The sequence below is a fragment of the Polaribacter sp. OB-PA-B3 genome, from assembly GCF_054589375.1.
Map to the genome: position 1 here is coordinate 402,051 of NZ_BAAIIX010000001.1, position 230,686 is coordinate 632,736.

173 protein-coding genes and 2 tRNA genes (2 of these 175 only partly in view) are annotated in these 230,686 nt (G+C 30.3%); 133 read left to right on the forward strand and 42 right to left on the reverse strand.

Annotated elements, in window-relative coordinates:
• From ACYPV9_RS01805 to ACYPV9_RS01830, 6 genes are all read left to right on the forward strand, one after another.
• Nucleotides 1-1,626: the 3' portion of a SusC/RagA family TonB-linked outer membrane protein gene (locus tag ACYPV9_RS01805; RefSeq protein WP_459741399.1), read on the forward strand. The gene continues 1,452 nt to the left of window position 1, outside the view; the window shows 1,626 of its 3,078 coding nt (coding positions 1,453-3,078); its start codon lies off the left edge, out of view; the stop codon is at nt 1,624-1,626.
• A 30-nt stretch (nt 1,627-1,656) separates the two neighbouring features.
• Nucleotides 1,657-3,087 (forward strand): RagB/SusD family nutrient uptake outer membrane protein, encoded by a 1,431-nt coding sequence (locus ACYPV9_RS01810; RefSeq protein WP_299062879.1) that lies wholly within the window; start codon nt 1,657-1,659, stop codon nt 3,085-3,087.
• Between the two features lie 67 nt (nt 3,088-3,154).
• On the forward strand, nt 3,155-3,928 hold the full coding sequence (locus tag ACYPV9_RS01815) for a PKD domain-containing protein (RefSeq protein ID WP_459741400.1): 774 nt from the start codon (nt 3,155-3,157) through the stop codon (nt 3,926-3,928).
• 192 nt (nt 3,929-4,120) lie between these two features.
• Nucleotides 4,121-4,825 (forward strand): FadR/GntR family transcriptional regulator, encoded by a 705-nt coding sequence (locus ACYPV9_RS01820; RefSeq protein ID WP_299062874.1) that lies wholly within the window; start codon nt 4,121-4,123, stop codon nt 4,823-4,825.
• Between the two features lie 15 nt (nt 4,826-4,840).
• Entirely contained in the window at nt 4,841-6,130 is a 1,290-nt protein-coding gene (locus ACYPV9_RS01825; protein WP_459741401.1) for an MFS transporter, read from the forward strand.
• A gap of 32 nt (nt 6,131-6,162) precedes the next feature.
• On the forward strand, nt 6,163-6,927 hold the full coding sequence (locus tag ACYPV9_RS01830; RefSeq protein ID WP_459741402.1) for an SDR family NAD(P)-dependent oxidoreductase: 765 nt from the start codon (nt 6,163-6,165) through the stop codon (nt 6,925-6,927).
• Between the two features lie 57 nt (nt 6,928-6,984).
• Here the strand turns inward: ACYPV9_RS01830 and ACYPV9_RS01835 are convergent, their stop codons facing one another.
• The gene (locus ACYPV9_RS01835) at nt 6,985-8,010 is read right to left on the reverse strand and encodes a LacI family DNA-binding transcriptional regulator (protein ID WP_299062864.1); all 1,026 of its coding nucleotides are present in this window, start codon (nt 8,008-8,010) and stop codon (nt 6,985-6,987) included.
• Between the two features lie 152 nt (nt 8,011-8,162).
• On the opposite strand from ACYPV9_RS01835, the gene ACYPV9_RS01840 reads away from it, so the two are divergent.
• The 11 genes from ACYPV9_RS01840 to ACYPV9_RS01890 all read left to right on the forward strand — a co-directional run bounded on the left by ACYPV9_RS01840 (nt 8,163) and on the right by ACYPV9_RS01890 (nt 18,857).
• Nucleotides 8,163-9,209, forward strand: coding sequence for a sugar kinase (locus ACYPV9_RS01840; protein ID WP_077810512.1), 1,047 nt, complete (start codon nt 8,163-8,165; stop codon nt 9,207-9,209).
• 85 nt (nt 9,210-9,294) lie between these two features.
• Nucleotides 9,295-9,963, forward strand: a complete 669-nt coding sequence (locus ACYPV9_RS01845; RefSeq protein WP_079737638.1) for a bifunctional 4-hydroxy-2-oxoglutarate aldolase/2-dehydro-3-deoxy-phosphogluconate aldolase — start codon at nt 9,295-9,297, stop codon at nt 9,961-9,963.
• A gap of 64 nt (nt 9,964-10,027) precedes the next feature.
• A complete protein-coding gene (locus ACYPV9_RS01850; protein WP_299062857.1) occupies nt 10,028-10,870 on the forward strand; it encodes a DMT family transporter in 843 nt (280 codons plus the stop codon).
• Between the two features lie 279 nt (nt 10,871-11,149).
• Nucleotides 11,150-11,977, forward strand: coding sequence for an SDR family oxidoreductase (locus tag ACYPV9_RS01855; RefSeq protein WP_459741403.1), 828 nt, complete (start codon nt 11,150-11,152; stop codon nt 11,975-11,977).
• A gap of 31 nt (nt 11,978-12,008) precedes the next feature.
• Nucleotides 12,009-13,196, forward strand: coding sequence for a mannonate dehydratase (uxuA, locus tag ACYPV9_RS01860; RefSeq protein ID WP_299062851.1), 1,188 nt, complete (start codon nt 12,009-12,011; stop codon nt 13,194-13,196).
• Between the two features lie 32 nt (nt 13,197-13,228).
• Complete coding sequence (gene kduI / locus ACYPV9_RS01865; RefSeq protein WP_459741404.1) at nt 13,229-14,071, forward strand: 5-dehydro-4-deoxy-D-glucuronate isomerase; 843 nt, start codon at nt 13,229-13,231, stop codon at nt 14,069-14,071.
• 4 nt (nt 14,072-14,075) lie between these two features.
• Nucleotides 14,076-14,870: a gluconate 5-dehydrogenase gene (locus ACYPV9_RS01870; RefSeq protein ID WP_299062845.1), complete on the forward strand. Its 795-nt coding sequence runs from the start codon at nt 14,076-14,078 to the stop codon at nt 14,868-14,870.
• Nucleotides 14,871-14,919: 49 nt separating this feature from the next.
• On the forward strand, nt 14,920-16,089 hold the full coding sequence (locus ACYPV9_RS01875) for a DUF4861 family protein (protein ID WP_299062843.1): 1,170 nt from the start codon (nt 14,920-14,922) through the stop codon (nt 16,087-16,089).
• A 9-nt stretch (nt 16,090-16,098) separates the two neighbouring features.
• On the forward strand, nt 16,099-17,085 hold the full coding sequence (locus tag ACYPV9_RS01880) for a TRAP transporter substrate-binding protein (protein ID WP_459741405.1): 987 nt from the start codon (nt 16,099-16,101) through the stop codon (nt 17,083-17,085).
• Entirely contained in the window at nt 17,085-17,555 is a 471-nt protein-coding gene (locus ACYPV9_RS01885; protein WP_459741406.1) for a TRAP transporter small permease, read from the forward strand. The genes ACYPV9_RS01880 and ACYPV9_RS01885 overlap by 1 nt, the downstream gene beginning before the upstream one ends.
• A gap of 3 nt (nt 17,556-17,558) precedes the next feature.
• Nucleotides 17,559-18,857 carry a TRAP transporter large permease gene (locus ACYPV9_RS01890; RefSeq protein WP_299062836.1) on the forward strand — a complete coding sequence of 433 codons (1,299 nt, stop codon included), beginning with the start codon at nt 17,559-17,561 and terminating at the stop codon, nt 18,855-18,857.
• A gap of 85 nt (nt 18,858-18,942) precedes the next feature.
• Here ACYPV9_RS01890 and ACYPV9_RS01895 read toward each other — a convergent pair whose 3' ends face one another.
• Together ACYPV9_RS01895 and uxaC are read right to left on the reverse strand one after the other, a co-directional pair.
• Complete coding sequence (locus ACYPV9_RS01895) at nt 18,943-19,914, reverse strand: Gfo/Idh/MocA family protein (protein ID WP_459741407.1); 972 nt, start codon at nt 19,912-19,914, stop codon at nt 18,943-18,945.
• 1 nt (nt 19,915) lies between these two features.
• Nucleotides 19,916-21,319, reverse strand: coding sequence for a glucuronate isomerase (gene uxaC / locus ACYPV9_RS01900; RefSeq protein ID WP_299062832.1), 1,404 nt, complete (start codon nt 21,317-21,319; stop codon nt 19,916-19,918).
• A gap of 255 nt (nt 21,320-21,574) precedes the next feature.
• Here uxaC and ACYPV9_RS01905 point away from each other — a divergent pair, with 255 nt between their 5' ends.
• From ACYPV9_RS01905 to ACYPV9_RS02000, 20 genes are all read left to right on the forward strand, one after another.
• Nucleotides 21,575-24,697: a SusC/RagA family TonB-linked outer membrane protein gene (locus ACYPV9_RS01905; RefSeq protein ID WP_459741408.1), complete on the forward strand. Its 3,123-nt coding sequence runs from the start codon at nt 21,575-21,577 to the stop codon at nt 24,695-24,697.
• Nucleotides 24,698-24,710: 13 nt separating this feature from the next.
• Nucleotides 24,711-26,282, forward strand: coding sequence for a RagB/SusD family nutrient uptake outer membrane protein (locus ACYPV9_RS01910; RefSeq protein WP_459741409.1), 1,572 nt, complete (start codon nt 24,711-24,713; stop codon nt 26,280-26,282).
• Nucleotides 26,283-26,302: 20 nt separating this feature from the next.
• Nucleotides 26,303-27,097: a hypothetical protein gene (locus ACYPV9_RS01915; RefSeq protein ID WP_299062825.1), complete on the forward strand. Its 795-nt coding sequence runs from the start codon at nt 26,303-26,305 to the stop codon at nt 27,095-27,097.
• A gap of 44 nt (nt 27,098-27,141) precedes the next feature.
• On the forward strand, nt 27,142-28,173 hold the full coding sequence (locus tag ACYPV9_RS01920) for a fasciclin domain-containing protein (protein ID WP_299062823.1): 1,032 nt from the start codon (nt 27,142-27,144) through the stop codon (nt 28,171-28,173).
• Between the two features lie 246 nt (nt 28,174-28,419).
• The gene (locus ACYPV9_RS01925; RefSeq protein WP_459741410.1) at nt 28,420-31,938 is read left to right on the forward strand and encodes a sulfatase-like hydrolase/transferase; all 3,519 of its coding nucleotides are present in this window, start codon (nt 28,420-28,422) and stop codon (nt 31,936-31,938) included.
• A 296-nt stretch (nt 31,939-32,234) separates the two neighbouring features.
• Nucleotides 32,235-34,496 carry a T9SS type A sorting domain-containing protein gene (locus tag ACYPV9_RS01930; protein ID WP_459741411.1) on the forward strand — a complete coding sequence of 754 codons (2,262 nt, stop codon included), beginning with the start codon at nt 32,235-32,237 and terminating at the stop codon, nt 34,494-34,496.
• Between the two features lie 33 nt (nt 34,497-34,529).
• Nucleotides 34,530-34,709: a hypothetical protein gene (locus tag ACYPV9_RS01935; RefSeq protein ID WP_299062813.1), complete on the forward strand. Its 180-nt coding sequence runs from the start codon at nt 34,530-34,532 to the stop codon at nt 34,707-34,709.
• Between the two features lie 125 nt (nt 34,710-34,834).
• Nucleotides 34,835-35,491 carry a hypothetical protein gene (locus tag ACYPV9_RS01940; RefSeq protein WP_299062811.1) on the forward strand — a complete coding sequence of 219 codons (657 nt, stop codon included), beginning with the start codon at nt 34,835-34,837 and terminating at the stop codon, nt 35,489-35,491.
• Between the two features lie 5 nt (nt 35,492-35,496).
• Nucleotides 35,497-38,445 carry a glycoside hydrolase family 2 protein gene (locus ACYPV9_RS01945; protein ID WP_459741412.1) on the forward strand — a complete coding sequence of 983 codons (2,949 nt, stop codon included), beginning with the start codon at nt 35,497-35,499 and terminating at the stop codon, nt 38,443-38,445.
• Nucleotides 38,446-38,607: 162 nt separating this feature from the next.
• Nucleotides 38,608-40,878 (forward strand): glycoside hydrolase family 3 N-terminal domain-containing protein, encoded by a 2,271-nt coding sequence (locus ACYPV9_RS01950; RefSeq protein WP_299062805.1) that lies wholly within the window; start codon nt 38,608-38,610, stop codon nt 40,876-40,878.
• Nucleotides 40,879-40,884: 6 nt separating this feature from the next.
• Nucleotides 40,885-42,018 carry a glycoside hydrolase family 88/105 protein gene (locus tag ACYPV9_RS01955; protein ID WP_459741413.1) on the forward strand — a complete coding sequence of 378 codons (1,134 nt, stop codon included), beginning with the start codon at nt 40,885-40,887 and terminating at the stop codon, nt 42,016-42,018.
• A gap of 205 nt (nt 42,019-42,223) precedes the next feature.
• Nucleotides 42,224-44,413 carry a beta-xylosidase gene (locus ACYPV9_RS01960; protein ID WP_459741414.1) on the forward strand — a complete coding sequence of 730 codons (2,190 nt, stop codon included), beginning with the start codon at nt 42,224-42,226 and terminating at the stop codon, nt 44,411-44,413.
• Nucleotides 44,414-44,552: 139 nt separating this feature from the next.
• Nucleotides 44,553-47,075, forward strand: coding sequence for a heparinase II/III domain-containing protein (locus ACYPV9_RS01965; protein ID WP_459741415.1), 2,523 nt, complete (start codon nt 44,553-44,555; stop codon nt 47,073-47,075).
• Nucleotides 47,076-47,210: 135 nt separating this feature from the next.
• Complete coding sequence (locus ACYPV9_RS01970) at nt 47,211-49,223, forward strand: RICIN domain-containing protein (protein WP_299062792.1); 2,013 nt, start codon at nt 47,211-47,213, stop codon at nt 49,221-49,223.
• 133 nt (nt 49,224-49,356) lie between these two features.
• The gene (locus tag ACYPV9_RS01975; RefSeq protein WP_459741416.1) at nt 49,357-51,276 is read left to right on the forward strand and encodes a hypothetical protein; all 1,920 of its coding nucleotides are present in this window, start codon (nt 49,357-49,359) and stop codon (nt 51,274-51,276) included.
• A 55-nt stretch (nt 51,277-51,331) separates the two neighbouring features.
• On the forward strand, nt 51,332-54,541 hold the full coding sequence (locus ACYPV9_RS01980; RefSeq protein ID WP_299062786.1) for a family 78 glycoside hydrolase catalytic domain: 3,210 nt from the start codon (nt 51,332-51,334) through the stop codon (nt 54,539-54,541).
• A gap of 22 nt (nt 54,542-54,563) precedes the next feature.
• On the forward strand, nt 54,564-56,930 hold the full coding sequence (locus ACYPV9_RS01985; protein WP_459741417.1) for an alpha-L-rhamnosidase-related protein: 2,367 nt from the start codon (nt 54,564-54,566) through the stop codon (nt 56,928-56,930).
• A gap of 258 nt (nt 56,931-57,188) precedes the next feature.
• Nucleotides 57,189-60,062 (forward strand): alpha-L-rhamnosidase, encoded by a 2,874-nt coding sequence (locus ACYPV9_RS01990; protein ID WP_459741418.1) that lies wholly within the window; start codon nt 57,189-57,191, stop codon nt 60,060-60,062.
• A gap of 65 nt (nt 60,063-60,127) precedes the next feature.
• Complete coding sequence (locus ACYPV9_RS01995; protein ID WP_459741419.1) at nt 60,128-61,072, forward strand: T9SS type A sorting domain-containing protein; 945 nt, start codon at nt 60,128-60,130, stop codon at nt 61,070-61,072.
• Nucleotides 61,029-62,660 (forward strand): sulfatase, encoded by a 1,632-nt coding sequence (locus ACYPV9_RS02000; protein WP_459741420.1) that lies wholly within the window; start codon nt 61,029-61,031, stop codon nt 62,658-62,660. The genes ACYPV9_RS01995 and ACYPV9_RS02000 overlap by 44 nt, the downstream gene beginning before the upstream one ends.
• On the opposite strand, the gene ACYPV9_RS02005 is transcribed toward ACYPV9_RS02000, so the two are convergent.
• Nucleotides 62,657-63,535 carry a hypothetical protein gene (locus ACYPV9_RS02005; RefSeq protein ID WP_459741421.1) on the reverse strand — a complete coding sequence of 293 codons (879 nt, stop codon included), beginning with the start codon at nt 63,533-63,535 and terminating at the stop codon, nt 62,657-62,659. The two genes, ACYPV9_RS02000 and ACYPV9_RS02005, sit on opposite strands and share 4 nt — an antisense overlap.
• 179 nt (nt 63,536-63,714) lie before the next feature.
• Between ACYPV9_RS02005 and ACYPV9_RS02010 the strand changes: the two genes are divergently transcribed.
• Nucleotides 63,715-65,430 (forward strand): sulfatase family protein, encoded by a 1,716-nt coding sequence (locus tag ACYPV9_RS02010; RefSeq protein WP_459741422.1) that lies wholly within the window; start codon nt 63,715-63,717, stop codon nt 65,428-65,430.
• Nucleotides 65,431-65,494: 64 nt separating this feature from the next.
• Here the strand turns inward: ACYPV9_RS02010 and xylE are convergent, their stop codons facing one another.
• The 3 genes from xylE to ACYPV9_RS02025 all read right to left on the reverse strand — a co-directional run bounded on the left by xylE (nt 65,495) and on the right by ACYPV9_RS02025 (nt 69,860).
• On the reverse strand, nt 65,495-66,913 hold the full coding sequence (xylE, locus tag ACYPV9_RS02015; protein WP_459741423.1) for a D-xylose transporter XylE: 1,419 nt from the start codon (nt 66,911-66,913) through the stop codon (nt 65,495-65,497).
• A 10-nt stretch (nt 66,914-66,923) separates the two neighbouring features.
• Nucleotides 66,924-68,240, reverse strand: coding sequence for a xylose isomerase (gene xylA / locus ACYPV9_RS02020; protein WP_299062760.1), 1,317 nt, complete (start codon nt 68,238-68,240; stop codon nt 66,924-66,926).
• 132 nt (nt 68,241-68,372) lie between these two features.
• Nucleotides 68,373-69,860, reverse strand: a complete 1,488-nt coding sequence (locus ACYPV9_RS02025) for a xylulokinase (protein ID WP_459741424.1) — start codon at nt 69,858-69,860, stop codon at nt 68,373-68,375.
• A 184-nt stretch (nt 69,861-70,044) separates the two neighbouring features.
• Here ACYPV9_RS02025 and ACYPV9_RS02030 point away from each other — a divergent pair, with 184 nt between their 5' ends.
• From ACYPV9_RS02030 to ACYPV9_RS02150, 25 genes are all read left to right on the forward strand, one after another.
• A complete protein-coding gene (locus tag ACYPV9_RS02030; protein ID WP_459741425.1) occupies nt 70,045-71,439 on the forward strand; it encodes a cellulase family glycosylhydrolase in 1,395 nt (464 codons plus the stop codon).
• A 60-nt stretch (nt 71,440-71,499) separates the two neighbouring features.
• Nucleotides 71,500-72,948, forward strand: a complete 1,449-nt coding sequence (locus ACYPV9_RS02035; RefSeq protein WP_459741426.1) for an alpha-1,4-L-rhamnosidase — start codon at nt 71,500-71,502, stop codon at nt 72,946-72,948.
• A gap of 17 nt (nt 72,949-72,965) precedes the next feature.
• Nucleotides 72,966-75,560, forward strand: a complete 2,595-nt coding sequence (locus ACYPV9_RS02040) for a glycoside hydrolase family 2 TIM barrel-domain containing protein (RefSeq protein ID WP_459741427.1) — start codon at nt 72,966-72,968, stop codon at nt 75,558-75,560.
• Nucleotides 75,561-75,804: 244 nt separating this feature from the next.
• Complete coding sequence (locus ACYPV9_RS02045; RefSeq protein WP_459741428.1) at nt 75,805-76,809, forward strand: T9SS type A sorting domain-containing protein; 1,005 nt, start codon at nt 75,805-75,807, stop codon at nt 76,807-76,809.
• Between the two features lie 84 nt (nt 76,810-76,893).
• Nucleotides 76,894-77,208 (forward strand): L-rhamnose mutarotase, encoded by a 315-nt coding sequence (gene rhaM, locus ACYPV9_RS02050; protein WP_299062986.1) that lies wholly within the window; start codon nt 76,894-76,896, stop codon nt 77,206-77,208.
• Nucleotides 77,209-77,306: 98 nt separating this feature from the next.
• The gene (locus ACYPV9_RS02055; protein WP_459741429.1) at nt 77,307-79,730 is read left to right on the forward strand and encodes a BNR-4 repeat-containing protein; all 2,424 of its coding nucleotides are present in this window, start codon (nt 77,307-77,309) and stop codon (nt 79,728-79,730) included.
• A 184-nt stretch (nt 79,731-79,914) separates the two neighbouring features.
• Nucleotides 79,915-82,701, forward strand: coding sequence for a family 78 glycoside hydrolase catalytic domain (locus ACYPV9_RS02060; RefSeq protein ID WP_459741430.1), 2,787 nt, complete (start codon nt 79,915-79,917; stop codon nt 82,699-82,701).
• A gap of 14 nt (nt 82,702-82,715) precedes the next feature.
• Nucleotides 82,716-85,481 carry a family 78 glycoside hydrolase catalytic domain gene (locus ACYPV9_RS02065; RefSeq protein WP_459741431.1) on the forward strand — a complete coding sequence of 922 codons (2,766 nt, stop codon included), beginning with the start codon at nt 82,716-82,718 and terminating at the stop codon, nt 85,479-85,481.
• Nucleotides 85,482-85,488: 7 nt separating this feature from the next.
• Nucleotides 85,489-86,985, forward strand: a complete 1,497-nt coding sequence (locus ACYPV9_RS02070) for a sulfatase family protein (RefSeq protein WP_459741432.1) — start codon at nt 85,489-85,491, stop codon at nt 86,983-86,985.
• Nucleotides 86,986-86,991: 6 nt separating this feature from the next.
• Nucleotides 86,992-88,443, forward strand: coding sequence for a sulfatase (locus tag ACYPV9_RS02075; protein ID WP_459741433.1), 1,452 nt, complete (start codon nt 86,992-86,994; stop codon nt 88,441-88,443).
• A gap of 130 nt (nt 88,444-88,573) precedes the next feature.
• Nucleotides 88,574-89,614 carry a GntR family transcriptional regulator gene (locus ACYPV9_RS02080; RefSeq protein ID WP_459741434.1) on the forward strand — a complete coding sequence of 347 codons (1,041 nt, stop codon included), beginning with the start codon at nt 88,574-88,576 and terminating at the stop codon, nt 89,612-89,614.
• Between the two features lie 136 nt (nt 89,615-89,750).
• Nucleotides 89,751-93,797 carry a hybrid sensor histidine kinase/response regulator transcription factor gene (locus tag ACYPV9_RS02085; RefSeq protein ID WP_459741435.1) on the forward strand — a complete coding sequence of 1,349 codons (4,047 nt, stop codon included), beginning with the start codon at nt 89,751-89,753 and terminating at the stop codon, nt 93,795-93,797.
• 80 nt (nt 93,798-93,877) lie between these two features.
• The gene (locus ACYPV9_RS02090) at nt 93,878-96,916 is read left to right on the forward strand and encodes a sugar-binding domain-containing protein (RefSeq protein ID WP_459741436.1); all 3,039 of its coding nucleotides are present in this window, start codon (nt 93,878-93,880) and stop codon (nt 96,914-96,916) included.
• Nucleotides 96,917-96,965: 49 nt separating this feature from the next.
• Nucleotides 96,966-99,281 (forward strand): glycoside hydrolase family 78 protein, encoded by a 2,316-nt coding sequence (locus ACYPV9_RS02095; protein WP_459741437.1) that lies wholly within the window; start codon nt 96,966-96,968, stop codon nt 99,279-99,281.
• 27 nt (nt 99,282-99,308) lie between these two features.
• Nucleotides 99,309-100,499, forward strand: a complete 1,191-nt coding sequence (locus tag ACYPV9_RS02100; RefSeq protein ID WP_299062720.1) for an alginate lyase family protein — start codon at nt 99,309-99,311, stop codon at nt 100,497-100,499.
• On the forward strand, nt 100,499-103,981 hold the full coding sequence (locus tag ACYPV9_RS02105) for a glycosyl hydrolase (RefSeq protein WP_459741438.1): 3,483 nt from the start codon (nt 100,499-100,501) through the stop codon (nt 103,979-103,981). Before ACYPV9_RS02100 ends, ACYPV9_RS02105 begins: the two co-directional genes overlap by 1 nt.
• On the forward strand, nt 103,981-105,420 hold the full coding sequence (locus tag ACYPV9_RS02110; protein ID WP_299062714.1) for a BNR-4 repeat-containing protein: 1,440 nt from the start codon (nt 103,981-103,983) through the stop codon (nt 105,418-105,420). Before ACYPV9_RS02105 ends, ACYPV9_RS02110 begins: the two co-directional genes overlap by 1 nt.
• A 15-nt stretch (nt 105,421-105,435) precedes the next feature.
• Nucleotides 105,436-106,773, forward strand: a complete 1,338-nt coding sequence (locus ACYPV9_RS02115) for a sulfatase-like hydrolase/transferase (protein WP_459741439.1) — start codon at nt 105,436-105,438, stop codon at nt 106,771-106,773.
• A gap of 13 nt (nt 106,774-106,786) precedes the next feature.
• Nucleotides 106,787-108,277, forward strand: a complete 1,491-nt coding sequence (locus tag ACYPV9_RS02120) for a sulfatase (RefSeq protein WP_459741440.1) — start codon at nt 106,787-106,789, stop codon at nt 108,275-108,277.
• Nucleotides 108,278-108,427: 150 nt separating this feature from the next.
• Nucleotides 108,428-110,974, forward strand: a complete 2,547-nt coding sequence (locus ACYPV9_RS02125; RefSeq protein WP_459741441.1) for a GH39 family glycosyl hydrolase — start codon at nt 108,428-108,430, stop codon at nt 110,972-110,974.
• Nucleotides 110,975-111,003: 29 nt separating this feature from the next.
• The gene (locus ACYPV9_RS02130) at nt 111,004-112,653 is read left to right on the forward strand and encodes a sulfatase-like hydrolase/transferase (protein WP_459741442.1); all 1,650 of its coding nucleotides are present in this window, start codon (nt 111,004-111,006) and stop codon (nt 112,651-112,653) included.
• Between the two features lie 13 nt (nt 112,654-112,666).
• Nucleotides 112,667-114,145 carry a sulfatase family protein gene (locus ACYPV9_RS02135; protein WP_459741443.1) on the forward strand — a complete coding sequence of 493 codons (1,479 nt, stop codon included), beginning with the start codon at nt 112,667-112,669 and terminating at the stop codon, nt 114,143-114,145.
• Between the two features lies 1 nt (nt 114,146).
• Nucleotides 114,147-115,571 (forward strand): sulfatase, encoded by a 1,425-nt coding sequence (locus tag ACYPV9_RS02140; RefSeq protein WP_459741444.1) that lies wholly within the window; start codon nt 114,147-114,149, stop codon nt 115,569-115,571.
• Between the two features lie 41 nt (nt 115,572-115,612).
• The gene (locus tag ACYPV9_RS02145; protein ID WP_459741445.1) at nt 115,613-118,099 is read left to right on the forward strand and encodes a heparinase II/III domain-containing protein; all 2,487 of its coding nucleotides are present in this window, start codon (nt 115,613-115,615) and stop codon (nt 118,097-118,099) included.
• Between the two features lie 4 nt (nt 118,100-118,103).
• Nucleotides 118,104-119,216 carry a lactonase family protein gene (locus tag ACYPV9_RS02150; protein WP_459741446.1) on the forward strand — a complete coding sequence of 371 codons (1,113 nt, stop codon included), beginning with the start codon at nt 118,104-118,106 and terminating at the stop codon, nt 119,214-119,216.
• Here the strand turns inward: ACYPV9_RS02150 and ACYPV9_RS02155 are convergent.
• Nucleotides 119,213-120,253 (reverse strand): GntR family transcriptional regulator, encoded by a 1,041-nt coding sequence (locus ACYPV9_RS02155; protein ID WP_459741447.1) that lies wholly within the window; start codon nt 120,251-120,253, stop codon nt 119,213-119,215. The genes ACYPV9_RS02150 and ACYPV9_RS02155 overlap by 4 nt on opposite strands.
• 265 nt (nt 120,254-120,518) lie before the next feature.
• On the opposite strand from ACYPV9_RS02155, the gene ACYPV9_RS02160 reads away from it, so the two are divergent.
• The 5 genes from ACYPV9_RS02160 to ACYPV9_RS02180 all read left to right on the forward strand — a co-directional run bounded on the left by ACYPV9_RS02160 (nt 120,519) and on the right by ACYPV9_RS02180 (nt 128,084).
• Complete coding sequence (locus tag ACYPV9_RS02160) at nt 120,519-122,624, forward strand: bifunctional aldolase/short-chain dehydrogenase (protein WP_459741448.1); 2,106 nt, start codon at nt 120,519-120,521, stop codon at nt 122,622-122,624.
• An 86-nt stretch (nt 122,625-122,710) separates the two neighbouring features.
• On the forward strand, nt 122,711-123,991 hold the full coding sequence (locus tag ACYPV9_RS02165) for a sugar isomerase (RefSeq protein WP_299062679.1): 1,281 nt from the start codon (nt 122,711-122,713) through the stop codon (nt 123,989-123,991).
• Between the two features lie 9 nt (nt 123,992-124,000).
• Nucleotides 124,001-125,380, forward strand: coding sequence for an FGGY-family carbohydrate kinase (locus ACYPV9_RS02170; RefSeq protein ID WP_299062677.1), 1,380 nt, complete (start codon nt 124,001-124,003; stop codon nt 125,378-125,380).
• A gap of 125 nt (nt 125,381-125,505) precedes the next feature.
• Complete coding sequence (locus ACYPV9_RS02175; protein ID WP_299062674.1) at nt 125,506-126,651, forward strand: alpha-hydroxy acid oxidase; 1,146 nt, start codon at nt 125,506-125,508, stop codon at nt 126,649-126,651.
• A 20-nt stretch (nt 126,652-126,671) separates the two neighbouring features.
• Entirely contained in the window at nt 126,672-128,084 is a 1,413-nt protein-coding gene (locus ACYPV9_RS02180) for a purine-cytosine permease family protein (RefSeq protein ID WP_299062671.1), read from the forward strand.
• A gap of 191 nt (nt 128,085-128,275) precedes the next feature.
• Here ACYPV9_RS02180 and ACYPV9_RS02185 read toward each other — a convergent pair.
• A tRNA-Leu gene (locus tag ACYPV9_RS02185) sits at nt 128,276-128,357 on the reverse strand.
• Between the two features lie 124 nt (nt 128,358-128,481).
• Between ACYPV9_RS02185 and ACYPV9_RS02190 the strand changes: the two genes are divergently transcribed.
• From ACYPV9_RS02190 to pth, 3 genes are all read left to right on the forward strand, one after another.
• Nucleotides 128,482-129,423, forward strand: a complete 942-nt coding sequence (locus ACYPV9_RS02190; RefSeq protein ID WP_299062668.1) for a ribose-phosphate pyrophosphokinase — start codon at nt 128,482-128,484, stop codon at nt 129,421-129,423.
• 19 nt (nt 129,424-129,442) lie between these two features.
• On the forward strand, nt 129,443-130,033 hold the full coding sequence (locus tag ACYPV9_RS02195) for a 50S ribosomal protein L25/general stress protein Ctc (protein WP_299062665.1): 591 nt from the start codon (nt 129,443-129,445) through the stop codon (nt 130,031-130,033).
• 148 nt (nt 130,034-130,181) lie between these two features.
• Complete coding sequence (gene pth / locus ACYPV9_RS02200) at nt 130,182-130,748, forward strand: aminoacyl-tRNA hydrolase (RefSeq protein ID WP_459741449.1); 567 nt, start codon at nt 130,182-130,184, stop codon at nt 130,746-130,748.
• A gap of 1 nt (nt 130,749) precedes the next feature.
• Here the strand turns inward: pth and ACYPV9_RS02205 are convergent, their stop codons facing one another.
• The 8 genes from ACYPV9_RS02205 to lysM all read right to left on the reverse strand — a co-directional run bounded on the left by ACYPV9_RS02205 (nt 130,750) and on the right by lysM (nt 137,454).
• Complete coding sequence (locus ACYPV9_RS02205; RefSeq protein WP_459741450.1) at nt 130,750-131,199, reverse strand: 6-pyruvoyl trahydropterin synthase family protein; 450 nt, start codon at nt 131,197-131,199, stop codon at nt 130,750-130,752.
• Between the two features lie 180 nt (nt 131,200-131,379).
• On the reverse strand, nt 131,380-132,879 hold the full coding sequence (locus tag ACYPV9_RS02210) for a GH3 auxin-responsive promoter family protein (protein WP_299062656.1): 1,500 nt from the start codon (nt 132,877-132,879) through the stop codon (nt 131,380-131,382).
• Nucleotides 132,879-133,745, reverse strand: coding sequence for a M23 family metallopeptidase (locus ACYPV9_RS02215; RefSeq protein ID WP_459741451.1), 867 nt, complete (start codon nt 133,743-133,745; stop codon nt 132,879-132,881). The genes ACYPV9_RS02210 and ACYPV9_RS02215 overlap by 1 nt, the downstream gene beginning before the upstream one ends.
• Nucleotides 133,746-133,793: 48 nt before the next feature.
• Nucleotides 133,794-134,375 carry a nicotinate (nicotinamide) nucleotide adenylyltransferase gene (nadD, locus tag ACYPV9_RS02220; protein ID WP_459741452.1) on the reverse strand — a complete coding sequence of 194 codons (582 nt, stop codon included), beginning with the start codon at nt 134,373-134,375 and terminating at the stop codon, nt 133,794-133,796.
• 19 nt (nt 134,376-134,394) lie between these two features.
• The gene (gmk, locus tag ACYPV9_RS02225) at nt 134,395-134,979 is read right to left on the reverse strand and encodes a guanylate kinase (protein WP_459741453.1); all 585 of its coding nucleotides are present in this window, start codon (nt 134,977-134,979) and stop codon (nt 134,395-134,397) included.
• Between the two features lie 86 nt (nt 134,980-135,065).
• The gene (locus ACYPV9_RS02230) at nt 135,066-135,932 is read right to left on the reverse strand and encodes a YicC/YloC family endoribonuclease (RefSeq protein ID WP_459741454.1); all 867 of its coding nucleotides are present in this window, start codon (nt 135,930-135,932) and stop codon (nt 135,066-135,068) included.
• A 35-nt stretch (nt 135,933-135,967) separates the two neighbouring features.
• Nucleotides 135,968-136,861: a DMT family transporter gene (locus ACYPV9_RS02235; protein WP_299062642.1), complete on the reverse strand. Its 894-nt coding sequence runs from the start codon at nt 136,859-136,861 to the stop codon at nt 135,968-135,970.
• Nucleotides 136,862-136,983: 122 nt separating this feature from the next.
• The gene (lysM, locus tag ACYPV9_RS02240) at nt 136,984-137,454 is read right to left on the reverse strand and encodes a peptidoglycan-binding protein LysM (protein ID WP_299062639.1); all 471 of its coding nucleotides are present in this window, start codon (nt 137,452-137,454) and stop codon (nt 136,984-136,986) included.
• Nucleotides 137,455-137,550: 96 nt separating this feature from the next.
• Here lysM and upp point away from each other — a divergent pair, with 96 nt between their 5' ends.
• On the forward strand, nt 137,551-138,204 hold the full coding sequence (gene upp / locus ACYPV9_RS02245; protein WP_459741455.1) for a uracil phosphoribosyltransferase: 654 nt from the start codon (nt 137,551-137,553) through the stop codon (nt 138,202-138,204).
• Here upp and ACYPV9_RS02250 read toward each other — a convergent pair.
• Nucleotides 138,199-139,128 (reverse strand): DUF6427 family protein, encoded by a 930-nt coding sequence (locus tag ACYPV9_RS02250; protein ID WP_459741456.1) that lies wholly within the window; start codon nt 139,126-139,128, stop codon nt 138,199-138,201. The genes upp and ACYPV9_RS02250 overlap by 6 nt on opposite strands.
• Before the next feature lie 41 nt (nt 139,129-139,169).
• On the opposite strand from ACYPV9_RS02250, the gene ACYPV9_RS02255 reads away from it, so the two are divergent.
• Nucleotides 139,170-139,391 carry a DUF6341 family protein gene (locus tag ACYPV9_RS02255; RefSeq protein WP_299062628.1) on the forward strand — a complete coding sequence of 74 codons (222 nt, stop codon included), beginning with the start codon at nt 139,170-139,172 and terminating at the stop codon, nt 139,389-139,391.
• 9 nt (nt 139,392-139,400) lie between these two features.
• Nucleotides 139,401-140,072 (forward strand): tRNA (guanosine(46)-N7)-methyltransferase TrmB, encoded by a 672-nt coding sequence (gene trmB / locus ACYPV9_RS02260; RefSeq protein ID WP_079737573.1) that lies wholly within the window; start codon nt 139,401-139,403, stop codon nt 140,070-140,072.
• Nucleotides 140,073-140,126: 54 nt separating this feature from the next.
• Here trmB and ACYPV9_RS02265 read toward each other — a convergent pair whose 3' ends face one another.
• Nucleotides 140,127-140,528, reverse strand: a complete 402-nt coding sequence (locus tag ACYPV9_RS02265) for a hypothetical protein (RefSeq protein WP_459741457.1) — start codon at nt 140,526-140,528, stop codon at nt 140,127-140,129.
• Between the two features lie 120 nt (nt 140,529-140,648).
• Here ACYPV9_RS02265 and ACYPV9_RS02270 point away from each other — a divergent pair, with 120 nt between their 5' ends.
• Nucleotides 140,649-140,978: an MGMT family protein gene (locus ACYPV9_RS02270; protein ID WP_459741458.1), complete on the forward strand. Its 330-nt coding sequence runs from the start codon at nt 140,649-140,651 to the stop codon at nt 140,976-140,978.
• 87 nt (nt 140,979-141,065) lie between these two features.
• Here the strand turns inward: ACYPV9_RS02270 and ACYPV9_RS02275 are convergent, their stop codons facing one another.
• Nucleotides 141,066-141,524, reverse strand: a complete 459-nt coding sequence (locus tag ACYPV9_RS02275) for a hypothetical protein (RefSeq protein WP_459741459.1) — start codon at nt 141,522-141,524, stop codon at nt 141,066-141,068.
• A 242-nt stretch (nt 141,525-141,766) separates the two neighbouring features.
• Nucleotides 141,767-142,237 (reverse strand): hypothetical protein, encoded by a 471-nt coding sequence (locus ACYPV9_RS02280; protein WP_299062614.1) that lies wholly within the window; start codon nt 142,235-142,237, stop codon nt 141,767-141,769.
• A 358-nt stretch (nt 142,238-142,595) separates the two neighbouring features.
• Between ACYPV9_RS02280 and ACYPV9_RS02285 the strand changes: the two genes are divergently transcribed.
• From ACYPV9_RS02285 to ACYPV9_RS02350, 14 genes are all read left to right on the forward strand, one after another.
• On the forward strand, nt 142,596-143,729 hold the full coding sequence (locus tag ACYPV9_RS02285; protein WP_459741460.1) for an Mrp/NBP35 family ATP-binding protein: 1,134 nt from the start codon (nt 142,596-142,598) through the stop codon (nt 143,727-143,729).
• An 11-nt stretch (nt 143,730-143,740) separates the two neighbouring features.
• Nucleotides 143,741-143,977, forward strand: a complete 237-nt coding sequence (locus ACYPV9_RS02290) for a NifU family protein (RefSeq protein ID WP_077810428.1) — start codon at nt 143,741-143,743, stop codon at nt 143,975-143,977.
• Nucleotides 143,978-144,176: 199 nt separating this feature from the next.
• On the forward strand, nt 144,177-145,232 hold the full coding sequence (locus ACYPV9_RS02295; RefSeq protein ID WP_459741461.1) for an NAD(P)/FAD-dependent oxidoreductase: 1,056 nt from the start codon (nt 144,177-144,179) through the stop codon (nt 145,230-145,232).
• A 244-nt stretch (nt 145,233-145,476) separates the two neighbouring features.
• Nucleotides 145,477-146,634 carry a homogentisate 1,2-dioxygenase gene (locus ACYPV9_RS02300; protein WP_299062605.1) on the forward strand — a complete coding sequence of 386 codons (1,158 nt, stop codon included), beginning with the start codon at nt 145,477-145,479 and terminating at the stop codon, nt 146,632-146,634.
• A 133-nt stretch (nt 146,635-146,767) separates the two neighbouring features.
• Nucleotides 146,768-147,928, forward strand: coding sequence for a 4-hydroxyphenylpyruvate dioxygenase (hppD, locus tag ACYPV9_RS02305; RefSeq protein WP_299062602.1), 1,161 nt, complete (start codon nt 146,768-146,770; stop codon nt 147,926-147,928).
• 152 nt (nt 147,929-148,080) lie between these two features.
• Nucleotides 148,081-148,998 (forward strand): tryptophan 2,3-dioxygenase family protein, encoded by a 918-nt coding sequence (locus ACYPV9_RS02310; RefSeq protein WP_299062599.1) that lies wholly within the window; start codon nt 148,081-148,083, stop codon nt 148,996-148,998.
• Between the two features lie 134 nt (nt 148,999-149,132).
• Entirely contained in the window at nt 149,133-149,903 is a 771-nt protein-coding gene (locus ACYPV9_RS02315; RefSeq protein ID WP_459741462.1) for a DUF3108 domain-containing protein, read from the forward strand.
• Between the two features lie 117 nt (nt 149,904-150,020).
• Nucleotides 150,021-151,295: a peptidoglycan DD-metalloendopeptidase family protein gene (locus ACYPV9_RS02320; protein ID WP_459741463.1), complete on the forward strand. Its 1,275-nt coding sequence runs from the start codon at nt 150,021-150,023 to the stop codon at nt 151,293-151,295.
• Nucleotides 151,296-151,299: 4 nt separating this feature from the next.
• Entirely contained in the window at nt 151,300-152,868 is a 1,569-nt protein-coding gene (gene pgi / locus ACYPV9_RS02325; RefSeq protein WP_299062591.1) for a glucose-6-phosphate isomerase, read from the forward strand.
• A gap of 217 nt (nt 152,869-153,085) precedes the next feature.
• Nucleotides 153,086-155,620, forward strand: coding sequence for a TonB-dependent receptor (locus tag ACYPV9_RS02330; RefSeq protein WP_459741464.1), 2,535 nt, complete (start codon nt 153,086-153,088; stop codon nt 155,618-155,620).
• Nucleotides 155,621-155,630: 10 nt separating this feature from the next.
• Complete coding sequence (locus tag ACYPV9_RS02335) at nt 155,631-156,734, forward strand: hypothetical protein (protein ID WP_299062585.1); 1,104 nt, start codon at nt 155,631-155,633, stop codon at nt 156,732-156,734.
• A gap of 106 nt (nt 156,735-156,840) precedes the next feature.
• Nucleotides 156,841-157,263: a hypothetical protein gene (locus ACYPV9_RS02340; RefSeq protein WP_299062982.1), complete on the forward strand. Its 423-nt coding sequence runs from the start codon at nt 156,841-156,843 to the stop codon at nt 157,261-157,263.
• 65 nt (nt 157,264-157,328) lie between these two features.
• Nucleotides 157,329-158,057: a lysophospholipid acyltransferase family protein gene (locus ACYPV9_RS02345; RefSeq protein ID WP_299062582.1), complete on the forward strand. Its 729-nt coding sequence runs from the start codon at nt 157,329-157,331 to the stop codon at nt 158,055-158,057.
• Nucleotides 158,058-158,063: 6 nt separating this feature from the next.
• Nucleotides 158,064-159,044 (forward strand): acyl-ACP desaturase, encoded by a 981-nt coding sequence (locus ACYPV9_RS02350; RefSeq protein WP_077810417.1) that lies wholly within the window; start codon nt 158,064-158,066, stop codon nt 159,042-159,044.
• Nucleotides 159,045-159,194: 150 nt separating this feature from the next.
• Here the strand turns inward: ACYPV9_RS02350 and ACYPV9_RS02355 are convergent, their stop codons facing one another.
• Nucleotides 159,195-159,977, reverse strand: a complete 783-nt coding sequence (locus ACYPV9_RS02355) for an amidohydrolase (RefSeq protein WP_459741465.1) — start codon at nt 159,975-159,977, stop codon at nt 159,195-159,197.
• Between the two features lie 80 nt (nt 159,978-160,057).
• Here ACYPV9_RS02355 and ACYPV9_RS02360 point away from each other — a divergent pair, with 80 nt between their 5' ends.
• Nucleotides 160,058-162,811: a PD-(D/E)XK nuclease family protein gene (locus ACYPV9_RS02360; RefSeq protein WP_459741466.1), complete on the forward strand. Its 2,754-nt coding sequence runs from the start codon at nt 160,058-160,060 to the stop codon at nt 162,809-162,811.
• 1 nt (nt 162,812) lies between these two features.
• On the opposite strand, the gene ACYPV9_RS02365 is transcribed toward ACYPV9_RS02360, so the two are convergent.
• Nucleotides 162,813-163,604, reverse strand: coding sequence for a universal stress protein (locus tag ACYPV9_RS02365; protein WP_459741467.1), 792 nt, complete (start codon nt 163,602-163,604; stop codon nt 162,813-162,815).
• Between the two features lie 98 nt (nt 163,605-163,702).
• Here ACYPV9_RS02365 and ACYPV9_RS02370 point away from each other — a divergent pair, with 98 nt between their 5' ends.
• From ACYPV9_RS02370 to ACYPV9_RS02380, 3 genes are all read left to right on the forward strand, one after another.
• A complete protein-coding gene (locus tag ACYPV9_RS02370; protein ID WP_299062571.1) occupies nt 163,703-165,046 on the forward strand; it encodes an MATE family efflux transporter in 1,344 nt (447 codons plus the stop codon).
• A gap of 66 nt (nt 165,047-165,112) precedes the next feature.
• On the forward strand, nt 165,113-165,880 hold the full coding sequence (locus ACYPV9_RS02375; protein ID WP_459741468.1) for an enoyl-CoA hydratase/isomerase family protein: 768 nt from the start codon (nt 165,113-165,115) through the stop codon (nt 165,878-165,880).
• 8 nt (nt 165,881-165,888) lie between these two features.
• On the forward strand, nt 165,889-166,446 hold the full coding sequence (locus tag ACYPV9_RS02380; RefSeq protein WP_299062565.1) for an MOSC domain-containing protein: 558 nt from the start codon (nt 165,889-165,891) through the stop codon (nt 166,444-166,446).
• 3 nt (nt 166,447-166,449) lie between these two features.
• Here ACYPV9_RS02380 and ACYPV9_RS02385 read toward each other — a convergent pair whose 3' ends face one another.
• Nucleotides 166,450-167,592, reverse strand: coding sequence for a DNA polymerase III subunit (locus ACYPV9_RS02385; RefSeq protein WP_299062562.1), 1,143 nt, complete (start codon nt 167,590-167,592; stop codon nt 166,450-166,452).
• Nucleotides 167,593-167,669: 77 nt separating this feature from the next.
• Here ACYPV9_RS02385 and ACYPV9_RS02390 point away from each other — a divergent pair, with 77 nt between their 5' ends.
• The 3 genes from ACYPV9_RS02390 to ACYPV9_RS02400 all read left to right on the forward strand — a co-directional run bounded on the left by ACYPV9_RS02390 (nt 167,670) and on the right by ACYPV9_RS02400 (nt 170,926).
• Nucleotides 167,670-168,461 carry a tryptophan-rich sensory protein gene (locus ACYPV9_RS02390; RefSeq protein ID WP_459741469.1) on the forward strand — a complete coding sequence of 264 codons (792 nt, stop codon included), beginning with the start codon at nt 167,670-167,672 and terminating at the stop codon, nt 168,459-168,461.
• Between the two features lie 102 nt (nt 168,462-168,563).
• Nucleotides 168,564-169,751, forward strand: coding sequence for a phosphoglycerate kinase (locus ACYPV9_RS02395; protein ID WP_459741470.1), 1,188 nt, complete (start codon nt 168,564-168,566; stop codon nt 169,749-169,751).
• A 134-nt stretch (nt 169,752-169,885) separates the two neighbouring features.
• A complete protein-coding gene (locus ACYPV9_RS02400) occupies nt 169,886-170,926 on the forward strand; it encodes an NADP(H)-dependent aldo-keto reductase (RefSeq protein ID WP_459741471.1) in 1,041 nt (346 codons plus the stop codon).
• Nucleotides 170,927-171,002: 76 nt separating this feature from the next.
• On the opposite strand, the gene ACYPV9_RS02405 is transcribed toward ACYPV9_RS02400, so the two are convergent.
• Together ACYPV9_RS02405 and ACYPV9_RS02410 are read right to left on the reverse strand one after the other, a co-directional pair.
• Nucleotides 171,003-171,314, reverse strand: a complete 312-nt coding sequence (locus ACYPV9_RS02405) for a DUF6370 family protein (protein WP_459741472.1) — start codon at nt 171,312-171,314, stop codon at nt 171,003-171,005.
• A 3-nt stretch (nt 171,315-171,317) separates the two neighbouring features.
• Nucleotides 171,318-173,003: a glutamine--tRNA ligase/YqeY domain fusion protein gene (locus ACYPV9_RS02410; protein ID WP_459741473.1), complete on the reverse strand. Its 1,686-nt coding sequence runs from the start codon at nt 173,001-173,003 to the stop codon at nt 171,318-171,320.
• A 111-nt stretch (nt 173,004-173,114) separates the two neighbouring features.
• Here ACYPV9_RS02410 and ACYPV9_RS02415 point away from each other — a divergent pair, with 111 nt between their 5' ends.
• From ACYPV9_RS02415 to ACYPV9_RS02450, 8 genes are all read left to right on the forward strand, one after another.
• The gene (locus ACYPV9_RS02415; protein WP_299062546.1) at nt 173,115-173,330 is read left to right on the forward strand and encodes a zinc ribbon domain-containing protein; all 216 of its coding nucleotides are present in this window, start codon (nt 173,115-173,117) and stop codon (nt 173,328-173,330) included.
• Nucleotides 173,331-173,381: 51 nt separating this feature from the next.
• Nucleotides 173,382-173,813, forward strand: a complete 432-nt coding sequence (locus ACYPV9_RS02420) for a DUF2452 domain-containing protein (RefSeq protein ID WP_299062543.1) — start codon at nt 173,382-173,384, stop codon at nt 173,811-173,813.
• Nucleotide 173,814: 1 nt separating this feature from the next.
• Complete coding sequence (folB, locus tag ACYPV9_RS02425; protein ID WP_340932118.1) at nt 173,815-174,171, forward strand: dihydroneopterin aldolase; 357 nt, start codon at nt 173,815-173,817, stop codon at nt 174,169-174,171.
• An 85-nt stretch (nt 174,172-174,256) separates the two neighbouring features.
• A tRNA-Cys gene (locus ACYPV9_RS02430) sits at nt 174,257-174,327 on the forward strand.
• 170 nt (nt 174,328-174,497) lie between these two features.
• Nucleotides 174,498-174,671, forward strand: coding sequence for a hypothetical protein (locus tag ACYPV9_RS02435; RefSeq protein ID WP_299062537.1), 174 nt, complete (start codon nt 174,498-174,500; stop codon nt 174,669-174,671).
• 132 nt (nt 174,672-174,803) lie between these two features.
• Nucleotides 174,804-175,649, forward strand: coding sequence for an MBL fold metallo-hydrolase (locus tag ACYPV9_RS02440; RefSeq protein ID WP_299062534.1), 846 nt, complete (start codon nt 174,804-174,806; stop codon nt 175,647-175,649).
• A gap of 10 nt (nt 175,650-175,659) precedes the next feature.
• On the forward strand, nt 175,660-177,357 hold the full coding sequence (locus ACYPV9_RS02445) for a S8 family serine peptidase (RefSeq protein WP_459741474.1): 1,698 nt from the start codon (nt 175,660-175,662) through the stop codon (nt 177,355-177,357).
• A 68-nt stretch (nt 177,358-177,425) separates the two neighbouring features.
• On the forward strand, nt 177,426-179,267 hold the full coding sequence (locus ACYPV9_RS02450) for a M1 family metallopeptidase (protein WP_459741475.1): 1,842 nt from the start codon (nt 177,426-177,428) through the stop codon (nt 179,265-179,267).
• 61 nt (nt 179,268-179,328) lie between these two features.
• On the opposite strand, the gene ACYPV9_RS02455 is transcribed toward ACYPV9_RS02450, so the two are convergent.
• The 3 genes from ACYPV9_RS02455 to ACYPV9_RS02465 are packed head-to-tail and all read right to left on the reverse strand — an operon-like array spanning nt 179,329 to nt 182,062.
• On the reverse strand, nt 179,329-179,994 hold the full coding sequence (locus ACYPV9_RS02455) for a LysE family translocator (RefSeq protein ID WP_077810398.1): 666 nt from the start codon (nt 179,992-179,994) through the stop codon (nt 179,329-179,331).
• Nucleotides 179,995-180,014: 20 nt separating this feature from the next.
• A complete protein-coding gene (locus tag ACYPV9_RS02460) occupies nt 180,015-181,061 on the reverse strand; it encodes a 2Fe-2S iron-sulfur cluster-binding protein (RefSeq protein ID WP_459741476.1) in 1,047 nt (348 codons plus the stop codon).
• An 11-nt stretch (nt 181,062-181,072) separates the two neighbouring features.
• The gene (locus ACYPV9_RS02465; protein WP_459741477.1) at nt 181,073-182,062 is read right to left on the reverse strand and encodes an aspartate-semialdehyde dehydrogenase; all 990 of its coding nucleotides are present in this window, start codon (nt 182,060-182,062) and stop codon (nt 181,073-181,075) included.
• A 337-nt stretch (nt 182,063-182,399) separates the two neighbouring features.
• Between ACYPV9_RS02465 and trhO the strand changes: the two genes are divergently transcribed.
• A complete protein-coding gene (gene trhO / locus ACYPV9_RS02470; protein ID WP_299062516.1) occupies nt 182,400-183,431 on the forward strand; it encodes an oxygen-dependent tRNA uridine(34) hydroxylase TrhO in 1,032 nt (343 codons plus the stop codon).
• Nucleotides 183,432-183,491: 60 nt separating this feature from the next.
• Here the strand turns inward: trhO and ACYPV9_RS02475 are convergent, their stop codons facing one another.
• The 4 genes from ACYPV9_RS02475 to ACYPV9_RS02490 all read right to left on the reverse strand — a co-directional run bounded on the left by ACYPV9_RS02475 (nt 183,492) and on the right by ACYPV9_RS02490 (nt 188,162).
• Entirely contained in the window at nt 183,492-186,158 is a 2,667-nt protein-coding gene (locus ACYPV9_RS02475) for a carboxypeptidase-like regulatory domain-containing protein (protein ID WP_459741478.1), read from the reverse strand.
• A complete protein-coding gene (locus ACYPV9_RS02480) occupies nt 186,131-186,934 on the reverse strand; it encodes a GLPGLI family protein (RefSeq protein ID WP_459741479.1) in 804 nt (267 codons plus the stop codon). The genes ACYPV9_RS02475 and ACYPV9_RS02480 overlap by 28 nt, the downstream gene beginning before the upstream one ends.
• Before the next feature lie 92 nt (nt 186,935-187,026).
• Nucleotides 187,027-187,827 carry a GLPGLI family protein gene (locus ACYPV9_RS02485; protein WP_459741480.1) on the reverse strand — a complete coding sequence of 267 codons (801 nt, stop codon included), beginning with the start codon at nt 187,825-187,827 and terminating at the stop codon, nt 187,027-187,029.
• 56 nt (nt 187,828-187,883) lie between these two features.
• Nucleotides 187,884-188,162: a hypothetical protein gene (locus tag ACYPV9_RS02490; protein ID WP_459741481.1), complete on the reverse strand. Its 279-nt coding sequence runs from the start codon at nt 188,160-188,162 to the stop codon at nt 187,884-187,886.
• A 663-nt stretch (nt 188,163-188,825) separates the two neighbouring features.
• On the opposite strand from ACYPV9_RS02490, the gene ACYPV9_RS02495 reads away from it, so the two are divergent.
• The 9 genes from ACYPV9_RS02495 to ACYPV9_RS02535 are packed head-to-tail and all read left to right on the forward strand — an operon-like array spanning nt 188,826 to nt 197,987.
• On the forward strand, nt 188,826-190,298 hold the full coding sequence (locus ACYPV9_RS02495) for a PSP1 domain-containing protein (RefSeq protein WP_459741482.1): 1,473 nt from the start codon (nt 188,826-188,828) through the stop codon (nt 190,296-190,298).
• Complete coding sequence (locus tag ACYPV9_RS02500) at nt 190,276-190,776, forward strand: gliding motility lipoprotein GldH (RefSeq protein WP_459741483.1); 501 nt, start codon at nt 190,276-190,278, stop codon at nt 190,774-190,776. Before ACYPV9_RS02495 ends, ACYPV9_RS02500 begins: the two co-directional genes overlap by 23 nt.
• Nucleotides 190,776-193,067 carry a penicillin-binding protein 1A gene (locus ACYPV9_RS02505; protein WP_459741484.1) on the forward strand — a complete coding sequence of 764 codons (2,292 nt, stop codon included), beginning with the start codon at nt 190,776-190,778 and terminating at the stop codon, nt 193,065-193,067. The genes ACYPV9_RS02500 and ACYPV9_RS02505 overlap by 1 nt, the downstream gene beginning before the upstream one ends.
• Before the next feature lie 48 nt (nt 193,068-193,115).
• Complete coding sequence (locus ACYPV9_RS02510) at nt 193,116-193,817, forward strand: CoA transferase subunit A (protein WP_459741485.1); 702 nt, start codon at nt 193,116-193,118, stop codon at nt 193,815-193,817.
• 2 nt (nt 193,818-193,819) lie between these two features.
• Nucleotides 193,820-194,473, forward strand: coding sequence for a CoA transferase subunit B (locus ACYPV9_RS02515; protein ID WP_299062492.1), 654 nt, complete (start codon nt 193,820-193,822; stop codon nt 194,471-194,473).
• Between the two features lie 31 nt (nt 194,474-194,504).
• Complete coding sequence (locus ACYPV9_RS02520; protein WP_459741486.1) at nt 194,505-194,735, forward strand: hypothetical protein; 231 nt, start codon at nt 194,505-194,507, stop codon at nt 194,733-194,735.
• A gap of 12 nt (nt 194,736-194,747) precedes the next feature.
• Nucleotides 194,748-195,509, forward strand: coding sequence for an exodeoxyribonuclease III (locus ACYPV9_RS02525; RefSeq protein WP_299062486.1), 762 nt, complete (start codon nt 194,748-194,750; stop codon nt 195,507-195,509).
• A 7-nt stretch (nt 195,510-195,516) separates the two neighbouring features.
• Nucleotides 195,517-197,001 (forward strand): lytic transglycosylase domain-containing protein, encoded by a 1,485-nt coding sequence (locus tag ACYPV9_RS02530; protein ID WP_459741487.1) that lies wholly within the window; start codon nt 195,517-195,519, stop codon nt 196,999-197,001.
• A 2-nt stretch (nt 197,002-197,003) separates the two neighbouring features.
• Nucleotides 197,004-197,987 carry a DUF4837 family protein gene (locus ACYPV9_RS02535; protein ID WP_459741488.1) on the forward strand — a complete coding sequence of 328 codons (984 nt, stop codon included), beginning with the start codon at nt 197,004-197,006 and terminating at the stop codon, nt 197,985-197,987.
• Nucleotides 197,988-198,073: 86 nt separating this feature from the next.
• Here ACYPV9_RS02535 and trpS read toward each other — a convergent pair whose 3' ends face one another.
• On the reverse strand, nt 198,074-199,042 hold the full coding sequence (gene trpS, locus ACYPV9_RS02540; RefSeq protein WP_299062478.1) for a tryptophan--tRNA ligase: 969 nt from the start codon (nt 199,040-199,042) through the stop codon (nt 198,074-198,076).
• A gap of 93 nt (nt 199,043-199,135) precedes the next feature.
• Between trpS and ACYPV9_RS02545 the strand changes: the two genes are divergently transcribed.
• Together ACYPV9_RS02545 and trhA are read left to right on the forward strand one after the other, a co-directional pair.
• Complete coding sequence (locus ACYPV9_RS02545; protein ID WP_459741489.1) at nt 199,136-199,903, forward strand: lysophospholipid acyltransferase family protein; 768 nt, start codon at nt 199,136-199,138, stop codon at nt 199,901-199,903.
• On the forward strand, nt 199,900-200,538 hold the full coding sequence (trhA, locus tag ACYPV9_RS02550; protein WP_459741490.1) for a PAQR family membrane homeostasis protein TrhA: 639 nt from the start codon (nt 199,900-199,902) through the stop codon (nt 200,536-200,538). Before ACYPV9_RS02545 ends, trhA begins: the two co-directional genes overlap by 4 nt.
• Before the next feature lie 241 nt (nt 200,539-200,779).
• On the opposite strand, the gene ACYPV9_RS02555 is transcribed toward trhA, so the two are convergent.
• Entirely contained in the window at nt 200,780-201,253 is a 474-nt protein-coding gene (locus ACYPV9_RS02555; RefSeq protein ID WP_459741491.1) for a CYTH domain-containing protein, read from the reverse strand.
• Between the two features lie 86 nt (nt 201,254-201,339).
• On the opposite strand from ACYPV9_RS02555, the gene porZ reads away from it, so the two are divergent.
• Genes porZ through ACYPV9_RS02570 form a run of 3 tightly spaced genes read left to right on the forward strand, consistent with a single transcriptional unit; the run spans nt 201,340 to nt 206,863 of the window.
• Nucleotides 201,340-203,664 (forward strand): type IX secretion system anionic LPS delivery protein PorZ, encoded by a 2,325-nt coding sequence (porZ, locus tag ACYPV9_RS02560; protein WP_459741492.1) that lies wholly within the window; start codon nt 201,340-201,342, stop codon nt 203,662-203,664.
• A 2-nt stretch (nt 203,665-203,666) separates the two neighbouring features.
• The gene (recO, locus tag ACYPV9_RS02565; RefSeq protein WP_299062461.1) at nt 203,667-204,389 is read left to right on the forward strand and encodes a DNA repair protein RecO; all 723 of its coding nucleotides are present in this window, start codon (nt 203,667-203,669) and stop codon (nt 204,387-204,389) included.
• Nucleotides 204,389-206,863 (forward strand): TonB-dependent receptor, encoded by a 2,475-nt coding sequence (locus tag ACYPV9_RS02570; protein WP_459741493.1) that lies wholly within the window; start codon nt 204,389-204,391, stop codon nt 206,861-206,863. The genes recO and ACYPV9_RS02570 overlap by 1 nt, the downstream gene beginning before the upstream one ends.
• Here the strand turns inward: ACYPV9_RS02570 and ACYPV9_RS02575 are convergent.
• The 4 genes from ACYPV9_RS02575 to ACYPV9_RS02590 are packed head-to-tail and all read right to left on the reverse strand — an operon-like array spanning nt 206,853 to nt 210,152.
• Nucleotides 206,853-207,212, reverse strand: coding sequence for an SdpI family protein (locus ACYPV9_RS02575; RefSeq protein WP_077810379.1), 360 nt, complete (start codon nt 207,210-207,212; stop codon nt 206,853-206,855). The two genes, ACYPV9_RS02570 and ACYPV9_RS02575, sit on opposite strands and share 11 nt — an antisense overlap.
• 2 nt (nt 207,213-207,214) lie before the next feature.
• Nucleotides 207,215-208,084 (reverse strand): acyl-CoA thioesterase, encoded by an 870-nt coding sequence (locus ACYPV9_RS02580; RefSeq protein ID WP_459741494.1) that lies wholly within the window; start codon nt 208,082-208,084, stop codon nt 207,215-207,217.
• A complete protein-coding gene (locus tag ACYPV9_RS02585; protein WP_459741495.1) occupies nt 208,085-209,257 on the reverse strand; it encodes a GNAT family N-acetyltransferase in 1,173 nt (390 codons plus the stop codon).
• Between the two features lies 1 nt (nt 209,258).
• Nucleotides 209,259-210,152, reverse strand: coding sequence for a metallophosphoesterase (locus tag ACYPV9_RS02590; RefSeq protein WP_459741496.1), 894 nt, complete (start codon nt 210,150-210,152; stop codon nt 209,259-209,261).
• A 197-nt stretch (nt 210,153-210,349) separates the two neighbouring features.
• Here ACYPV9_RS02590 and ACYPV9_RS02595 point away from each other — a divergent pair, with 197 nt between their 5' ends.
• The 5 genes from ACYPV9_RS02595 (at nt 210,350) to ACYPV9_RS02615 (ending at nt 216,947) form a co-directional block, all read left to right on the forward strand.
• Entirely contained in the window at nt 210,350-211,465 is a 1,116-nt protein-coding gene (locus ACYPV9_RS02595; RefSeq protein ID WP_299062446.1) for an efflux RND transporter periplasmic adaptor subunit, read from the forward strand.
• Between the two features lie 3 nt (nt 211,466-211,468).
• Complete coding sequence (locus tag ACYPV9_RS02600; RefSeq protein WP_459741497.1) at nt 211,469-214,693, forward strand: efflux RND transporter permease subunit; 3,225 nt, start codon at nt 211,469-211,471, stop codon at nt 214,691-214,693.
• Nucleotides 214,650-216,038: a TolC family protein gene (locus tag ACYPV9_RS02605; protein ID WP_459741498.1), complete on the forward strand. Its 1,389-nt coding sequence runs from the start codon at nt 214,650-214,652 to the stop codon at nt 216,036-216,038. The genes ACYPV9_RS02600 and ACYPV9_RS02605 overlap by 44 nt, the downstream gene beginning before the upstream one ends.
• Before the next feature lie 63 nt (nt 216,039-216,101).
• Nucleotides 216,102-216,233 carry a hypothetical protein gene (locus ACYPV9_RS02610; protein WP_299062440.1) on the forward strand — a complete coding sequence of 44 codons (132 nt, stop codon included), beginning with the start codon at nt 216,102-216,104 and terminating at the stop codon, nt 216,231-216,233.
• Between the two features lie 81 nt (nt 216,234-216,314).
• Nucleotides 216,315-216,947 (forward strand): Crp/Fnr family transcriptional regulator, encoded by a 633-nt coding sequence (locus tag ACYPV9_RS02615; protein ID WP_299062436.1) that lies wholly within the window; start codon nt 216,315-216,317, stop codon nt 216,945-216,947.
• 58 nt (nt 216,948-217,005) lie between these two features.
• On the opposite strand, the gene ACYPV9_RS02620 is transcribed toward ACYPV9_RS02615, so the two are convergent.
• Nucleotides 217,006-219,747 carry an outer membrane beta-barrel protein gene (locus ACYPV9_RS02620; protein WP_459741499.1) on the reverse strand — a complete coding sequence of 914 codons (2,742 nt, stop codon included), beginning with the start codon at nt 219,745-219,747 and terminating at the stop codon, nt 217,006-217,008.
• A 185-nt stretch (nt 219,748-219,932) separates the two neighbouring features.
• Between ACYPV9_RS02620 and ACYPV9_RS02625 the strand changes: the two genes are divergently transcribed.
• Nucleotides 219,933-220,514 carry a methyltransferase domain-containing protein gene (locus ACYPV9_RS02625; RefSeq protein ID WP_459741500.1) on the forward strand — a complete coding sequence of 194 codons (582 nt, stop codon included), beginning with the start codon at nt 219,933-219,935 and terminating at the stop codon, nt 220,512-220,514.
• A gap of 233 nt (nt 220,515-220,747) precedes the next feature.
• Here the strand turns inward: ACYPV9_RS02625 and ACYPV9_RS02630 are convergent, their stop codons facing one another.
• Together ACYPV9_RS02630 and ACYPV9_RS02635 are read right to left on the reverse strand one after the other, a co-directional pair.
• Nucleotides 220,748-221,467, reverse strand: coding sequence for an SGNH/GDSL hydrolase family protein (locus ACYPV9_RS02630; protein ID WP_459741501.1), 720 nt, complete (start codon nt 221,465-221,467; stop codon nt 220,748-220,750).
• 109 nt (nt 221,468-221,576) lie between these two features.
• Nucleotides 221,577-222,755: an acyl-CoA dehydrogenase family protein gene (locus tag ACYPV9_RS02635; protein ID WP_459741502.1), complete on the reverse strand. Its 1,179-nt coding sequence runs from the start codon at nt 222,753-222,755 to the stop codon at nt 221,577-221,579.
• 162 nt (nt 222,756-222,917) lie between these two features.
• On the opposite strand from ACYPV9_RS02635, the gene rnpA reads away from it, so the two are divergent.
• The 8 genes in view from rnpA to ACYPV9_RS02675 are tightly spaced (at most 27 nt apart) and all read left to right on the forward strand, a layout consistent with a single transcriptional unit that may run on beyond the window.
• On the forward strand, nt 222,918-223,310 hold the full coding sequence (gene rnpA, locus ACYPV9_RS02640) for a ribonuclease P protein component (RefSeq protein ID WP_299062422.1): 393 nt from the start codon (nt 222,918-222,920) through the stop codon (nt 223,308-223,310).
• Nucleotides 223,297-224,931, forward strand: a complete 1,635-nt coding sequence (locus ACYPV9_RS02645) for a S41 family peptidase (RefSeq protein WP_459741503.1) — start codon at nt 223,297-223,299, stop codon at nt 224,929-224,931. The genes rnpA and ACYPV9_RS02645 overlap by 14 nt, the downstream gene beginning before the upstream one ends.
• A 27-nt stretch (nt 224,932-224,958) precedes the next feature.
• On the forward strand, nt 224,959-226,647 hold the full coding sequence (locus tag ACYPV9_RS02650; RefSeq protein WP_459741504.1) for a DUF6909 family protein: 1,689 nt from the start codon (nt 224,959-224,961) through the stop codon (nt 226,645-226,647).
• A 21-nt stretch (nt 226,648-226,668) separates the two neighbouring features.
• The gene (locus tag ACYPV9_RS02655) at nt 226,669-227,724 is read left to right on the forward strand and encodes a hypothetical protein (RefSeq protein WP_459741505.1); all 1,056 of its coding nucleotides are present in this window, start codon (nt 226,669-226,671) and stop codon (nt 227,722-227,724) included.
• A gap of 2 nt (nt 227,725-227,726) precedes the next feature.
• Nucleotides 227,727-228,734 (forward strand): dTDP-glucose 4,6-dehydratase, encoded by a 1,008-nt coding sequence (rfbB, locus tag ACYPV9_RS02660; RefSeq protein WP_459741506.1) that lies wholly within the window; start codon nt 227,727-227,729, stop codon nt 228,732-228,734.
• A 1-nt stretch (nt 228,735) separates the two neighbouring features.
• Nucleotides 228,736-229,590 (forward strand): glucose-1-phosphate thymidylyltransferase RfbA, encoded by an 855-nt coding sequence (gene rfbA / locus ACYPV9_RS02665; RefSeq protein WP_459741507.1) that lies wholly within the window; start codon nt 228,736-228,738, stop codon nt 229,588-229,590.
• Complete coding sequence (gene rfbC / locus ACYPV9_RS02670) at nt 229,590-230,129, forward strand: dTDP-4-dehydrorhamnose 3,5-epimerase (RefSeq protein WP_459741508.1); 540 nt, start codon at nt 229,590-229,592, stop codon at nt 230,127-230,129. Before rfbA ends, rfbC begins: the two co-directional genes overlap by 1 nt.
• Nucleotides 230,130-230,132: 3 nt before the next feature.
• Nucleotides 230,133-230,686, forward strand: the beginning of a protein-coding gene (locus ACYPV9_RS02675) for an oligosaccharide flippase family protein (RefSeq protein WP_299062402.1). The gene runs 784 nt beyond the window's last position; the window shows 554 of its 1,338 coding nt (coding positions 1-554); the start codon lies at nt 230,133-230,135; the stop codon falls past the right edge of the window.

Genomic DNA, 230,686 nt, shown 5'->3' on the forward strand with positions numbered 1-230,686 from the left:
ACAAGACAGTCTAGATATCAAGGTGTTTTATCTAATAGAAACGGTGCTAGTGCATCTAGATTAGATAGTACTATGATTAAATCTTATCATATTGTTGCAGATAATATTTTATCTTATAATAAAGATATTGGTAAACATAGCGTAGGAGCTGTAGCTGGTATTACTGCAGAAAAAACAAAATTAGATTTTGAAAGTGTACAAGGTTCTGTTTTTGAAGATGATACTAGACCTTATATTAATGCAGCTGCAAGTATAACAGATAGAAATCAATATGAATATGAAAACACATTATTATCTTTCTTTACAAGAGTAAATTATGTTTTTGATGATAGATATTTAGCATCAGCTAGTTTTAGAAGAGATGGTAGTTCTGTTTTCGGGCCAAATAATAAGTACGGTAATTTTGTAGCATTATCTGGTGGTTGGAATTTACATAACGAGGAGTTTTTACAAGATAATAAAATCGTAAATAGATTAAAATTAAGAGTAAGTTACGGTGTAACAGGTAATAACGATTTTAGAACAGGTAACCGTTTAGTAGATAACTATCCTTATTTAGCTATCTTAGACGATACTACAACTGGTGTTTCTCAAGGAAATGCATCTTTAGTTGTAAACCCTCTAAACATTGCGAACCCTGATTTAAAGTGGGAAAGACAAATAGAATTTAACCCTGGTGTAGATTTTAGTTTATTTAATAACTTTCTTACAGGTTCTGTAGATTATTATTCAAGAACATCAGATCAGTTATTATTATACAACCCTATTTCATCAACAACAGGTTTTACGAATGCATTAGTAAACTTAGGTGAAGTAGAAAATAGTGGTATCGAAGTAGAGTTAAGAACTAGAAATATTTCTAAAGAAAACTTTAAATGGTCTTCTACTTTCCTTGGATCTAAAAATAAAAATACTTTAAATGATTTTGCAGATTCTAACGGTCAAATTCAGAATGTAGATGGTAAAAGAGCTGCAGAATGGATTAATTTAGAAGGAAATCCAATCTCATCTTTTTATGGATGGGTAGTAGAAAGAGATATTCCTAGAGAATTCTTAAGCAATCCTTTTCACCCAATTGGTGCAGAAGCGCAAGATGTTTACGTAAAAGATTTAAACGGAGATGGTTTAATTGATGATGATGATAAAACAATTTTAGGTAATCCATACCCAGATTTTGTATGGAGTTTATCTAATGAGTTTAAAGTAGGTGCTGTAGATTTTAGTTTTATGTTTCAAGGAAGTCATGGTGCAGAAATTAGAAACATGGGAGACCAATATATCTTAAATCACTTTAACAGTGGTCAAGACTTTATCTCTACTACACCAAACCAAGGATTTATAAAGCAAAAGATTTTTACAAATGATATTATTCAAGATGCTTCTTATATAGCTTTAAGAAACGTAAACATTGGTTATACTTTTAACAGAAGTATTTTAGATAAAATTAAAATGTCTAAAATGAGAGTTTACCTTTCTGGCCAAAATCTTATGTACTTAACTGCAAGCAATTATACTGGTTTTAACCCAGAGTCTATAAACACTACAAGTGCAACAACTTATGGTTACCAAAGAGCAGGTTCGCCAGTGTTTAGTACTGTTACTGTAGGTTTAAATGTAGAGTTTTAAGAAACAATGAATTTTAAAAAAGATAATATTATGAAACAAATTAAATTTTTAATTGTACTTATAGTAGCTGTATTTGTTTCTTCATGTGAAGATACATTTTTAACACCAGATTTAAAAACAGGTATTAGTGCAGACGCATACTTTACTACAGAAGCAGAAGTAGAAGCAGCTGTAATAAATATGTATGATGGTATACAAGGTTTTAATGCCTTAAAAGACACAGGTTCTGGTTTAAATCATGGGATTCAAGTAGAATTCTATGTTACAGAAATGAGAAGTGACAATACAAGAACTAAGAGTCAAGAAGGAGATGCAGCTCAGTTTGAGTTTTACACAATAGAATCTACAAACGGTATTGTAGCAGATTATTATAGAAGTTATTATAATGTAATTTATAGAGCTAATTTAGTGTTAGAAAACCTAGAAGCTGCTGGTGCATCTAGTGCACAGTTTGAAGCAGAAGCTAAATTTGTAAGAGGTTATGCTTATTTTAATTTAGTTCGTTTATTTGGAGACATTCCATTAATCGATAAAGTAATTGCACCTTTAGATTTAGAAACTTCTTTTACTAGAGTTGCGCAAAGTAGTATTTACGATTTAATTGTAAGTGATTTAGAATCTGCCGTAGCAAATTTAGATGATACTTTTAAAGATAGAGCATCTAAAGCGGGTGCAGAAGGATTGTTAGCTAAAGTATATTTAACTCTAGGTAGATATGGTGAAGCACAAAGCTTATTAGAATCTATCATGAATCCATCAAGAGGATTTGGTTTAGAATCAGATTTTAAAGATGTATTTTATAATGAAGGGAATAAAGAAACTATTTTCTCTATAGGTTTCTTACCAGGTTCAAACGATGACAGTCAAAACTTTTCTGCAGAATGGTTAAACGCCGTAGGTAGAACAAGTGGTGTAAATTATGTTACTCTAGATGCAAAGGCAGCTTTAGATGCTTTAGGAGGAAATAGAACAGCATTGTCTTACAGAGAAGATTCTGGTCAGGCAGGACAATATCAAGTAGTAAAATATTTACCAAACGGAGATGATAGTTTAGGAATTCCTGTGACTTCAGAAGACCCTACATCTGCCGGAAACGATTGGATTGTATTAAGATACGCAGATGTATTATTAATGCATGTAGAAGCTATTATGGCTGGAGGCGCATCTACAACAGATGCTGCAGCAATAGCATCTTTTCAAGCGGTTAGAGATAGAGCAGGTTTAACAACGCCAGTAACTTCTATTACAAAAGAAGAATTATTAGACGAAAGAAGAGTAGAATTAGCATTCGAGAATCATAGATTTTTTGATTTAGTAAGAATGGGTGAAGCTCAAAATGTCTTAAGTTCTTTTTCTAATGCTTATGGATTAGGTTTTACAGGTACAGATTTATTATTACCAATTCCGCAAGTAGAAATTGGTCTTAGTAACGGTCTTCTATCTCAAAATCCTGGATATTAATTTTAAAATTTAAAAAGAAATAATCATGATTAGATTAAACAATAAAAAATACAAATTTACTAATGTAATGAGTTTACTCATTATGTTAGTATCATCAATAGCTTTTATATCTTGTGAAGAAAATGAATTACCAGAAACGGGTTCTATTCCAGATTTAACACCTCCTTCTGCTAACTTTTCTTACGTAGCTTCTACAGCAGATTTTAAAACAATTTTATTTACAAATTTATCTGCTAGTGCATCAGATTTTACATGGAGCTTTGGTGATGGAGGAACTTCTACAGAAGCAAATCCTGAGTATACTTATGCAGCCGGAGAAGGTACTTATTCAGTGAAGTTAATCTCTAAAGATGGTAACGATTTAACAGATGAAATTACTTTAGATGTAGATGTGGTTGATGTTCTAGTTCCTGTTTTTGAGTGTCCAAGTTTCGAATGTAGTGATAGATCTGTTTGGGGTGGTGGTAATGCATCAAGTCCTTATTCAGGTTCTGGTTCTCCAACCCCTGCAGATGGAACAACGGGTGCAAAAATAAGTGCAAATTCTACTTCTAAATTTTTAGATCAAACAATTTTAGTTTCAGCTAATACTAGTTATGTAGTTTCATTTTGGTACGTAAGTAAATCTTCTGGTACACACGCTGGTAAATTATTAATTGAAGATAAAGATGATAATACAGCATTTATAAACGAGAACGTGCCTTTAAGTGCAAATTCTTCTACGTACGAGCCAATTTCGTATACTTTTACAACAGGTGCAACTACAGAAAATCTTAGGTTTTTTATGGCAGCAGGTGATGTAGAAACAAGATTTGATTTAGTAGAAATTAAGAAAAATTAAAGTTTAAAATATTTAAAGAATTCACCTTTTTAAGGTGAATTCTTTAATCAAAAGTAATTAGTGTAATAATGGTGGAAGTGTTGATGTAAATTGGTTCATGCATATGTAAGTTAATATATTTGTTAGTAAATTAAGTTTTTATATATTTATACTACTAAACTGGTTAACCAGTTTTTAATTAAAATCTAGAATATGAAGTTAGAAGTACTTACAAAAAACGAAAATAAAAAAGTAGAAAATTTTATAATTAAAGGTATTAGAGACCTTATAAATTATAAGAATTTAGAACCTGGAGATAAGTTACCTTCAGAGAGAATGCTTTCAGAAAAGTTTGAAGTAAGTAGAAATAATGTAAGAGAAGCTATTCAGAAATTAGAATTCTATGGTTTATTAAAATCGAGACCTCAAAGCGGTACGTTTGTAGCAAATATTGGCGTTACAGCGATGAATGGTATGATAGAAGACATAATTCGTTTAGATGAGCCAGATTTTAAATCTTTAGTAGAAACTAGAATTTTATTAGAATTAAAAACTGTAAAGTTAGCAGCATTAAGAAGAACTGAAGAAGACCTTCAAAAAATGGAAGAAGCTTTATTAGCATATAAGCAAAAAGTGTTAAATGGAGAAGATGCAGTTCAAGAAGATCTACTTTTTCATTTAGCGATTGCTAAAGCAAGTGGTAATAGTACCATGAATACTTTTATGTTAATTATTACACCAGAAATTATTACAAAATTCGAAAAATATCATGTTTGTGATTCAGATTTATCTCAAAAAGGTATAGCAGATCACCAAGCAATATTTGATGCTATTAAAAATGAAGATCCGCAATTAGCAAAACAAAAAATGAAGGATCATTTTAAAGAACTCTATGTGTATTGTTACAATATAGAATAACCAAATTATAATACAATGAAAATAAAAGGCTTACGATGGTGGATTATTACACTTATTTTTATAGCAACTGTTATTAATTATATAGATAGAACTGCGTTTGCTCTTTTATGGCCAGAAATGGGTGAAGACCTAGGCATGGATAAAGAGGATTATGCAATAATGTTAAATATCTTTATGGCGTGTTATGCAGTAGGTAAATTTGCTTCTGGTAAGTTATACGATAAAATAGGTACACGTCTTGGTTTTACAGTCTCTATTATAGTTTGGTCTGTAGCTTCTGCTTTTCATGCCTTTGCTAGAGGTGTAATTACATTATCAATTTTTAGAGGTCTTTTAGGTCTAGGTGAAGCTGGTAATTGGCCAGGTGCCGTTAAAAGTAACGGAGAATGGTTTCCTATAAAAGAAAGAGCAACTGCACAAGGAATTTTTAATGCAGGTGCATCTATAGGTAATGTTATTGCACCTTTTGTAATTGTTTTTCTTTACACAAGATTTGGCTGGAAAACTACTTATATAATTTTAGGAGCAGTAGGTATGTTGTGGGTAATTCCGTGGTTGTTTTTAAATAAATCAACTCCAGAAAAACATCCTTGGGTTACACAAGAAGAAAGAGATTTAATTGTTTCTGATAGAATAGATAACGTAAAAGATGTTAATACAAAAACAGAAAAAAGTTTATCCGTTGGAAAAATTCTAAGTTTCAAACAATCTTGGGGAGTATTACTTTGTAGATTTTTTATAGAACCAATTTGGTGGTTTTTTGCAGGTTGGATGCCAATTTATTTAAACGATAAATTCGATTTAAGTATAGAACAAATTGCAAATACCATGTGGATATCTTATTTAATGGCAGCAGCAGGTAGTATTATCGGCGGACTTTTTACAGGAGAATTAATAAAAAAATACACGGTTGATACAGCTAGAAAAATAACAATTTCTTTAGGAGGATTATTAATTTTAATAGCATTTGTAAGTATTATTACTTTGGTTAAAGAAGGTGATTTTATGATGTTCATTTATTTTGCAGGCTTAGCATTATTTGGATTTCAATTTGCAATAGGTAATATTCAAACAATTTCTAGTGATTTATTAAGAGGATCATCTGTAGGTACATTAGCTGGTTTAGCAGGTACAGTTGCAGCAGTATCACCAATGATTATGAACTGGTTTGTTGGTCAAATTACAACCAACTCATATACGCCAGCATTTATAGCAATTTGTGTTTCCGTAATTCTAGGTGTATTATCAATTTTCTTCTTTATAAAAAAGATAGAACCTGTAGAGAAGAATGTTTCTAAAATTTAAATAAACAATAACAAAAATTAAACAATTATAAAATGAGTAAAATAGAAGGAAAAGTAGCGGTAATCACAGGTGCTACAGGAGGAATTGGTTTCGAAGTAGCAAAAAGATTAGGGCAAGATGGCTTTACTGTTATTTTAAACGGAATTGATGATGAAGCTGGTGCGCAAAGATTAAAAGAATTATCTGATGCAGGTATAAATGCAGAATATTATGGTTTTGATGTAACTGATGAAAACGCAGTAACATCTAATATTGTAGCAATAGGAGAAAAGTATGGTAAAATTGATGTACTTGTAAATAATGCAGGTGGTTTAGGTGGTAGATCTCGTTTCGAAGAAATGACTACAGAGTTTTATAAGTTTGTAATGGCTTTAAACCTAGATTCTACTTTTTATGCTTCTAGAGCCGCTATACCTTTCTTAAAGAAAAGTGAATATGCATCTATAATTAACTATACTTCTAATGCAGGTTGGAATGCTGGCGGACCAGGAGCAGGTATTTATGGTACTTCTAAAGCTGGTGTGCACGCAATTACAAGAGCTTTAGCAAAAGATTTAGCAGAATATGGTATTAGAGTAAATGCAGTTTCTCCAGGAACTATAGATACTCCTTTTCATGCACAAATTAAATCAACCAAACCAGAAGTTTTTGCTTCTTGGGCAAATAATATTATGTTAGGTAGATTAGGACAACCAGAAGATGTTGCTGGAGTCGTATCATTCTTAGCAGGTAAAGATTCAGCTTTCTTAACAGCAGAAACTATTCAAGTTGGTGGTGGACAAGCTTTAGGAATTTAAGATTTTATTTTTTTTGAATTTGAGTTTAAACCTCTCTAAAATTTATTTTAGGGAGGTTTATACTTTATTAGAAGATTTTCTTACAATTAACTCTGCATCAAGTATTTGTTTTCTTAATTCTTGTTTAATTGATTTTTTATTAGTGTAGTTTAGAAAAGTTTCCGCAGCTAATTTACCAATTTGTTCACTGTGTTGATTAACACTAGTTATGCTAGGTGTAACCATATCTGTAAAAGGTTCATTTCCAAAACCAACCAAGGCAATTTCTTCAGGCATTTTAATGCCTTTCTCATTTAATACTTGTAATGCACCCAAAGCGGCATAATCACCAGCAACATAAACTGCATCTGGTTTATTTTTTAATTTTAATAATTCTTGCATTTTCTCTCTTCCATTTTCTATAGAAAGATTCGTTTCAATCAATAACTCATCATCTAAAGGTAAATTGTGCTTTTTTAATGCATCAATATAACCTCTAATTCTGTTGTTATAAATTCTTGTTCGTTTATAACCTCCTATGTGCGCAATTCTTTTGCAACCTTGTGCTAACAAGTGTTCTACTATTACGTGGCTGCTGTTATAATCATCAATACCAATATAGTCTACATTTAAATCGTTTTCTCCTCTATCAAACAAAATTAGCGGAATCCCTTTAGATTTAATTTTTTCATAATACTGTAAATCTACAGTTTCATTGGCCATAGAAGCAATAATACCATCTACTTGAGTAAAAAGAAGTGTGTCTATACTATCACATTCTTTTTTATAAGATTCGTTAGATTGAGTTATTATTATATTGTAACCTTTACTGTTTAAAACATGTTCTATATTTTGAATAACAGAAGAGAAAAAATTACTATTTGTTCTAGGCACAATAACGCCAACCAAATTAGATTTACCGCTTCTTAATGCACTTGCCAAATGATTTGGCTGATAATTTAGATTTTCGGCAACTTGTCTTACTGCTTTTTTAGTTTTTTCGCTAATTCTAGAATCGTTATGTAGTGCTTTAGAAACAGCTGCTGCAGATATATTAAGCACATTAGCAATATCTTTTATAGTAGTTTTCTTTTTTTTATTCAAATTTTATTTATATTTGCTTAAACGTTTAAGCAAATATAGAACGATAATATCAATAATCAAAATAGACTAATAGCAGTCTCTATTTTGATTTTATTTTGAAACATTGGTTAAACGTTTAAGCAATTAACAATTAAATAAAAATTACAGTAAAAATGGGTAAAGTAGTAACTTTCGGAGAAATTATGTTAAGATTAGCTCCACAAGGGTTTTTAAGATTTTCACAAGCAAATAATTTTGATGTTGTATATGGTGGTGGTGAGTCTAACGTAGCAGTTTCTTTAGCAAACTACGGTGTAGATGTAGATTTTGTAACTCGTTTACCAAAGAATGATATTGGTGAATGTGCAATGATGGAGATGAGAAAACGTGGTGTAAACGTTGATAAAATTGTTTGGGGTGGAGACCGTTTAGGAATCTACTTTTTAGAAACAGGTGCAGTATCAAGAGGATCTAAAGTTGTTTATGATAGAGCACATTCTGCTATTGCAGAAATAGAATCTGGTATGATCGATTGGGATGCTGTTTTTGATGGCGTAGAGTGGTTTCATTGGACAGGTATTACACCTGCAATTTCGCAAGGTTCTGCAGATGTTTGTTTAGAAGCAGTAAAAGCTGCAAGCGCAAAAGGAATAACTATTTCTACAGATTTAAATTATAGAGCAAAACTTTGGAAGTTTTGTGACGATGCACATAGAGAAAAAATAATGACAGAATTAACTTCTTACTGTGATATTGTTTTAGGAAATGAAGAAGATGCAGAAATGCATTTTGGTATTAAGCCAGAAGGAATCTCTGTACAAACAGAAGGGCATAATGTAAAAGCAGAAGCTTTTTTATCTGTATGTGAGCAAATGATGGAAAAGTTTCCAAGAGCTAAAAAAGTAATTACAACTTTAAGAGGGTCAATTTCTGCATCTCACAATACTTGGGCAGGAGTTTTATATGATGGTAAAACATTATACCAAACACGTCAATACCAAATTACAGATATTGTAGATAGAGTTGGAGGTGGAGATTCATTTATGGGAGGTTTAATCTACGGATTATTAAAGTACCCAGAAGATGATCAAAACGCATTAGACTTTGCCGTTGCAGCTTCTTGTTTAAAGCATACAATTAAAGGAGATGCTAACTTAGCAACTGTTGCTGAAGTAGAAAAATTAATGGGTGGTGATGCATCTGGTAGAGTAGCTAGATAAAAATTAGTATTATTATTTGAATTTAATTGAGTTCTTAAAATAGTAGTTTTAAGAACTCAATTTTAATTAAAAAAAAGAAATAAAAATGGCACAATATACAAGATTAGAAGTGGCACAAGTAATGAAAGATACAGGTATGGTTCCTTTATTTTTTCATAATGATATAGAAGTAAGTAAAAAAGTTTTAAAAGCTTGTTATAATGGTGGTGCTCGTTTGATGGAGTTTACCGCAAGAGGAGATTTCGCACATGAAGTTTTTGGAGAACTTACAAAATATGCAATTAAAGAATTACCAGGAATGATAATGGGAGTAGGTTCTGTTACCGATGGTGCAGCAGCATCTCTATATATGTCTTTAGGTGCAAACTTTATTGTAACACCGGTTTTAAGAGAAGATATTGCAATAGCTTGTAATAGAAAGAAAGTATTATGGTCACCTGGTTGTGGTACATTGTCAGAAATTGCTAAAGCAGAAGAATTAGGTTGCGAAATAGTAAAATTATTTCCTGGTGATATCTACGGACCTCAATTTGTAAAAGGTATTAAAGGTCCGCAACCTTGGACGAGTATTATGCCAACAGGTGGTGTATCACCAACAAAAGAAAATTTAGAAGGATGGTTTAATGCAGGTGTAACTTGTGTTGGTATGGGGTCTAAATTAATGGCAAAAGACGCAGATGGGAATTTTGACTATGAAAAAATAGAAAGTAAAACAAAAGGAGCTTTAGATATTATTAAAGAACTAAGAAAATAATAGTATTTTTAATCTTTTAAATATAAACCCTTCAATATTTAAAATTGAAGGGTTCTCTTTTTTTATGAAGAACAACTCTGCAATTTTTTATATGATATTTAGTGTAATAGCGTTTGCAATAATGAATGCTATTATAAAATATTTAACAATATTTAACGTTTATCAAGTTGTGTTTTTTAGATCTATAGGAACACTATGTTTTACAATACCATTAATTTTAAAACAAAAAATTCCGATGCTTGGTACTAAAAGAAAACTTCTTTTTTTTAGAGCTTTTTTTGGAGTTATCTCTATAACCTGTTTTTTTCAATCATTAAATTATTTAGCCGTTGGTACTGCAGTTTCTTTAAGATATACATCGCCAATTTTTGCTGCAATTTTTGCTGCAATATTTTTAAAAGAAAAAGTAAAAAAAATACAATGGTTACTATTTTTTATTGCGTTTTTAGGAGTGTTAATTATAAAAGGATTTGGTGTAGGCGTTAATACAATTGGGTTATTATTAATAATAACATCAGCTATATTTTTAGGTTTAATTTTTGTAATAATTCGTAAAATAGGTGATTCAGAAAACCCTTTGGTAATTATAAATTATTTTATGATTTTGGCCTTTGTATTTGGAGGTGTAATGTCTATTGATAATTGGATTATGCCAAATAATTTACAGTGGCTTTTATTACTTAGTTCAGGTGTTTTTGGATATATTGGTCAGTTATATATGACAAAAGCCTTCCAGTCTAACGAAACAAACCTTATAGCACCTTTAAAATACTTAGAAGTAATAGCAATGATAATTATTGGAAGTATATGGTTTGGTGAAATCTACAATTTATGGTCTTTACTTGGAGTCTTTTTAATATTAGTAGGACTCATTTATAATATTTATTTAAAGAGAAAAATTTCATAAAAAAAACCTCAACTTTAAAAGTTGAGGTTTTTTTATGCTTAAAATTTGTTTAAAAGTGAATCACTAATTTATCTTAAAAAAAATAATAAAAACTTCTTGTTTTTAGTTTATAAGTTTGGTTTGTAGTTATTTATTTGGTTTGCGTTCTTATAGATATTTCTTTTAAAAATAATTAAAATAAGATAAAAGATCTAATACAAGATAGTACAGGATATAATAATTATGTTACTTAATTAACTTTACTTAATTAAAATAATTCATTAAAAGATTTACTTAAAAATGAGCAAGATAATTGTATTAACCGGAGCAGGAGGAGTTCTTTGTAGCACAATGGCAAAAGCACTTGCAAAGCAAGGAAATAAAATAGCTGTATTAGATTTAAGAGAAGAAGCAGCAAACAAAGTTGCTAAAGAAATTGAAGAAGCTGGTGGAGAGGCAATAGGTGTTTCAGCAAACGTGTTAGAAAAAGATTCTCTACAAAAAGCTAAAGAATTAATAAACAACACCTTTGGTAAGGTAGATATTTTAGTAAATGGGGCCGGAGGTAATCATCCTTTAGGAACTACATCTAATCCGTTTTTTGCAATGGAAGATTTAGAAAATACTGTTGAAGGTTTTAAATCTTTTTTTGATTTAGATCCAAAAGGTATTGAATTTACATTCAATTTAAACTTTTTAGGTACATTAATTCCAACCCAGGTTTTTGCTGTAGATATGGTTGGTAGAACAGGTTGCTCTGTATTAAATATTTCTTCGATGAATGCATATACACCTTTAACAAAAATACCTGCATATAGTGGTGCAAAAGCGGCTATTTCTAATTTTACACAATGGTTGGCGGTACATTTTTCTAAAGTAGGTGTTCGTGTAAATGCTTTAGCTCCAGGGTTTTTCTTAACAGATCAAAATCGTGCTTTATTAACAAATGAAGATGGTAGCTTAACCAAAAGAGGGCAACAAATTATAGATCAAACTCCAATGGAACGTTATGGAAAACCAGAAGATTTAATAAGTACAACTTTATATTTATGTGACGATGCTTCTTCTTTTGTCACAGGGATTGTAATTCCTATTGATGGAGGTTTTTCTGCATATAGTGGAGTTTAATAAACTATAATTTAACTTTTATAAATAACAAATGATTCATAATTTAGAACAAACTTGGCGATGGTATGGGCCCAACGATCCGGTTTCTTTATCAGACATAAAACAATCAGGAGCAACAGGGGTTGTTTCTGCACTGCATCACATTCCTAACGGAGAAGTTTGGACAGTTGATGAAATTATTAAAAGAAAACAAGCAATAGAAAATGTTGGTTTGACTTGGTCTGTGGTAGAATCTGTACCAATTCATGAAAATATTAAAACTAAATCAGGAGATTATCAATTATATATCGATAATTATAAGCAAACGCTCTTGAATTTAGGTAAGTGTGGTATTGATATTGTTTGTTATAACTTTATGCCAGTATTAGACTGGACACGTACCAATTTAGATTACGAAGTATCTGACCAATCTACTGCATTACGTTTTGAAGCTGCTGCTTTTGCTGCTTTCGAATTGTATTTATTAAAAAGGCCAGGGGCAGAAAATGAATATTCTGATGTTCAAAAGCAAAAAGCGGCTGAGTTTATCAAAAATTCATCAGAAGAAGAACAAACAAAGCTAATCAGAAATATTATTGCCGGCTTACCAGGTGCTGAAGAAGGATATTCTTTAGAAGAGTTCAATCAAATTTTATCAACCTATAAAAACATTGGGCCGAAAGAATTAAAAGCAAATTTATTCTCGTTTTTATCAGAAATTATTCCAGCAGCAGAACAAGCAGGCGTGTTAATGTGTATTCATCCAGATGATCCACCATTTCCAATTTTAGGTTTACCAAGAGTCGTGTCAACAGAACAAGATATTAAAGATATATACAATGCAGTACAATCACCAAATAACGGATTGACATTTTGTACGGGTTCTTTTGGTGTTAGAGATGATAATGATTTAGCAGGTATGGTAGAGCGTTTAGGAGATCGAATTCACTTTATTCATTTACGTGCTACAAAACGAGATACGGAAGGTAATTTCCATGAAGCAGACCATTTAGATGGAGATGTAGATATGTATGCTGTTATGAAAGCGTTGATTTTAGAGCAACAAAAAAGAATAGCATCCGGAAGACAAGACTTAAGAATGCCTTTTAGACCAGATCATGGTCATAAAATGTTAGATGATTTAAAAAAGAAAACTAATCCTGGGTATTCAGGTATTGGGCGTTTACGAGGTTTGGCTGAATTAAGAGGCTTAGAACTAGGTATTAGACGTTCGTTATAAAATTATAAGTACAATTTTTAAAAAAAAATAAAATGGCAACAACTTTCGAAACAAGATATGCTTCGAGTCCGCAAGCAGTAAAAAAATACGATACACAAGAATTAAGAGACGAGTTTTTAGTACCAGATTTAATGCAAACAGGTAAGGTTAAATGGGTTTATACCCATTACGATCGATATATGGCAGGCGGTGCTGTGCCTACAGAGACTAATTTAAAGTTGAAAACTATCGATCCATTAAAATCAGAGTTTTTTTTAGAACGTCGAGAAATAGGTATAATTAATGTAGGAGGAGACGGAATTATTTATGTAGATGGCGAAACATATAAACTTAGTCATAAAGATGCATTATATATTGGTTCTAAAGTAAGAGATGTAGTTTTTAAAAGTGTAGATGCTAAAAACCCTGCTAAATTTTACATGAACTCAGCACCAGCACACACATCTTTCCCTACTGTACAAGTAAGTAAAAAGGATGCCAATAAAATTGAATTGGGTAGTTTAGAAACTGCAAATCATAGAACAGTTAACCAAATGATTATTGGTGGAATTGTACAAACGTGTCAACTTCAAATGGGAATGACAGAATTAAAAAAAGGTTCTGTTTGGAATACAATGCCAGCTCACGTGCACGATAGAAGAATGGAAATCTATTATTATATGGATATAATGGAAGAGCAAGCGGTTTGTCATTTTATGGGAGAACCTCAAGAAACGCGTCACATTTGGATGCAAAATCATGAAGCAGTAATTTCTCCGCCTTGGTCTATTCACTCAGGTTCAGGTACTTCTAATTATACTTTTATTTGGGGTATGGCAGGAGAAAATCTTGATTACAATGATATGGATGTTGCAAAAATAACAGATTTAAGATAATAATATGTCTCAAACATTATTTGATATAACAGGAAAAGTAGCTTTAGTTACAGGGTCTACACATGGTTTAGGAATGTCTATGGCTATGGGGTTAGGAAAAGCAGGTGCTACAATTGTTGTGAACGGAAATTCATCACAAGAAAAAATAGATACAGCAATTGCCTTGTATAGAGAAGCTGGTATTAATGCTGTAGGTTACAAATTTAACGTAACTGATGAAGCTCAAGTAATTGAAGCTATCAATAAAATTGAAAATGAAGTAGGAAACATCGATATTTTAGTAAATAATGCAGGTATTATTAAAAGAACTCCACTTGCAGAGATGGAGGTAGAAGATTTTAAACAGGTAATTGATGTTGATTTGGTAAGCCCTTTTATTGTTTCTAAACACGTTATTAAAGGAATGATGAAGCGTAAAGCAGGTAAAATTATCAATATTTGTTCTATGATGAGCGAATTGGGTAGAAATACTGTAGGTGCTTATGCCGCTGCAAAAGGTGGTTTGGTAATGTTAACCAAAAACATGGCTACAGAATGGGCACGTTTTGGCATTCAAGTAAACGGAATTGGACCTGGATATTTTGCAACTTCTCAAACAGCACCTATACGTGTTGATGGTCATCCTTTTAACGATTTTATAGTAAACAGAACACCTGCAAAAAAATGGGGAGATCCTAATGATTTAGCAGGAGCAGCAGTGTTCTTGTCTTCAAAAGCAAGTGATTTTGTAAATGGTCATATTTTGTATGTTGATGGTGGAATTTTAGCAACAATTGGTAAACCATCAAACGAAGAATAACTTTATTCCACAAGGCTTTTAAAGCCCTGTGGATCTTTTAATATATAGTATGAAACGAATAATTATCTGCTGTCTTCTAGCGAGCATTTTTAGCAATTGTAATAAAAAAATAGAATTAATTTCTACAATCGAAGTAAAAAATACTTTAAATATTGATAGAGAATTTGAAACTGTAGAAATTGATATTTCTACAATTGCACAAGAAAAAGTTACCGATTTGATTGTTTTAGATGAAGAAAACACACAATTAACAACGCAAATAGTAGACACAGATTTAGATGGTATAAATGATATAATCTTATTTCAACCTAAGGTAAAGGCTAATGCATCTAATACATATTCTTTGGTAATCTCAAAAGCACATAAAGTTACCGATAGTGCTTATTGTTACTCTCGTTTTGTACCAGAGAGAACAGATGATTATACTTGGGAAAATAATAGAGTTGCTTTTAGAACTTTTGGGCCAGTTGCACAAAAAATGGTAGAAGATGGTGTAAAAGGAGGCACATTATCTAGTGGAGTTGACGCTTGGTTAAAACGTGTAGAATATCCAATTATTAATACTTGGTATAAAAGGAATGATTTTAAAAAAGGGGCATATCATAAAGATCACGGAGAAGGTTTAGATAATTTTCATGTGGGTGTAAGTAGAGGTATTGGTGGTACTGCAGTAAAGGTAGATACATCTTACTATTTTTCTAAAAACTTTACTTCATATAAAACAATTACAACGGGTCCTTTAAGAACAAGTTTTGTGTTAACCTATGCAACCTGGAATGCTAACGGGAAGCAAGTTGATGAAACCAAACACATTTCTTTAGATTATGGTCAAAACTTAACACGTTTTGAAATAGATGTGAAAGGAACTGAAACTATTTCTTCTGGAATAACATTACACGATAAAAAAGGAGTTACAAATCAAAATGATGCAAACTTTTGGGTTAGCCATTGGGAAGCTTTAGATGATTCTGAAGTAGGAACAGGAATTGTAACAACAAAAACATATTTCTTAGGTTCAGAGAAATATGTTACTTCAAAGAAAGATGAAAGTAATCATTTTTTACATTTAAATGTTGTTGATGGAAAAGTAATTTTTTACAGTGGTTTTGGATGGAAAAAAAGCAAACAATTTTCTACGAAAAAAGATTGGGAAAATTATTTGACTGATTATTCAAAAAAAATAAACACTCCGCTAGTAATAACTACTAAATTATTTTAAATATTCACCATGAGGAAACAACACTTCTTTCAATTCATATTTTTTTTTACTTTAACGATACTTTTTTTAGGTTGTAAATCAGAAAAATCTTCAAAAACATTAAGATTAGGGCATACTTTAGATGTGCAACATCCAGTGCATAAAGCTATGATAATTTTTGGCAAAGAATTAGATAAACTATCTAACGGAAAAATTAAGGTAAATATCTATCCAAGTGGGCAATTAGGAGGGGAAAGAGAGTGTTTAGAACTGTTACAAATAGGTAGTTTAGATATAACTAAAGTATCTGCCGCTGTTCTAGAAAACTTTATTCCAGAGTATAAAGTATTTAGTATACCTTATATGTTTAGAGATAAAGCTCATACGTTTAGTGTTTTTGATAGTGAAATTGGTGAAAATTTATTGCTTAAAGGAGAAAGATTTAGATTACGTGGTTTAACCTTTTATGATGCCGGAAGTAGAAGTTTCTACATGAAAGAAGCACCTGTAAAAATGCCTAAAGACTTAAATGGTAAAAAAATTAGAGTTCAAAAAAGTAATATGGCAGTTGCTATGATAAATGATTTAGGAGGTTCGCCTACACCTATTTCATGGGGAGAATTATACACTGCCTTACAGCAAGGAGTTGTTGATGGCGCTGAAAATAACCCACCTAGTTTTTATACTTCTAAACATTACGAGGTTTGTAAGTTTTATTCTTTAGATGAGCATACATCTGTACCTGATGTATTATTAATTGGTACAGATACTTGGAAACGCTTAAGCAATCAAGAGAAAGAGTGGGTAAGTAAGGCAATTAAGGTTAGCACTATTGCTCAAAGAAAATTATGGGCAGCGTCAGAAAAAGAATCTTTAGCAGCTGTTAAAGCTGCTGGGGTTCAGATTTTTTACCCAGAAAAAAAGCCTTTCGAAGAGCAAACAAAGGGAATTTTGAGCTTATTTGATGATAATAAAGAAATGAAAACACTAATAAGTTCAATAAAAAATAAACAATAATGAGAGCAAAAATAGATAACGTTTTAGAGAAAGTAGTTCTTTTTATATTATTACTAATGTTAGTTAGTGTTGTTTGGCAAGTTTTTTCTAGATTCGTTTTAAGAGCACCCAGCACAATTACAGATGAAATATCAAGTTTTTCATTAATTTGGTTAGGTTTACTAGGTGCTGCTTATGCTGCTGGAAAAAACCTTCATTTAGCAATTGATTTAATATCAGAAGACTTAATAAAAAGAAAACAAAGTTTTTTTAACGGAGTTGTATTTATATCTATAGCTCTTTTTGCTTTTACAGTGATGATAATTGGTGGAATTAGGCTTGTACAGTTAAGTTTTCAATTTGGGCAAACTTCTGCCACTTTAGAAATTCCTCTTGGAATAATTTACATGATAGTACCTATTTCTGGTCTGTTAATATGTTACTACAGTATTGACACACTTTTAAATTTACGAAAATTAAACAAAGTATAAATTATGAATTTAGTTGAAGTCCTTATTTTAGTTGTTAGCTTTTTAATTTTTTTATCTTTAAGAGTTCCTATTGCTTTTGCAATAGGTTTAGCAGCTTTGTTTACATTATTAAGCGCTATGCCTTTTTTACCATCTGTAACAACATTAGCGCAAAGAATGGCTACTTCATTAGATAGTTTTACATTATCTGCAATTCCGTTTTTTATATTAGCAGGTCAAATTATGAATAGAGGAGGTATTGCTGTACGACTCATAAATTTTGCCAAAGCAATTGTTGGTCCACTTCCGGGTGGTTTAGCATTTGTAAACATTATTTCTTGTATGCTGTTTGGTGCAATATCTGGTTCTGCTGTTGCAGCAGCTTCTGCTATTGGTGGTTTTATGAACCCAATGATGGAAAAAGATGGTTATGACAAATCTTTTAGTGCCGCGGTTAATATTACAAGTGCTACAACCGGTTTAATTATTCCACCAAGTAATGTACTTATTGTTTATTCTTTAGCAAGCGGAGGTGTGTCTATAGCCGCATTATTTATTGCAGGTTATATACCGGGTTTATTAATAGGTTTAGCTCTAATGATTGTTGCCTTAGTATACTCTATCATAAAAAAGTATCCTACAGATAAATTAGTCGGTTTTAAGGAGTTTTTTAAAAGGTTTGTAGACGCTTTTCCAAGTTTAATGTTATTAGTTGTTGTTATTGGTGGTATAGTCGCAGGTATTTTTACAGCAACAGAAGCATCTGCCATTGCTGTAATCTATACATTAGTTTTAGGTTTTGTTTATAAAGAAATAACATTTAAAGATATTTCTCCAATTTTATTAGAAACAGTAAAAACATCTGCAATTGTTTTATTGTTAGTATCAACTTCTATTGCCATGTCTTGGGTAATGAGTTATGAAAATATACCACAAGAAATTAGTAATTCATTATTATCAATAAGTGATAACCCGATTGTGATATTAATTATTATTAATTTGATTTTACTATTTGTTGGAATATTTATGGATATGACACCAGCAGTTTTAATTTTTACTCCAATTTTTTTACCAATAGTAACAGGTTTAGGTATGGATCCTATTCACTTTGGAATAATAATGATTATGAATTTATGTATCGGATTATGTACTCCGCCAGTAGGTTCTGTACTCTTTGTAGGTTGTAGTGTTGCCGATTTAAAAATACAACAAGTAATACGACCTTTACTACCTTTATTTTTAGTAATGATTGGCGTATTGTTGTTGATTACCTATTTTCCTGATTTGACACTTTGGTTGCCAAGAGCTTTTGATTTGATATAATATTTGTTGCTTAACCAAGAAAAATTTTTAATCAATTAGAGTATCATAGATAGTTTTATAAATTGTAAGTAAGAACATTTTTAGTTTATTCTTGAGTAGTAAATTTATCTAAGATTTTCATAACATCAGCACCATCTTTTACTGTACAAGGGTTTTTAGCTTTTCCTAGAAAGTATTTTACCGTTTGTTCAATTAAAGGTTGTTGCACATGTGCAGGATTTTCAAAAGAAAAAACTTCTATTTTATCGGTAGTATTTAAAAACACTTTTTTGCCGTAAAAAGAGAAAGTGATAGTACCGTTTTCACCATAAATTACACATTGATCGTTTACATCTTTTTCTGATGCAATAAAATTCCAAATTCCTCTAAATTGTACACCGTTTTCAAAGTTTATAATTCCGTTTACGATATCTGCAACTTTATTGTTTTTCGTTGCGATAGCAAAACCTTGTGCATCTTTAATTTTTCCGAAGTAATGAAGCATTAAATCAATTTGATGAGGTGCAATATCATGAAAGTATCCACCACCAGAAGTTTCTGGCTTTAGGCGCCAGTTATCTTCTGTTTTTGCAATTATATTGTTTGTTGTAGATTGTAAAATAGTAATATCAGCAAAATGTATTTTACCAATGCTATTCTTGTTTAAAAGCTCTTTAACTTTTTGAAAAGCTGGTAGGTTTCTTCTATAGTGTGCAATTACTATTTTATTGTTACCCGTAATTATCTTTTCTAACTCTACAGCTTCATCAGCATTTATAGTCATTGGTTTTTCTAGGTAAACAAATTTGCCTGCATTTAAACACTGTTTTGCAATTTCTAGATGACTAGAAGGAGGTGTCGCAATGTAAATTGCATTGATATCAGGGTGGTTAATAATATCGTCTATAGTATCATAAAAAAAGGGGACATTATGTCTTTTTGCGAAATCTTCAGATTTAGCTTTATTTCTTCTCATTACTGCAACCAATTTAGAATTTGCTACCTTTTGAAAAGCAGGACCACTTTTTATTTCTGCAACATCACCACAACCAATAATTCCCCATTTTATAGTATACATTTTATTTAAAATTAAAATAGTTTTTTGCATTATGATAACAAATATCATTTATAATTTTACCAAGAAATTCTTCATCTGCGGGTAATTCACCATTTTCGACATCAGTAGCAATGATATTACATAAAATTCTTCTAAAATATTCGTGTCTTGGAAATGATAAAAAACTTCTAGAATCTGTTAACATACCTACAAAACAAGATAGTAAACCTAAATTAGATAATGCATTAATTTGTTTTTCCATACCATCTTTTTGGTCTAAGAACCACCAAGCAGCACCATATTGCATTTTACCCTTTATGGTTCCGTCATTAAAATTTCCAACCATTGTCGCAAAAACTTCACTATCTGCTGGATTTAAATTATATACAATTGTCTTTGCTAATTGATTTGTACTATCTAGTTTATTTAATACACCACTTAAAGCACGAGCCTGAGAAAAATCACCAATAGAATCAAAGCCAGTATCTGGACCTAGCTCATCTAGTAACCTTTTATTATTATTTCTGATTGCACCTATGTGGAACTGTTGTGTCCAACCAATTTTATGATACATTTTACAAAGCTCAATTACTGTTTTAAATTTAAAGAAGGCAACTTCATCATCTGTTAGAGATTCATTATTTTTTACTTTATCAAATAAGGAATGTACATCATAAATTTCTTTTTCAAAAAAGTACAACTGCTCAAAACCGTGATCTGATAATCTACCTCCATTATCATTAAAGAAGTTAATCCTACTTTCTAAAGCCTTTAATAAATCATTATAACTATTTATGCTAATACTTGATACTTTTTCAAGTTTAGATAAATATTGATTATAGGTTTTGGTATTTTCAACGGCAAAAGAATTATCAGGTCTAAAAGTAGGAAATGTCTGAACTTTTGAAGTGTCTTTTTGAATGGCAATATGATATTCTAAAGAGTCTGCAGGATCATCTGTTGTACATAAACTTTCTACATTTTGCATTTTTAACAAACCGTTTGTCGAGTGAGATTTTTGCTGTAAAATTTTAGAAGTTTTTTCATAAATTTCTTCAGCGTTTTCAGGACACAGAATTTCATCAATATCAAAGTATGCTTTCAACTCTAACGCTGTCCAATGAAAAAGTGGATTTTTAATGGTGTAAGGAACAACTTCTGCCCATTTTAAGAATTTTTCTTTGTCTGAAGCATTACCAGTAATATATTTTTCATTTATACCAAAAGCACGCATTGCACGCCATTTATAATGATCACCATATAACCAAACTTGTGTGATATTTTCGAATTGTTTGTCGTTTGCAATTTGATCTGGAGGTAAATGATTGTGGTAATCTATTATAGGGTTTGTTTTAGCAAAATTGTGATATAATTTTTCTGCAAAATCGTTTTTAAGTAAAAAGTTCTTGGTTAGAAATGTGTTCATAGTTATTTTTATTAATCAGTAATCTTTATGTTTAGCAAAGATAATGTCAAAAAATCTTTTAGCTAATTATGTTAAGAAATTAATATTGAATATAAATAAGTTAAAATAATATATATTTCAGTATAGTACAGGATACTGATTTAGTCCATAGTTTGTAAAATTGTGTTAATTAACATTATGGTATAGTTATTATTTACAATTTATTAAAAACCAATTTTAAACATGAAACAAACTTTTAAAAAGCGAAATCCATCATTGAGGATAATTTTAGTATTTTTTCTCTTGTTTTCGGGTTTTACAACTTTAAACCTAGAGGCCCAAGAAAGAATTACAGGTTCAGTGTCAGATAATAGTGGAAATATTTTGCCAGGTGTAAATATTTTGCAAAAAGGAACAAGAAATGGTGCAAGTACAGATTTTGATGGTAATTATTCTATTACGCTTCAAAAAGGGCAAAAAACACTAGTTTTTTCTTATTTAGGATACAAACAAAAAGAGGTTTCTGTAGGGGCTAACACAACTATTAATGTGGTTTTAGAAGACTCGTCAGAATCTTTAGAAGAAATTGTTGTAATTGGTTTTAGAGAAGTAAAAAGAGATAAGATATTAGGAGGGGTTTCTACTGTAAAAGCAGAGTCTATTCAGCAAGCAGCGCCGGTAGATCCTTTGCAAGGTATACAAGGTAAGATGTCTGGTGTTCAAATTGTTTCTAACAATGGTCCTGGTGAAGGTTTTGATATTAGAATTAGAGGTGTCTCTACTTTTACTTCGGGTAACACAGGGCCGTTATATGTTGTAGATGGTCAACAGACTTTTAATATTGATAATATAGATCCAAATGATATAGAATCTTTAGAAGTTTTAAAAGACGGTGCAACTACGGCAATTTATGGTGCTCAAGGTGCGAATGGTGTTGTAATTGTAAAAACAAAAACAGGTAAATCTGGTAAGATTCAGTTAAGCATTACAAATGTTACAGGAGTAAATAAACTTATTGGTAATTTACCAGCGCCTAATGCAGCTCAAAGAATAGAGCAAGAAAGAAGAATGAATTTAGGTGGTAGTTTTATTGGTGCAGGTAGAGATTCTTTAAGTTTAGTAGGTAGAAATTCTCCAGACATACAGAAGCTAGTTACAAGGCCTGCATTAAGAAATCAGGTAAACGTTGCATTAAGTGGTGGTTCTGATAAAGTGAAGTTTTATTGGAATACAGGGTTTTTTAACGAATCTGGTATCATAATAAATAGTGGTCATAAAAGAGTAAATACTCGTTTAAAATTAGATTTAACGCCAAATGAAAAATTTAAAACAGGTACTTTAATTAATTTATCTTATGAATTTACAAATAGTACTTCTTCAGGTCCTGTTTTAGGTCACCTTTTAAATAGAGTTGCATATTTACCATTGTTTGAACCAGATGGAAGTTTTACTCCAGGTTCTCCTCGTAAATTTAGTTTAAACCCTATACAAAATGCTATTTTAAGAAAAAATGACAGAAAAAGATATAGAGCTAACCTATATACTTATGCTCAATACAAAGTATTACCTTCTTTATCTATAAGGTCAACAGTTGGTGCTGATTTCTTTTACGATAAAAGGGAAGGTTTTGTTCCTTCTATATTAGATCCTAGAAATTTTGCAGACGGTAATCCTACAGGTAGCGAAAGACATCAATTAACAACAAGAATACAACAAGATAATACCTTAAACTTTAACCACCAATGGGGTGATCATGATTTAGGTGTTTTTGCAGGTATGCAAATACAAAAAATAGTTTCTGACAATTTAAAAATTGATTCTAGATTTTCTAATGATTTAATAGAAACTTTTAATAACGCAGATCCAGAGTTTCTTTTAGTTGATACAGCTGGAGGAGATGCAACTCAAAAAGAATCTACAGGTTTATTTTCTTTATATGCAGGATTTGATTATGACTATAAAAACAAATACTTATTAGGGGGTACTATTCGTAGAGATGGTTCTTCAAAATTTGGAGCAAACAATAAATATGGTATTTTTCCATCTGTAACAGCAGGATGGAGAATTAGTAAAGAAAATTTCTTAAGAGGGAATTCTATAATTAAAAATTTATTAGTTAAAGCCAGTTATGGTATTGTAGGTAATGATAGAATACCAAATTATAACTTTACTAGTTCTCTTGTACCTGGTGCAGATTATAATGGTGAAACAGGTTTTGCTCCTAGTAGGTTAGGTAATGCAGACTTAAGATGGGAAGAAACAGAATCTACAAACCTTCAGTTAGACATGAGTATGTTTAAAGGTAGAAGATTAAACCTTTCTTTAGCATTTTGGAGAAAAGTTACAGATGGTTTGTTGGTAAATACAGAAATACCAGAAGAATCTGGATTTAATAACATTAGAGAAAATAGAGGTATTGTTAGAAATCAAGGTATAGATTTTGAAATTAGTGGAACTATACTTAAAACAAAAGATTTCTCATGGAGATCTGGATTTAATATTGGTTTATTAGAAAACACAGTGCAAGAGCTTGATGTTCCAATTCGTACAGGCCGTTTTATAACAGAAGAAGGGTCTCCAATAGGAAATATATGGGGTTATAAAAATTATGGTGTTTTTCAATATGATGAGTCGAATGCATTTACTCCATCAGGAGACAGATTATTTCCAAACTTTGACTCTAATGGGTTTTTCTTAGGGACTTATAATATGGCTAACGGTGAGCAATATCCTTTAGATGGTGAGATAAAACAATTAGTTCACGGTTCTACTAGAAATATTTTGAAAGGTGGTGATTATATTTGGGATGATGCTAATGGAGATTTTGTAATTAATAGTGATGATGAGCAAGTTTTAGGTAATGGTTTACCAACAACTTACGGAGGGTTTAGCCATGATTTAACTTATAAAAATTGGACTTTAGGTACTTTGTTTGATTATAGTTACGGTAACGAAATTTACAGAAGGTATGACCATGATAGAAACAGTTTAAGAGCAACAGTATTAACCGTATCTCCAGATAGATTAGATAATGCTTGGCAAAATCAAGGTGATATTGCTCAATATCCAATATTACAAGCTGGTAGAGCTAGAAACCAAAATAGATTTGATTTTACAAGTAGTACAGCGAATAGTACATACGTTTCAGATGGAAGTTTTATTAGATGGAGGTATGTACGTTTAGGATATAAATTCCCTAAAGATGTATTGGAACAGATAGATATAGGTATTACTGGTTTAAGTTTCAATTTTGCAGTAAACAATCTTTTAACTTGGACCAATTATGAAGGTTATAATCCAGAGTTTGGTAGTAGAGGTAATCCTTTAACACCTAGTGAAGATGCCTTAAGATATCCTAATGACAGAGAGTTTTTACTTACTTTAAAAGCACAATTTTAATCAAATAAAAGTTATGAATATAAATAATATATCAAATAAAATAAAACAAGCACTAATGCTTTGTGCTGCTATAGGGTTACTTTATTCTTGTGACGATTTCGTTCAAGAACTTCCTGTAAGTGAAATATCTCCTGATGGGTTTTATTCTAATAACGCAGAATTAGAATCAGGTATAATAGGAGCCTATGATGGTTTACAAGTTGCATATAGTCAATTTTACCTTAATGTTGGTGAATTTAGATCAGACAACTTTCAACCAAATGGAAACAATACTTCTAGAAATTCATTACATAATAGTACAATAGATCCAGGAGAAGGTTTATTAAGGTGGGCTAATCTTTATACTGTAATAGATAGAGTAAATAGAGTTATTAATGCAGGACCTAATATTGATGGTGTAGATAAAGATTTATTAGGTGAAGCTTATGCAATGAGAGCTAAAATATATTTTGATTTGGCAAGAGTTTGGGGAGATGTACCTGTGTTTTTACAATCAATTACAGCTATAAGTGAAACGCAAAAACCACAAACTTCTTATGAAGATGTTATGAATACTGTTGTGATTCCTGATATGAAAAAGGCAGAAGAATTAATAACAACACCTTCAAGAGAATTTAGATTTTCTCAAGCTAGTGTATTTGCATTACAAGCAGAAGTTTACATGTGGGTAAAAGAAGAAGGTTTGGCAAAAGATGCCATAGAGAACTTAATAGCTTTAGGATCTCATAGTTTGGTGCAAACTCCAGAGGCTTGGCAAGATTTGTTTATAAATCAACCAAGTACAGCAGAATTCCCTCAAGGTCCTGGTAAAGTTCAAGCGGGTCCAGAATTAATATTTTCTATACACTACGCTTTAGAAGAAACAACATCTGGTGTTGCAAGAGCATATATGGCAGGTGCAGCAATTAGTGTAATGTCTGAAGAGGCAGAGACAAAATGGGCAGAAAGATTTCCAATAGACTCACTTGGTTGGGCAGAGAAGTATACAGCAACAAACAGAAGATTGCCAGTATTTACAAGAGAAATAGTTTTGGATGATGGTTCTACAATAATTGAACCGATTTATGGAGATTGGAGACAGTTTGCAACTAGATTTGGTGGAGATTTTGAAGATGGTTTAGGAAGTGATGAATTTGGTGAGGCAAGATGTGCTAAATGGGTGAAAAATAGATCTCACATAGACCCTAATGATGATGACACTAATTTACCTGTATATCGTTACGCTGATATGATTTTATTATTAGCAGAAGCAGAATTGAAATTACAAAATGCTCCTAAATGTTTAGAGTTAATAAATCAAGTTAGAACAGCAAGACAATTGCCTATAGCTACTGAGGAAGAATTTGGAGACAATTTTGATGCACAGTTAGACTTTTTATTGGTAGAAAGACAATTAGAGTTATTTGGTGAAGGTAAAAGATGGTGGGATTTAGTAAGAAATGATAGAGCTATCGATGTTATGAACCCAATACTAGAAGAAAGAGAAGTAACTCCTCTTACTAGCGATAGAATAATATGGCCAATTTTTATTGATCATTTAAGAGAAAATCCTTTGTTAAACCAAAATCCGGGGTGGTTAAATTAATTTTAAAAATTTAAGACAATATGAAAACATATTTAAAAATTATAGGAGTTGCTTTAATAGCAGTTATATTTAACTCATGTACTTTAGAATTACAAGAACCTTTCGATTTTCAACCAGAAAACACGTTTGCAGATCCTTTTCAAAATATGACAGCTTGGGAGCATATTCAAACAAGAACTTCTGGAGGTTTAGTTGATGATCAAGGTAGAAAACGATTAGATGGAGAAGAATTAGATTACATGATTGCAGCAATAAAGCGTGTAGGTTATGAAGATTTATATAATCAAACATCAACAGAAAGAACTTATCTTTTATTAAACAATAATGCCTTTACTGGTGGTAACAGAGATAGAGATATATTAAGAGTTATTACAGGAAGAACACAAAGTCCTGCTGCTAGAGTAGACGCAGATGAAGTAATGGCTGCTATTACATCAGAAGAACAACTTAATATGTTAAAGGCAGTATTAAGATATCATATTGTTAGCGAAAAAGTTGCGCAAGTGCCTAAGCTTACAATTTTTGATAAAAACTTTGTTTTTAAAACAATATTACCAGCGTTAACATTAGATGTAAATGGTTTACCAACAGGTTTATCAAACGGTAATGCAGAAATAGTTTTTAGAAGAGATATAGAATGGAAAATGGAAGTAAATCCAATTTCGTCACCATTAATATCAACAGCAATTGGCCCTGGTTTTAACGAAAAAGTAAGGTCACATAACTATGTTTTCAATAATGGTATAGGTCACTATTTAAACGATCCAGTTAGATATCACCCGATTCCTTTTTACGAAAATTTCAACGTAGATTAATAATTATAAAGTATTTAATTAATCTAGCTTAAAAAATATAAAAAATGAAAAATAATAAAATCATAAAATTTCTTTTTACAGGTTTGCTAGCTTCTATATTGCTTGTTTCTTGTAACTTGCCAGAAGACGATGCTGTATACATACCGTTTGAGCCAGTGTTGGTAGAGAACCCAGAAACAGTAACACAGTTTATAATTTTTAGAGATGATTTAAGTATTCTAGAATCTGCAATGCGAATTATGGAAGAAGAAGGAGATGTTAAACTGTTATCAGAATTAAATATTCCAGGTGGTACAACAGTTTTTGCTCCTACAAACGATGCTTTTCAACAATTTTTTACTAAAAACGGAATTGATGAAATTGAAGATTTACCTTATGAAGATTTAGAAAGTGTAGTTTTAAATCATATCGTTACTGGTAAATTTTTATCTAGTAGCTTATCTTCTGGATATGTTTCTACTAGAGCTTTTAGAGAAGATACAGACCAAAATCTAAGTATGTATGTAGAGGTTTCTAATGGTGTTGTTTTAAACGGAGAATCTAAAGTTACTACTGCAGATGTAGAAGCAAATAATGGTGTATTGCATATTGTAGATACTGTAATTGGTCTTCCTAGTAACGTAACTTTAATAGAACAAAATCCAAATTTCTCTAGTTTTTTAGAAGCCTTAACTAGAGCTGATACTTTTGTAAATGAAGAAGGAAACTCTCCAGAATTAGAAAATCTATTAAGAAACTTAGATAGAAAACTAACTTTATTTATACCTAACAATGCTGCTTTTGCAAGCTTATTATCAGAATTAGGAGTAGCTTCTATACAAGAAATAGAACCAGAAACATTAGTTGCTGTATTGGCTATGCATATTGTAAATGGTAAATTTATAAATTCTGAAGATTTAAAGTTAGAAACTGTAGAAACTTTAAGGGGAAATACTATTGATATCGATCCAGATAATTTAACATTAAAAGACTCTAGAGGTAGAGTTGCTAATTTTGATGTAGATTTTTTAGATATACAATCTGCTGGTGGTGTTATACATGCTATTGATAAAGTATTGTTAAATCCAGAAATGTAAATACAGGTTAAAATAAATAATAAAACCTTCTATTTTATAGAGGGTTTTTTTATGTTCGTTTTAGAATAAAAACTTCATTTATATCAAAAAGAAAGTACTAAATAAATATTTATATTTAAATAAGTTAATTACTATTATACTTGATTTTTTTCAGGACAGGGCAGGATGCAATTTAAAAGTACTAGATATATTTTTATCCATAAACAATATACAGAAATTAACAAGATTTAATTAAGAAAAGACCATATGTTAAAGCGCAGTTTTTTATTACTTTTTTTAAGTTTCTATAGCTTAATAAATGCACAAAACAATTCTACCTTAGAAAAACCTAATATTATTTTTATTTTAACTGATGATCAACGTTTTGATGCAATTGGTTATGCTGGTAATAAATTTGTTGAAACTCCAGAGATGGACGATTTAGCAAAATCTGGTACTTATTTTAATTCGGCTATTGTTACTACACCAATATGTGCAGCAAGTAGAACAAGTATTTTAACTGGTTTGCATGAAAGAGCACATAATTTTAATTTTCAAACAGGTAATGTAAGAGATGAGTATATGGATAACTCTTACCCAAGATTACTTAAAGATAGTGGATATTACACAGGTTTTTATGGTAAATACGGAACAAGATATAATCATTTAGACAAACAATTTGATGAATATGAATCTTACGACAGAAATAATCGTTTTAAAGATAGAAGGGGTTATTATTATAAAACTATAGATAAAGATACCGTTCATTTAACTAGATATACAGGTCAAAAAGCAATAGATTTTATAGATAAAAATGCAAGTAACAAGAAACCGTTTTGTTTATCTATAAGCTTTAGTGCGCCTCATGCGCATGATGGTGCGCCTAAGCAATATTTTTGGCAAGAACCATTAGATGCGATGTTAAGTGGCACTACGATACCCGAACCTGAATTATCAGAGGATAAATATTTTTTAGCACAACCTAAGATTGTAAGAGATGGATTTAATAGATTACGTTGGACTTGGAGATATGATACACCGGATAAATATCAGCATAGTTTGAAAGGGTATTACAGAATGATTTCTGGTATCGATTTAGAAATTAAAAAAATACGTGCTAAACTTAAAGAAAAAGGTCAAGATAAAAACACAGTCATTATTTTAATGGGTGATAACGGGTACTTTTTAGGAGAACGTCAGTTAGCAGGAAAATGGTTGATGTATGACAATTCAATTAGAGTTCCTTTAATTGTTTTTGATCCTAGAGAAAATAAGCATCAAGATATAGATGATATGGTTTTAAATATAGATGTTACCAAAACCATTGCAGATCTAGCAGGTATCAAAGCACCGAAAACATGGCAAGGTAAAAGTCTTATGCCAATTGTTAGACAAGAAAAAAAATCAATAGAAAGAGATACAATTTTAATAGAACATATTTGGGATTTTGATAACATTCCGCCAAGTGAAGGTGTTCGTACTAAAAAATGGAAATACTTTAGATATGTTAATGATAAGACTATCGAAGAACTTTATAATTTAGAAAAAGATCCACAAGAGATTAAAAATTTAGTAGGAAAAAGAAAATATAGAAAGGTTTTAGCAAATTTAAGAGCTAAAGCAGATGAATTAATCAAAAAAAATAGCAACCATTTTAGAGCAGCACCTATTGATTTAACAGTAGAGTTGATAAGAGCTCCTGAAACGGATGTAGAAATTTTTGATTTAAAACCAGAATTTGGTTGGACAGTTCCTCTTGGTGCAAAATACCAAGGTGCATATCAAATTTTAGTGGCTTCTAGCAAAGAAATTATCGACGCTAATAACGGAGATGTTTGGGATAGTAAAAGAGTAGTCTCATCAAAATCTACAGACGTAGAATATCAAGGTAAAGACTTAGAAATAGGAAAAACGTATTTTTGGAAAGTAAGAATTTGGGATGAAGCAAACAGATTGGTAGACTATGCAGAGGCACAAAAATTTACCACAGGTAAAAGTAGTAGTTATATTACATCAACAGAAAATAAATTTATAACTGCTAAAATAAAACCTAAAAAATTTAAAAAATTAGGGAATTTATATGTTATGGATTTTGGAAAAGCAGCTTTTGCTACCCTTAATTTTAACTACAATGCAAAAATACCCCACACACTTACTGTAAGGGTTGGAGAAATGGTTAATGCTGATGGAAGTGTAAACAGAACACCTCCAAAAGTTAGTAATATACGTTACCAAGAATTAAAGGTAGATGTAAAGCCAGGTAAAACGCAATATCAGATTCAAGTACAAACGGATGAAAGAAATACAAGGCCTAACAAGGCAATCCCTTTACCTAAAGGTTTCCCTCCTTTAGTTCCATACAGATATGCAGAAATAGAGGGTTTTCAGGGAGATTTAAAAGCAGAAGATTTTACACAATTAGCCTTTCATACCTATTGGGATGAAGAAGCAAGTAGCTTTAAGAGTAATAATACTATTTTAGACCAAGTTTGGGATTTGTGTAAATACTCAATTAAAGCAACAACATTTAATGGGTTGTATGTAGATGGAGACAGAGAACGTATTCCTTATGAAGCAGATGCATACTTAAATCAGTTAAGTCATTACACAACAGATAGAGAATTTGCTATGGCAAGAAGAACTATCGAATACTTTATGCAACATCCAACATGGCCAACAGAATGGCAACAACATGTTCCTTTATTAATCTATGCAGATTACATGTACACCGGAAATACGGAGTTGGTAGAGCGTTATTATGATGCACTAAAACATAAATCTTTGTATGAATTATCTAATGAAGACGGTTTAATTACTTCTACTAAAGTTGATAAGGCATTTATGAAAAAGTTAGGTTTTCCTGATGGATATAAAAAACCTTTAACAGATATTGTAGATTGGCCAGGGAAAAACTTTAACAGAAGTAAAACAAAAGGAGAGCGTGATGGGTTTGTATTTAAGCCTTACAGTACAGTAATCAACTCATTTTTCTATGAAAACATGAAGATTATGGCTGAATTTGCCAAAATCTTGGGAAAAACTCAAGAAGCTTTAGATTTTGAATACAGAGCAATCAAAGCAAAAAAGGCAGTGAACGAACAAATGTTTGATAAAAAACGAGGAATTTATGTTGATGGGATAGGTACAGATCATGCTTCTTTGCATGCAAACATGATGCCTTTAGCATTTGGTTTAGTGCCAGAAGAACATTACGAATCTGTAGTAAATTTTGTAAAATCTAGAGGTATGGCTTGTAGTGTTTACGGAGCTCAATTTTTAATGGACGGTTTATATAACGCTGGTGAAGAAGATTATGCTTTAGATTTATTAACAGATACTTCATCTAGAAGTTGGTATAATATGATTAAAATTGGCTCTACAATTACTTTAGAAGCTTGGGACAATCAATATAAAAATAACTTAGATTGGAACCATGCTTGGGGTGCAGTGCCTGCAAATGTAATTCCTAGAGGTTTATGGGGTATTAAACCAAAAACACCAGGTTTTGGTGTTGCTACTATCAAACCTCAAATGAGTAAGTTAAAAAAGAGTTCTATCGAAGTTCCTACAGTTAGAGGAGCAATTAAAGCAACTTATACTTATAATGGTAAGAGGTTGCAAACCTACGAAATTGAAATTCCAGGTAATATGGTTGCAGAATTTTCTCTAAATGGTTCAGAAGGAAAAGAATTTATTCATAACGGAAAAAGTGTTCCTTCTGCATTTAAAGTAGTAAGGTTAACTCCAGGTAAACATACAATTCAGTTAAAGATTAATTCGTTTTAAATAAATTAAAATATATAGTTTTAAAAAGCAACCTTTAAGTTATACACTATAAGGTTGTTTTTTTATATATGATAATTTTACCTTCTCAAATATATTAATAACTAATATATTTATATATTTTCTGGGTTTTTAAATATGTAATATTTTAACCTAAATATTTACTAAATTATCCCTAAGCCATAATAGTACAGGACACTACTATGTTTCTAAATTGTTAAAATTGTGTTAATTAACAATACTAATCTTACCTAATAATTCATTTCCCTCCAATGTTATTAGGTTTAATAAACACAATTATGAGAAAAATTTTACACAAATTATTTTTTGCTGTACTTGTTATAAATTGTTCTGCATTTTATAGCCAAACGACATTACCTGGAATCATTGAGGTCGAGAATGGTGATCTTTCACAAAATAATAATCATTTCGAGCGAAATATTGTGGGGTCTGGAAATGGATCAACAAATAATATAGTATTAGGATTTAGAAAAACCCGAACCGAAGCGGTTGATGGAGATGGTGAAAGTGGTGCTGGTGTAAACGGTACAATAATTAATAATGTAACTGTTACAGCAGATGGAAATTATGATTTTACGTTTACGTATTTTAAAAATTCAAACGACAATACAATAACAATAAATTCTACAGATGCTAGTGGAGGTAACTCTACCACATTGGCTTCATTTACATTAATTAGAAACGATGCTTCTGGAAACAATACAGCTACAACTAGTAGTTATGGTACGCAAACAGTTACTGGTGTTGCTTTAACTACAGGTATAAATTATATTACAATTACAAATGCTGCATCAGCAATTCTTAATTTAGATAATGTTATAGTAACTGCTTCATCTGCTGCTACTCCTCCAACAATGACATCAAATGGAACAGGAAACTGGAATGAAGCTTCGACATGGACTGTGTCTGGAACAGTTGCAACTACACCAAGCACAACACCAACCGCAGAGTATGACGTTGTAATAGGTGCTCATATAATAACAATACCTTCTAGTATGGGAGCCGCAGAAGCGAAATCAATCACATGTGCAGCAGATCAAGGTGGACAATTAATTTTAAGACAAAATAATACTTTAACAGTTACTGATAATATTTCTTTTGCTAAGTCTAACGATGGAATGATATTGTACGCCCAAAACGGTAACTTTTCTACGGTAACTTTTGGAGGTTCTTATCTCTCTGGTAAGAAAACGACTATTATCAAAAGGTTATCAGAAGATAAATGGACTTTAATCTCATCGGGTTTAAATAATTCAAAACAATTTAAAACATTAGATGATAGCAGAAATTACACAGTTAAAGTAGGTACTAAATATGCTTTTGGTTCTTATGATGATTCTAGACCTGCATTTGATGCGTCGGCACCAACAGGAACAACTGGTAAATATGTATACGTTAATGATGGTTATGGTACAGTGCCTATTTGGGGTAGCGGAATAGGATGGGCTACAAAATCAGATGAAGACCCTGCTAATACTTCAGATAAAAAGCATGATGTGGTTTTTCAAGGTGAATTACACTCAACAGATGTTCCTGTTTCTCTAGCTAATGCAGGATTCAATTTGATAGGAAACCCTTACCCCACTTATTTATATGGAAATGATGATACCATAGAAGCAACTAATAATATATTAACTGTAAATGCAGATATATTAACAGAACCTACTTTATGGTTTTGGGATTCTGATAATGAAACGTGGATTACAAAGAATCAGTCTAGTGGCGCTTATCATATTAGTCCTCTTCAAGGTTTCTTTGTTAAAACAAATGCAGCATCTACATCGTTTAGTTTCACAGAGGCAATGCAGACACACACATCTAATAGTGATGCATTTTTGAAATCTTCTAACAGCAATTTTACTATCGATTTATCTATAGAAAATCAAGGAAGAACTACCAGTACTTTAGTTAATTATTTAGAAAATACAACTACTTCTTTTGATAATGGTTTTGATAGCTCAATATTTGGTGGTTATTCTTCTACTTTAGAAGTTTATACACATCTTTTAGATGATAACACAATAAAAAAATTAGCAATACAATCTTTACCTAACAATAATTTAGAAAATATGATTGTGCCTGTAGGAATTTCTGCAGCAGTAAATTCAGAAGTTTCTTTTTCTGCAGAAACTTTAAATGTACCAACTGGTTACAAAGTGTTTTTAGAAGATAGATTAAAAAATACGTTTACAAGATTAGATGAAGCGAATGCTAAATATACCACTAGAGTAACAGAAAAGACTACAGATGGACGTTTTTACATACATACTTCTGCTAAAACTGTTTTAAGTACAGAATCAGAATTATTAAATAGCATTAGTTTGTATAAATCTAGTAATACAACTTTAAAAATTGTTGGTTTAACTCAAGGAAAAACCAATTTAAAATTATACAATGTTTTAGGAAAACAAGTACTAAGTTACTCTTTTAGTGCTAATGATGTTAAAGAAATTTCTTTACCAAAATTATCTAAAGGTGTTTATGTTGTTCAATTAGAAACAGAAAAGGGAAAACTGAACAAGAAGATAGTTTTAGAATAATCGATTATTAATTAACGTTAAAAACAAAACATCATGAATCAAAACATAAAAAACACTCAAAATAAAGAGCAAGACATCACACGTAAACAAGCTATAAAAAAAATAGGTAATTATGGTAAATATGCAGCATTAACTGCTTTAGGAACCTATATGATATTAAATCCTCAAAAATCTCAAGCTCAAAGCCCAGAAGCGCCTGGAATTGGGTTTTAGTGTTAAAACTAATTTAAAGAACAAACACCAACTAATTTATAAGTTGGTGTTTTTTTTGGACCAAACACAACAGGATAAAGTTTTGTTTTACTATTTCTAAATTTACTTTTGATAAGTAATAATAGATGAAAATAAATAAACTAATCGCAATATTTTTATTGACAATTTTTACATTTTTAGGATGTAAAACCAATCAATTCTTAAAAAATAATATTAGTACCAAAGACTATGTTTTTATAGAGGGAGAAAAAACAGCATCAGATTTACAAAAATGGCAATTGGTTAAAAAAGGTGACAAAAATTATGTAAAGAGAGCCTCTGGAGCTGCTTATTTAGAATTTATGGGTAATAAGCCTATTACCGGAAAACCCAATTCACCTTTAATTTATCAGTTTACAGCACCCAAAACTGGAGATTTTCAATTAATGCTAATGTCTAGTAAACGATTAGAAGGTGTAAAAAGCGATTGGTGTAATGATGCCTTTATTCGACTCTCTGGAAAATATGAATCCGGATCAAAACTATCAAAGAAAGCATTGCAAAAAAATATCAAAATTTTACAAGATGGTAATGATGAAACTCCAGAATTACAATGGCATTGGGCATCTACAGCAGAAAAAGACAGACACGTTTATAATAAATTTATTTACAAACTGATAAAAGGAGAAAAATATAAAATAACGCTATCAGGAAGATCAAAACGTTTTAGTGTTGATTATATAATTCTTTATAATACAGCAAAATTTAGCAATCAAGAAGCTAAAGAACTCTTTAAATTTTAATAGAAATGATTAAGAAAACCATATTTACCATTACTTTACTATGTTTTGCATTTCAAATATATGCACAGCAAAATAGAGACAAGTATAACTTTAATGCTGCTTGGAAATTTATAAAAGCAAATCCTACAAATGCACAAGCTATAGATTATGATGATACAAGTTGGTCTACAATAAGCACGCCTCATACTTTTAATGATACAGATACTTTTGATGATTTAAGTATTGGTAAACATATAGGAGAAAAAAATCAATTTAGAGGAACAGTTTGGTATCGAAAACATTTTAAACTGCCAAAAACAGATTCAGGTAAAAAGGTTTACATAGAATTTGAATCTGTTCGTCAAATAGCAGATGTGTACATCAATGGAAAATATTTAGGAACCAATAAAACAGGTTTTATTCCTTTTGGATATGATATATCTCAACACCTACATTTTGGTGATAAAGAGAATATCATAGCAGTAAAAGTAAACAATGATAGAGGAGAACATTTTAGAGAAAATTTTCCTTTAGTTTGGCATCATGAACACTGGCATCCAAATCATGGAGGAATCTATAGAAATGTTTTTTTACATGTTATGAATCCTGTTCATATTACCTTGCCTTTATATGATAATTTAAAAACAGTAGGTACTTATGTTCACGCAGAAAACATATCAAAAAAGAAAGCAGACGTTTATATTTCTGCAGAAACAATTAATGAATTATCAATAGAAAAAGCAATCACTTTTGAAGCTAAAATTATTGATATTAATGGAAAAATAGTAAGTACATCAAAGAAGAAAAAAGTATTACAACCAGGAGAAACTTTTACCTTTTCAACAAAAAATAGAGTAAAAAAACCTAATTTATGGTACACTCGTAAACCCTACATGTATCAAGTAATTACTACATTAAAAGAAGGCGAAACAGAATTAGACTCTTTTACAACACCTTTAGGAATTAGAACTTTTAAGTTTGATAAAGACACTGGTTTTCATAATAACGGTGAACATGCAAAACTACATGGTTGGGGACAGAAACCTACTGCAGGTTGGGCAGGTTTAGGGGCAGCACAACCAGATTGGTTAAAAGAATTTACTTATCGTTTAATGGATGAGGCTGGAGGTAACTTTATAAGATGGGGTCATTGTGCAGGTTCTCCGGCAGAAATTGCAATGGGAGACAAATATGGTTTTGTAACCTTAATGCCTGGTGTAAGCGGAGAATCTGAAGATGATGGAGAAACTTGGGATATTAGAATTGCTGCTTTTAGAGATATGATTGTGTATTATAGAAATCACCCCTCAATATTTATTTGGGAAGGTGGTAATTGGGCGGAAACTTCTGAGCATTATGAAGCCATTCTAAAAATTATCAAGACCTATGATCCTCACGGAAAACGTTTAATGGGAAATAGAAGAGCAGATGTAAAAGAAGATTCAGAACCTTATATTTCTATTGAAATTGGTACAGAAGGTTGGCAAAGAGAATATGCACATTTACCGCTAATTGAAAGTGAATACTTAAGAGATGAAGGTGCAAGACGCGTTTGGGATAAATATACGCCAGATGATAATTTTTGGACACATCCTAATATATCAAGAAACGTTTATAAAATTGGCTCAGAAATTTTTGCCATTCGTCAAGTAGAAGATTGGTGGAATAAAATGGGTAAGAAATCGTATCATAGCGGAGGCGCCAATTGGGTGTTTTCAGATGGTACTCACGGAGGTAGAAACCCTACAGAAGTTACTAGAGCAAGCGGAGAAGTAGATGCTGTAAGATTAAAAAAAGAAGCTTTTTATACTACAAAAGCAATGTGGAGACCAGAAGCTCAAATTCATGTAGTTGGCCATTGGAATTATAAAGTTGGTACAAAAAAAACAATGTATGTAGTTTCTAACTGTACAAAAGTAAAATTATACATCAACAATAAATTAATAGCTATAGATGACAAAGCCGAAAACGGATATTTATATAAGTTTCCTAATGTTCAATTTGAAGAAGGAGAAATTAAAGTAGAGGGCTATTTAGATGATAAACTATTAGTTTCTCAAACTAAAAAAACGGTTGGAGAGCCAGTTGCAATTAAGTTAACACCAATTGTTGGTCCAAAAGGTTGGTTAGCTGATGGTTCTGATATTGCTTTAGTTGATTTTGAGATTGTAGATAAAGAGGGGCATAGAAATCCTTTGGGTAGAAACAGGGTTGATTTTACTATTTCTGGTCCTGGAATTTGGAGAGGTGGTTACAATAGTGGAAAAGCTAACACTACAAACAATTTATTTTTAGATGCAGAAGCAGGTATTAATCGAGTATCAATTCGTTCTATGTTACAAGCGGGAGATGTAACAATTACTGCTAGCGCAGAAGGCTTAAAATCAGATTCTATTACTATTACATCTAAATCTGTCTCAATTAACAACGGATTGTCAAAATTATTACCTCAAGAATTTGAGGTTGATACCAATTTTGAAGAAACTTTACCAATTTATTCACCAAAAACTGAACCTTACAATCCGAGAAGAGTTAACAAAAGCGATTTGTTTACTAAGTTTAGTTATACAGGAAACGGAAAAGCAGCACTCAGAAAAAATGTTCATTGGGGTAAAAAAGCCTATACAGATATGGAACACAACTATACTGTAATTCCTAGATATTTGGTAGGTTCAGAATATATTAGAGTTCCTAATTCTGATGGTAAATATTGGGCAAGAGATCAATTACAATTTATTGCTGGTAAAGATATGGTTATTTATGTAGGTCATGATGATCGTGTAGAAAGACCCGTATTTTTAACCAAAGATTATAAAGATACAGGAGATGATGTTAATTTAGGAGGTGTTAAAATGTCACTTTTTAAAAGAATAGCTAAAAAAGGAGAAAGTATAATTATGGCAGGTAATAGTGATGGTGATGTTCCTGATAATACAAGAATGTATTTTGTAATTGGTAAAAAAGTAAAAGAATAACGAATCTATTATCTTAAAATTTTTTGGAAAGAAAAAGTTAAGGTTTCTTGTACTTTAAATACCATTATAGTACAGGATACCTTTTTTTAGTATAAAAATTATTTTTATTTTTCTTTAGAGGGGTTAACAAAAAATCAATTCAATTTCAAAATAAAATAATACATGAAGAAATTACTAATTTTATTTTTAATCGCAGTTCTCTTTTATGCATGTGGAGATTCATCATCAAAAGAAAAAGATTACAAAGATAAATCTTTATCAATAGATGAAAGAGTTGACGCATTACTTCCGTTAATGTCTACAGAAGAAAAAGTAGCACAAATGCGAATTTTTCATGCCAATATTGGTGCAAAACCAGACGAAAATGGAAATTTAAAATTATCTAAAAGAGTAATTAAAAAGCTAAAATTAGGTATTGCTGGAATTAAAAATCCGGGAGAACATATAGATCCTGTGGCTGCAGCCAAAATGAATAACGAGTTGCAAAAGTATATAATAGAGAATAACAGATGGGGCATACCTGCTTTATTTGTTACAGAATCTTACAATGGTGTAGATGCTGATGGTTGTACTTTGTTTGGTCGTCCAATGACGTCTGCAGCATCTTTTAATCCAGAATTGGTACAAAGACAGTGGGATATTGTTGGTAGAGAAGCTCGTTTAAGAGGTATGCACATGTGCCATTCACCAGAAGCCGATATTGTTAGAGACCCACGTTTTGGTAGAATGAGTGAAGCCTTTGGAGAAGATACTTATTTAACAACTCAAATGGTTAAAAATGCCATTATTGGTGTGCAAGGAAATTACGAGGGTTTAGGCGCAGGAACTCATATTGGTGCTGTAGCAAAACACTTTGCAGGTTATGGCCAAGTTTTAGGAGGCTCTAACTTTGCTGCCATAGAGATTTCTGAAAGAACTTTAATAGATGAAATTTATCCGCCTTTTGAAGCTGCTGTAAAAGAAGCAAAAACTCTAGGTATTATGGCTTCTCATGGAGATTTAAATGGGGTTGCTTCTCATGGTAATAAAGAATTGTTAACAGGTGTTTTACGAGATGATTGGGGTTTTGAAGGTTATGTAGTTTCAGATTCTAATGATATTGCACGTTTATTTTATTTTATGGGTGTTGCAGAGTCACCAGAAGCTGCTGCCCAAATGGGGTTAGAGGCAGGTATAGATATCGACTTATATGCAGAAGATTCGTATTCTTATTTGCCAAAAATGGTAGAAAAAAATCCTGAATTAATGAAGTTGATTGACAGGTCTGTAAGACGAGTTCTAAGAACAAAGTTTATCTTGGGTTTGTTTGATAATCCATACATAGATTTAGAAGAAACTAAAAAAGGAGTTCGCGCTGAATCTTCTCTAGAATTGGCAAAAGAATCTGATTTAGAATCTATTATTTTATTAAAGAATGAAGAAAAAACTTTGCCTTTAAGTAAAAACAAATCTACAAGAGTTGCCCTTTTAGGACCTTTATTAAAAAAGAATACCAAAGAAATGTTTGAATCTGCTGTTGGGAATAGCAATGTGAAATTCACCGCAGAAAAAGGATTCAATTTAACTAACGAAAAAGGAGGCGCTCCAGAATTATTAGAGAGAGACCCAAAATCAATTGCAAAATTAGTAAATATTGCAAAAAAATCAGATGTTGTTGTATTGTTCTTAGGAGGCGATAAATTTACCGCGAAAGAAGCATATTTTAGTAATAGTACTTTAGGAGATAGAGCAACAATAGATCCTGTTGGTCCGCAAGATGAATTGGTAGAAAAAATTACAGCTTTAGGTAAAAAGGTAATTGTTGTTTTAAAACACAGAAGAACATTGTCTATAAATACTATTGCAAAAAATGCAGACGCTATTTTAGATACTTGGGATTTAAGTGAATTTGGAGACCATTCGACTGCTAAAATTATTTTTGGTGATGTTTCTCCTTCAGGTAAATCTCCTGTAACTATACCAAGATCAATAGGTCAATTACCTTATCATTATAGCATGAAAGAAATTAACTATAAGAAAGAATATTTATTTTTAGAGAAAGGACCGATTTACCCTTTTGGTCATGGTTTAAGTTATGGTAATTTTGAGTATTCAGAAATAAAATTATCTAGTGCAGTAATTACACCAGATACAGAAATTATAGCGAGTGTAACTGTTACCAATACAGGAAAAATGAAAGCGAAGGAAGTTATACAAATGTATCTTAAGGATGAAATAGGGTCTGTAACAAGACCAGATAAAGAATTAAAAGGATTTCAGAAAGTTGAATTTGCTGCAGGGGAAAGTAAAACAATATCTTTTAAAATTACTCCTAAAATGTTAGAGTTTACAGGTATTTCTATGCAAAAAGTATTAGAAGCTGGAGATTATACTGTTAAAATTGGTACTTCTTCAAATGAATATTTAGAGGCAAAATTCAAATTAAAAAAATAGTCGATAATGAAAAAATCAATAGTAGTTTTATTAAGTTTTTTAACTCTTATTAGTTGCTCTAAATCGCAAACAGTAGATGCTGAAAAAAGTGCTAATTTAGATCATATAGCAATAAAAAAATCGATGATAAAAGCCTTAGAATGGCAAGAGGCACATCCTATTTTTGCAATTGCACCTACAGATTGGACGGCAGGAGCCTACTACACAGGTGTTGCAAGAGCTCACAAAACTACCAAAAACATGATGTATATGGCTGCACTTAAAAACCAAGCATATTGGAATAAGTGGCAAACTTACGATCGCTTACATCATGCAGATGATGTAGCCATTTCGTATAGCTATTTGTATGTTGCTAGAAACGAAAAAAGAAGAAATTTTGTAGATTTAGAACCTACAAAAAAGTTTTTAGACACGCATTTATTTGAAGATAATAACTGGAAAGCAGGTACAAACAAAAGTAAAGAAGACAAAACCATTTTATGGTGGTGGTGTGATGCTTTATTTATGGCTCCTCCAGTAGTTAATTTATATGCAAAACATACAAAGCAACCTAAATACTTAGAAGCAATGCATAAGTATTACATGGAAGCATATAATAGATTGTATGATAAAGAAGAAAACTTATTTGCAAGAGATATGCGTTTTGTTTGGAAAGGAACAAAAGAGGATAGAAAAGAACCAAATGGTAAAAAAGTATTTTGGTCTAGAGGAAATGGATGGGTAATTGGTGGTTTGGCTTTACTTTTAGATGATATGCCAAAAGACTATAAACACAGAGATTTCTATGTAAGCCTTTATAAAGAAATGGCCACTAAAATTTTAGAAATCCAACCAGAAGATGGTTTATGGAGAACAAGTTTGTTAAGTCCAGAATCTTACAATCATGGAGAAGTAAGTGGAAGTGGTTTTTATACTTTTGCTTTAGCTTGGGGTATTAACAATGGTTTATTAGACAAAAAACATACTTCTGCAGTAAAAAAAGCATGGAGTAGTTTAGCTGCTTGCCAACACGAAGATGGTAGAGTAGGTTGGGTACAAAATATTGGTGCTTTTCCAGAACCTGCTTCAGCAAATAGCTGGCAAAATTTTGGTACTGGTGCATATTTATTGGCCGGTAGTGAAATATTAAAATTAAAGTAAATAATTTCAGCAGAAAAAATATTAAAATCGAGGGTGAAATCCTCGATTTTTTGTGTTAAATAAACTGTGTTAAGTATTTAATATTGTTAGTTGCAAAAGTAAATCAGGACTACACAGGATAGATATTAATTTGTATAAAAGTAAATTTATAAACTATAATAACTTATTATATAATTTTGAACTTTATAATCAATCAACAAAAAAGATGATGAAAAATATAACTGCCATCAAATTAGTTCTTTTAGTGTTTTTATTAAATCTATTTAGTGCATGTACATCTACTGAATCTAATAGTTCTGCAAGCAAAGAAGATGATGAAATTGCTACCAAGGTAAACGACTTATTAAGTCAAATGACTTTAGAAGAAAAAATTGCAGAAATGACCCAAGATGCTCCTGCAAACGAAAGATTGGGAATTCCGTATATGAAATATGCAGAAGCTTTACATGGTGTATGGCTTGTTTTAGATTATTATGGTAATACAACTGTATATCCACAAGCAATTGCCGCTGCTTCTACTTGGCAACCAGATTTGGTTAAAGAAATGGCTTCACAAACCGCTTTAGAAGCTAGAACTTTAGGAGTTACACACACCTATTCGCCTAACTTAGATGTAATTTCTGGTGATCCAAGATACGGTCGTGTAGAAGAATCTTACGGAGAAGACCCATATTTAGTGTCTAGAATGGGTGTTGCATTTATACAAGGTTTGCAAGGAATTGGTGAGGAGCGATTTGATAAAAATCATGTAATTGCAACTGCAAAGCATTTTATTGGCTATCCAGAAAACAGACGAGGAATTAACGGTGGTTTTAGTGATATGTCTGAGCGTAGATTAAGAGAAGTTTATTTACCACCTTTTGAGGCTGCTATAAAAGAAGCAAAAGTTGGTGCAGTTATGCCTGGGCATCAAGATTATAATGGCGTTCCAAACCACATGAATACTTGGTTGCTAAAGGATATTTTACGTGATGAATTAGGTTTTGATGGTTTTATTGTTTCTGATAATAATGATGTTGCTCGATTAGGAACAATGCATTTTATTGCAGAAACTAGAACAGAATCGGCTATTTTAGGTTTAAAAGCTGGTGTTGATATGGACTTAGTTATTGGAAAGAATGAGAAGTTGGCAGCATATAATACTAAAGTTTTAAAAGATACGATAACTAAGAATCCTGAATTAGAAAATTATATAGATAAAGCAACATCTCGCATTTTAAAAGCAAAATATCAATTAGGTTTATTTGATTCTGAATCAAAAGAAATTGACACAAAAACTATTAACGCAGGTAGAAAAGAACATCAAGAATTTTCTTATGAAATGGCTAAAAAAGCAATTATTTTATTAAAAAATGATAATAATACATTGCCTCTAGACATATCCAAAATAAAATCGTTAGCTGTAATTGGGCCAAATGCTCATGAAGAAAAACCTAAAAAAGGAACGTATTCTTTATTAGGTGGTTATTCTGGCTTGCCACCATTTTATATTTCTGCTTTAGACGGAATAAGAGCCAAAGTTGGCGATAAAGTAAAAATTAATTATGCAAAAGGTTGCGATTTATTAAGCAATTCTAAAGAAGGTTTTCCAAAAGCAATTGCAGCTGCAAAAAAATCTGACGCAGTTATTTTAGTTATTGGTGGCTCAAGAAAAACAGGTGGTGAAGGTGTAGATAGAGCTAATTTAGATTTGTATGGTGTGCAAAAAGAATTGGTAAAAGCAATTCATAAAACAGGTAAGCCAGTTGTAGCTGTTTTGATTAATGGAAGACCATTGTCAATTAATTATGTTGCAGAAAATATTCCATCAATTTTAGAAACATGGTATTTAGGTATGCGTTCTGGAGATGCTATTGCAGATGCTATTTTTGGTGATGTCAATCCAGGTGGAAAATTAACAGTTTCTTTTCCAAGATCGGTAGGTCAAGTTCCTGTAACTTATTTACAAAGACCAGATTTTATTGGATCAGGTAAAGGATTATTTAAAGATGCAGACAAATCTCCATTGTTTCCTTTCGGATACGGATTAAGTTACACTACGTTTAAATACAGTAAACCAAAATTTAAAAATGCTTCAATTTCTAAAGATGGCAGCACGACAGTTTCTGTAGATGTAACCAATACAGGAAAAAGAGCAGGAGATGAAGTTGTACAAATGTATGTTAGAGACGATTACGCTTCTGTTGGACGTTATAATAAAATGCTAAAAGGTTTTGAGCGTATTTCGCTTGAACCAGGAGAAACTAAAACGGTAACTTTTACCTTAGGTTTTAATGAGTTAAATATTTTAAATCAACAAATGAAAAAAGTGGTTGAACCAGGAACTTTTACAATTTCGGTTGGGGCATCATCCTTAGAAAAAGATTTACATAAAGCGATATTAACAGTAAAATAGAAACTCTATTTAATTTAAAAAAAAGCCTTTTATAATTTTATTTATAAGAGGTTTTTTTATGTTTAAGTCTTAAGAATCATTAGGATAAATTTATTGTTTAGAAAGGTTAATTTTAGGTATTAAATAAATATATTTTAAAATGATTAAAAAGCTCATTTTTTCGTTTATAATTTTATGCTTCTCAAGTGTTGTGTTAGCTAAAGATTTTAATAAAGGTTCTAAAACTTCTAGTATAAATTTAGTTATGATTGCTCATTCAACAGAAAGAGAAGTACTATTAGACACTTTAAAACATCCTCGTATCTGGGTTTCGAAAAAAGATAGAAAAGGTATTTTGGATAATATTTCAAAATATTCTTGGGCTAGTAGTTTGTTTGGTCAATTAAAACAAAATCAATCCTCTAGATATTTAAATCATGCGAAAAATCCATCAGAAGAAATAAATTTAATACCTAGTTTACCAGGAGATAGAAAAATACATAGAACAATTTTAAATGATGGCGTAGAATGTGCAATACTTTATTATTTAACAGAAGATGAAAAATATGCCCAAATAGCATCAGATATAGTATATCAATATGTAAAAATGATAAGTGTTAAAGATCCTTTAAAATTAAAGTTTTACCATAAAAAGTTTAATCATTTAATACAAACAAGAGAACATTTTCCGAGAGTAGCAATGATATACGATTTTGTACAGCCCTATTTAATTAAGCCAAGTACAAAAGTTTATGATATAAGTACTAAAAATAAAGTGCGTTTTAATTTTAAAATAGCCCAAAAAGCTTTTGAAGTGATGGCTAATAATGTAATAAACTTGGGTGGTAATAATTCCAATCATCCTGTTTTAGAACTACCGGGTGCTTTGTACGCTATAATTTGCATGGATAGTAAAATAGCACGAGACCGTTTTTTTGATAAAATTTTAAATGGATTGGCTAGGTCTAGACAACCAGGAGTTTATTGGATGTTAAACAGATTTAGTAAAGAAGATCGCTTATGGCCAGAATCTGCAGGTTATGGTAAGTTTACACATGCTTTATTTATTCAGTTAATGAATATTATAGATAGATATCAACCAAATTTAAAGATTATAGATAATCATAAAGACATTTTAAAAAGTGTTTTTATTTATGAAAACTTTTTATATCCAAACGGCGCAACTATGGCTTACGGAGACATTGGTAGAAGTTTTACAAATCATGCCCATATTTATAGAAATGTCTTAAAAATTGCAGACAGAAAAGGATATACAGCTTTAAAAAAAAGAGCAGCTACTGTTTTACAAAAAATTTATAAAGAAGAAGGTGGTTATAAACCAATGATAGAAAATCAAAGATTAGAATGGAACAATCCATTACAGTTATTGTGGGGTGTAAATATTGATACTTTAGTATCTGGTGCTGGCGAGCCTAAATATAGAACTGTAAAAGCAACGCACGCAGGTATTGTAATGCAACGTAATTATTCTGGTAAAGATGATAAACAGAATGGTTTAATGTATTACACTGGTGGCGGTACTTATGTTCATGCGCATGCATCAGGCTTAGATATGGAATTGTACGGATCAGGATATGTTATTGGACCAGATTACGGAGGGTCTGCTAGTGGTTACGGATCAGAACTTCATGAACAATACGCTGTTTCTTATGCAGCACATAATACAATTATTGTAAATGGTACTTCTGGTAGAGGCTCTAAAACAAAAGGGAATAGTACATGGCAAAATATTGTAAATCCTGTGGTTTTAAAAGCTTCAGAGCCAAAACCGTATGAAAATGCTATTGCACAAAATTTTAGTTTTTCTACGCAGTTTTTAGATGATGTTATAAATAATGTAAATCAGCAACGTACTAATAGTATTATAAGAACTAGTGCAACTTCTGGTTATTATGTTGATATATTTAGATCAGTTTCAACGACTAAAAATAATTTTCATGATTATTTATTTCATGGTTTAGGAGATAAAATGCAAATAAAATCGAAAAATAATAATTTGTTTATGGTAGATACTCCAAACAGGTTTCAAAATGATACAGGAGATGCAAGAAAACAACCAGGATGGAGATGTTTTTCTGATGCTAAAACATCTTTATTAACCAGCGATCCTGTTACTGCAAGATTTGATTTACAGGTTACAAAAGATTATTTACACATGAGTATTCCCGGAGGTGTTACTAAAGAGTATAGTTCTGTGCTTGCACCACCAACACAAGAAGTAAGTAACGGATATGATAAAAAAGACACTCAGGTTTTTATAATGCGTAAATACGGTGAAGCTTGGAATAAACCTTTTATAGCGATTTACGAACCTTCTAAAAGTAATAAACCAACAGTAAAAAAAACAGAAAATATTATTATTGATAACAAAATTATTGGAGTAAAAGTTATTTCTAAAGTTGGTAAACAAGAAATTCAAGATATTATTTTGTCAAATGATAACGATACAACAACTTTAAAATTATCGAAATTGAATATTGTTTTTAAAGGTAGATTTGCAATTGTTAGAACTTTAATTAACGTAAACAAAACTAATATTTATATGTATTTGGGTGATGGTAAAGAGCTTCAGTTTTTAGATAAAAAAATTAAGGGAGATATAGATGGTAAAGCATATTCTGAGTATATTTTGAATTATGACATATCAAAAAAAGTAAATTAAATTATATAAGAGTAATAAGTAGTTTAAATATTCTACTTTTCAATCTAATAAATACTTTTAGGTCAGGATAGGTCAGGATGGTAAATTAAAATTATTTACCAAACTTTACCATACTAATAAAGATTTATAAAGCTTATGTTAATAAAAGGAATTCAAAATAATACTTTTAAATCAATACTATTTTTTGTCATTGTATTATTTACGTTTTGTGCTTTTGCACAAGATGCGCCACCTTCTGATGGTGTTTTTAGATTACAAAATGTAGCAACAGGAAAATATTTAACAGATGCAGGTTCAAGTGCATCTGCAGTAACGATGTCAGATTCCGGAGAAAATGTAAGTACACATTTTAAATTTGTACAAACTGGCTCTTTTTATAATATAGATAGTGAAGTAATAGGAATACTACGTGCACCAGGTGCCGGTGGTCCTGGAGGCGCTTATGTGGTTGTTAGTACAACTAAAAGCTCACCAGCTTCAGATACAGATAAAACATGGACTATATTTCATAATCAAACAGATGATACTTATAGATTTGGTTCTAGAACATCTGGTAGATTTTTGTATCATGAAGAAAATGGTACTGTAACTCATGCTATTGCAGCAGATACAGATGACAGAAGTAACTGGAAGCTTCTACCTTACGAGCAAACACCTATCGTTGTAGCTTCAGATGAAGATACAAATACAGATCTTAATTGTCCAGCCTCTGGAGAATTTCAAAATAATAGCACTAGAAATGTAGATATATCTAATCCTGTAAATGTAGGAACTGCAGATGATAGAAGCTGTTATTCTGATTATTCAGAAAGTACTGTAAATAATAAAACGTGGGGTGTTTATAATATTACTGCTGGTTCTAACCATTGGGATAGCTCTACATTACAACCAAGAATAGAGCGATCTATGCCAAGATCTGGAGAAACTGGTGTGGGTAGTTTTGCAAGATTTAATGGAACTTTTAGAATTCTAGAAGTAGGTGAATTGTCTGGTAATGGAAGTGGTAGTCAAGATGGAAGTTATTTAGCACAAGCAAAAGGAAAACACTCTGGTGGTGGTGGTTCTAATGACCCAGCAATTTGCTTGTATTTAGCAAAAGCTGTTTATGGCACTGGTATTAATGCAGACAAACAAGTAGCTTTTAATATATATGCAGAACGTATTTTAGAAAGAGGAGGAGAAGGCAGTGGAAGAGAAATTGTTTTTCTAAAAAGAGTAAATAAAAATGAAGAAGTTGATTTTCAATTAGAAGTTGGTTTTAGATCAGATCCAAATGACCCAACAAAAAAAATACATTATTGTGATGCTATAATTGGAGGAGAAGCTTTTAACTATAACATTCCAGAACCTGAAAGAGGTTTAGAATCGGGGATAAGATATGGTGCCTATCGAGTTAAAGGAGGTAGAGCTCAATTTAGATGGGCAAACACTACATATCAAAAAGTAGAAAAAGAAGATAGTAATGTAGCAGAGCCTTCTGATGATATTTTTAGATTAAGAAATGTAGCAACAGGCAAATTTTTAACAGACGCAGGTTCTAGTGCAACACCAGTTACAATGACAGATTCTGGAGATGCAACTAATACACACTGGACTTTTGTAAAATCTGGAAATTATTTTAATATAGATAGTGAAAGTTTTGGAATAATACGAGCTTTAGGAACTGGAGGGGTAGTGAGTACATCAAAAGCTGCACCTGCTTCTGATAGTGATAAAGTATGGACTATTCGTGACACTGGTACTGAAAATATATTTAGATTTGAAGCTAGAAATAATGGAAGATTTTTATACCATGAAGAGGATGGTAGCGTTTCTAATATTGCTGCTTCTGATAGTGACCAAAGAAGTTTTTGGGAAGCGATTCCAACAAGTCAATCATTAAGTATTAGTAAAGAAGAGTTGTTGTCTAATTCAATAAAAGTATATCCAAATCCGGCTAAAGAAAATTTTACCATAGAAATTAACAATTTAAACAGTTCAAAAGTTGAAATTTTTAACCTGATAGGAAAACTTATCTTTACTAAAGAAATAAATGAAAAGAAAATTCAAATAAACAACCACAATAGGTTTAAGCAAGGAGTTTATTTTGTAAAAGTTACTACAAAAGAAAACAATAAAGTATATCGCAAAAAACTTATAATTAAGTAAATTATAATTTTATCGTAATAAAAAAGCCAGAAGAATATTCTTCTGGCTTTTTTATTTTAATTTAATCAGGATAAAACAGGATACAGATTAAACTTAATCTTTATAATTTCATAATTCATAAAATATATTTAGAATGAAAAGACGTAACTTTCTACAACTCTCTGCATTTGCAGGTGTAGGTTTGTCATTACCAATGTCAGGAATATTAAATGGCTGTTCTAATCAACTAGAACATTCTTTAGAATTTAAGAACTTAATAAAAGGTTTATTAAAAGACTGGAGTGACGGTATGTTGAAAGTGCAAATCAATAATCCATCAAATTTAGAAGTTCACGGTGCATTAGGTTGCCCATCATGTTCTCATATTCATGGACGCTGTATGGATGCTGTGTATCCGTTTTTATATATGGCAGATAAAACTGGTGATCAAAAATATGTAGAAGGTGCAAAATTAGTAATGACTTGGGCAGAGAATAATGTGTCTCAAGAAAGTGGAGCTTGGACCGTAATTAAAAACCCAAAATCATGGAAAGGAATTACCGTTTTTGGAGCAATAGCTTTAGCTGAAGCATTGCATTATCACGGGCATGTTTTAGATGTAAATACTCGCAAAGCATGGACAACTCGTTTAGAAAAAGCAGGACAATATATCTACAATACATTTACAATAGATTTTACCAATATCAATTATCCGGGAACAGCAGTTTATGGACTAGATTTAATAGGAAACGTTTTAAATAGAGAAGATTTTAAATCGAAGAGTAAAATTTTAGCGACTCAAGTAAAAGCTTATTTTACAGAAAATGAAGGTTTATTATTTGGAGAATGTAAAAAAAGCTCAAGTAAGCTAAGTGAAAAAGGTTTGCATGGGGTTGATTTAGGTTATAATGTAGAAGAAACGCTGAATAGTTTAGTAATGTATGCAATAAAAGAGAAAGATGATGAATTACTACAAATCTTAACTAAATCATTAAACAATCATTTAGAGTTTATGTTGCCAGATGGTGCTTGGGATAATAGTTGGGGTAACAGAATGTATAAATGGAGTTATTGGGGAAGTAGAACATGTGATGGTAGTCAACCAGCATTCGCAATGATGGCAAATATCAATCCAGCATTTGGTACAGCAGCCGTAAAAAATACAGAACTATTACAAAGATGTACTGCAGATGGATTAATTCATGGAGGTCCTGGTTTTATTCAAGCTGGTATTCCACCTTGTGTGCATCATACATTTACACATGCCAAACCTCTAGCAGCTTTATTAGATCATTGGGCTCATTTACCAAAAATCAATGATAAAACAGCATTACCAAGAGCCACTGCAGATGGCGTAAAACATTTTAAAGATTTAGATGTTTATCTTTTTGCAAGAGGAGATTGGAGAGGGACTGTAAGTGCTTACGATGCAGAATATCATTACAAATACGATTTTAGACAAGCATCTGGGGGTGCTTTAGGAGTCTTATATCATAACAAAGTAGGGCTTTTATGTGCTGCAAGTATGGCAAAATATCATTTAGTAGAAAAAAACAATCAGCAACCACAACCAGGTAAAGATATTTGTTTAACACCAAGAGTTGAAACTTTTAAAGATGAGGTTTGGTACACAAATTTATACGATTTACCTGCAAGAGTAGCAACTAAAGATACAAACGGAACGATTGAATTAATAGCAGACGTAAAATTAAAAAATGTAGATAGAAAAGAAGTTGAAAGTACTGCTTCAGCATTCGATATTAGGTACAATTGTTCTGCTAATAAAACAGAAATTACAGTAACTACACAACAAGATATCAAAGCACAAACTGCTTTTGTATTGCCAATAATTTCTCCAAACAATGAAGTTGTTACAAAAGTAAGTGATACAGAAATTACGATTCAAAAATCAGAGGGATTAGTAACTCTAAAAGCAAATGCACCAATTAAAACTAAAGAAATTTTAGGGAAAAGAACTTTTAATATGGTTCCTGGTGTAGAAGCAATTCCTTTCGAAATATTTTTTGATAGAGACATCAAAGAAATAAATATTTCGATAATTATTACCTCTTAAAACTAATTTAGAAATGATAGTTACCTTCAAAATCAATACAAAACTATTATTTCTTTTGTTTTTTTTGGAATTTTTAAGTTGTACACCAAAAACAGTAACTAAAGTAAATAATTTAAAAATAGAATATAAAACTAATCCTTTAGGAATAGACAATACAAGTCCAAGATTTAGTTGGAAATTGATTGAAGAAAACCAAGTCAGAGGCCAAAAACAAACCGCGTTTCAAATTTTAGTGGCTAGTAGTTTAGACAATTTAAATAATGATAATGGAGATATGTGGAATTCTGAAAAGTTACAAACAAATCAGTCCGTAAACAATACCTATCAAGGAAAACCATTACAATCTACAAAGCAATATTTTTGGAAAGTAAAAGTTTGGGATAAAGATGGGAATGCTTCAAAATGGAGTGAAACTGCTAATTTCTCAATGGGATTATTACAACAATCAGATTGGAAAGGCGATTGGATTTTAAAATTAGATCAGAAAAAAACCGATTATAATTGGTACAGAAAAAATTTTAAACTTGATGAAAATCCAACTTCTGCATTTGTGTTTGTGGGTTCTTTTGGCTATCACGAATTGTATGTGAATGGAGAGAAAATTACGCAAAATGTAATGAATCCAGTATCCTCTTACATGAAAAAAAGAATTCCGTATTTAACTTATAATGTAGCTGATAAATTAAAAAAAGGAGATAATGTAATTGCTATTTGGCACGCAGCAGGCTGGTCTCGTTGGCGAAGAATTAGAGAATATAGAAACATCCCTTTTGTATTTAAAGCACAAGCTGAAATTATAGTTGGCGGAAAAAATGTCTCTTTAAAAACAGATACAACTTGGAAAACCAAAAAAAGCCATAGTGAGTATTATGGAGATTGGGATATTTTACGTTTTGGAGGAGAAACTATAGACGATAGAAAACGAGAAGACAACTGGAATACTACAGATTATGATGATAGCAGTTGGATGAATGCCAGTATTTACAATCCTAACATTCTAAATGCAGAAATTCCAGAAGGGAACAACATCAGTTTTGCATTGAATAGCATAAAAGATAGAGAAGTTAGAGCATTATATCAGCCAATAAAAGCAAAATTAAGTGCACAAATGGTTGAACCTCAAGTGAAGTTTAAAAAGATAAATCCTATTGCTATTGATAAAAATGATAATGGAACTTTTCGTGTAGATATGGGAGAAAATTACACAGGTTTTTTTGAAATGGATTTGTACAAAGGTGTAGCTGGCGACTCTATTTTGTTTGAAATAAGTGATAGATTGGAAGTAGAATCTAACTGGAAACAAAAGAGTAAATATATCTATGGAAAGTCTGGTAAAGGAAAATTTAAAAACCGTTTTAATGTTGGAGCAGGAAGATGGATTACCATTTATGGACTAAAATACAAACCAAAATTAGAAGACATTAAAGGGTATGTTGTAACAAATAATCGTAAACAAATAAGCAGTTTTACTTCCTCTAATAATCAATTAAATAAAATTTATCAAACAAATCTAAACACTTATTTAGCCAATACTTTAGATGGTATTTTGGTAGATTGTCCACATAGAGAAAGACGTGGATGGGGAGAAGTTACTGTAGCTGCTATGTATGGTGATGCTTTGCCAAATTTTGAAAGTGGTGCGTACATGGATCAATACTTACAATATACAAGAGATGCCCAATTTCCTGATGGAAGAATAAGAGCGGTAATTAATGAAGAAGATCGTCCATTTTTAATGTGGAAAGCCAATAATCCATTAACAGTTTGGGAAACCTATAGAATGTTGGGCGATAAAAAAGTATTGGAAGACAATTACAAATCGATGCAAAAATGGATGACTTGGTTATATGAGAATTCAAATTTTGAAACAGGTGGCGCATTAAAAGCTGGTAAGCAAGGTTTAAGAGAATTTCCAGGTTTAGGAGATTGGTGCACGCCTCGTGGTAATTTTTGGACAAGCAGTAATTCTCCAGAAGCTTTGCATTTTAACAATTGTTTGTATGCTTTTATGTTAGACAATGCTGTAAAAATATCGAAAACTTTAGGTAAAAATGAAGATGTGAAGCTATTTGAAAATCGATTAGAAGTACAAAGAGCGGCCACTCATAAATTATTTTACAATCAAGAAACTAGTAAATATGTAAATGGGCAACAAGTAGATCAAGCATTTGCTCTAATCGCAGGAATTATGCCAGTATCTGAAAAACAAAAAGTAGAAGATATTTTGGTTGATAATGTGTTGTATAAATTTCCGTATTATGATACAGGTAGTTCTGGTCAGGCATTATACACACGTTATTTTACAGAAGTTGGAGAGCGTATGGATTTGATTTATGAATTACTACAAGACAAACATCACCCAAGTTATGGTTACTTTTTAGAACAAGGAAAAACAGTATGGCCAGAACGTTGGTCTGCTACTGGAAACAGTCAAATTCATACCTGTTATACCGGAATTGGTGGCTATTTTATAAAAGGTTTTGGAGGTATTCGTCCAAATCCAGAAAAGTTGGGAATGCAAAATATGCTTATAAAACCAGCTCTTGTTGGCAATTTAACTTTTGCCAATACAAGTTATACTTCTATGTATGGAGATGTAGTTGTTAATTGGAAAAAAGAGGATAAGGGAGCTACTTTTTATATAGAAATTCCAATAAATACAACTGCAAAAATATACCTACCTGCAACACAAAAAGAGGATATTACAGAACATGGAATCGCTATAAAAAACACAAAAGGAATTCAATATATAGGATCAGAAAAAAATGCAGCTGTTGGCAATTATATCATCTTAAATGTAGCATCAGGTGTTTATAATTTTAAGGTTGATGAACTGCCAGTAATTCAATTGCCAAAACCATTAAATAATATTAAAAATTTAGCAAAATTAGGAAGAGTAAATGCATCATCTATGTTCATTCAAACTGAAAAATTACCAGTCTTTGAAGCGTTTCGAGTAAATGATGAAGATGAAGAAACTCGTTGGCTAGCTATTGAAACAAAAAATCAATATGTAGAAATAGAATGGGTAAAACCTCAAACTTTTAATCAAATTATTGTTGATGAGTTTGGAGATGTAATTACGTCTTACAAAATCCAATATTGGGATAATAATGAGTGGATAGATGTAGCAAAAGGCACAGATTGTGGTTCAAACAAAAGCCACACTTTTAAATCTGTTTCAACAATAAAATGCAGATTATTTATTATTGACGCAAAAGATCTTCCTTCCATAAAAGAAATAAAAATTTTTAATAAAAACTAAATATTATAAAAAGTTAAAACTAATGACAAAAAAGAATAGTAATTTCTTTCTAGTATTTACTTTAATAGCATCAATTTGTTTTGCACAAAATCCAAATTGGGATAATGCCAAATGGATTTGGCAACAAGAAGATGGCCCTTCAAATACTTGGATGAGTTTTAGAAAAACGGTAAATATTAATCAGATTCCAGAGATTGTTGAAGCAAACATAGCAGTAGATAGTAAATTTTGGTTGTGGATTAATGGAAAAATGGTTTTGTTTGAAGGAGGTTTATCACGTGGACCAAGTCAGGCAGGAGATTGGAAAAGAAAACAAAAAATCACACCTGCAAATTCATGGTTTACTACTGTAAATATTCAACCTTATTTGAAAAAAGGAGAAAATACAATAGCAATATTAGTTTGGTTTTGGGGACGTGAAACACACAAAGGCACACACGTTGATAGTGGAAAAGGTGGATTATTATTATCATCAGAAATAGGAAATAAACACATTGTTTCAGATAAAACTTGGAAAGCAATTTCACATCCTGCATATAATAATACAATCGCACCGGCAAGTAAAGCCATTGTACAATATAGTGTGCTTTATGATGCACAAAAAGCGATGCAGGATTGGTCAAAAAACGCTTGGTATTCAGAAAATTTTAACGATTCTAGCTGGAATTTTGCAGTTGAAAAAGGAAAATTAGGTGTTGCACCTTGGTATAAAGTAGAAAAAAATATTGTTCCTCAATTGGTAAATCATGGTTTGCAAAACTATGAAAACGATAATGATTTAAAATTTCCATTTATAAGTAATGGAAAAACGATAAAAGCAAAATTGCCTTTCAACAAACAAATTACACCCTATTTAGAGATTGAGGCTAAAGCTGGAGATACTATTTTTATTACAACAGACAATAGACTAAATAGAATTAATGCAACATATATAACAAAAGAAGGTAAACAATCTTTTGAAAGTTTTTCTTGGATGAATGGTCACGAAATTAAATATGACATTCCCAAAGGTGTAAAAGTAAATGCCTTAAAATATAGGTGGATGAGTGTTGGAGAAATGGCAGGTAAATTTAAAGTTGATGACCCATTTTACAATCGTTTATGGTGGATGGGAAACAATACTTTATTTGTTTGCGCTCGTGATAATTTTATGGATTGTCCAGATAGAGAGCGTGCATTATGGATTGGTGATGTAGCAGACCAAGTTGGATATTTGTTTTATGCTATGGACAATGCAGGTCGTCAATTATTAAAAAAAGCTATTTTACAAACCACCGCTTTTAGTGAAGATGGAGTAATGGGAGCTCTAGGCCCCTTAAGAGTGCGTGAGTTGGTTGCACAAACTTTAAAATTTATAGCACAAGGTATTTGGCCTTATTATTTGAATACAGGAGATAAAGAAACTCTTGAAAAAGCCTATCCTTACGTTTATGATTATTTAGCATTATTTCCAATGAAAGAAAACGGACTGCCAGAATATCGTAAACGAAAAAGTCCAGACTCTTGGGATTGGGTAGATTGGGGTGTTAAAAATACTGCTGATAAACAAGCGATTCAAATGGCATTTTATTATTTGGCATTGTCAGAAGCTAAAAAAATGGCAGAAGTTTTAGGAAACACAAAACACATAAACTGGTATGATGATAGAATGAAAAAAATGAAACCTGCTTTTAACAAATTGTATTGGAAAGATGGTTTTTATAGCTCTAATGCAGAAAAATTTAAAGATGATAGAGCCAATGCAATAGCTATTGTTTCAGGTATTTCAAAAGCTGAATATCATAATCAAATTGTAGAAAATGTATTAATTCCAAATCGATTTTCTAGTCCTCATTTTGAGTGGATTGTAGAAGAAGCAATGTGTATTGCTGGCAATTATAAAGCTTCTTTAGAGAGAATGAAAGCACAATATCAAAGTCAGGTAGATAAAAAATCAATGTCAACCCTGTTTGAAATGTTTCCTAAAGGAGGTAGTTACAATCACGCTTGGAATGCACCAAATACCATTTTATCTAAATATATTGCAGGTGTAAGACCTACCAAAAAAGGGTGGAGCGAATTTGAAATTATGCCAGAATTAGTGCATTTTAAAAACATAAAAAAAACAGTTCCTTCTGTAAAAGGAAATATTGACATAGAGATTACTAAAAGTGATGCTGAATATCAACTAAAATTAAAATCGCCAAAAGAAACTGAAGCAATTATTGGTATTCCTAAAGCAGATAAAATAATCGAAAAAGTGCTTATCAATGATAAGCTTTTTTGGAGTAAAAGAAAGATAAAAAAGAAAGTAAAGCATATTCAATTTGTAGAAGAGGATAGTTATTATGTGAAGTTTAGAATTTCTTCTGGGGATTGGGAAATAAAAGCAATCTATAAAAAACAATAATGATGAAAATAGAATTATGGATTTTACACATGTCATCCATTATTCTAACATCAAATCTTTGGTGTGTTTATCGAAAAGAATGGTTTGGCGTAGTTAAAAAAAAACAAGCTTACAATAACATCTGGAATTTTTGTGATTTTACTTTATGTAGTTTTGGTAGGTATAAGAAATTCTCTTTAATAAAAGAATTACCTTATAGAACAGGACGATTTAAAAAATCAATTAAAATACATTTAAAAATTATTTATATTTTATACAATGATCAAAAAACAAATTTTAATTTTTACGGCTTTAGTTGCACTAATTTTTATTTCTTGTGGTAAAGAAAATTTTTCCAAATCATCAATTTCTTTCGATAAATTATTAGTTAACACAAAAGAAAATCCAATAACTATAGAAAGTAAGAAACCCAATTTTTCTTGGACTGTATCTGTTGATGGTTATAACAAATCTCAATCTGCATATCAAATTTTGGTAGCATCATCAATAGAAAAGTTAATTGAAGGTGATGCTGATCTATGGAATTCTAACAAAGTAGAAAGTAATAAATCAACTTTTGTAAAATATAAAGGGAATGCTTTAGAGGCGATGCAAACCTATTTTTGGAAGGTGAAGATTTGGGATGAAAAAGGACTTGCATCAAATTGGTCTGCTGTTCAGGAATTTGAAATGGGCTTAATGGAAGATAAAAACTGGGGAGCTTCTAAATGGATTACATTAAAAAAAGATACAAGAACTTCTGATTATCAATTTAGAAATTTCAAAACAGGTAGAATGAAAAATCAACCTGCAAAAAAAGTAAATGGTTTTTCAGCAGGTTATTTTAGAAACGTAATCGACATCAATAAAAAAATAGAAAATGCTCAAGCATACATTTGTGGTTTAGGTTATTATGAGTTGTACTTAAATGGAATAAAAGTTGGAGATCATGTTTTAGATCCTGCGCCATCTAACTATGATAAACAAGCTTACTATGTTAAATACGATATCTCTAAACAAGTTGAAGAAGGTAAAAATGCATTCGGAATTATTTTAGGAAATGGTTTTTACGGACAAAATATTTCTTGGAGTAGAGATCCAGAATCTAATAAAAAAGGGGTTTCTTATGGACCACCAACTGTAAAGATGTTGGTTAAAGTAAATTATACGGATGGTTCATCAACAGATTTTTATACCGATGAAAATTGGAAAGAAGCTACTGGGCCAATTGTATTTAACAATATTTATGGAGGTGATACTTATGACGCAAATTTCGAGTTAGGTAATTGGAATACAGTTGATTTTAATGATGATAAATGGGGAAACACAAAAGTAGCATCACCAAAAGTTAAAAAAATAAGTGCAAGTCAAATTCCTGCAATTAAAAAACTAAAAGAATTTGAACCTCAAAAAGTTTTTAAAGCACCAGATGGAAACTGGATTGTAGATTTTGGACAAAACATTGCTGGTTGGGTAAAAATCAATGTAAAAGAAAAGAAAAATCAGTTAATTGAAATCATTACAACAGAGGCTTTATTAACCAATGGAAAAGATATATTTCAAGGTTCAACTGGTGGTGGTGCAAATGGAATGGCACAAGTTTATAAATACATTTGTAAAGGAAATGATTTAGAATCTTGGGAACCAAAATTTAGTTATCACGGATTTAGATATGCTAAAATTAAAGGAATTTCTAGAAAGCCAAATGCAGATATGATTAAAGCAGTTTTAGTAGCTACAGATATTCAAGAAACAGGAAGCTTTACTTCATCTGATGCGTTATTAAATAAAATGCACAGTATTAGTAAATGGACAATTGTTGATAATGTGCACGGAATTCCGGAGGATTGTCCTCACAGAGAAAAATGTGGTTGGTTAGGAGATGCACATGCTTTTTGTGAATATGCTTTGTACAATTATGACATGTATGATTTTTATAAAAAATACATGGAAGATATTAAAACACAAATGCGACCAACAAAAGGACATAACAATCCTGAATTAAAGTTTCAAGTGCCTACAATGATTGCGCCAGGTAAAAGAACTTCTACGTATGCAAAGATAGATTGGGGTGTTGCCACAATGTATTTACCATGGTATAATTATAAGTTTTATGGAGATGATGAAATCGTAAAAGATTATTACGAACCAATGAAAGGATTGACCAATTTTTACTTGAATTTTAAAGCAGAAAACGGAATTATGCAAGATGGAATGGGAGATTGGTGTCCACCACTTTGGGATAGAAGAAAAAATCCTAGTGCAATGGAATGTGACCCTATCATTTCTGCAAATGCCTACTTTTATGATGTTTTAGGAATTATGGAGAAATTTGCAAAAATGAATAATGATACTACTTATGAAGCTAAAATGAAACAAGAAAAAGAAGCGTTGTTAAAAGCCTTCAATCAACAGTTTTTAGTTGATATTCCAAATACAAAACACAAATGGTATCAAAGTCAGACAGCAACTGTACAGGCTTTACAATTTAATATGGTGCCAAAAGAAGAAATAGAAACTGTTGTAAATGGTTTAGTGCACAATATTGTTAATGTAAAAGGCGGCCATCACTCTACAGGTATCCATGGTAACAGATACATTTATACCGTGTTATCTAAATACGGGAAAGCAGATTTAGCGTATCAAATTTTAACAACACCAGATTTTCCAAGTCAAACTTATGTCATGAATTCTGGTTTTACAACATGGCCAGAACGTCAATTTATTTGGGAAGAAATGGAAGGGCCAACTAACTCTTTAAACCACCCAATGCACAGTGGTTTTGCTGCGTATTTTTACGAGTCTTTAGGAGGTGTTCAATCATCAACAGAAAAAGCAGGATTTAAACAGTTTATCGTAAATCCAAAATTTCCAAGTCAAATTTTAAATACGCATGTATCTGTGCCAACTCCTTTTGGAACAATAAAAAATAGTTGGACTTCTGAAGATGGTTTTTTAACAATGAATTTGGTAGTGCCTTTTAATACTGAGGCTAAAATTATTTTAAATAAAAATGAGTTTGAATCTTTAAAAATAAATGATACATCTTTAGATGTTTTTAAAGATAAAAATAAAGTTATCATTGCAGATGCAACAAATATACTTTTAGGTTCTGGAATCTATAAAATAAAATATCAAAAATCATCAAAATAAAGCATTATACAACAGGATGCTTTTAAAATATGTAAAACTTATTTTTGAGTTTATAAAGAAGAATTATGAATAAATTTTTTTTACTTTTTACCTTATCGTTCGCTTCAATTCAATTATTTGCACAAACAGCTACTTGCGATGGCACATTACCCTTTGAAGAAAAAGATGGTTTGTTAACAATAGAAATGGAATCTGGAGTATTAAATGACGACAGATGGAAAATAGCAACTGAAACATTTGAAGGAGAAGAAGTAACCTATTTACATTGGACAGGTAATGAGTCTTTTAATACACTTTCTGGTGCGCAAATTGTATATAAAATAAAAATAAATAATCCTGGTACGTACAGATTTGCTTGGAGAATGAGAGTTGGTAAAGGAACTAGCAAAGGAGAGCATAATGACGCTTGGCTAAAGATAGATGGAGAAGATTTTTATGGAATAAAAAACGGTGCCAAAGTATATCCAAAACCATTTTGTAACTCTAATGCAGATTTGCACTGTGCAGAAGGAAGTTCTACAGAAAATTTTATTAAAGCATTTGGTAATCGTTTAGATTACGGGTTTGTAACTAATACTAATGATGGAGATTCTCATCGAGTTTTTGTAACGTTTAATGAGGCTAAAGAGTATACAATTACTATAGATGCCAGATCTTCATATTTGTTTATTGATAAAATGGTATTACATAGAAATAGTGTTTCTAGTACAACAGCGTTTAATTTAAGTAATCAAGAATCATCATGTTATAATGTATCATTATCTACGAATGATGTTAAAAAAAAAGAACTAAAAATTTACCCAAATCCAACTAAAGGAAAAGTAGAGATAAAAAATATTCCAAATAATTCAAAACTTAAAATTTCTAATATTTTTGGAGCTATCATAAAAAAAATAGAAACAAAAAAATCTTCTGAAATTATTGATATGACTGATTTAAATAGTGGTGTTTATTTTATTTCCAACGATGATAAAAATAATAGTTTTACAAAGAAAATTATTAAAATTTAAGTTGATAAAAGCTCAGTTTTACGTTTTCACATTAAGCTTAGCTCTTCTTTTTAGCTGTAATAAAGAAGAAGAACAAACACATAAAAAGCCTAATATTTTATTTATTCTTGTTGATGATTTAGGATATCATGATTTAAGCGTTACAGGAAGTCAATTTTACGAGACACCAAATTTAGATCAACTTGCAAGTGAAAGTGTAACTTTTACACAAGGTTATGCAGCAAGTAGAGTTTGTAGCCCATCAAGAGCTAGTATTATGACTGGTAAATTTACTGCACGTCATGGAGTTACAGATTGGATTGGCGCAAAAACTGGCACAAACTGGCGTACTAGAAAAAGGTATGATAAATTAATACCTGCTAATTATGTTCAGAATTTACCAAAAGACGATATTACTATTGCAGAAACTTTAAAAAGTAATGGTTACAAAACTTTTTTTGCAGGGAAATGGCACTTAGGTAACGAAGGTTCGTATCCCGAAGACCATGGTTTTGAAATTAATAAAGGAGGTTTTCATAGAGGAGGTCCTGCAGGTGGTTTTTTTAGTCCTTGGCATAACCCAAAACTAGAAAATAAACAGAAAGGAGAAAATCTTACGATACGTTTAGCAAAAGAAACTTCTAAGTTTATAGAAGAAAATAAAGACGCAACTTTTTTTGCTTTTTTGTCTTTTTATGCAGTTCATGCACCTATTCAAACTACAGAAGCAAAATGGGAAAAATACAGAGATAAAGCAGATAGTTTAGGCATTGCTAAATTTGGTTATAAAATGGAACGTGTTTTACCAATTCGTCAAGTGCAAGACAATCCAATTTATGGAGGTTTAGTAGAAACAATGGACGATGCTGTGGGTATCGTTCTAAAAACTTTAAAAGATAATGGTTTAGATAAAAATACGATTGTTGTTTATACTTCTGATAATGGTGGTGTGGCTTCTGGAGATAATTTTTCTACAAGTAATTTACCTTTAAGAGGCGGAAAAGGCTACCAATGGGAAGGTGGAATTAGAGAACCTTTTTTCATAAAAGTTCCTTGGTTAAAAAGTAAAGTAACAGAAACAAATTTCCCAGTAATTCATACCGATTTTTATCCGACGTTTTTAGATTTAGCAGGTATTGCTCTAAAACCAAAACAGCATATAGATGGTATTAGCTTAAAACCTATTTTAGAAGGAAAAGAAATCAATACCGATAGACCATTATTTTGGCATTATCCACATTATGGTAATCAAGGAGGAGAGCCATCTTCTATAATTCAACAGAATGGTTGGAAATTAATTCATTATTGGGAAGATAATCGTTTGGAATTATTCAAGTTGCCATCAACTGAAAAAGACGAACTGAACGTAGTTGCAAAACATCCCAAATTGGCAAAACAACTTCATAATAAATTGATGAATTGGTTGCACGAAGTCGACGCTAAATTTCCTAAAAAAGACACAGAATACGATAGTATTAAGGACGCAAAAAGAGATTTTAATATAATCAACCAAAAATTAAAATCTTTAGAAGAAAACCGACTAGAAATACTTTCTAAAGATTTTAAACCCAATGCTAATTGGTGGAAAAGTAAAATTACAAAAGATTAATTTTTCTTTTTAGGACCTCTTTTAGGTTCAGGATTTTTTGCAATAAAATCTAATAATATTTTTTTTACATCATCAACAGTTCCTTGTTTTAGACCATTGTTTTTGTTGGCTCCAGTAATCCAATATAAAATCATTCCAGCATCAGAGCAATCCCATTTTCCTTTTTGAAATCGAACAACATCATCTACTTCTGCCAATTTACCAAGTGTCCAAATTAATTGAATACGCGAATCAGAATGGTTTTTAGCCCAATTCCATTGTGCAATAGGTACTTTTAATTTTATATTTTGATCAGGAATTCTTACTTCTTCTATTCCAAAATCTAAAATTTGTTGCCATGTATAAAAATCACCAGCATTATCATTTGCAGGATGATGCGTAATTACTTTTACAAATTTGTGTTTTTCTTTAGGTGTTTTTTGCAAAGCAAGTCCTATAATATCTGGTTCGCCAGCTTCAATAATCCATAAAGGATCATTTTTTGTAGACGCATTTATTGCCCATGCTAAATCGTTAATAGTTTCTTGTTTTTGCCAAATAGCATCAAAAAAGGTTAAGTGTTCAAAACCTGTCCAACGTCTTGCTGTCATATCACAAGCTATTTGCATCAAATGATGACGTTCTTTTTCTGCTTTTTCAGAAATACGATCATCCCTAACCAAATCACAGCTATGAGAATAATGTACCAATCTATCTTCTAAACCAGCAGATTTTAACAAAGCAATAGTTATGGCGGTTCCACCTAAATCATCAGGATCAGGAGAGTTTCCATCAGCAACTATAGCAATTCTTCCTTTTGGAGGATTGATGGTTTGTGCTGTAATTTGATAGAAAGAAAATAATATTGAAAATGCAAGTAAAACATTTTTTTTCATCGTATTGTTTATTTAGATGTTTAAAAATAATATCATCTTATCATATAAATACCCTGTAGTATCCTGTCATAGAAGATGTTTCTATAAATAATAACTTAACAATCGGTACACTACAAGATACATAAGAATTACTTAATAACTAATTTGCAAAAGAACATAATACAATAAACCTATAGAATATGAAACAAGATATTTTTTTAATTCTAATTATAGTTTTCTTTATTACTAGTTGTAAACAAGAAAAAAATGCAAATAAACCACCCAATATTCTTTGGTTAGTAACAGAAGATATGGGGCATTATATACCATCTTTTGGAGACTCTACAATAGTTACTCCGCACTTAAGTAAATTAGCTAAAGAGGGTGTAGTTTATCCGAATTTATATTCAACTTCTGGTGTTTGTGCACCTAGTAGAGCAGCAATTGCAACAGGTATGTACCCTTCTAGTATTGGCGCAAATCATATGCGAACAACTTCTTATAATGATGTTATTGGCATTCCTAAATACGGTGCTGTTCCGCCAGCAGAAGTAAAAATGATAAGCGAATTACTGCGTAAACAAGGTTATTATTGTTCTAATAATTACAAAACAGATTACCAATTTAAACCACCAGTTACAGCTTGGGATGAGAGTAGTCCTTACGCACATTGGAGAAATAGAGGTAAAGATCAACCGTTTTTTGCTGTGTTTAATTTTACTGAAACTCACGAATCTGGTTTGTTTGAACCTTATGGTTTTAGAGAAATAGAAACTAGACATTATTATGCTGGTGATAGAGCTTATAAATGGAAAGGTTTTGGAAAGTCGCATGCTAAAAACAGAATGACAGAGGCTGAAACTCCTGTCCATGTTTCAAAAGATGCTAAATTTAAAATACCACCTTATTTACAAGATAATGAAGTTTCTCAAAGAGATTTATGGAAATTATACAACAATATTGCAGAAATGGACAAACAAGTTGGTGCTGTTTTAAAACAATTAGAAGAAGATGGATTATTAGAAAATACGATTATATTCTTTTATGGAGATCATGGCGGACCAATGCCAAGAGAAAAAAGACTGATCTACGATTCGGGTTTAAAAACACCTATGATTATTCGTTTTCCTGATAAAAAAAATGCAGGAATCAAAGACGGACAATTGTTAAGTTTTGTAGATTTTGCACCTACTTTACTTTCTTTAATAAACCAAGAGCCAAAAGAATACATGCAAGGACAAGCATTTTTGGGAAATTTTAAAGAAAAAGAACGAAACTATATTCATGCTGCTGCAGATCGTTTTGATGGTTTTACTGATGTAATTAGAGCGGTAAAAGACAAACAATTTAAATATATAAGAAATTATAGACCAGAGCAAGCGTATTACCTTCCTATTTCCTACAGAGAAAAAATACCAACAATGGAAAACCTGTTAATCTTAAAAAATGAAGGTAAATTAAATGAATTTCAAATGCAATGGTTTAGAGAATCTAAACCCAAAGAAGAGTTATTTGATTGTTTAAATGACCCTTTTGAGCTGAACAATTTAGCAGAGAATCCAAAATACAAAGAAAAACTGATAGAGCTATCTAATGAAATGGACAGATGGTTATCAGAAATTAAAGACACTCCAAACTTACCGGAAAAAGAATTGGTAACTAAACTATGGAATGGTAAAAAAACAAAACCAATTACTGAGGATCCAGTTGTTTATTTTGAAAATAATAAAGTAAAAATTAGTTGTAATACAGAAGGAGCATCAATAGGTTATAAAACAAACCCAAAAGCGAAGAGTTGGAGTGTGTATTCTAAGCCTTTTAGTATAGAATCTAAAGAAAATTTATTAGTGAAAGCCCATAGAATTGGTTATGTGCCTAGTAAATCTATTCAAGTTAACATTGCAGATTTAAAATAAATAAAGAGCAATTAAAAATAACTGTTGTGCATTTATAGAATTGCTTAAATGCACAATAGTTGTTTTATTTCTTCCAAATACTTTCCATTTCTTCTAACGTTTTTCCTTTAGTTTCTGGGATATATTTCCAAACAAACCACATGGCTATTAAAGACATAACGCCATATACCCAATATGCAAAACCATGATTAAATTGTTCTGTAAGTGCAGTATTATCATTCATCATAGGAAATGTAAGTGAAACTAAATAATTAGAAACCCATTGTGCTGCTACAGCAATTGCCATAGCTTTTCCTCTAATTTTATTTGGAAATATTTCTGATAGAAGTACCCAAGTAACTGGCCCCCAACTTAGGGCAAAACTAGCAACATATAACATCATGCACCCAAGCGCCAAATAACCTGTTGCTCCAGAGAAAAATACAAATCCTAATGTTAACATAGCAACTGCCATACCTAAAGCACCAATTAACATTAGTGGTTTACGACCTTTTTTATCTACAGTTTTTACAGCGATAATTGTAAATAAAAAGTTTACAATTCCTACAATAATCGTAAGCAATAAGGCCCCATCTGTATCTGGATCTATAGATTTAAAAATTTCGGGGGCATAATATAACACTACATTAATTCCTACAAATTGTTGAAAAACAGAAAGAAGAACACCTATTATTATTACAGCCCAACCATAGGATAATAGTTTTCCAGAAGTTTCTGCGACAGAGTTTTCTATCTCAGATAGTACTCTTTTACCCTCTTGCTCTCCATTAACTTTAATTAAAACATCTAAAGCTTCTTCTGGTTTGTTTTTTAACATTAAAGAACGAGGTGTGTCTGGTACAAAGAATAATAACCCTAAGAATAAACCAGCAGGAATCACTTCTGATGCAAACATCCACCTCCAGCCAACTTCATTTAACCAAGCATCAGAACCACCACCTCTAGAAATAAAGTAGTTTACAAAATAAACTACCATAAAGCCACCAACAATTGCAAGTTGATTAAAAGACACCAATTTTCCTCTACTATTTGCAGGTGCAATTTCTGCAATATATAAAGGAGACAACATAGATGCTAAACCAACACCAATACCACCAATAATTCTGTAAATAATAAATATGGTAGAAAATGTATGGTCTAACTCACCAATAGGTGCTATTAACATTTCTGGCATTGCAGATCCCAAAGCAGAAATTAAGAAAAGAACTGCAGCAAGAATTAACCCTTTTTTACGGCCTAATTTCTTGCTAATAAGTCCACCAAATAGTCCGCCAATTATACAACCTATTAATGCACTAGCTACTAAAAAACCTTTAAAAGCATTTGCAGCAGCTTCAGACAATCCTTTAGGAGTTACAAAAAAGGTTTCTAAAGAACCCACGGTTCCAGAAATTACACCAGTGTCGTATCCAAATAAAAGACCTCCTAAGGTTGCGACTAAAGTTAATTTTAATAAGTATTTAGAATTATTTGATGAACTCATAGTTTAAATTTTAGATATATTGATTAATAATGTTCTCAAAAAGTTCTTGTTTACCACTAGTTAATGGAAGTTCTCCATTTTCTTGGGCAATTTTATACAAGTCTTTTAATTCTAATTGCCCAGCTTCAAAAGCAGCCCCATTGCCAGAGTCAAAAGAACTGTATCTTTTTTCTCTTAGTGCATTATAAGGTGAGGAAGTTATAATTTTATCTGCAGTAATTAAGGCTCTAGCAAACGTGTCTGCTCCACCAATATGTGCTAAGAAAACATCTTCTAAGTCTGTAGAGTTTCTTCTGATTTTTGCATCAAAATTAACACCACCACCTTGTAAACCACCGGCTTCTAAAAAGACTAACATAGCTTCTGTAGTTTCTTGTATGTTGTTTGGAAATTGATCTGTATCCCAACCATTTTGGTAATCTCCTCTATTGGCATCTATACTACCTAACATACCTGCTTTAGCAGCCACTGCTATCTCATGTTGCATTGTATGTTGGGCTAAAGTTGCATGATTAACCTCTATATTCATTTTAAAATCTTTGTCTAAGCCATATTCTTTTAAGAAACCAATAGCTGTAGCAGAATCAAAATCGTATTGATGCTTCATTGGTTCCATAGGTTTTGGTTCTATAAAGAAAGTACCTTTAAAACCTTGTGCTCTTGCATAATCTTTAGCCATTGTTAAAAACTGCGCCATGTGATCTAATTCACGACCCATATTTGTGTTTAATAAAGACATGTATCCTTCTCTTCCTCCCCAAAAAACGTAGTTCTCACCACCTAATTTAATAGTTGCATCTAAAGCCAATTTTACTTGCCCACCAGCTCTTGCAACAACATTAAAATCAGGATTTGTAGAAGCACCATTCATGTATCTTGGATTTGAGAAACAATTTGCTGTTCCCCATAATAATTTTACACCACTTGCTGCTTGCTTTTCTTTGATGTAATCTGTTATTGTACTTAATCTAGCTTCAGATTCGGCAAACGTTGCACCTTCTTGTACTAAATCATAATCATGAAAACAGAAATAATCAAAGCCCATTTTATTGATGAATTCAAAAGCGGCATCTGCTTTGTCTTTTGCTGCTTGTATTGGGTCTGAAGATTGATCCCAAGCAAAATTTTGTGTTCCTGGACCAAATGGATCTGAACCTTGACCACAGAAAGTATGCCAATAGGCAATTGAAAATTTAAACCAATCTTTCATTTTTTTACCAGCAACCACTTGCTCTGGGTTGTAGTATTTAAATGCTAATGGATTGTCTGATTCTTTACCTTCGAATTGAATTTTATCAATTCCTTTAAAATATTCTTTATTTGCCATTTTGATAAATTTTTTAATTTTGTTGTTGTTATCTGTACTACTTTTGCCTTAAGTATTGTAGTGGAAATCCTTTATTAGGAACGAATAAAAAGGTTGAAGCGTAAAGCCCGACCTTTTAGGAACGTCCAAATGTTATTTATTTAAAATTAATTCTAGTTCTTTTTTCCAGTTTTTATAAGCCTCTTTAAAAGCTTGTTTTTCTTTATTGGGTGTAAATGTCATTACATAATCATTATTTAGAATAGTTTTGCTAAAAGAAGCAAAATCACCAGTATGTAAATTGGCTGCTCTTGCAGCACCAATAGCACCTGTTGTGTTATAAATTTCTATTTCTTGATCAATTAACGTAGCAACCGTATTTGCAAAAATTTCTGAACGAAAAAGGTTATCATTTCCTGCCCTAATTACTTTTGGTTTGATACCGTCTGAAGTTAAAATTTCCATGCCATATACAAATGAAAACGCAATTCCTTCTAAGGCAGCCCTAGATAAATGTCCTTTATGATGATTATTAAGATTTAAATTTAGTACGCGAGTGCCAATTTCTTTGTTGTTTAACATACGTTCTGCTCCGTTACCAAAAGGAATTACGCAAACTCCATCTGAGCCAATAGCAATTTCTGAGGCCAACTTGTTCATGTCTTCATAAGAAGAAACATCTAAATTATTTAACAACCATCTGTATTGAATTCCTGCTCCGTTTATACAAAGTAATTTTCCTATTCTGGCTATAGTTCCTTTTTTATAATTAACATGCGCAAAATTATTTACTCGATTACTTTCTTTGGCAGACAAACTATCTGTAACAGCATAAAAAACACCAGAAGTGCCACCCGTAGCTGCTACTTCTCCGGGGTGAAACACGTTTAAAGATAAAGCATTGTTAGGTTGATCTCCTGCTCTGTATAAAATAGGAGTTCCTTTAGCTAAACCACTTTCTTCCGCTCCTTTTTGATCAACCACAGATTGTATGCCAAAAGTTTCTACAATATCTGGTACTAAAGAAGCATCTAAATTATAATGCTCTAGAAGAAAATCGGCAATTTTATCGTTTTTAAAATCCCAAAAAATACCTTCTGATAATCCAGAGATCGTTGTGTTTATTTCGTTAGAAAATTTATAAGCCACATAATCTCCTGGTAACATAAATTTATAAATCTGATTGTATATATCAGGTTCATTTTCTTTTACCCATTTAAGTTTAGAAGCTGTAAAATTTGCGGGAGAGTTTAATAATTGCGTAGCACATTTTTCTTCTCCAATTTGTTTGAAAGCATTTTCACCAGTTTCTACAGCTCTACTATCACACCAAATAATACTTTTACGTAAAGGTTCTCCTTGTTTATCTACCAAAACCAAACCATGCATTTGGTAAGAAATACCTATACCTTTTATTTGAGTTTTATTGATGTTGTATTGTTTTTTTAATGATTGTATTGCGTTGCAAATATGCAACCACCAATCTTTTGGTTCTTGTTCTGCCCAACCATTTTTTTGAGCAAAAATGCTCATTTCTTGCTTAGGTTCATGAACTACCCCAATACTTTTACCTGAGTTAATTTCTACTAAAGCTGCTTTTATCGAAGAACTTCCGATGTCTAATCCTAAATGGTAATTCATTTTTTTTTTTTATGTAAAAGCAATTTTAATTTTTTTTAAGACAACTTTTATCCTGCACTGTCATGATGATTTTAACTGATTGAAACAATTTTTACATATAGTTATTAATTATTCTAAAAGTCGGTAGTGTACAGGATGCAATAATTATCTAGATGCTTTATTTTTAAAAAAAATAGTATTTCAAATGAAAACAAGTCTTTTTGTAATAATCTTATTTATTTTTAGTACAACGAGTTTTTCTCAAATTAAACATGGCATAAGAGATAAACAAGGAAAACATATTATCCCAAGAGGTTTTGTAATAAATACAAATGATCATAAGGGAGAAGTTTTCTTTAATAGCGATGATTATGCAAGAGCCGTAAGAATGGGGGCAAATACGCAAGTGGTTCGCTTAGAATTAGGAAAATTAAGCAGTTTTCCTGGAGGTAAATTAGAACCAAACTACTTAAAGAAATTAGATACATTAGTCAATTTAGGTAAAAATCATGGTATAAAAACGGTTTTTAAAATGACAGTTTATGGCGTAGAAAAATTAAAATGGGAAGATATTTGGGAGAATAAGAATGATAAAATGCACAAAACTTATATAGATGCTTGGAAAGTAATTTGGAAAAGGTATGCAGATCAATCGTATGTTTTAGGTTATGATATTGTGAATGAACCTAGAAAATTAAAAATGAACATTTCTTACAAAGATTTAACAGATAAATACTTGATTCCTTTATACCAAAGAATTATTGATGAAAGTCAAAAAATAAATGCAGATAAATTAATTCTTATCCAATCTATTTTTATGAATAAAGGCGAAAAAATAGACAACAATCAATATGCAGAAATTACATCACCAATAAATAGAAAAAACGTCATTTTTGCCCCACATATTTATCAAAGTAAAATCGAATTTATTAAAAAAAATATGGATCGTTTTGATAAAGAATCAGATATGTTAAAAGCACCAATTTTAATAGGTGAGTGGGGTTTTCCAACATTTGCAGTTACAGATACTACTTTGGTAGGAAAATTAGGGCAGTTAGAATATAGAAAATTATACATAAAAACGGCAGAAGTTTTTGATAAAATGGGTGTAGGTTCTATAAAAGCGTGGTTTTTAGGAAACAGAACTATGCAAAATTTTTTAGCAGGCGGCCCATCAACTTGGTCTATTTTTAGTGATAAAACAGATGCAGGAACAGTAGAACGTAAATATATTACAGATGTAATTTCTAGACCATTTCCGCAAGAAATTGCTGGAGATATTCAATCGTTTCTGTTCAATTTTGCCAAAAGAGAATTGAATTTGAACATTATTTCTGATAACAAAAAAGGAGCTTCAAAAATATTTATTAGTCAAAACAGACATTATCCAGATGGATTTTCTATCATAATTAATAACGATTTTGTAATGTATTATAATCCGCTAAAAAATGTTGGATTAGAGGTTTACAAAACAACAGAAGATTCCAATCCTTCAGATTTTATTTGGGATGAAAAAACGCAAAAACTCATTGTTTTAAAATGGCCAAAAAATAACACCAATTACAACATAAAAATAGTTCCAGGAATTCGTAATTTTTAAAAGTTATAAACTCAAATAAAATATCAAAAATGAAATCTAATTTTGGTTAAAAAGATAAGGATGAATATAAAAATAACCATTTTTCGAGTTGTAATGTTTTGCCTTTACTTTACAGTTGGTTTACAGGCTCAAATTGTATTAAAAGCAGATTATACAGATAATGCTAATGCAAAAAAAGTAATGCCCTATCACTTAAATGTGTACAATAGAATTACACCTATTAATGGTGTAAATCCAGCAGGAGAGAATAAAAATGCTAAGTTTTGTATTGTAAGACCTTTAGGAGGGATAGCTAAAAAAGGTATAGCAGATCTAACCAAAGATTCTTATAAATGGGATGCCAAATCTAAAAAATTCTATACAGATTTTACTTTGCTTAAAAAACAGATAGATGGCGTATTTGATAAAGGATTAGAAATTCATCAAATAGTATTAGATAATCCTTCTTGGGCTTTTCAAAGAAATTCAAATGGAATGTTAGTTGGAGATTCTTTAAAAGTAGCAACTTATGGAAATGCAGAACCACCTAGAGATTATAAGGCTTGGGCTAACTATTTAAAAGAAGTAATGCATTTTCTTATAACTACTTACGGCTCTGAAAAAATAGTAGACATTCAATTTAATATTGGTAGAGAAATTGGTACACCTTCTCATTGGTCTGGAACAAGAGAACAATTTTTTGAGTTTTATAAAATTTCTACTAATGCCATTCGTACTGTGCTTCCAAAAGCAAAAGTGGGAACACATTTTCTTTGGGGTTCGTCTAAAAATGCTTGGGGTACTGATTTTGTAAAATGGGCATATGCGAACAAGGTACATTATGATTTTGTTGGAGTTTCCTATTATCCTTTTTATCAAAGGTCAGAACGTACCAATTTTGATAAAGTATATGCCAAGGATTTTGCCGTAATTAAAGATCTTCCAGAATGGAATACAAATGCAAAACTAGAAATGCACGAGTATTCTTTAATAAAAAGTTTAAGTAAGGCAGGTAATTCTTTTAAGAAAGCATCAGATGCACATCAAAACAGCTTTATGGTTGGGTTAATGAAAATGTTTTACCAAAATAACATGCAAAACATTTTTCAATGGGGAGATGGTTCTTCTTATTTATCAGCAAGTAATTTGTTGTTGGCAATGCAAGGCAATACCTATTTTAAAAGTAAGAAAGAAGGTAAACAACAACAAGAAAATAATTATATCGACGCAATTTTTACAAGGGATGCTGCTAAAAATAAATATAATGTATTGGCTTACAACTATAGTGCAAATCCAAATGCTAATAATTTAGAAACTATAAAAATTAAAGCACTAGTAAACGTAAAAAAAGGAACAAAAGTTAAGTATAGAATTGCTAAATATAACAAAACAGAAAATAGTGTAGTTTGGTCTAATTGGTTAGAAACATATACTCAAGAAGAGGTTACAGGTAAATCTTCGATTGTTTTAAGTGATAAACTGCCAGTATTTTCTTTCTTAAAATACGAACTAGTTATACCTACTAAATAGTAATTAAATACTTTAGGATGAAAAAAATTATTCAAATTTTGTTTTTGTTGAGCATCACTTTAAATTTTGCACAACAAGTAAGACACATAGAAACTATAAATGAGAACTGGAAATTTTTTAAAGGAAGTATAGAAAATCCTCATACAGAAAACATCAATGCTTGGGAAAAAGTAACATTACCTCATTCTTGGAACACACAAGATATTTTAGATGATGAAGATGGTTATTACAGAGGAGAAGGTTGGTATAAAAAAACTATGAAAATTCCACAGATTTATAATAATCAACAAGTGTTTTTATTGTTTGAGGCCGCAAATCAAGTTACGTCTTTGTTTGTAAACGGAAAAGTAGTGGAAAAAGATCATATTGGTGGTTACACTACTTTTGCAAGAGATATTACAAGATTACTAAAAAAAGGAACAAATGAGATAGTTGTAAAAGTAGATAATTCTCATAACGATGAAATTATTCCGCAATCTGCAGATTTTTCTTTTTACGGAGGTATTTACAGAGATGTTCATTTAATTATAACCAAACAAGTTCATTTTGAAGTAGCTAATTTAGGTGCAAATGCTGTATTTATTTCTACACCAAAAGTTTCAGAATCATCAGGAGAAATTTCTGTTAAATCTAAAATAGTAAGGCCCAAAAAAGGAACATATTATATAAAGCAATCTTTATTTGATGCTAATAATAATTTGGTTAAAACTATTAAAACAAAATCTAAATTCGGTAAAGAGGTTATTAGTGATTTCTCTGTAGAAAATCCAAATTTATGGTCGCCAGAAAATCCGTATTTGTATAAACTAATTACAGAAATTATAGATAGAAAAGGAGGTATTTACGATAGAGTAGAGAATGCTTTAGGGTTTAGATGGTTTAGTTTCGATGCCAATAAAGGTTTTTTTATAAATGGTAATCAAACCAAATTAATAGGAACTAATAGACATCAAGATTTCTACAAAAAAGCAAATGCAGTAAGTGATGAAATTCATAGATATGATATGAAGTTATTAAAGGAAATGGGAATTAACTTTTTAAGAATAGCACACTATCCTCAAGATCCCGCAATTTTAGAAATGTGTAACAAAATGGGATTTGTTACCACTGTAGAAATTCCTTTTGTTAATAAGGCTGCTGCTAATGAAACAGGAAAACAAAATAGCATTAATATGTTAAAAGAAACCATTCGTTACAATTATAACAATCCATCTATTGTAGCTTGGAATTTAGGAAACGAAACGACAATGAAAGCGCCTGATAAACTTGGAGTACAATATACTAAGCACTTTATAGAAACACATAAAGTTTTGGCAGAAACTATTAAAAACGAGGATAATACTCGTTATACTTATTCTGTGTTTTTCAGAGAACCAGCTTATCAAGATAAATTAGGTATCAGAAATACGCAGTTGGTAGGCTACAACAAATATTATGGTTGGTATATAGAAGAATTAGAAGATGTTGATAAAAATTTACGAAGTTTAGTAAAAAGAACTTTAGCTTTAAATCCGGATAAACCTTTAATTTTGAGTGAATATGGAGGAGGAGCAGACCCAAGATTAAGAACTTATAAACCAACTCGGTTTGATTTTAGTATAGAATATCAATTTTTATTGCACAAAGCATACATGAAAGCCATTATAGAAATTCCAGAAATTGTTGGTGCAAATGTTTGGAATTATGCAGATTTTCAGGTAGAACATAGAAAAGATGCAGTACCACATATTAATAATAAAGGTTTAGTGTCTGCATCAAGAGAAAAAAAAGATGCATACTATTTGTATCAAGCATTATTGAAAAAAACACCATTTTTAGCAATTGCTTCTAAAGGATGGAAAAAAAGAGCAGGAATAGAAGATAGCGAAAACTCTAAAACAGCAACTCAACCTATCACAGTAGTAGGAAATACTGATGAAGTAGAATTGATTATTAATGGGAAATCACTTGGAAAGCAAAAATTTGACTTTGCTACCACCACATATAATGTGCCTTTTAAACAAGGACGAAATTTAATTGAAGTAGTATCAGAAAAAGAAGGTAAAGTTTTTAAAGATTTTGCTAATATCGAGTTTACACTTCAGCCTAAGAACTTAAAAAGTGTAACTAATCCTTTTAAAGAAATTGCCATAAATGTAGGGTCTTACTGTTATTTTATAGAAACTCATAATGTAGATTATTTATGGATGCCAGATCAAGCGTATACAAAAGGAAGTTTTGGATATGTTGGTGGAGAGGTTTTAAGAACCAAAACAAAACGAAGAAATAATATTGGGGTAGATGTTAGTGTAAAAGGAACAGAGAATGATCCTGTTTTTCAAACACAAATGGTTGGTTTAAAGTCTTATAAATTTGATGTGCCAAAAGGTACTTATGAGTTGTCTTTGTCTATGGCAGAACTAAAATCAAGAAAAGAAAACAGTATGGATATTCTTGTAAATTATAAAAAGATTTGGGAAAATTTAAACCTTAAAAAACAATATGGTAAAGATAGAGGTGTTACCAAACGTTTTTTAATTTCTGTTGATAACAACGACGGTATAACTATTAGTTTTAAAGCACTAACAGGAAAAACCAGATTAAGCGGAATTAAACTTAGAAAAGTAAATTAGATTTTTTTTAATTAATTCTTTAAATAAAAAATTATTACCGTCTCGTATTAAAACGAATAAGATAGCCAATATACTTAAGCTTTTTAGGGTGTAAGCTTTTTTTAAGATTGAAAATAAATATGCAAAAAGAACTGTTATATGATTTAAAATTAGAAGTTTAAAAAGTATAAAGCAGTATAGAGCAGGATACTATGCATAACATTTGTTTTTATTTTTAGATAATAATTAACTAAAATATTTACATATGAAAACAAAATTACACAAATCACTATTTATTGCGGCATTAGCTCTTTTTGGGGTTCAAGCATCAAATGCACAATATAAAGGTTATCCATGGGGTGGCTCTGCACCAGTAATAAGCGGTACGTTAGGAGCTACAACAAAAATTCAAATGGAAAATTTTGATGCAACAAATGTAGATGGAACAGACGATGGAGCTAATTTTTCTGATAATGCATATCTTCCTGGAGATTTAAGTGAAGGAACTTATAGAGATAAAACACCTGATCAATTAGGGTTATTATGGGATCCAGAAGGAGGAGATGAAGGAACTGGTGGTTATGGTGCTGCAAATGAAGAATATAGGTCTGGTTCTGAGGCAGATATTTATCAACATCCTTATACAAACGGAGACTTAGGTTGGAATATAGGAAGTACTCAAGGGCAAGAATTTTTAATGTATACTATTAACTTTGAAAAATCTGGTAATTATAATGTAGGAATTAATTACGCTCATGGTGGAGATGATACTTCTAAAAGAATGCAAATTTTCTTAAAAAACACTGATGATTTATCTGGTGTCGCTACAATAATGAATTTAACTTCAGCTCAAGCATTACCAGGTACAGGAGGAGTTCCTAATTTTCAAAATTGGGAAGATCCAGATGCTGCAGCCGGAATTGATATTGAGGCTGGTACTTATGTTATGATTGTAAGATTTTTAGCAGCAGGACCAAACTACGATTATGTATACTTTACTACAAACTCTGTATTAAGCACAGAAACATTTGACAAGCAATCTTTTTCTGTTTCTAATCCTGTAAATGATCAATTAAACATTAAAGGATTAACTTCTAAGGTTAAAGAAGTTTCTGTATATTCTATTTTAGGTAACAGAGTATTAAGAAGAAAAGTAGACACCGATAATACAATTAATTTAAACGTTAGTTCTTTATCAAAAGGTGTTTATATTGTTGAAATTAAAGGAAATGAAGGCAGTAGATATACTCAAAAAATAATAAAGCAATAAAACTTTTATTAATAGATTAGTAACTTTTAAATCATTCTATATTTTTTAAAAAAATATAGAATGATTTTTTTTAAATATATACGTATGCAAAGATTAGCTTTTAAAATGAAGTTAAATAAAGGGCAAAAAGAAGCTTATACTAAACGTCATAATGAGATTTGGCCTGAATTAAAAGTGTTATTAAAAGAGGCAGGTGTGAGTGAATATTCTATTTTTTTCGATGAAGAAACAAGTACATTATTTGCATTTCAAAAAGTATCAGGTAATGGAGGTTCACAAGATTTAGCATCCAATGAAATTGTAAAAAAATGGTGGAATTTTATGGCAGATATTATGGAAGTAAACCCAGATAATTCTCCAATATCAATTCCTTTAGAAGAAGTCTTTTTCTTAGAATAAATTTATTATTAGAGTCGGTAGAGTTCAGGGTAGTAGTATTATGATTGTTTTTATAAAAACTTTATTATTAGTGGTTTAATTTATTTAATGTAGTATAAATGAAGAAAAAATACGTAGATAAAAATATTTTATTAATTGTTATTTTATTATGTTTTGCACAAGTTTTTCAAGCTCAAGTTGCTTTAGAAAAAGAAATAAAAATTTCTGATATAGGTTTGCACTTTAATGGTAGTAAAGTTGCTACCAATTCCGCACATACTGCAGATACTGCTCCTTATGACTTTGTGTTCGGTTCAAGTATATCAGCAAAAGGAGATTGTATAAAAACCTACGGTAAATATGTTTTTATGACTTGGTACAAAGGTGGTAAAGATCAACGTTATGTGATGTTAACACGTTACAATACAGAAACGGGTACTAGTGTAGATATTCAATTTCCTCATAGACATACAGGTTTTCAAAACCAATATTGGTTAGGAGAATCACATAATGCTATTGCAGTTGCTGTTAGTCCTAAAGATGGTACTATACATATGTTGTATGATATGCATGCTTACAGCAGAACAAAGCCTTCTAATGGTAGTTTAAGTGATGATTATTTTAGATATTCTTACTCTGTAAAAAATGCAGCTTCACTTTCTGATGCAGATTTTACATTAGATAAATTTGTAAAAAATTCTAATGGAGGTTATAAACATTTAAGTCTAAATGGTGGTGAAGATTACAAGAATTTTTCTGCCTTAACCTATCCACAATTTTTTACAAATGTTGCAGGTGATGTATTTATGTACATGCGTGAAGGTGGTAATAATAACGGAGCGTATAAATTTTCTAAATACAATGCAACTACTTCAACTTGGTCAAGTTTTACAAATTTTAACGTTTTAAATGCTAAAAGCAAAGGAGTACCTAATAACTGGGGATTGTATGGAAATATGAAATATATTAACGGGAAAGTTAGAATTGGTTTCCAACGAAGAGAAAATAAAACAGATAAGTTTGAATATCAAAATGGATTGTACTATGCATATTCAGACAATCAAGATGGTACAAATAGTTGGAAAACTCATGATGGGAAAGGGTTTAGCTTACCATTAATAGATGCTGATAAAATTAAGGTATTTGAACCTGGAGATTTAGTAGAAACAACAGATATAAATCAAGTTTACATTGTTGGTGGTTTTGATTGGACAGTTACTGATAATGGTGATGTTCATATGATAAGTAGAGTTCAAGACCGTGAAAATAATATCACAAAACACGTACATACTTATAAAAGAGCAGGGACATCAGATTTTGTTACCTCAACAGAGTTTTCTGGGGCAGAAACCATATACACTTATGGAAAAGATATTTACATAATAGGATTAAATAGTAATAACAAGGTTTATGTAGAAAAAGCTAAAGGTGGAACTAACAATTTTAGAAAAGTTTATGAAGCTACAAGTGGTAAAAGTTTTGATCATGGTAGAGTTCATATAGCTAATGGGAAGTTATATTTTTATATGATGGAAAAATTATCTGGAAGTGCACAGCCTTTATATTTACAAATTATTGATTTAGATGTAGATGCGGCTCCACAACCCTTAAGTGTAAATTTTAGAGAACTTACAGATAATATGATGCTTAATGTTGATCAGAATCTAGATATTAATGTAGATGCATATACAGACAATGGGTTTGTAAACAAAATGGAGTTTTTAATAGACGGTCAATTATACCAAACAGATAGTTCAGCTCCTTTTAAATCGCTATGGAGGCCAGCAACTGTAGGTAATCATACAATTCAAGCAATTGCTTATAGTAGTTCAGGAGAAAAAGAAAGTACATTAATAAATGTAACTGTTAATGCTAAAGATTATTCAGATTTAACCGGCACCGCTTACAGATTAAAAAATGTAGCAACAGGTAAATACATGTATTCTCAAGATTCTCGAGTTTTTACAAGTTCAGATATTTCTGGTGTCAGTACGCATTGGAAATTTGTGAAAGCAGGTGGTTATTTTAATATTGAAAGTGAAGTGAAAGGAATTTTAAGGGCGGCAGGAACTACTTCAGAAATAATAAGTACAAGTTTTTCAGCTCCAAGAGAAGATTCTGATAAACAGTGGATTGTAATTTATAATGATACTGAAAAGAATTATAGTTTCAAAGCAAGAACAGGTTCTAGGTATTTGTATAATCAATATGATGATAAAGTAGTATACTCTTCTCAGCAAGATGATAGATCTAAATGGATAGTAGAATCGATAAGTACTTTAAGTACAAATGACTTTTTGTCAAATCAAATTTCAATAAATGTATTTCCAAACCCAACTAGAAATCAGTTTACAGTTCAAATTAATGAAATAAGCAATGCAAAAATTGAAATTTTTGATGTTTTAGGGAAATTGGTCTATAAGCAAATTATAAGTTCAGAAAAAACAGAAATAAATACAAATAATAATTTTAAACCAGGGTTGTATCTTATTAAGATTGATACGTTTAGTCAAACGTATTATAATAAAGTTCTGATTAAATAATTACGTTATTAATTAAAAAGTTAAAACCAGAAAAACTACTTTTCTGGTTTTTTTTATAATATATTATATCATTATTAAAAAAAGGTATTTTTATGTGGTATACAACAGGACACTATTGTTTAATAAAAACTAGAAATTGCTTATTTAAAAATCAAGTAAAATTTTATAAAATATAGCTATTTTTATGAAGCATAAATCTCTTTTTTTAAGTTTTTGTATTGCTATTTTTTTAATAACAATAATTTCTTGTAAGCAAAAAACTATTCAACAACCTAAAGAACTTACACTTTCAGAAGGTTTTGTAAACCCGATAGGATTTTATAACCCCAATCCAACATTTTCTTGGAAATTACCTGTTTCAGAACAAATTAAATTGCAATCTGCTTACCAAATAGTTGTAGCATCTTCTAAAGAATTATTACCTAATAATCCCGATTTATGGGATTCTGAAAAACAAAAAAGTAAACAATCAACTTTTGTAAAATATCAAGGAAAAGCATTAAAATCTAGACAAAAAGTATATTGGCAAGTTAGGTATTGGAATCAAGATGAAAATGCTTCAAGTTGGAGTGAAATCAATTCTTTCGAATTAGGCTTATTAAATAATTCTGATTGGCAAGCCAAATGGACAGGTTTAGACACTGCTAAAGATAGCATTAAAGGTGTTCGTAAATTTTTAATGCACAGACCACAATATTTAAGAAAAGGTTTTGAGTTAACTTCTGATGTTGCTGCGGCAAGATTGTACATTACTGCAAGAGGTGTTTTTGATGTGCATTTAAATGGAAAAGATGTAAGTGATGATGTAATGACACCAGGCTGGACACCATACAACCATCGTATAGAAACATTAACTTATGATGTTACTGAACTTTTACAATCTGGTAAAAATGCGATTGCAGTAGAACTAGCCTCTGGATGGCATTCCGGAAGAATTAGTAGGTTAACTGCGCTTTATGATAATTTATCATCACCAAAAATTCTTTGTCAGTTAGAAGTTGTCATGAAAGATGATTCAAAACAAACCATTATTTCTGATGAATCTTGGAGAGGAACAACTAATGGGCCCATACGTTTAGCTGGTATTTATGATGGTGAGGCATATGATGCAAATTTTGAAATACCAAATTGGAATATTGCTACTTTTGATGATTCTAATTGGAAAATGGTTGAAGTTGAGGAGATTTCTAAGGATGTTAAATTAAAACCAAAAAGGCATAATACCATAAAAAATCAACTTGTTTTAAAAGATGTAGAAATTGTTTCGGTTAAAGAAAATACATCGGTTTTTAATATGAAACAAAATATGGTAGGCGTGCCAAGAGTAAAAGTACCTATGAAAAAAGGCGATACCTTAAAAATACGTTTTTCTGAAATGTTACTAAAAGATGATACTTTTTACACCAAAAATTACCGTTCTGCAAAGTCAACCGATTATTACGTAGCAGGTAAAGATGGTATGATTGAATATATGCCTAAATTTACGTTTCACGGATTTCAATTTTTAGAATTAAGTGGTTACAATAAAAATGCGAAACCAGACGCTTCTTGGGTACAAGGTATAGCTCAACATTCAGATTTTGAGAAAAACGGAACGTTTACATCATCTCACGATAAGTTAAATCAATTACAAAGTAATATTACATGGGGTTTACGAGATAATTTTTTCGATATTCCCACAGATTGTCCGCAACGTGATGAACGTTTAGGTTGGACAGGAGATGCACAGGTAATTGCACCAACATCATTGTTTAATTATGATGTACATTCATTTTGGACAGCTTGGTTGCAAAGTTTAAGAGAAAATCAGTCTGAACATAAAGACGGTATGGTGCCTTTTATTGTACCAGATGTATTGCAAACTAGAAATGGAAGTTCTGGTTGGGGTGATGCTGCCGTAATTATTCCTTGGGATATTTATAATGCAACTGGAGATATTACTGTGCTTGAAGAAAGTTATGAGTCAGCTAAAAAATGGGTTGGCTATTATCAATCGAAAGTAAGAAAACAACCATTTTTACCAAAAATGCATTCGTTTTCAGATTGGTTGCAACCTTATCCTTCTAAATCTGGTAAATTGGGTAATAGAGGTGACACTCCAAAAGATTTAATTCACGCAGCTTTTTTTGCGCACTCTGCACATTTGGTCTCTAAAATTGCTAATGTTTTAGGCAAAACAGATGATGCTAAAAAATATGCAACTTTATATAAAAATATAGCGAATGCTTTTGAAAACGCTTTTTTTGAAGAAGGAAAGTTTACAGGCGAAATACAAACCCAAACAAGTTATTTACTAGGTATTTATTTTGATTTATTTAAACCAGAAACTAAACTAAAAGCACAGCAATATTTGTTGGAAGAAATTAAAAATGCCAATTATCATTTAGGAACAGGATTTTTAGGAACACCAATTCTACCAAAGGTTTTAGATGATATGGGAGAAATAGATTTGATGTATAAAATTTTGTTTAAAGAAACCTATCCATCTTGGTTTTATTCTATCAATCAAGGAGCAACCACTATGTGGGAGCGTTGGAATAGTTTTAGTAAAGAAGGTGGTTACAATTCTCAAAGTATGAATAGTCTAAATCATTATGCCTACGGCGCTATTGGTCAATGGATGTACGAGCGTATCGCTGGTTTAGCATCGTTAGCACCAGGATACCAAAAAATTAGAATAGCACCTTTACCAAATACCGAGTTTTTAACATCAGCTTCGGCCAGTGTAAAAACATCTTATGGAAAAGCTTCATCATCTTGGAAAATTGAAAATGATTCTTTTAATCTTGATGTTGTAATACCACCTAATACTTTTGCAGAGGTACATATTCCTTATGGTAATAAAGATAATTTATTTGTAAATGGAAGTGTTTTTACAGAAAATTCAAATTTAAAATTAATTAGTTCTGATACAAAATCGTTAAAGATTTTAGCAGAACCAGGAACCTATAACTTTCAAACTAAACTTTAATCATGTTAAAAAAAATGAACTTTAAACATTTTATATATGCTTTATGTGCTAGTGTTTGTTTGAGCTTTGCGTCATGTAAACAAAAAGAAACTTTAGAGAAAGCAAACGATTTAAAAATTTCAGAAGGTTTTGAAAACCCCTTAGGGTTTTATAATGCAACACCAACATTTTCATGGAAATTACCAGTTTTAGATAACAATAAAAGTCAATCTGCATATCAAATTGTAGTAGCTAGTAGGCCAGATTTGTTACCTGAAAATGCAGATTTATGGAATTCTAAGAAACAAAATTCTGCAAAATCTACTTGGGTAAAATATCAAGGAGAAAAGTTAAAGTCACGCCAAAAGGTTTATTGGCAAGTAAAATATTGGAACCAAGACAAAGAATCTTCTTCTTGGAGCGACATCCATCATTTCGAATTAGGTTTATTAAATAATTCTGATTGGAAAGCTAAATGGATTGGATTAGATACCAAAAAAGAAAAAATTATAGGAATCCAAAAAAATATACTACACAGACCTCAATACTTGCGTAAAAACTTTAAGATATCTAATACGATAGTATCTGCAAGATTATATATTACAGCAAAAGGTGTTTTTGATGTAGCTTTAAATGGAAAAGATGTAAGTGATGATATAATGCCTCCGGGATATACCCCTTATAAAAAACGTATAGAAACCATTACATATGATGTTACAAATTTAATAGAATCTGGTCAAAATACTATTGGCGTGGAACTAGCAGCAGGTTGGCATTCTGGACGTTTAGGATGGATGAAAAAATTTTGGTTAGATACAGAAACTCCCAAAATACTTTGTCAATTAGAGCTAACTATGAAAGATGGCTCAAAAGAAATAATACTTTCTGATGATAGTTGGAAAGCAACTACAAAGGGTCCAATTCGTTTGGCTAGTATATATGATGGCGAAACTTACGATGCCAACTTAGAGATGCCAAATTGGACAACTAATAATTTTATAGATAATAATTGGAAACCTGTAAATGAATTTCCTATTTCTAATGATATTCGTTTAGAACCTAAAAGGCATACTACGGTAAAATCTAAAATTAAACTTACTACAAAGCAAATATTTCAAAAAGACGGCGCTATAATTTTTGATTTAGAACAAAATATGGTAGGTGTTCCTTTAATAAAAGTACCAATGAAAAAAGGACAAACACTTAAAATTAGATTTGCAGAAATGTTGTCTCCAGATGGAACCTTTTATACAGAAAATTATAGAGGAGCATTATCTACAAATTACTATACAGCCAAAGAAGATGGTATTATAGAATACATGCCAAAATTTACATTTCACGGGTTTAGGTACGTAGAATTAAGTGGATTTGATACTACTAAAAATCCATCAAAAAATTGGGTGACAGGTTTCGTGCAATATTCTGATTTTGAAAAAAATGGAACATTTACATCATCACATCCAAAGTTAAATCAATTACAAAGCAATATTGTTTGGGGTTTAAGAGGTAATTTTTTTGATATACCAACAGATTGTCCTCAGAGAGATGAACGCATGGGTTGGACAGGAGATGCACAAGTATTCGGGCCAACCTCTATGTTTAATGCAGATGTATATAAGTTTTGGGCTAGTTGGTTACAAAGTGTAAGAGAATCTCAATTTGATAACGGTGGTATTCCTTGGGTGGTGCCAGATGTTTTATACAACAATAAAGTAAGTGCTGGTTGGGGAGATGTTTGTACAATTATACCTTGGAAAATTTACATGAGAACTGGAGATGAAAATATTTTACAAGAAAATTTTGAAATGATGAAGGCTTGGGTTTCTTTTCATGAATCTAAAGCTAAAAATTACATTTCGACAATGGGTTTTTTTGCAGATTGGTTGCAACCGCTTCCAGAAAATGGAGATAATAGAGGTGATACTTCTAAGTCTTTAATTGGAACTGCTTTTTTTGCACACTCTGCTAACTTGACAGCAAAAACAGCCAAAGTTCTTGGTAAAACAAAAGAGTTTGAAAAATACAATAGCTTGTATAAAACTGTAGCAAAATCTTTTGAAAAGAAATTTTTTTCAAACGGAAAGGTAATTAAAGTTTCAGAAACTCAAACTTCTTACTTACTAGCTTTAGCTTTTGGTTTGTTATCAGATCAACACAAAGAAGTGGCAAAAACACATTTGTTAAGAAAAATTGCAGAGGCAGATACTCATTTAAGAACTGGGTTTTTAGGAACCCCATTATTATCAGAAGTTTTAGACGCTACAGGAGAAATAGATTTGATGTATAAACTGTTGTTTAACGAAACCTATCCGTCTTGGTTTTATTCTATCAATCAAGGTGCAACCACTATTTGGGAACGTTGGAATAGTTATAGCAAAGTAGAAGGGTTTAATCCTCAAAAAATGAATAGTTTAAATCATTATGCGTACGGAGCTATAGGAGAATGGATGTACGAACGCATTGCAGGTATAGCACCAATAGAAGCAGGTTATAAAAAAATTAGAATAGCACCACAACCAAGAAATCCATTAACTTCTGCATCTGCAAGTGTACAAGTACCTCACGGTAAAGTAGCTTCTTCTTGGGAAATAAAAGGCGATAAATTTCATTTAAATATTACTATTCCTCCAAATACATTAGCTAAAGTTTTGCTTCCAGCAAATACCAATAAAGGATTTCTCTTAAATGAAAGTGATTTTGTAGAAAATACAAATGTAAAATTAGAATACAAAAGAGAAGATGCATTTGAACTACTTGTACAACCAGGAGTTTACAAATTCACTTCAAGTTTAAATAAATAGCAATAAAATGAAGCATAAATTATTTTTGAAAGTAGTTCTTGTATTTGGAATTACTTTAATAAGTTGTCAAAAAAAAAATAATTCTAAATCTGAATCTAAAAACACAGTAATAGCTGTAAAAAAACCAAATATTGTCTATATACTTACAGATCAATGGAGAGGATCTGCTTTAGGATATGCCGGTAACCCAGATGTTAAAACTCCGAATTTAGATGCTTTTGCTAAAGAATCAGTAAATTTTACAAATACAGTTTCTGTAACACCTGTCTGTACACCTCATAGAGCTGCTTTGTTAACTGGTAAATTTCCAACCACAACAGGTATGTTTCTAAACGATATTTATTTACCTAAAGATGAGGTTACCATGGCAGAAATTTATAAAAAGGAAGGTTATAATACTGCATATTGGGGTAAATGGCATTTAGATGGTCATGGAAGATCTACTTATATTCCAAAAGAAAGACGTCAAGGATTTGATTTTTGGAGAGCTTTAGAATGTTCTCATAACTATACAAAAATGCCCTATTACGATAATGAAAATAGCACATTAAAGCATTGGAAAAAATATTCTCCTTTTGCAATTGCAGAAGATGCGAATAGTTATTTAGAAAAACACGCAAAGGATAAAAATCCATTTTTGGCTTTAATTTCTATTGCAACACCCCATTATCCTCATGGTTCTGCTCCCAAGAAATATAAAGACATGTATCTGCCGGCAAGCTTAACATTAAATCCAAATACTGCAGATAAATTTAAAGAAAGAGCACGTAAAGAATTACAAGGTTATTATGCACATGCGACAGCAACAGATGAAGCTATTGGAAATGTTATCAATAAAATAAAAGAATTAGGTTTACTTGAAAACACCATTATTGTGTTTTCTGCAGATCACGGAGAAATGATGGGTGCACATGGAGTTAAACCTTTTGTAAAACAATTGGCTTGGGACGAATCTATTAGAGTTCCTTTCTTAATTAGGTACCCTAACATAAATAATAACAAAGGTAAAGTTGTTAACGCTCCTATAACAACACCAGATATTTTACCATCATTATTAGGGTTAACAAATATTAATATTCCAAAAGAAATTGAAGGAGAAAATTTATCAGACTTAATTAAAAACCCTAATCCAAATACTGATAGAGCAGCTTTGGTAATGAATGTTGCACCTTTTGGCGCTAATTATAAAGATGAGCCTTATCGTGGGATTAGAACCAAACAATACACCTATGCTATTACGCCTAAAGGACCAAGTATGTTTTATGACAATATTAAAGATCCTTATCAGCAAAACAATTTATTAGGAAAGCCAGAATTTGAAACAACTCAAAAAGAATTGGAATTTAAATTACAGCAAGAACTTCAAAAAATTGGAGATGAAGTTAGACCAAGAGATTATTATATGAAAAAATGGAATTTTAAGTTTGACAAAAGTAGAAAAGCTATTAACTGGAGGGATTGGAAAAAAGGAATTGGTACTGTGCAATCTCCAAAAAAAATATAAATTAAGATGAAAAAAAATATAATATTACTTTGCATTACTTTTTGTTTATCAAATGTTTTTTCTCAGCAAGAGAAGCCAAATGTATTGATATTTTATGTTGACGACTTAAGAGCAGAGATAGGTTCTTATGGAAGTAAAACAGCGATAACACCAAATATAGATGACTTGGCAAAAGACGGTGTACAATTTAATAAGGCGTACGTACAACAAGCTATTTGTGCACCTTCTAGAATGAGTACATTAACAGGTTTAAGACCAGAGACTTTAGGTATTTACAGTATTTTTACCCCACTTCGTAAAGTTCATAAAGAAATTGTTTCCATTCCTCAATTTTTTCAAAAAAATGGATATAAGACAGTAAGTATTGGTAAGGTATACCATCATAGTATAGATGATGAACAATATTGGACACATCATTTTAAAAAAGAAAACAATAGCTACGTAAAACCAGAGAATATTGCTTTAATGAAGCGCTTAAAAGCTTCTGGTAAGAAATCTATAAAAGGGCCTGCTTATGAGGATGCAGATGTTGCAGATGAAGCATACAAAGATGGTAGAGTTTCTAAATATGCCATAGAAACATTAAAAAAAATAAAAGATGATAAATTTTTAATGTTTGTGGGTCTAAGTAAGCCCCATTTACCATTTAACGCGCCAAAAAAATATTGGGATTTATATAACAAAAACGACTTTACAATTCCGTCTAGAGAAAAGCCAGAAGGCATGTATCGTTTGGCCTTGAGTAAATGGGGGGAATTGAAAGGATATTACGGAATTCCTCAAAAAGGTGATTTAGAAGATGATTTAACAAGAACCTTAATACATGGTTACCACGCTTCGATTAGTTATGTTGATGCACAAATAGGTAAAGTTATGAAAACGCTTAATGAGTTAAACCTTCGTAAAAATACGGTAGTTATTTTTATGAGTGATCATGGTTATAAAATAGGTGAATATGGTGCATGGTGTAAACATTCTAATGTAGAAATAGACGTACGAGTACCATTAATTATTAGTAGAGAAACCAATTATAAGAAAAGGAAGAAAAATAAAATTTCTAATGCTTTGGTAGAAAATGTAGATATTTTTTCAACTTTAGTAGATATATGTGGTTTAGAAAATGCACCTATTACAGACGGAAAAAGTATAGTACCTGTATTAAATAATCCTAATAAGAGCTGGGACAAGGCTGCATATAGTGTTTATGCACGAGGAAAAAAAATAATGGGTGTAACAACTACAGATGGAAATTGGAGGTATACAGAGTGGAGAAATTCTATAACAAATGCAATTTTAGAATCAGAATTATATGAACATAAAAGTAGTTTATTATCTTTTGTAAACCTCTCTGGAAATAAGAAATATAAAAAAGTAGAACAACGAATGAAAAAACTTTTAGAAATTCAATTTCCTAGAGATAAGCCCTTTTTACAAAATGATATACCAAGAAAAAGATAAAATTATTTCATTTAAAACGGAACTACTTATTATCAACAAAAAATAGTGTTAAAAAATTTTTGGTTACCCTAATTCAGATTTTTAGTTTATTATAGCATCATATATTTAAGGCATATTAACTAAAGATATTATGATTGAATTTATTAAACTAGATGCCCATTCAATGCAGCCTAAGTATATGCAGATTATAGATTCTATAATCCATAATATATCTATAGGAAACGTAAAGATAGGAGATAAAATTCCTTCTATTAATACGTTAAGTAAAGAGTACTATTTATCTAGAAATACTGTAGAGAGAGCATATAGTATTTTAAAAAAACGAAAAGTTGTTGTTTCGGTGCATGGTAAAGGAACTTATATTTCTCAAAACCAAATGCTATTAAAACCAAATGTTTTATTTCTGGTTAACAAGTTAAGTAAGTTTAAAATGAAAGTATATAACTCATTTGTAGAGCAAATGGGTAACGATTATCAAGTAGATTTACATAGTTATCACTGTGATGAAACTTTGTTTTTAGAACTTTTAAACAAACATAAATTTGCTTATAATTATTATGTGGTAATGCCTCATTTTAGAAGTAAGAATTTATTACATAGAAGTTTTACAAATAAGGTTTGTGCGGCAATTAACGAATTGCCAAAAGAAAACCTTGTATTATTAGATAATGATGAACATAATGTAAAAGGAGATTTTATAGAGGTTTACCAAGATTTTGAAAAAGATATTTTATATGCATTAGAAAAAGGTAAAGAAAAGATTTTAAAATATAAAAAGTTAATTTTGGTATATCCTAAATCAACTTTTTACCCATACCCTCTAAAAATCTTGTCTGGTTTTCAGAAATATTGCATCAAAAATAATTTTGATTTTGAAGTTGTAGAAGAAATCTCTAATGAAACCGAAATTGAAAAAAAGAGTTTGTTTATTACTATTGAAGAAAACGATTTGGTACAAATAGTAAATAAAGTTAGAAGTAATAACTATAAGTTTGGTGAAGATATAGGTGTAATTTCTTATAATGATACACCTTTAAAACAACTTTTAGGAATTACCGTAATAACAACAGATTTTGTAGAAATGGGTAAATTGGCTGCAGAAATGATTTTAGAAAAGAAAACAGAAAAGATAAAAACAACTTTTAATTTTATAGATAGAGATTCACTATAAAATATTTACCTTAACATTAAATAATAAATAGAAAGAAGTCTTAGTTTAAGACTTCTTTTTCCTTTTTTAAAAATAACTGAAAAATTAAATTCTATTTTCTACCTTCGAAAAATCAGTAATAAAAATTAAGCTTTTAATGAAAAACAAATTTCTTTTATTATTCTTAATGTTTAGCTCTGTTGCTATTTTACAAGGGCAACAAAACAAATTTAATTTCAGAAATATTAATATTTCTGATGGATTGTCTAATAATACAGTATCATCAATTGCAGAAGATCAATTTGGTCAAATATGGTTTGGTACAAGTAATGGCTTAAATAAGTATAACGGTAAAGATTTTACTGTTTATAGAAATATTCCTAAAGATAAATACAGCATAAGCAATAGCGAAATCTTAGACATTCTTGTAGACAAAGAAGGGTATATTTGGGTAGGTACTTTTAATGGTTTAAATAGATATAACCCTAAAGAAAATACTTTTAAGAGATTTTACAAAAGAGAAGGTAATAAGTACTCTTTAACAAATAGCTTAATTATAAGTAGCTTAGAGATGAGTAATGGTGATATTTGGTTTGGTACTGCAAATGGTATTTCTATTTATAAAAAAAACAAAAAAAGATTTGTAAGATTTTTGCAAGGTAACTCTAAAATAGGACCAAGATCTATTCATGATATTTATAATGATAATAAAGATAATATTTGGTTGGCAACTAATAATGGTATTATAAAAGTTTATAGAAGTAGTAGTAATAAATTAAAATATAAAGAATATAAAATAGGTACTCAAAGAAAAGATTTTAATATCAATACAATTATAGAAGTGTTACCCGGTATTATGGGTTTGGGTTCTAAATATGATGGATATTTATATTTTAATACAATTTCAGAAAAATTTACAAGACCAAAAGAAATAGAGATTCCTTATGATTTAGATGTTAGAGATCTTAAGGTAGACAATGATAAAAATTTATGGATAGCAACAACAAGTGGTCTTTTTGTTCTTAATAGAGAGAATAAATTAATTTCTAAAAAAGAAAATAATATCGATAACTCTAGTACAATTCAGAGTTTTATAAGAAAAATTTATAAAAGTAAAAATGGTTTTATTTGGTTGGGTACTCAAAACGGAGGAGTCATGACTTGGGATAAATCTTATCAAAACTTTCTACATTTTAAAAATCAAAATTTACTCAATAATATCACAAATAGTATTGTAGCAGATAAAAAAGGTGCTATTTATTTTGCTACAGAAGGCGGTGTTGTAAATGTTTTAAACAAAAAAGGTCAAGTTTTTGAGGTTTTTAGAATAACAAATTCTAATAAAGTAATAAATTATCCTATTAAATCCTTATATGTTTATAATGATGAATTTTTATTTATTGGAACCTTAAACAGAGGTATAATAGCTTATAATTTATCAGAAAAAAAAGTAGAAAAGAGTTATTTTTCTCAAGAATTGAGAGAATTATTAGAAAATATACTCATATATGATATTAAAAAAGATTCTAAAGAAAACTTATATATAGCAACCTTTGGTAAGGGCCTTGTTCGTTATAATTTAAAAACCAAAAAAATACGAAAATTTGTAAGACCTAGGCTGGTTACAAATATTGTAAAAAGTATTGCTATTGATGCTAAAGATAACTTGTTGATAGGAGGATTAGGAGGCGCTTCTACATTAGAATTTAATCAAAATCAAAAAGTAAATATTAAAAATTATTTTAAAGATAGACCTTTAGTAAAGTACAATATTAGTGCGGTATTTAAAGACTTAAATAATGTATGTTGGTTTGGTAGTAAAACAAGAGGTTTGTATCGACTTGATGGCGATAAAATGAAAAAAATTAATATATCTAATCGAAATATGTTTTTTTCTGTAAACTCCATTTTAGAAGGAGAAAAAGGTATTTTATGGTTAAGTACAGATAGAGGTATTGTAAAATACAATTCAATAAGCGACAAAAGCGTTGTTTATGATCAAAATAACATTATTGTGAATAATGATTTTAGACAAAATTCTGGATTAAAAATTAAGGATCAATTTTATTTTGGAGATCTTTATGGGGTAACAACTTTTAACCATAAAAATATTACTAAAATTACAGATGTACCAAAAGTTGTGTTGTCTAAGTTAAAAATTAAAAATGAAGTAGTTGAGATAAATAAAGGGGTTTTACAGAAAAGCTTAAATTATTCAGATGTATTAGAGTTAAATCATAATAATTCAAATTTTTCTATCAGTTATGCTCTTCCAAATTATATAAATTCTAAAGGTAACAGGTATGCATATCGTTTAAAAGGGTTAGATGATTCTTGGACTTACACGTCACAAACAGAAGCCTTTTTTACACTTCAAACAGCTGGTACATATACTTTTCAAGTAAAAGCTGTAAACCACGATAATGTTTGGAATACCAAAACAACAAATATTAAAATAATTATACGTCCAGCGCCATGGAAGACATGGTGGGCTTATACAATATATCTTCTTTTAATTTTCGGATTATTTTATGGAATCTCTTGGACAATTCAATCTAAATCAAGATTAAAAGACAAATTAGAGCTAGAATATATTGCTAACAAGAAAAATGAAGAATTAAATAAGGCAAAAATTCAATTTTTTACAAATATTTCTCATGAATTTAGAACTCCTTTAACTTTAATTATAGGGCCATTACAAAATATAATTCAAAACTACACAGGTACAAACGCTACTTATAAGAAATTAAGAATTATAGAAAGCAGTACAAATCATCTATTAAGATTAATTAATAGATTAATGGATTTTAGAAAGTTAGAAAATAATCATTTTCAATTAGAAGCAGCAGAAGGTAATATTGTAAAGTTTTTAAAAGAAATATTTTTATCATTTTCTGAGTATGCAAAAAACGGAAACTATGATTATAAGTTTTTTACGCAAGAAGACGAAATAAATGTTTATTATGACAGATATAAACTAGAAAGAGTTTTTTATAATTTAATATCTAATGCTTTTAGATATACCAAAGAAGGAGGATCAATTTCAATTCACATAAAAAAAGAAGTTGAAGAGATAATTATTAGTGTAAAAGATTCTGGAGTAGGTGTTTCTTCGAAGTATATTGATAAAATATTTGATCGCTTTTTTGAGGTAGCAGCACATAAACAATTAGAAGGTGATTTTATTAAAGGTACTGGTATAGGACTTTCTATTGCAAAAAATATTGTAAAACTTCATCATGGTGAGATTTCTGTAAGTAATGAGAAACCTAGAGGAGCAATATTTTCTGTTAAGTTAAAATTAGGTAAAACTCATTTATCTGAAGAAGAAATTGTTAAGGATTTTAAAATGAGTGATGATGTTTCTCAGTATGTTACACAAATAGAGGTTCCTCAAGAAAAAGAAAAGGATAATATAGAAGATTTGATTGCTTCAGAAAAGAAATTTACCATTCTTATAGTAGAAGATAATACTGTATTAAGATCGTTTATAAAAGAAATTTTAAAACCGAATTATAATATTCTAGAAGCAGAAAACGGAGAAATAGCATTTAACAAAGCGATAAAAAACTTACCAGATTTAATTATAAGTGATGTTGTAATGCCTCAAATGGTTGGTACAGAGTTGTGTTCTAAAATTAAAACGACCCTTGCAACTAGTCATATACCAGTTATTTTACTAACCTCTAGAACTTCTTTGGTTTATAAATTTGAGGGCTTAGAAAGTGGTGCAGATGATTATATTAGTAAACCTTTTGATTTAAAAGAGTTTAACTTAAAGGTTAGAAACCTATTAGAATCTAAACAAAGATTAAAAGAAAAATTTACATCTAACCAAAACATAGAATTTTCAGATGTTTCTTTAACCTCTTTAGATCAAAAATTGTTAAAAAGAGCATTTGAAATAGTTAAAGATAATTTGGCAAATGTAGATTTTAATATAACTCAATTTGGTGAAGAATTAGGTGTAAGTCGTTCCATGCTTTTTACCAAAATTAAAGCATGGACCAACTCAACTCCTAAAGATTTTATACAAGAGATTAGATTAAATCATGCTAAAAAATTATTAGAGTTAGATAAATTTACCGTTAGTGAAGTAAGTTATAAGGTTGGTTTTAAGAGACCAAAGTATTTTAGTCAATGTTTTAAGAAAAAGTACAATCTAACTCCTTCAGAGTATTTAAAGAAATTTAGTAATACTTAAAAAGTTGTCATGACACCACAGGATTAAATATCATTAAGTAAAAGTTATGTTTGTTAATTAGTATCCAAATAGTTAACAACATGAAAAACTTTTTTTTCTTTTTAGTACTCTTGTTTGATGTTTTTTCAATGCAAAGTCAAAGAATAGAAACTAATTTCAATAACAATTGGAACTTTATACTAGCAGATCACACTTCATTTTCAAAAGAGAATGTCGATGATTCTTCTTGGAAAAGTTTAAATGTTCCTCATGATTGGTCTTTCGAAAAGGGTGTAAGAAAAGGTGGAGATCAAGGACAAGGAGGTGGTTATCACGATGGAGGCATTGGTTGGTACAGAAAATATTTTGATATAACAAAAGAAAGTCTTTCTAAAGTTACCTACATCAATTTTGATGGCGTGTACATGAATAGCGAAGTTTGGGTAAATGGTAATTATTTAGGAAAACGACCTTATGGATACATTAGTTTTAGATATGATATTTCTAAATACTTAAAAGAAGGAAAAAATACAATTGCTGTAAGAGTTGATAATAGTTTAGAGCCTTCTGCACGTTGGTATCATCCATGTGGAATTTATGCTCAAGTAAAATTAATTGAAGTCAATCCAATTCACTTTAAATCCAATTCAATTTTTATAAAAACACCTTCAATTTCAGATAAGAAAGCTTTAGTGTCTATTGATGTTGAAGTTACAAGCATCAAAAAAGGACTCAGATATCATGTGCAATTATTCTCTCCTTCAAGAAAACAAATCAATAAAAGTTCTAAAAAATTAAAAATAACAACTCCAGTTGTCAAATTAGATGTTGAAAATCCACAATTATGGAGTCCAGAAACACCAAACTTGTATAAAGCAGTAACTCAAATTCTTGATGGTGAAAAGGTTATTGATGAAATTGAAACCACTTTCGGATTCAAAACCGTAAAATGGGAAACCGAAACCGGTTTTTGGCTAAATGGTGAAAACGTAAAATTAAAAGGCGTTTGCGAACATTGGGAAGGCGGACCAGTTGGTGGAGCTTGGACAAAACCTTTGTTACGCTGGAAATTACAGAGTTTAAAAGATATGGGCATCAATGCCATTCGTCCTTCTCACAATCCAACTCCACCAATGTTTTACGATATCTGTGATGAAATTGGTTTGTTGGTTATGGATGAGATTTTTGACGGTTGGCACAAAAAAGCACCTCAAGATTATGGAAAACAAGCTTTTGATGAATGGTGGAAACGCGATGTAAAAGAATGGATTACAAGAGACAGAAACCATGCAAGTATTTTTGTTTGGAGTTTAGGAAATGAAACACACAGTGATGTTGCCCCAGAAATGGTGGAATTTGGAAGAAATTTAGACCCAACCAGATTGTTTACGTCTGGAGCAGGAAATCCAGAAGATATGTATATTGAAGGTGTAAATGGCGGTTCTGAAACCAAATCTTTTATAGATAGTAAAATTCAAAAAGGACTAGAAAAACCATTCATTTCTACAGAAGCACCTCACACTTGGCAAACTAGAGGGTATTACAGAACTCAAACTTGGTGGAGAGATAACGAATTACCAGGAACATATGAATTGCCAGATTTAACTGAAAAAGAAATTTTCTTTTATGAGGGCATCAACCCTAAAAATTGGAGAAACAGAAAGCAAAGTTTCAATTCTTCTTATGACAATGCAACTGTAAGAGTTTCTGCTAGAAAATATTGGGAAGTTGTTCGTGACAATCCTTGGCATAGTGGAAATTTTAGATGGACAGGTTTCGATTATTATGGAGAAGCTGGTTTAGTTCACGGAGGTTTGCCTTTCAATTTATTTATGGGTGGAGCTTTAGATGTGGCAGGTTTTAAAAAGGATTTGTTTTACTTCTATCAAAGCCAATGGACAAAAGAAACAATGATTCATATGTTGCCTCATTGGTCGCATCCAAGAATGAAAAAAGGAACTCTAATTCCTGTTTGGGTATATTCAAATGCAGATGAAGTAGAGTTGTTTTTAAATGGGAAATCCTTAGGAATAGACAAACCAGGAACCATTTGGAACGAAATGCAATGCGAATGGATGGTGCCTTACCAAGAAGGGAAGCTAGAAGCAGTAGCATATATTGATGGAAAGGAAGTAAAAAGAACCTCGTTTACAACAAGTAAGCAACCATCAAAACTAAAAACTTCTATTGAAAAATTAGCGGCTGAAGATAGTTTTACCACAAGTTATATCATCACTTCAGAAAGTTTAGATACAGATGATAATTTATATCCTTATGGAGAAAACAAAGTTTATTATGCTATTCAGGGTGATGTAAAGAAAGTTTCTATGGAAAATGGAAATCCTATAGACCAAACAAGTAGAACAAAATCAGATTTTAGAGCTTTATTTTTCGGAAAAACGAGACTGTTTTTAAGAGCGTTACCAAACGCTAAAAATGCATCAATTATTACTGCATCAATTTTAGGCGATAAAGCATTATATACTTCAAATAAAATTACTATTGATGCAAAACAGATTTCAGTTTTTGGAGCAGATTCATCTTCGAATTTAGAAATATTGTATACCATTAATGGCGATAATCCTGAAACAAAAGGTATACTTTACAAAAGTGCATTTACGATTGATGATAACACAACAGTTAAGGCAATCATTAAACAAAATGGAAAAACAGTACTTACTTTATCTGAAACTTTTGGTAAAAATGAAGGCTTATTTTGGGGAGATGAACATTCTAAAGATATGTGGATTGGTAGAGGTGTAAATATTTCTGCAGAAGAAGGAATTTTAAAAGGAAATGCAAAAGCAAGTTCAAAAGCTAGAAGATTTAAAGGAACTGGTTTTGTAACTTTTGAAAATAAAGAAGGTTCCGTAGAATTTTATCAAGAGAATGATGGAGAAGCAGGAGATTATAGCATTCGTTTTAGATATATGCACAACAATGTTGGAAAAATATATCCAATGAAATTGTTTGTAAATGATGAATACATCAGAACTTTAAAATTTAAACCCACAGGTGGTTGGGAAAAAGAATGGAAGTTTGTACCTACAATCATCACGTTAAAAGCTGGAGCAAATAGTATTCGATTAGAAACTGCAGGAGAAAGTGGCCCTTATATTGATGAACTATTTATAGATTAAAATGGTAAACCCTAAGTTGTTTTTTAATGCTACCAAAACCTTTGGTCTTATGAAAAAGATAGTATTCTTAATGTTGTTTTTAGGATCACAACTATATGCTAAGGAGGTGAAAGATTTACAATGCGAATCAAAAACAACTCCAACAGATATTAGGATTAATAAACCTCATTTTAGTTGGACTTTTATTGGTGATTCCAAAAGTCCGAAACAAGGAGGATATAGAATTATGATGGCAACTTCGCCAGAAAAATTAAAATATCCAGATCTTTGGGATTCTGGGCCAACAAGCTCATCACAATCTAGTGGCATACAATATTCAGGAGCACCTTTAAAAAACGGACAGCGTGTGTACTGGAAAGTTATTATTTGGGGAAATAACAGAGGTGCAGTGCATAGTAAAGTAACTTGGTTTGAAATGGGGAAAATTAAAAATCCCAAAAAAGCATTTCAACCTAATGTATTTTCTAAATCTAAAAAAGGTGTTACAAAAATCAGTATAAATTGTAAAGATAAAGGCAGAACTTTTGAAGGAATTGGAGCTGTAAGTGCAGGTGCTTCCACAGATTTATTATATGATTATGTAGATCCTGTCAGAAGTCAAATTTTAGACCTTTTATTCAAACCAAAATTTGGTGCAGGGTTTCAACATTTAAAAGTCGAAATGGGTGGAGGAGAAAATTCCACTTGTGGATCAGAACCTTCACACGCATTTACCAAAGAAGAATTGAAAAATCCGGTTTCTAGAGGTTATGAATTTTGGTTGATGAAAGAAGCCAAAAATAGAAATTCAGATATGATTCTTGAATATCTTCCTTGGAGTTTTCCTGGGTGGTTAAAACCAAATATTTATACGCAAGCATCTGCAGATTATTTTGTTGCTTTTTTAGATGTTGCTAAAAAACAATGGGATTTAGACATAGATTGGGTAGCTGCAGCAGAAAATGAAAATGATACAGATCGCAATTGGTTGGTAAACCATATGAGACCTACCTTAGATGCTCGAGGTTATCAAAATGTAAAAATTCAAGGACCAGATGATAATAGTGGTGATTGGAAAATATTTAATGATTTAGAAAAAGACAAGGCTTTTGATAAGGTGATTGAAGCTGTAGGTTATCATTATGTTACTGGAAGAGAATTTACGGATAATATGGTTGATGGTCGAGGAAGACCAACAACAGCAAAAGCAAAACAATCAGGAAAACCACTTTGGGCAAGTGAAGATTGGAGTTGGACAGGTAAAGATTGGGGTGGTGCAGGAGCATTAAATTTAGCACGATTGTACAACAAGTTTTACATCAGAGATCAAATAACAAAAACATTGATTTGGGCACCAATTGGTTCTATTTATAAGTCTGTAACTTGGGATAAAGCAGGTGCAATGAAAGCCAATGAACCTTGGAGTGGTTATTATGAAGTTTGGCCAACAATTTGGGCAACTGCACATACAACACAATTTGCAACTCCAGAAAATTGGCAGTATTTAGACGAAGGGTGTGGATTGTTTGATGCATCCACTTATAAAGGAAGTGTTGTGACTCTTAAAGATAAAAACAGTGCCAATTGGAGTATGATTATTTGTACAGAAAAAACAGAAACCTTAGAAGTAAATATCCAAAAAGGCTTAGCAAATGATAAGGTGTATGTGTGGAAATCTGATGCAGAAAATCAATTTGTAGAGTTAAAAAGTATCATCCCTAAAAAAAAATCATTTACAATTCAACTCGATCCTAAAAGTATTTATTCATTAACCACAACAACAGGCCAACAAAAAGGAACTTATGAAATTCCTAAATCTAGAGCATTTCCATTTCCATATAAAGAAGATTATGAAGACAGAAAAGTTGGCGATTTACCAAAATATCACTCAGATCAAAAAGGAAGTTTTGAAATTGCTTTAAAAGAAGATGGAACCCATTGCTTAAAACAAGTTGCTCCAGAAGCTGGTTATGATTGGATGCGAATTTATAGAAGACCCAACATAAAACCTCATACGTTAATAGGTGATGTTAATTGGAGAAATTTTACGTGCAGTGCAGATGTGTTTATTGAAGGAGGAAATGTAGAATTAGGAGGAAGAGTAAAAGGTAGCTTTTTGAACGGTTATCGATTTATGATAGCAAAAAACGGTAGTTGGAAGTTAATCTTCAACAAGAAAACTTTATCCAAAGGAAATATTGACGGTTTTGATGGTTCCATATGGCATCAATTAAAAATAAAATTCCAAGACAAAAAAGTTGAAGTTTTTGTTGATAACAAATCTGTAACTAAAGCAAATCACATTGTTAGTAGTGGTTATGTTTCTTTTGCGAGTTCTTATCATTCTAATCTTTTCGACAATTTAGAAGTGACTCCCAACAAATAAAAGCTAAAAAAGTAAAAAAAAACAGTAATGAATAATCGATTAAAAATTTTAAAAAATGTCATTTTCCTATGCTTGATCTGTTTTTATGGCTTTATTGATGCTCAAGAAATCACAGAAAAAATCACGGTTATAGAATATCAGGAATTAGAGCATCAAAAGAATTTGATTAAAAAAGCCGATAAAAAAGTAGTTGATAATTTTAATAAGCTGATCAAAAAAGCTGATAAATTATTAGAAATTAAACCTTTTTCTGTGGTAAATAAAATAGGAGTTCCTCCTAGTAAAAATAAGCACGATTATATGAGTATTGGTCCTTATTGGTGGCCAAATCCAAATACATCAGATGGCTTACCTTATATTAGGAAAGATGGACAAATTAATCCTGAAACACGTAATGATTTTACAGATTTCGTTGAGAAAAAGAATTTTATTTCAGCTATAAAAACGTTAAAAGATGCATTCTTTCTTAGTGATAATAATAAATACGCTAAGAAAAATATTGCGTTCATAAATGCTTGGTTTTTAGATGAAAACACTAAAATGAATCCTAATGTGAATTATGGGCAATCTGTTCCTGGTAAATCAGAAGGTAGGTGTTTTGGTATTATTGAATTTGATGGTCTTATAGAGGTTCTAGGATTTCTTGAGTTAGCTAAATATAAAGGTGTACTTGATAAGAAAACAGAAGAAGGTATGGTCAACTGGTTTACAGATTATAGCAATTGGCTAAAAAACAGTAAATTAGGAATAGAGGAGTCTACAAGAAAAAATAATCATGGGACTTATTATGATGTACAATTGTTAAGCATTTTAATGTACTTAAATAAAACTGTAGAAGTAAAAGAATATTTATCAACAATAACAAAAGCAAGAATTTTTAGTCAAATAAAAACCGATGGAAGACAACCTTTAGAGTTGAAAAGAACAAAATCTTTTTCTTATTCTGTAATGAATTTACACGGATTTTTACAATTAGCACAAATAGGACAAAAAGTAGGTCTAGATCTTTGGAACTTATCTTCCGAAGATGGCAGAAGCATAAAAAAAGGTTATGAATTTATGTTACCTTTTTTAATAAACGAAAAAAAGTGGCCATACAAGCAAATTAAAGACAAAACATCTTCTGAAGAAAAATTAATAGCAGATTTAAAAAGGGCTCGTAAACTATTTAAGGAAGACGCTTTTGATGATATTCTAAAAAAATTGAATCAAAAATAATGAAGAATTTAGTTTACATCTTTTTTTTAGTTATAATATTTAGCTTTATTGATTGTGATAAAAAAAAGGAGGAGAAGATCTCTTTAGAAGAAGGATTTAAAAATCCACCAAAAGAAGCCAAAGCAAGAACTTGGTGGCATTGGATAAGTGGTAACGTCTCTAAATCTGGTATTACAAAAGATTTAGAAGCTATGAAAGCAGTTGGTATTCAAGAAGCACAATTATTTAATGTGCATTTAGGGTTTCCAAAAGGTCCAGTAAAATATTTAAGCGAAGAATGGCTCAGTTTATTTAAATTTTCGGCAGAAGAAGCCAAACGTTTGGGCTTAGAATTAGCGTTTCATAACAGTGCAGGTTGGTCCTCTAGTGGTGGGCCTTGGGTAACCGAGGAAAATGCAATGCAAACGCTTGTTTATAGTGAAGTTGAGGTGAACGGAAATCAAAATTACAAAGCGCAATTACCACAACCAAAAACAAAATTTACATATTATAAAGACATTGCAATATTAGCTTTTCCAAAACCTAAACAAGTTATAAAAATCGATGGTTTAGACTATAAAATTTTATCTGAACGTATTCGAAATCATTTGTTGCCAGACACGAAAAAAATTTCAAAAACGAGAATTATTCAAAAGAAAACTATTCTTAATTTAACAGATAAAGTTTCTATAGATGGGTTTTTAGAGTGGAATGTTCCTGAAGGAGAATGGATTGTTTTGAGATTAGGGCATACACCTATAGGTACAACCAATAGACCAGCATCACCAGAAGCGAAAGGCTTAGAGGTAGATAAAATGAGTAAAACAGCAGTTGATGCCTATTGGAAAAGTGGTGTACAACCCATAATAGATCAATTAGGAGATTTAGTAGGAACAACTGTAAATAATTGTTTAATTGATAGTTATGAGGTGGAAACTACAAATTGGACGGCAGGATTTGATAAGCAATTTGAGAATTTGAGGGGTTATGATTTAACTTCCTATTTACCCACTTTAGCCGGTTATTATGTAGAAAGTGGCGAAATTTCAGAACGTTTTTTGTGGGATTTTAGAAGAACTATTGGTGATTTAATTGCAGAAAATTATTATGCACATTTCGCAGAATTATGCCACAAAAACAACTTAAAATTCTCTGTAGAACCTTATTGGGGGCCATTTGATAATATGCAAGTGGGCGCTACAGGAGATATTGTTATGTGTGAGTTTTGGAGTGGTGGTTACCCATTTTTTGATTCGGCAAAATTTGTGTCTTCTATTGCGCATTTAAACGGAAGTGCTATTGTTGGTGCAGAAGCTTTTACTGGAATTGGTGGATGGGATAAACACCCTTCAGATATAAAATCAATTGGAGACAAAGCTTGGGCAGAAGGTATTACCCGATTCATTTTTCATACTTATGTGCATCAACCTTGGGATGTGGCTCCTGGTTTGGCACTAAGTTATCACGGTTTTGATTTTAATCGATTGAATACTTGGTGGAAACAAAGTAAGGCATATATGGATTATTTGTCACGTTCTCAGTATTTATTACAACAAGGCAAAAATGTAGCTGATGTTTTAGTTTTTACCGGAGAATCATCACCAAATACCGCTTTTCTAAAACCAGAAATTAAAAATATGGGTTTCGATTATGATTTGATTGGCGCCAATAAATTTAAAGACTTAACTGTTAAAAACGGAAAAATTTACTCTTCTGTTGGAAATGCGTACAAGATTTTGGTATTACCGGAATCTGATTTTACAAAACCTGAAACCTTAAAAAAAGTAAAAGAATTGGTTGAAGGTGGTGCAATTGTTATTGGAAAAAAACCATCGCAATCGCCTAGTTTGACTGATTATCCTAATAATGATGAAGTAGTTAAAACTTATGCTAATGAATTATGGGGAAAAAATTTGGTAAAAGACATTTCTATTAGCGCAGTTTTAAGAGAAAAAATTCCTGATTTTAAAATAGAAAGTACCGATCAGACAGATTTGAGTTTCATCCACAGAAAAACAGCAGATGCTGATATTTATTTTATCGCCAATGCCAGAAAAGAAGCAAGAGATATTGTAGTGAGTTTTAGAGTTTCTGGAAAACAACCAGAACTGTGGAACTCAGAAAAAGGTACGATAAAAGATTTGGTTGTTTTTAAAGAAAATGCTGATGGAACAACAACAATTCCTTTGCAATTAGGTGTTGAAGAATCTGTTTTTATAGTATTTAAGAAGCCTTCAGGTTCTAATCATATTGTTTCAGCTTCAGCAGAATTAGAGTCTTTAGAATCAGAACCACTTTCTAACTTAGAAATCGTAAAAGCAGAATACGGAACGTTTCTACAAGAAGGTTTAATTGATATTACGGTTAAGGTAAATAATGCTATAAAAGACAGTAAATTAGACTTTAAAATGTCGAGAGCATTTTGCGATTGTGATCCAGCAATGGGATACAAAAAAGAGTTAAGAATGGAATACCAAATAGGTAATACCAAACATCAAATTTATGCAGAAGAACGAGAACATATTAAGATTGATGCAGGTAATCAACCATTGAAGGTTTTAAAAGCGGTATTTGGAAAATTTAAAGCAGAAACCAAAGGCATTCCTGAAAATTATGAAACTTTTGAGGTTACAAATAAAATTAAGGAATTAGTTTCTAACAATACTTTCGATATTTTGATTTCTAATCAATTGATAAAAAATCAAATTCCAGAGGGAAATAAAATAGTATTAAAAATTACCTACAAAACAGATGGAAAAGAACGCACGATGTTTATTCCTAAAAGTCAAATTTTAAAACTATCAAAAGATACACCAAAGCCAAAATTTGATTATATCGATGGTGTCACTCATTGGGTAACTCCAAATAGAGGTAAAATTACCTACACAAATGTAGTTGGAGAAACGAAAACAATAGCAGTAAACTCAATTCTAGATCCTATTGATTTATCAAATTCTTGGCAAGTTGATTTCCCATTGAACTCAGGGAATAGTATAAATAAAACCTTACCTTATTTAAATTCATGGTCAAATCATAAAGATAAACGTATTCAACACTTTTCAGGAACAGCAACTTATTCTAAAGAATTTGAACTTCAAGAAGACTTATTAAAAGTGGATAAAAGTTTAGAATTAGATTTAGGAAGTGTGGCAGTTATTGTAGAAGTTATCATCAATCAAAAAAAAGTAGGTACTTTATGGAAACCGCCTTTTAGAACTAATATTGATAGCTTTGTAAAGAAAGGTACAAATTTTATAGAATTAAAAGTGACCAATTTATGGCCAAATAAATTAATTGGAGATGAAAGTTTGCCTTTAGACTATGAACGAAGAGGAAATAAACTAAAAAAAATACCAGATTGGTTATTAAATAATACAGAGCGTACATCAAAACGAAGTACGTTTTCATCTTGGAAACATTGGCGTAAAGATGATGAATTATTAACATCAGGTCTTTTAGGTCCTGTTAAACTTAGAGTTTTTAAAAAAACATCGATAAACTAATGATAAAAAAAGAATCAATTTTAAAAATCTGCTTTTGCTTTTTTTTAGTAGGATGTAATGTTAATAAAAAAGTAAGTTTAAAAGAAGAAAATAAAGAAGGAATGGTAGATTATTTTGCCAATAACGGTTTTGGTAATGCAGTGGCTATTGTACAGCATCCTTCAGGAGTTTATCATAAAGGAGTTACATATGTAGCGTATCAAGGAACATTTGAAGATCCTTATGTAGCATCATACAATCACAAAACCAAAGAATGGAAAGGCCCTTTTAAAGCAGGAGTTAGTGAAATGGGGAAAGACCCGAAGCGCAAAAAGAAAATAGACAATCATGGTAAACCAGCACTTGTTATTGATGACGCGGGTTATATTCATATTGCATTTGGTGGGCATGGAGGAAGGCCTTCAGATGGCAAAAACCCACTAGGAAACCATCATTATGGCAAAAACCTGCATGCTGTTTCTAAAAAACCTTTAGATATTTCTGCTTGGGAAACATTAAATAATGTTTCATTATTTGGTACTTACAGTCAGTTTGTGAAAATGGACAATGGAGAAATCTTTTTGTTTTATAGACATGGAGCACATAGAAGTGATTGGGTGTATCAAAAATCGACAGATAATGGTAAAACATTTGGTAAGCCAGTTTCGTTTTTAAAGCATAAGAGAAGAACTGATATCGAAGCTGAAGATTCTTGGTATCCTTGGGTAAGTAAAGGAAATGGAGATGATATTATTGTAGCATTTGATTATCATATTTGTAGAGATAGTAAAAACGCTCAAGATAAAAGAGGTCATATTCCAGAAAGACATAATCTGTATTATATGCTTTTTGACACAAATACAGGGGAATGGAAAAATGTTAAAAATGAACATTTAGAAATGCCTTTAACTAAAGAAATGGCAGATGAAAAAACTTTAGTAAAAAAAATTTCTACAGACTGGACTTTTCAAGGAATTGCAGATGTTGATCCTGATGGAAAACCACAAGTTTGTGTCTTGGTTGGTCCAGATATTGGGGCCAAAAGAAGTGGCCCCAAGCGTTTGCAACATTTTAGATGGGATGGACAAAAGTGGTTACAAAGCAAGAATACAAATCTTCCAAGAGGAAATGGAGATTTAGAAGTAACGTCTACAACAGAATTAAGTATTTATCTAGAGAGTGAAACCAATAATGATGTTGGAGAAATATCTAAATGGGATAGTTTTGATGGTGGTGATACTTTTAAAAAGAACAAGATTTTTTTACAAAGAAAGAATTCTGGTTTTGTGATTTCATCTCTTATAGAAAATGCACACCCCGATGCTAGAATTATAGTTGGAGAAAAAGAAAAAGGAACAGATTATAGAAAAATGTATTTGTTAGGAGACAATGGACCTATAAAACGAAATAAGAAAGAAACTATGCTTGAAAAACCACTAATAGAACAATCTAACAAATAATAAATCTAATCTAAAATGATAACGATTAAAAAAATAGCTATAGGTATATTTGCCGTAAGCATTTTAATTTCTTGCGGAAAAGGAACTAAAAAAGAAATAGAAAGTGTTTCTAATAAAGTTCAAAATCAACCAAATATTGTATTTATTCTTTCAGACGATCAATCTTGGACAGATTATAGTTTTATGGGCGATAAAAATATAGAAACCCCAAGAATAGATAAATTCGCTTCCGAAAGTCTAACCTTTACAAAAGGTTATGTACCTACACCTTTATGCTCTCCGTCATTGGCTTCAATAATTACAGGTCTGTATCCTAAAAAACATGGAATTTTAGGAAATGATAAAGTTTACGAACGTGTAAAAGGAGATCGTAAAACAAGTCAAAAAAATAGAGCAGAAGCTTACAAACCTATTATTTCAGCTTTTGAAAAGCAATCGACACTTCCAGATATGCTTAAAGAAAAAGGCTATTTATCATTTCAAACAGGAAAATGGTGGCACGGTGGTTATAAAATAGGTGGTTTTGATTACGGTATGACTCATGGAAACCCTAAAAGAGGAGGAAGACATGGAGATTATGGTCTTAAAATAGGAAGAGAAGGTTTAGACACCATCAACAATTATGTAGATTTAGCATTAAAAGAAAAGAAACCTTTCTTTTTATGGTATGCACCTTTTTTACCTCACAGACCTCATAACCCACCACAACATTTGTTCGAAAAATATAAAAAGAAAACAGACTCTGAGCATTTGGCAAAATATTGGGCAATGATAGAGTGGTTTGATGAAACTTGCGGGCAGTTATTCGATTTAATAGAAGATAAAGGGTTGACAGAAAACACGCTTTTTGTTTACGTGTGTGATAATGGCTGGAAACAAAATCCTGATAAAAGTGGGTATATGTCAGATTCTAAGCGAGCTCCTTATGATTTGGGAATACGTACACCAATTATGTATAAATGGGCAGGTAAAATAAAACCTAAAATGGATACAGAAACCATTGTTAGTAGTATAGATATGGTACCTACTGTTTTAGATATTTTAAATATAAAAAAACCTGATAATTTACCAGGAATAAGTGTTTTAGACACAAAAGCACTAAATAAGCGTAAAGGTATTTTTGGAGAAGTGTATGCACACGATTTTGATACCATTGAAAATAGTATGTTTTACAATATGGCAATTTTTCCACCTTACAAAATTATCGTTCCAGATCCAGTTAGAAAGAAAGGTGAAGTTGTTCAATTGTTTCATATTGATGAAGACCCTTATGAGAAAAAAAATATTGCAGCAAGAAATCCAGAAATTGTGAAAGATTTAAAAGAAAAAATAGCTGGATTTAGAGCTAATTAAAGAGCATCAAACTATGAAAAAAAGTATTTTATTATTGGTTTTATTGGTTAGCATATTTTCCTGTAAACAAGAAAAAACCAATCAAAAGAAAAATTTAATCTCAAAACCAAATGTACTTTTTATTGCTGTTGATGATTTAAACAATTGGATTAGTCCAATTCAAAATTTTTCAAATGTAAAAACGCCTAATTTTGACAGACTTGCAAAAATGGGCGTTACATTTACGAACGCTCATGTGCAAGCCCCATTATGTGGACCTTCAAGAGCTTCTTTAATGACGGGTTTAAGGCCATCAACCACTGGTATTTATGGAATGACACCAGACAATCAAATCCGAAGAAAAGATAACTCAGCAACTAAAGATATTACGTTTTTGCCAGAATATTTTGAGCAAAATGGATATCATACAATGGGAATTGGAAAGTTATTTCATATTCACGCTCCAGATAGTGTTTTTAATGAGTCTGGAGGTCGTATTAGAGGTTTTGGTCCTTATCCTAATAAGCGTTTTGTTTGGGATGGTTTTGGAACATCAAAATCTAAAAAAGAAAAATATGGAAGAACAAGTACAGATTGGGGTGCTTTTCCAGAAAATGATACCTTAATGCCAGATCATCAATCTGTAAATTGGGTTGCAGAACGTTTACAAAGAAATTATGACAAGCCCTTTTTTATGGGACTTGGTTTTTTACGTGTACACGTTCCTTTATATGTTCCTCAAAAATGGTTCGATTTGTATCCTTTAGATAAAATTGAAACACCACCTTATAAAGCAGATGATTTAAATGATATTCCACCTGTAGGAATGCAAATTAACGATTTACCAATGATGCCATCTACAGAATGGGCAAAAGAAAGTGGAGAATGGAAAAAAATAGTACAAGCTTATTTAGCGTGTATTAGTTATGTTGATTATGAATTGGGTAGAGTTTTAGAGGCTTTAGAAAGTACCAAATATGCAGACAATACCATTATTGTTTTGTGGTCGGATCACGGATACAGATTAGGAGAAAAAGGAACATTTGCAAAACACGCACTTTGGGAAACTGCAACAAAAGCGCCTTTGCTATTTGCTGCTCCAAATTTGCCAAAAGGAAAGAAAATTAATGCGCCAGTTGAAATGTTGTCTATTTATCCAACTTTGTTAGAATTGAGTGGCTTGCCAACTTACAATAGAAATGAAGGGAATAGTTTAGTGGCTATGATGCAAAATAATTCAGGAATTGACAACTCTTACGCTTTGACAACTTTTGGTATGAATAATCATGCTATAAAAAAAGATGGTTTTAGATACATTCAATACGAAGATGGAACTCAAGAATTTTACGATCATAACATAGACCCTAATGAATGGACTAATGAAGCTAAAAACCCGAAATACAAAACTCAAATTGAAAAAATGAAAAAGCTTCTGCCTAAAATAAATGTAAAATGGGATGCAAAATCCAACTATACATTTCAACCTTATTTTGTGGAGCAAAAAGCTAAAATTGGCAGTAATTAGATTTTAAATTCTTTTTAAACCTAATAAATTATAAATGTTTTTGTTAAAGAATGATTTATTCAGTACACAACAGGATAATAAATATTTCATCTTAAACTACTTTGCATATTATATAGGTTTAAATAGCAACCTTTAAAATTCAATTTTAATATGAAAAAAAATCTTGTTTTAGTACTGTTAACTTTTTTCTATTGCAGCATAAATGCTCAAGTTCAAGTGTCTACAGATTTTACAGATGAAATCAATAAAAAAGAGCCATTGCATAATATTTGGTCTATTGCCAACAGAATTAGCCCCAAAAATGGTTCTAATATCCGTCCAGGACTAAAAATGAATATTGTTAGAATGATTGGTGGAATCAAAAAAACTGTTAACGGAAAAAATGTAAAAGATTTAGATTTTGATACCTGTTTATATGATTCTATCAATAATGTGTATGTATATAAATTTGAACGATTAACGGATAGAATAGATAAAATTCTTAACTCTCAGACAGAAATTCATCAAATTGTATTAGATCAACCTTCTTGGGCTTTTCAACACGGTTACACATTTATCCCAACAGGAACTAGAGATAATATCAATTTTAGAGAAGATGAGCAAATTTCTATTTACGGAAACTCTTTACCACCAGCTGATAAACAAGCATACCACAATTATATAAAGGCGTTAATAACGCATTTAGTAGCTATTTATGGTGAAGAAAAAGTATTGTCTTGGCGCTTTAGAGTAGGCTCAGAAATTGAAACACCAGATCATTGGTTTGGTACTAAACAGGACTTTATCGAACATTATGAAAACACTGAAAAAGCAGTAAGAGCAGTTTTGCCAAATGCTGTTATTGGTTTGCACACTAGAGCTCCTGATTTCTTATACAAAAACGGATCTGTTTTAAATTACAAAGGAGAACCTTTTGCTTCTTTTGCTAAAGATTTAATAGAATATTGTGCAGATAATAATGTGAGATATGATTTTTGGGGAGTCTCTGACTACGTAGTTTTAGGCAGTGGAACATTGCGCAATATGAGCATTAAATATGACCATTTATTTGCTGATTTAATAAATCACCCAAAGTGGAATGCCAATGCTATTATTGATTTAATGGAGTATGCCACAGTTACAACGATGAATGGAGCAGATGATAAAGGTTTTATTAATGCTGCAACTTCACATGCAGAAATTGTAGAATTGTATTTTTCTGATATATTTTATAAAAATAAAGACAAAAATTTAGATTTTATATATAGATGGGGAAACAGAACAGGGTCAGAAGATCCAGTAGCAATAAAAACATTAAAAACAATGAACGGAAAAGTGCATTACAACACAAATATTTCTGGCTCACCTAATATTTCAAATAATGATATTCAAGCAATTTTTGCAAAAACCGATTCGGAAACAGAATATGATGTGTTGTTGTATAATTATAATAACAGTTCTTTAACATATAGAAATAATGAAGATGTAAATGTTACATTAATCTCAGAATTGCCAGAAGGTACAACATTGTATTATAGGAATTTAGCATATACTAAAGCTAATAACAAATTACAGAACTTCTTAATAAACAATTCAGGTTTTGTAAAAAGCGGATTTGACAGTAGAGGTGAACCAGAAAGAATTTTAACTGATGAAGGTCTTGCTGCTTATGAGGCTTATCAAAACCCTAATCCTCATCAATACTCTGAATGGAAAAGTATTGTAACTACAGCAAGAAATGACGGGAAATCAGGTTCTGTCATCAGTATAGATACAGAAATTCCTTCTTTTGCATTCGAAAAATTTGAATTTAGAACGGAAGATTATTTTCAATCAACTATTGCACCAGCAACTGTGGTTTGGACAACTACAGAAGATTTCTCACCTTGGACAGCAGTAAGTTCCGGAATGGTTGTTAATTCTGAAGATGACAAATTAGCCTTAAATTATTCAAGCGGATTTGCATTTCCTATGGCTGCAATTAAAGGTTTAAACATTAATTCTGATTTGTATGGTACTTTAAAGCTAGTTGTTAAAAACACTACAGAAGGTTCTAGTTTGCAAATGGCTGCTAATGTTCCAGGTACACAATTTGCTTCAGGTAGAAAGAAAATTACAATACCCAATGATAATCAATGGCATACCATTAATGTTGATTTAACAAACTGGTCTCATTGGACAGGGATTATTAATGAGTTTAAAGTTTATGAAAAAGTAAATACAGGTAGTATTGTTTTTGATAGGATAGAATTTATACCTAAAAATGATGTAGAAGTTTTTGATGTAATCATTAGTAAAGAAGGAAAAGGTTTATTAAACTATAAAAGCGGAACCTCTTTTAGAGGGCAAGAATTTAATTTGAATGCAATTCCAGATCAAGGTTGGAAATTTCAAGGTTGGACAGGAGACATTCAAAGTACAGAAAACCCATTAACAATTACAATATCATCAGATTTAAATATAAAAGCTACTTTTATTCAAGAAAGTCTTTCTATTGATGATAATACGTTAAAAAACAACTTAGTTGTTTATCCAAACCCAAGTTCAAATGGACTATTTACAATTAAAAATCAGATTCTAGAAAATTGGGAAATTTATAATTTAAATGGTGTTAAAATTCTTTCAGGAAAAGGAGAAATAATTGATGTTTCAAATTTTTCAAAAGGATTATATATGGTTAAACTAAATAATACCTTTAAAAAATTAATATATAATTAAAAATATTAAAAAAATAAAGTAACATTTAAATGAAAAGAATACCTCAAATCTTAATTGCCTGTTTTTTAACAGTGATATTTTTTAATTGTAGCTCATCAAAACAACAGAAAAAGGAGAATAATCTTAAAAAACCAAACATTGTATTCATTTTTGCAGATGATTTAGGTTGGGTTGATATAAGTACAGGAAATACAAATAAGAATAATGGTTCTAAAATTTATGAAACGCCCGTAATCGATAGATTGGCAACACAAGGAATGTCTTTTACAAATGCATATGCCAATCAAAATTGTGCGCCATCAAGAGCGGCTTTAATTAGCGGACAATATGCAACAGGTGTAGATAATCAGGTGTATAATGTAGGTTCTTTAAAAAGACAAGACAAAAGAACTAAAGGATTTCCAAATGTACTTATTGAGCCTCACAAGCAAAAAAAAGTAATCGCAGAAGAGGGTATCAATATGTTTGATGTCCTAAAAACAAAAGGTTATCAAACTGCTTTAGTGGGTAAAAGTCACGGAACTCCACATCCTTTAAAGGGTGATTATGGTATTGATTTACCAGCAGATATTCATCATATTATAGCAGCTCCTATTAACGGAAAAAGAACTAAAAAGTTTTATTTAGCCTTAAATTCCGATAAAAAAGGATGGACGTTTAATTCTGAATTTGTAGATAAATATGCAAATCCTTATGATGAAACATATATTAATACAATTCTAAAACCATATCAATCTCAAGGAAACTTAGAGCTTTTAAAAGGAACACCAAAACATCTTACAGATGCTATTGGCGATTTTTCTGTAGATTATATCAAAGAAAAAGCAAATGATGAAAATCCATTCTTTTTGTATGTGCCTTTTCACGCAGTTCATTCTGATGTAACAGGAAGAAAAGATTTAACAGAAAAATATGTAAAAAGAGGATTAAATCCTAGAATTGCCGAATATGCATCTATGATTGAGTTGTTAGATCAAAATGTTGGGAAAATAAATAATGCCTTAAAAGATCCAAATGGAGATGGCGATTTTTCTGATGATATTACCAACAATACAATTTTCATTTTTTATTCTGATAATGGAGGATTAAGAGAAAACAATCCACTGAAAGGGAAAAAAGGAAATTTAACAGAAGGTGGGCTTAGAGTTCCATTAATTTTTAGATATCCAAATGTGATTAAAGAAAATTCGATAACAAATCAAGCAGTGCATTGTATCGATTTTTTACCAACTTTAGCAGATTTGAGTGGAGTAGATGTTACTACATTAAAAAAGAAAGATGGAAGCAAACCTAAATATGATGGAGCTTCTTTTGCAAAAGTTTTAAGAGGGGAGGCAAAAAGAATTTCAAGAGAAAATTTATTTTGGCATCTTCCAGGATATATGGATGAGCGCTTTTCGCCTTCAACTTTAATTCAAACAAGAGTAGGAGAAGAATATTTTAAGTTGTTTTATTTTTATGAAACTGAAGAATTTGAAATGTACAACATCACCAAAGACATTTCAGAAAAAAGAAATATTTTAAACAATCCTACATCCAAAGAAATGGAAATTGCATTGCAAATGAATGCAGATATGTTAGCTTGGTTAAAAGCCAATAATGCACCAACAGGAACTTGGGTAAAAAACAAAGAAAAAGTGCCTTATCCTAAAGTAGAAGGTGTAAAAAAGTATCAATAATAGAATTTAAGAAATGAGTAAAAAGTCCTTTATTTTAACTTTTTCGATGTTGATAAGTTTAGCATTTATAGGATGTATTAGTAATAATAAATCTAAGAATGTTGCTAAGGTTGATGCAAATCAGAATCAAAAACCAAACATCATATTTTATTTAGCAGACGATCAAGATGTGTACGATTATAGTTGTTATGGTAATGAAAAGGTTAATACGGCAGCAGTAGATAGGTTGGCAAAAGAAGGAATGTTATTTACCAATGCATTTACAGCACAAGCGATTTGTGCACCAAGTAGATCTCAAATTTTTACAGGAAATTATCCAGTTAAAAATGGTTGTTTTGCCAATCATACAGCAACCAGACCCAATATTGAAAGTGTTACTTCCAGAATGAAAAAATTGGGTTATGAAGTTGTTTTAGCAGGAAAAAGTCACGTAAAACCAGCCAGTGTTTATCAATGGGATAAAGAATGGGAACCTGTTCCTAAAAAAGATGTGCCAAGAGATTACATTCCTTTAGACAGTATTGAAAATTATATGAAAACTGCAAAAAAGCCTTTTTGTATGTTCATCACGTCAAAATATCCACACGGAAAATATTTTGAGGTTAAAAATCCAGATGCTAACAACCTTAAATTTTATCCTTTTAATGAACATAAAAAAAATGATAAATCGTATATTAAAAGTAGGGCAGGTTACTACAGAAGTATAGCAGAAGACAATACACAGATTGAAAAAGTTTTAGATTTCGTTGATGCTCATTTAGATGAAAACACTTTGTTTATTTATAGTGCAGATCACGGAGTTTCTGGAAAGTTTACAGTAAAAGACATTGGTTTAAAAGTACCTTTTGTAGTGCGATGGCCTAAAGTGATTAAAGCTGGATCAACATCAAATCAATTAATACATTATACAGATGTGTTACCAACTTTTATGGAAGTTGCAGGAGGTAAGCCAACAGAAGATATTGATGGTAAGAGTTTCTTGCCAATCTTAAAAGGAAAAGATGAGGCAATTAACAAATATGTGTATGGAGTTAGAACCAATCAGAATATTCTAAATTCAGAGATTTTTCCGTCAAGAATGATTCGTGATAAACGTTATAAATACATCAGAAATTTTAATTCTTTAGAAGTTGTTGAACAAAATTTAACAGGAAAACCAAATGTAGATTACTTTATAAAAAGAGGAGCAAACAAATTTAAAAATGAACCTTTTGAAGAATTATACGATTTAGAAAAAGATCCTTTTGAAAAAAATAATTTGGCACAAAACCCTGAATTTAAATTGATGAAAGAAAAGTTGGCAAAAGATATGTTTTCTTGGATGAAATCTCAAGGGGATATTTTAGATGAAAGGATTGGTAATATGCCAATTATTACTCCAAAAGGTAAAAAAGGATTCAAGTTAGACCAAGATACACCAAGAAGAAAAATTCCTTATGCTATAAAAAACTCACTTACAAAAGAAGATTGTATCGTTATAAAACACTGGTAATATGATTATTAAAAAACTTTTTACTTATGTATCTGCTCTATTTTTTCTATTAGTTTCCTGTAAATCCTCAAAGGAGAGAACAGAAGCTACTATAAATCAATATAAAAATCAAAAACCAATGAACGTGCTGTTTATTGCTATTGATGATTTACGTCCAGAGTTAAATATTTATGGAGCAAAACATGTGAAATCTCCAAATATAGACAGACTAGCTAATGAAAGTTTGGTTTTTAATAAAGCCTATTGTAATGTGCCTGTTTGCGGAGCATCTAGAGCCAGTTTACTAACAAGTATTTTACCAACAAAAACACGTTTTATAGATTATAGAGCAAAAGCACAAGAAGATGTTCCAAATGCAAAAACGTTACCAGCAATTTTTAAAGAAGCTGGTTATACAAGCATCTCTAACGGAAAAATTTTTCATTATAATAAAGATGTTCAAGAAGCAAGTTGGAGCGAAAACCCTTGGATGCCAGAAGGAGGTCATAGAGTAAGTTATGATCCTACAACTAACGATCTGATTATGAAATCTGGAAATGGTCGTGTATATGAAGCTCCAGAAGTTGAGGATAGTGCTTATCCAGATTACAAAATCGCACAAAAAACAATTAAAGATTTGCGTCGTTTTAAAGAATCAGGAGAGTCATTTTTTATGGCTTGCGGATTTTTTAGACCTCATATGCCTTTTTATGCGCCAAAAAAATATTGGGATTTATATGATAGAGATTCCATAGAAATTGCAGACAATCGTCATTTACCAGAAAATGCTCCTAAATATTTGAGAGGAAGTGGAGAGTTTAAAAGCTATAGCTTTGGAGATTATAAACCCAATACAGAAGCATTTCATAAAATGATGCGTCATGGATATTATGCTTGTGTTAGTTATGTAGATCAGTTAGTTGGAGAAGTATTAAATGAGCTAGAAACGCTTGGTTTGGCAGAAAATACCATTGTTGTGGTTTGGGGTGATCATGGATGGCATTTAGGAGAACACGAGTTTTGGGGTAAACACAATACGTTACACAACGCTTTACAGGTACCTTTAGTAGTTAAAGTTCCTGGAAAATCAATAGGAAAAAAAACTGACGCTTTGGTAGAAAGTGTAGATATTTATCCTACTCTTTGTGATTTAGCAAACATACCTGTACCAGATTATATTATGGGAAAAAGTTTTAAAGCTACTTTAGACAATCCTAAAAAATCTTTTAGAGATTATGCATATGCTCGTTTTAAAAAGGCGGATGCTATTGTAACAGATAATTTTACCTATTCATTATTTGAAAATGGAGAAGAGATGTTATACAACCGTAAAATAGACCCATCAGAAAACAAGAATATCGTTGCAGATATTAACTATAAAGAGGTTCTTAAAGAAATGCGAAATGCTTTAAAAAGAAAACAAGAAAAAGCTGCGAGTTATCAATAATACAGCGTAAAAGAAATAAATATTTTTTGAATTGGCCTAATATGAAAAACAAAACTATCTGCTTGCAATTATTATTAGTGCTATGTTCATTAAATTTCTTTGCTCAAAGATTTGAACGCCCGTTTATTTTAGTAAAAAACTCTGAGAGATCAGAAATTTTAGAGAAAATAGATTCTAAACCTTGGGCAAAACAGATTTATTTAGGTTTAAAAAAAAGTACAGACAAGCAGGTTTATAAGTTTTACCAGAACCCAAAATCTTATCTTAAAAATTTACCTTTTAATTGGTCTAAAGCTGAAGTAAATCAATTTCCTCCTTTTTTAAAAACCGATCACATAGAAAATGGGAAACATAGAAATTTAGACAATGCCACTGAAAAAGAATGGAAACCTGCAGCACTTTTAATACAATATTTGCAAATTGCTTTAGATTGTGGATACCTATATTATATCACTCAAGAAGAAAAATACGCCTATTTAGCAAGTAGTATTTTATATTCTTTCACAAAATCTGTTCAGAAATCAAAAATGTCTACCTGGAAAGGAAGAGGTGGTTTACTATTTCCTTATGATGGATTTAGAGAAGTTCGTGTAATTGGATATAGGTTGCCATTAATTTATGATTTTGTTGCTTCCTACTTAAAAAACGGAGGAATGGTGTTTGATATCATCAAAAGTAAAAAAATAAATTTTCCGTTAAAAGAAGCTCAAAATGTTTTTAAAACCTATGCGAACATCACTGTGAATTATGGGCAAACAGGGTCAAATCATTCTGTATTAGAATCGCCAAGTTTGGTGTATAACGCACTGGCTTTGGATGATGCTAAAGAACGTGAAAAATGGTTGTCCTATTTTTTAACTGAAAGTACACAAAACCAAGATGCTTTGCCAATAATGGCGAAAAATTATAAAAATCAAGGTGATATTTGGCCAGAAACTTCACAGTATTTGAATCATTCTACAGAAATTTTAACCAAGTTGTTATTGGTAATTAATAAATATAATCCTTCATTAAAATTAGGAGCTAAATATCCAAATATATTATTTGCATTACCAAGGTTGGATGACTTGGTATATCCAAATAATGAAATTATACGTTGGGGAGATGGTCATAGAAGACAACATGGTTCTTATCAAGCTTACGAAAATGCGTATGTTTTAGCGAAGATGGATAGCTTAAAGTATTTACAAGATAAATTTGCTCCACTGTTAAAGAATGCACTAGATAAAGGAAAATATTCAAGAAAAAATATAGAGGCTCTATTTTGGTATGATGATGCCATTTACGGAGAATCCGGTAAAATTAAGCTACCAAGAACAGATAGGGTTTATCATGCAGGTATTGTATTGCAAAGAAACTTAAGTACAACTAATAACCCAAAAGATGGTTTAATGGGTTTTGTTGGCGGAGCTCATATGGTGCATGGTCATGCAGAAGGTATGAATATTGAGTTATATGGAGAAGGACAAGTATTGGGTGTAGATCATGGTAGAAAAAAATATGGTAAAGATTTGCACGAAAATTATTCAAGAATTTTTGCTGCACACAATACAGTAATTGTTAATGGAAGTTCTCAAGGAGAAGGAGGTTGGGTGAATTTAGGGATCAATTCTGTTCAGCTAATTGCAATGGAACCTAAAGTTAGAACTGAGGCAATATCCCCAAATCATTCATTTAGTCAAACGAGTTTTGTAGATGATAAAGGTGATAAGGCGGAAGCAACTCAAGAACGTACTTTGGGATTAATCAGAACTTCGCCAACAACAGGATATTATGTTGATGTATTTCGTTCTAAATCTAAACTTCCAAATGAGTTTCACGACTACTTATATCATAATATAGGCGATAAATTGGTGTTTGAGAATAAGGATTTAAATCTTACAAAAACTCCAAATCGATATATGGCAAATGCCAATGAAAAATGGATACACAATAAAAGATATAGAAATCCTGGATGGCATTTTTTTAAGGATGTACAAACTTCTAAGACGTATAAAAAAGATGTTGTTGTAACTTTTCATACAAAAAAATTAAAAGGAGGAGCTGTTTTTATGCAGTTACATATTCCAGGCTTTGAAGATAGAGTATATACAAAAGTTAAAGCACCAATAACTTTTGAATCTCCAAAACCGTATCATAAATTACCAACACCAACTTTGGTAATTCGAAAAAAAGGAGAAGCTTGGCAAAATCCTTTTGTTGTAGTTTATGAACCTTATCATAAAAAGGAAAAATCATCTATTCAGTCTGTTCAAAAATTAGAAATAGATGGCATTTATAAAGGTTTAAAAATAGTTAGTAAAACTCCAAAAGAACAATTAATTCAATATGTAATTACACAATCTAAAGATGAAGTTTTTAAAAATGAAAATATTTATTTTAAAGGTTCTTATGCTGTTATAACTTTAAATAAAATGAATATTCTTCAAAGTATTTATATTGGAGAAGGAGAAAAGTTGATTTTTAAAAACGAAGAAATAATAACAAATTCAAAAAAATCTTTTTTTAAGCTATATGTCAAAAAATAGCACTTTGTTTATAATTATTACTCTTTTTTTCTACGGATGTAATACAGACTTAAAAGAAAAAAAAACTTTACTTTTTGTTGGTAGCTTTACCGATAAAAAACCAGGTGAAGGTATACATGTGTATGAGTTTAATAAAGAAACAGCAGAAACCAAATTAACATTTACGCTTAATAATATTACAAACACTTCTTTTTTAAAAATTTCTAAAGATGGTAATTATTTATATTCTGTTGTAGATAGCCAAATGAAATACAATGGTAAAGTTGCTGCTTTTAAAATTGATGTATCAAATTCTAAAATAAACTTGTTAAATATGCAAGATTGTGGAGGGTTAAATCCTGCGCATTTAGAAATTGATAAAACAGGTGGTTTTCTTATAAATTCAAATTATTCTGATGGAAGTTTAAGTCTTTTTAAAATAAAAAGTGATGGTAGTATAAGTTTAGCTAAACAAATTTTACAATTTAAAGATAGCAGCGTTATAAAAAGCAGGCAAGAAGCATCTCATATACATTCGTCTAATTTTTCTCCTGACAATAGATATGTATTTGCCCATGATTTAGGAGCAGATAAAATTAGAAAATTTGGTTTTGATAAGAAAAATAATAGCTTAATAAATAAAAGTGAAATTAAAACAAAATTAGGTTCCGGACCAAGACATTTTACATTTCATCCAAATAAGTTATATGGTTATGGTATTAATGAATTAAGTGGTAAAATAAATTTATATTCATACGATGAAGGAAGTTTAAATTTTATTGAAGATTATCAATCTTATCAACAAAAGCAAGAAATTTATACTGCTGCTGATATTCATATTTCTGATGATGGTAAATTCTTATATGCTTCTAATCGTGGTTCAGAAGAAAATAGTATTGTTGTGTTTTCTATCAACAAAAATAACGGGAAATTACAACTTATAGAACATGTAGATACTGCAGGAAATCACCCTAGAAATTTTGCAATTTCTAAAGAAGGTAATTTTTTATTAGTAGCTAATCAGTTTACAAATAATATTACAATTTTTAAAAGAAATACAAAAACAGGAAGTTTAACTAAATTACCAAATCAGATTATAGTTAATAGCCCTTCTAGTATTCAATTAAAAAGTTATTAAAGAGATTCTCTATCAATAAAATTAAAAGGAACTTTAACTTTACCTTTAGTTTTATTTAAAATCATTTCTGCAGCAGTTTCTCCCATAACTTTAAAATCGGTAGATATAACAGTAATTCCTAAAAGTTCTTTTAACGGAGTATCATTATAAGAAATAACACCAATGTCTTTACCTAGTTTAAATTCGTCTTCTCTAACTTGTTTTACTAAGTTTACTAAGTCAGATTCTTCAATGGTAATAAATAAATCTCCTTTTATTAAAATCATGTCATCGTAGATTTTGTCAAGTATTTCAAAATCTAAATTATGCTCAACACAAAATTTTCTAAAACCATGCAGTATTCTTCTAGGGTAAGGGTAAATAGCTTTTTCTGGATATACTAAAATTATTTTCTTATAATTTTTAATTTTGTTTACGCCTTCATTAAGTGCGCTGTAAATATCATTTTCAAAATCTTGATAAATTTGAATTAAGCTATCGTGTATATTTTCTTTTATGTTGTCTAAAATGATTAATTTTTCATTAGGAATTTTTTCTATTGTTTTTAAAACCTTTTCTGGTAGACTAATATGTTTAGAATCTTCCGTTTTAAAATGAGGCATAATTATAAAATAATCGTATGCTCTTTTGTTTTTTTCTATTAAGTTTAAAAATAATGTTTCGTCGCAGTGATAAATATGCAAATCTGTATGAGAGTTAGCGCCAATACTATCTATAAAGTGGTTGTAAGTTCTTAGTTTGTATGAGCTTAGTTTATTTACTAAAAACAAAATATTAACTTTAGATATTAATTTAGTTCTAGATATATAAAAACCTTTACCTCTTATAGAAGTAATAATTTTACGTTCTTTTAATATGCTATATGCTTTTTCTACGGTGTCTCTAGATAAATTAAATTCTTCACTAAGCATATTAATTGAAGGGATTTTTTGATCCATAACTAGTTTGTCGCGAGAAATATTATGAATAATAGAATCTATAATCTGTTGATATTTTGGTACCCTAGAGTTTTCTTCAATTGTTATAAGTTTTAACATATCCATAATGTAGAAAAATATTGTTTTAAACGTTTTAATAAACCAAAAGTAAGAAAAGCGTTATAATAATAATCAGAATACTATAAAGAACTTCCTAAAAACTATAAACTTACAAACAATTTAAGGTTAAAAATTTAAAACTAAATATATATTTAAAGGTTAATTTAAGAATTTATATAATTTTTTATTTATTGCGGTATAGTACAGGATACAAAAGTTTATATTGAAATCTATATTTGAACTATAACTTATCACTTACAGAACAATGAAACAAACAAAACAAAGTTTTAAATACGTTGATTATTTATGGGACGAAGAAAAAGCCTTATCTCTTGCAGATAATCAAGTAGAATTATTTTTATATCGCTCAAACATCTTAGGGTCTGATTTAAGAATTACAAATTATGGAGGAGGAAACACAAGTTGTAAAACTATAGAGAAAGATCCATTAACTAATGAAGATGTAGAAGTTATGTGGGTTAAAGGTTCTGGCGGAGACATTGGTACTTTAACGCGTTCTGGAATTGCAGGTTTGTATACAGAACGATTGCGTGATTTGAAAAATGTATACCAAGGCTTACATGATGAAGATAGAATGGTTGGCTTATTCAATCATTGTATTTACGATTTAAATAGTAAAGCACCTTCTATAGATACTCCTTTACATGGTTTATTACCATTTGCACATATAGATCACCTACACCCAGATGCTTTAATAGCAGTTGCTGCAGCAAAAGACAGCGAAAAAGTTACAAAAGAAATTTGGGGAGACACAATGGGTTGGGTGCCTTGGCAAAAGCCAGGTTTCGATTTAGGATTACAGTTAGAAAAGTGTTTAGCAGACAATCCCGGAATTAGAGGTATTGTTTTAGGTAGTCATGGTTTATTTACTTGGGGAGATACGTCTTATGAGTGTTACATAAACAGTTTAGAGGTTATTGAAATGGCTTCTGAGTATATCGAACAAAAATTAAAAGAACAAGGTGAGGTTTTTGGTGGTCAAAAAGTAGAAAGTTTACCTAAAGAAGAGCGTTTAGAAAAAGCAGCTCAAATTATGCCTTTATTAAGAGGTTTGTGTTCTTCTGAAAATAGAATGATTGGTCACTTTTCTGATACTGATGTTGTAATGCAATACATTAATAGTCATGATTTAGAAAGATTGGCTCCAATGGGTACTTCATGTCCAGATCATTTCTTAAGAACAAAAATTCAACCTTTAGTTTTAAGTTTAGATAAAAATGAAGATTTATCTAATTCTGAAGCTATCTTAGCAAAATTAGAGCCTGCATTTGCAGCGTATCGTCAAGAATATGTAGATTATTACAACACTTGTAAAAAAGATAATAGTCCAGCAATTAGAGATGCGAATCCTGTTATAATTATATATCCAGGGGTTGGTATGTTTAGCTTTGCAAAGAATAAACAAACAACAAGGGTTGCAAGTGAATTCTACATCAACGCAATTAATGTAATGCGCGGTGCAGAAGCTATTACAGAGTATACTTCTTTACCAAGACAAGAAGCTTTTGATATTGAGTACTGGTTATTAGAAGAGGCAAAATTACAACGAATGCCAAAAGAAAAGCCATTGTCTAGAAAAGTAGCAGTTGTTACAGGTGCTGGTGGTGGTATTGGTAAAGCTATTGCAGATAAATTAGCAGCCGAAGGTGCGAATGTAGTATTAACAGATATTAATGAAGAAGCTTTAGTTGAAGCAAATGCAACGTATGCAAGAGATGTGTCTTCTTATGCTGTTTGTGATGTTACTAATACAGATTCTATTGCAAGCGCTTATAAAAAAGCAATTATAGAATTTGGTGGTGTAGATATGATTGTTCATAGTGCAGGTTTAGCTATTTCTAAACCATTAACAGATACTACAGATAAAGATTGGAATATATTACAAAGTATTTTAGTTAAAGGACAATTCGATTTAGCTAAGCAATTTGCATTAATTGTTCGTAAACAAGGTTTAGGAGGAGATTATATCGCAATTGCAAGTAAAAACGGGTTAGTAGCAGGGCCAAATAATGTGGCTTACGGAACGGCAAAAGCAGCGCAACAACACATGGTGCGTTTATTAGCAGCAGAGTTAGCTAAAGATAAAGTTAGAGTTAATACTGTAAACCCAGATGGAGTAATTGTTGGAAGTAAAATTTGGGAAGGTGCTTGGGCCGAAGGTAGAGCAAAAGCAAACGGAATTACTGTAGAAGAATTACCAGCTTTCTATGCAAAAAGAAACTTGCTAAATGAAATTATTACACCAAATGATATTGCTAATGGAGTATTCTCTTTAGTGGGAATATTAGATAAGTCTACCGGAAACATTATAAATGTAGACGGTGGAATGGCAAATGCTTTTGTGAGATAATATTTTAATTTGAATTAAGAATGAGACTTCTGTAAATCTTAAGCAAGTTTATAGAAGTCTTACTTAATTAAGAACATAATTTAAAAATGAAGATCAATCAACCTCAAATATCTGATTACAATCAGAAATCGTTAAAAGATCATAATGAAAATTTTGATTTTTTATCAAATAAATTAACAAAACAAGGTAAAGATGTTAATAGCATTGTAGCTAAACTATCAGAGTTTCAAGTAGCGATACCAAGTTGGGCATTAGGCGCAGGAGGAACTCGTTTTGGACGTTTTTCTTTTTATGGTGAACCGTCAAATTTAGAACAAAAAATAGAAGATATTGGTATCTTACATAGTTTAACACAAACTGCAGGTGCTGTTTCATTACACATTCCATGGGATATTCCTTCAGATTATGCTGCAATTAAAGAAAAAGCAGATGCTTTAAATATAAAATTTGATGCTGTAAATTCTAATACATTTCAAGATCAAAATGGTGCTAAAGAGAGCTACAAATACGGTTCATTAAGTAACGTAAACAAAGCTGTTAGAGACCAAGCAATTCAACATAATTTAGATGTAATTAATATAGGAGACAAACTAGGTTCTAAAGCTTTAACAGTTTGGTTGGCAGATGGGTCTTCGTTTCCAGGACAAAATAATTTTCAGACAGCTTTTCAAAATACACAAGACAGTTTAATAGATATTTACAAGGGTTTGCCAGATGATTGGAAAATGTTAGTAGAGTATAAGCCATATGAGCCAAATTTCTACAGTACAGTTATTCAAGATTGGGGAGCTTCTTTAATGTTAGCTAACGGATGTGGAGATAAAGCTTATACATTAGTAGATTTAGGGCATCATTTACCAAATTCTAATATAGAACAAATAGTATCTATATTACAATTAAAAGGTAAACTGGGTGGTTTTCATTTTAATGATAGTAAGTACGGAGATGACGATTTAACAGTAGGTAGTATTAAACCATATGCTTTATTTTTAATTTTTAACGAATTAGTATATGGAATGCAAAATAATCCACAAAACCCTGATTTAGCGTGGATGATTGATGCAAGTCATAATATAAAAGATCCTTTAGAAGATTTAATTCAATCATTAGAAGCAATTCAAGAAGCATATGCAAAAGCTATGCTAATAGATCAAGATGTTTTAAGAGCAGCGCAGTTAAATAATGATGTTGTAAAATGTCAAGAAATATTGCAAGAAGCATATAGAACAGATGTTCGTCCTTTATTAGAAAAGGCAAGATTAAATTCAGGAGGAGTAATTAATCCTATAGATGCTTATAGAACTTTACAAGTTAGAGATCAATTAATAAGAGAAAGAGGGAAAAATACGATAGCTACGGGTCTATAAAAAATTCTTATGAAACAAAAAGTAACTGCAGTTTTCGATATTGGAAAAACAAACAAGAAGTTTTTCTTGTTTGATAAAGATTTTAAAGAAATTCATAAAGAGTACACTTCTTTTGATGAAATTAAAGATGAAGATGGTCATCCAACAGAAGATATTCATGCATTACAAAACTGGTTAAAAGAAGTTTTTTACAAAATATTGAAGTCAGAAAAGTTTAATGTGAAAGCAATAAACTTTTCTACTTATGGTGCAAGTTTTGTTCACCTAGACGAGGAAGGAGAAATTCTTACACCTTTGTACAATTATACAAAGGAAATTGATAGTGAAATTGTAGATCAATTTTACAATAAATATGGTAACGATCAAGAGTTAATTAGAACAAGTGGTGCATCTAGGTCACCGGGCTTATTAAACTCTGGGTTGCAATTGTATTGGTTAAAGTACAAAAAGCCAGAAATTTTTAAAAAGATTAAGTATTCTTTACATTTACCACAATATTTAAGTTATATTTTTTCTGGAGTTCCTCTTAACGAGTATACAAGTATTGGTTGTCATACAATTTTATGGAACTATGAAACCAAAGATTACCAAGATTGGGTGTATCAAGAAGAAATTCACAAAATCTTACCACCAATAGTTTCTACAGAAACAAGTTTAAATATGAACTATAATGGTAAAAGAATTAAGATAGGAGTTGGAATTCATGATAGTTCTTCTGCTCTTTTACCATATGTAAGAAGTATAAAAAAACCGTTTGTTTTAGTTTCTACAGGAACATGGAGTATCGCCTTGAATCCATTTGTAGATAAACCCTTAACAAAAGAAGATGTAGAAGCAGATTGTATTAATTACATGAGAATTAATGGTAAACCTGTAAAGTCGTCAAGATTGTTTTTAGGAAATGAATATAAAATTCAAGTAAATAAGTTGTCAGAAAAATTTAATGTTGATAAAGATTATCATAAAACAGTTGAGTTTAACTATGACGTTTATTTTGAAGTTTTACAAGATTTTAAGCATTCTTTTAAATGGGAGTCTTTTCAGGATAAAAATATGCCTGAGAAAACAAAATATCTGTATAATAATTTTGAACATGCTTATCATCATTTAATGATAGAGCTAGTAAAATTGCAAGTAGATAGTATTAAAACAATTGCAGATACACAAAAAATTGACAGATTATATGTAGATGGTGGTTTTACAGACAATGATATCTATATAAAATTATTGTCACATTACTTAAGAGGCATGAAGTTAAGAACCACAAAAGCATCGTTAGGTTCTGCTTTAGGAGCTGCAATAGCAATTTCGGATACAAAATTAAATTCTAAATTTTTGAGAAAAAACTATGCTTTAAAGAAACATGTTCCTTTTATAGTTAACGATTAAAAAAAGCATTCTTTAAAATTTAAAAATCTCAAAAAAAAAGTTAATTATATAATTTTAAATTTTAAAAAAATCTTGCAAATAGATTTTACTTATAATTTTTAATATTTATTTTACAATACAAAACCATGGCTATAAAAATAGATACGCGCTATCCGTCAATTGACGATCTAAGAAATAAAGCAAGAAAGAAAATACCAAAATTTGCATTTGAGTATTTAGATGGTGGCTGCAATGAAGATGTAAACCTTATAAGAAATACTTCAGAAATTAGAGAAGTACAATTAAAGCCAAATTATTTGCGTAATCATGGTGGATCATCAACAAAAACTAAACTTTTTGGTATAGAATACGATGCTCCTTTTGGTATAGCACCAGTTGGACTGCAAGGTTTAATGTGGCCGAATTCTCCAGAGATTTTAGCTAAATCAGCTTTTGAGCACAATATTCCGTTTATCTTAAGTACTGTTACTACAACTAGTATTGAAAGAGCTGCAGAGCTAACAGAAGGTAAGGCTTGGTTTCAACTATATCATCCAACAGAAGATAGTTTAAGAGATGATATTTTAAAAAGAGCAGAAGCAGCAGAATGCCCTGTTTTGGTAATTCTATGCGATGTGCCAAGTTTTGGTTTTAGACCAAGAGATATTAGAAACGGCCTAGCAATGCCGCCCAAAATGAATCTAACTAATATCTTACAAGCATTTGGAAGACCTCATTGGAGTTTACAAACTTTAAAACACGGAATTCCTAATTTTGCCAATTTATTGCCTTACATGCCAAAAAACTTAGACTTAAAACAGTTAGGTAAGTTTATGGACCAAACCTTTTCTGGTCGATTAAACGAAGATAAAATAAAACCAATTCGAGATATGTGGAAAGGTAAAATAGTTTTAAAAGGTGTTGCCTCGCATTATGATGCAGAACAAGCAATACGACTGGGTTTAGATGGTATTATTGTGTCTAACCACGGTGGTAGACAATTAGATGCTGGTGAATCTACAATAAAACCCTTGAAATCTATTGCAGAAAAATACGGAGATCAAATAGAGGTAATGATGGATAGTGGAATTAGATCTGGTGTTGATGTTGCAAGATCTTTAGCCTCGGGTGCAAAATTTACTTTTATGGGACGCTCTTTTATGTACGGAGTATCTGCTCTTGGTAATAAAGGTGGTAACCATACGATCTCTCTTTTAAAAACAGAGTTGCAACAAGTAATGGAGCAAATATGTTGTGAGCGAGTAGAAGATTTTCCTAATCACTTAATCTAATCATTAAAGAAATAAAATAAATGAGCCAAATAAATATAAAGTCAAATCAAGTAGAAGAAGTAGTAAGTGGAGAGTTCGAAAGAGAACCGATACCAAATTCTAAGTTAAAAGGGTGGAAAAGCTTTATAGGTATGTATGCAGGAGAACATGCTGCAGGAACCGAATTTATGATAGGTCCACTTTTTTTAACAGCAGGAGTAAGTGCTTTTGATCTGATTGTTGGCTTACTTTTTGGTAATTTATTAGCAGTACTTAGTTGGCGTTTTTTAACAGCAGAAATAGCTGTTAAAAACAGGTTAACATTGTATTTTCAGTTAGAAAAAATATGTGGTAAAAAATTAGTTACAGGTTACAATTTAGCTAATGGTATTTTATTTTGTTTTTTGGCAGGCTCTATGATAACTGTATCTGCTACAGCGGTAGGTATTCCTTTTGATATGCCTATGCCAAAACTAGATGATACTTTACCAAATGGAATGACTTGGATTATAATTGTAATTGCTATTGGTGCAGTTATTTCTATAATCGCTGCAAAAGGATATGATACGGTTACAAAAGCAGCAAATTGGATGTCTCCTTTTATTGTTTTGGCTTTTGTGGCTGCAGGTATTGTAGCTCTTAGTCAATTAGGAGTTGATAGTTTTTCAAAATTTTGGGCAATTTGGGGTGATGGAGGAGAACCTTTTCCTGGACAAACAAAATTTACCTTTTGGCATGTTGTTATTTGGTCTTGGTTTGCTAATGGTGCAATGCATATTGGTATGTCTGACTTATCCGTTTTTAGATTTGCAAAAGAAGCAAAAGCTGGTTGGACAACTGCTGCAGGAATGTATGTTGGACATTATATGGCATGGATAGCCGCAGCTTTACTTTACGCTGTTTATTTAAAATCTCCAGAAGCTCTTTCTTATTTAAGTGAAGGTAATGCACCTCCAGTAGCTCCTGGTCCTATGGCATACAATGCAATTGGAGTATTCGGAATTATAGCAGTTGTTTTAGCAGGATGGACGACTGCAAACCCAACAATATACAGAGCTGGTTTAGCTTTTCAAGCTATTTTACCTAAGTTATCGACAGCTAAAGTCACTATAATTGCAGGTGCTATTGCTACAGTAGCAGGATTGTTTCCAGCATTTGCTATGAAATTATTAGGTTTTGTAGCTCTTTATGGTTTTATTTTGGCTCCGTTTGGTGCAATTATTGTATTCGAGCATTTCTTTGCAAAAAAGTTTGGAATTCAAAAGAATTATGCAGAATTAGCTGGAATCAAAATTAATAATGCAGTACTATTTGCGTGGGCTATTAGTTTTGGTCTTTTCTATTTTATTTCTGTTCAATTCGATGTTTTTTTATCTTTTGTAACATTGCCGGCATGGTTACTTTGCGGAGTTTTGTTTATAATTTTTAGTAAAAAAATTCAAAAAAGGAAATAATTATATTATAATGGAAAAATTAAAAAGCCCATTTATTTTAATATATTTAATTTTAATACTTCCTTTTGAAATTACAAAAGGAAAAAAAAGAAGAATAAAAAAAAGAATTAAATTTTTACTTAAGAATTTTTTTTAAGATTCATAAAGTAATAAAAAACCTCAACTTTAAAAGTTGAGGTTTTTTTATTTTGTACTCAAGGTGGGAATCGAACCCACACTCTCGAAAGAACTGGATTTTGAATCCAGCGCGTCTACCAATTCCGCCACTTGAGCATTTAGAATTAAGATTGCAAATGTATTAAATTATTTTATTTTAAAGTATATAAATTAATTTCAAACTAAATAAATAATTTCTACTTTTGTGCCCTTACAACAACACAATCTAAATAACAACTAAATGCCTACAAATCAATTAGCACCAAAACTTTTTGCCTGCAGACAAAGCACAGTTTTGGCAGAAAAAATTGCAAAAGAATACAATACCACTTTAGGAAAAGTTAAAACAACATACTTTAGTGACGGAGAATTTCAGCCAGCATTCGAAGAATCTGTTAGAGGAAGAAGAGTTTTTATAATAGGGTCTACTTTTCCTAATGCAGATAATTTAATGGAAATGTTGTTAATGTTAGATGCGGCTAAAAGAGCTTCTGCAAGACATATTACAGCAGTAATGCCATATTTTGGATGGGCAAGACAAGATAGAAAAGATCAGCCAAGAGTTGCAATAGGTGCAAAATTAGTAGCAAATTTATTACAATCTGCAGGAGCTACTAGAATAATGACAATGGATTTACATGCAGATCAAATTCAAGGATTTTTCGAAAAACCAGTAGATCATCTTTTCGCTTCAACTATTTTTATGCCTTATATTAAGAGTTTAAATTTAGAAAATTTAACAATAGCGTCACCAGATATGGGTGGTTCTAAAAGAGCATACGCATATTCTAAACATTTACATTCTGACGTTGTAATATGCTATAAGCAAAGAAAAAAAGCGAATGTAATCTCTCATATGGAGCTAATTGGTGATGTAGAAGGTAAAAATGTAATTCTAGTAGATGATATGATAGATACTGGAGGTACATTGGCACATGCAGCAGATTTAATGATGGCTAGAGGAGCAAAAAGTGTAAGAGCTATATGCACACATCCTATACTTTCTGGAGGTGCATACGAGAAAATAGAGAACTCTGGTTTAACAGAATTAATAGTTTCAGATACAATTCCTCTAAAAAAGGAGACTTCAAAAATAAAAGTTGTATCTTGCGCGCCCTTATTCGCTGATGTTATGCACAAAGTTCAAGATAACACATCGATTAGTGGACAATTTTTAATGTAAATAATTAATAAAAAAAGTAATGAAATCAATTACAATTAAAGGATCAAAAAGAGAAAGCGTAGGTAAAGTGTCAACAAAAGCCTTACGTAATGCTGGTATGGTTCCTTGCGTTATATACGGAGGAGATAAGCCAGTGCATTTTTCTGCAGAAGAAAAAGCGTTTAAAAACTTGGTGTATACTCCAAACGTATACACTGCAACTATTGATGTTGATGGACAAAAGATTGCAACTATTTTGCAAGATATCCAATTTCACCCAGTAACAGATAAAATCTTACATGTAGATTTTTATCAGTTATTCGATGATAAAGAAATTACAATGAATATTCCTGTAAAATTAACAGGTACTTCACCTGGTGTATTAAATGGTGGTTCTTTACGTTTTACAAACCGTAAATTAAGAGTAAAAGCTTTACCAGCAAACTTGCCAGATTTTATTTCAGCAGATATTTCTAAGTTAAAGATTGGTAATAAATTATTTGTTACTTCTTTATTTAACGATGATTATACTTTTATGCACCCAGATAATACGGTTGTAGTACAAGTAAGAACTTCTCGTAATGCTACTGTTTCTGTAGATGAAGATGAAGATGAAACTGCAGCAGAATAAGTTGCTATTATTCATATTATAAATAAAAGCGTTACAAAATTGTAACGCTTTTTTTATACCTTTTAATTTCTTCTTATTTTTGAAATATGAATATTTTAAGGTTTTTAAAAATCTATTTGGTTTAAATATTGAAACGAAAGAACAACTAATGAAAAAATTTTTAATTGTAGGTTTAGGAAATGTTGGTACTAAGTATGACAATACACGTCATAATATCGGTTTTAAGATTTTAGACGAACTTGCAGAAGAACATAAAGTTACTTTCGAAACAGAAAAGTTAGGAGAAGTTGCTAACTTTAGATTTAAAGGAAGAACTTTTATTCTTTTAAAGCCAAGTACTTTTATGAATTTAAGTGGTAAAGCCGTTAAATACTGGATGGATAAAGAGAAAATTGATGTAGAAAATACTTTAATAGTTACAGATGATGTAAATATTGATTTTGGAACGATCCGTGTAAAAGCCAAAGGTTCTGCTGGTGGCCATAACGGATTAAAAGATATTCAAGAAAAATTAAACACCCAAAAATATCCAAGATTTAGATTTGGTGTTGGTGCAAATTATCCTAAAGGAAGACAAGTAGATTTTGTTTTAGGAGAATGGAACAAAGAAGAAACCAGCCAATTAATAGAACGTTTGCCTATATCGGCTAAAGTAATAACTTCTTTTGGTACAGCTGGCTTATCAAATACTATGAACTCTTATAACGGTAAATAGTTTAATTTTCGTTTGCATACCATTCAGCAAAACTAGAATCTGTTTCTTGAAGTTTTATAGAATGTAATTTTATATTATTAGGTAGTCTACTTTTTATTTTTTTAGCAAAATCGATAACCATCATTTCGCTTGTAGGTTGGTAATCTACTAATAAAACGTGATGTCCTCTGTCTATCAATTCTTTAGCTAAATCTACATGTGGCGTGTTTTTATTAAAAACTGTTGCATGGTCAAAAATGTCTACAATTTCTTCATTAACAATCTTTTTTAAATCGCCAAAATCGATTACCATTCCAAATTTTACATTTGTATTGTCAGAAATTGGTTGTCCAGAAACGGTAACAGATAATTTATATGAATGACCGTGTACGTTTTTGCACTTGCCATCATAACCATATAATGCATGGCCCGTTTCAAAATTGAATTTCTTTGTAATTCTAATTGTACTCATTTGTATTTTATTGCTGTTTTTAGTATTAAACTAAAAAGTAAATCTAACCAAATTTTAAAATTGGTAGTTATTTTAAGGTTAACGGCGTTTGTTTCTGAATTTGTTGTAAAAGTAAACAATTACTAGTACTACAGCTAAAACTAAAAATAAATAATCTCCTCCCATTTTGTATATATGTTGTTATTTTTTAATTATAAAATTATCTAAAACATCTGCAATTTTTCTGTTATCAGAAAGTTGAGGTATTTTATTTTGTCCTCCAAATTTACCAATAGATTTCATATATTCATGAAAACCACCTTTTTTAACTTTTCTAATAATTAACGGACGTAATATTTTACCTTCTATTAAATCGAAATAATAGATGTTTTGAGATTGCATAGAAGCATCTACTATTGCTGCAAACTCTTCTATATCTTCTGGTTCATTTTCAAACTCTATAAACCACTCGTGATAAGGTAAACCAGTTTTTGGGTTTACTTGTGGCGCAACCGTAAATTCGCTAATATTTATAGATGTACCTTTTATAGAATCATTTAAAGCTTTTTCAACTTCTTTGCCAATAACGTGCTCGCCAAAAGCAGAAATAAAGTGTTTAATTCTACCAGTAACTTTAATTCTATAAGGTTTTGTTGATGTAAACTCTACTGTATCGCCAATATTATAACCCCAAAGTCCTGCAGTAGTATTTAGTATAATTACATAATTTACACCAATTTTAACGTCTTTTAAAGAGATTCTTGTTGGGTTTTTATCAAAGAATTCATTAGCCGGAATAAACTCGTAAAAAATACCAGAATCTAGCTGTAAAAGCATTCCTTTTTCTGTTTGAGAGTCTTGATAAGCAATAAAACCTTCTGATGCAGGGTATAATTCTATATAATCTATCTTTTTACCAATTAAGCTCTCAAATTTATTCTTGTAGGGCTCAAAATTAACACCTCCGTAAATAAAGAAATTAAAATTAGGAAATAGTTCTGAAACCGATTTTCCTGTTTTTTCGATTAGTTTTTCGAAATACATTTGTACCCAAGACGGAATTCCGCTAATTACAGACATGTTTTCGTTAACCGTTTCTTCAACTACTGCATTTACTTTCGTGTCCCAATCTTCTATACAATTGGTTTCCCAACTTGGCAATCTGTTTTTAAGTAGATAGTTTGGTACATAATGTGCTGCAATACCACTAAGTCTGCCAAGTTTTACGCCATTTTTATCTTCTAAAACTGGGCTTCCTTGTAAAAAGATCATTTTACCATCAACAAAACTTGCATCATTTTTCTCTACAATATAAAACAGCATTGCATTTCTTGCCGCTGTAATATGTGTAGGCATCGATTCTTTAGTAATTGGTATGTATTTAGCGCCAGAAGTTGTACCAGAAGTTTTTGCAAAATACAATGGTTTACCTGGCCAAAGTACATTTTCTTCACCAGCCACAATTCTATCTACATAATTTCTTAAGCCTTCGTAATCTTGAACTTTAACATGATTTTTAAAATCGTCATAATTTGAAATGTTAGCAAAGTTATGATCTTTACCGAAAGCAGTTGTTTTACCTTTAGAAATTAGATTTTTAAAAACTTTATCTTGAGTTTTATGTGGTTTATTAGCCCATTTATAAACTTTTTTAGTTGCAATTTTAGCAAAAGGAATGGCAAAAAAAGATTTAATACTCATTATTTAAAATCTATAAAATTTGTTGGGTTTATGGCGTAACCACCTTTCCAAAGTTCAAAGTGTAAGTGTGGTCCTGTAGAAAGTTCTCCTGTAGATCCAACACTAGCAATTACTTCACCAGATCTTACAAAATCGCCTTGTTGTTTTAGTAAGTTACCATTGTGTTTGTAAACAGATATAAAATCTTTATTGTGTTTTATAATAATAACATAACCGGTTTCGGCACTCCAACCAGAAAAAATTACGGTGCCCTCTGCGGCAGCTTTAACAGGTGTACCTGTTTTAGCGATAATATCTAGTGCAAAATGTTTAGAATTGGCATCAAAATTTTGAGAAATATTACCCTTTAATGGTGCAAAAAAAACAATTTTAACGCTACTGTTAGAGTTGTTTAAAATGTCAAAACGAGTTTCTCTATCTATTTTTTCTCTGTATAAAGAATCTTCTTTGGTTGCATCGAGTTTACTTTCGTTTATTGTAGTTTGTCTTGCTTCTATTTGTATAGAATCTATTTCTTCTGAGGTTATTTCACCAGTTAAAACTGGTTTTAAAGCTTTTGTATAATTTTCTAGAATAGCCAATTTTTGCTTTAAAGAATCTGCTTCGAAAGTAAGCTTTAATGCATCTGATTTTAATTTTGAAGACGAATAACCTGGTATGTATTCTTTAATTGGTGTAAATGCTATTAATACAGTGGTTAAAGAAATAAGTAGGATAGAGAAAAACCCGCCTAAAACAAATACATTTAGACGAGACAGTTTTAAAGAAAAGCGCTCTTCAAAAGTATTTTCGTTTAAAACAACCAATCTGTATTTATCGGTTAGTTTTTGTTTTAATTTTCCTTTTTTTTTATCCTTTTTAGCCAAAGTATTTATTTTGAATATTTACAAATATACAACGAATTTAAAGTGAAATTATTTTCTATAAAAATTCATTTCATCAATGTATTGCCAAACTTCTTTGGTTAAAAGTGGTTTTATGTTTTTATCGTCTTTAATTCCGTTTCTAATCATTGTAGAAGAAATTTGAACAATTGGTGCCTCTACTTTTGTGATTCTTGGGTGATTATCGAATTGAGAATCTATTTTGCCTTCTGCAATTCTTGGGTATACATAAATATTATGATGTTCTAAAATGGTTTCGTAATTCTTCCATTTATGCAAACTTTTTAAATTGTCTTCTCCCATAATCAAACAAAATTCTTTGTTTTTATAAAGATCAGAAATATGTGCTAAAGTATAAACTGTGTAGTTTGGTTGTGGTAATTTAAATTCAATATCAGAAGGTTTAATTTTGTCATATGCTTCTGTTGCTTTATATACCAATTCTAAACGATGATGGTTGTCTAATAAAGAGCTTTTCTTTTTAAAGGGATTGTGTGGTGTTACCACCATCCATATCTCATCTAAGTCTGAATTTTCTACCATATGATTGGCAATTATTAAATGCCCTATATGTATAGGATTAAAAGTACCAAAGTATAAACCGATTTTCATTTTAATTGTAATAGAAGTTTTATTCTTTTAAATCTAAAAAATCAGCAACCAACATTTCAGCTTCTTTTAAAGCGACATCCAATTCGTAATTTTTGATAATTTTATCAAATTGTGGTGCAGTTGCTAATTCTACAGAAGCTTTTGCAACACGCATGTTTATTTTGTCTTCGCTTTCTGTAGATCGTTTTTTTAATCTAATTTTTAGTTCGTCTACACTTGGTGGTTTTACAAAAACAGATAGCGTTTCATCTGGAAATTTCTTTTTAATTCTTAAGCCTCCTACAACATCAATATCAAAAATTACATGTTTTTTAAGCGCCCAAATGCGTTCTACTTCAGATTTTAAAGTTCCGTAGAAATTGTCTCTATAAACTTCTTCCCATTCTAAAAATTCATCGCCTTTAATTTTATTTTTAAAATCTTTTAAAGAAATAAAATAATAATCTTCACCATCTTTTTCTGCTCCTCTAGGATCTCTAGAAGTTGCAGAAATAGAAAATTCTAAATTAAATTTTTCTTGTTTTAGTAAATGACGAACAATTGTTGTTTTTCCTGAACCAGAAGGTGCTGAAAAGACGAATAATTTTCCTTTAAATTCTGACATAAATATTTAATTTTTGTCATTCTGAATAGATTTCAGAATTATAAGTTATTAGTTGTAAACCATTTTTTGGGGCTTACTATTGATGTTTAAAGTACGTTTAAAATTTGTTCTTTAATTTGTTCTAATTCGTTTTTCATTTGAATTACAGCTTTTTGCATAGGTGCAAAATTTGCTTTAGAACCTGTGGTGTTAATTTCTCTACCCATTTCTTGTATTACAAACCCTAATTTTTTACCATTAGAATCTGGTGTTGCCAATGTTTCTAAAAAGTAATCTAAATGGTTTGCTAAACGAACCTTTTCTTCGTTAATATCTAATTTTTCTAGATAATAAATTAACTCTTGCTCAAAACGATTTTCATCTGTATCTACTTTTAAATCGTCTATCGCCTTTTTTAAACGTGCTTTTACGTTTGCTATTCTATCGCCATCTAAAGCTTTTACTTCTTCTAAATACATTTTAATATTTGCAATTCTTTGCTTAAAATCTATTTCTAAAGATGCGGCTTCGTCTGTTCTATATTGTACAATTTCTTCTATGGCAACATCTATGTTCTTATCAATTAGATTCCATTCATTTTCATCTAATTCTTCTCTTTCTGTTTTTAATGCATCTGGCATTTTAACTGCCATTTTTAACAGTTCTACATCGTCTGTAGCACCTGTTTGTACTACATTTCTTAGTTGTTGTATGTATTCTTTTACAACACCATGATTAACAGTTGTAGAAGTTTCATCTGCAGTCATTTCTACAAATATCGAAAAATCTACTTTTCCACGAACTAAGGCAGCTGCTAATTTTTTACGTACAGGTAATTCTTTTTCTTTGTAGTAAGAAGGAATTCTAACGTTTAAATCTAAATTTTTACTGTTTAGAGATTTAATTTCTATAGTAACTTTTTTGGTAGGCAATTGTAATACTGCTTTCCCATAACCCGTCATAGATTGAATCATAAAATCATCATTTTAAATAAGTTGCAAATATAGTTTTATTTGGTAGATTTTTCTACTTGTTTGGTTACTAAATACACACCAATAAATATTAAGATTGTTGCACTTATTTTAACGGTATTTAAAGAGTCGCTACCAACTATTAATGCATAAATTGTGGCAATTACAGGTTGTAAATAAATAAAAACACTAACCGTTGTTGGTTTTAATTTTGATAAACCATACAGATTAAAAAGATAGGTTACACAAGAAGTGAAAATTACAACAAAACCTATATTCCAATAAATGTTTGTAGGTATTTCTTGCCATGATACTTCTAATAATTCGCTGTAACCAAAAGGAATTACAAAAATAGAACCAAATAAATATAGCCATTTTACAAACACAATTGGGTTGTATTTTACAATTAAATCTTTAGCTAAAACTAAGTACAAACCATAAGATGCAGCATTTACAAAAACTAAAAAGTTGCCAAAGTTATTATTGGTTCCTTCGGATGAAGTATTGCTATATGTAATTAATAAAATAGTACCAATTAAACCAATAAAAACCCCTAAAATGCGTTGTTTTCCTATTCTTTTTCTTATTAAAATGCTAGAGAAAATTAGCACCATAATTGGTGATGTTACCATCATTACAGATGCGCTAATTGGTGTTGTTATACTTAAACCTTTAAAAAAAGTTAGCATGTTTAAACCAATACCAAAAAAAGAAGCTAAAAGAATTTTTTTATAATCTTCCTTTTCTATTTTTTGCTGTTTTATAAACAAACCTAATGTCCAGAAAATAGTTGTTGCACCAATTACTCTAACTAAAATAAAAGCATAAGGTTTTAAATAGTTTGGCATAACATCTTTAGCAATAGTAAATGTTAAGCCATAAATTAGAGTTGCAATAGAAACTGCAAAAAGAGCTAATATTCTTTTATTCATTTTAAAAAATGTAAACTATATTAGTTTGCAAAGTTGCTAATAAAATTTAGATTTTAAGCATAAAAAAAGAGTTTCAAAAATTTATTTTTGAAACTCTCTTGGTTTGGTTGATTAACTTTTAGCTAGTCTACTAATGGTGGTATTCTTAATACCTGACCCGGATAAATTTTATCTGGATGTGTTAACATAGGTTTGTTTGCTTCGAAAATAACAGGGTATTTCATTGCATTGCCGTAATATTCTTTTGCTATTTTACCTAAAGTATCTCCTTTTTCTACTGTATGGAATTGTGCCATTGCTTCTTCTTCAATTTCTTCTACTTCTGCAACAGTAATATTATCTTCTACAGAAGAAATTCCGTTTGTATTCCCTACCACTAAAACTACTTTTTCTTTTGTAGCTAAATCGGCAGTTTCTCCCCATAACTTTACAATATCATCATCTACTTCTATAGATAAATCTGTAACTTGTAAATCTAATGCAGTAATAGCATTTCTTAATTGTTCAGACTTTTCTGCATTTTCTTCTTCTGTAGTTTTTCCAATACCAAAAACTTTGGCTCCGGCATTTTTAATGAATGAAAAAATTCCCATTTTTTTAATTTTTTAGTGATTAATTAAACTAAATTCTTAGAGCAAGATACAAATTTTACTTAATTATGCTACATTTGTTTATCTAATTTCTATAAAATGCATATTCATAATATATCTTCTAGTAATACAATTTTAAACAAATTTATCTCAGAAATTAGAGATGTAAACGTTCAAAAAGACTCTTTACGATTTCGCAGAAATATAGAAAGAATAGGTGAGGTTTTAAGTTATGAATTAAGTAAAGAACTTAATTATTCTGTTAATAAAGTAGAAACACCATTAGGTATTAAAGAAATAGATCAGCTTACCAATAAAATTGTTTTATGTTCTATATTAAGAGCGGGTTTGCCTTTGCATCAAGGGTTGTTAAATTATTTTGATGATGCAGAAAATGCTTTTATTTCTGCTTATAGAAATCATCCAGAAAATGGCGTTCCATCAGAAATTATTGTAGAGTATTTTGCATCACCATCTATAGAAGGAAAAACATTATTACTTGCAGATCCGATGTTGGCAACAGGGCAAAGTTTGGTTGCGGTTTATGAAGCAATAAAAAAATATGGTACGCCTAAAGAGTTACACATTATAGTAGTAATTGCATCTAAAGAAGGTGTAGATTATATTTCTAAACATTTTCCAGAAAACACACATTTATGGATTGCAGCGTTGGATGATACTTTAAACGAAAAAGGATATATAATTCCGGGTTTAGGTGATGCTGGAGATTTGGCTTTTGGTAAAAAGTTATAATATAAACAAAAAGACTACCAAGCATATAATTAATAGTGATAATACAACATCTTTTATAATGTTGTTTTTTATCATTTCTATACCATTTGCACTAATTACACTTGCAGGAAAAAGTAGAAACAACATTTCAGAACCGTTTTTATTAGGTATTAAAAGAGTAAAAAACAATGCAATTGTAAAATTTACTAAAAGTAATAACCAACTTTTCTTAAAAGAATTATTTACCGATAAAGTTTTTGGCGACTTCATAATAATTGACACTAAAGAGAGGGTAATTATCAAAATGATAATCCAATAAAAGTTGTTTTCAGAATAAAAAACTAAACTTTTAAAGGTATTAAAGTAAAAAAGGTTTGTAAAAGCATATAATTTATCGAACCAAAAACAATATGTAGCGTATACAATTAATGGGCAAGCAAAACCTACTAAAGGAGCAATTAAACTATTGATAACTGGTTTTTGATGTAATATTATTGCAGCGTAAATTAGTATACCAAACATTGCAGTAAAAGGTTCTAGAATAAACAATATACTTAACCAAAAACCGCCGTCGAAAAGCTTTTGTAAAATCTTTTTCGAAGATTTTAAACTGTAAATTTTTCTTAGAAATAATATATATAACAGTGTTATTATAAGTGTATTATAGTTTTTTATGGTGGGTAAAAAAAAGGCAAGAAGAACAGTAAAAATAAAGAAGCTATAAGAATTATCGAACGTTAAATTATTTTTAGAAATAACAAAATTGTAAAAGAAAAAAAGCAATAAAAAGAGCGCAACCAAACCGGTAATTTCAAACACTAATTTAAGTTGAAAGTTTTGCGCTAAATGTAACGGTAGAATTTCTAATAAAAACAGGCAAATAAAGACACTTAAAAGAATAATGAAATTGATTGGCTTAGATTTCCCTAAAAAATTGGCTAGCATTGTTTCTTTTGTTATTTTTGCAGTGTAAAGATAATTAAGTTATGATAGCAAGCAATATTTTTAGATGGATTGGTAGTTTATTTACAGATATATTATTCTTACCATTCGATTGGTTAAGATTAACTGTAGCAAATGCAGATCTTGGTTGGTGGGTTTCTAATGCCTTAAATTGGGGGTTTTTAGTAGTTCTTTTAGTTTTATTTGCATATTGGATGGGAGAATCTCGTCGTTTCGTAAAAGAAGGTACAGAAGATAGAGCTTAATTTAATATTTTGGGAAGCAAAAACAAACTAAAACGTTTTAAAGAAAACGAAACGTTCGAAAATGTCATTCAGCCAACAAGAGAAGAAGTTATAACCAACTTTTCTCATAAAGGTAAATGGCATTCTTTTTTTGGAAACAACAACCCTATAGTTGTAGAACTTGGTTGTGGTAAAGGAGAATATACAATTGCATTAGCAAGAAAAAATCCTAATAAAAATTATATAGGTATAGATATTAAAGGAGCTCGTTTTTGGAGAGGTGCAAAAACTGCAATAGAAGAAAATTTACCCAATGTTGCTTTTGTTAGAACGCAAATAGAGTTGGTAGATTATATTTTTGCAGAAAATGAAGTTTCAGAAATTTGGATAACTTTTCCGGATCCGCAAATAAAATATCAACGTACTAAACACCGAATGACAAATTCTAAATTTCTTAAAAAATATAGTGTTATTTTAAGTGAAGACGGAATAATGAATCTAAAAACCGATAGCGAATTTATGCACGGTTATACCTTAGGTTTGTTGCATGGTGAAGGGCATGAGGTTTTATATGCAAACCATACAGTTTATAAAAACGAAGGTGCACCCGAAGAGGTTACAGAAACACAAACTTTTTATGAGAACCAATATTTAGAAATAGGAAAACCTATTACTTATATAAAGTTTAAACTAAAATATTAAAACTTATTAAAAACATCAATTTTATTAAATTGATGTTTTTTTTTGAAGTTAAAATTAATCTATACGCTCAAATTTACCAGACCAAGAAAGACCTTGTAGGTTAGACTCATAATAAAAAGTATTTCCTTTTTTTCTTACAATTTTTGTTTTCATAATGGTACCAATACCAAATGGCAAATCACGTTTTTTAATTTCGGTAATAACTAATTTATACTCTTTTCTATTTATCCATTTTATGTTGGCTTTAATAAACTCGTTATTTGGATAAAATTCAGTGTAAACATTATTCTTTATTTCAACAATAACATCACAAGTGTCATTGCAGTATTTATATGTACCATCTTGCATATAATCATTTGTAATAGATTTTTGCTGATAATTTACATCTTGAGAATAAAGAGTTTGATTGGTGTTAATAATAAAAATTAAGGCGAAAAATAATGTTAAGGTTTTCATGATATTGAGGGATTTAAAAATTACAACTCAATGTACTTAAAATCAATAATTTAAAACATGATAAATGTCATGTTTGGTTTTATTTTGAATTTTTATTATTTCATTTTGTAAATTCACGCCATGAAAGAAACTGATAATTTTTTCGAAAAAGTTTATGCCGTAACTCGTCTTGTACCTTTTGGTCGTGTAACAACTTATGGTGCAATTGCAACGTATTTAGGTGCAGCAAGATCTGCAAGAATGGTTGGTTGGGCAATGAATAAAGCCCATAATTTAGAAGATGTACCTGCGCATAGAGTTGTAAATAGAAAAGGTTTACTTACTGGTAAACATCATTTTGATGGTACTAATTTAATGCAGCAGTTGTTAGAAAACGAAGGTATAGTTGTAAAAGAGAATCAAATTATAGATTTTGACAAAGTTCTTTGGAATCCTTCCGCTGAACTATAAATTAATTTTAACACATAAAAAAACCTATCAAATTAATGATAGGTATTTTAACTAATTTAAACATTTCTATTTTTCTAGCAAGTCGATTTAAATTTTTCTAAATTTTCCAGACCAAGTTAGTCCTTCTAAATTAGATTCATAGTATATTCTAGTTCCTTTAATTTTTACAATTTCAGTATCCATTTTAGTACCAACTTCAAAAGGAAGATTATCTTTATTGATGTCTATAATCTCTAAAGTGTATTTATTTTCTGCAGACCATTCTATCTTTGCTTTTATATATTCATTATTAACGTGGTACTCTGTGTAGTAACCGTCTTTTATTTCTACGATTACTTCATTTCCTTTACTTGAATCAACATATTTACCTTCTTCTAGAAGTGTTTCTTTAATTTCTAAGGAATTAGAGTTTGAATTTGGTAATTCAGTTTGGTAGTAGTTACTTGTTTCGTTAGAAGCAACGTCAGATTGTTGCGCTTGTAATGTTTGGAAGCCAAAAAAAAGTATGAAGGCTGTACAGGTTAATTTTAATATTTTAGATTTCATAATAAATGGGGGATTTTAAATGTTTCTTTCTTTAAAAATACACCACAAAGTTAATTACCCGTTAGAGTTTATTTGTTACATAATTTTCTTGTTTTATTATATTATTTTAAGATTACTAAATAGCACAACAAAAACAAGGGTATCTTTTTTATCTTATGTATTTGAATAATATAAAAAAAGGTCTATCATGAAAATGATAGACCTTTATTAACAAATTAGAACATTTCTATTTAAACAATTTATTAATCAATTTTTAAGAATTTTCCAGACCAAGTTAATCCTTCTAAATTAGATTCGTAATAAAATTTGTTTCCTTTAACTTTAATAATTTCTGTTTCCATAACAGTACCTTCTTTAAAAGGTAAGTTTTCTTTATGAATTTCTGTAACTACCAGTTTGTAATTGTTTTCTGAAGACCAACTTATGCTTGCTTTAATAAATTCGTCTTTACCATGGTATTCTGTATAGTAACCATCTTTAATTTCTACAACAACCTCTTTACCTTTGTTGTTATACGTATATCTTCCTTCTTCTAAAACTGTTTCTTTAATTACCTTTTTGTCTTCCGGATCTATACTAATGGTAGTTTTAGTAAAAGTTAAATTATTGTTTGCGTCATTAGAATTCATTGCAATATCTTGAGCATTTGAAATATTTATTCCTAAAAATAATAATGCAATGAAAGTTGTCGTTTTAATTGTTGTGTTTTTCATAATGTAGGGGGTTTGGTGTTAAATGAATTAACACTCAAGGGTTAATTTGAGTTTAGGGTTATTTATTAAGTTGTTTTTAAAGGTTGTCTTTTTTTAAGTACTTTGTGGTCCAAGAGGTCCAAGAAGTTAAAGCTAAAATACTTAATTTTAATAAGGGGCTTTTCATAATTTGGGGGTTTTGTTGTTCTCAAAACTAAAGATAAACAAATTTTTATTATTGTAAAAAATCGTAATAAAATTTTTTTTTGATAAAAAAAATAAAAATGCTTTATTTTAGAATAGATATTGAGTATCCCCAAGCTTTAATTTCTAAACAGTAAGCTGTATCTTTGCAATCAAGATTAAATAAAGATAAGACGTGAGTTTTAAGAAGCAAGATATATATAAGGCACTAGAAACTATTACTGCGCCAGGAGAAGGTAAAAGTTTAATAGAAAACAATAATGTTACCAATGTTGTTACTTTTGGTAATGAAGTAGAAGTAGATGTAACCATTAGCAACCCAACATTACAAGCAAAAAAGAAAATTGAGTCAGAAATTTCTAAAGCTATAAAAACAATTGTTTCAGAAGAAATAACTGTAAAGGTTAATGTTAAGGTAGAAAAAATTGCAGTTAAAGAAAACCCGAATCAAATTAGAGGTAAAGAAATTCCTAACATAAAAAACATAATTGCTATTGCCTCTGGTAAAGGTGGTGTAGGTAAATCTACAATTACAGCAAATACCGCTATTTCTTTGGCTAAAATGGGCTTTAATGTAGGTGTTTTAGATGCAGACGTTTACGGTCCGTCGCAACATATTATGTTCGATGTAGAAAAGCAAAAACCACTTTCTGTTAATGTAGATGGTCGTTCTAAAATGAAACCAATCGAAAATTACGGAGTAAAATTATTATCGTTAGGTTTTTTTACAAATCCAGATCAAGCAGTTATTTGGCGTGGGCCAATGGCTTCTAAAGCATTAAACCAATTAATTTTTGATGCAGATTGGGGTGAATTAGATTTTCTATTGATAGATTTACCACCAGGAACAGGAGATGTGCATTTATCTATAGTACAAGCACTACCAATTAATGGTGCTATAGTTGTTAGTACGCCACAAAATATTGCTTTAGCAGATGCTAAAAAAGGAGTTGCAATGTTTCAGCAAGAAAATATAAATGTGCCAGTTTTAGGAATTATAGAAAACATGGCATATTTTACACCAGAAGAGTTACCAAACAATAAATATTATATATTTGGGCAAGATGGTGCAAAAAATTTAGCAGAAGATATAAATACCAAGTTTTTAGGAGAAATTCCTTTAGTACAAAGTATTAGAGAATCTGGTGATGTTGGTCATCCGGTAGCATTACAAAACGGAACAATTTTAGAAGAATCTTTTAACGAGATTACTAAAGAAATGGTTTCAGAATTATTAAAAAGAAACGAAAACTTACCGCCAACAGAAGTTGTTAGAATAACAACAATGAGTGGTTGTAGTACAAAATAAATTCATTTTATATGACAGCACAAGAAACATTAGATAATGTAGAAAAAGCGTTAGAAGAAATTCGCCCTTTTTTAATGAGTGATGGCGGTAATATTAAACTTTTATCTATAGAAGATGCCATAGTTAAAGTGCAATTAGAAGGTGCTTGCACGGGTTGTTCTGTAAACCAGATGACCTTAAAAAATGGTGTAGAAGCAACAATAAAAAAGTATGCGCCGCAAATAGAAGAAGTTATAAATGTAGCGTAAACTGATAAAAATCAGTTTTTAAATTAATGCAATAAAATAATTTTGGGCGTTACCTAAAAAGGTCGGGCTTTTGCACTCGCTTTTTTTACAGAAAAAGTAAAAAAGAGCTCAAACAAATGCTGCAATCCCTAACGCAAACACAAAAAATAAAAGCCTCACAAGAATAAAACTTTGTGAGGTTTTAAAACATAAAAAAAGAATGATTACTACAGATATCTTAATAATAGGAGCAGGACCAACAGGTTTGTTTACCGTTTTTGAAGCAGGTTTGTTAAAGCTGCGTTGTCATTTAATTGATGCTTTGCCACAACCTGGTGGGCAATGTTCAGAAATTTATCCGAAGAAACCTATTTATGATATACCTGCTTATCCAGAAATTTTAGCAGGAGATTTAACCGAAAAATTAATGGAGCAAATAAAACAATTTGAGCCAGGTTTTACGTTAGGGGAAAGAGCAGATACTGTAGAAAAACAAGAAGATGGTACTTTTGTTGTTACCACTAATAAAGGTACAAAACACCATGCAAAAGTAGTGGCGATTGCGGGTGGTTTAGGTTCTTTTGAGCCAAGAAAACCGCCTATTCCTAATATTGTAGATTTTGAAGATAAAGGTGTCGAATATATTATTAGAGACCCAGAATTTTATAGAGATAAAAAAGTAGTAATTTCTGGTGGTGGAGACTCTGCTTTAGATTGGTCTATTTTTTTAACAGATGTAGCGTCTTCTGTAACTTTAATTCATAGAAGAAACGAATTTAGAGGTGCTTTAGATTCTGTAGATAAAGTACAAGAGTTAAAAGATGCCGGTAAAATTAAATTAATAACACCAGCAGAAGTTAAAGGTATTATTGGTAAAGATAAAGTAGAAGGTGTTTCTGTAGTTAGAAAAGGCGAAGAACCTTTTATAATAGAAACAGATCACTTTATTCCTTTATTCGGATTGTCTCCAAAATTAGGGCCAATTGCAGATTGGGGTTTAGAAATTGAAAAAAACGCCATTAGAGTTAACAACGCATTAGATTACCAAACAAATATACCGGGTATTTATGCCATTGGAGATGTAAACACATATCCAGGTAAATTAAAGCTAATTCTTTGTGGTTTTCACGAGGCAACTTTAATGTGTCAAAGCGCTTATAAAAGAATATTTCCTGATAAAAAGTATGTGATGAAATATACAACAGTTGGCGGAATTGATGGTTTTGATGGTACAAGAAAAGAAGCGCCAAAGGCAGTTGTTAAAAAGATTGACTAAGAAATAATCGTTTATTTAAATTTAATAAAGGAGACTTTAAGTAATATTATTCGTAGATTTTTAGTCTATTGTAATATTCCTTAAAATCTCCTTTCCTTTTTGTATATTTGTGTAGTTCACTAAATCGATTGAGATGTATTCAGATTTACTTTCGCACCTAAAATTTCTTATCAAACGCAATCCAGAATAGTTATTCTTAAACCTTTATTTTAATCAATTTTATTAAATTAAATTTAAGAAAAACATGCCTTTTTACCATAAATTAGGAGAAATTCCTCCAAAAAGACACACACAGTTCCGTAAAGAAGACGGTAGTTTGTATTACGAACAATTGTTTGGTACTATTGGTTTCGACGGAATGTCTACCAATAGCTATCATGAACATAGACCAACAATGGTCAAAGAAATACGCAAGCAATATTCTGTAAAACCAAAAATTGCAAAAGCAAATAATATTCAATCTTATAGATTTAGAGGATTTCAAGTTCCTCCAGAGAACGACTATTTAGAAAGTAGAAAAGTAGTTTTAACAAACTCTGATTGTAATATTATTTTATCTGCACCAAAACAATCTACTAAAGAATATTTTTACAAAAATACAGATGCAGATGAGGTAATTTTTATTCATAAAGGAACCGGAAAATTAAGAACGCATTTAGGAAACTTAGATTTTAAATACGGTGATTATTTAGTGATTCCGCGTGGCGTTATTTATAAATTAGATTTCGATGATGAAAACAACAGACTATTTATTGTAGAATCATATTCGCCGGTTTACACACCAAAACGTTATAGAAATTGGTTTGGCCAGTTGTTAGAACATTCACCGTTTTGTGAACGAGATTTAAGAAGACCTTACGAATTAGAAACAAATAATGAACTTGGCGATTTTTTAATCAAAGTAAAAAAACAAGGTGAAATTATAGAAATGGTATACGCTTCGCATCCTTTTGATGTAGTTGGCTACGACGGATATAATTTTCCGTATGCATTTTCTATTCACGATTTTGAGCCAATAACAGGTCGTATTCATCAACCGCCACCAGTACACCAAACTTTCGAAACAAATGCATTTGTAATTTGCAGTTTCGTGCCACGTTTGTACGATTATCATCCAAATTCAATTCCTGCACCTTACAACCATAGTAATATAGATTCCGACGAAGTTTTGTATTACGTAGATGGCGATTTTATGAGTAGAAATGACATCGATCAAGGTCATATTTCCTTGCATCCAGCCGGAATTCCTCATGGTCCACACCCAGGAACTACGGAAAAAAGTATAGGTAAAACAAAAACCGAAGAATTGGCGGTTATGGTAGACACTTTTAAACCTTTAATGGTTACAGAAGAAGCCATGAAAATTGCCGATGAAGATTATTATAAATCTTGGTTAGAATAAAATAAACATTAGAAGCTATTTCCTGCTTTCCGTTATATCTTTTTTAAGAAAAATAAAAAAGGATGTCACTTCAATCAGGGCTAAACATATTTGCTAACAATTAGCACAAACAAAACATTAAAATCATCTCAAGATGGCAAAAGAAATAAAATCAGTAAACTACGGTTTAGAAAAAATATTTGAAGGAGCACAAGATTTCCTTCCACTTTTAGGAACAGATTACGTAGAGTTTTACGTAGGTAACGCAAAACAAGCAGCGCATTTTTATAAAACAGCATTCGGATTTCAATCACACGCATATCGCGGATTAGAAACTGGAGCTAAAGATTCTGTGTCTTATGTTTTAACACAAGACAAAATCAAACTGATGCTTACAACTCCATTAAATAGTAAATCACCAATAAACGATCATATTGTAAAACATGGTGACGGTGTTAAAATTGTAGCGCTTTGGGTAGAAGATGCAAGACAAGCTTATAAAGAAACAACTTCTAGAGGTGCAAAATCTTATATGGAACCAACAGTAGAAACCGATGAACATGGTGAAGTTGTAAGAGCCGGAATTTATACTTACGGAGAAACAGTACACATGTTTGTAGAACGTAAAAATTACAACGGTGCCTTTTTACCAGGTTTTCAAAAATGGGAATCAGACTACAATCCGCCAAGTGCTGGTTTAAAGTATATAGATCACATGGTTGGTAATGTTGGTTGGAATCAAATGGACGTTTGGGTGAAATGGTACGAAGATGTAATGGGCTTCGAAAACTTTTTATCTTTTGATGACAAGCAAATTCATACAGAATATTCTGCATTAATGAGTAAAGTTATGTCTAACGGAAATGGGCGAATTAAGTTTCCAATAAACGAGCCAGCAGAAGGTAAAAAACGTTCGCAAATAGAAGAGTATTTAGATTTTTATGAAGGTGCAGGTGTACAACACATTGCCGTGGCAACAGACGATATTTTAAAAACAGTTTCACAATTAAGAGCAAACGGAGTAGAGTTTTTATCTACGCCACCAGATGAATATTATAAATCTGTTCCTGGTCGTTTAGAAGAATTTAGCCACGAGTTAAAAGAAGATATCGAAAAACTTAAAAGTTTAGGTATTATGATTGACGCTGATGAAGAAGGTTACTTACTTCAAATTTTTACAAAACCAGTAGAAGATAGACCAACCTTGTTTTTTGAAATTATTCAAAGAATGGGAGCAAAAGGTTTTGGAGCAGGAAACTTTAAGGCGTTGTTTGAGTCTATAGAAAGAGAACAAGCAAAAAGAGGAACATTATAAAAGACTTTAGAAGTAAAAATCTTTTTATAAAAAATTATTACAACCAAGAGTAAGATGATTATCATTTTACTCTTGGTTTTTTATTTGGCAAATAAATTAGATTTTCAAAAAAAAGTCTTGTTTCTTTGTTCTTATATCTTGATTCTTAAATTATGAACAGAGAAGAAATACTTAAAGCAATAGAAGAAAAGTACGATAAATTAGGTGTTCCTGTAGATGCAATGTTAGAAGGTTTGTTGCATAGTACACCAATTACGTATTGGGATTATATACAGACAGATGCACTTTTAGGTTTGCAAACGCCAAGAACAACACAGCCAGATGAAATGGTTTTTATCATGTATCATCAAGTAAACGAGTTGCTATTTAAAATGATTCTTTGGGAGATTGAGCAAGTATCAAAAGCTATTGAAGTAAGTGCAGATAAGTTTTCTATGCATTTAAATAGAATTAGTAGGTATTTTGATATGCTTTGCAATTCTTTTTCTGTAATGGCAGAAGGTATGGAGAAAGAACAATATTTAAAATTTAGAAACACATTAACACCTGCAAGTGGTTTCCAATCGGCACAATACCGAAAAATAGAATTTGCTTCTACAGATTTAATAAACTTAATAGACGCTAGATATAGAGATTCTATTGATCAAAATAGTTCTTTTAAAAATGCATACAATCATTTATATTGGCAGGCAGCAGGTAAAAACTACACAACAGGTCAGAAATCTACATTACTAAATCTATTCGAAAAGAAATATTTAGGTGAGTTTATAGATTTTATGGAAGATTATAACGATATAAATTTATCTCGAAAATTTAAAGAATTACCTAAGGATGTTCAGCAGAACCCAAGTTTAATTAAAGCCATGAGGCATTACGATTATACTGTTAATGTAAAATGGGTAATGGCACATTATAATGCTGCCGGCAAATATTTAGGCGGTAAAGAAAAAGATTTAGAAGCAACTGGCGGAAGTAGTTGGCGTAAATACATGCATCCGAAGTATCAAAGAAGAATCTTTTATCCGTATTTATGGAGTGAAGAAGAATTAAAGAACTGGGGTACATTTTAGATAAAAATTCTACAATTCTCTTAAAAATTAGTACTTAAAGAAAACGTTAAAAAGTGATTTACAAATTATTAGTAAATCACTTTTTTCTTTTTTGGAACAGTAATTGTCATAAGTTTTTTATAAGTTTGAGAACTATGAAAAAATATATCTTACTAATACTTACTGTAATAATAACAACAACTACTTTTTCTCAAGAAGAAATAGAAGCATTTAAAAGCGGAGAATGGTTACGTTATAAAATGAGCTATAGTGGTTTTTTAAGAGCAGGAACCGCAATTTTAGAGGTAGATGAAAAAGATTTAAACGGTAAAAAAGTATATCATACAAAAGGGTCTGGTTGGACTTCAGGGATGATAAAATGGTTTTTTAAAGTAGATGATGTTTACGAAAGTTATTTTGATATAAACGAAGTAAAACCTTACGTTTTTAAAAGAAAGATTAATGAAGGTGGTTATAAAAAGCATCGAATTACCAATTTTGATTACAATACCAATAAAGCCTACATTCAAGATTTTGAAAATCAAAAAGATACAACAGTAGCATTTTCTAACGTACAAGACATGCTTTCATCTTTTTATTATTTAAGAAATCAAGATGTAGAACACATGGAAAAAGGAGATGAAATAGCAATAGATATGTTTATGGATTCTCAAATTTACCCATTTAAACTCCGTTTTTTGGGAAGAGAAGTCTTAAAAACCAAGTTTGGAAAAGTAAATTCGTTAATATTTAGACCATTAGTGCAATCTGGTAGAGTTTTTAAAGCACAAGAAAGTGTAACAATTTGGATTACAGATGACTTGAATAAAATACCTATTAAAATGAAAGCAGATTTATCAGTAGGCTCTTTAAGGGCAGAGCTAGAATCTTATAAAGGTTTGGCTAATGATTTTAAAAAGAGTTAAATAAATGCCTTTTATAAAAACTTTAACGAAACCGTTATAGGAACTTAAGAGTTAAGATTTAAAATAAATCAATTTTATTTGTACTTTTGGGTGTTAAATTTAATAGCTCCCAATTTTTTGAAAAAAGTACTCTACATCCTTCTAACTTCTATTATTTTGTTTGCTTGTAAAAGTGAAGAAAAAATTGAAAAACCTATAATAAAGCCAACACCAAAACCTATTTATAAATTTGGTTTTAAAGTTGATGATTATAAGGTTGTTTTTGATACTATTAAATCCGGAGAAAGTTTTGGCGCAATTTTAGATAGGCATCATGTGAGCTATCCTAAAATAAATAGTATTGCAAGTGCTATTAAAGACGTTTTTGACGTTCGAAAAGTAAGAGCAGGTAAACCTTATATGATTCTATCGAGTAAAGATTCTTTAGAACAAGCAAAAGTATTTATATATAAAAATGATAAAATTAGAGCAACAGTTGTAGATTTTAAAGATTCTATAACAGAAGCATATACTTATTTGCAACCAATTAAAACCGTAGAAAAAGTAGTTGAAGGAAAAATTTATTCGAATCTTTCTAATGCTATGGATAGTTTGCATTTATCACCAAACTTAACATATGCTGTTGCAGATATTTATGCTTGGACACTAGATTTCTACAAACTACAGAAAGGAGACTCTTTTAAACTTGTTTTTGAAGAAAAATTTATAAACGATAGTTTGTTTGCAGGTTATGGTAAGATTAAATCGGCAGTTTTTAAACACAAAGACCAAGATTTATATGCATTTCGATTCTTAGCAGATTCTATAAAAGGAATAGAAGAATATTATGATGAAAAAGGTAATATGTTAAGAAGTCAGTTCTTAAAAAGTCCCATTAAATTTCAATATAGAATTTCTTCTAGATATAATTTAAATAGAAGAATTGCATATTACGGTAATAAAGTGAAACCACATAAAGGTACAGATTTTGCTGCAAGAATTGGTACGCCAATAATTGCTACTGCAAGCGGAACTGTTGTTGAATCTACTAGAAGAGGTGGTAATGGTAAGTTTGTGAAAATTAAACACAATAGCATTTATTCTACACAATATTTACATATGAAAACTCGAAAAGTTAAAAAGGGAGATTATGTAAAACAAGGGGATGTAATTGGTTTGGTTGGTATGACAGGTAATTCTGGCGGACCACATGTTTGTTATCGCTTCTGGAAAAACGGTAAACAAGTAGATCCATTAAGTCCAAAAACAAAATTACCAGAGGCAGAACCCTTAAAAGAAAGTCTAAAACCTAGATTTTTTAAGCATATGTATCTTTTAAAAAATCAATTAGATAATAATATACCAGTAATAGAAGAACCTACAATAACAAAAGAAATAGTAGCGCAAAATTAATAGAATGGCTTTAAAAAACATCAATCCAACCAAAACTCAAGCTTGGGAAAAACTAACGAATCACTTTAATAATAATAAAGATATTAGTATTAAAGATTTGTGCAAAGACTCAAATAGAAAAGATAATTTTTCACTTGAATTAGAAGACTTAACAGTAGATTTTTCTAAAAATAGAATTACAGAAGAGACACTTTCTTTATTAGTTGAATTAGCAAAAGAAGTAGATTTAAAAGACGCTATAGAAAAACAATTTTCGGGTGAAGTTATTAACGCCACAGAAGGTAGAGAGGTTTTACATACTGCTTTAAGAAGTAATTCTGATGAACCTGTTCTTGTAAATGGTAAAAATATTAAGCCACAAATACAAACTGCATTACGTAAAATTAGAAGTTTTAGTAATAAAGTAATTTCTGGTAAATGGAAAGGTTATACAGGCAAATCTATTACAGATGTAGTAAATATTGGTATTGGTGGTTCAGATCTTGGGCCAGACATGGTTGTAGAATCTTTGCAGTATTATAAAAATCAATTAACTACACATTTTGTTTCTAATGTAGATGGTGATCATGTATCAGAAATTATTAAAAAATTAAATCCAGAAACTACTTTGTTTGTAATTGTTTCTAAAACATTTACAACACAAGAAACCATAACAAATGCAGAAACACTTAAAAATTGGTTTTTAAAGTCGGCAACAATTTTCGATATTCCAAAGCACTTTGTTGCAGTATCTACAAATTTAGAAGCGGTAGATAGTTTTGGTATAGATAAAGCAAATGTTTTTCCTATGTGGAACTGGGTTGGTGGACGTTTCTCTCTTTGGTCTGCTGTTGGTTTATCAATTAGTTTATCTGTAGGTTTCGATAATTATAGAGCCTTATTAGATGGTGCAGAAGAAATGGACTTGCACTTTAGAAATACAGAATTCGAAAATAATATACCTGTAATTTTAGCATTGTTAAGTATTTGGTATAATAATTTTTACAATGCAGAAACAGAAGCTGTTTTACCTTATACACAGTATCTAAAAAAATTGCCAGATTATTTACAGCAAGCTATTATGGAGAGTAATGGTAAAGGTGTAGATAGAAACGGAGACAAAATAGACTACCAAACAGGTACCATTGTTTGGGGTAGTACAGGTACAAATATGCAGCATGCATTTATGCAATTGGTGCATCAAGGTACTAAGTTAATTCCGGCAGATTTTATAGGTTATAAAGAATCTTTGCACGGTTTAACAGATCATCATAAAAAGTTAATGGCAAATTTTTATGGACAAATAGAAGCCTTGGCATTTGGTAAAACAAAAGAAGAAGTTCATTTAGAATTAAAGTTTTCTGGTGATGAAGATAAAATTGCACAATTACTACCTTTTAAAGTGTTTGAAGGCAATAGGCCAAGTAATGCTATCCTTTTTGATAAACTAACGCCAAAGTCTTTAGGGAAATTAATAGCATTATATGAACATAAAATTTACACACAAGGTATAATCTGGAACATTTATAGTTACGATCAATTTGGTGTAGAGCTAGGAAAAGAGCTCGCTAAAAAATTATTGAATAAGCACTAAATTAAGACTAATAATACCAATTTATTATACTATTAATTAATTATTTATAATTAGTTAATAGTATTTTTTTTGCTTAAATGTTTGATTTTTATGTTATAACAGTTTTTTTTCTTACATTTAAAAATCTTAATTCTTTGTTAAACTTAACATTAAGTTAACTTTAGAACTCTGTAAAAGCAAGAGTTTTGCAAAACATTTAATAACATAAAATTATACAATGAAAAATTTTAAAAACTTATTATTTGTAGCACTGTTTTTTATAACAGCTACAGTTTTAGGGCAAACTAAAATTACTGGTACAATTGTCGATGAAACAAATCAACCATTACCAGGAGCAAGTGTTCTTGTAAAAGGAACAACAAACGGAACATCAACAGATTTTAATGGTAAATTTACTTTACAATCTAAATCTAATTCTGGTGTTTTAGTAGTGTCTTTTATTGGATACAAATCTAAAGAAGCTGCTTACTCTTCTTCAAACAACAATTTAACAGTAATGTTAATGGAAGATGCTGGTTCGTTAGATGAAATAGTTGTAGTATCTAACTCATTTGCAATTGATAGAAAAACACCTGTTGCTGTTTCTACAATTAAAGCAAGTGAAATTGAATTAAAATTAGGAACTCAAGAATTTCCAGAGATTTTAAAATCTACTCCTGGTGTTTACGCTACTAAAGCTGGTGGTGGATACGGAGATGGTAGAATTAACTTACGTGGTTTTAATTCTGAAAACGTTGCTGTAATGATTAACGGTGTACCTGTTAATGATATGGAAAACGGTAGAGTATATTGGTCTAACTGGGCTGGTTTAGGAGACGTTACTTCTGCTATGCAAGTTCAAAGAGGTTTAGGAGCTTCTAAAGTTGCTGTACCTGCAATTGGAGGTACAATTAACATTATCTCTAAAACTACAGATATCGAAGAAGGTGGTAACTTTGGTTACACTTTAGGTAACGATGGTTACACTAAATATGGTCTTACTTATTCTACAGGTTTAATGGATAACGATGTGGCTGTAACAGTTTCTGCTGCACAAACTTCTGGTAGAGGTTATGTAGACGGAACTCCTTTTACAGGTTTTAACTACTTTTTAAATGTTTCTAAAGAGTTAAACGACGAGCACAAATTATCTTTTACTGCATTTGGTGCATTACAAAGACATGGTCAAAGACAAAACAGACACTTAATCAAAACTTTTAGAGATAGTGAAAGAGGTAGAAAATATAACTCAGATTGGGGTTATAAAAACGGTCAGTTAACTAACTCAGAAGATAACTTTTATCACAAGCCACAGATTTCTTTAAATCACTACTGGACACTTTCTGATAAAACTTTTATTTCTACTGCAGCTTATGTATCTTTTGGTACAGGTGGTGGTGGTGGAACTGCTGGAGCTAACAAGTTTGGTTTCGACAATTCTGAATATAGAGATGGACCATTAGGAACTATCAACTTCGATAAAATTGTTGACGAAAACATAGCAAATGGTGTAAACGGTTCTATCTCTGCTTTAAGAGCTTCTAGAAACGACCATAACTGGTACGGTGTTTTATCTACTTTAAAAACAGATATAACAGATGAGTTTACTTTATTAGCTGGTTTAGATTACAGAAACTATACAGGTATTCACTATACAGAAGTAACAGATTTATTAGGAGGACAGTTTTTAGCTGATAATTCTAATGTAAATAACCCAAACAACCAAGCACAAGTAGGAGACGTAATTTTCTATGACAACGACGGTAAAGTTGGTTGGTTAGGTGGTTTTGCTCAATTAGAGTATTCTAAAGATGCTATTTCTGCATTTGTTTCTGCAAACGTTTCTAATACAACTTATCAAAGAGTAGATCGTTTCTTATATTTAGATTCAGATCCAAATCAAACTTCAGATAAATACGATTTCTTAGGATATGGTATTAAAGGTGGTGTTAACTATAACTTAGATGAAAACCACGGTGTTTTTGTAAACTTAGGTTATTTTGAAAAAGCACCTTTCTTTAACTCTGTTTTTGCTAACCGTAACAACGTAGATGTTAATGAAAATGCTGAAAACCAAAAAATTACAAGTTACGAGTTAGGTTATACTTATAGAAGTGCTAAGTTTTCTGCTAACTTAAACTTATACCACACTGCTTGGAAAGATAGAACAGAAGTAGCTCGTTTCCAATTACAAGATGGTACAATTGCATTTGCTAACATTTTAGGCGTAAATGCATTACATAAAGGTGTTGAGTTTGATTTCACTTATAGACCATCAGACAAACTTACTTTTACAGGTATGGCTTCTTTAGGAGATTGGAAATGGGATAGTAACGTAGAAAATGTAGAAATTTTTGATGAAACTAACACAAAAGTTGCAGAGGTTGATGTAATTATCAAAGGTTTACACGTTGGTGATGCAGCACAAACTACTTTTGCTTTAGGTTCAAACTATAAATTAACTCCAGAAACTACGTTTACAGTAGATTATAACTACTACGGAGATTTATATGCAGAGTTTGACCCAAGTTCTAGAGGAGAAGTTGGTCCTGATGCATGGAAAGTACCTAACTATAGCTTATTTGATACTTCAATAAGACATAAATTTAAGTTTGGTAACTTCGATACATCAATTACTGCAAGAGTTAACAACGTATTCGACACAGTATATATTTCAGATGCACAAGATGGTTCTGGTTCTAACGCTCAAACAGCAAGTGTATATTACGGAGCAGGAAGAACTTTTAGCGTAGGTGCAAAAATTAATTTCTAAAAAATACAAGATGAAAAAAATAATTTATTTATTCGCAGTTGCGCTTACAGTTTTAAGTAGCTGTACGCCATTAGAAGATGTAAACGAGGTTATTGATGCATTACCAAATGTAGATGCTTTCGATTACACATTACAAGATGATGACTATGAAACTTTAGGTTTAAATTTTGGTAACTTTAGCTCAGAAGATGATGCTAAAGCAGAAATTCCAGGATTTTTAAGTACAAAATTCCCATCTTTAGGAGAAGGTTCAGCTTTAAACATAACTTACAAGTTATACGCACCTAAAAGAGATGAAAAAAGTTTAACTATTTATACTGTAACTGCTGCAGATTATACTGCACAAGGTTTAAGATTTCCAAACTTTTCAAGTTTTGATCAAATTACAGATTTCTTAGATGCTAAATATCCAGACGCAGCAAATAGACTTTTAGTAGATTTAACTTATGATTATTATGATGGATCAGTTTCTACACTTAACAATGGTTTTATCAATAACGATGGAACTTGGGAAATGTCTATAGGAATCTCTGATGATGAATATACAGCAATGGGAGAAGGTAGAGCTCAATTTTCTAATGAAGATGAAGCTTTAACTAAAATACCTGTTTATTTAAGTGAAAAATTAAAGTTTGAAGGTAAAGAAGCTGGTGATATCGAAGGTGTTATGTATAAATTATACGTAACAGATACTCAAGATATCGACGAAGATGGTTCTGTAACAGATAGAACTGTTTATAGCTTTGTTGCATTCTTTATCTATGACGGCGCAGCTTGGTCTCAGTACACAAATGTTATCGAGAACACTACTCAGTTTGCTTACGAAGGTTCTAACTGGGTTCCAGATAACACAATTAGATATACTTTAACTTCTGCAGATTACGCATTAGTTGGTAATGATAGATATAATAACTTTGATGTAAGATCTGGTGCAGATGAAGAAACTGAAGAAGTACGTTTAGAAAAGATTAACACAATCTTAAAAAACAACTTTCCAGATATAGAAGTTGATCAGAATGTAATTGTTACTTACGCTTTTTATGATGGTACTAATGGTAATGCCACTATAGAAGTAACTTTTGACGGTACAGATTTTATTAAATTTGTAGAGTAATCAATTTTATCTTTTAAATTAAGAAAACCACCTCAACCGAGGTGGTTTTTTTATGCATAAAAATTAGTAACTTTGTATCTATAAAAAACTAACTACTTATATTATGATAAAGGATATACATTCTTATTGGGCTTACCTTGTATTGGCTCTTTTAATTTTTGCTGTAGCAAATGCAATTATTGGTTTAACTCAGAAAAAGCAATTTACAGATAAAGATTTACGTATCGGTTTATTTACCTTAATCTTAACCCATATTCAATTATTAATAGGTTTAGCTTGGTATTTTATGTCACCTTGGTTTCAAGCCTTAAAAGCAGATGCAGGTGCGGTAATGAAAGAACCTGCAACACGTTTATTAGCAGTAGAACATCCTATTACCATGATTTTAGCAATTGTATTTATAACAATTGGTTGGTCTAAACATAAAAAGAAAACAGAAGACGCTGCAAAGTTTAAAACATTTGTAATCTTTTACGGAATTGGTTTATTATTGATATTGTCTAGAATTCCTTGGAGCAATTGGTTCTAATAGTAATCTTGTAAGTCTATTTACAAGTAAAATTTTTTTTAATTTTTAAACTTAAATCACATCTCGTGAAGATTCTTAGCTATATATTATCTCCAATTTTTATATTGGTATTCTTTTTGTTTTTAATAATATTTCATCCTTTGCAATGGTTAAGTTTGCATCTTTTAGGACAAAGTGCACATGGTAAAGTAGTAGATGCTTTAAATTTCTTTTTGGTAAAATCTATGCTAATACTTGGTGTTAGTGTCAAGTTAAAAAACGAATATAAATTACCAGAAGATACTACAATAATTTTTGTGTCAAATCATCAATCTACTTTTGATATTCCGCCAATAGGTTGGTTTTTTAGAAAGCATTATCCAAAATTTGTAGCTAAAATAGAATTAGGAAAAGGCATACCAAGTGTTTCTTATAATTTAAGAAATGGTGGTGCGGCATTAATCAACAGAAAAGATCCAAAACAAGCAATAAGCGAGTTGATAAACTTTTCTAAGAGAATTAAAGAAAACAATTGGGGCGCAATAATTTTTCCGGAAGGCACAAGAAGTAGAAATGGTAAGCCTAAGAAATTTGCATCTAACGGATTAAAAGTAATAACAAAAGTAAATAAAGAAGGTTATGTTGTACCTTTAACTATTAATAATTCTTGGAAAGTGTTTAAATACGGTAAATTTCCTTTAGGTTTAGGAAGTCCAATAACTATTACAACTCACGAGCCAATAAAAATAGATTCTTTACCGTTTGAAGAACTACTAGAGAAAACAGAAAAAGTAATTAAAGAACATATAAAATAGAAATTTATGTCTATATACAATATTAGAAAAGAAGTAATGCTAACGCTAGAAAAAAGTATGGACCGCTTTATGGAGAAATACTTAATTCCGGCAGAAAAAATTTGGCAGCCTACAGATTTTCTTCCTAACTCACAAAAAGATTCTTTTATTACAGAAGTAGAAGAAATAAGAGAATTGTCTAAAGAATTACATGACGATTTTTGGGTGGTTTTAGTAGGAGATACTATTACAGAAGAAGCTTTACCAACCTACGAATCTTGGTTGTTAGACTTAGATGGTGTTAGTCAAGATCCAGATAATAGTTGGGCAAAATGGGTAAGAACTTGGACAGCAGAAGAAAATCGACACGGAGACGTATTAAATAAATACTTGTATTTATCAGGTAGAGTTAACATGCGCGAAGTAGAAATATCTACACAACATTTAATTGCAGATGGTTTTGATATTGGTACATCTACAGATCCATACAAGAACTTTGTGTATACAAGTTTTCAAGAACTAGCAACTTATGTTTCACATAACAATGTAGCAAAAATTGCGCGTAAAAAAGGACACAAAGCATTGGCTAAAATGTCTAAAATTATTGCAGGAGATGAAATGCGTCATCACCAAGCTTATACAGAGTTTGTAAAAGAAATCTTTAAGATAGATCCATCAGAAATGATGTTGGCATTTCAACACATGATGAAATATAAAATTGTAATGCCTGCAATGCATTTAAGAGAATCTTTTGGTGCAAAAGGAAGTTTATTTGATGATTTTTCTTCTGTAGCGCAAAGAATTGGTGTGTACACAGGTTTCGATTATGTAGACATTATTAAGAAATTAAACACTGCTTGGGAAATAGATAAGATTACAAACCTAACACCAGAAGCAGAAAAGGCAAGAGATTATTTAATGAAGTTGCCAGACAGAATGTACAGAATTACAGAAAGAATTGTTGTGCCAGACACAAAATTTAACTTTAAATGGATGTTACCAGCTTAAAATTATAAGAAGCTATTTCCTGCTTTCCGTTGTATCTTTTTGTTGAAAAAACAAAAAGGATGTCACTTCAATCAGGGCTAAGTATTTTTGCTAACAATAATACATATTACAAAAACCTTCAATGTATAATTATTGAAGGTTTTTTTATGCTTAGTAATTTATAGAAAAGGAGTCTTTATCATTTAAAAAGCCTAATTTATTTCTAACAATATCTTGCTTTTCTTTATAAATTATAGAACTTACAATACCAATTTCATTGTAGTTTAAACTAGATAATTCTTCACCTAAAAAATCAATTATTAAAGAGTTGCCAGAATACTCGTAATTATTGGCGTCTTTACCCGCTCTATTAACTCCAACAACATAACTCATGTTCTCTATTGCACGCGCTTTTAAAAGTGTTTCCCAAGCTTTTATTCTTGCTACCGGCCAATTTGCCATAAAAATTAAAAGATCGTAATTATCTGTATTTCTAGCCCAAACAGGAAAACGCAAATCGTAACAAATTAACGGGCAAATTCTCCATCCTTTGTAATTGATAATTATTCTTTCTACACCAGAAGTATACACTTTATTTTCTCCGGCCAAAGTAAAAGAATGCCTCTTATTATAAGTTTCTAATTCTTTATTTGGATGTACAAAAATAAAACGATTGTAAAATTTATCGTTTTCAGTAATAACCAAACTTCCGCAAATTGCTATTTGATGCTTTTGTGCCATTTCTTGCATCCAAGAAACCGAAAACCCATTCATTGGTTCAGCAACATTTTCTGGTTGCATTGTAAAACCAGAAGTAAACATTTCTGGCAAAACAATTAAGTCTATATCTTTATTTAAAGTATTTATTTTTTCTTCAAAAAAAGTAATATTTTCTTTCGGATTTTCCCAAGCTAAATCAGCTTGAATTCCCGCTACTTTTAATTCATTTTTCATAGAAATTAATTAGAAAGTTGTACTAGCTATAAAAGTAAGTTTTTGTAATTTAGAAAACCAATTGAATCTCAAAAAAAGCTATGCAATCTTTTATTTCTGAAACTTTAGACGCAATTCTAAAAACTACAAAATCTTTTGAAGATGTGGTGTTTATATTACCATCACAAAGAGCAAAAGTATTTTTAAAACAAACTTTAAAAGATAAAATATCTGTAGATTTTTTACCAGAAACATTAAATATAGAGCAATTTATTCAGCAAGTTTCTGGTATAGAAAAAGCAGATAGCATACAGTTGCTATTTCATTTTTATACAATTTATAAGAGTTTAGAAGAAAAACCAGATTCTTTTGATACATTCTCTTCTTGGGCATTTACGGTTTTACAAGATTTTAATGAGATAGATCAACATTTGGTAAACACAAGAGAAATTTTTGTGTACATAAGAGATATTCAACGATTAAAAAAATGGTCTGTTACTGGTACCTTTAAAGAAACAGAATTTATTAAAGATCATTACGCTTTTTTAGAAAAGTTGAATAACTTTTACAATCCTTTATATCAATTCTTATTAGAAAAAAAGATTGGTTACCAAGGTTTAATGTACCGAGAAGCCTGTAATAATATCGATGCTTATTTAGAGACGAATCAGCAAAAAAAATACTTTTTTATAGGATTTAATGCATTAAATAAAGCAGAAGAATTCTTGTTTCAAAAAGTGCTAGAAACCAGTAATTCTGATATTTATTGGGATTTAGATGAGCAACTTTTTAACTCGAATCATCAAGCAGGAAACTTTATAAGAAAGTATAAAAAGGAATGGAAGTTTTATGAGAAAAATACATTAAAAACTCTTAGTAATAAATTATCGCAACCAAAAAACATACAAGTAATTGGTGCATCAAAAAATACAACACAAATTAAATATGCAGGAGAAATTCTAGAAAATTTTTCTGATTTTAAAAATACGGCACTTATTTTGGCAGACGAAACATTGTTGCCAATTACGTTAAATTCTTTGCCTAAAAACATCAATGCTATCAATATAACAATGGGATATCCTTTAAAAGATATACCAACAACTAGCTTGTTGTTTTCAATTTTTCAATTGTTTATTTCTCAAGAAAAACTGCAAAAAACTGCAGAGAATCAATTTTACCACAAAGATGTAGTTCGGTTTTTAAAACATCAATCAATTTATAAGTTATTATCACAAAATAATGCTTCTTTAGTCGATGATTTTACTGAAGAAATTGGTAAAGAAAATCTTATTTTTATTGATATAGATAGTTTGGTTGAACTCTTAAAAAAATCTGAAGATAATATACAAAAAGTAGTCTTATCTCTGTTTAGTAGTTTTACAACGGTTGCTAATTTTTTAGATAGAATTTTAAACTTAATAGATCTTTTAAAAGAAGATGGAACAGATTTAGAAAAAGAATATTTATTTAGATTTTATACGGCTTTTACACAGTTAAAAACATTACAAAACACCTATAATTATTTTACAGATTTAAAAACATTGATGTTGTTTTTTAGGCAGTTAATAACATCAGAAACACTTTCTTTTCAAGGTGAAGCATTAAGAGGTATGCAGTTAATGGGAATGTTAGAAACACGTGTTTTAGATTTCGAAAACATCATTTTAACTTCTACAAACGAAGGTGTTTTACCAGCAAGTTCTCAACAAAACACATTTATTCCTTTTGATGTGAAAGTCAACTTCGGATTGCCAACATATCGAGAAAAAGACGCCATTTTTTCGTATCACTTTTTTAGATTGATGCAAAGAGCAAAGAATGTTTATATTCTTTACAACACAGAGCACGATGCCTTTGGAAGTGGAGAAAAAAGTAGGTTTGTTACGCAGTTAGAAATGATGCGAGACGATGTGATTTATAAAAATATTTCACCAAAAGTAATTTCTAATAAGCAGCAATTAAAAGAAGTACATAAAAACGAAGCTACTTTCGCTCGATTAAAAGAATTAGCAAAAAAAGGTATATCGCCATCTGCATTAACCAACTATTTGTACAACCCAATTTCTTTTTACAAGCAAAAGGTTTTAAAAATTAAAGAGTTTGATGATGTTGAAGAAACTGTAGCTTTTAATACATTAGGTACTGTTGTGCATGAAACTTTAGATGAATTGTATACGCCGTTTGTAAGTAAGTTTTTATCTCTGGCTAATATCAAACAAATGCAAAAAGATGCAAAAGATTTGGTAACAAAACATTTTGAACTACAATTTAAAAACGGAGATTTAACAAAAGGTAAAAACAGATTGATTTTTGAGGTTGCGAATCGATTTGTAACTAATTTTCTAAACAAAGAAAAAGAGTTGTTAGAAGATAAAAATAATCAACTTAAAATAGTTGCAACAGAAGAAAATTTAGCTGCAGAAATAGAAATAGAAGGGTTAGATTTTAAGGTTAAATTACACGGACAAGTAGATAGAGTAGATGAGTTAAATGGAGTTTTGAGAATTATAGATTATAAAACAGGTATGGTTACAGGTAGTAACCTAAAAGTGCCAGAATTTGAAAACTTAAGAGATGAGAAGCATCTAAAAGCGATACAAGTTTTACTTTACACGTATTTATTTACTAAAAACAAAAATTACGATTTTTCAAAACCTTTAGAAGCTGGTATTTATTCTTTTAAAAATCTTAATAGTGGTTTTTTACCAATAGATTTTGCATTGCCTAGAAGAAAGGCAGAAACTAAAATTACTGAAGAAAAATTAGACGAATTTATTGAAGAGATTAAAATATATATTAAAGAAATCTACAGCTCTAAAATAGATTTTTTAGAGCCTGCAGATTTAAGATATTAATTTATTTACCTATTAAAACTAATAGTGGTACGTTAGAATAAAATTCTTCTTTAAGAATTGTATTCTTTTCCCATAATTTTTTAAAGAAACCTCTTTTTCTTCTAAAAACACATAGCATATCTGGGTTGTGTGTTTTAATATTTTCTAAAACACCTTGAAAAGTAGTAGCATTTTCTGTAACTGTTAATGTGTCTTGTAACCTTTCTAAATCTTTATGAAGAACTAAATGTTCTTCTTTGTAACTAGGTGTTTTAACTAATAGTAAATTTACTTGAGCTTTATATTTCTCTACAATAAATTTTAAAGGTTTTAATGCCGTTTTACTTTTTACTACACCAGATTTAAAGGCCATTAAAATATTAGAAACTGTTTTGTATTGGTAGTTTTCTGGCACAGCCAAAATTGCTAAATTAGATTTCTTAACCAAACTACCAGCGGTTCTACCTAAAAACAACCCTTCTTTTATAGAGTTACTTTTAGTACCAACAATTACTAAGTCAATTCCTAATTCTTGGTCTATAGCTTCAACACTATCTACAACACTACCTTTAGCAGAAATTAATTTAATTTCAACGTTTTTAACATCACAAATATTAACCATTGTTCTTAAATACAAATTAGTCTCTTTCTCTATAATTGCATCTACATTTTTCATTGTTCCTGCTTTAGATTGCACACTGTATGCTCTAAAAACAAATACTTTAGCATTGATTTCTGAAGCAAAATCGATGGCATACTGTAATGTGTTTTGTGCGTTTTCTGTAGATCCAATGGGTACTAAAATGTGTTTCATAATGGTTTGTTTTATATTGTTACAAAGTTAGTTAATTTTAATAGAATCGTTTTCGATTTCATTTTTTAGTAATGTACATTTGCAAAAACATCTATCTTTTGAATGTAAATATTAGCTTTAAAAATATAAATAAATTAGCAATTCCTGCATTAATTGCTGGTATTGCAGAACCTGTTTTATCTATTACAGATACAGCAATAATTGGTAATATTGATACAAATGCTACAGAAAGTCTTGCTGCTGTTGGTATTGTTGGTGCATTTATTTCGATGTTGGTTTGGGTTTTTGGTCAAATTCGAAGTGCAATATCATCTATAATTTCTCAATATGTTGGTGCAAATAAGATTAAAGATATAAAAGAATTACCTGCACAAGCAATTGCAATAATTGTATTTGGTAGCTTAATTGTATTAGCAATATCATATCCGTTTTCTAAACAAATTTTTCAATTTTATAATGCTACAGGAGAAATTTTAGAATTTTGTATAACCTATTTTAATATTAGAATATTTGGTTTTCCGTTTGCATTATTTGTATTTGCCATATTTGGTACTTTTAGAGGCTTGCAAAATACTTTTTACCCAATGATTATTGCTATAATGGGCGCATCAATAAATATTATTTTAGATTTAATATTGGTTTATGGTATAGAGGGTTATGTGCCTGCAATGCACATAGAAGGTGCTGCCTATGCGAGTGTAATTGCTCAAGTTTCTATGGCTATAATCTCTTTGTATTTATTAATTAAAAAAACGCCTATTTCTTTAAAAGTTAGATTGCCTTTTCATGCAGAAGTACCTAGATTGTTGGGTATGATTGGTAACCTTTTTATTAGAACGATTGCATTAAATGTAGCCTTATATTTTGCTACATCTTACGCAACAGGTTACGGTAAAGAATATATTGCCGCTTATACAATTAGTTTAAATATTTGGTTGTTGGGCGCGTTTATGATAGATGGTTATTCTAGTGCAGGTAATATTTTATCTGGTAAATTATTAGGAGCAAAAGATTATAAAAGTTTACTTGAATTAAGTAATAAATTATTTAAATATGGTTTAATTGTAGGTGTTTGTATTGGTTTATTAGGTTTTTTATTCTACAATTTTATTGGAGAAATTTTTACAAAAGAAACTGCCGTTTTAAAACAGTTTTATACCATTTTTTGGATTGTATTAATAACACAACCTTTAAACGCAATAACTTTTATTTTCGACGGAATGTTTAAAGGAATGGGAGAAATGAAATACTTAAGAAACCTTTTAATTTTGGCAACAGGTTTTGTTTTTATTCCAACATTACTTTTTTTTGATTATTTAGAATATAAATTAGTTGCCATTTGGATTGCTTTTACACTTTGGATTATTGCCCGAGGTTTGCCCTTAGTTTTTAAGTTTAGAAATAAATTTATTCCGTTGGCAGAAAATAATTCGAAAATTTAATTTTATCACAAATTAGCATTCTTTTATTAATTTATTAAAACTTATTTTTACTCAAAATTTACAATTATGGCTACAACCAGAGAAAACGGAAGTTTATATACAAATATTCAGAATAATATTGCAACAATAGAGTTTGGGCATCCTGCAAGTAATTCTTTTCCGGGAGAATTATTAGCTAGATTAACTAAAGAATTATTGTCTGTTAGTGCAAATAATGATGTTGCTGTAATCGTTTTAAAGTCTGAAGGAGAAAAAGCATTTTGTGCAGGCGCTTCTTTTGATGAATTGGTAGCTGTATCAAATTTAAACGAAGGGAAACAGTTTTTTTCTGGTTTTGCAAATGTAATTAACGCCATGAGAACTTGTGGTAAATTAATAGTTGGTAGAATTCAAGGTAAAACAGTTGGCGGCGGTGTAGGTATTGCTGCTGCTTGCGATTATGTTTTAGCAACAGAAAGTGCCTCGATAAAATTATCAGAATTTACAATTGGTATTGGTCCTTTTGTTATAGAACCTGCAGTTTCTAGAAAAATTGGTGTTTCTGGTACAGCAGAATTAACTTTAGATGCTACAAGCTGGAAAAATGCCTATTGGGCAAAAGAAAAAGGTTTGTATGCTAAAGTTTTAGAAAATCAGAAAGAATTAGATCAAGAAGTAGACTTTTTAACATCTAAATTGGCTAGTTATAATCCTGCTGCTTTAGCAGAAATGAAAAAAGCTTTATGGAAAGGAACAGAAAATTGGACTAAATTATTAGAAGAAAGAGCTGCCGTTTCTGGTGAATTGGTCTTATCAGATTTTACAAAGAAAGCACTGTCTAAATTCATAAAATAATTCTTTTCATGAAAATTGTTACTACAAATATTGGCGAAAAAAAAGATATTAACTGGAAAGGTAAAACTGTAACTACAGGTATTTTTAAATATCCTGTTGATAAACCTATTTTTTTAGATATTGAAGAAGTAAAAGAAGATGCAATTTGTGATAGAGAACACCATGGTGGCATTTTACAAGCAGTTTATGGATATTCTTTAAAACATTACGCATACTTTAAAGAGTTATATCCTGATTTAAATTTTGATATGGGGATGTTTGGTGAGAACTTAACACTAGATAATTTAGATGAAACAAAAATACATCAAGGAGACACTTTTAAAGTCGGCGAAACAGTTTTAGAGGCTACCGTTCAAAGAAATCCTTGTATGAAATTAGGAATTCGTTTTAACGATATGAAAATTGTTAAACAATTTTGGAATACAACCTACTGCGGTGTTTATTTTAAAGTACTTAAAACAGGTTTTGTAAAAGCGGGTGATGTTTTCGAACAAATAAAATCGTGTCCAGAAAATCCTACAATTGCAGATTTATATATTGCTAAAAGAGCAGCAAAAGGTATTTAAAACTTATAAAGTTTCCTCTTTTTTATGAAGAAATCTTGTTAATTTCATAGAAAGATCTAATAAAATAATTTTAGCATTTCCGTTTCTTTCTATATGATACATTGCATCATTTAGCTCTTTTTCAATTTCTAAAATGTTACCAGCATGTACAAAAGGCGCAAATTTAGAAAGGTCGAAATTTGTTTTAGTTTCCATGAAAACCAAATTGTCACTTTTGTAATTAAGTAGCAAAGCTTGTCTAAAAAACTGTAAACAATACTCTAAAAATCGTTTTTGAGTTTCTCTACCTGTTTTGGCAATTGTTTCAGACCACTCTATTAATTGCTGCACAACAGCAGCGTTTCCTTTTGCTCTAAATGCGGTACGAATCCAAGCGATAAACCATTCTTCGAAAACCATGTCAGAAGAGTCATTATGTAATAAATGTACAGCTTTATTGTAATTACCTTCTGCTTGATGCGCAATTTTAGCGGCTTCATTTTCAGAGCAATTTTCTCTTTCAATTAAAGCATTTGCAATATCACTTTCACTTAAAGCAGGAAAATGTAAAGCCTGACATCTAGATTTTATTGTATTTATTATTTGTTCCTCACTTTCTGTAATTAGTAAAAAAACAGTTTTGTTTGGTGGCTCTTCTATCAATTTTAAAAGCTTATTAGATGCCGCGATATTCATTTTTTCTGCCATCCAAATAATCATCACTTTAAAACCACCTTCGTAAGATTTTAACTGTAATTTTTTTACAACAGCTTCTGCTTCATCTACACCAATATTACCTTGTTTGTTTTCTACACCAATAAATTGCAACCAATTAAAGAGACTTCCGTAAGGATGATTTTTTGTAAAATCTCGCCAATCTTCTAGAAATAAATTACTAACCGCATGTTTTTTTACCGTGTTGTTTGTGGTTACCGGAAAAGCGAAATGTAAATCTGGGTGTTGTAGTTTTTCGCATTTAATATTACAGGCTTCTTTATTATCAGAAAAATTACATAATAAATATTGCGCATAAGCAATAGCCATTGGTAAAGTACCACTACCTTCTTTTCCTACAAATAATTGAGCATGTGGTATTCTTCCATTTTTTGCAGAAACCTGCAAATGGTTTTTTATGTGATCTTGACCTATAACTTGGTTAAAAAGCATAAGCAAATATAAGTGTTTCTTAAATTTTTAATTAGAAATTTTTGTATTTTTAATGATTACAAAAATCAAAATTAAGTATGAAAAAGTTTTTACAAATAGCAAACGGTATTGCCTTTGTAGCTATGGTGTTTATAAATTATTTATCAAATACAGGTGCTTTGAATAATACAACTATAGGTACTGTGTCTAAAAATTTAAATACTTTATTTACACCTGCTGGTTATGCTTTTTCTATTTGGGGGATTATATATTTACTTTTGTTTGGGTTTGTAATCTATCAAGGTAGAAGTTTTTTTGTAATCGTAAAAAACAACAGCTTTGTAGATAAAATAGGTTTTTGGTTTTTAATTTCTTGTTCCGCAAATATTGCTTGGATTTTTTGTTGGATGTACGAATTTACCGGTTTGTCTTGTATTTGTATTTTTATTTTACTCTTTTCTATTTTAAAAATTGTTTTGAATAATAAAATGGAAATTTGGGATGCACCTTTATCAATTATATTTTTTCTTTGGTGGCCTTTTGTAATATATGCTGGTTGGGTAACGGTAGCAAGTATTGCAAATGTATCATCATATTTAGTGAAAATAAATTGGTCTGGTTTTGGAATTTCTCCCGAAATTTGGACGATTATTCTAATAATTATTGCAACAACAATTAACTTAATAGTTACATGGTCTAGAAACTTAAGAGAGTTTGCCTTAGTTGGTGCCTGGGCTTTAATAGCAATTGGGGTTGCCAATAAAAACAATACTATAGAAACAATTGCTTTTGTAGCAGCTGCTATATTAATTTTAAGCAGCACTTTGCACGCATACCAAAATAGAGCTACCAGCCCTGTTAATAAACTTAAAAATAAGTTTAAATCTTAAATTGGTACTAGAGTAAAATTTACGCAAACGATATCTTAAATTTTAAGCAATCAATTTCTATAAACCTAAAGATTTAGGTATTTTTGTTAAAAACAAACAACAATGAAAACACTAAAAGATTTTAATTTCGAAAATAAAAAAGCAATAATTCGTGTAGATTTTAACGTGCCTTTAAATGATAAATTTGAAGTTACAGACACTACAAGAATTCAAGCAGCTAAATCTACAATTATAGATATTTTAGAACAAGGAGGAAGTTGTGTTTTAATGTCTCACTTAGGAAGACCAAAAGGATTTCAAGAAGAATTTTCTTTAAAGCATATTGTTAAGTCTGTTGTAGATATTATAGGCTGTAATGTTAAGTTTGTAGAAGATTGTGTAGGAGAAAAGGCCGAAGCAGCAGTTGCTAGCTTAGAGCCAGGAGAAATCTTATTATTAGAAAATTTACGTTTCTATTCAGAAGAAACTAAAGGTGATATTGCATTTGCAGAGAAATTATCTAAATTAGGAGATGTTTACGTAAATGATGCATTTGGAACAGCACACAGAGCACATGCATCTACAACAATAATTGCACAATTTTTTGAAGAAAATAAATGCTTTGGAAATTTATTAGCTAGAGAAATAGAAAGTATAGATAAAGTATTAAATAATTCAGAAAAACCTGTACTGGCAATTTTAGGAGGTGCAAAAGTATCATCTAAAATTACAGTAATAGAAAATATTTTAGACAAAGTAGACCATCTAATTATTGGTGGTGGTATGAGTTTTACTTTTATTAAAGCACAAGGCGGAAAAATAGGAAATTCTATTTGCGAAGATGATAAAATGGATTTGGCTTTAGATATTTTAAAGCAAGCAAAAGAAAAAGGAGTTGAGGTGCACATTCCTGTAGATGTTGTTGCTGCTGATGATTTTTCTAACGATGCGAATACACAAATCTGCGATATTGATAGTATTCCTGATGGTTGGGAAGGTGTAGATGCTGGACCAAAATCTAGAGAAATTTTTGATGTTGTTGCAAATAAGTGTAAAACTATTTTATGGAATGGACCGTTAGGTGTTTTCGAAATGGAATCATTTGCTGCAGGTACAGTTGCATTAGGGCACTCTATTGATAAAGCAACTAAAAACGGAGCTTTTTCTTTAGTAGGAGGTGGAGATTCTGTAGCTGCTGTTAAGCAATTTGGTTTTGCAGATAAAGTAAGTTATGTTTCTACAGGTGGTGGTGCTATGTTAGAAATGTTAGAAGGAAAAACATTACCAGGTATAGAAGCTATTTTAAAATAGTAACCTAATATATTTTATTGATAAGCGTATAATTTTTAAAATTATACGCTTATTGTTTTTTTATAGATTTAGCTTTAAATTCGTAAGCAATTTACTGTCGTAAATATTTAAATTAAGAGATACATTTTACATAAATGAAATACACAAAACTTGGTAATACATCGATAGAAGTTTCTAAAATCTGTTTAGGAACCATGACTTGGGGTAAACAAAACACGCAAGACGAGGCATTTGAACAAATGGATTATGCCTTAGAAAAAGGTGTAAACTTTTTTGATACTGCAGAATTGTATCCGGTACCAGCAACGCCAGAAACTTATGCAGAAACCGAAAGAATTATTGGTAATTGGTTTCAAAAAACAGGCAATAGAGAAAAAGTAGTTTTGGCAAGTAAAATTGCTGGTGGTGGCGATTATACAAAACATATTAGAACTGGTGGTTTTAATAGAAAAAATATTACAGAAGCTGTAGAAGCTAGTTTAAAAAGATTACAAACAGATTATTTAGATTTATATCAACTGCATTGGCCAGATAGAGGTGTAAACTGTTTTGGTACTAGAGATTATCCTTACAAAACATCATCTAAAGAAGCAGAAAATCATTTAGAAATTTTAGAAACTTTAAATGAATTTGTAAAAGCTGGAACTATAAAAGCTATTGGACTTTCTAATGAAACTCCTTGGGGTACAATGAAGTATTTGCAAGCTGCAGATTCAAATAATTTAGTAAGACCCGTTACAATACAGAATTCATATTCTATGATTCATAGAGCTTATGAATACGGAATGAGCGAAGTTTCTTTAAGAGAAAATATTGGTTTATTGGCCTATTCGCCATTGGCGCAGGGTGTTTTATCTGGTAAATATTTAGACGGAAATAAACCAGAAGGAGCAAGAGGAACTTTGTTTCCTAGATTTATTGCTCGTTATATGGGCGATGGTTCTTTAGAAGCTGTTAAGAGATATGAGGCTATTGCAAAAAAGAATAATTTAACTTTATCAGAATTATCGCTTGCTTTTATAAATCAGTTACCGTTTGTAACTAGTAATATTATTGGAGCAACAAAAATGAGTCAGTTAAAAGAAAATATCAATTCAATAAATATTAATTTATCTGAAGATATTTTAAAAGAAATTGAAGCAGTACATGCAGCAATACCAAATCCTGCACCTTAATTTATAGAGCTAAATATTAGCATAAAAAAAATCCGAAGTAATAGTTACTTCGGATTTTTTTATGATTAAAATGTAATTATTTCATTTCTAAAAGCTTTATTTCTGTAGCTTTAAATCTATCATTCTCTACAACACCAGTAACTTCTGCTTGTCTTATAACTTCACAAAAACCAGTGTGTTTGTCGTGTGCATCGCCAAAATCATCAATATTAAAACCATCTACAAAATAGGCTTTCTCATCAATTTTTACAGCTAAACTACAACCTTCTTCAGAATCTAAATCAAATTTGCATTGCCCACAAGAGATAGCTGCTACTTGTTTAACTTCTTTGTTATTAGAACAAGAAATTGTAAAAATTAAGATCGCTATTAAAAGTATTTTTTTCATAATTTACTTTTTAGTCCAAGAATCTCTTAAACCCACTATTTTATTAAACACTAAATTTTCTTTTGTAGAATCATCATCAACATTAAAATATCCCATTCTTTGAAACTGAAAACGCTCTCCTATTTTTGCCGTTTGTAAACTAGGCTCTAGGAAAGCTTCTATAATTTCTAAAGAATTTGGGTTGATAAACTCCATATAATCTTTGTCTTTGTGAGAATCTGGTGCTTCGTCTAAAAACAATCTATCGTAAGCTCTAACTTCTGCTTTAATAGCGTGTTTTACAGAAACCCAATGCAAAGTTCCTTTTACTTTACGCAAGCTTTCTGGTGTACCACTTCCAGATTTCGTTAACGGATCGTAAGTACACTGTATTTCTGTAATATTACCATCTGCATCTTTGGTGCAACTGTTAGCAGTAATAAAATAAGCATTTTTTAAACGAACTTCTTTTCCTAATTTAAGTCTAAAGAATTTTTTGTTTGCTTCTTCTCTAAAGTCTTCTCTTTCGATATAAATTTCTCTAGAAAAAGGAACCTTTCTACTACCAAAACCATCTTCATAATCGTTGTAATTAGCGTCTAGTAATTCTTCTTCTCCTTCAGGATAATTAGTAATTACTACTTTTACAGGATCTAAAACAGCCATTACTCTAGGTGCGGTTTTGTTTAAATCTTCACGAATTTTAAATTCTAATAAATCTACATCAATTACGTTTTCGCGTTTAGAAACACCAACGGTTTCTATAAAGCTTCTAATTGCTGCAGGTGTGTAACCACGTCTTCTTAAACCAGAAATTGTAGGCATTCTTGGGTCATCCCAACCAGATACAATTCCTTGTTCTACCAAAGTTAATAACTTACGCTTACTCATAATTGTATAGCTTAAGTTTAAACGAGAAAACTCTCTTTGTTTTGGCGGGTTTGGATATTCTGATTTGCTAAAATCATACACGTTATCACGAAACCAGTTGTACAATTCTCTATGAGGTTTAAACTCTAAAGAACATAAAGAATGTGATATTTGTTCTATGTAATCGCTTTCACCATGCGTCCAATCGTACATTGGGTAAATACACCAATCTGTACCAGTTCTATGATGCGCTTTGTACATAATTCTGTACATTAACGGGTCTCTCATTAACATGTTAGGAGAACTCATATCTATTTTTGCACGCAACGTATGTTCGCCTTCTTTAAACTTACCATCTTTCATATCTTGAAATAAGGTTAAGTTTTCTTCTACTGTTCTATCTCTAAAAGGGCTATTTGTACCTACAGAAGTTGGCGTACCTTTTTGTATTCTCATTTCTTCTGATGATTGAGAATCTACATAAGCTTTACCGTCTTTAATTAATAAAATTGCCCAATCATATAATTGCTGAAAGTAATCTGAAGAATAACATTCGTTAGCCCAAGTATAACCCAACCAAGCAATATCTTTTTTAATAGCATCTACATATTCTTGCTCTTCTTTAGCAGGGTTAGTATCATCAAAACGTAAGTTAACAGGTGCATTATAGGTTTCACCTAAACCAAAACTAATACCAATAGCTTTTGTATGACCAATGTGCAAATAACCGTTAGGTTCTGGCGGAAAACGAAAACGTAAATTCTCTTTTGGCATTCCGTTTGCTAAATCCTCTTCTATAATATGCTCTAAAAAATTGAGCGATTTCTTCTCTTCAGACATCGTTTTATATGAAAAAATTAAGAAACAAAATTACATAAAATACTTCATTGGTATTAAGAGTTTTGTAACAAAATTGTAAAAATTACATCTAATAAATAAACACAATTTACTATGAGCAATCAAATAAGAAATTACACATGCCCTAAATGCAATTGCAAAACCTATAAATTAGGACAAATGAGAGCAACCGGAGGTACACTTTCTAAAATCTTCGATATTCAAAATCAGAAATTTACAAGTGTTACTTGCGAGCGTTGTACTTACACAGAATTTTACAAAACAAAAACAAGTGCTATTAGCAATGTTTTTGACTTTTTTACAAGTTAATTTTTCTTTAAAAGCTATAAAATTGCTTCTTTTTTATCGTAATTTTGTAATATGAAGAAAGACGGAGAAAAAAAGCCCGATTTAGTTGTATTTAATGAGGAAACTCAAAAATATGATGCTGCTTTAAAACCTTATGGTACATCTTCAAGTTCACCAGTAATTAAGCCAACCAATACTGCAACTTGGACTGCTGACGGCGTAAGACGTACAAATAAAATTTTAAAAGGTAAATTTGAAGAAGTAAGAAGAGAGTACGAGTTGTTGATGGAGAAATTTCATTATAATGACATGCTTTACAATGCAAAATTTGGTTTCGAACCAATTATTGGTGAAACATATCATCTTTATTTAAATAAGAAAGAAGAATTATTTTTATCGATAATAGAACCAAGTGAATGGAGTTTAGAGTACAAAGGTTCTTTTCGATTAAATTCTGATAAAATGTGGGAAAAAGTATCAACAGAAACAAAGCCAGAAGCTTAAAATGGGAATAATACAAGTAAATAATATTAAGCTTTACGCTTATCATGGTTGTTTAGATGAAGAAGCAAAAATTGGAAGTGAATATAGAGTAGATGTAGAGGTAAAGGCTAGTTTAAGGAAATCTGCAAAAACTGATGAGTTAGCAGATACTGTAGATTATGTACACCTAAATCATATTGTAAAAGAAGAAATGGCAATTAGATCTAAATTGTTAGAAGAAGTTGCACAAAGAATTTTAGATAGATTTTTTAGAGAAATTAGAATGATTAGAAGAGCTAAGGTTTCTGTGGCTAAAATTAATCCACCAATAGGCGGAAATGTAGAAGAAGTAGCTATTATTTTAACAAAAAAGAGATAAGATAAAAAAATACTTGCAATACTTGTAAATTTGCGTAAATTTGCAATCCTTAAAACGATATACATTTTTATTGTTTTAATAAAAAGGTGTCTTGGCCGAGTGGCTAGGCAATGGTTTGCAAAACCATGTACAGCGGTTCGAATCCGCTAGACACCTCAAAAAAGCCTTAATCTTTTGATTAAGGCTTTTTTATTTTTAATAATAATCATAAAAAGTATTTCTTTAATTGCAACTTATCGAAAGATAATGGGCGCTTATCGAAAAATCAAAAATTTGCGTGACTTGCAAACGTACATTTGTATAACCAAACCAAAATACTACAAATTATGTTTTTACAAATCTTACCACCAGACGCTTACGCAACTACAGCAACAGAAACTGTAGTAGATAATCAATTATTATTTGTTGTTTTAGGATTAGCTGTAGGAGTTTTTGCAATTATTAAAGTTGCTAAAATTTTAAGTAAAATTAAAATTGTAAAACCAAGTTTTACTTCGTAAGAATTAGATTTTTATTAACAGAAAATCATACTTTTTTCTTCATATTTGTAGGCTGCAAATTATATTTTTTGTAGTTTACTATTTATAAAATCATTAAATATTAGTTTTTAATGATTTTTTTAATTTTATAAGATGAAGATATATCCTATAGAAACAGGAAATTTTAAACTAGATGGTGGTGCAATGTTTGGTGTTGTACCTAAAAGTATTTGGCAAAGAACAAATCCTGCAGATTCTAATAACTTAATAGATATGAGTATGCGTTGTATGCTTATAGAAGATGAAGATAGACTTATATTAATAGATACAGGTTTAGGCGCAAAACAATCAGATAAATTTTTTGGTTATTACTATTTGTTTGGAGATTTTTCTTTAGACAGTTCTTTGGCTAAACATGGTTTTCATAGAGATGATGTAACAGATGTTTTTCTAACACATTTACATTTTGATCATTGCGGAGGTGTAATTGAATGGAATTCTCAAAAAACGCTATTACAACCCGCTTTTAAGAATGCAAAATTTTGGTCAAATGATAATCATTGGCAATGGGCAACAGAACCAAACGCCAGGGAAAAAGCATCTTTTCTAAAAGAAAATATAAATCCGATTAAAGAAAGTGGCCAACTTAATTTTATCCATAGAAATGCAATCGACCAAATAGGCTTTAATGTTTTGTTTATGGATGGTCATACAGAAAAACAAATGTTACCAAAAATAACATATCAAGGCAAAACAATTGTTTTTATGGCAGATTTATTACCAACAATTGGGCATATTCCTTTGCCATATGTAATGGGTTATGATACAAGGCCTTTATTAACAATAAAAGAAAAAGCGGCTTTTTTAAACGAAGCTGCAGACAATAATTATTACCTTTTTTTAGAACACGATGCATATAACGAGCTTTGTACGGTTAAGCACACAGAAAAAGGAGTAAGATTAAAAAATACACATAAATTTACAGATATATTTAATTAAGAGAAGAGAGATGAGAGTATTAAAGCCAATTATTTATACAGCAGTTGCTAGTGTTGTTTTTGCAAGTTGTAAAACATCAATAAATACAATTCCGGTACCAAATGGTGCAGAAAATGTAATAAATATTCCTGCTAAAAAAGGAACGTTATCAGAAGAACAAGTACAAGTTTGGAGTCATATGGATTTGCAAACAGACTCGATTCCTGGAATGAGTATTGCAAAGGCGTATCAATTTTTAGAAGGTAAAAAAGGAGTGCCAGTAATTGTTGCTGTTGCAGATTCTGGTATAGATGTAGAGCACGAAGATTTAAAAGATGTTGCTTGGGTTAACCCTAAAGAAGTTGCAAACAATAATAAAGATGATGACAATAACGGTTATGTAGATGATGTACATGGATGGAATTTTCTTGGAAATAAAGAAGGTAAAATTGTAAATGCAGATCAACTAGAACTAACTAGAATTGTAAAAAAAGGAATGGACAAATTTGGCGATAAAAAAGCATCAGAAATAGCTGATGCAGATAAAGCTGAATTTCAAGAATTTTTAAAGTTAAAAGAGAAATATTCAAAATCGGTAGCTGCACATAAACAAGAATTATTTAATCTTGAACAAACAGAGACTAGAATTACACAAATAGAGCAAAACTTTAATGATGTAAAAGAATTTTTGGGCAAAGAGAATTTTACCATAGAAGATTTAAAAAGTGCAAAACCAGAAAGCGCACAATTAGCTGCAAAAATTGCCGATGTTTCTAATATGTTAACTAGAGGTATGAGCGAAAAAGGTTTGTTAGATTATAAAAAGCAATTATTAGATTATAAGAAAGGTAAAGACGCTTCTAAAAGTTACGATTTAGATTTTAATGCTAGACAAACTTTAGGTGATGATTTATATGATATAAATGATAAATTTTACGGAAACAATAATGTAATTGGTTCTAAAGATTTAGAAAGTCATGGTACACACGTTGCTGGTATTGTTGCTGCTTCTAGAAACAATAACAAAGGTGTAAATGGTGTTGCTAATAATGTTAAAATTATGGCAGTAAGAGTTGTGCCAGATGGCGATGAGCACGATAAAGATGTTGCTTTAGGAATTCGTTATGCAGTTGACAATGGTGCAAAAGTTATAAACACAAGTTTTGGTAAAGCATATTCACCAAATAAACAATGGGTTTATGATGCAATTAAGTATGCACAAACTAAAGATGTTTTAATTGTAAATGCTGCCGGTAACGATGGTAAAAATATCGATATTGAAAAAACATACCCAAATGATTCTAAAGATTTAGTAAATGAAATTTCAGACAATGTTTTAACAATAGGAGCAATGAGTTTGCATTATGATGAAAACTTACCAGCTACTTTTTCTAATTATGGTAAAATGAATGTTGATGTTTTTGCACCAGGTGTAGATATTTATGCAACATTTCCTAAAAATGAATACGAAGCAATTAGTGGTACATCTATGGCAGCACCTTCTGCAGCGGGCGTTGCAGCTTTAGTGCGTTCATATTATCCGCAGTTATCTGCAAGTCAAGTAAAGCATATTTTAATGAATTCTGGGTTAAAAGTTAATTTTGATGTTATTAAACCAGGCACTAAAGACGAAAAAGTTCCATTCTCAGATTTATCAGTTTCTGGTAGAGTAGTTAATGCTTATAATGCGTTAATTATGGCAGATAGAATTGTAAACGGAAAAAAATAATGATTACAAAACAGCAATCTTTTGATTGCTGTTTTTTACTTTTATATTCAAATTTAATTAACTATAACATGAAAAAAAACCTACTTTTATTTTTTACTATTGCTGTAATTGCTTCTTGTACCCAAACAAAAGAAGCAACATATCAGCAAAAAAAAGACACTAAGTTTACAACTTATTGGCAACAGCATATCGATTATACCATGGATATTGATGTAGATACAGAAAAGTATCAATATAAAGGAACACAAAAAGCTGTGTACACAAACAATTCGCCAGATCAATTAGATAAAGTTTATTATCATTTATATTTTAATGCTTTTCAACCAGGTTCTCAAATGGATGTTAGGTCTTTAAATATTAAAGACCCAGACAGAAGAGTTAGAGATAGAATTAGCAAATTAAATGCTGATGAAATTGGGTATATTAAAGTAAACTCTTTAAAGCAAAACGGTACTGCTGTAACTTACGAAACTGTAGGTACTATTTTAGAAGTAACTTTAAATACACCAATTAAATCTGGTGAAACAGTTACTTTAGATATGGATTTTGATGCACAAGTTCCTGTTCAAATTAGAAGAACTGGTAGAAACAACAAAGAAGGTGTTGCACTTTCGATGTCTCAATGGTATCCTAAAATGGCAGAATATGATTTTGAAGGTTGGCATACACCACCTTATATTGCTAGAGAATTCCACGGAATTTGGGGTGATTTTGACGTGAAGATTTCTATTGATAAAGATTACGTTGTTGGTGGTACTGGTTATTTGCAAAATCCGCAAGAAATAGGACATGGTTACGAAGACAAAACAAAACCATTAAATGTGCCAAATACAGAAAAATTAACTTGGCATTTTAAAGCACCAAACGTACATGATTTTATGTGGGCAGCAGATCCTTATTATAATCATGATGTTTTAAAAATGGCAAACGGAATAGATTTACACTTTCTATATAAGAAAGATTTAGAAGCTAAATACTTAAGCAACTGGAAAGAATTACAACCAAAAACTGCTGAATTAATGGCTTATTTTAGTAAACATGTTGGTCAATATCCATACAAACAATACTCTGTTATACAAGGAGGTGATGGAGGTATGGAATATGCAATGTCTACTTTAATTACAGGAAAAAGAAGTTTTGGTAGTCTTTTTGGTGTTACTTCTCATGAAATGGCACACACTTGGTTTCAGTTTTTATTAGCTACTAATGAAAGTAAACACCCATGGATGGATGAAGGTTTTACGTCTTACATTTCTAATAAAGCGTCTTATGAAATCTTAAAAAGAGGCGACAAAAATCCGAATGCAGGACCTTACAGAGGTTACAACTATTTAGTAAAAAATAATATAGAAGAGCCATTAACTACGCATGCAGATAGATACAATACAAATGCAGCTTACAGTACAGGTAGTTATGGTAAAGGTAGCATGTTTTTATCGCAATTAGAATATGTAATTGGTGCAGATAATGTAGCAAAAGGATTAAAAAAATACTTTACAGATTTCAGTTTTAAACATCCAACACCAAATGATGTAAAACGTTCTATGGAAAAAGTATCTGGTATTCATTTAGATTGGTATTTAAATGAGTGGACACAAACAATACATACAATAGATTATGGTGTAAAATCTGTAAACAACAAAACAATTACTTTAGAAAGAATTGGTAAAATGCCAATGCCTATTGATTTAGAAGTAACTTATGTTGATGGTTCTGTAGAAAACTTTAATATACCGTTAAGAATAATGAGAGGTAATAAGCCAACAACAGCAACTGTTATTACAGATTGGGGTTGGGCAATGCCAACATATACTTTTAACGCATCTAAAGCAGTTAAATCTGTAACAATAGATAAAAGTAAATTAATGGCAGATGTTAATGCAGAAAATAACTTTTACGAAGTAAAATAATACTTCTACAAAAAAGAAAAAAGCCTCATCATAATTTAAGATGAGGCTTTTTTGTTGTTATTTAGTTGATAAAATCTTCAATTCTATCATTAGGTATAAAGCCTTTAAGCATTAAAAATACACCGCAAATTATCAATATAATTCCCATAATTTTTTTCACTCTAAAAATTACTTGTGGTGTCATTTTAGATTTTAATTGTTTCGCTAAAAAAATCTTACCTAAATCGGTTACAAAATAACCAATTAAAACTGTGCCAAAATACCAAAATATAGCATTTTGATCCATTTTTAAAGTGGGTCCAATTACAAGAACAGTACCCAACCAAAAAGCTAAAACCCCAACGTTTATAAAGTTTAGAAAGAATCCTTTAAAAAATAATTTTAAATAATTGTTTTTAATGGGAACATCTACAATTTTAGCAGATTCTAATGCTTCTTTTTTGTTCTCTTTCTCTAAATAGGTAATTAACCCATAAATTATAAGTACCAAACCACCAAGAAAGAACAACCGCGGATCGTCTTTAATTTTTTCTAATAAAGATCTACTACCATAATAAGCAATTAAAATAAAAGATAAATCGCCTAAAATGACACCTAAATCAAAAACAATTGCAGCTCTAGCTCCTTTTAAAATACTAGTTTGTATTAACATAAAAAAAACAGGTCCTATCATGAAAGCCATGAAAAAACCTATTAAAAAAGCATTTTTAAAGTCGTAAATATCCATATTGGCAAAAATACGGAAATTTAAACATCATCAAAGTCAATTGTAATTTTTGGTGTTGTTGGATATGCTTGACAAGCTAAAACCAAACCTTCTTCAATTTCACTATCTGTAAGTATCGAGTTTTTAACCATTACGGCTTTACCTTCTGTAACTTTACACATGCAAGAACTACAAACACCACCCTGACAAGAGTAAGGTGCGTCTAAATTATTACGTAAACTTGCCGCTAAAAGATCATCTGTTTGTTGCATAGAAAAAGTAGTTTCTTCATCATCTAAAAGAACTTTAACTTCTGTAACACCTTCTTTAACTTCTGCAGCAGCTTCTTTATCAATAGAAGTTGTAAATAATTCGAAATGAATATTTTCTTTACTAATTTTATTTGCAGCTAAAGTTTTAGAAACTTCTTCTATCATTTGTTCTGGTCCGCATAAAAAAGCAGCATCAAACGTAGTTTCTTTGTACATGTTTTTAACAAAATACTTAGTTACGTTTTCGTCAATTCTACCACGCAAACCATTTTTAACGTTTTCTCTACTATAAATAAAATGCAGCTTTAAACGTTCTGAATACGTATCTTTTAGAGCATTTAATTCGTCAAAAAAGATAGTGTCTGCTATAGATTTATTACCATAAATTAAAGTGAAATTAGAAGTGTTTTCTTCTTCTAAAACCGATTTTACCATCGATAAAATTGGCGTAATACCAGAACCTGCAGCAAAACCAATGTAGTTTTTATTTGCTTCTGTGTTTAAAAGAAAACGACCTTCTGGTTCAGAAACTTCAATTTCATCACCAGCTTTTAATTCAGAAGTTGCAAATTTAGAAAAAACACCATTTTCTACTGCTTTAATTGCAACTCTAATTTCTCCGCTTTTAGGTGTAGAGCAAATAGAATATGCTCTTCTAACTTCTTCGCCATTTATTACTTTTTGTAACGTAATATATTGCCCTGCAACAAAATTAAAATTGTCTTTTAAATGTTGAGGTATCTCTAATAAAACAGAAACCGCATTAGCGGTTTCTTGTTTTACTTCTTGTATGTTTACTTTGTAAAATGTTGCCATTTAAATATGTTTTATACCAAATTATTTGCAATTAAATATTCGGCAATTTGAACTGTGTTGGTAGCAGCACCTTTTCTAAGGTTATCTGCAACAATCCACAAATTTAAGGTATTTTCTTGAGATTCGTCTCTTCTTATTCTACCAACAAAAACTTCATCTTTATTATGTGCATTAATTGGCATCGGATATACGTTGTTAGCCAAATCATCTTCTACAATAACACCAGGAGTTTCGCTTAAAATTGTTCTAACTTCTGTTAAATCGAAATCATTTTCAAACTGAACGTTTACAGCTTCAGAATGCCCACCAGCAGTAGGAATACGAACTGCAGTTGCAGTTACAGAAAAAGAATCATCACGTAAAATTTTCTTTGGCTCTTTAACCAATTTCATTTCTTCTTTAGTGTAACCGTTGTCTAAGAAAATATCGCAATGTGGTAAAGCATTTCTACCAATTTTATGCGGATACGCCATTTCTCCGTCTACACCAGCCTCTTCATTATCTAGTTGTTGCACTGCTTTTACACCAGTACCAGAAACCGATTGATACGTAGAAATTACCACACGTTTCATAGTGTATTTAGTGTGTAAAGGCGCCAAAGCCATTACCAATTGTATTGTAGAACAGTTTGGGTTTGCAATAATTTTGTCATCCGCAGTTAAAACATCACCATTAATTTCTGGAACTACTAATTTTTTTGTCGGATCCATTCTCCATGCAGAAGAATTGTCAATTACCGTTGTACCAACTTCTGCAAATTTTGGTGCCCATTCTAAAGAAGTATCTCCACCAGCAGAAAATAAAGCCACATCTGGTTTTAAACTCACAGCATCTGCTAAGGTTATAATGGTATATTCTTTTCCTTTATAAGATAATTTTTTACCAGCAGATCTTTCAGATGCTACAGGTATTAACTCAGTTATTGGTAAATTACGTTCTTCTAAAACTTGTAACATTACAGTTCCAACCATTCCAGTTGCTCCAACTACAGCTATTTTCATCGGTATTTCTATTTAATAATTTTTATGATACTACAAAGATGCTAACAAATTAGTAACCAGCCATTCTTTTAAGAAATATTTACCAATATAATTCCTGTTGTTTAAAATTAAACAAATTGATATAAAATTATATTTGTAAGTTTATTTAGAAGCTATTTCCTGCTTTCGCTACTCGCTTTTTTTGCAGAAAAAGCAAAAAAGAGCTCAAACATACCGCTCTATCAGGGCTAAACTATTTGCTAACATTTGGTTTTTTCTTTAGTGAACTCTATACTTTGAAATGACTGTTTAAAAAACTAACTTTGCAAAAAATATAGTTTAACCTAAAAAGTATAGCATGCAACTGTACAATAAGTTAAGCGCAAAAGAACGCGCTGCATTAATAGATGAGGCTGGTAAAGACCGTCTTACAATATCATTCTATCAATACTTTAAGATAGAGAATCCACAATTATTTAGAGACAAATTATTCTTAGAATGGAACGCATTAGATGTTCTGGGTAGAATATATGTTTCTTACGAAGGTATTAATGCGCAACTTTCTGTACCGTCTGAAAATTTATACGCTTTAAAAGACCAATTAGATAGCATATCTTTCCTAAAAGACATCCGTTTAAATATTGCCATTGAGCAAGACAATAAATCGTTTTTAAAGTTAAAAGTAAAAGTTAGAAACAAAATTGTTGCCGATGGTTTAAATGACGAAACTTTTGATGTAACTAACAAAGGAGTACACTTAAACGCGAAGGAGTTTAATGAAATGTTGGCAAATCCAGATACGGTTTGTGTAGACATGCGTAACCATTACGAAAGTGAAATTGGTCATTTTGATGGTGCTGTAACGCCAGATGTAGATACTTTTAGAGATTCTTTAGATATTATAGAAGAAGATTTAAAAGACAATAAAGAAGATAAAAACTTATTGATGTATTGTACTGGTGGAATTCGTTGCGAAAAAGCATCTGCGTATTACAAACACAAAGGTTTTAAAAACGTATTTCAACTAGAAGGTGGTATTATCGAATACACCCGTCAGGTAAAAGAAGAAGGAATCGAAAATAAATTTATTGGTAAAAACTTTGTATTCGATCATAGAAGAGCAGAACGTATTACAGACGATGTAATTTCTAATTGTCACCAATGTGGTAAAGCTTGCGACGAGCATACAAATTGTGCAAACGAAGCATGTCATTTATTGTTTATACAATGTGATGAATGCTCAGAAAAGATGGAAAACACCTGTTCTACAGATTGCCAAGAAATTATTCAGTTATCTTACGAAGAACAAAAAGAACTTCGAAAAGGGAAGGGAAATAGTAATAAAATCTTTAAAAAAGGAAGAAGTGAAGTGTTAAAGTTTAAGAAGTAATTCAATTCTAAAAGATATTTAAAAGCTCTCAATTTTTGAGAGCTTTTTTTTGTTCAATAATTAAAAACGATATTCCATTTTTAATAAAACAGATCTTGGTAACAAACGATATTCTGTTGTTGAAGATCCAAAATCACTTATAGAAAAATTTCTAAATTTTTTGGTGTTAAATAAGTTTTTACCCGAGATACTAAGTGTTAGTTTGTCTTTTAAAATTTCATATCTGCTTTCTGCATCTAAAAAATAATAGGTATTATCATTTTCTAAATTTCCAAAAAAGTAGCGTTCAGATTGGACTTCAATATCAAATTTATCACTGAAAACAAAAGATAAATCTAAAAAACTAGTGTTATCTGTAAATGAATTTTCTATAGTAGTTTTTATAGTGTTTGTATTCCATTTAGAACCAAAATGATAATTAAATATGCCAGAAAAACCAGAGCGCATTTCAAAACCATAATTATAGGTTTTAGATTTTATTTCTCTTAAATTAGAGTTGTTAATAATGTTTTTAAAGTTGTTTTCAGAATAACCAAGCTCTAATTTTAAGTTAGAAGAAATAAAGTTAAAGTAATAATCTAAATTGGTATTTATACTTAAAAAAGAGTTGTCTTTTATTAGTATTTTTTCTGTTTGTGCATAATTTTGAGTGATAATAGAATTTGTAGAAAAGAAATCATGATTTTTATTATAGATAAGAAAAGTATTCGCAAAAAAGCGTTCGCTCCAATTACCTAATTGGTAATTAAAGATAAAATTAGAAGCATTTAATTGATTAAAGTTACCTGTACCTTTTGTAAAAGACCTAAAACCGGTCAATACAAAATTATCATGCACCTCTAATATAGATGCGTTTCTATAATTGTAACCATAAGAAGCCATTAATTTATTTTTCTCATTAATTTTCCAGTCGAAACCAATACTTGGGTTTATATAAAAAGGAGTGTCTTCTTTTATAATGGTTTCATTGGTAAAGCGATTGTATAGTTGGTGAAAATCTAATTTACCAACTAAAGCAAAATCTTTAATTTTGTACCTGTATTTTGTTTTTAAATAACTATTATTTACCAAGTATGAAGTATTGTTTTGGTAATCAGTTGGTTTATCTAAAACAGTTTTTTCTTCTAATAAAGAAAAAACGGTCTTTAAATTATCTTTTCTAAACTCGTTACCTAATTTTAGTTCTATTAAATTGTCATTCTCTTTTCTATCCAATAAATGCACGTTTATGCCTGCATATGTCATTTTATTAGTACTTAATTGTTGCACATTGTCTGCATTTGTTGCATTTGGAAAAAGGTCTTGATACAAAAACTGATTCAGCCTATAATTCTGTGGCGTTTCTTCTTTTATAAAACGTCCACTTAGTAATAACACTTTCTTGTCTTTAAACTTATTGGTGTAATTTATTTTTTGGTCTAAAAGTGTGTTGTTGCTTTCTAAGTTTTCGATGGTAGATTTCCCATTAAAAATTAAATTAGAATTGGCGTTATAATTGCCACTATTGTATTTGGTAACACTTTCTAACATTTTGGTTTTAGAAATATTATACGTAAAATCTAATTTACCAAAACCAATTATTTTTTTGTTTCTAAGCGTAAAATTTTCTGTATTTGTAAAATTAGTATTGTTTGCATTAAAAATGTCTGTACTATTTCTAAAAAAATCGGTTTCATCCCAATTAAAAAAACCTAAGGTTTTAATTTTTACTTTTTTGTTAGGGTTGAAAATAGCGTTTAAAGAAAGTAATTCTGCATTGTTAAAATTGGTTCTACCTTTTTTAAAATTTAAACTTCCTTTAGATAAATTTAGCAAATTACCAACTTGCATATCATTGCCAATAGAACCAGCTTCATTTGCTGTAAAAGGTCTAATTAAACTTTGTATGTCGCCAGTAGCATTATAACCAATATTGTTTAGATTGGTTAAAAAATAGTATTTATTTTTTTTGCCAAAATTCATTAAATTTCCTTTCAATTCATAGAAGTTATTATTACCCAAACCAATTGTGGTGTTTCCAAACCAAATACGTTTTGCATTTTCATTCATTTTTAAATTTAGGGCAACTTTGTTACTTTCTTCTACACCTTTTAATAACCTGTTGTTAGAGTATTTTTTTAAAACCTCTACTTCTTCTATTGGATACGCAGGCATGTTTTTAGAAAGAATTTTGTAACCCTTTTCAAATAGATCATCGCCATCAATCATCAATTTTTCTATTTCTTGATTGCCCACTTTTATAGTTCCTTGGCTATCTATATTTAAACCTGGTATTTTTTTTAATAAATCCTCAACGGTTTGTTCTGTACCGTTTACAAAAAACTTTGTTTTAAAAGTAATGGAGTCCTTTTTTTGTTTAATCGCTTTTTCTGCTTCAATAATAATTTCATTAAGCTCAAAAGGTTTTTCTTCTAAAATAGCATCTAGTTTTATGTTTTTTTGATTGGTAATTACAAAAGAAATAGTTTTAGTTTTATAGCCTAAGGATGAAAAAGTGATGTTAAATTTTCCTTTTTTTATTGTAGAAAATTGATAAATGCCTTTTTCTGAGGCATACGTGTAATCTACAATATTATTTATGCTGTCTTTTAAAATTACACTTGCAGAAAATAGGTTTTTTTTTGCGTCTTTAACAATGCCAGAAATTTTGGCTTGAGAAAAACAGAGGTTTTGAAAAAATAAAAGTATTACTAGAAATTTTAATTCTTTGTTGTTTCTTTTTCCCATTCGAAAATTAGTTCTTTTCCTTGTCTATTTGGATTTTTCTTAACCTTTAAGTTTACTCCTCTAGGTAGTTTACTTGTTATCTTGTTTTCTAAACTTTTTGCGCTTATTGGGTTTACATATTTTTTATCAACAAAATCTTTTAAATTTATTTCTTTATCGTAATTTAAGTTTTTTATTTTTTGTTCGAATTCCTTATTTTCTTGTGTAATTTTTTTTACAATCCATTTATAAGTAAAAGTATCATCGTAAGCTTCGAGTATAAGACCTGGTGCTCCAAATAATTTCCATGGTCCAAAACCAATAGGAATCTTTTCAGCATACCAAATTATATAGTTTCTACCCCGAAATGAAGATGTTGCCTTGAAGCAATTGAATTTTCCTATTAATTTAGTTTCAGTATAGTTTGTATTCCATTTTATTTTTGGTAAACCTTCAATTACATTGTAGATAATTTTATCAAATATTATCGTTTCTATTGATGATATTTTTTTTTCAACAAGGTTAGTTTTAATTCTTCTAAGAGTTCCTTTGGTATTATAATTTACAGTTTTAGTGGTTTCAGAAGGTTCTTTTTGTTCACTACTTTTTAATAATTTATATTCAGGAAATTCGATATATTCAGCTTTTATATTTCCTTCAGTTTTTAAAATGGATTTTTTTATTCTTGGGCTAGACGTGTTGTATATTACTTCATATTCAACATATAAATTATTGTTTTGGGAAATTAATGGTATGCTGCAAAATAAAATAGAAATGATTAAAATAGTATTATTCATGGAAATTTTCGATTTTTTATTGTTTTAACAATTCCAGATTTTTTTTGCGAAAAGCATCGATTTTGAAAAAAATAAAAGTATAATTAGAAATTTTAGTTTTGTGTTGTTTCTTCCTCCCATTCATAAATTTTTTCTATGCCACTTCGTTCACTTTTTTCCAAAATTAACCGACTTCCTCTTGGCATATTAGATAAAGACTTTTTATTGAAATTATCCATTTTTTTATCAAATTGTTCTACAATACTTCTATAGGTTACTAAATTTTCTTTATAATTTTCTTCGTTAAAAACTAAATTAACTTTTTCATTAAAAGGGTAAATAAAATTTTTTAGTTTCCAAGAATATTTAGAACCTTTTGTATCTGTGTTATAAATTTCTAAAATAAGACCAGGTAAACCCTTAAATTTAAAAGGACCAGCATCTATTGGGATTTCTGATGTGTAATAAGCTGTTATATTAGATCCTCTAAAAATTGTTGTTGCTTTGTAACAGGTTACATTGTTAATTTGTTTTGTTTCCTTTTTATTAATTTTCCAAGTATACTCTGGTAAACTATCTACAGCAATTATTTTTTTTCCATTAGGGAAAATACTTGAAAAGTAAAGAATATTAGAGTTTTGCGTTGTAAAGTATTTTAGTTTATTAATTTTTATTTTATTCTGCTCTATTTTTATAGTATTTTCTTCATCTTTCTTGAAGTTGTTCTTTTTATTATCAAAGTTTATAAATTTTGTAGTGTAAAGTGAATTTTTACCATTAGATATTAAGTACTCTGTGCTTGGTATTCTATTCCGCATTACTCGATATTCCAAATAAATCTTATTAGATTTATTTTGGGCTAAAATATTTAAATTTGTAAAAAAGAGTATTAAAATAATAAATTTACATTTCATCCTTATAAATATTAAATCAAAGACTTGATAAAATCAAGTCTTTGATGTATAAATTATTAATTAAGTTCTTCACTTAATAACATTGCTTGAATTGATCTAGATGCTCTTGCGTAATAATTGCATTCAGCCTCAGAATCAGCCTCCACTGATCTGGTATAAGTATATGTTCTTTGTTCTCCAGTAATTGAGTTAGTTGCAATTAGTTGATAACTAAATCGACAAACACCAAAATCATCATTTTCTTTAACTTCTTCTTTTCCTTTTAAGGCTTCGTTATTAGAAAAACTAAAGCCACTCATTAGCACAAAAGCTAACATAAATATTACTTTTTTCATTTTTAATTATTTTTAAATTTATTATATAAACGTGCAGAACGTAATAATTACGTTCAAAATATCATACAAGAATATCTTCTTGTTTAAGGTCTCAAATAAAAGTTTAAAAAGGAATGTGCGCAATTTTTAAAACATTCTTTTTCTTTTTTTTCTGCTAGCAATTTTTAGAAGGTAAAATGATCAGTTTTCTATCTAAAAACATTTCAATCTAAAAAAAAATAATTGAATTATATAAGAAAATCACATATTTAGTGTAAATATCCCTGAATTCAGGGATTAAAAATATAACAAATTGTTTGAAATTTAACTATTTAATATTTTATTAAACATTTTACCTGTGTTTTGAAACTTAAAAAAAATTTATTTTTAATCGAATTCTAATTAAATTAAAACAAATTCTAAAAGAAATAGAATATGTAAAAAATGTTAATTTATATTTGATGTACTAATTAAAAATAGCCATAATAAGTTTTAAAAACCTATTTTTTCATTCTTTAAGAATGCGTATATTTACGAATTAGACAAAATTAAGTGGTGTTTTTATACTTGCTTGATAATCAAAATTATGAACTTAAAGATTCTTGATTTTTATGTAATTTAAAGAGGTTTTTTGATGTAAAACGTTTAATTACTAAGAGTTAAAAATTATAAAATATAAATCACATGGCATGTGGAAGTTGCGGTACAACAGAAAATGGTGTACCAAAAGGATGTAAGAGTAATGGTAATTGTGGTAGTGGAACCTGCGGAAGTGGTAGTAATAAATTAGCTGTTTTCGATTGGCTTTCTAACATGACGTTACCAACCGGACAAGAACGTTTTAATATTTTTGAAGTCCGTTTTAAAAACGGAAGAAAACATTTTTATAAAAATGTAGATAACTTACCCATAACAATGGGAGATATTGTTGCTGTAGAAGGAAATCCTGGGCACGATATTGGTACCGTTTCTTTAGCCGGAGAATTGGTGAAAGTGCAAATGAAAAAGCGCAAAATTACCGCAGATCATGAAGATGTTAAAAAAATCTACAGAAAAGCAAGTCAACGAGATATCGATATTTGGCAGCAAGCAAGAGGTAAAGAAGAAGAAACCCAAAAAAGAGGAAGAGAAATCTTAGGGCGCTTAGGGTTACAAATGAAATTATCTGATGTAGAATATCAAGGAGATGGTAACAAAGCTACCTTTTATTATACAGCAGATGCAAGAGTAGATTTTAGACAATTAATTAGAGATTTGGCAAGTGCATTTTCTATTCGTGTAGAAATGAAACAAGTTGGTGCAAGACAAGAAGCAGCAAGACTTGGTGGTGTTGGTTCTTGTGGTAGAGAGTTGTGTTGTTCTACTTGGTTAACAGATTTTAGAAAAGTAACAACCTCTGCAGCTCGTTATCAACAATTATCTTTAAATCCGCTAAAATTAGCAGGACAATGTGGAAAATTAAAATGCTGTTTAAACTTTGAATTAGACACGTATTTAGATGCCTTAAAAGCGTTTCCGAAACAAGATGTAGTTTTAAAGACAGAAAAAGGAGATGCCGTTTTTGTAAAGATGGATATTTTTAAAGGACATCTTTGGTACACTTATAAAGAAGAACGTTTTAAGTGGTTTCGTTTAACTCTAGATCAAGTCTTAGAAATTATAGATTTAAATAAAAATAACGAAAAATCTGCTACGTTAGAAGAATATGAATCTGATGTAGAAATTCCTGTAAAAGTAGATTTTGAAGATGCTGTTGGGCAAGATAGTTTAACAAGATTTGATGCACCAAAAACAAGCAAAAGAAGAAGAAATAACAGAAACAAGAAGAAAAAACCTGTTTCGGTTGCGGCTAATGCTACACAGCAAAAACCAAATACTAGAAAGAAACCGCAAGTAAAACCTGCAGCAAAAAAAGGAAACAGGCAACCACAAAAAAACAAGCCACAAGTACAAGGGCAGCCAAAACAAAATAAACCAAAGCAGAAACCCAAACCAAGGCCAAAGCAAGTGGCCAAAAGTACAGATGCTACAAAACCTGTTGCAAAAGCAAATACAAACAAAGCCAAGGTAGAAGGTAAAAAACCAAATAAACCTAGAAGAAATAACAGAAATCGTAAAAACAATACGCCTAAGAATGGAAACGATTCAGAAAAATAAAATGTTACTTTATGTAGGTTTTTTCTTTTTGATGATTTCTTGTCAAGATGTAACTGAGTTTAATCAATACAAAACATTAGAAGATGCTTCTTGGAAATCGAATCAAGAATTAACATTTAATTTTGAAGTTAAAGATACGATTCAACCTAAAAATTTGTTTATCAATATTAGAAATAATAACGAATACGAATACAGTAATTTGTTTATGATAACAACTCTAAAGTTTCCGAATAATACAACAGTTATAGATACGTTGCAGTATGAAATGGCTGATGAAAAAGGGATGTTTTTAGGAAGTGGATTTTCGAGTATTAAAGAGAATAAATTATTTTATAAAGAAGAAAAAGTTTTTCCAACTTCTGGAAATTACGTTTTAAGTGTAAAACAAGCAATGCGAAAAAACGGAGAAATTAACGAGATTAAAAATTTAAAAGGAATTTTAGACGTTGGTTTAACTATTGAAAAAATTAATGAATAATGGCAAAAAAAGAAACTACAAGTTTTAAAAAATATTTAAAATGGTTCTGGGGAATTGTTTTAGGGGGTTTTACATTAATCTTATTGTTGTTTTTATATACAGCCTGGGATCCTTTTGATGCTTTGCCATCTTTTGAAGAGTTAGAAAATCCGCAGACAAATTTAGCTACAGAAGTTATTTCTATTGATGGTAAAACAATAGGAAAATATGCAACAGAGAACAGAACGCCAATTACTTACAAAGAATTGCCAACAAATTTAGTAAACGCTTTAGTGGCAACAGAAGACGAGCGTTTTTATGAACATTCTGGAATCGATTTTAGAGGTACAGCAAGAGCTGTTGTAAAATTAGGTGCAGGTGGTGGTGCTAGTACAATTACACAACAATTGGCTAAAAATTTATTTACTAAAAGAGCTTCTGGTAATAAGATAAAAAGAGTAATACAGAAAGCAAAAGAATGGATTGTTGCTATAAAATTAGAAAGACAATATACTAAGCAAGAAATAATTGCAATGTATTTAAATACACAAGATTTTATTTTTAGAGCAGTAGGCATTAGATCTGCTTCTAGAATTTATTTTGGTAAAGAAGCTAAAGATTTAGATTTACAAGAAGCAGCAATAATTGTTGCGATGTTAAAAAATCCAAGACAATACAATCCGCATAGAGAAATTTCTAAAAAGAAATCTTTAAATAGAAGAAATGTGGTTTTTGCACAGATGCATAAAAACGGATATATCACTGAAGCAGAAAAAGATTCACTGCAAAAATTACCTTTAAAAATTAATTTTACTCCAGAAAGTCATAGTGATGGTTACGCTACTTATTTTAGAGGACATTTACAAAAAGTGATGCGTAAATGGGTAAAAGAACACCCAAAACCTAACGGAGAAGAATACAATATTTTTGAGGATGGTTTAAAAATCTACGTAACCTTAGATTCTAGAATGCAACAGTATGCCGAAGAAGCAGTAAATGAGCATATGGCAAATTTGCAGAATTACTTTTTTAAAGAACAAAAAAATAATAAAACGGCTCCTTTTTTAGATATAGAAAAAAGCCAAGTTGCAGGAATTTTAAACAGAGCTAAGAAAAATTCTGAAAGGTATAAGCGATTAAAAATAGCAGGAAAATCTTCTAAATACATAGATGAAGTTTTTAAGAAAAAAACCGCAATGAAAGTGTTTTCTTATAAAGGAGATATCGATACAATAATGTCGCCAAACGATTCTATTAAATATTATAAATACTTTTTACGTTCTGGTTTGTTATCAATAGAACCACAAACGGGGCATATTAAAGCTTGGGTTGGTGGTGTAAATTACAAACACTTTAAGTTTGATGCTGTAGAACAACAAAAAAGACAAGTGGGTTCTACTTTTAAGCCATTTGTATATGCAACTGCAATTAATCAGTTAAAACTATCACCATGTGACCAGTTTCCTAATATTCCTTATACGATTCCACAAGGAAAATACGGAATTCCAGAAGCTTATACACCAGAGAATTCTAACTCTAAGTATGGCGGAATGTTAACGCTTAAAGAAGGTTTAGCAGGTTCTGTAAATACAATGTCTGCAAGATTAGTAGATATGGTTTCACCAGAAAATGTTGTTCGATTGGCAAAGTCTGCGGGTATCGAAACAGATATACCGGCAAATCCTTCTATTGCTTTAGGTGCTGTAGATTTATCATTATTAGAAATGGTTAGTGCTTATTCTACTTTTGCAAATAGAGGTTTGCGTGTTAGCCCTATGATTATTACAAGAATAGAAGATAAAAACGGAACAGTTTTAGAAGAATTTACCCCAAAAACACAAGAAGTTTTAAGTGAAGAATCTTCTTATGTTGTTTTAAATCTTTTAGAAGGTGTAACTCAATCTGGTTCTGGTGCAAGATTACGTTCTGGCTATACAGCTTATCCAAAAATTGTAACGGGTTTTCCATATAAATTTACAAACGCAATTGCAGGAAAAACAGGTACAACTCAAAATCAATCAGACGGTTGGTTTATGGGTGTTGTGCCAAATTTGGCAACTGGAGTTTGGACTGGTGGAGAGGATAGATCTACGCATTTTCCGGGTATTGGTTATGGGCAAGGTGCAACAATGTCTTTACCATCTTGGGCATTATTTATGCAAAAATGTTATGCAGATAAAAGTTTAAAAATAAGTAAAGCAGAATTTGATAAGCCAGAAAACTTATCAATAAACATTAATTGCGAAGAAAAAACAGACGAAAAGAATAAAGAAGACGAAGAAGTTGTACCAGAAGAAGATACAGATTTTTAATTTTATTCTTATTGTCACTCAAAATAATAATTTATAAAATTTAATTTTATGATTAATAAAAAAGTTAATAATGTACAAGAAGCTTTAAAAGGTGTTAAAGACAAAATGACCTTTATGTTAGGTGGTTTTGGTTTGTGCGGTATTCCAGAAAATGCAATTTCAGAATTGGTAAAATTAAACGTTAGAGATGTTACCTGTATTTCTAACAATGCTGGTGTAGATGATTTTGGTTTGGGTTTATTGCTTCAAAATAAACAAATAAAAAAAATGATTTCTTCTTATGTTGGCGAAAACGATGAGTTTGAAAGACAAATGTTGTCTGGCGAGTTAGAAGTAGAATTAACACCACAAGGTACTTTAGCAGAAAAATGTAGAGCCGCACAAGCAGGTTTTCCGGCATTCTTCACACCAGCAGGTTACGGTACAGAAGTAGCAGAAGGTAAAGAAACAAGAGAGTTTGATGGTAAAATGTATGTTTTAGAACCCGCTTTTAAAGCAGATTTTGCTTTTGTAAAAGCATGGAAAGGTGATGCTGCAGGAAATTTAGTTTTTAAAGGTACATCAAGAAACTTTAACCCAAATATGTGTGGTGCAGCTACAATTACTGTTGCAGAAGTAGAAGAGTTGGTAGAAGTTGGCGAGTTAGATCCTAACAATATTCACATTCCAGGAATTTTTGTACAAAGAATTTTTGAAGGAAAAGATTACGAAAAAAGAATTGAACAACGAACTGTAAGACAAAGAAGCTAATTATGTTAGATAAAAACGGAATTGCGAAAAGAATCGCACAAGAAGTTCAAGACGGATTTTACGTTAATTTAGGTATCGGTATTCCAACGTTAGTTGCAAATTATGTTAGAGAAGATATCGAAGTAGAATTCCAATCTGAAAATGGAGTTTTAGGTATGGGACCTTTTCCGTTTGAAGGAGACGAAGATGCAGATATTATAAATGCCGGTAAACAAACAATTACTACAATGCCAGGAGCAAGTTTTTTTGATTCTGCAACAAGTTTCTCTATGATTAGAGGTAAACATGTAGATTTAACCATTCTTGGTGCTATGGAGGTTGCTGAAAACGGTGATATTGCGAACTGGAAAATTCCAGGAAAAATGGTAAAAGGAATGGGTGGTGCAATGGATTTAGTAGCTTCTGCTGAAAACATTATTGTAGCAATGATGCATTCTAACAAACGTGGCGAGTCTAAAATTTTAAAACAATGTTCTTTACCATTAACAGGTGTTGGTTGCGTTACTAAAGTGGTAACTAATTTGGCCGTTTTAGAGGTAAAAGATAATGCATTTCATTTATTAGAAAGAGCGCCAGGTGTTTCTGTAGAAGAAATTAAAGCAGCAACAGAAGGTACTTTGGTTGTAAACGGAGAAATACCAGAAATGAATATTTAATTAGAACATTACCATTTTTTACCAGAAAAACATGACTTTATTTAAAAAATTATATTGGTTGATAAACCCATTATTAATGGTTGTTTTTATGCTGATTTTAGAAAAGATTTTTAAATTAGATAACATTGTTTTAAGTACTTCGATTGCTGTTTTTTTAGCGTTTTTATTGTCTCCTAAAATTGTAATTGTAGAAAAGCAACACGGGCCAGAAGAGCAAATTAAGTGGTTGTTTTTTAAAAAGGTAGTCAATAAAAAATTATAAAAAGATATAAAAATGAAGATAATATCTTATAACGTAAACGGAATTAGAGCCGCTTTAAAAAAGGGTTTTATAGAATGGTTAGAAGCTGCACAACCAGATGTACTTTGCATTCAAGAAACAAAAGCACATAAAGAACAATTAGATTTGTCTGTTTTTGAAGATGCAGGTTATAAATATCATTATTGGTTTTCTGCTCAAAAAAAAGGATATTCTTCGGTAGCAATTCTTTGTAAAGAAAAACCAAACCATGTAGCATATGGTACAGGTATAGAATCTATGGATTTTGAAGGTAGAAATCTTCGAGTAGATTTTGATGATGTTTCTGTAATGAGCATGTATTTGCCGTCTGGTACAAATTCTGATAGACTTAGTTATAAGTTTAATTATATGGATGAAATTCATGAATATCTTCATAATTTAAAACAAGAAATACCAAACTTGGTTATTTGTGGTGATTATAATATTTGTCACGAAGAAATAGATATTCATAATCCTAAAATGAAAGGTGTTTCTGGATTTCTACCAGAAGAAAGAACTTGGTTAGGTAATTTTATCAATAATGGTTTTGTAGATAGCTTTCGTTATTTAAATCCAGAGAAACAGCAATATTCTTGGTGGAGTTACAGAGCAAATTCAAGAGCAAATAATAAAGGTTGGCGTTTAGATTATGCAATGGTTACAGCACCTTTAAAAGAAAAGATTTCTAGAGCTTATATTTTATCAGAAGCAAAACATTCCGACCATTGCCCAATTGCAGTAGAATTAGATTTATAGAATTTTAATGAGAAATTTTTTAGTAGTATTTTTTTTAGCAACTAGTGTTTTTGCACAATCACCAAAAGATTCAACTTACAAAAAAATAACAAAAGCAGATTTATTTTCTGACTACGATATTGTTTTGATAGATAGTTTGTTGATGGATTCTAAATACAAGTCTCCGTTATACGAAACATCAACATATATTATAAAAGATGTAGAAAATAAAGACGTTTCTAATGTTGCTTTAACTACAGAAGTTTTAAAAGAGAGATTGCAAAAAGTAAATGCTAAAACACCGTTTCATATTGCGTATAATCCTGCTTTAGAAAAGGTAATAAAGTCTTATTTAAAATATAGAAAAAGATATTATCCTGCTTTAATGGCAAAAGCAGAGTATTATTTTCCGATGTTCGAGCGATACTTAGATCAATTCGATGTTCCTTTAGAAATGAAGTACTTGGCAATTGTAGAATCTGCCTTAGATCCTACAGCTAAATCTAGAGTAGGTGCAACAGGTTTATGGCAATTTATGTACACAACAGGTGTGCAATACAATTTAAAAGTTAGTTCTTATGTAGATGAGCGTCAAGATCCAGTTAGAGCTACTATTGCGGCTTGTAAATATTTATCTAATTTGTATAGTATTTTTGGTGATTGGGATTTGGCTTTGGCAGCATATAATTCGGGTCCTGGTAATGTAGCAAAAGCAATTAAGCGTTCTGGTGGTTATAGAAATTACTGGAATATTCGTCCGTTTTTACCACAAGAAACAGCAAGTTATGTGCCTGCTTTTTATGCTACAATGTATTTGTTTGAATATCAAAAAGAACATAATTTAATTGCGGCACCACCTCAAATTCGTCATTTCGAAACCGATACCATTCGAATAAAAAAAACAATTAGTTTCGATCATGTTTCAGAAACTACCGGTATAAGTTCAGAGTTAATTCAGTTTTTAAATCCTTCATATAAACTAGACATCATTCCTTTTATAGAGGGAAAAAATTATGTAATTACATTGCCTAGAAAGAATACCCTTAATTTCATAGAAAATGAAAATGCAATTTACACCTTAGCTGAGGTAGATGCTTCTAAAAGAGAAAAGCCTTTGCCTAAGTATTTTGAAATGGATAAACGCATTCGTTACAAAGTAAGAAGTGGAGATTTTTTAGGTAAAATAGCAAATAAATTTGGTGTTAGAATTAGTGAAATTAAACGCTGGAACAGATTAAAAAATAGTAGATTAAAAGTTGGGCAACGTTTAAGTATTTATCCAAAGAAATTGGCGATACCTAAATCTTCTGTAAAAGTTTCATCAACCAAAAAAAATACAAAAAGTACTAAAAAAGGTGCATATGACTTGTATACAGTACAAAAGGGAGATTCACTTTGGACTATTTCTAGAAAATTTAAAAATGTTTCTGTAGATCAAATTAAAAAATGGAATGATATTTGGAGTGCAAAAAGTATTAAACCCGGAACCAAACTTAAAATCTATAAAAGTTAATTATGAAAAAAGCATTAATACTATTTGTAACTGCGTTAGTTTTAGTTTCTTGTAAAGGAACAGATAAATACGTACTTAGAGATTCTTTAGGAAAAGTAAACAAAGTTTTAGTTGTAACAAAAGCTAGTGATTGGAACGGAGATTTAGGATCTGAAATAAGAAATTCTTTTGGTGAAATCTTAGTTGGTTTACCACAAGCAGAACCAATACTTTCTGTGTCTCAAATTGCGCCAAATGGTTTTGGTAGTATGATGAAGGTTTCTAGAAACATCATGATTATTGGAGAAGGTAAAAAGGAAGAATTTTACATTAAAAGAAATGTATACGCACAGCCACAAATAATTGTTTATGTGTATGGTACAGATGATGCAAGTATAAGTAAAGTTTTTAATGAGCATAAAAAAGAAATTATGGATGCTTATATAGATTCTGATATAAAAATGACTCAAAAGATTTTTGAAAAGAAAAAATTAGATGAATCTCAATTTGAAACTGTAAAAAACTTAGGTATAACCTTTACTGCGCCAGATAATTATAATAAAGTTGATGATACTGGAGACTTTTTATGGCTAAGACAACATTTATTAAGCGGTATTGCTAAAACTGGTAGTAATAATATTTTGGTGTATAGTGTGCCTTTAGAAGACGAAGAAAAGGTGGCAGAAAACATTGTAAACGTTAGAAACCAAATAGGAGAGAAGTATATACCTGGTACAAATGAAGAAACGATGCATATGATTACAGAAGAAGCGTACACACCTTTTACTTCTGAAATGATTTTAGATGGAAAGAGAACCTTTGAAACAAGAGGTAAATGGGAAGTGAAAAACGATTTTATGGCTGGTCCTTTTTTAAATTACTCTGTAATTGATAAAAAAAATAATAGAATTGTAGTTTTTGAAGGATTTACATATGCGCCTTCTGTGAATAAAAGAGCTTTTATATTCGAATTAGAAGCAATTGCAAAATCAATGAAAATAAAATAACGATACTTCGTTTTAATATTAAAAAAATCCCTTAACAGATTCTGTTAAGGGATTTTTTTTAATAATATATTTAGAGTAAAACAGGTTTAGTATCCTATTTTTTGCCTTACTCTTTTAAGAACCTCATTTGCTGTTTTTGTTGCTTTTTCTGCCCCAATACGTAATGCATCATCAATTTCATTTTTATTATTCATATAATGATGATAACGCTCTCTTACTGTCGCAAATTTTTCTAAAATAAGTTCATACAAAGCCTGTTTAGCATGCCCGTAACCATAATTTCCACCTTCATAATTAGCTCTCATTTCTGCAATTTGAGCATCAGAAGCTAATAACTTATACAAAGCAAAAACATTATCCGTATCTGGGTTTTTAGGATCTTCTAAAGCCAAACTATCAGTTTTTATACCCATAATTTGTTTGCGTAATTTTTTGTCAGTTAAAAAAATATTAATGGTGTTGTTTCTAGATTTACTCATTTTTTCACCATCAATTCCGGGTACTAATTTAGTATGCTCTTGTATTTTAGCTTTTGGTAAAACAAACGTCTCACCAATAATATTATTCATTCTACTAGCTACATCTCTTGTAATTTCTAAATGCTGTAATTGATCTTTACCAACGGGTACAACTTCTGCATCGTATAATAAAATATCTGCAGCCATTAACATTGGGTACGTAAACAAACCTGCATTAACATCTTCTAACCTATCAGCCTTATCTTTAAAACTGTGAGCTAATGTTAATCTTTGAAAAGGAAAATAACAACTTAAATACCAAGTTAACTCTGTAGTTTGCGGTATATCACTTTGTCTATAAAAAACAGTTTTATTAATATCTAAACCACAAGCAAGCCAAGTAGCAGCTGTACTATACGTGTTTTCTCTTAATTCTTCTCCGTTTTTAATTTGCGTTAAAGAATGCATGTCTGCAATAAATAAATAAGCCTCATTTTCTGGGTTATTGGCCATTTCTACAGCAGGTAAAATAGCTCCTAATAAATTACCTAAGTGCGGTGTACCTGTACTTTGTACACCTGTTAAAATTCTTGACATTAATGTGTGTTTTAATTCTTCTTTAAAAAACAAAAATAAGGTTTTGATAAGGATAATCAATAAACAAAAAGAATATTAGTATTTTTGATTGATATGAAATTATTTAAGATTCCTTTATTACTTATTTGGCGTTTATGGTTTTACATTTTAATGTTTGTTTCACTTTTAATTTTTTTTCCTTTTTTACTGATTTTCACATTTAAAGAAGAGCATTATTCTACATTTTGGAAGTTTGCTAGGTTAATTTCTAAGATTTTAATTTACGGAATGGGTTTTCGTTTAGACTTTACGGCAGATCAAGAAATAGATACTGATAAAAGTTATATGTTTTGCCCAAATCATGCCTCTTTGTTAGATCCTTTTGTACTAATTGCAATTAGTAAAAGACCTATTGTTTTTGTTGGAAAAAAGGAATTAGCTAAAATACCGGTGTTTGGGTTTTTCTATAAAAGAACAGTTATAATGGTAGATAGAAGTAGTGTAGAAAGTAGAAAAAGAGTTTTTAAAATGGCGAAGAAAAGACTACAAAACGGTGTAAGTATGGCTATTTTTCCTGAAGGATTAGTGCCAGAAGAAGATGTTGTTTTAGCGCCATTTAAGAAAGGTGCTTTTAGTTTGGCTATTGAGTATGAAATACCCATTGTGCCGCAAGTATATTACGATTGTAAACGTTTTTTTTCTTGGGACATTTTTAAAGGAAAACCAGGGGTTTTGCGTATTCATCAATTTAAGTTTATAGAAACTAAAGGTTTAAATGTATTAGAAGATATGGAAGTTTTGAAAAATAAAACGTACAAGATTATTTTTGAAGCTTTAAAAACTGATAAAAAATACATGAAAGATACAAATAGAAAGAAATGAGCGAAAAATTAAATCCTATTTATACAAGTACCGAGGAAAAACTAAATATTTGGTCTCACGGCTTTGGTTTATTCCTTAGTATAATTGCTTTTCCCTTTTTAATTTTAAAAGCATTTGAATATGCTGGTTTTTGGAAACCCATCAGTTTTGTTATTTATGGTATAAGTATGATTATATTATATGCTGCATCTACTTTTTACCACGCAGCTAAAAATCCAATAAAAAGAAGGCGTTTAAATATTTTTGACCATGCAGCTATTTATGTGTTAATAGCCGGAAGTTATACACCATTTTGTTTGGTAGGCTTAGGTGATTCACTTGGTAATTATATGGTTGTGTTTGTGTGGCTTTTTGCTTTGCTTGGTATTATTCTTAAACTATTTTTTACAGGAAAGTATGATAAATTATCTACGGCAATGTATTTGCTAATGGGGTGGCAAGTTGTTTTTTTTATTTCGCCTTTAATAGATAGTTTGTCTTCGTTTAGTTTAAATTTTCTTTTTTATGGAGGTATTTCTTATAGTGTAGGTGCAATTTTATATTCAATTAGAAAGATGCCTTATAACCATGCGATATTTCATTTGTTTGTTTTGCTAGGAAGTTTTTGTCATTTTTTAGCTATATATAATTTGTAATATACTAGTAAATATTTTTAACTAATTTTTAGGCATTTTATTGACTTTTCTTAAAGATTTATTGTCGATTTGCTTACAATTTCTTAAAATGTAATAATAATTTTGGGAAATGTTAAAAAAAGCTTTAATTTTGTGGCGCTCAAAACGATATTGACTTTTGTTAATTGATTTTTGGGTATTTATAAATTTATTTAGGGGGTAGGTTTATTAAATTTCCTCGAACAGCAAGTTCGAGGTTTTTTTATACCCAATTTTTAAAAGGAAACTTACTTATGTTTGAGTTATAGTACTTTACGTCTCCGGTAACTTCTTTACCCAACCAATTTGGCTTTTCAATTTTTTGATTTTCAGAAGTTAGTTCTACTTCAGCAATTATTAAACCCTTATTATCTCCATTAAATTCATCTACTTCAAAAATTAATGACTGGTAAGAAACCAAATATCGATGTTTTTCTATAATACCTGGTTCGCATAATAAAAATAAACTTTCTGCTTCCATTAAGTCAATTTGTTTTTCCCATTCAAACCTGGTAGTGCCCTCTAAATTAGATTTTCCTTTTATGGTTAAATAAGCCTTGTTATCTGCAATTCTAATCCTTACGGCTCTATTTTTATCAGAATTTAAATAGCCTTGTTTAATATATTTTTTATCGAAACTTTCTTTTTTAAAGTCTAAGTTTTTTACCAAAAACTTTCTTTCTATTTCTATACTCATAAAAGTGTTGTATTTTGTACTAATGTAATGTGTTTTAGCGTTATTGTAACAATAAATAAATATCTTTGATTTATTAATTTATCTTCATGAAAAAAATAGTAACTCTTTATATTTTCATCCTCTCTTCAATAATATATTCTCAAACAGATTATAGTGATTCTTGGGAAGATTTTTACTCTTATAATAATGTTAAAGATTTTACAAAGGTAGATAATGTAATTTATGCATTAGCAGATAATGCTGTTTTTACATACAATCTTTTATCAGGCGATATTAATAAATTATCTTCTGTACAAGGTTTGTCTGGAGAAACTACAACTTCAATTTATTATAACAAAACATATCAAAGATTAATTATTGGTTACGAAAATGGTTTGGTAGAAGTTGTTGATAATGATGGTTCAATTACAATTTCATCAGATATTATTAATTTTAGTCAATCCGGAGAGAAAAGCATCAATCATATATCAGAATACGGTAATAAACTATTTTTAGCAACACCATTTGCAATAGTAGTTTACGATATAGAAAAGTTAGAATTTGGCGATACTTTTTTTATAGGAAACAATTCTACATCAGTAAAAATTAATGAAACATTAGTACATAATGAAATTATCTATGCGGCAACAGATTCTGGTATTTTTAAAGCTGATGTAAATAGTAATTTATTGATAGATTATAATAATTGGCAGCAACAATTTAATGGCAGAAGTTTTAAGTCGATTTCTTTTTTGAACAACTTATATGTGTCGGAAAATAAAAATTTATTTGCGTATGATGGTAGTATTTTAAATCAAATAAGAAGTTTTTCTGAAAATATTGTAGCAATAAAGGCATCAGAAACACATTTAAATATTGCTTTAAATAAAAGTGCAGTTGTATTAAACTCAACCATGGGAATACAGGCAACTTTTAGCTCCAATTCTAGTTTTGATTATAGTGTGAATACTTGTTTTTTTGAGAACAATTTGGCCTACATTGCAACAAAAGAGTTTGGTGTTTTGGTATCAAATATTTCTAACCCTACTAATTACCTAGAAATTCACCCAGAAGGTCCGTTGGCAAACAGTGCTTTTTCTATTGCTTCTGCAAATAATAACTTATGGATTGTTTATGGAGGTTATAATGCTGTTTACGGGCCAACCTTTAACAAGGCAGGATTTAGTCATTTTAACGGAGAAAATTGGGTGAACACTAATTATAATTCTAGCTTTCCGGTAACAGATTTAAGCTATGTAACTATAGATCCTAATCAAGAAAATAAAGTTTACATAAGTTCTTTAGGAGATACAAATAATATAAATAGTGTTGCTACTGGTGGTTTGATGGTAGTAGAAAATGATGAAATTACTACGTTTTATAATCAATTAAATAGTCCGTTAGAAGATATAGAAGCAACAGACCCTAATAGAGTAACTATTAGAATTGTTGGTTCTGCAATAGATAGCCAAGGTAATTTATGGGTAACAAATATTGGTGTACCCAACGAGCTTAAGAAACTATCTACCAATGGGCAATGGTCTAGTTTTGATATGAGTTCTGTAAAAACCAATGCAGCTTTTGGCTTAAGTGAAATGGCAATAGATAGGAATAATAGTATTTGGTATGGTTCTAGAAATAATGGAGTTTTTGTATTTAATGAAAACGGAAACCGTAAGAAATCTTTAATAGCAACACCTAATTTGGGTAATTTACCAGACGCTTCTGTTGTTACCGTTGCGGTAGATAAAAGCAATAGAGTTTGGTTAGGTACAAAATCTGGTTTGGTTGTTTATACAAATGCCTCTGGTGTTTTCGAAGAAACAGTTACTAATGCAAATCCTGTAATTATTTTAGATGACGGAATCCCGAAAAAATTAGGAGGAGACCAAGCAATCAATAGTATTTCTATTGATGGTGCAGATAATAAATGGATTGGTACTGATAATGGAGGCGTTATTTACACAAACCCAAGCGGACAAACTACTTTAGCAAATTTTAGTAAGCAAAACTCACCTTTACCATCTAATAGAATTTTAAAAATTAGTGTAGATACTTCTACGGGTAAAGTATATTTTGCAACAGATAAAGGTATTGTAGCTTATAACAGTAAAGTAGCGCCTTTTGGTGATGTTTTAGGTGAAGTTTACGCGTATCCAAATCCTGCCTTAAAAAATCATGAAACTGTTACAATAGATGGTAGAAACGGCACTCATTTACCAAAAGGAACAAATGTTAAAATTGTAGATGTAGCAGGTAATTTGGTTTATGAAACTAACGTTGTAGAAGGCCAAGAGCTTCAAGGAGGTAAAGTAGTTTGGAACAAAGAAAATTTGTCTGGTAAAAAAGTTGCTTCGGGCATTTATATTGTACTGCTATCTAATGATGATGCATCAGAAACATCTATAACCAAAATAGCAATTGTTAATTAGTAATGGCTGCAATTAAAACAAAAGCTATTGTTTTAAGTAGTTTAAAATATAGCGATACAAGTTTAATAGTTAAATGTTTTACATATGAAGAAGGTGTAAAATCTTACATTATTAAAGGCGTTTTGAAAGCTAAAAAAGGCGGAATCAAAGTTGCTTACTTTCAACCTTTAACACAATTAACAATTGTAGCAAATCATAATAATAAGAGCACTTTAAATACATTAAAAGAAGTTCAAGTTTTAAATCCGTACACTTCTATTTACAGAGATATTGTAAAACAATCTGTTGTGCTATTTATTTCTGAAGTTTTGTCTAACAGTATTCAAGAAGAAGAAAGCAATACAGCATTTTACAATTATTTAGAAGCAGGATTAAATTGGTTAGACTCTCATGATAAAATTGCCAATTTTCATTTGCTTTTTCTTTTAAACGCTTCTCGTTTTTTAGGTTTTTATCCTGATACAACAAATGAGACTTTATTTGGCTTCGATTTATTAAACGGAAGTTTCTCAAAATCAACAGTTGACATAAATGTTATTTCTGGAAACGAATTTTATCAATTTAAAAAGCTGTTAGGCATAAATTTTGATAGTATAGAGAGCGTATCTTTCAGTAAAAATGAAAGGCAAATGGTATTAAAAACCATAATTAGGTATTTTGAATTACATTTGGATGGCTTTAGAAAACCTAAATCATTGCAAATTTTAGAAGCAGTTTTTAATTAATGAAGAAATTTTTACTTACAATCGTTTTTTTTGTCGCAGGTATAACTTATGCACAAGATGTTAAAGTTTTAGACAAGCAAACAGGTAAAATTATTAAAAATGTTAGTGTTTTTAATGATAACCAAACTATTAACCTAACTACTAATAAGTTTGGTTTAATAGATATTTCTGATTTTAAAGAGAACGAATATGTTATTTTCTCTCATTTAGCATATGCCGTTTTAAGAGTTAAAAAATCTGTATTAAAGAACAAAAATTATATCATTTCTTTATCCAAAGAATCTGAACAGTTAGACGAAGTTGTTTTATCTTTATTTAAAAAAGAAGAAAAAACATATAGAATAGCAGAACAGGTTGCGGTTTTAAATTCTAAAGATATTCAAGATATATCACCACAAACGTCTGCAGATTTATTGGCAACAATACCAGGTATAAAAGTTCAAAAATCTCAATTTGGAGGTGGAAGTCCGGTAATTAGGGGAATGGAATCTAATCGTGTTTTATTGGTTGTAGATGGTGTTAGAATGAATAATGCAATTTATAGAAAAGGACATTTGCAAAGTTCTATTACTGTTACACCAAATATTTTAGAGAAAACTGAAGTTGTTTTTGGACCCTCATCTGTTCTTTATGGTTCAGATGCGCTAGGTGGTGTAATTCATTATTATACAAAAACACCAAGGCTATCAGAAGAAAAGGAAGTTAAAAGTCAGTTTTTTTCTAGATTTTCTACTGTTAACCACGAAATTACTACAAATGTTACAGCAGAAATTAGAAACAAAAATTGGGCTTCTTTAACAAGTGTGTCTTATAGTGATTTTGGCGATTTAAAAGCAGGTGAAAATAGAAGACACGGTTTTGATGATTGGGGAAAAGTATTCTTTTATTCGGAAAATGTAAATGGAAACTACAAAGAGAGTCCAACACCAAATTTTGATCCAAATTTGCAAAGAAATACAGGGTACAACCAAACAGATGTTTTACAGAAGTTTTTTGTGCCTTTACATAAAAATGCAGATTTAAAAATTAATTTACAATATTCCACTACATCAGATATACCAAGATTTGATAGGTTAACAGAGTTAAGCGGTGGCGAATTAAAATTTGCAGAATGGTATTATGGGCCACAAGATAGATTGTTAATTTCATCTCAATTATTATTTGATGCTAACAAAAATTGGCTAGAAAAAGGAGTTGTTACTGCAGCTTATCAAAATTTGCAAGAAAGCAGAATTCAAAGAAAATTTGGTAGCTTAAAGCGTTCTTACAGAGAAGAATCTGTAGATATTTTTAGTTTGAACGGAGATTTTTCTGTCTCTTTAACAGAAGACAAAAAAAGAACACTTTCTTATGGTTTTGAATTGGCATATAATGATGTTGGTTCAAATTCTTACGGAAGAGAACTAAATATTGAAAACAATCAAATTAATGGCTTTTCTAACAGTTTTAAAGTACAATCTCGTTATCCTGATGGTGGCAGTAGTTATTTAAGTTCTGCAGTTTATGTAGATTATAGACAAGATCTTAGTGCTAAATCTACTTTAAATTCTGGAATAAGATTTACAAACACACATTTAGAAGCTAAATGGATAGATCAAACATTTATTCAGCTACCAGAAAAAGATATCGAAGCAAATCATTCTGCAGTTACTGCTACTTTAGGTTACGTTTTTAAACCCAATAAGAATTGGCAAATAAACAGCGTCTTATCATCTGGTTTTAGGTCTCCAAACATAGATGATGTAGGTAGAGTTCGAGAAAAATCTGGCAATGTTACCGTGCCAAATATAAATGTTACACCAGAGTATGCGTATAGTGCAGAACTAGGCATTCAAAAATACTTTAATAACAAAAGATTCCGATTTGGTGCAAATGTTTATTACACATTATTAGATAATTACATTCAGAGAGATTTTGTTTATGATGCAGACGGTAGTGTACAACAAGTAGAGTTTGATGGTGAATTTGGTAACGCAGTTTCTAATCAAAACAAAGAAACAGCCTACATAACTGGGTTTACTGCAAATTATTTAGGTAAAATTTCTGATGTTTGGAATACAACAGGCTTTATTACCTATACAAAAGGGCGTACTTATGATACAGATGAACCAATGTCTTCAATTCCGCCATTATTTGGCCAGTTTGGTATAAACTATAAAGTAAATAAAATAGAATTAGGTGCAGCTGTTAGATTTAATGCAAAAAAAGATATAGAAGATTTTAATATTACAGAAGGTATCGATAACCACGATTTAACACCTGTTGTTAATGAAAACGGTGCTACAGAAACAGATATTTATTTTGGCACACCAAGTTGGGCAACTTTAGGCTTAAATGGTAAATATGCAGTTAATAATAATATATCTGTGCAAGCAAGATTAGATAATTTGTTAGACGAACATTATATAGAGTTTGCTTCTGGTGTTGCTTCTCCTGGTAGAAATTTATCAATCTCTTTAATGGCTACTTTTTAAGCTTTTTCTTTTTACCTTCATCAGTAAAGTTTTCGTTTAAAGCTTTTTCTGTTTTTACGATACTTACAATTACAGATAAAAATACAAATGCCATTGGTTGCCAAGTTAAATTAGCGTTTAATAAAGTGGTAAAAGCTAAACAAGCAATAAAAGACAAACCTGCATAAATTAATAAACTTCTATTAAAAGTACTGTTTGCAAAATCCCAAATTTGCTGATTTTGCATTGCTTTAGGTGTTTTGTATCCGTAGATACTATTAATTTTTTTCGGTGGAAATTTCCAAAATATTATACTCAATAAAAATAGTAAACCGTTGGTTGTTAATATGTATAATAAAGCATCATTCATAATTATTTTCTCTTTTTTGGTCTTAACAACCCTTCTTGTGCAAAAGAAGCTATTAATTTTCCTTTTCTTGTAAAAATATTTCCTCTAGATAAACCTCTAGCACCAAAAGCATTTGGTGATTCTGCTGTAAAGAGCATCCAATCATTAAAATCAAAATCTCTAAAAAACCACATAGAATGGTCTAAACTAGCAGTTTGCGTGTTTCCAAAATTATGCTTACTTGCATTTGGGTTAAAAGCAGCATTAAGTATGTTGTAATCAGAAATATAGGTAAGAATTTCTAACTTAGTTCTAAAATCTAATTTTTGCGACTCTCCTTTTAAGCGAAACCAAACTTGCTCTGTAGGTGGTAAGTTTTTTGGATCTAAAGGATTAGGAACTCTAACAGGTTTAAACTCTATTGGTCTTTTTACGTTTAAAAATTCTTTAGTTGATTTTGGTAAAAAATCTCCAAATTTATCAAGCATATCATCCCAACTTAAAAGTTCTTCTGGTTGTTTAATGTCTTTGTTAAAGTTTGCTTGATGCTCAAAACCATCTTCTTGTTGATGAAAAGACGCTGCTAGTATAAAAATCGTTTTATTGTGTTGTATAGCCGTTACCCTTCTTGTAGAAAAGCTTCCGCCATTTCTAACTTCTTCCACTTTATAATTAATAGGTACGCTTAAATCTCCTGCTTCCAAAAAATAACCATGTAAAGAATGTAAAAATCTATTTTCTGGAATTGTTTTATGAGCAGCATTAACAGCTTGTGCTAAAACTTGTCCGCCAAAAACTTGCGGACTACCAATAGTATAACTATTTCCACTAAATATATTTTCGCCTACTTTTTCTAGATTTAAAAGGTTTATTAATTCTTGTATAGTTTGCATTTAACTTTGTTTTTTAAAAGGAAATTTTTGTTGAAAAGGAGTTGGTTGAACTCTTTGCAAAAATAACTTTAAAATTTTGTTTTTTATGGTTTTCTTGTGACGAAGATACATTGTTAAATTTTGTGGTGTTGCACCTACAGAACTTTTAATTTCGCTTGCTGTTCGTCCATAATTAATAGTATTTAACTTATGTTTTATAGCAATTTCTATATAAGTGTATAGCATTCTTTGATAAATAGCAAATTCTCTGTTTAATTGATAATCGATACCAACAAAATGTGCATCTAAAGTACTTTTATTAATAACGCCAGATATAAAACCTACCACTTTGTTGTTTAAACGAAACGTTTTTAAAATATAATTTTCACCCAACTTTTCTTTTAAATTTACATAAGTTTCTAAATTAAAATCTACCAAATTAAAACTAGCATTGGTTGCTACTTTGGTGTATAATGATTTAATTTTAGGTAAAATATTTTCTACGGATGCAAGTGTAACATCTTCAATTACCAATTCTTTACTCTGTTTAAACGCTTTTTTTGCCTTTACTCTAAATTTCGTTTTTAAAGCCGCTAAATAATCATCAAAATTTAACCAATTTGTATTCAGTTTTAAAACCATATTTGGTTCTACAGAAAAAGGATGATAATTGTATGTTTTTAAACCGTTAGTAATATTTAAAGAAGCATCGATAAAATCTTTTATTAAAAAAGCATCGATTTGTTTTTTTAATTTTTTATCAGAATCTACATAATGATAAATGCTTTTAGCCAGTTCTTTAACAACAGCTTTTTTATCTTGATTGTTTTTGATGAAGACACCATGTTCTCCGCTAACAAATGTGTTGCCACAAATCAATAATTTTAATGGTTTTTTGTATGGAAAAAGATGCAGTTTTCTACCAATATTCTTTAAGAAATCAAAATTATCTTTTATAGATTTTAAATGAAAGTCTACTATTTTTAAGCTAGCAAATGCTATAGGATTTTTAAAATTATCAACTAAAATTACGTAAGAAAATGTAATATTTGGATGATTTATTTCTAAAGATTTTAAAAAATTAGGATTAAAATATAGATTATCTAAACATCCTAATTCTTTTAGGGTTTTAGACGGAATTTCATCAATAGAAGAGAAATAAAGTGCGGTATTTGTGTTTGTACAACAAATCAAATTAATTCATATAATGATTTAAGTTTTCTGGCCCTTCTAAAATGGTTCTTTGTATTTGCATAGTGCCATCACTGTTGGTTATTATGTGCCATTTTATAAGTGTGATTTTGTTGTTTTCTATTTCAATACCTGTTATAGATCTTGGGTGAACACAACTACCATCATTAAAAAACGGGATTTCGCTTTTATCAGGAAAACGTGGTCTGTGGGTGTGACCTGTAATCATCATTTGATTGTTATTTTCCATAATCCATTTTTCTAACTTATGTTCTACTTTTATACGTTCTTTAAAATTTTGAGCCGGACTTGTAGGGTCTGAAAAACCTAGGATTTGTAATGGTTTCCATAACGTTTTTACTAAAAAGCTGCTCAATCTCCAAAAAACATAATTAAACCAATCTGCTTGATGTCCGTGTAATAGAAAAATTCCTTTTCCACTACTTTCTTCTTCTAAAATTATTGCTTCAGAAAAAGATGCACCAATTAGTAGCTCTTTTTGTGTGTCTGTTACAGAGTCGTAATAATAATGTAAATTCTTACGAATTATTGCAGGGTTTTTATATTTCATGTCATGATTTCCCCAAATAAAATGCAATCTATTTTTATCATTAAATTTCTTAAGCAACAAGTAAATGTGTTTATTTGCTCTAAAAATTCTTTCAAAACGTCGGTTTTCCCATAACTCGTCGCCATCACCTAATTCTATGTAAGTAAAATTATTAGTGTAGTAATGTTCTAAGGCGTGCTTAAACATGTTTCTATTTCTAGCAAAATCGTCTGCAAAGCCATTATTACCTCTATGAGAATCACTAAAAAATACAAATTTAGAATCTGCATTAAAGCAAATTCTTTTAGCATTTTTATAAGCACGAGAAATCCTTTTATTAGAAGACATTTTTACAGATTTTAAAGTTATAAAGATGCTAAAAAAAAGTGAGGTTTTATAAATACGAGTTTTATTTGTAAATTATAACGTTTCTTTAACATAGTTGGTTTTAAACTTTACCAAATAGCTAGAGTCATAAAAAGTATCTTTGTGCCAACCACAAGAAAACTTTTTACGAACTATTAAAAAGTGAAACAAAACCAATTATGAGAAAAGTTATTCTAGCCATTCTAGGAGTATTGAGTATTGCAGGAGCAATATTATTAGGAAATTACCTTATTGATAAAAATCAAAAACCAAAACCAAAATTTAATAAACAGATTAAAACTGTATTTGTAGAAAATGTAGAAAATAAAGAAATTCCTATTATTTTATCTGCTAGCGGAAATTTAACTGCAAAAAATAAAATAGAAATTTTCTCTGAAGTACAAGGTGTTTTAAAAACTTCAAATAAATTATTTAAACCAGGTACCAATTATTACAGAGGCGAAACACTTTTAAGTCTTAATAATGATGAATTTTACGCTAGTTTACAATCTCAAAAAAGTAATTTATACAATTTAATTACTGCTATTTTACCAGATTTAAGGTTAGATTATCCGAACGAGTTTAGTAAGTGGGAAACTTATTTAAAAGGCTTTAATATGAATAATTCTACACCTAAAATACCAAAATTTTCTTCGGATAAAGAAAAGTATTTTATCTCTGGTAGAGGTATTATAACAGCATATTATAATGTAAAAAATTTAGAAGTTCGTTTGTCTAAATATAAAATTAGGGCACCTTTTTCTGGTGTTTTAACAGAAGCACTTGTTAGTCCGGGTTCTTTGGTAAGAGTTGGGCAAAAGTTAGGCGAGTTTATCGACCCAAGTGTTTACGAAATGGAAGTTTCTATAAATTCTGAATTTGCAGATTTATTAAAAGTAGGCAATTCTGTAACATTATCAAACCTAGAAAAAACAAAAGAATATACAGGTAAAGTAGTTCGAGTAAATGGTAAAGTAGATCAGGTTTCGCAAACAATAAAAGCTTTTATAGATGTAAAACATAAAGAGCTAAAAGAAGGGATGTTTTTAGAAGCAAATTTAGTAGCCAAATCAGAATCTGATGCAATTGAAATACCTAGAAAATTGTTAATAGATAATACCGCGATTTATACAGTTAAAAACGATAGTATTTTAAGTTTAGTTTCTGTGCAACCAGTATATTTTGGAACAGATAAAGTTGTAATTAAAGGTGTAGAAAATGATGCAAAAATTTTAACACAAACTTTACCAGGAGCTTTCGACGGAATGATTGTAAAAATTAATAAAAAGAAGTAAACTATGAAAAAAATCATTACTTATTTTATTAAATATCCCGTTGCTGTAAATGTAATGATTCTTGCATTTATTATTTTTGGAGCAGTTGGTGCAATCAGCATGAAATCTTCGTTTTTTCCGCTGGTAGACTCGCAACTTATTCAAATAAGTTTAGCGTATCCTGGTGCCTCACCAGCAGAAATGGAAGAAGGTGTTGTTTTAAAAATTGAAGACAATTTAAAAGGAATTGTAGGTGTAGAAAGAGTAACATCTGTTTCCAGAGAAAACTCTGCAAGTGTAAATATCGAAGTAGAAAAAGGTAAAGATATAGATGTTGTTTTATCTGATGTTAAAAATGCTGTAGATAGAGTTCCGTCATTTCCCTCTGGTATGGAACCCGCAGTAATTGCAAAGGTAGAAAGCATAAGACCAACAATAAGTTTTACGGTTAGTGGAGAAAATGTTTCTTTAAAATCTTTAAAACAATATGCTAGAAATGTAGAAAATGATATTCGAGGAATCGAAGGAATTTCGCAAGTAGCAATTTCTGGTTTTCCAGACGAAGAAATAGAAATTTCTGTTAGAGAAAACGATTTACGTTCTTATAATATGTCTTTTACAGAGGTTGCAAATGCCATAAGAAACTCTAATATTTTAATTACTGGTGGTAACATAAAAACATCTGAAGAAGATTATTTAATTAGAGCAAGTAACCGTTCTTATTATGGTGTAGAACTTCAGAATTTAATAGTTAGAACATCTACAGATGGTAATATTATTCGCTTAAAAGATATTGCAAAAGTTAACGATACTTGGTCTGAAACGCCAGATAGGTTGTATTACAACGGTAATTTAGCAATTAATGTTACAGTTAGTAATACAAATAACGAAGATTTAATTAGTTCTGCAGATAAAATTAAAGAATACATTCATAAATTTAATCAGCAACAACAAAACGTACAGTTAAATATTTCTAGTGACGCTTCTATTACATTAAATGGTAGAACTAAATTATTAATAGAAAACGGAGTTGTAGGTATCTTATTGGTGTTGTTTTTCTTGGCATTATTTTTAAATTTAAGATTGGCAATTTGGGTAGCATTTGGTTTGCCTGTAGCGTTTTTCGGAATGTTTATTTTTGCGGCTCAGTTTGATGTGACAATTAATGTATTATCATTATTTGGTATGATAATCGTTATTGGTATTTTGGTTGATGATGGTATCGTAATCGGAGAGAATATTTATCATCATTATTACGACTTAGGAAAATCTAAAATAAATGCAGCAATTGATGGTACAATGGAAGTTATTCCGCCAATTGTATCTGCTATCTTAACTACAATTATTGCGTTTTCTACATTCTTCTTTGTAGATGGTAGAATAGGAAGTTTCTTTGGTGAAGTTTCTACAATTGTATTATTAACATTAACGGTTTCTTTGGTAGAAGCATTGGTAATTTTGCCTGCGCATATAGCACATTCTAAAGCTTTAGAAAGAAAAAGAGAAGAAAACGGAGAAGAGAAAAAAACCAATGTTATCGATACCTTCTTTACAAAAGTAAACAAGGCAGCAGATAGGTTGTTAATGAAATTAAGAGATACTTTTTACATGCCTTTTTTAAAGTTCTGTTTGCAAAACAAAATTTTTGCATTGTCTTTACCAATTGCGCTTGTAATATTTAGTATTATGGCCATGAATGCCGGTATTGTAAAACAAGCATTTTTTCCTAGAATAGCAAGTGATAGAGTTCAAATAACCTTAACAATGCCACAAGGTACAAACGAACAAATTACAGATTCTATAATTTCTTCTATAGAAGAAAAAGTATGGTTAACAAATACAGAATACACAGAAAAACAAACAGGTAATATATCTGTTGTAGAAAATGTTATTAAAAGAATTGGTCCGGGAAGTGCAAACGCAACTCTAACGGTAAACCTTTTACCTGGTGAAGCTAGAGATTTTTCGTCACCAGAAATTACAAATTCTATTAGCGATAAAGTTGGTAAAGTTTATGGTGTAGAAAGTTTAACTTTTGGTTCTGGTGGTAATTTTGGAGGAAGTCCGGTTGCGGTTTCTCTGTTAGGAAATAATATTAGCGAGTTAAAAGCGGCTAAACAAGAACTTAAACAAGAGTTAGAAAATAATGCACTTCTTAAAGATATTGCAGATAATGATCCTGCCGGAATTAAAGAAATTCAAATTACTCTAAAAGACAATGCATATTTGTTAGGCTTGAATTTGCAAGCAATAATGGCGCAAATTAGATATGGTTTCTTCGGATTTCAGGCACAAAGATTTCAAAGAGGTCAAGATGAAATTAAAGTTTGGGTTCGTTATGATAAAAAAGATAGATCTTCTATTAAGAATTTAGATGATATGCGAATTTCTACACCTTCTGGTACTAGAGTTGCGTTCTCTGAAATTGCAAATTATACAATTGCCAGAGGAGATATTGCAATTAATCACTTAAAAGGTAAAAGAGAAATTCAAATTACAGCAGATTTAAAAGATCTAGAAACAAGTGCAACAGAAATTTTAGATGATATAAAAGATAGGATAATGCCAGAAATAATATCTAAATATCCAACAGTTTCACCTTTATATGAAGGTCAAAATAGAGAAGCAAAAAAAACAACAGATTCGGTAAATGTTGTTGGACCTATTATTTTATTACTAATTTATATTGTAATCGCATTTACGTTCCGTTCTTACAGTCAGCCAATTTTATTAATCATCATGATTCCTTTTAGTATGATTGGTGTTGTTTGGGGACATTATTTTCATAATTTTCCAATTGGTATTCTATCATTCTTAGGAATTATTGCCTTGATAGGAATTATGGTAAACGATGGTTTGGTTTTAATTGGTAAGTTTAATAACTATCTTAAAGAAGGTATGAAATACGATGATGCTTTAATAGCTGCTGGTCAATCTCGTTTTAGAGCAATATTTTTAACGTCTTTAACTACAGTTGCTGGTTTGGCACCTTTATTATTAGAAAAAAGTAGACAAGCACAATTTTTAATACCAATGGCAATTTCAATTTCTTATGGTATTGCAATAGCAACTGTTTTAACGCTAGTAATGTTGCCTATTTTACTGTCTGTGTCTAACTCTATTAAAGTAAAGGCTAAATGGTTAAAAACCGGAGAAGCTGTAACAAAAGAAGAGGTAGAAAGAGCAATTATAGAGGCTAAGGTAGATGAAGAAGAAGAAACTCTTAAGATTAATTCAAAAGAAGAATAATATGATATTGGTAAGAAAAACAATATTAGTAGTCGTGTTTTTATCGACCTTACAAATGGTTTCTCAAGAAATTTTAACCAAAGAAAGAGCGTTAGAAATAACATTAGAAAATAATTTCGGGATTAAAATAGCTAAGAATAATATAGAAATTGCAGAGAACAACACAAGTATTTATAATACAGGTAAATTACCAACTGCAACTTTTAATTCTGGTGCAAATTATAGTAGAAACAATCAGAGTTTAATATTTACGGATAGAGATACTGGTGACGATTCTGAAATATCTGGTAATGGTGTTGTAGCAAAAACGTACAATGCTTCACTTGCAGTAAACTATACAATTTTTGATGGTTTTGGTCGTAAATATAATGTAGAGCAATTAAAAGAAACTTATAATTTAACCGAGTTGCAAGCTAGAGAAACTATAGAAAATACGTATTTGCAATTGTTTACAACTTATTTTCAAATTGCTCGTTTATCAGAAAACGCAGACAACTTAACAGAAGCACTTACCATTTCTAAACAGCGTTTACAACGTGCACAATATCAATATGATTATGGTCAATCTACCAAATTAGAATTTTTAAATGCGCAAGTAGATGTAAATAACGATAGTATTTCTTTAATTGCAGCAAAACAACAATTAAACAATGCAAAACGTGGTTTAAATGTTATTTTAGGTAAAAAAAACGATGTAAATTTTTCTGTAGAAACAGATGTTACTTATAACAATATGTTAAGTTTTAATGATTTAAAAAATAAAACATTAGAAAATAATTCACTTTTAAAACAGAATGAAAAAAATATTGCTATAAGTGAGTTTAATATCAAAATTAACAAAGCAAGTTATTTACCATCTTTAAATTTTAATGCTTCTTACGGGTATAATAGAACCAGAAACGAGAATTTGATCAATCCTTTTGGGGCAAAATTAATTACGTCTGATGGTTTAAATGCAGGTATCAATTTAACTTGGAATATTTTTGATGGAGGTGCAACAAAAACAAGAATTGCCAATTCTAAAATTGCATTAGAGAATCAGCAAATATTGTTAGAACAACAAAAAATAACTATAGAAAACAACTTAAAAAATACTTGGGAAAATTATCAAAATCAGTTATTTATTTTAAAAGCTCAAGAAACAAATGTTTTAACTACAGAAAATAATTTTAAAAGAACGCAAGAGCGATATAAGTTAGGACAAGTAACATCAATAGAGTTTAGACAGGCTCAAATAAACCTTATAAATTCTAAAACTGCATTAAATAATGCTAAGTATGATGCAAAATTAATCGAACTTCAATTGTTGCAATTAAGTGGTGATATTTTAAATGTAGACTTTTAAAACCTGATTTTTATCATAAATTTTAAAGTCCATAGTTTTTAGTTTTGTAATAAACTTAAAATTATGGGCTTTTTAAATTTTCCGCTAGTTTCTTGGGTAAACGGTACAATTATGATTGGTGTTTTCGCAATTGTAGTAATAGGTTTAATAGTAGCAATCTTTTTATTGATAAATTCTGATAAGAAAGTAAAATAAACAAACTTAAATCTTTAATAGGTTTAAAATACTTTACGTAAAATCATTTTATTATTTTTATTCTCTTTTAAAATTTATAAAATGGCAAACGATTTAGCTACTAATTTTGGATATCTTTTTGAAGATAGTTTAATACAAGAAATTACAGAAATAGGTGTTTCTAAAACTTTTAAAGCAGAATCTACAATTATAGATCGTGGAGATTACATAACATCTATGCCGTTATTACTTTCTGGAGCTATAAAAATTTTAAGAGAAGATGACAAAGGCGAAGAGTTAGTTTTATATTATTTAGAGAAAGGAGATACTTGTGCAATGACATTATCTTGTTGTATGGGGCAAACAAAAAGTAAAATAAGAGCGGTAGCAGAAACAGATGTAGCGTTAATAATGTTGCCAAAAGAAAAGATGACAGCATGGTTAAGCTCATACAAGTCTTGGCAATCTTTTATTTTGCAGAGTTACCACAATAGGGTAGAAGAACTTCTGCTTGCAGTAGATACTATTGCTTTTTTAAAGATGGATGAACGTCTTTTTAAATATTTAAAAGATAAAGCTATGGTAACACATAACGATGTTTTAAAGGTTACGCACAAGCAAATTTCCGAAGACTTACATACATCGAGAGTTGTAATTTCTAGATTGTTAAAGCAATTAGAAAATGAGCATAAAATAGAGCTTCATAGAAACAGTATTAAAATTTTAGAACTTTAATAAAAAAGCCCAATAAACTAATTTATCGGGCTTTTTTATTTAATATTATATTGTGGGGTTAACCTCTATATCTACTTCTGTTTCCGCCTTCAAATTTTTTACCAGCGCTGCCTAAACTATTAAATTTCCAGGTAAAAGATAACATGGCGTATTGATTTAAAACTGTACTAGAAGAATCTTGAATATAATCTTCTGTTGCAACTCTTCTTGCATTGGTATTTTGGTCTAAAATATCATAAACTTTTAAACTTATAGCACCTTGATCTTTTAAGATAGAATAACGCAAAGTTGTGTTCCAGAACCAAGCACTTTTTTGAAATCCATCTGCAATATTAGGGTTGTAATTATAGTTGATATCATTTCTCCATTCTAATTTTTTTGGTAAAAATGTTGCAGTTTGTATCGTAACATCATGACTTACAAAATTTCTATCCTCAAAACTTTCGATATCATATTTGTTATTATTGAATGAAATTGAATATTCTGGCCTAATTTGAAGTACTTTATCCCAGTTAAAATCAAAACCAATTCTTGGCGAAATAGTAGCTGTTTTACTAGAGTATTGTATGCCATTATTAAAGTTGATGTTTTTATTATAGTTACCAAAAACTCTAAATTCTGTTCTTAAACTTCCAAAATCTTCCCATTTTTTTGTTGTGCTATAACTACCACCACCTCTAATACTATAAAAACCGTCTACATTTGCATACGTAGTTTCTCTAATTAAAGAGTTAGGATCTATAATAGTTTTTGCAACAACTCTATCATTTGTAAATGTAAGGCTAGCAAAAGACCAAAATCCAGTTCTTTTTTGCCAGTTAAAGTTAGAGGCTCCAAAGTTTAAAGAATGCGTTTTAGAAGGTGTTAAAGAAGGATTACCTGTTACAATATTTAAAGGATTAGATTCATCTCTAAAAGGTTGTAATTGCGACAAACTAGGTGTGTTATTTCTAAAACGATATCTTAAACGATATCTACTACTTCTGCTTTCTCTAAAACGAACACCAAAACCATATTCTAAATTGTTAAAATCTCTTACTAAATTAGTCTCTGGTCTTAAAAAATCTACGTTTTCTAAAGTTCTATTTACTTGAGCTATTTCTGCTGATGCAGACCATTTATCATTTCTAAACTCTAACTCTAAACTTGGTCTTTTCGTTTTATCTAAATACTCGAAATCTGTACTTAATAAAGTACTAAAACTTGTAAAATCGTTAGTAGCTTGATCAAAATCGAAAGTACTACGTTTTGTTTTCGTTTTTGTATTGCCATATGCATAAGCAACATCTAAAAATAATTTATTAGCCATAATTGGTAAACGGTATGTAAATTCACTACCAATTTCTTTAACCTCTGTTTTTCCGTCAGAATATTGATTTCTGATAATTTGATCAGGATTAGAGCCATAAATGTTTGTTTCAGACTTTACAAAATCATCTGTTTTATTATCGCTAAAATTTGCTGTTACTTCCGCTCTTATAAAGGCACCTTTACTACCAAATCTTTTAGAAAAGTTAATTTCATTATCAAATTGATTTCTATCAGAATCTGCAACAGAATTTGTTTCAGAATCGTTGGTAAGTGTTCTATCATTATTTAAACTTTCTGAAATACTGTTAAAAGTGTTTGTATTTAAGTTCTTGTTAAAATCAGATTCAATATCTATTCTAAAAGTACTATCAATTTCAATTTCGAAATCGATACTTGCATCGTGGCTATCGCTTTCGTTTACAGAATTGCTATTAGAGTTTCTAAAAAAACTTTCACCGTTAGATAAAAACGTTTCTCTATTGTTAGAAGAAGTGTTTTTAGACTCACTGTTTTTGTAAAAATAATCTCCAGAAAATTCAAAAATTTTCTTGAACACGTTAATGTAATTTACACCATAATTATTTGATGTAATAATACCTTGTCCGCCACCAAAACTTCTATTATTACCACCAAAACGAAGTCTTTGATTACCAAAACTAAAACCTGGCGAGTTTATATTATTTCCACCGGCTAAAAGTCCTATTCGTTCACTTTGTTCAAAACGAGTTCCTAAACCAGCATACTCATAACGATCATCTGTACCTATACCCGCAGCTACTTTACCAAAATAACCTTTATTGTTTTCTTTCTTTATGGTTAAGTTTATTGTTTTATTTTCTCCATCAGAATCTTCGCCAGCAAATGCTTGTGCGTTGGTTTTTGTATCAGAAATCTGAATTTTCTCTATAATTTCTTTTGTTAAGTTTCTTGTTGTAATTGTAGGGTCGTTACCAAAAAAAGGTTTACCATTTACAAGAATTTTATTTACTTCTTTACCGTTTACAGTAATTGTACCTTCTGCATCTACTTCGACTCCTGGTAGTTTTTTAAGTAAATCTTCTACATTAGCATCTGCTTTTGTTTTAAATGATTTTACATTAAATTCTACCGTATCTTTTTTAATAGTAATTGGCGCAGAAGATCTAATAACAATAGCATCTAAAGTATTGGCAGATTTTAGATATAATGTACCAACGTTTTGATTTTTTACATCTATAATTTTAGAATATGACTCGAAACCAATAAAAGAAACTACTAACTTTAATTTAGAATCACCTGTATTAGAAACAATCTTAAAATCTCCTTTGGCATCTGTAATAGTATAAGAAACAATGCTACTATCTTTTAACCTTTCTACATGTACGGTTGCAGATTCTAACATTTCTTTATCTTCAGCAGATTTTATGATTCCGCTAATTGTAAAGTCTTTTTTTTGCGAATAGGTTAAAGATGTCGCTAAAAAAGCAATTAAAAGTAATATTTTTTTCATTTGAGTTTGTTAGTATTATTTTGCAAATATTTAACTAATAAGTAGAAGTTTTTGCCATTTAACAGAACTTTATGAATACTTTAAGGAAATTTAACGGCTTTAATTTCTGATGAGTTACTAATAGAAATTTTAAATGATCTTATTTAAAATGTACTTTTGTTAAACTAATAAAAAGAAGATTTTAAATGGATTTATCTGCAAGTGCTTGGGACAATAGATATATTAATAATGATATTGGTTGGGATTTAGGTAATGTTTCTCCTCCTTTAAAAGCATATTTTGATCAATTAGATAATAAAGAACTTAAAATTTTAATACCGGGTGGAGGGAATTCTTACGAAGCAGAATATCTTTTTAAACAAGGTTTTAAAAATATCGATGTAGTTGATTTATCTAAAACAGCTTTAAATAATTTACATAATAGATTACCAGAATTGCCGAATAATCAATTGATAAATTCAGATTTTTTTGATGTAAATGATACTTTTGATTTAATTATAGAACAAACTTTCTTTTGTGCTATTGCACCAGATTTAAGAGAAAAATACGCGGTTAAAATGAAGGAATTATTAAAACCAAAGGGTAAATTAGTTGGTGTTTTGTTTAATGTTCCGTTAAATGAAAATAGACCTCCTTTTGGTGGAAACTTAGAAGAATATTTAAAACTTTTTTCTTCTCATTTCAAAATAGACATTTTAGAAAAGTGCTATAATTCATATGAAAATAGGCAAGGTAGAGAGTTATTTGTAAAATTGCTAAAGGATTAACTTTACTATTTTTATTTATTCTAAATAAATACTTATATTTGCAGTATAATTTTTTAGATTATGATTGTTTTTTACACAAATACTGCACCAACAATTCAGTTAAAGCAAGAAGTTGCTTGTAATTCTGTTTGTTCTTCAAGTTGTATTAAGCCAAAAAATAAATGCTGTAATAAATATAAAAAGAAGGGAATCAATTGTAAAAGATGCCCTCATGTTTTATTAGCGAAAGCCTCTTAATTATTTAATTTCTTTAAAGCTAAAGGTAAAATTCTTTGTATAAATTTTGTGTACGCCAATTCCGAAAGATGTAAATTATCTGATGCTACCAAATTAGGATTTGTTAAACCTTCACGAGAAATATCAGTTATATTTACATAAGTAATATTATTTTTAGTACAATATTCTTCTATAAACTTGTTGTAATTGTCTATTTGCTTTGAAATATCAGTATTATCTTTAAATAATGGTGTAAAAGAATAATCGGGTATAGAAATAACAATTAACTTATTTTTCTCATCACCAATAGCTTTTATAGCAGTATCAACTAATAAAGGAAATTCTTCTTCGAAGACAGCCATATTACTAAATCTATATTGATTATTTACGCCTATTAATAAAGTCGCTAAATTATAATCATCAGAAATATTTTGAGAATTGATTGCATTAATTAGGTCTGTAGTTGTCCAACCAGTTCTAGCAATAATTTTAAGATCAATTGTAGATCCTTCGGGATATTTTTTTAGCAAACTATCTTTTAATTGAGACGGATATCTACAAGTTTCGCAAACGCTTTGGCCAATTGTATAACTGTCACCTAAAGATAATATTTTGAAGTTTTTTGTATTTGAATTGTTTACTGAAGTCGAATCTACTTCTGCATCAATAACAACTACTTCGTCTTTAATTTCATCAATTTCATCAATTTCTTCAATTGTTTCTATTTGATCATTCATACTTCCGCATGAAACAAGAAACAGACAAAAACAAATAAAAATACTTAGAATAGGCTTTTTCACCTTGTTTTTGTCTGAATATTAATGTAAACCTTACAATTTGAGTAGGTTATTTAAATGCATTAAAGCCAGTAATATCTAAACCTGTTATAAGTAAATGAATGTCGTGTGTACCTTCATAAGTAACAACACTTTCTAAATTCATCATATGACGCATGATAGAATATTCTCCAGAAATTCCCATTCCACCTAACATTTGTCTTGCTTCTCTGGCTACTTTTAATGCCATATCTACATTATTACGTTTTGCCATTGATATTTGAGCAGAGGTTGCTTTGTCTTGATTTTTTAAAGTTCCTAATCTCCAAGCCAACAATTGTGCTTTTGTAATTTCGGTAATCATTTCTGCTAACTTTTTTTGTTGCAATTGAAACTGACCAATTGGTTTGCCAAATTGAATTCTTTCTTTACAATAACGAAGCGCGGTATCATAACAATCCATGGCAGCACCAATTGCACCCCAAGCAATACCGTATCTTGCAGAATCTAAACAACCTAATGGCGCGCCCAATCCAGATTTATTTGGTAATAAGTTTTCTTTAGGCACTTTAACATTATCAAAAATTAATTCTCCTGTAGATGATGCACGTAAAGACCATTTATTATGTGTTTCTGGTGTAGAAAAACCTTCCATACCTCTTTCTACAATCAAACCATGTATTCTGCCTTCTTCATTTTTTGCCCAAACAACTGCAACTTGAGCAAACGGAGCATTCGAAATCCACATTTTAGCTCCATTTAATAAATAATGATCGCCTTTATCTTTAAAGTTGGTTTCCATTCCTGCAGGGTTAGAACCGTGATTTGGCTCTGTTAAACCAAAACATCCCATCCATTCGCCAGAAGCTAATTTTGGTAAATATTTATTTCTTTGCGCTTCATTTCCGTATTTAAAAATAGGATACATAACTAAAGAAGATTGCACAGAAGCAGTAGATCTAACTCCAGAATCTCCGCGTTCTATTTCTTGCATAATTAAACCATAAGAAATTTGATCTAATCCAGCGCCACCATATTCCTCTGGAATATAAGGACCAAAAGCACCAATTTCTGCCAAACCATTAATAATTTGTTTAGGAAACTCTGCTTTTTGTGCATAATCTTCTATAATAGGAGATACGTCTCTTTTAACCCATTCTCGAGCTGCATCTCTAACAAGTTTGTGCTCTTCTGTTAATAAATCGTCTAAATTATAATAATCTGGTGCTTGAAATAAGTCGGGTTTCATATATTTAAATGTGTGATTTTAAACAAATTTATAAATTATTGTTTAATATTTAACAATCAATAATTAAAACAATTATTAATTTTTAGCTAAAAATACACAACTTTTTTAAAGTTAGCCGTTATAAATTGTAAAAAGTAGTTGTTTTCTATTAAGTTTGTATAGATGAAAAATACTTTAGGAAAACAAGAGCGTTTAAAGAGTAAGAAATTAATAGAAAAGCTGTATTCGGAAGGGAATTCTGTAAAAACTTTTCCTTTAAGATTAATTTATGTGCAAACAGAACATACGTCAGATTTTCCTTGTCAAGTTGGGTTTTCTGTAGCTAAAAGAAATTTTAAATTGGCTGTGCATAGAAATAGATTAAAACGTTTGCTTAGAGAAACCTATCGTTTACAAAAAGAGATCGTATATGATAATTTAGACAAGCCGTATGTTTTTATGATTTCGTATATTGGTAGAGAAGAAGTTAAATACGAAGAATTGTATTTAAAAATGGAGAAACTGCTAACATTATTTGTTAATAAAGTAAAAGATAAAGACGATGAAAAACTTTAAAATAAAAAAGAAAGCTATAATTATAGTGTTAATAGGTACCGTTTTTTTAACCTATTCATTTAAGTCTAAGTTTTTTGAAGTTGCAAAACAAATAGAAATTTACAATACATTATTTAAAGAATTAAATATGTATTATGTAGATGAAATAAATCCGGCAGAACTTACCAACAGAGCAATTAAAAACACTTTAAAAGATTTAGATCCGTATACAAATTTTTACAACGAACAAGATGTAGAAACAGCAAGAATTAGAAGAGCTGGTGAATATGGTGGTATTGGTGTATCTGTATATTACACAAAACAAGGAATAGAAATTAGCGAGGTGTACAAAGGTTATTCTGCTGATAAAGCAGGATTAAAAGCTGGTGATGTAATTGTAGCTGTAGATAATCAATCGATTAAAAACATGAACAGAGAGCAATTGTCTATGTTTTTAAAAGGAACACCAAATAGCAAGTTTTCTGTTGAAGTTGTTAGACAAAATAAATCTTTTACTAAAGAAATTATTAGAGAAAAAGTAGTTGTAAATCCGGTTCCGTTTGCAGAAATGATTGATGAAGAAACAGGATATATTACGTTAACTCGTTTTAATGATAAGGCTTCATCCGAAGTAAAAAAAGCTTACAGAAAATTAAAAAAACAAGGAATGAAAAAACTTGTTTTCGATTTAAGGTATAACCCTGGAGGGTCTTTATTAGAGTCGATTAGAATTTCTAATTTCTTTTTACCGAAAGGGAAAAAAATAGTGAGTACAAAAGCGAAAATCAAAAAATGGAGTAACACATATACCTCAAAAAATGAACCTTTAGATTTAGAAATTCCTATTGTGGTTTTAATTAACGAGCGTTCTGCATCGGCATCAGAAATTGTAAGCGGTTCTTTACAAGATTATGATAGAGCTGTAATTATGGGTAAAAGATCTTTTGGTAAAGGTTTGGTGCAACGTTATAGAGAGTTAACTTATGGTACACAGTTAAAACTTACCATTTCTAAATATTATACACCAAGCGGACGATGTATACAAGAGTTAGATTATGAAAATAGAGATCTTGAAACGGGTAAAATACCAAAGTTTTCTGATAAAGGAATTAATGCTTTTAAGACAGCTAACGGTAGAACCGTTTATGATGGTGGTGGCGTAATGCCAGATATAGAAATTAAAACTTCAGAAAAGAATGAAACAACAGATGCTTTAATTGAATCTAGAGCAATTTTTAATTTTGTTACAGATTATTATTACAATAATTTAACATCTAAAAGTTTAGAAGATTTTAAATTTAGCAATAAAGAGTTTAATCGTTTTACAGAATTTTTAAAGGTAGATACAACATTTACAACAGTGCAAGAATCTTTGTTTAAAAAAGCATTTTTAGCATCGAAAGAAAATAATGTTTCTTCGGAATACAGCAAGATAAAAGAAAAATTAGCGGATGATAAAATTAAAGAAATCTCTAAAAATAAAGATATTATTATAGCACTTTTAGAGGCAGAAATTTTAGAAAGATACTTCTATAAAGAAGGTGTTTACAAGTATAATTTAGAAAATGACGAAGCTATTTCGCAAGCAGTAGCGTTGTTAAACAACCCAACCCAATACACACAAATACTATCAGGTAAATAGTTTTATATTTGTGAAGTAAATTAAGATATGTCAGAAATTAAAAAAATAACAAGAACAAGAGCGCAAGAGTCTACAAATGCAATTGAGAAATTATATATTTCTATGCGCCATTTATTTAGTAGAGGTTTTTATAAACCTATGGGTGTTTCAGGTGAAACATTGCGTAAATCTTTATTGCTTCTTAGACCAGAAATTTATGGTTCTATCGCAGAAGAAAGAATAGAGTTAAGTGGTTTAACATATGTAATAGAAAGATTGCCAGCTGGTATAGAAGAATGTCAGTTTATAAATTTAACTGCAGATGAAGGATATAAGAATTCTCATTTCGAAGCGATAATTCCGCCAAAAAGAAGAAGAAATTGTTACAGAATTGATAAAGATCAAATGAATATTGAGATTACCAGAGGAAGATCTGAAATCTACGATATTTTAACGCATTTAACGTTTCTTTTTATTGAGTCTCACAAAATCCAAGAAAGAGTTACTTTAAATGATGGTGAAGATTTTACTAGAGAATGGAAAAATTTAGAAGATATTGTTCTTCATCAGAAAGAAATTACAGAGAAAGAAAGAGAAGTTACCATTGTACATTTAGGTAATATTTTAGGTAGAACTTTTGATGAGGTTTCTAGTATTTACAATACATTTTCAACTGCAGAAAATCCGGATAGATTTTTTCAATTGATTTATTGGTTAGGTAAATTGGCAATAAATGAAGTTTTAGAAAATAATAAAAGAACAGTAACTTTTAGTTCTGTTTTGGTAGAAGAAATTGGGCATCATATTTATGGTGAAATTTGGGCAAATGATATAAAAAAGGTTTTAAATGATAATAAACTATTAGCAAGACCAATTCATATTATTAGCGCAAATATGCATAGTGTTTTAAACTCTGTGTATGCAAAAAATGCATTGCCAAAAGAAGCTAAAAACTTAAAAGGTTTTGAGTTGTATCAATTACTTAGTAATGCAGATAGTAAGCCGCTTCAGAAAAAAGTAAAAGATTTTGCAACTGCAAATGGCCTTATTTATTTAAAAGATACATCTGGTACAAATATTAATGTTCAAATAATTGATACAGCAAAAATAGATTTCGATATTTTATCGTTTTCTAAATTAGAAAAAGTAGAAGATAATGCTGTTATTGTAGTAATGGATTATGCTTTTGGTGAGCAAGCATTCGAAACTATGGATGAATTGCTAAAACCGTATACATGTAATAAAGGTGTGAAAACACATTTAGATGTAAAGTCTGTTTCTATAATGGGTAAAGCCGGAATTTTAGAAGGCGGAAAAGGAGATATAATGATACCTTCTGCACATATTTTTGAAGGAACAGCAGATAATTATCCATTTAAAAATGAATTAGCAAAAGAAGATTTAGAAGGTTTTGGTATCGAGGTTTTTGATGGTTCTATGATTTCTGTTTTAGGAACTTCTCTACAAAATAAAGATTTACTAAAATTCTTTCATGATTCTACTTGGAATGTTATCGGTTTAGAGATGGAAGGAGCGCATTATCAAAAAGCAATTCAATCTGCGTCTAAAATTAGAGGAAATATTTCTGAAAATGTACAAGTAAGATATGCATATTATGCATCTGATAATCCGTTAGAAACAGGTGCAACTTTGGCTTCTGGTGGTTTAGGTATGACAGGTGTAACACCTACTTACGCAATTACTCAAAAGATTTTAGAACAAATTTTTAACAGTTAAACTGTTTTTTAATAAGTAAAAATGGCAACAAATCAACAACCAAAAAACCATACTAATAATAACGAAGAAGAGGTAGATTTAGGATCTTTATTTGTAATAATTGGTAGAGGTTTTTCTAAGTTTTTTAATTTTATTGGAAGTATTTTTAAGGGGATTTTTCATTTCTTTATTTCTATCTTAATTTTCTTAAGAAGTAATTTTTTTAAAATAGCAGTAGCGGCAGTTATTGGCTTTACAATAGGTTTATTTTTAGAAGTCAAAAAAGAAGACACATTTGGGTCTACTTTACTTGTAGAACCAAATTTTGAGAGTGCTAGACAACTTTATAATAATGTAAATTTTTATAATGATTTAGTAAAGCAAAAAGATACTTTTAGAATTCAAAGCATATTTCAAATAGATAAAAAATCTGCGGCATCTTTAAAGAAATTCGAAATTGAACCGATTAAAAATAAAAGTGATATTATTAATTCTTATGACGATTTTATTAAATCTGTAGATACTACAACGGTTAAAAGTTACAAGTTTGAAGATTTTAAAAATTCATTTGAAGATTTAGATTATAAACTTCATGAAATTACGGTGATAGCCGCTAAAAATGATGTTTTTGATAAGTTAGGTAGTGTTATTTTACAATCTGTTACAGAAAACAAATACTTTAATAGAATTAAAGAGTTAACTAACGAGAATCTGAATAGAACAGATTCTTTACTTAGACAAAACTTAGGTCAAGTAGATTCTTTAAGAAGAGTTTATATGCAGGTGATGGTAGAAGAAGCTAAAAAGCAATCTAACGGAACAAGCATAGATTTAGGCGGAGAAAAAAGAACAACTAAAGAGTTAGAGTTATTTGAAACTAATAGAAAGTTAAACTCAGAATTAAGAAGTATTGTTGAGAATAAATCAAAAAAATACGAAGTTATAAATGTGATATCAGATTTTCAGCCGATTGGTTATGAAGTTAAAGGCGTTACCAAAAATTTAGGTTTTCAATTAGCAATTGCTTTATCATTATTGGTAATTTTAATTTTATTGATTCTTCAATTAAACACTTATTTAAATACTTATAAAAAGTAACTATGAAATCTATTTTAGTTACTGGTGGTGCGGGGTTTATTGGTTCTAATTTTATTCCTTATTATTTAGAAAAGAATAGTGATTGTAAAATCATTAATCTAGATTTACTTACGTATGCAGGAGATTTAGAAAATTTAAAGGAAGTAGAAAATCATCAAAATTATACATTTTTAAAGGGTGATATTTGCGATAGAGATTTATTAGAAAAGTTATTTGATAAATACAATTTTACAGAAGTAATTCATTTTGCAGCAGAATCTCATGTAGATAACTCTATTAAAAATCCAGATGCATTTGTAAGAACAAACGTTTTTGGAACGTTTAATTTGCTAGACGTGGCTAAAAATTATTGGATGGTTTCGCCAAATAAATATAGAGAAGAATTTAAAAATGCTAAATTTCATCATATTTCTACGGATGAAGTTTATGGTACTTTAGGAGAGCAAGGTTTGTTTACAGAAGAAACTTCATATGCACCAAATAGCCCTTATAGTGCATCAAAAGCGTCATCAGACTTTATGGTTAGAAGTTATTTTCACACCTACGGTTTAAACGTTGTAACTACAAATTGTTCTAATAATTATGGTCCAAAACAACACAATGAGAAGTTAATACCAACAATAATAAGGAAAGCAATTTCTGGAGAAAATATTCCTATTTATGGTGACGGAAAAAACATTAGAGATTGGTTATACGTTTTAGATCATTGTAAAGGAATTGATATGGTCTTAGAAAACGGAAGAGTTGGAGAAACGTATAATATTGGCGGGAAAAATGAAAGAGATAATTTATATATAGCACATAAAATTTGTGATATTTTAGATGAAATTAAGCCAAAAGATAAATCTTATAAAGAGCAAATAAGTTTTGTAAAAGATAGGCCAGGTCATGATTTTAGGTATGCAATTGATGCCTCTAAATTAGAAAAAGAATTAGGTTGGCAAGCTGATGAAAACTTTGAAACAGGTATTTTAAAAACCATTGAGTGGTATTTAAAAAAATATAATTAATATGAAAGGAATAGTTTTAGCAGGAGGTTCTGGTACAAGATTACATCCACTTACATTGGCTGTAAGTAAGCAGTTAATGCCTGTGTATGATAAACCAATGATTTATTACCCTATTTCAACTTTAATTTCTGCAGGAATTAGAGAAATATTAATTATTTCTACTCCGGAAGACTTACCATTATTCAAAAAATTATTAGGCAACGGAAATCAAATTGGTTGCAGTTTTAAGTATGAAGTTCAAGAAAATCCAAATGGTTTAGCAGAGGCATTTATTATTGGAGAAAAATTTATTGGTAAAGACAAAGTTGCTTTAATTTTAGGAGATAATATTTTCTATGGATCAGGTTTATCGAACTTATTAAAAGCAAATAACAATCCTAATGGCGGAATTGTTTATGCATATCATGTTAATGATCCAGAAAGATATGGCGTTGTAGAGTTTGATGAAAACCTAAAAGCAATTTCAATAGAAGAGAAGCCAAAAATACCTAAATCTAGTTATGCAGTTCCAGGTATATATTTTTACGATAATGATGTGGTAGAAATTGCTAAAAAAATTAAACCGAGTAAAAGAGGTGAATTAGAAATCACAGAAGTGAACAACATGTATCTTCAAAAAGGAAAACTTTCTGTAGAAATTTTAGATAGAGGTACAGCTTGGTTAGACACCGGAACATTTAACTCTTTAATGCAAGCAGGTCAATTTGTACAAGTAATTGAAGAAAGACAAGGTTTAAAAATAGGTTCTATAGAAGAAGCTGCTTTTAGAGCTGGTTTTATAAATAAAGAACAACTTATAAATATCACAAAACCATTGCTAAAAAGTGGTTATTCTAATAATTTATTAAAATCATAATGAAAGTAATTGAAACTTATTTAAAGGGTTGTTTCGTTATAGAACCACAAGTTTTTGGTGACGAAAGAGGAAATTTCTTACTAGAATTTAATAAAAAGGAATTTCAAGAAAAAACTGGTTTTAAAGGAGATTTTGTTTTAGGAAATCAATCTACTTCTCAATATGGAGTTATTAGGGGTTTGCACTTGCAAAGAGGAGAATTTGCACAAGCTAAGTTAGTAAGAGTTGTTAAGGGTAGAATTTTGGATGTAGCTGTAGATGCAAGAAAAAACTCAGTAACATATGGTAAAGCGTTTTCAGTAGAACTGTCAGGAGAAAACAATAAACAATTATTAGTTCCTAGAGGCTTTTTACATGGTTTTTCGGTACTAGAAGATGATACTATTGTGTCTTATAAATGTGATAACTATTACAAACCTGAGGCTGAAGATGGAGTGCTTTATAATGATAAAGATTTGAATATTGATTGGAAAATTGATGTAAATAAAATTATTCTTTCTGAAAAAGATTTAAAGTTGAAGTTTTTTTGTAATTTTTAAATTATGAAAGTTAAAGGAAATAAAAATACTTCTCTTGACCAGAATTTCTTAGAATTAATAAAAAAAGGTGGTATAAACTTTATATTTTATGGTTTAAATCTTGCAATTGTTTATTTGATTGGCATTTTTATAACTAAATATTATGGTGCTGCAACATATGGTAGGTATTCTATAATTAAGGCTTTAATTTTGGTTATTATTATTTTTAACACACTAGGCTTAAATACATACGCAATTAAATTGTCATCAAATAAAAATCACTATGAGAATGGATTTTTTAAAAGTAATTTTATATTAAAATCATATAAGATTATATTTTTTGTATCATTAATTTTTTCATGTATTATCTTTTTTTTAAAAAAAAATGTAGCTATTCAGATTTTTGGTGATAAAAACTTAGAAATTTATTTTCAGTATTTCCCTTTGATTTTAATACTTTCAGTTTTTTTAAATTACAATAGCAATGTATTAAAAGGTCAAGGTAGGGTTTTATCTTTTTCATTTGTGAGTTCATTTTGTAATAATTTTATTTTTATTGGTCTAATTCTATTGATTTT

Excerpts from the sequence above, each read along its gene's own strand:
- ACYPV9_RS01810 (WP_299062879.1), top strand. The coding sequence starts at position 1,657 with ATGAAACAAATTAAATTTTTAATTGTACTTATAGTAGCTGTATTTGTT.
- ACYPV9_RS01815 (WP_459741400.1), top strand. The coding sequence starts at position 3,155 with ATGAGTTTACTCATTATGTTAGTATCATCAATAGCTTTTATATCTTGT.
- ACYPV9_RS01820 (WP_299062874.1), top strand. The coding sequence starts at position 4,121 with ATGAAGTTAGAAGTACTTACAAAAAACGAAAATAAAAAAGTAGAAAAT.
- ACYPV9_RS01825 (WP_459741401.1), top strand. The coding sequence starts at position 4,841 with ATGAAAATAAAAGGCTTACGATGGTGGATTATTACACTTATTTTTATA.
- ACYPV9_RS01830 (WP_459741402.1), top strand. The coding sequence starts at position 6,163 with ATGAGTAAAATAGAAGGAAAAGTAGCGGTAATCACAGGTGCTACAGGA.
- ACYPV9_RS01840 (WP_077810512.1), top strand. The coding sequence starts at position 8,163 with ATGGGTAAAGTAGTAACTTTCGGAGAAATTATGTTAAGATTAGCTCCA.
- ACYPV9_RS01845 (WP_079737638.1), top strand. The coding sequence starts at position 9,295 with ATGGCACAATATACAAGATTAGAAGTGGCACAAGTAATGAAAGATACA.
- ACYPV9_RS01850 (WP_299062857.1), top strand. The coding sequence starts at position 10,028 with ATGAAGAACAACTCTGCAATTTTTTATATGATATTTAGTGTAATAGCG.
- ACYPV9_RS01855 (WP_459741403.1), top strand. The coding sequence starts at position 11,150 with ATGAGCAAGATAATTGTATTAACCGGAGCAGGAGGAGTTCTTTGTAGC.
- uxuA (WP_299062851.1), top strand. The coding sequence starts at position 12,009 with ATGATTCATAATTTAGAACAAACTTGGCGATGGTATGGGCCCAACGAT.
- kduI (WP_459741404.1), top strand. The coding sequence starts at position 13,229 with ATGGCAACAACTTTCGAAACAAGATATGCTTCGAGTCCGCAAGCAGTA.
- ACYPV9_RS01870 (WP_299062845.1), top strand. The coding sequence starts at position 14,076 with ATGTCTCAAACATTATTTGATATAACAGGAAAAGTAGCTTTAGTTACA.
- ACYPV9_RS01875 (WP_299062843.1), top strand. The coding sequence starts at position 14,920 with ATGAAACGAATAATTATCTGCTGTCTTCTAGCGAGCATTTTTAGCAAT.
- ACYPV9_RS01880 (WP_459741405.1), top strand. The coding sequence starts at position 16,099 with ATGAGGAAACAACACTTCTTTCAATTCATATTTTTTTTTACTTTAACG.
- ACYPV9_RS01885 (WP_459741406.1), top strand. The coding sequence starts at position 17,085 with ATGAGAGCAAAAATAGATAACGTTTTAGAGAAAGTAGTTCTTTTTATA.
- ACYPV9_RS01890 (WP_299062836.1), top strand. The coding sequence starts at position 17,559 with ATGAATTTAGTTGAAGTCCTTATTTTAGTTGTTAGCTTTTTAATTTTT.
- ACYPV9_RS01895 (WP_459741407.1), bottom strand. The coding sequence starts at position 19,914 with ATGTATACTATAAAATGGGGAATTATTGGTTGTGGTGATGTTGCAGAA.
- uxaC (WP_299062832.1), bottom strand. The coding sequence starts at position 21,319 with ATGAACACATTTCTAACCAAGAACTTTTTACTTAAAAACGATTTTGCA.
- ACYPV9_RS01910 (WP_459741409.1), top strand. The coding sequence starts at position 24,711 with ATGAATATAAATAATATATCAAATAAAATAAAACAAGCACTAATGCTT.
- ACYPV9_RS01915 (WP_299062825.1), top strand. The coding sequence starts at position 26,303 with ATGAAAACATATTTAAAAATTATAGGAGTTGCTTTAATAGCAGTTATA.
- ACYPV9_RS01920 (WP_299062823.1), top strand. The coding sequence starts at position 27,142 with ATGAAAAATAATAAAATCATAAAATTTCTTTTTACAGGTTTGCTAGCT.
- ACYPV9_RS01925 (WP_459741410.1), top strand. The coding sequence starts at position 28,420 with ATGTTAAAGCGCAGTTTTTTATTACTTTTTTTAAGTTTCTATAGCTTA.
- ACYPV9_RS01930 (WP_459741411.1), top strand. The coding sequence starts at position 32,235 with ATGAGAAAAATTTTACACAAATTATTTTTTGCTGTACTTGTTATAAAT.
- ACYPV9_RS01935 (WP_299062813.1), top strand. The coding sequence starts at position 34,530 with ATGAATCAAAACATAAAAAACACTCAAAATAAAGAGCAAGACATCACA.
- ACYPV9_RS01940 (WP_299062811.1), top strand. The coding sequence starts at position 34,835 with ATGAAAATAAATAAACTAATCGCAATATTTTTATTGACAATTTTTACA.
- ACYPV9_RS01945 (WP_459741412.1), top strand. The coding sequence starts at position 35,497 with ATGATTAAGAAAACCATATTTACCATTACTTTACTATGTTTTGCATTT.
- ACYPV9_RS01950 (WP_299062805.1), top strand. The coding sequence starts at position 38,608 with ATGAAGAAATTACTAATTTTATTTTTAATCGCAGTTCTCTTTTATGCA.
- ACYPV9_RS01955 (WP_459741413.1), top strand. The coding sequence starts at position 40,885 with ATGAAAAAATCAATAGTAGTTTTATTAAGTTTTTTAACTCTTATTAGT.
- ACYPV9_RS01960 (WP_459741414.1), top strand. The coding sequence starts at position 42,224 with ATGATGAAAAATATAACTGCCATCAAATTAGTTCTTTTAGTGTTTTTA.
- ACYPV9_RS01965 (WP_459741415.1), top strand. The coding sequence starts at position 44,553 with ATGATTAAAAAGCTCATTTTTTCGTTTATAATTTTATGCTTCTCAAGT.
- ACYPV9_RS01970 (WP_299062792.1), top strand. The coding sequence starts at position 47,211 with ATGTTAATAAAAGGAATTCAAAATAATACTTTTAAATCAATACTATTT.
- ACYPV9_RS01975 (WP_459741416.1), top strand. The coding sequence starts at position 49,357 with ATGAAAAGACGTAACTTTCTACAACTCTCTGCATTTGCAGGTGTAGGT.
- ACYPV9_RS01985 (WP_459741417.1), top strand. The coding sequence starts at position 54,564 with ATGACAAAAAAGAATAGTAATTTCTTTCTAGTATTTACTTTAATAGCA.
- ACYPV9_RS01990 (WP_459741418.1), top strand. The coding sequence starts at position 57,189 with ATGATCAAAAAACAAATTTTAATTTTTACGGCTTTAGTTGCACTAATT.
- ACYPV9_RS01995 (WP_459741419.1), top strand. The coding sequence starts at position 60,128 with ATGAATAAATTTTTTTTACTTTTTACCTTATCGTTCGCTTCAATTCAA.
- ACYPV9_RS02000 (WP_459741420.1), top strand. The coding sequence starts at position 61,029 with ATGATAAAAATAATAGTTTTACAAAGAAAATTATTAAAATTTAAGTTG.
- ACYPV9_RS02005 (WP_459741421.1), bottom strand. The coding sequence starts at position 63,535 with ATGAAAAAAAATGTTTTACTTGCATTTTCAATATTATTTTCTTTCTAT.
- ACYPV9_RS02010 (WP_459741422.1), top strand. The coding sequence starts at position 63,715 with ATGAAACAAGATATTTTTTTAATTCTAATTATAGTTTTCTTTATTACT.
- xylE (WP_459741423.1), bottom strand. The coding sequence starts at position 66,913 with ATGAGTTCATCAAATAATTCTAAATACTTATTAAAATTAACTTTAGTC.
- xylA (WP_299062760.1), bottom strand. The coding sequence starts at position 68,240 with ATGGCAAATAAAGAATATTTTAAAGGAATTGATAAAATTCAATTCGAA.
- ACYPV9_RS02025 (WP_459741424.1), bottom strand. The coding sequence starts at position 69,860 with ATGAATTACCATTTAGGATTAGACATCGGAAGTTCTTCGATAAAAGCA.
- ACYPV9_RS02030 (WP_459741425.1), top strand. The coding sequence starts at position 70,045 with ATGAAAACAAGTCTTTTTGTAATAATCTTATTTATTTTTAGTACAACG.
- ACYPV9_RS02035 (WP_459741426.1), top strand. The coding sequence starts at position 71,500 with ATGAATATAAAAATAACCATTTTTCGAGTTGTAATGTTTTGCCTTTAC.
- ACYPV9_RS02040 (WP_459741427.1), top strand. The coding sequence starts at position 72,966 with ATGAAAAAAATTATTCAAATTTTGTTTTTGTTGAGCATCACTTTAAAT.
- ACYPV9_RS02045 (WP_459741428.1), top strand. The coding sequence starts at position 75,805 with ATGAAAACAAAATTACACAAATCACTATTTATTGCGGCATTAGCTCTT.
- rhaM (WP_299062986.1), top strand. The coding sequence starts at position 76,894 with ATGCAAAGATTAGCTTTTAAAATGAAGTTAAATAAAGGGCAAAAAGAA.
- ACYPV9_RS02055 (WP_459741429.1), top strand. The coding sequence starts at position 77,307 with ATGAAGAAAAAATACGTAGATAAAAATATTTTATTAATTGTTATTTTA.
- ACYPV9_RS02060 (WP_459741430.1), top strand. The coding sequence starts at position 79,915 with ATGAAGCATAAATCTCTTTTTTTAAGTTTTTGTATTGCTATTTTTTTA.
- ACYPV9_RS02065 (WP_459741431.1), top strand. The coding sequence starts at position 82,716 with ATGAACTTTAAACATTTTATATATGCTTTATGTGCTAGTGTTTGTTTG.
- ACYPV9_RS02070 (WP_459741432.1), top strand. The coding sequence starts at position 85,489 with ATGAAGCATAAATTATTTTTGAAAGTAGTTCTTGTATTTGGAATTACT.
- ACYPV9_RS02075 (WP_459741433.1), top strand. The coding sequence starts at position 86,992 with ATGAAAAAAAATATAATATTACTTTGCATTACTTTTTGTTTATCAAAT.
- ACYPV9_RS02080 (WP_459741434.1), top strand. The coding sequence starts at position 88,574 with ATGATTGAATTTATTAAACTAGATGCCCATTCAATGCAGCCTAAGTAT.
- ACYPV9_RS02085 (WP_459741435.1), top strand. The coding sequence starts at position 89,751 with ATGAAAAACAAATTTCTTTTATTATTCTTAATGTTTAGCTCTGTTGCT.
- ACYPV9_RS02090 (WP_459741436.1), top strand. The coding sequence starts at position 93,878 with ATGAAAAACTTTTTTTTCTTTTTAGTACTCTTGTTTGATGTTTTTTCA.
- ACYPV9_RS02095 (WP_459741437.1), top strand. The coding sequence starts at position 96,966 with ATGAAAAAGATAGTATTCTTAATGTTGTTTTTAGGATCACAACTATAT.
- ACYPV9_RS02100 (WP_299062720.1), top strand. The coding sequence starts at position 99,309 with ATGAATAATCGATTAAAAATTTTAAAAAATGTCATTTTCCTATGCTTG.
- ACYPV9_RS02105 (WP_459741438.1), top strand. The coding sequence starts at position 100,499 with ATGAAGAATTTAGTTTACATCTTTTTTTTAGTTATAATATTTAGCTTT.
- ACYPV9_RS02110 (WP_299062714.1), top strand. The coding sequence starts at position 103,981 with ATGATAAAAAAAGAATCAATTTTAAAAATCTGCTTTTGCTTTTTTTTA.
- ACYPV9_RS02115 (WP_459741439.1), top strand. The coding sequence starts at position 105,436 with ATGATAACGATTAAAAAAATAGCTATAGGTATATTTGCCGTAAGCATT.
- ACYPV9_RS02120 (WP_459741440.1), top strand. The coding sequence starts at position 106,787 with ATGAAAAAAAGTATTTTATTATTGGTTTTATTGGTTAGCATATTTTCC.
- ACYPV9_RS02125 (WP_459741441.1), top strand. The coding sequence starts at position 108,428 with ATGAAAAAAAATCTTGTTTTAGTACTGTTAACTTTTTTCTATTGCAGC.
- ACYPV9_RS02130 (WP_459741442.1), top strand. The coding sequence starts at position 111,004 with ATGAAAAGAATACCTCAAATCTTAATTGCCTGTTTTTTAACAGTGATA.
- ACYPV9_RS02135 (WP_459741443.1), top strand. The coding sequence starts at position 112,667 with ATGAGTAAAAAGTCCTTTATTTTAACTTTTTCGATGTTGATAAGTTTA.
- ACYPV9_RS02140 (WP_459741444.1), top strand. The coding sequence starts at position 114,147 with ATGATTATTAAAAAACTTTTTACTTATGTATCTGCTCTATTTTTTCTA.
- ACYPV9_RS02145 (WP_459741445.1), top strand. The coding sequence starts at position 115,613 with ATGAAAAACAAAACTATCTGCTTGCAATTATTATTAGTGCTATGTTCA.
- ACYPV9_RS02155 (WP_459741447.1), bottom strand. The coding sequence starts at position 120,253 with ATGTTAAAACTTATAACAATTGAAGAAAACTCTAGGGTACCAAAATAT.
- ACYPV9_RS02160 (WP_459741448.1), top strand. The coding sequence starts at position 120,519 with ATGAAACAAACAAAACAAAGTTTTAAATACGTTGATTATTTATGGGAC.
- ACYPV9_RS02165 (WP_299062679.1), top strand. The coding sequence starts at position 122,711 with ATGAAGATCAATCAACCTCAAATATCTGATTACAATCAGAAATCGTTA.
- ACYPV9_RS02170 (WP_299062677.1), top strand. The coding sequence starts at position 124,001 with ATGAAACAAAAAGTAACTGCAGTTTTCGATATTGGAAAAACAAACAAG.
- ACYPV9_RS02175 (WP_299062674.1), top strand. The coding sequence starts at position 125,506 with ATGGCTATAAAAATAGATACGCGCTATCCGTCAATTGACGATCTAAGA.
- ACYPV9_RS02180 (WP_299062671.1), top strand. The coding sequence starts at position 126,672 with ATGAGCCAAATAAATATAAAGTCAAATCAAGTAGAAGAAGTAGTAAGT.
- ACYPV9_RS02190 (WP_299062668.1), top strand. The coding sequence starts at position 128,482 with ATGCCTACAAATCAATTAGCACCAAAACTTTTTGCCTGCAGACAAAGC.
- ACYPV9_RS02195 (WP_299062665.1), top strand. The coding sequence starts at position 129,443 with ATGAAATCAATTACAATTAAAGGATCAAAAAGAGAAAGCGTAGGTAAA.
- pth (WP_459741449.1), top strand. The coding sequence starts at position 130,182 with ATGAAAAAATTTTTAATTGTAGGTTTAGGAAATGTTGGTACTAAGTAT.
- ACYPV9_RS02205 (WP_459741450.1), bottom strand. The coding sequence starts at position 131,199 with ATGAGTACAATTAGAATTACAAAGAAATTCAATTTTGAAACGGGCCAT.
- ACYPV9_RS02210 (WP_299062656.1), bottom strand. The coding sequence starts at position 132,879 with ATGAGTATTAAATCTTTTTTTGCCATTCCTTTTGCTAAAATTGCAACT.
- nadD (WP_459741452.1), bottom strand. The coding sequence starts at position 134,375 with ATGAAAATCGGTTTATACTTTGGTACTTTTAATCCTATACATATAGGG.
- gmk (WP_459741453.1), bottom strand. The coding sequence starts at position 134,979 with ATGTCAGAATTTAAAGGAAAATTATTCGTCTTTTCAGCACCTTCTGGT.
- ACYPV9_RS02230 (WP_459741454.1), bottom strand. The coding sequence starts at position 135,932 with ATGATTCAATCTATGACGGGTTATGGGAAAGCAGTATTACAATTGCCT.
- ACYPV9_RS02235 (WP_299062642.1), bottom strand. The coding sequence starts at position 136,861 with ATGAATAAAAGAATATTAGCTCTTTTTGCAGTTTCTATTGCAACTCTA.
- lysM (WP_299062639.1), bottom strand. The coding sequence starts at position 137,454 with ATGGGAATTTTTTCATTCATTAAAAATGCCGGAGCCAAAGTTTTTGGT.
- upp (WP_459741455.1), top strand. The coding sequence starts at position 137,551 with ATGCATATTCATAATATATCTTCTAGTAATACAATTTTAAACAAATTT.
- ACYPV9_RS02250 (WP_459741456.1), bottom strand. The coding sequence starts at position 139,128 with ATGCTAGCCAATTTTTTAGGGAAATCTAAGCCAATCAATTTCATTATT.
- ACYPV9_RS02255 (WP_299062628.1), top strand. The coding sequence starts at position 139,170 with ATGATAGCAAGCAATATTTTTAGATGGATTGGTAGTTTATTTACAGAT.
- ACYPV9_RS02265 (WP_459741457.1), bottom strand. The coding sequence starts at position 140,528 with ATGAAAACCTTAACATTATTTTTCGCCTTAATTTTTATTATTAACACC.
- ACYPV9_RS02270 (WP_459741458.1), top strand. The coding sequence starts at position 140,649 with ATGAAAGAAACTGATAATTTTTTCGAAAAAGTTTATGCCGTAACTCGT.
- ACYPV9_RS02275 (WP_459741459.1), bottom strand. The coding sequence starts at position 141,524 with ATGAAATCTAAAATATTAAAATTAACCTGTACAGCCTTCATACTTTTT.
- ACYPV9_RS02280 (WP_299062614.1), bottom strand. The coding sequence starts at position 142,237 with ATGAAAAACACAACAATTAAAACGACAACTTTCATTGCATTATTATTT.
- ACYPV9_RS02290 (WP_077810428.1), top strand. The coding sequence starts at position 143,741 with ATGACAGCACAAGAAACATTAGATAATGTAGAAAAAGCGTTAGAAGAA.
- ACYPV9_RS02295 (WP_459741461.1), top strand. The coding sequence starts at position 144,177 with ATGATTACTACAGATATCTTAATAATAGGAGCAGGACCAACAGGTTTG.
- ACYPV9_RS02300 (WP_299062605.1), top strand. The coding sequence starts at position 145,477 with ATGCCTTTTTACCATAAATTAGGAGAAATTCCTCCAAAAAGACACACA.
- hppD (WP_299062602.1), top strand. The coding sequence starts at position 146,768 with ATGGCAAAAGAAATAAAATCAGTAAACTACGGTTTAGAAAAAATATTT.
- ACYPV9_RS02310 (WP_299062599.1), top strand. The coding sequence starts at position 148,081 with ATGAACAGAGAAGAAATACTTAAAGCAATAGAAGAAAAGTACGATAAA.
- ACYPV9_RS02315 (WP_459741462.1), top strand. The coding sequence starts at position 149,133 with ATGAAAAAATATATCTTACTAATACTTACTGTAATAATAACAACAACT.
- pgi (WP_299062591.1), top strand. The coding sequence starts at position 151,300 with ATGGCTTTAAAAAACATCAATCCAACCAAAACTCAAGCTTGGGAAAAA.
- ACYPV9_RS02330 (WP_459741464.1), top strand. The coding sequence starts at position 153,086 with ATGAAAAATTTTAAAAACTTATTATTTGTAGCACTGTTTTTTATAACA.
- ACYPV9_RS02335 (WP_299062585.1), top strand. The coding sequence starts at position 155,631 with ATGAAAAAAATAATTTATTTATTCGCAGTTGCGCTTACAGTTTTAAGT.
- ACYPV9_RS02350 (WP_077810417.1), top strand. The coding sequence starts at position 158,064 with ATGTCTATATACAATATTAGAAAAGAAGTAATGCTAACGCTAGAAAAA.
- ACYPV9_RS02355 (WP_459741465.1), bottom strand. The coding sequence starts at position 159,977 with ATGAAAAATGAATTAAAAGTAGCGGGAATTCAAGCTGATTTAGCTTGG.
- ACYPV9_RS02360 (WP_459741466.1), top strand. The coding sequence starts at position 160,058 with ATGCAATCTTTTATTTCTGAAACTTTAGACGCAATTCTAAAAACTACA.
- ACYPV9_RS02365 (WP_459741467.1), bottom strand. The coding sequence starts at position 163,604 with ATGAAACACATTTTAGTACCCATTGGATCTACAGAAAACGCACAAAAC.
- ACYPV9_RS02375 (WP_459741468.1), top strand. The coding sequence starts at position 165,113 with ATGGCTACAACCAGAGAAAACGGAAGTTTATATACAAATATTCAGAAT.
- ACYPV9_RS02380 (WP_299062565.1), top strand. The coding sequence starts at position 165,889 with ATGAAAATTGTTACTACAAATATTGGCGAAAAAAAAGATATTAACTGG.
- ACYPV9_RS02385 (WP_299062562.1), bottom strand. The coding sequence starts at position 167,592 with ATGCTTTTTAACCAAGTTATAGGTCAAGATCACATAAAAAACCATTTG.
- ACYPV9_RS02390 (WP_459741469.1), top strand. The coding sequence starts at position 167,670 with ATGAAAAAGTTTTTACAAATAGCAAACGGTATTGCCTTTGTAGCTATG.
- ACYPV9_RS02395 (WP_459741470.1), top strand. The coding sequence starts at position 168,564 with ATGAAAACACTAAAAGATTTTAATTTCGAAAATAAAAAAGCAATAATT.
- ACYPV9_RS02400 (WP_459741471.1), top strand. The coding sequence starts at position 169,886 with ATGAAATACACAAAACTTGGTAATACATCGATAGAAGTTTCTAAAATC.
- ACYPV9_RS02405 (WP_459741472.1), bottom strand. The coding sequence starts at position 171,314 with ATGAAAAAAATACTTTTAATAGCGATCTTAATTTTTACAATTTCTTGT.
- ACYPV9_RS02410 (WP_459741473.1), bottom strand. The coding sequence starts at position 173,003 with ATGTCTGAAGAGAAGAAATCGCTCAATTTTTTAGAGCATATTATAGAA.
- ACYPV9_RS02415 (WP_299062546.1), top strand. The coding sequence starts at position 173,115 with ATGAGCAATCAAATAAGAAATTACACATGCCCTAAATGCAATTGCAAA.
- ACYPV9_RS02420 (WP_299062543.1), top strand. The coding sequence starts at position 173,382 with ATGAAGAAAGACGGAGAAAAAAAGCCCGATTTAGTTGTATTTAATGAG.
- folB (WP_340932118.1), top strand. The coding sequence starts at position 173,815 with ATGGGAATAATACAAGTAAATAATATTAAGCTTTACGCTTATCATGGT.
- ACYPV9_RS02435 (WP_299062537.1), top strand. The coding sequence starts at position 174,498 with ATGTTTTTACAAATCTTACCACCAGACGCTTACGCAACTACAGCAACA.
- ACYPV9_RS02440 (WP_299062534.1), top strand. The coding sequence starts at position 174,804 with ATGAAGATATATCCTATAGAAACAGGAAATTTTAAACTAGATGGTGGT.
- ACYPV9_RS02445 (WP_459741474.1), top strand. The coding sequence starts at position 175,660 with ATGAGAGTATTAAAGCCAATTATTTATACAGCAGTTGCTAGTGTTGTT.
- ACYPV9_RS02450 (WP_459741475.1), top strand. The coding sequence starts at position 177,426 with ATGAAAAAAAACCTACTTTTATTTTTTACTATTGCTGTAATTGCTTCT.
- ACYPV9_RS02455 (WP_077810398.1), bottom strand. The coding sequence starts at position 179,994 with ATGGATATTTACGACTTTAAAAATGCTTTTTTAATAGGTTTTTTCATG.
- ACYPV9_RS02460 (WP_459741476.1), bottom strand. The coding sequence starts at position 181,061 with ATGGCAACATTTTACAAAGTAAACATACAAGAAGTAAAACAAGAAACC.
- ACYPV9_RS02465 (WP_459741477.1), bottom strand. The coding sequence starts at position 182,062 with ATGAAAATAGCTGTAGTTGGAGCAACTGGAATGGTTGGAACTGTAATG.
- trhO (WP_299062516.1), top strand. The coding sequence starts at position 182,400 with ATGCAACTGTACAATAAGTTAAGCGCAAAAGAACGCGCTGCATTAATA.
- ACYPV9_RS02475 (WP_459741478.1), bottom strand. The coding sequence starts at position 186,158 with ATGGGAAAAAGAAACAACAAAGAATTAAAATTTCTAGTAATACTTTTA.
- ACYPV9_RS02480 (WP_459741479.1), bottom strand. The coding sequence starts at position 186,934 with ATGAATAATACTATTTTAATCATTTCTATTTTATTTTGCAGCATACCA.
- ACYPV9_RS02485 (WP_459741480.1), bottom strand. The coding sequence starts at position 187,827 with ATGAAATGTAAATTTATTATTTTAATACTCTTTTTTACAAATTTAAAT.
- ACYPV9_RS02490 (WP_459741481.1), bottom strand. The coding sequence starts at position 188,162 with ATGAAAAAAGTAATATTTATGTTAGCTTTTGTGCTAATGAGTGGCTTT.
- ACYPV9_RS02495 (WP_459741482.1), top strand. The coding sequence starts at position 188,826 with ATGGCATGTGGAAGTTGCGGTACAACAGAAAATGGTGTACCAAAAGGA.
- ACYPV9_RS02500 (WP_459741483.1), top strand. The coding sequence starts at position 190,276 with ATGGAAACGATTCAGAAAAATAAAATGTTACTTTATGTAGGTTTTTTC.
- ACYPV9_RS02505 (WP_459741484.1), top strand. The coding sequence starts at position 190,776 with ATGGCAAAAAAAGAAACTACAAGTTTTAAAAAATATTTAAAATGGTTC.
- ACYPV9_RS02510 (WP_459741485.1), top strand. The coding sequence starts at position 193,116 with ATGATTAATAAAAAAGTTAATAATGTACAAGAAGCTTTAAAAGGTGTT.
- ACYPV9_RS02515 (WP_299062492.1), top strand. The coding sequence starts at position 193,820 with ATGTTAGATAAAAACGGAATTGCGAAAAGAATCGCACAAGAAGTTCAA.
- ACYPV9_RS02520 (WP_459741486.1), top strand. The coding sequence starts at position 194,505 with ATGACTTTATTTAAAAAATTATATTGGTTGATAAACCCATTATTAATG.
- ACYPV9_RS02525 (WP_299062486.1), top strand. The coding sequence starts at position 194,748 with ATGAAGATAATATCTTATAACGTAAACGGAATTAGAGCCGCTTTAAAA.
- ACYPV9_RS02530 (WP_459741487.1), top strand. The coding sequence starts at position 195,517 with ATGAGAAATTTTTTAGTAGTATTTTTTTTAGCAACTAGTGTTTTTGCA.
- ACYPV9_RS02535 (WP_459741488.1), top strand. The coding sequence starts at position 197,004 with ATGAAAAAAGCATTAATACTATTTGTAACTGCGTTAGTTTTAGTTTCT.
- trpS (WP_299062478.1), bottom strand. The coding sequence starts at position 199,042 with ATGTCAAGAATTTTAACAGGTGTACAAAGTACAGGTACACCGCACTTA.
- ACYPV9_RS02545 (WP_459741489.1), top strand. The coding sequence starts at position 199,136 with ATGAAATTATTTAAGATTCCTTTATTACTTATTTGGCGTTTATGGTTT.
- trhA (WP_459741490.1), top strand. The coding sequence starts at position 199,900 with ATGAGCGAAAAATTAAATCCTATTTATACAAGTACCGAGGAAAAACTA.
- ACYPV9_RS02555 (WP_459741491.1), bottom strand. The coding sequence starts at position 201,253 with ATGAGTATAGAAATAGAAAGAAAGTTTTTGGTAAAAAACTTAGACTTT.
- porZ (WP_459741492.1), top strand. The coding sequence starts at position 201,340 with ATGAAAAAAATAGTAACTCTTTATATTTTCATCCTCTCTTCAATAATA.
- recO (WP_299062461.1), top strand. The coding sequence starts at position 203,667 with ATGGCTGCAATTAAAACAAAAGCTATTGTTTTAAGTAGTTTAAAATAT.
- ACYPV9_RS02570 (WP_459741493.1), top strand. The coding sequence starts at position 204,389 with ATGAAGAAATTTTTACTTACAATCGTTTTTTTTGTCGCAGGTATAACT.
- ACYPV9_RS02575 (WP_077810379.1), bottom strand. The coding sequence starts at position 207,212 with ATGAATGATGCTTTATTATACATATTAACAACCAACGGTTTACTATTT.
- ACYPV9_RS02580 (WP_459741494.1), bottom strand. The coding sequence starts at position 208,084 with ATGCAAACTATACAAGAATTAATAAACCTTTTAAATCTAGAAAAAGTA.
- ACYPV9_RS02590 (WP_459741496.1), bottom strand. The coding sequence starts at position 210,152 with ATGTCTTCTAATAAAAGGATTTCTCGTGCTTATAAAAATGCTAAAAGA.
- ACYPV9_RS02595 (WP_299062446.1), top strand. The coding sequence starts at position 210,350 with ATGAGAAAAGTTATTCTAGCCATTCTAGGAGTATTGAGTATTGCAGGA.
- ACYPV9_RS02600 (WP_459741497.1), top strand. The coding sequence starts at position 211,469 with ATGAAAAAAATCATTACTTATTTTATTAAATATCCCGTTGCTGTAAAT.
- ACYPV9_RS02605 (WP_459741498.1), top strand. The coding sequence starts at position 214,650 with ATGAAGAAGAAGAAACTCTTAAGATTAATTCAAAAGAAGAATAATATG.
- ACYPV9_RS02610 (WP_299062440.1), top strand. The coding sequence starts at position 216,102 with ATGGGCTTTTTAAATTTTCCGCTAGTTTCTTGGGTAAACGGTACAATT.
- ACYPV9_RS02615 (WP_299062436.1), top strand. The coding sequence starts at position 216,315 with ATGGCAAACGATTTAGCTACTAATTTTGGATATCTTTTTGAAGATAGT.
- ACYPV9_RS02620 (WP_459741499.1), bottom strand. The coding sequence starts at position 219,747 with ATGAAAAAAATATTACTTTTAATTGCTTTTTTAGCGACATCTTTAACC.
- ACYPV9_RS02625 (WP_459741500.1), top strand. The coding sequence starts at position 219,933 with ATGGATTTATCTGCAAGTGCTTGGGACAATAGATATATTAATAATGAT.
- ACYPV9_RS02630 (WP_459741501.1), bottom strand. The coding sequence starts at position 221,467 with ATGAATGATCAAATAGAAACAATTGAAGAAATTGATGAAATTGATGAA.
- ACYPV9_RS02635 (WP_459741502.1), bottom strand. The coding sequence starts at position 222,755 with ATGAAACCCGACTTATTTCAAGCACCAGATTATTATAATTTAGACGAT.
- rnpA (WP_299062422.1), top strand. The coding sequence starts at position 222,918 with ATGAAAAATACTTTAGGAAAACAAGAGCGTTTAAAGAGTAAGAAATTA.
- ACYPV9_RS02645 (WP_459741503.1), top strand. The coding sequence starts at position 223,297 with ATGAAAAACTTTAAAATAAAAAAGAAAGCTATAATTATAGTGTTAATA.
- ACYPV9_RS02650 (WP_459741504.1), top strand. The coding sequence starts at position 224,959 with ATGTCAGAAATTAAAAAAATAACAAGAACAAGAGCGCAAGAGTCTACA.
- ACYPV9_RS02655 (WP_459741505.1), top strand. The coding sequence starts at position 226,669 with ATGGCAACAAATCAACAACCAAAAAACCATACTAATAATAACGAAGAA.
- rfbB (WP_459741506.1), top strand. The coding sequence starts at position 227,727 with ATGAAATCTATTTTAGTTACTGGTGGTGCGGGGTTTATTGGTTCTAAT.
- rfbA (WP_459741507.1), top strand. The coding sequence starts at position 228,736 with ATGAAAGGAATAGTTTTAGCAGGAGGTTCTGGTACAAGATTACATCCA.
- rfbC (WP_459741508.1), top strand. The coding sequence starts at position 229,590 with ATGAAAGTAATTGAAACTTATTTAAAGGGTTGTTTCGTTATAGAACCA.